The sequence below is a fragment of the Haemophilus sp. HN_Hi08 genome (genome assembly GCF_049824455.1).
GTDB lineage: Bacteria > Pseudomonadota > Gammaproteobacteria > Enterobacterales > Pasteurellaceae > Haemophilus > Haemophilus influenzae_D.
Genome location: NZ_CP187493.1, coordinates 865,073 through 1,095,758 on the forward strand (window position 1 = coordinate 865,073; position 230,686 = coordinate 1,095,758).

At 38.1% G+C, this 230,686-nt stretch carries 199 protein-coding genes, 3 tRNA genes, 3 rRNA genes, 1 other RNA gene, 3 pseudogenes and 1 riboswitch (2 of these 210 cut by a window edge); of the genes and pseudogenes, 136 read left to right on the forward strand and 73 right to left on the reverse strand.

The genetic code is table 11. The features are described 5' to 3' along the window. Window positions 1–1,673: the 5' portion of an oligopeptidase A gene (gene prlC / locus ACPT8O_RS04325; protein WP_041175427.1), read on the reverse strand. 367 nt of this gene lie to the left of the window's left edge; only the first 1,673 of its 2,040 coding nucleotides appear in the window; the start codon lies at window positions 1,671–1,673; its stop codon lies off the left edge, out of view. Window positions 1,674–1,798: 125 nt separating this feature from the next. On the opposite strand from prlC, the gene ACPT8O_RS04330 reads away from it, so the two are divergent. Both ACPT8O_RS04330 and ACPT8O_RS04335 read left to right on the forward strand, forming a co-directional pair. Next, window positions 1,799–2,161 carry a YbaN family protein gene (locus ACPT8O_RS04330; RefSeq protein ID WP_021035560.1) on the forward strand — a complete coding sequence of 121 codons (363 nt, stop codon included), beginning with the start codon at window positions 1,799–1,801 and terminating at the stop codon, window positions 2,159–2,161. Next, complete coding sequence (locus ACPT8O_RS04335; protein ID WP_021035559.1) at window positions 2,154–3,698, forward strand: peptide ABC transporter substrate-binding protein; 1,545 nt, start codon at window positions 2,154–2,156, stop codon at window positions 3,696–3,698. The genes ACPT8O_RS04330 and ACPT8O_RS04335 overlap by 8 nt, the downstream gene beginning before the upstream one ends. 316 nt (window positions 3,699–4,014) lie before the next feature. Here the strand turns inward: ACPT8O_RS04335 and ribA are convergent, their stop codons facing one another. Then, the gene (gene ribA, locus ACPT8O_RS04340) at window positions 4,015–4,665 is read right to left on the reverse strand and encodes a GTP cyclohydrolase II (RefSeq protein WP_021035558.1); all 651 of its coding nucleotides are present in this window, start codon (window positions 4,663–4,665) and stop codon (window positions 4,015–4,017) included. Window positions 4,666–4,734: 69 nt separating this feature from the next. Here ribA and ACPT8O_RS04345 point away from each other — a divergent pair, with 69 nt between their 5' ends. After that, window positions 4,735–5,460: a phosphatase PAP2 family protein gene (locus ACPT8O_RS04345; RefSeq protein WP_041175370.1), complete on the forward strand. Its 726-nt coding sequence runs from the start codon at window positions 4,735–4,737 to the stop codon at window positions 5,458–5,460. 367 nt (window positions 5,461–5,827) lie between these two features. Here the strand turns inward: ACPT8O_RS04345 and nrdD are convergent, their stop codons facing one another. Next, window positions 5,828–7,951 carry an anaerobic ribonucleoside-triphosphate reductase gene (gene nrdD, locus ACPT8O_RS04350; RefSeq protein WP_021035555.1) on the reverse strand — a complete coding sequence of 708 codons (2,124 nt, stop codon included), beginning with the start codon at window positions 7,949–7,951 and terminating at the stop codon, window positions 5,828–5,830. A gap of 280 nt (window positions 7,952–8,231) precedes the next feature. On the opposite strand from nrdD, the gene ACPT8O_RS04355 reads away from it, so the two are divergent. Then, on the forward strand, window positions 8,232–8,672 hold the full coding sequence (locus ACPT8O_RS04355; protein WP_021035553.1) for an HI0074 family nucleotidyltransferase substrate-binding subunit: 441 nt from the start codon (window positions 8,232–8,234) through the stop codon (window positions 8,670–8,672). Then, on the forward strand, window positions 8,665–9,009 hold the full coding sequence (locus ACPT8O_RS04360; RefSeq protein WP_005672287.1) for a nucleotidyltransferase family protein: 345 nt from the start codon (window positions 8,665–8,667) through the stop codon (window positions 9,007–9,009). Before ACPT8O_RS04355 ends, ACPT8O_RS04360 begins: the two co-directional genes overlap by 8 nt. A gap of 12 nt (window positions 9,010–9,021) precedes the next feature. Here the strand turns inward: ACPT8O_RS04360 and grpE are convergent, their stop codons facing one another. After that, window positions 9,022–9,618 carry a nucleotide exchange factor GrpE gene (grpE, locus tag ACPT8O_RS04365; RefSeq protein WP_041175369.1) on the reverse strand — a complete coding sequence of 199 codons (597 nt, stop codon included), beginning with the start codon at window positions 9,616–9,618 and terminating at the stop codon, window positions 9,022–9,024. 100 nt (window positions 9,619–9,718) lie between these two features. Between grpE and ACPT8O_RS04370 the strand changes: the two genes are divergently transcribed. After that, window positions 9,719–10,609 carry an NAD(+) kinase gene (locus ACPT8O_RS04370; protein ID WP_041175426.1) on the forward strand — a complete coding sequence of 297 codons (891 nt, stop codon included), beginning with the start codon at window positions 9,719–9,721 and terminating at the stop codon, window positions 10,607–10,609. 112 nt (window positions 10,610–10,721) lie between these two features. Beyond that, entirely contained in the window at window positions 10,722–12,398 is a 1,677-nt protein-coding gene (recN, locus tag ACPT8O_RS04375) for a DNA repair protein RecN (protein WP_021035550.1), read from the forward strand. A gap of 20 nt (window positions 12,399–12,418) precedes the next feature. On the opposite strand, the gene glnE is transcribed toward recN, so the two are convergent. From glnE to dksA, 8 genes are all read right to left on the reverse strand, one after another. Further along, window positions 12,419–15,364, reverse strand: coding sequence for a bifunctional [glutamate--ammonia ligase]-adenylyl-L-tyrosine phosphorylase/[glutamate--ammonia-ligase] adenylyltransferase (glnE, locus tag ACPT8O_RS04380; RefSeq protein WP_021035549.1), 2,946 nt, complete (start codon window positions 15,362–15,364; stop codon window positions 12,419–12,421). Window positions 15,365–15,370: 6 nt separating this feature from the next. Then, on the reverse strand, window positions 15,371–16,306 hold the full coding sequence (miaA, locus tag ACPT8O_RS04385) for a tRNA (adenosine(37)-N6)-dimethylallyltransferase MiaA (protein ID WP_021035548.1): 936 nt from the start codon (window positions 16,304–16,306) through the stop codon (window positions 15,371–15,373). Window positions 16,307–16,313: 7 nt separating this feature from the next. Beyond that, on the reverse strand, window positions 16,314–18,215 hold the full coding sequence (mutL, locus tag ACPT8O_RS04390) for a DNA mismatch repair endonuclease MutL (protein WP_021035547.1): 1,902 nt from the start codon (window positions 18,213–18,215) through the stop codon (window positions 16,314–16,316). Then, window positions 18,216–19,514, reverse strand: coding sequence for a LysM peptidoglycan-binding domain-containing protein (locus ACPT8O_RS04395; RefSeq protein ID WP_021035546.1), 1,299 nt, complete (start codon window positions 19,512–19,514; stop codon window positions 18,216–18,218). A gap of 7 nt (window positions 19,515–19,521) precedes the next feature. After that, complete coding sequence (gene tsaE, locus ACPT8O_RS04400; protein ID WP_005693857.1) at window positions 19,522–19,998, reverse strand: tRNA (adenosine(37)-N6)-threonylcarbamoyltransferase complex ATPase subunit type 1 TsaE; 477 nt, start codon at window positions 19,996–19,998, stop codon at window positions 19,522–19,524. A 75-nt stretch (window positions 19,999–20,073) separates the two neighbouring features. Further along, a complete protein-coding gene (folK, locus tag ACPT8O_RS04405; protein ID WP_021035545.1) occupies window positions 20,074–20,556 on the reverse strand; it encodes a 2-amino-4-hydroxy-6-hydroxymethyldihydropteridine diphosphokinase in 483 nt (160 codons plus the stop codon). 8 nt (window positions 20,557–20,564) lie between these two features. Then, window positions 20,565–21,923 (reverse strand): polynucleotide adenylyltransferase PcnB, encoded by a 1,359-nt coding sequence (gene pcnB / locus ACPT8O_RS04410; RefSeq protein WP_041175425.1) that lies wholly within the window; start codon window positions 21,921–21,923, stop codon window positions 20,565–20,567. A gap of 247 nt (window positions 21,924–22,170) precedes the next feature. After that, window positions 22,171–22,608, reverse strand: coding sequence for an RNA polymerase-binding protein DksA (gene dksA / locus ACPT8O_RS04415; RefSeq protein ID WP_005652560.1), 438 nt, complete (start codon window positions 22,606–22,608; stop codon window positions 22,171–22,173). 259 nt (window positions 22,609–22,867) lie between these two features. Between dksA and ACPT8O_RS04420 the strand changes: the two genes are divergently transcribed. From ACPT8O_RS04420 to ACPT8O_RS04445, 6 genes are all read left to right on the forward strand, one after another. Then, window positions 22,868–25,234, forward strand: a complete 2,367-nt coding sequence (locus ACPT8O_RS04420) for a DNA internalization-related competence protein ComEC/Rec2 (RefSeq protein WP_021035542.1) — start codon at window positions 22,868–22,870, stop codon at window positions 25,232–25,234. Window positions 25,235–25,274: 40 nt separating this feature from the next. Further along, window positions 25,275–27,038 carry a lipid A ABC transporter ATP-binding protein/permease MsbA gene (gene msbA / locus ACPT8O_RS04425; protein ID WP_021035541.1) on the forward strand — a complete coding sequence of 588 codons (1,764 nt, stop codon included), beginning with the start codon at window positions 25,275–25,277 and terminating at the stop codon, window positions 27,036–27,038. Between the two features lie 72 nt (window positions 27,039–27,110). Continuing rightward, complete coding sequence (gene lpxK / locus ACPT8O_RS04430) at window positions 27,111–28,109, forward strand: tetraacyldisaccharide 4'-kinase (RefSeq protein ID WP_041175368.1); 999 nt, start codon at window positions 27,111–27,113, stop codon at window positions 28,107–28,109. 70 nt (window positions 28,110–28,179) lie between these two features. Then, window positions 28,180–28,944 (forward strand): 3-deoxy-manno-octulosonate cytidylyltransferase, encoded by a 765-nt coding sequence (kdsB, locus tag ACPT8O_RS04435; RefSeq protein ID WP_021035539.1) that lies wholly within the window; start codon window positions 28,180–28,182, stop codon window positions 28,942–28,944. Window positions 28,945–29,089: 145 nt separating this feature from the next. Then, window positions 29,090–30,919: an excinuclease ABC subunit UvrC gene (gene uvrC / locus ACPT8O_RS04440; RefSeq protein WP_021035538.1), complete on the forward strand. Its 1,830-nt coding sequence runs from the start codon at window positions 29,090–29,092 to the stop codon at window positions 30,917–30,919. 97 nt (window positions 30,920–31,016) lie between these two features. Continuing rightward, window positions 31,017–31,730, forward strand: a complete 714-nt coding sequence (locus tag ACPT8O_RS04445) for a TerC family protein (protein WP_021035537.1) — start codon at window positions 31,017–31,019, stop codon at window positions 31,728–31,730. A 53-nt stretch (window positions 31,731–31,783) separates the two neighbouring features. Here ACPT8O_RS04445 and uxuA read toward each other — a convergent pair whose 3' ends face one another. From uxuA to ACPT8O_RS04470, 5 genes are read right to left on the reverse strand one after another with little or no spacing between them, the layout of a single operon-like run. Next, entirely contained in the window at window positions 31,784–32,968 is a 1,185-nt protein-coding gene (gene uxuA / locus ACPT8O_RS04450) for a mannonate dehydratase (RefSeq protein ID WP_021035536.1), read from the reverse strand. Window positions 32,969–32,987: 19 nt separating this feature from the next. Beyond that, window positions 32,988–33,743, reverse strand: a complete 756-nt coding sequence (locus ACPT8O_RS04455; RefSeq protein ID WP_005652574.1) for an FCD domain-containing protein — start codon at window positions 33,741–33,743, stop codon at window positions 32,988–32,990. A gap of 15 nt (window positions 33,744–33,758) precedes the next feature. Further along, window positions 33,759–36,131, reverse strand: coding sequence for a glycoside hydrolase family 31 protein (locus ACPT8O_RS04460; protein ID WP_041175367.1), 2,373 nt, complete (start codon window positions 36,129–36,131; stop codon window positions 33,759–33,761). A gap of 21 nt (window positions 36,132–36,152) precedes the next feature. Next, window positions 36,153–37,454: a TRAP transporter large permease gene (locus tag ACPT8O_RS04465; RefSeq protein ID WP_021035533.1), complete on the reverse strand. Its 1,302-nt coding sequence runs from the start codon at window positions 37,452–37,454 to the stop codon at window positions 36,153–36,155. Between the two features lies 1 nt (window position 37,455). Next, window positions 37,456–37,974 carry a TRAP transporter small permease gene (locus tag ACPT8O_RS04470; RefSeq protein ID WP_041175366.1) on the reverse strand — a complete coding sequence of 173 codons (519 nt, stop codon included), beginning with the start codon at window positions 37,972–37,974 and terminating at the stop codon, window positions 37,456–37,458. Between the two features lie 209 nt (window positions 37,975–38,183). On the opposite strand from ACPT8O_RS04470, the gene ACPT8O_RS04475 reads away from it, so the two are divergent. Genes ACPT8O_RS04475 through ACPT8O_RS04495 form a run of 5 tightly spaced genes read left to right on the forward strand, consistent with a single transcriptional unit; the run spans window position 38,184 to window position 43,090 of the window. Beyond that, on the forward strand, window positions 38,184–39,176 hold the full coding sequence (locus ACPT8O_RS04475; protein ID WP_005652579.1) for a TRAP transporter substrate-binding protein: 993 nt from the start codon (window positions 38,184–38,186) through the stop codon (window positions 39,174–39,176). Between the two features lie 52 nt (window positions 39,177–39,228). Beyond that, window positions 39,229–40,173, forward strand: a complete 945-nt coding sequence (locus ACPT8O_RS04480; RefSeq protein WP_021035531.1) for a sugar kinase — start codon at window positions 39,229–39,231, stop codon at window positions 40,171–40,173. 11 nt (window positions 40,174–40,184) lie between these two features. Continuing rightward, window positions 40,185–41,030: an SDR family oxidoreductase gene (locus ACPT8O_RS04485; RefSeq protein ID WP_021035530.1), complete on the forward strand. Its 846-nt coding sequence runs from the start codon at window positions 40,185–40,187 to the stop codon at window positions 41,028–41,030. A gap of 9 nt (window positions 41,031–41,039) precedes the next feature. Next, window positions 41,040–42,443 carry a glucuronate isomerase gene (gene uxaC / locus ACPT8O_RS04490; protein ID WP_425613347.1) on the forward strand — a complete coding sequence of 468 codons (1,404 nt, stop codon included), beginning with the start codon at window positions 41,040–41,042 and terminating at the stop codon, window positions 42,441–42,443. 8 nt (window positions 42,444–42,451) lie between these two features. Beyond that, window positions 42,452–43,090 (forward strand): bifunctional 4-hydroxy-2-oxoglutarate aldolase/2-dehydro-3-deoxy-phosphogluconate aldolase, encoded by a 639-nt coding sequence (locus ACPT8O_RS04495; RefSeq protein WP_038439610.1) that lies wholly within the window; start codon window positions 42,452–42,454, stop codon window positions 43,088–43,090. 53 nt (window positions 43,091–43,143) lie between these two features. Here the strand turns inward: ACPT8O_RS04495 and ACPT8O_RS04500 are convergent, their stop codons facing one another. Further along, a complete protein-coding gene (locus ACPT8O_RS04500) occupies window positions 43,144–43,470 on the reverse strand; it encodes a zinc ribbon domain-containing protein YjdM (protein ID WP_021035527.1) in 327 nt (108 codons plus the stop codon). A gap of 102 nt (window positions 43,471–43,572) precedes the next feature. On the opposite strand from ACPT8O_RS04500, the gene ACPT8O_RS04505 reads away from it, so the two are divergent. Further along, a complete protein-coding gene (locus tag ACPT8O_RS04505) occupies window positions 43,573–44,127 on the forward strand; it encodes a YtfJ family protein (protein WP_021035526.1) in 555 nt (184 codons plus the stop codon). Window positions 44,128–44,184: 57 nt separating this feature from the next. On the opposite strand, the gene ACPT8O_RS04510 is transcribed toward ACPT8O_RS04505, so the two are convergent. Then, window positions 44,185–44,274 (reverse strand) — tRNA-Ser (locus tag ACPT8O_RS04510). 180 nt (window positions 44,275–44,454) lie between these two features. Between ACPT8O_RS04510 and ACPT8O_RS04515 the strand changes: the two genes are divergently transcribed. From ACPT8O_RS04515 to ACPT8O_RS04535, 5 genes are read left to right on the forward strand one after another with little or no spacing between them, the layout of a single operon-like run. Then, window positions 44,455–45,117, forward strand: a complete 663-nt coding sequence (locus ACPT8O_RS04515) for a Bax inhibitor-1/YccA family membrane protein (RefSeq protein ID WP_005649826.1) — start codon at window positions 44,455–44,457, stop codon at window positions 45,115–45,117. Window positions 45,118–45,176: 59 nt separating this feature from the next. Then, window positions 45,177–46,241 (forward strand): YcjF family protein, encoded by a 1,065-nt coding sequence (locus ACPT8O_RS04520; RefSeq protein ID WP_021035525.1) that lies wholly within the window; start codon window positions 45,177–45,179, stop codon window positions 46,239–46,241. Further along, a complete protein-coding gene (locus ACPT8O_RS04525) occupies window positions 46,241–46,915 on the forward strand; it encodes a TIGR01621 family pseudouridine synthase (protein ID WP_021035524.1) in 675 nt (224 codons plus the stop codon). Before ACPT8O_RS04520 ends, ACPT8O_RS04525 begins: the two co-directional genes overlap by 1 nt. A gap of 47 nt (window positions 46,916–46,962) precedes the next feature. Then, window positions 46,963–47,766, forward strand: coding sequence for an exodeoxyribonuclease III (xthA, locus tag ACPT8O_RS04530; protein ID WP_021035523.1), 804 nt, complete (start codon window positions 46,963–46,965; stop codon window positions 47,764–47,766). A 9-nt stretch (window positions 47,767–47,775) separates the two neighbouring features. Then, a complete protein-coding gene (locus tag ACPT8O_RS04535; RefSeq protein WP_021035522.1) occupies window positions 47,776–48,552 on the forward strand; it encodes a TIGR01619 family protein in 777 nt (258 codons plus the stop codon). Between the two features lie 52 nt (window positions 48,553–48,604). Here the strand turns inward: ACPT8O_RS04535 and mreD are convergent, their stop codons facing one another. The 4 genes from mreD to ACPT8O_RS04555 form a co-directional block, all read right to left on the reverse strand. Beyond that, entirely contained in the window at window positions 48,605–49,093 is a 489-nt protein-coding gene (gene mreD / locus ACPT8O_RS04540; RefSeq protein WP_021035521.1) for a rod shape-determining protein MreD, read from the reverse strand. Further along, window positions 49,093–50,148 carry a rod shape-determining protein MreC gene (gene mreC, locus ACPT8O_RS04545; protein ID WP_021035520.1) on the reverse strand — a complete coding sequence of 352 codons (1,056 nt, stop codon included), beginning with the start codon at window positions 50,146–50,148 and terminating at the stop codon, window positions 49,093–49,095. Before mreC ends, mreD begins: the two co-directional genes overlap by 1 nt. Before the next feature lie 79 nt (window positions 50,149–50,227). Continuing rightward, on the reverse strand, window positions 50,228–51,283 hold the full coding sequence (locus tag ACPT8O_RS04550; protein WP_005687476.1) for a rod shape-determining protein: 1,056 nt from the start codon (window positions 51,281–51,283) through the stop codon (window positions 50,228–50,230). A gap of 130 nt (window positions 51,284–51,413) precedes the next feature. Continuing rightward, on the reverse strand, window positions 51,414–53,192 hold the full coding sequence (locus ACPT8O_RS04555; RefSeq protein WP_041175365.1) for an ABC transporter ATP-binding protein/permease: 1,779 nt from the start codon (window positions 53,190–53,192) through the stop codon (window positions 51,414–51,416). Between the two features lie 204 nt (window positions 53,193–53,396). Here ACPT8O_RS04555 and ACPT8O_RS04560 point away from each other — a divergent pair, with 204 nt between their 5' ends. From ACPT8O_RS04560 to miaB, 17 genes are all read left to right on the forward strand, one after another. Beyond that, on the forward strand, window positions 53,397–55,052 hold the full coding sequence (locus ACPT8O_RS04560; RefSeq protein ID WP_021035518.1) for a putative transporter: 1,656 nt from the start codon (window positions 53,397–53,399) through the stop codon (window positions 55,050–55,052). A 124-nt stretch (window positions 55,053–55,176) separates the two neighbouring features. Beyond that, window positions 55,177–55,485: a ribosome silencing factor gene (gene rsfS / locus ACPT8O_RS04565; protein WP_014326528.1), complete on the forward strand. Its 309-nt coding sequence runs from the start codon at window positions 55,177–55,179 to the stop codon at window positions 55,483–55,485. Window positions 55,486–55,538: 53 nt separating this feature from the next. Further along, window positions 55,539–56,006, forward strand: coding sequence for a 23S rRNA (pseudouridine(1915)-N(3))-methyltransferase RlmH (gene rlmH / locus ACPT8O_RS04570; RefSeq protein ID WP_005649848.1), 468 nt, complete (start codon window positions 55,539–55,541; stop codon window positions 56,004–56,006). Between the two features lie 21 nt (window positions 56,007–56,027). After that, on the forward strand, window positions 56,028–57,983 hold the full coding sequence (mrdA, locus tag ACPT8O_RS04575; protein ID WP_021035517.1) for a penicillin-binding protein 2: 1,956 nt from the start codon (window positions 56,028–56,030) through the stop codon (window positions 57,981–57,983). After that, on the forward strand, window positions 57,973–59,088 hold the full coding sequence (gene rodA / locus ACPT8O_RS04580) for a rod shape-determining protein RodA (RefSeq protein WP_021035516.1): 1,116 nt from the start codon (window positions 57,973–57,975) through the stop codon (window positions 59,086–59,088). The genes mrdA and rodA overlap by 11 nt, the downstream gene beginning before the upstream one ends. A gap of 51 nt (window positions 59,089–59,139) precedes the next feature. Beyond that, window positions 59,140–60,003: a septal ring lytic transglycosylase RlpA family protein gene (locus tag ACPT8O_RS04585; protein WP_021035515.1), complete on the forward strand. Its 864-nt coding sequence runs from the start codon at window positions 59,140–59,142 to the stop codon at window positions 60,001–60,003. A gap of 15 nt (window positions 60,004–60,018) precedes the next feature. Further along, on the forward strand, window positions 60,019–61,200 hold the full coding sequence (locus ACPT8O_RS04590) for a D-alanyl-D-alanine carboxypeptidase family protein (protein WP_021035514.1): 1,182 nt from the start codon (window positions 60,019–60,021) through the stop codon (window positions 61,198–61,200). A gap of 96 nt (window positions 61,201–61,296) precedes the next feature. Further along, window positions 61,297–61,575, forward strand: coding sequence for a DUF493 family protein YbeD (gene ybeD, locus ACPT8O_RS04595; RefSeq protein WP_006995721.1), 279 nt, complete (start codon window positions 61,297–61,299; stop codon window positions 61,573–61,575). 1 nt (window position 61,576) lies between these two features. Further along, on the forward strand, window positions 61,577–62,215 hold the full coding sequence (lipB, locus tag ACPT8O_RS04600) for a lipoyl(octanoyl) transferase LipB (protein ID WP_021035513.1): 639 nt from the start codon (window positions 61,577–61,579) through the stop codon (window positions 62,213–62,215). Window positions 62,216–62,268: 53 nt separating this feature from the next. Next, window positions 62,269–63,231 carry a lipoyl synthase gene (gene lipA, locus ACPT8O_RS04605; protein WP_012054772.1) on the forward strand — a complete coding sequence of 321 codons (963 nt, stop codon included), beginning with the start codon at window positions 62,269–62,271 and terminating at the stop codon, window positions 63,229–63,231. Between the two features lie 377 nt (window positions 63,232–63,608). Further along, window positions 63,609–64,616 carry a [citrate (pro-3S)-lyase] ligase gene (citC, locus tag ACPT8O_RS04610; protein WP_021035511.1) on the forward strand — a complete coding sequence of 336 codons (1,008 nt, stop codon included), beginning with the start codon at window positions 63,609–63,611 and terminating at the stop codon, window positions 64,614–64,616. Between the two features lie 37 nt (window positions 64,617–64,653). Next, window positions 64,654–64,941 carry a citrate lyase acyl carrier protein gene (citD, locus tag ACPT8O_RS04615; protein WP_021035510.1) on the forward strand — a complete coding sequence of 96 codons (288 nt, stop codon included), beginning with the start codon at window positions 64,654–64,656 and terminating at the stop codon, window positions 64,939–64,941. Then, window positions 64,938–65,813 (forward strand): citrate (pro-3S)-lyase subunit beta, encoded by an 876-nt coding sequence (citE, locus tag ACPT8O_RS04620; RefSeq protein ID WP_041175364.1) that lies wholly within the window; start codon window positions 64,938–64,940, stop codon window positions 65,811–65,813. The genes citD and citE overlap by 4 nt, the downstream gene beginning before the upstream one ends. A gap of 14 nt (window positions 65,814–65,827) precedes the next feature. Continuing rightward, on the forward strand, window positions 65,828–67,330 hold the full coding sequence (gene citF, locus ACPT8O_RS04625; protein WP_021035508.1) for a citrate lyase subunit alpha: 1,503 nt from the start codon (window positions 65,828–65,830) through the stop codon (window positions 67,328–67,330). A 180-nt stretch (window positions 67,331–67,510) separates the two neighbouring features. Further along, window positions 67,511–68,908: a triphosphoribosyl-dephospho-CoA synthase CitG gene (gene citG, locus ACPT8O_RS04630; protein ID WP_021035507.1), complete on the forward strand. Its 1,398-nt coding sequence runs from the start codon at window positions 67,511–67,513 to the stop codon at window positions 68,906–68,908. A 1-nt stretch (window position 68,909) separates the two neighbouring features. Continuing rightward, window positions 68,910–70,349: an anion permease gene (locus ACPT8O_RS04635; protein WP_021035506.1), complete on the forward strand. Its 1,440-nt coding sequence runs from the start codon at window positions 68,910–68,912 to the stop codon at window positions 70,347–70,349. Between the two features lie 382 nt (window positions 70,350–70,731). After that, window positions 70,732–72,156, forward strand: coding sequence for a tRNA (N6-isopentenyl adenosine(37)-C2)-methylthiotransferase MiaB (miaB, locus tag ACPT8O_RS04640; RefSeq protein ID WP_014550626.1), 1,425 nt, complete (start codon window positions 70,732–70,734; stop codon window positions 72,154–72,156). Window positions 72,157–72,224: 68 nt separating this feature from the next. Here the strand turns inward: miaB and ung are convergent, their stop codons facing one another. After that, window positions 72,225–72,884: a uracil-DNA glycosylase gene (ung, locus tag ACPT8O_RS04645; RefSeq protein WP_021035505.1), complete on the reverse strand. Its 660-nt coding sequence runs from the start codon at window positions 72,882–72,884 to the stop codon at window positions 72,225–72,227. 257 nt (window positions 72,885–73,141) lie between these two features. Between ung and grcA the strand changes: the two genes are divergently transcribed. From grcA to era, 5 genes are all read left to right on the forward strand, one after another. After that, window positions 73,142–73,525, forward strand: a complete 384-nt coding sequence (gene grcA / locus ACPT8O_RS04650) for an autonomous glycyl radical cofactor GrcA (RefSeq protein WP_005628746.1) — start codon at window positions 73,142–73,144, stop codon at window positions 73,523–73,525. 167 nt (window positions 73,526–73,692) lie between these two features. Then, window positions 73,693–75,489 (forward strand): translation elongation factor 4, encoded by a 1,797-nt coding sequence (lepA, locus tag ACPT8O_RS04655; protein ID WP_021035503.1) that lies wholly within the window; start codon window positions 73,693–73,695, stop codon window positions 75,487–75,489. Window positions 75,490–75,497: 8 nt separating this feature from the next. Then, complete coding sequence (lepB, locus tag ACPT8O_RS04660; RefSeq protein WP_021035502.1) at window positions 75,498–76,547, forward strand: signal peptidase I; 1,050 nt, start codon at window positions 75,498–75,500, stop codon at window positions 76,545–76,547. A 1-nt stretch (window position 76,548) separates the two neighbouring features. After that, window positions 76,549–77,232, forward strand: a complete 684-nt coding sequence (rnc, locus tag ACPT8O_RS04665; RefSeq protein ID WP_021035501.1) for a ribonuclease III — start codon at window positions 76,549–76,551, stop codon at window positions 77,230–77,232. Then, window positions 77,229–78,137: a GTPase Era gene (gene era, locus ACPT8O_RS04670; RefSeq protein ID WP_021035500.1), complete on the forward strand. Its 909-nt coding sequence runs from the start codon at window positions 77,229–77,231 to the stop codon at window positions 78,135–78,137. Before rnc ends, era begins: the two co-directional genes overlap by 4 nt. 62 nt (window positions 78,138–78,199) lie before the next feature. On the opposite strand, the gene rsmC is transcribed toward era, so the two are convergent. Next, window positions 78,200–79,192 carry a 16S rRNA (guanine(1207)-N(2))-methyltransferase RsmC gene (rsmC, locus tag ACPT8O_RS04675; protein ID WP_021035499.1) on the reverse strand — a complete coding sequence of 331 codons (993 nt, stop codon included), beginning with the start codon at window positions 79,190–79,192 and terminating at the stop codon, window positions 78,200–78,202. 104 nt (window positions 79,193–79,296) lie between these two features. Here rsmC and holD point away from each other — a divergent pair, with 104 nt between their 5' ends. Both holD and rimI read left to right on the forward strand, forming a co-directional pair. After that, window positions 79,297–79,701 (forward strand): DNA polymerase III subunit psi, encoded by a 405-nt coding sequence (gene holD, locus ACPT8O_RS04680; protein WP_425623306.1) that lies wholly within the window; start codon window positions 79,297–79,299, stop codon window positions 79,699–79,701. A 2-nt stretch (window positions 79,702–79,703) separates the two neighbouring features. After that, window positions 79,704–80,144 (forward strand): ribosomal protein S18-alanine N-acetyltransferase, encoded by a 441-nt coding sequence (rimI, locus tag ACPT8O_RS04685; protein WP_021035497.1) that lies wholly within the window; start codon window positions 79,704–79,706, stop codon window positions 80,142–80,144. Between the two features lie 39 nt (window positions 80,145–80,183). On the opposite strand, the gene fdhE is transcribed toward rimI, so the two are convergent. The 4 genes from fdhE to fdnG all read right to left on the reverse strand — a co-directional run bounded on the left by fdhE (window position 80,184) and on the right by fdnG (window position 85,902). After that, on the reverse strand, window positions 80,184–81,092 hold the full coding sequence (gene fdhE, locus ACPT8O_RS04690) for a formate dehydrogenase accessory protein FdhE (protein ID WP_021035496.1): 909 nt from the start codon (window positions 81,090–81,092) through the stop codon (window positions 80,184–80,186). A gap of 71 nt (window positions 81,093–81,163) precedes the next feature. Further along, window positions 81,164–81,883 carry a formate dehydrogenase subunit gamma gene (locus tag ACPT8O_RS04695; protein WP_005649889.1) on the reverse strand — a complete coding sequence of 240 codons (720 nt, stop codon included), beginning with the start codon at window positions 81,881–81,883 and terminating at the stop codon, window positions 81,164–81,166. Then, window positions 81,876–82,814 (reverse strand): formate dehydrogenase subunit beta, encoded by a 939-nt coding sequence (gene fdxH, locus ACPT8O_RS04700; RefSeq protein ID WP_005668036.1) that lies wholly within the window; start codon window positions 82,812–82,814, stop codon window positions 81,876–81,878. The genes ACPT8O_RS04695 and fdxH overlap by 8 nt, the downstream gene beginning before the upstream one ends. 1 nt (window position 82,815) lies before the next feature. Continuing rightward, window positions 82,816–85,902 carry a formate dehydrogenase-N subunit alpha gene (fdnG, locus tag ACPT8O_RS04705; protein ID WP_143413987.1) on the reverse strand — a complete coding sequence of 1,029 codons (3,087 nt, stop codon included), beginning with the start codon at window positions 85,900–85,902 and terminating at the stop codon, window positions 82,816–82,818. A 270-nt stretch (window positions 85,903–86,172) separates the two neighbouring features. Here fdnG and fdhD point away from each other — a divergent pair, with 270 nt between their 5' ends. Further along, complete coding sequence (fdhD, locus tag ACPT8O_RS04710; RefSeq protein WP_021035493.1) at window positions 86,173–86,985, forward strand: formate dehydrogenase accessory sulfurtransferase FdhD; 813 nt, start codon at window positions 86,173–86,175, stop codon at window positions 86,983–86,985. Window positions 86,986–87,022: 37 nt separating this feature from the next. Here the strand turns inward: fdhD and ACPT8O_RS04715 are convergent, their stop codons facing one another. Continuing rightward, window positions 87,023–87,253, reverse strand: a complete 231-nt coding sequence (locus ACPT8O_RS04715) for a zinc ribbon domain-containing protein (RefSeq protein WP_021035492.1) — start codon at window positions 87,251–87,253, stop codon at window positions 87,023–87,025. A 196-nt stretch (window positions 87,254–87,449) separates the two neighbouring features. Here ACPT8O_RS04715 and ACPT8O_RS04720 point away from each other — a divergent pair, with 196 nt between their 5' ends. The 18 genes from ACPT8O_RS04720 (at window position 87,450) to pheA (ending at window position 108,664) form a co-directional block, all read left to right on the forward strand. After that, on the forward strand, window positions 87,450–89,036 hold the full coding sequence (locus tag ACPT8O_RS04720) for a carbon starvation CstA family protein (RefSeq protein WP_021035491.1): 1,587 nt from the start codon (window positions 87,450–87,452) through the stop codon (window positions 89,034–89,036). Between the two features lie 202 nt (window positions 89,037–89,238). Continuing rightward, window positions 89,239–89,694 (forward strand): division/cell wall cluster transcriptional repressor MraZ, encoded by a 456-nt coding sequence (gene mraZ, locus ACPT8O_RS04725; protein ID WP_021035490.1) that lies wholly within the window; start codon window positions 89,239–89,241, stop codon window positions 89,692–89,694. A 30-nt stretch (window positions 89,695–89,724) separates the two neighbouring features. After that, window positions 89,725–90,690, forward strand: coding sequence for a 16S rRNA (cytosine(1402)-N(4))-methyltransferase RsmH (gene rsmH / locus ACPT8O_RS04730; RefSeq protein WP_021035489.1), 966 nt, complete (start codon window positions 89,725–89,727; stop codon window positions 90,688–90,690). A gap of 2 nt (window positions 90,691–90,692) precedes the next feature. Then, complete coding sequence (gene ftsL, locus ACPT8O_RS04735) at window positions 90,693–91,016, forward strand: cell division protein FtsL (protein WP_005647600.1); 324 nt, start codon at window positions 90,693–90,695, stop codon at window positions 91,014–91,016. Between the two features lie 12 nt (window positions 91,017–91,028). Further along, a complete protein-coding gene (locus ACPT8O_RS04740; protein WP_021035488.1) occupies window positions 91,029–92,861 on the forward strand; it encodes a penicillin-binding transpeptidase domain-containing protein in 1,833 nt (610 codons plus the stop codon). Between the two features lie 9 nt (window positions 92,862–92,870). Continuing rightward, window positions 92,871–94,337, forward strand: a complete 1,467-nt coding sequence (gene murE / locus ACPT8O_RS04745) for a UDP-N-acetylmuramoyl-L-alanyl-D-glutamate--2,6-diaminopimelate ligase (RefSeq protein WP_021035487.1) — start codon at window positions 92,871–92,873, stop codon at window positions 94,335–94,337. A gap of 13 nt (window positions 94,338–94,350) precedes the next feature. Next, window positions 94,351–95,724 carry a UDP-N-acetylmuramoyl-tripeptide--D-alanyl-D-alanine ligase gene (gene murF / locus ACPT8O_RS04750; RefSeq protein WP_021035486.1) on the forward strand — a complete coding sequence of 458 codons (1,374 nt, stop codon included), beginning with the start codon at window positions 94,351–94,353 and terminating at the stop codon, window positions 95,722–95,724. Then, window positions 95,718–96,800, forward strand: coding sequence for a phospho-N-acetylmuramoyl-pentapeptide-transferase (gene mraY, locus ACPT8O_RS04755; RefSeq protein ID WP_005651824.1), 1,083 nt, complete (start codon window positions 95,718–95,720; stop codon window positions 96,798–96,800). Before murF ends, mraY begins: the two co-directional genes overlap by 7 nt. A gap of 112 nt (window positions 96,801–96,912) precedes the next feature. After that, complete coding sequence (gene murD, locus ACPT8O_RS04760) at window positions 96,913–98,226, forward strand: UDP-N-acetylmuramoyl-L-alanine--D-glutamate ligase (RefSeq protein ID WP_021035485.1); 1,314 nt, start codon at window positions 96,913–96,915, stop codon at window positions 98,224–98,226. A 21-nt stretch (window positions 98,227–98,247) separates the two neighbouring features. Then, window positions 98,248–99,432 carry a putative lipid II flippase FtsW gene (ftsW, locus tag ACPT8O_RS04765; protein ID WP_021035484.1) on the forward strand — a complete coding sequence of 395 codons (1,185 nt, stop codon included), beginning with the start codon at window positions 98,248–98,250 and terminating at the stop codon, window positions 99,430–99,432. A gap of 11 nt (window positions 99,433–99,443) precedes the next feature. Continuing rightward, window positions 99,444–100,499, forward strand: coding sequence for an undecaprenyldiphospho-muramoylpentapeptide beta-N-acetylglucosaminyltransferase (gene murG, locus ACPT8O_RS04770; RefSeq protein ID WP_021035483.1), 1,056 nt, complete (start codon window positions 99,444–99,446; stop codon window positions 100,497–100,499). Between the two features lie 97 nt (window positions 100,500–100,596). Beyond that, window positions 100,597–102,024: a UDP-N-acetylmuramate--L-alanine ligase gene (gene murC, locus ACPT8O_RS04775; protein WP_021035482.1), complete on the forward strand. Its 1,428-nt coding sequence runs from the start codon at window positions 100,597–100,599 to the stop codon at window positions 102,022–102,024. A 70-nt stretch (window positions 102,025–102,094) separates the two neighbouring features. Beyond that, the gene (locus tag ACPT8O_RS04780; RefSeq protein ID WP_021035481.1) at window positions 102,095–103,015 is read left to right on the forward strand and encodes a D-alanine--D-alanine ligase; all 921 of its coding nucleotides are present in this window, start codon (window positions 102,095–102,097) and stop codon (window positions 103,013–103,015) included. Beyond that, on the forward strand, window positions 103,015–103,779 hold the full coding sequence (locus ACPT8O_RS04785; protein ID WP_021035480.1) for a cell division protein FtsQ/DivIB: 765 nt from the start codon (window positions 103,015–103,017) through the stop codon (window positions 103,777–103,779). Before ACPT8O_RS04780 ends, ACPT8O_RS04785 begins: the two co-directional genes overlap by 1 nt. Before the next feature lie 18 nt (window positions 103,780–103,797). Beyond that, on the forward strand, window positions 103,798–105,075 hold the full coding sequence (ftsA, locus tag ACPT8O_RS04790; RefSeq protein WP_021035479.1) for a cell division protein FtsA: 1,278 nt from the start codon (window positions 103,798–103,800) through the stop codon (window positions 105,073–105,075). Between the two features lie 83 nt (window positions 105,076–105,158). Further along, a complete protein-coding gene (ftsZ, locus tag ACPT8O_RS04795; RefSeq protein WP_021035478.1) occupies window positions 105,159–106,424 on the forward strand; it encodes a cell division protein FtsZ in 1,266 nt (421 codons plus the stop codon). Window positions 106,425–106,462: 38 nt separating this feature from the next. Continuing rightward, window positions 106,463–107,380 carry a UDP-3-O-acyl-N-acetylglucosamine deacetylase gene (gene lpxC / locus ACPT8O_RS04800; protein ID WP_021035477.1) on the forward strand — a complete coding sequence of 306 codons (918 nt, stop codon included), beginning with the start codon at window positions 106,463–106,465 and terminating at the stop codon, window positions 107,378–107,380. 126 nt (window positions 107,381–107,506) lie between these two features. Further along, window positions 107,507–108,664: a prephenate dehydratase gene (pheA, locus tag ACPT8O_RS04805; RefSeq protein ID WP_021035476.1), complete on the forward strand. Its 1,158-nt coding sequence runs from the start codon at window positions 107,507–107,509 to the stop codon at window positions 108,662–108,664. 45 nt (window positions 108,665–108,709) lie between these two features. On the opposite strand, the gene rapZ is transcribed toward pheA, so the two are convergent. The 6 genes from rapZ to yjgA are packed head-to-tail and all read right to left on the reverse strand — an operon-like array spanning window position 108,710 to window position 112,504. After that, complete coding sequence (gene rapZ, locus ACPT8O_RS04810) at window positions 108,710–109,567, reverse strand: RNase adapter RapZ (RefSeq protein ID WP_021035475.1); 858 nt, start codon at window positions 109,565–109,567, stop codon at window positions 108,710–108,712. A 17-nt stretch (window positions 109,568–109,584) separates the two neighbouring features. Continuing rightward, entirely contained in the window at window positions 109,585–110,079 is a 495-nt protein-coding gene (gene ptsN, locus ACPT8O_RS04815; protein ID WP_021035474.1) for a PTS IIA-like nitrogen regulatory protein PtsN, read from the reverse strand. 2 nt (window positions 110,080–110,081) lie between these two features. Continuing rightward, window positions 110,082–110,807, reverse strand: coding sequence for an LPS export ABC transporter ATP-binding protein (gene lptB, locus ACPT8O_RS04820; RefSeq protein ID WP_021035473.1), 726 nt, complete (start codon window positions 110,805–110,807; stop codon window positions 110,082–110,084). Between the two features lie 3 nt (window positions 110,808–110,810). Next, window positions 110,811–111,329, reverse strand: coding sequence for a lipopolysaccharide transport periplasmic protein LptA (gene lptA / locus ACPT8O_RS04825; protein ID WP_011272405.1), 519 nt, complete (start codon window positions 111,327–111,329; stop codon window positions 110,811–110,813). Further along, window positions 111,310–111,918 carry an LPS export ABC transporter periplasmic protein LptC gene (gene lptC, locus ACPT8O_RS04830; RefSeq protein WP_021035471.1) on the reverse strand — a complete coding sequence of 203 codons (609 nt, stop codon included), beginning with the start codon at window positions 111,916–111,918 and terminating at the stop codon, window positions 111,310–111,312. The genes lptA and lptC overlap by 20 nt, the downstream gene beginning before the upstream one ends. A 49-nt stretch (window positions 111,919–111,967) precedes the next feature. Then, complete coding sequence (gene yjgA, locus ACPT8O_RS04835; RefSeq protein ID WP_021035470.1) at window positions 111,968–112,504, reverse strand: ribosome biogenesis factor YjgA; 537 nt, start codon at window positions 112,502–112,504, stop codon at window positions 111,968–111,970. An 88-nt stretch (window positions 112,505–112,592) separates the two neighbouring features. Between yjgA and pmbA the strand changes: the two genes are divergently transcribed. The 4 genes and pseudogenes from pmbA (at window position 112,593) to ACPT8O_RS04855 (ending at window position 116,335) form a co-directional block, all read left to right on the forward strand. Beyond that, window positions 112,593–113,948 (forward strand): metalloprotease PmbA, encoded by a 1,356-nt coding sequence (pmbA, locus tag ACPT8O_RS04840; RefSeq protein WP_021035469.1) that lies wholly within the window; start codon window positions 112,593–112,595, stop codon window positions 113,946–113,948. A 199-nt stretch (window positions 113,949–114,147) separates the two neighbouring features. Further along, window positions 114,148–114,687: a hypoxanthine phosphoribosyltransferase gene (hpt, locus tag ACPT8O_RS04845; RefSeq protein WP_021035468.1), complete on the forward strand. Its 540-nt coding sequence runs from the start codon at window positions 114,148–114,150 to the stop codon at window positions 114,685–114,687. A 1-nt stretch (window position 114,688) separates the two neighbouring features. After that, window positions 114,689–114,918 (forward strand): annotated as a pseudogene (locus ACPT8O_RS04850) (LysE family transporter). Window positions 114,919–115,012: 94 nt separating this feature from the next. Next, entirely contained in the window at window positions 115,013–116,335 is a 1,323-nt protein-coding gene (locus ACPT8O_RS04855; protein WP_425623307.1) for an L-cystine transporter, read from the forward strand. 99 nt (window positions 116,336–116,434) lie between these two features. Here the strand turns inward: ACPT8O_RS04855 and nrdG are convergent, their stop codons facing one another. Continuing rightward, the gene (gene nrdG, locus ACPT8O_RS04860) at window positions 116,435–116,902 is read right to left on the reverse strand and encodes an anaerobic ribonucleoside-triphosphate reductase-activating protein (protein WP_021035466.1); all 468 of its coding nucleotides are present in this window, start codon (window positions 116,900–116,902) and stop codon (window positions 116,435–116,437) included. 129 nt (window positions 116,903–117,031) lie between these two features. Here nrdG and ffs point away from each other — a divergent pair. Next, window positions 117,032–117,130: signal recognition particle sRNA small type (gene ffs, locus ACPT8O_RS04865), an RNA gene on the forward strand. Window positions 117,131–117,150: 20 nt separating this feature from the next. Here the strand turns inward: ffs and cydC are convergent. The 9 genes from cydC to ydiJ all read right to left on the reverse strand — a co-directional run bounded on the left by cydC (window position 117,151) and on the right by ydiJ (window position 127,824). Next, the gene (gene cydC, locus ACPT8O_RS04870) at window positions 117,151–118,881 is read right to left on the reverse strand and encodes a heme ABC transporter ATP-binding protein/permease CydC (RefSeq protein ID WP_021035464.1); all 1,731 of its coding nucleotides are present in this window, start codon (window positions 118,879–118,881) and stop codon (window positions 117,151–117,153) included. Then, a complete protein-coding gene (cydD, locus tag ACPT8O_RS04875) occupies window positions 118,881–120,641 on the reverse strand; it encodes a heme ABC transporter permease/ATP-binding protein CydD (protein WP_021035463.1) in 1,761 nt (586 codons plus the stop codon). The genes cydC and cydD overlap by 1 nt, the downstream gene beginning before the upstream one ends. Window positions 120,642–120,702: 61 nt before the next feature. Next, window positions 120,703–121,659 (reverse strand): thioredoxin-disulfide reductase, encoded by a 957-nt coding sequence (trxB, locus tag ACPT8O_RS04880; RefSeq protein ID WP_005627209.1) that lies wholly within the window; start codon window positions 121,657–121,659, stop codon window positions 120,703–120,705. A gap of 73 nt (window positions 121,660–121,732) precedes the next feature. Further along, window positions 121,733–122,590 carry a co-chaperone YbbN gene (locus tag ACPT8O_RS04885; RefSeq protein WP_021035462.1) on the reverse strand — a complete coding sequence of 286 codons (858 nt, stop codon included), beginning with the start codon at window positions 122,588–122,590 and terminating at the stop codon, window positions 121,733–121,735. A 78-nt stretch (window positions 122,591–122,668) separates the two neighbouring features. After that, window positions 122,669–123,640: a ferrochelatase gene (gene hemH / locus ACPT8O_RS04890; RefSeq protein ID WP_021035461.1), complete on the reverse strand. Its 972-nt coding sequence runs from the start codon at window positions 123,638–123,640 to the stop codon at window positions 122,669–122,671. Then, the gene (locus ACPT8O_RS04895) at window positions 123,637–124,053 is read right to left on the reverse strand and encodes a hotdog fold thioesterase (RefSeq protein WP_054249327.1); all 417 of its coding nucleotides are present in this window, start codon (window positions 124,051–124,053) and stop codon (window positions 123,637–123,639) included. The genes hemH and ACPT8O_RS04895 overlap by 4 nt, the downstream gene beginning before the upstream one ends. A 45-nt stretch (window positions 124,054–124,098) precedes the next feature. Beyond that, the gene (locus tag ACPT8O_RS04900) at window positions 124,099–124,548 is read right to left on the reverse strand and encodes a hypothetical protein (RefSeq protein ID WP_021035459.1); all 450 of its coding nucleotides are present in this window, start codon (window positions 124,546–124,548) and stop codon (window positions 124,099–124,101) included. Continuing rightward, entirely contained in the window at window positions 124,505–124,687 is a 183-nt protein-coding gene (locus ACPT8O_RS04905) for a hypothetical protein (RefSeq protein WP_032825031.1), read from the reverse strand. The genes ACPT8O_RS04900 and ACPT8O_RS04905 overlap by 44 nt, the downstream gene beginning before the upstream one ends. Before the next feature lie 53 nt (window positions 124,688–124,740). Continuing rightward, window positions 124,741–127,824 (reverse strand): D-2-hydroxyglutarate dehydrogenase YdiJ, encoded by a 3,084-nt coding sequence (gene ydiJ, locus ACPT8O_RS04910; RefSeq protein WP_021035458.1) that lies wholly within the window; start codon window positions 127,822–127,824, stop codon window positions 124,741–124,743. Between the two features lie 369 nt (window positions 127,825–128,193). On the opposite strand from ydiJ, the gene ompA reads away from it, so the two are divergent. Both ompA and grxD read left to right on the forward strand, forming a co-directional pair. Beyond that, window positions 128,194–129,237, forward strand: a complete 1,044-nt coding sequence (ompA, locus tag ACPT8O_RS04915) for a porin OmpA (protein ID WP_021035457.1) — start codon at window positions 128,194–128,196, stop codon at window positions 129,235–129,237. A 150-nt stretch (window positions 129,238–129,387) separates the two neighbouring features. Further along, window positions 129,388–129,711 carry a Grx4 family monothiol glutaredoxin gene (gene grxD, locus ACPT8O_RS04920; RefSeq protein ID WP_005653629.1) on the forward strand — a complete coding sequence of 108 codons (324 nt, stop codon included), beginning with the start codon at window positions 129,388–129,390 and terminating at the stop codon, window positions 129,709–129,711. A gap of 76 nt (window positions 129,712–129,787) precedes the next feature. Here grxD and hisC read toward each other — a convergent pair whose 3' ends face one another. Together hisC and serC are read right to left on the reverse strand one after the other, a co-directional pair. After that, on the reverse strand, window positions 129,788–130,888 hold the full coding sequence (hisC, locus tag ACPT8O_RS04925; RefSeq protein WP_021035456.1) for a histidinol-phosphate transaminase: 1,101 nt from the start codon (window positions 130,886–130,888) through the stop codon (window positions 129,788–129,790). An 86-nt stretch (window positions 130,889–130,974) separates the two neighbouring features. Next, on the reverse strand, window positions 130,975–132,063 hold the full coding sequence (gene serC / locus ACPT8O_RS04930; protein ID WP_021035455.1) for a 3-phosphoserine/phosphohydroxythreonine transaminase: 1,089 nt from the start codon (window positions 132,061–132,063) through the stop codon (window positions 130,975–130,977). A 190-nt stretch (window positions 132,064–132,253) separates the two neighbouring features. Between serC and ACPT8O_RS04935 the strand changes: the two genes are divergently transcribed. Next, entirely contained in the window at window positions 132,254–132,598 is a 345-nt protein-coding gene (locus ACPT8O_RS04935) for a DUF496 family protein (protein ID WP_005653635.1), read from the forward strand. 40 nt (window positions 132,599–132,638) lie between these two features. On the opposite strand, the gene ACPT8O_RS04940 is transcribed toward ACPT8O_RS04935, so the two are convergent. Then, window positions 132,639–133,205: an aminotransferase class IV family protein gene (locus tag ACPT8O_RS04940; protein WP_021035454.1), complete on the reverse strand. Its 567-nt coding sequence runs from the start codon at window positions 133,203–133,205 to the stop codon at window positions 132,639–132,641. A 131-nt stretch (window positions 133,206–133,336) separates the two neighbouring features. Continuing rightward, complete coding sequence (locus ACPT8O_RS04945; protein WP_021035453.1) at window positions 133,337–134,329, reverse strand: aminodeoxychorismate synthase component I; 993 nt, start codon at window positions 134,327–134,329, stop codon at window positions 133,337–133,339. A gap of 41 nt (window positions 134,330–134,370) precedes the next feature. Here ACPT8O_RS04945 and ACPT8O_RS04950 point away from each other — a divergent pair, with 41 nt between their 5' ends. The 8 genes from ACPT8O_RS04950 to fbpC all read left to right on the forward strand — a co-directional run bounded on the left by ACPT8O_RS04950 (window position 134,371) and on the right by fbpC (window position 140,057). Beyond that, the gene (locus tag ACPT8O_RS04950) at window positions 134,371–134,943 is read left to right on the forward strand and encodes an anthranilate synthase component II (protein ID WP_050848793.1); all 573 of its coding nucleotides are present in this window, start codon (window positions 134,371–134,373) and stop codon (window positions 134,941–134,943) included. Window positions 134,944–135,324: 381 nt separating this feature from the next. Then, on the forward strand, window positions 135,325–135,534 hold the full coding sequence (locus ACPT8O_RS04955) for a hypothetical protein (RefSeq protein WP_371903639.1): 210 nt from the start codon (window positions 135,325–135,327) through the stop codon (window positions 135,532–135,534). Further along, window positions 135,480–135,899 (forward strand): hypothetical protein, encoded by a 420-nt coding sequence (locus tag ACPT8O_RS04960; protein ID WP_371903636.1) that lies wholly within the window; start codon window positions 135,480–135,482, stop codon window positions 135,897–135,899. The genes ACPT8O_RS04955 and ACPT8O_RS04960 overlap by 55 nt, the downstream gene beginning before the upstream one ends. Beyond that, window positions 135,854–136,081 carry a methyltransferase regulatory domain-containing protein gene (locus ACPT8O_RS04965; protein ID WP_371903640.1) on the forward strand — a complete coding sequence of 76 codons (228 nt, stop codon included), beginning with the start codon at window positions 135,854–135,856 and terminating at the stop codon, window positions 136,079–136,081. Before ACPT8O_RS04960 ends, ACPT8O_RS04965 begins: the two co-directional genes overlap by 46 nt. Then, the gene (locus ACPT8O_RS04970) at window positions 136,054–136,212 is read left to right on the forward strand and encodes a hypothetical protein (protein WP_021035451.1); all 159 of its coding nucleotides are present in this window, start codon (window positions 136,054–136,056) and stop codon (window positions 136,210–136,212) included. Before ACPT8O_RS04965 ends, ACPT8O_RS04970 begins: the two co-directional genes overlap by 28 nt. 151 nt (window positions 136,213–136,363) lie before the next feature. Next, window positions 136,364–137,362, forward strand: a complete 999-nt coding sequence (locus tag ACPT8O_RS04975) for an iron ABC transporter substrate-binding protein (protein ID WP_021035450.1) — start codon at window positions 136,364–136,366, stop codon at window positions 137,360–137,362. A 117-nt stretch (window positions 137,363–137,479) separates the two neighbouring features. Continuing rightward, window positions 137,480–139,000, forward strand: coding sequence for an ABC transporter permease (locus tag ACPT8O_RS04980; protein ID WP_021035449.1), 1,521 nt, complete (start codon window positions 137,480–137,482; stop codon window positions 138,998–139,000). Next, the gene (gene fbpC, locus ACPT8O_RS04985; protein ID WP_021035448.1) at window positions 138,987–140,057 is read left to right on the forward strand and encodes a heme ABC transporter ATP-binding protein FbpC; all 1,071 of its coding nucleotides are present in this window, start codon (window positions 138,987–138,989) and stop codon (window positions 140,055–140,057) included. The genes ACPT8O_RS04980 and fbpC overlap by 14 nt, the downstream gene beginning before the upstream one ends. Window positions 140,058–140,091: 34 nt before the next feature. On the opposite strand, the gene ACPT8O_RS04990 is transcribed toward fbpC, so the two are convergent. The 5 genes from ACPT8O_RS04990 to ACPT8O_RS05010 form a co-directional block, all read right to left on the reverse strand. Next, window positions 140,092–140,772 (reverse strand): M15 family metallopeptidase, encoded by a 681-nt coding sequence (locus ACPT8O_RS04990; protein WP_021035447.1) that lies wholly within the window; start codon window positions 140,770–140,772, stop codon window positions 140,092–140,094. Window position 140,773: 1 nt separating this feature from the next. Further along, window positions 140,774–141,907 (reverse strand): succinyl-diaminopimelate desuccinylase, encoded by a 1,134-nt coding sequence (dapE, locus tag ACPT8O_RS04995; protein ID WP_021035446.1) that lies wholly within the window; start codon window positions 141,905–141,907, stop codon window positions 140,774–140,776. A 27-nt stretch (window positions 141,908–141,934) separates the two neighbouring features. After that, entirely contained in the window at window positions 141,935–142,279 is a 345-nt protein-coding gene (locus ACPT8O_RS05000) for an ArsC family reductase (RefSeq protein WP_021035445.1), read from the reverse strand. 79 nt (window positions 142,280–142,358) lie between these two features. After that, window positions 142,359–144,239, reverse strand: coding sequence for a molecular chaperone HtpG (gene htpG / locus ACPT8O_RS05005; protein WP_041175361.1), 1,881 nt, complete (start codon window positions 144,237–144,239; stop codon window positions 142,359–142,361). Window positions 144,240–144,360: 121 nt separating this feature from the next. Beyond that, window positions 144,361–145,422, reverse strand: coding sequence for an ABC transporter substrate-binding protein (locus ACPT8O_RS05010; RefSeq protein ID WP_021035443.1), 1,062 nt, complete (start codon window positions 145,420–145,422; stop codon window positions 144,361–144,363). Window positions 145,423–145,474: 52 nt separating this feature from the next. Continuing rightward, a riboswitch (TPP riboswitch) is annotated at window positions 145,475–145,564 on the reverse strand. Window positions 145,565–145,684: 120 nt separating this feature from the next. On the opposite strand from ACPT8O_RS05010, the gene uvrD reads away from it, so the two are divergent. The 5 genes from uvrD to ACPT8O_RS05035 all read left to right on the forward strand — a co-directional run bounded on the left by uvrD (window position 145,685) and on the right by ACPT8O_RS05035 (window position 151,846). After that, window positions 145,685–147,865 carry a DNA helicase II gene (gene uvrD / locus ACPT8O_RS05015; RefSeq protein WP_021035442.1) on the forward strand — a complete coding sequence of 727 codons (2,181 nt, stop codon included), beginning with the start codon at window positions 145,685–145,687 and terminating at the stop codon, window positions 147,863–147,865. 89 nt (window positions 147,866–147,954) lie between these two features. Beyond that, complete coding sequence (locus tag ACPT8O_RS05020; protein ID WP_021035440.1) at window positions 147,955–148,956, forward strand: ABC transporter permease subunit; 1,002 nt, start codon at window positions 147,955–147,957, stop codon at window positions 148,954–148,956. Between the two features lie 14 nt (window positions 148,957–148,970). Continuing rightward, a complete protein-coding gene (locus ACPT8O_RS05025; RefSeq protein ID WP_021035439.1) occupies window positions 148,971–149,858 on the forward strand; it encodes an ABC transporter permease subunit in 888 nt (295 codons plus the stop codon). A 9-nt stretch (window positions 149,859–149,867) separates the two neighbouring features. Continuing rightward, window positions 149,868–150,860 carry a dipeptide ABC transporter ATP-binding protein gene (gene dppD, locus ACPT8O_RS05030; protein WP_021035438.1) on the forward strand — a complete coding sequence of 331 codons (993 nt, stop codon included), beginning with the start codon at window positions 149,868–149,870 and terminating at the stop codon, window positions 150,858–150,860. 2 nt (window positions 150,861–150,862) lie between these two features. Further along, window positions 150,863–151,846 (forward strand): peptide ABC transporter ATP-binding protein, encoded by a 984-nt coding sequence (locus ACPT8O_RS05035; protein ID WP_005663823.1) that lies wholly within the window; start codon window positions 150,863–150,865, stop codon window positions 151,844–151,846. Between the two features lie 28 nt (window positions 151,847–151,874). Here the strand turns inward: ACPT8O_RS05035 and ACPT8O_RS05040 are convergent, their stop codons facing one another. Then, window positions 151,875–152,681 carry a DNA ligase gene (locus tag ACPT8O_RS05040; RefSeq protein WP_032824126.1) on the reverse strand — a complete coding sequence of 269 codons (807 nt, stop codon included), beginning with the start codon at window positions 152,679–152,681 and terminating at the stop codon, window positions 151,875–151,877. A gap of 205 nt (window positions 152,682–152,886) precedes the next feature. Between ACPT8O_RS05040 and lpcA the strand changes: the two genes are divergently transcribed. The 7 genes from lpcA to ACPT8O_RS05075 all read left to right on the forward strand — a co-directional run bounded on the left by lpcA (window position 152,887) and on the right by ACPT8O_RS05075 (window position 158,878). After that, window positions 152,887–153,471: a D-sedoheptulose 7-phosphate isomerase gene (gene lpcA, locus ACPT8O_RS05045; protein WP_014550905.1), complete on the forward strand. Its 585-nt coding sequence runs from the start codon at window positions 152,887–152,889 to the stop codon at window positions 153,469–153,471. Between the two features lie 126 nt (window positions 153,472–153,597). Then, window positions 153,598–154,329, forward strand: a complete 732-nt coding sequence (gene artP / locus ACPT8O_RS05050) for an arginine ABC transporter ATP-binding protein ArtP (RefSeq protein WP_005670658.1) — start codon at window positions 153,598–153,600, stop codon at window positions 154,327–154,329. A 17-nt stretch (window positions 154,330–154,346) separates the two neighbouring features. After that, window positions 154,347–155,066, forward strand: a complete 720-nt coding sequence (locus ACPT8O_RS05055; RefSeq protein WP_005670660.1) for a lysine/arginine/ornithine ABC transporter substrate-binding protein — start codon at window positions 154,347–154,349, stop codon at window positions 155,064–155,066. Between the two features lie 3 nt (window positions 155,067–155,069). Further along, on the forward strand, window positions 155,070–155,735 hold the full coding sequence (gene artQ / locus ACPT8O_RS05060) for an arginine ABC transporter permease ArtQ (protein ID WP_005670662.1): 666 nt from the start codon (window positions 155,070–155,072) through the stop codon (window positions 155,733–155,735). Next, on the forward strand, window positions 155,735–156,418 hold the full coding sequence (gene artM, locus ACPT8O_RS05065; protein ID WP_021035435.1) for an arginine ABC transporter permease ArtM: 684 nt from the start codon (window positions 155,735–155,737) through the stop codon (window positions 156,416–156,418). Before artQ ends, artM begins: the two co-directional genes overlap by 1 nt. A gap of 457 nt (window positions 156,419–156,875) precedes the next feature. Beyond that, a complete protein-coding gene (locus ACPT8O_RS05070) occupies window positions 156,876–156,950 on the forward strand; it encodes an ESPR-type extended signal peptide-containing protein (RefSeq protein ID WP_228003460.1) in 75 nt (24 codons plus the stop codon). Between the two features lie 38 nt (window positions 156,951–156,988). After that, window positions 156,989–158,878 carry a YadA-like family protein gene (locus ACPT8O_RS05075; protein ID WP_021035434.1) on the forward strand — a complete coding sequence of 630 codons (1,890 nt, stop codon included), beginning with the start codon at window positions 156,989–156,991 and terminating at the stop codon, window positions 158,876–158,878. A 95-nt stretch (window positions 158,879–158,973) separates the two neighbouring features. On the opposite strand, the gene ACPT8O_RS05080 is transcribed toward ACPT8O_RS05075, so the two are convergent. From ACPT8O_RS05080 to metK, 3 genes are all read right to left on the reverse strand, one after another. Next, window positions 158,974–159,486, reverse strand: coding sequence for an opacity family porin (locus tag ACPT8O_RS05080; RefSeq protein WP_021035433.1), 513 nt, complete (start codon window positions 159,484–159,486; stop codon window positions 158,974–158,976). A gap of 49 nt (window positions 159,487–159,535) precedes the next feature. Continuing rightward, window positions 159,536–160,051 (reverse strand): SprT family zinc-dependent metalloprotease, encoded by a 516-nt coding sequence (locus ACPT8O_RS05085; protein WP_021035432.1) that lies wholly within the window; start codon window positions 160,049–160,051, stop codon window positions 159,536–159,538. A 294-nt stretch (window positions 160,052–160,345) separates the two neighbouring features. Further along, window positions 160,346–161,500, reverse strand: a complete 1,155-nt coding sequence (gene metK, locus ACPT8O_RS05090; RefSeq protein WP_005627231.1) for a methionine adenosyltransferase — start codon at window positions 161,498–161,500, stop codon at window positions 160,346–160,348. Window positions 161,501–161,999: 499 nt separating this feature from the next. On the opposite strand from metK, the gene ybeY reads away from it, so the two are divergent. Together ybeY and ACPT8O_RS05100 are read left to right on the forward strand one after the other, a co-directional pair. After that, a complete protein-coding gene (gene ybeY, locus ACPT8O_RS05095) occupies window positions 162,000–162,464 on the forward strand; it encodes an rRNA maturation RNase YbeY (protein ID WP_041175359.1) in 465 nt (154 codons plus the stop codon). Between the two features lie 17 nt (window positions 162,465–162,481). Beyond that, window positions 162,482–163,267, forward strand: coding sequence for a Cof-type HAD-IIB family hydrolase (locus ACPT8O_RS05100; RefSeq protein WP_021035430.1), 786 nt, complete (start codon window positions 162,482–162,484; stop codon window positions 163,265–163,267). 36 nt (window positions 163,268–163,303) lie between these two features. Here ACPT8O_RS05100 and ACPT8O_RS05105 read toward each other — a convergent pair whose 3' ends face one another. Together ACPT8O_RS05105 and gap are read right to left on the reverse strand one after the other, a co-directional pair. Then, on the reverse strand, window positions 163,304–165,103 hold the full coding sequence (locus ACPT8O_RS05105) for an AMP-dependent synthetase/ligase (protein ID WP_021035429.1): 1,800 nt from the start codon (window positions 165,101–165,103) through the stop codon (window positions 163,304–163,306). Between the two features lie 192 nt (window positions 165,104–165,295). Further along, window positions 165,296–166,315 (reverse strand): type I glyceraldehyde-3-phosphate dehydrogenase, encoded by a 1,020-nt coding sequence (gene gap, locus ACPT8O_RS05110; RefSeq protein WP_021035428.1) that lies wholly within the window; start codon window positions 166,313–166,315, stop codon window positions 165,296–165,298. A 250-nt stretch (window positions 166,316–166,565) separates the two neighbouring features. On the opposite strand from gap, the gene gmk reads away from it, so the two are divergent. From gmk to ACPT8O_RS05190, 16 genes and pseudogenes are all read left to right on the forward strand, one after another. Next, the gene (gene gmk, locus ACPT8O_RS05115; protein WP_021035427.1) at window positions 166,566–167,192 is read left to right on the forward strand and encodes a guanylate kinase; all 627 of its coding nucleotides are present in this window, start codon (window positions 166,566–166,568) and stop codon (window positions 167,190–167,192) included. A 62-nt stretch (window positions 167,193–167,254) separates the two neighbouring features. Then, the gene (gene rpoZ, locus ACPT8O_RS05120; RefSeq protein ID WP_021035426.1) at window positions 167,255–167,521 is read left to right on the forward strand and encodes a DNA-directed RNA polymerase subunit omega; all 267 of its coding nucleotides are present in this window, start codon (window positions 167,255–167,257) and stop codon (window positions 167,519–167,521) included. 419 nt (window positions 167,522–167,940) lie between these two features. Next, on the forward strand, window positions 167,941–170,055 hold the full coding sequence (spoT, locus tag ACPT8O_RS05125) for a bifunctional GTP diphosphokinase/guanosine-3',5'-bis pyrophosphate 3'-pyrophosphohydrolase (protein ID WP_021035425.1): 2,115 nt from the start codon (window positions 167,941–167,943) through the stop codon (window positions 170,053–170,055). Beyond that, complete coding sequence (gene recG, locus ACPT8O_RS05130; RefSeq protein ID WP_021035424.1) at window positions 170,052–172,133, forward strand: ATP-dependent DNA helicase RecG; 2,082 nt, start codon at window positions 170,052–170,054, stop codon at window positions 172,131–172,133. Before spoT ends, recG begins: the two co-directional genes overlap by 4 nt. Before the next feature lie 30 nt (window positions 172,134–172,163). Further along, a complete protein-coding gene (gene murI / locus ACPT8O_RS05135; protein WP_021035423.1) occupies window positions 172,164–172,973 on the forward strand; it encodes a glutamate racemase in 810 nt (269 codons plus the stop codon). 210 nt (window positions 172,974–173,183) lie between these two features. Continuing rightward, window positions 173,184–174,329, forward strand: a complete 1,146-nt coding sequence (gene lldD / locus ACPT8O_RS05140) for an FMN-dependent L-lactate dehydrogenase LldD (RefSeq protein ID WP_021035422.1) — start codon at window positions 173,184–173,186, stop codon at window positions 174,327–174,329. A gap of 366 nt (window positions 174,330–174,695) precedes the next feature. Continuing rightward, window positions 174,696–176,232 (forward strand): 16S ribosomal RNA (locus ACPT8O_RS05145). 130 nt (window positions 176,233–176,362) lie between these two features. Then, a tRNA-Glu gene (locus tag ACPT8O_RS05150) sits at window positions 176,363–176,438 on the forward strand. A gap of 270 nt (window positions 176,439–176,708) precedes the next feature. Then, window positions 176,709–179,606 (forward strand): 23S ribosomal RNA (locus tag ACPT8O_RS05155). A 198-nt stretch (window positions 179,607–179,804) separates the two neighbouring features. Further along, window positions 179,805–179,920: ribosomal RNA gene (gene rrf / locus ACPT8O_RS05160) — 5S ribosomal RNA — on the forward strand. Together the 16S, 23S and 5S rRNA genes with 1 tRNA gene alongside form the textbook arrangement of a ribosomal RNA operon. Window positions 179,921–180,188: 268 nt before the next feature. Further along, complete coding sequence (locus tag ACPT8O_RS05165; protein WP_021035421.1) at window positions 180,189–180,416, forward strand: hypothetical protein; 228 nt, start codon at window positions 180,189–180,191, stop codon at window positions 180,414–180,416. Between the two features lie 9 nt (window positions 180,417–180,425). Then, window positions 180,426–180,938 carry a hypothetical protein gene (locus tag ACPT8O_RS05170; RefSeq protein WP_041175358.1) on the forward strand — a complete coding sequence of 171 codons (513 nt, stop codon included), beginning with the start codon at window positions 180,426–180,428 and terminating at the stop codon, window positions 180,936–180,938. A gap of 263 nt (window positions 180,939–181,201) precedes the next feature. Next, window positions 181,202–182,131 (forward strand): LysR family transcriptional regulator, encoded by a 930-nt coding sequence (locus ACPT8O_RS05175; protein ID WP_021035420.1) that lies wholly within the window; start codon window positions 181,202–181,204, stop codon window positions 182,129–182,131. Window positions 182,132–182,140: 9 nt separating this feature from the next. Further along, window positions 182,141–182,860: pseudogene (azlC, locus tag ACPT8O_RS05180) on the forward strand (azaleucine resistance protein AzlC). After that, on the forward strand, window positions 182,857–183,186 hold the full coding sequence (locus ACPT8O_RS05185; protein ID WP_005670246.1) for a branched-chain amino acid transporter permease: 330 nt from the start codon (window positions 182,857–182,859) through the stop codon (window positions 183,184–183,186). Before azlC ends, ACPT8O_RS05185 begins: the two are co-directional and overlap by 4 nt. A gap of 102 nt (window positions 183,187–183,288) precedes the next feature. Next, the gene (locus ACPT8O_RS05190) at window positions 183,289–183,522 is read left to right on the forward strand and encodes a YgjV family protein (RefSeq protein ID WP_005632089.1); all 234 of its coding nucleotides are present in this window, start codon (window positions 183,289–183,291) and stop codon (window positions 183,520–183,522) included. Between the two features lie 75 nt (window positions 183,523–183,597). Here the strand turns inward: ACPT8O_RS05190 and prfC are convergent, their stop codons facing one another. Continuing rightward, window positions 183,598–185,178 (reverse strand): peptide chain release factor 3, encoded by a 1,581-nt coding sequence (gene prfC / locus ACPT8O_RS05195; protein WP_021035419.1) that lies wholly within the window; start codon window positions 185,176–185,178, stop codon window positions 183,598–183,600. 230 nt (window positions 185,179–185,408) lie between these two features. On the opposite strand from prfC, the gene ACPT8O_RS05200 reads away from it, so the two are divergent. The 7 genes from ACPT8O_RS05200 to ACPT8O_RS05230 all read left to right on the forward strand — a co-directional run bounded on the left by ACPT8O_RS05200 (window position 185,409) and on the right by ACPT8O_RS05230 (window position 199,634). Then, the gene (locus ACPT8O_RS05200; RefSeq protein ID WP_005667099.1) at window positions 185,409–186,197 is read left to right on the forward strand and encodes an SDR family oxidoreductase; all 789 of its coding nucleotides are present in this window, start codon (window positions 185,409–185,411) and stop codon (window positions 186,195–186,197) included. Between the two features lie 79 nt (window positions 186,198–186,276). Beyond that, complete coding sequence (gene rnb, locus ACPT8O_RS05205) at window positions 186,277–188,256, forward strand: exoribonuclease II (RefSeq protein ID WP_021035418.1); 1,980 nt, start codon at window positions 186,277–186,279, stop codon at window positions 188,254–188,256. Between the two features lie 407 nt (window positions 188,257–188,663). After that, complete coding sequence (locus tag ACPT8O_RS05210; RefSeq protein ID WP_061725117.1) at window positions 188,664–195,869, forward strand: YadA-like family protein; 7,206 nt, start codon at window positions 188,664–188,666, stop codon at window positions 195,867–195,869. A 236-nt stretch (window positions 195,870–196,105) separates the two neighbouring features. Further along, window positions 196,106–196,747 carry a 5-oxoprolinase subunit PxpB gene (pxpB, locus tag ACPT8O_RS05215; RefSeq protein WP_021035416.1) on the forward strand — a complete coding sequence of 214 codons (642 nt, stop codon included), beginning with the start codon at window positions 196,106–196,108 and terminating at the stop codon, window positions 196,745–196,747. Further along, on the forward strand, window positions 196,744–197,673 hold the full coding sequence (locus ACPT8O_RS05220) for a 5-oxoprolinase/urea amidolyase family protein (protein ID WP_021035415.1): 930 nt from the start codon (window positions 196,744–196,746) through the stop codon (window positions 197,671–197,673). Before pxpB ends, ACPT8O_RS05220 begins: the two co-directional genes overlap by 4 nt. Next, entirely contained in the window at window positions 197,660–198,397 is a 738-nt protein-coding gene (pxpA, locus tag ACPT8O_RS05225) for a 5-oxoprolinase subunit PxpA (protein ID WP_021035414.1), read from the forward strand. Before ACPT8O_RS05220 ends, pxpA begins: the two co-directional genes overlap by 14 nt. Window positions 198,398–198,440: 43 nt before the next feature. Then, a complete protein-coding gene (locus ACPT8O_RS05230) occupies window positions 198,441–199,634 on the forward strand; it encodes an NRAMP family divalent metal transporter (RefSeq protein ID WP_021035413.1) in 1,194 nt (397 codons plus the stop codon). Window positions 199,635–199,714: 80 nt separating this feature from the next. On the opposite strand, the gene argG is transcribed toward ACPT8O_RS05230, so the two are convergent. From argG to erpA, 5 genes are all read right to left on the reverse strand, one after another. Further along, window positions 199,715–201,049, reverse strand: a complete 1,335-nt coding sequence (gene argG / locus ACPT8O_RS05235; RefSeq protein WP_021035412.1) for an argininosuccinate synthase — start codon at window positions 201,047–201,049, stop codon at window positions 199,715–199,717. A gap of 176 nt (window positions 201,050–201,225) precedes the next feature. Continuing rightward, window positions 201,226–202,098 (reverse strand): phosphoribosylaminoimidazolesuccinocarboxamide synthase, encoded by an 873-nt coding sequence (locus ACPT8O_RS05240; protein WP_021035411.1) that lies wholly within the window; start codon window positions 202,096–202,098, stop codon window positions 201,226–201,228. 165 nt (window positions 202,099–202,263) lie between these two features. After that, window positions 202,264–204,609 (reverse strand): penicillin-binding protein 1B, encoded by a 2,346-nt coding sequence (gene mrcB / locus ACPT8O_RS05245; protein WP_021035410.1) that lies wholly within the window; start codon window positions 204,607–204,609, stop codon window positions 202,264–202,266. A 6-nt stretch (window positions 204,610–204,615) separates the two neighbouring features. Beyond that, window positions 204,616–204,969: a YacL family protein gene (locus ACPT8O_RS05250; RefSeq protein ID WP_021035409.1), complete on the reverse strand. Its 354-nt coding sequence runs from the start codon at window positions 204,967–204,969 to the stop codon at window positions 204,616–204,618. 1 nt (window position 204,970) lies between these two features. Continuing rightward, window positions 204,971–205,315 carry an iron-sulfur cluster insertion protein ErpA gene (erpA, locus tag ACPT8O_RS05255; protein ID WP_021035408.1) on the reverse strand — a complete coding sequence of 115 codons (345 nt, stop codon included), beginning with the start codon at window positions 205,313–205,315 and terminating at the stop codon, window positions 204,971–204,973. Window positions 205,316–205,451: 136 nt separating this feature from the next. Here erpA and map point away from each other — a divergent pair, with 136 nt between their 5' ends. Together map and glnD are read left to right on the forward strand one after the other, a co-directional pair. Then, on the forward strand, window positions 205,452–206,258 hold the full coding sequence (gene map / locus ACPT8O_RS05260; protein WP_021035407.1) for a type I methionyl aminopeptidase: 807 nt from the start codon (window positions 205,452–205,454) through the stop codon (window positions 206,256–206,258). A gap of 92 nt (window positions 206,259–206,350) precedes the next feature. Next, window positions 206,351–208,942 (forward strand): bifunctional uridylyltransferase/uridylyl-removing protein GlnD, encoded by a 2,592-nt coding sequence (glnD, locus tag ACPT8O_RS05265; RefSeq protein ID WP_021035406.1) that lies wholly within the window; start codon window positions 206,351–206,353, stop codon window positions 208,940–208,942. A 101-nt stretch (window positions 208,943–209,043) separates the two neighbouring features. On the opposite strand, the gene ACPT8O_RS05270 is transcribed toward glnD, so the two are convergent. Next, the gene (locus ACPT8O_RS05270) at window positions 209,044–209,253 is read right to left on the reverse strand and encodes a tetratricopeptide repeat protein (protein WP_021035405.1); all 210 of its coding nucleotides are present in this window, start codon (window positions 209,251–209,253) and stop codon (window positions 209,044–209,046) included. A gap of 478 nt (window positions 209,254–209,731) precedes the next feature. On the opposite strand from ACPT8O_RS05270, the gene wecA reads away from it, so the two are divergent. Then, on the forward strand, window positions 209,732–210,799 hold the full coding sequence (wecA, locus tag ACPT8O_RS05275; protein ID WP_021035404.1) for a UDP-N-acetylglucosamine--undecaprenyl-phosphate N-acetylglucosaminephosphotransferase: 1,068 nt from the start codon (window positions 209,732–209,734) through the stop codon (window positions 210,797–210,799). Window positions 210,800–210,926: 127 nt separating this feature from the next. On the opposite strand, the gene ACPT8O_RS05280 is transcribed toward wecA, so the two are convergent. Both ACPT8O_RS05280 and orn read right to left on the reverse strand, forming a co-directional pair. Next, window positions 210,927–211,002 (reverse strand) — tRNA-Gly (locus ACPT8O_RS05280). 93 nt (window positions 211,003–211,095) lie between these two features. Next, window positions 211,096–211,644, reverse strand: coding sequence for an oligoribonuclease (gene orn, locus ACPT8O_RS05285; protein ID WP_021035403.1), 549 nt, complete (start codon window positions 211,642–211,644; stop codon window positions 211,096–211,098). 70 nt (window positions 211,645–211,714) lie between these two features. Between orn and rsgA the strand changes: the two genes are divergently transcribed. From rsgA to ACPT8O_RS05330, 9 genes are all read left to right on the forward strand, one after another. Beyond that, on the forward strand, window positions 211,715–212,755 hold the full coding sequence (gene rsgA / locus ACPT8O_RS05290; RefSeq protein ID WP_021035402.1) for a small ribosomal subunit biogenesis GTPase RsgA: 1,041 nt from the start codon (window positions 211,715–211,717) through the stop codon (window positions 212,753–212,755). Window positions 212,756–212,913: 158 nt separating this feature from the next. Next, window positions 212,914–213,171, forward strand: coding sequence for a phosphocarrier protein Hpr (gene ptsH / locus ACPT8O_RS05295; protein WP_005654341.1), 258 nt, complete (start codon window positions 212,914–212,916; stop codon window positions 213,169–213,171). Window positions 213,172–213,250: 79 nt separating this feature from the next. Further along, window positions 213,251–214,978, forward strand: coding sequence for a phosphoenolpyruvate-protein phosphotransferase PtsI (gene ptsI, locus ACPT8O_RS05300; protein ID WP_011272760.1), 1,728 nt, complete (start codon window positions 213,251–213,253; stop codon window positions 214,976–214,978). Window positions 214,979–215,037: 59 nt separating this feature from the next. After that, window positions 215,038–215,538, forward strand: a complete 501-nt coding sequence (gene crr / locus ACPT8O_RS05305; RefSeq protein ID WP_005688036.1) for a PTS glucose transporter subunit IIA — start codon at window positions 215,038–215,040, stop codon at window positions 215,536–215,538. 137 nt (window positions 215,539–215,675) lie between these two features. Beyond that, window positions 215,676–215,771, forward strand: coding sequence for a hypothetical protein (locus tag ACPT8O_RS05310; protein WP_005688034.1), 96 nt, complete (start codon window positions 215,676–215,678; stop codon window positions 215,769–215,771). Window positions 215,772–215,885: 114 nt separating this feature from the next. After that, entirely contained in the window at window positions 215,886–216,251 is a 366-nt protein-coding gene (locus tag ACPT8O_RS05315; protein ID WP_005688032.1) for a YgiW/YdeI family stress tolerance OB fold protein, read from the forward strand. 63 nt (window positions 216,252–216,314) lie between these two features. Further along, a complete protein-coding gene (locus tag ACPT8O_RS05320; protein WP_014550655.1) occupies window positions 216,315–216,980 on the forward strand; it encodes a response regulator in 666 nt (221 codons plus the stop codon). Continuing rightward, entirely contained in the window at window positions 216,977–218,332 is a 1,356-nt protein-coding gene (gene qseC, locus ACPT8O_RS05325; RefSeq protein ID WP_021035401.1) for a quorum sensing histidine kinase QseC, read from the forward strand. Before ACPT8O_RS05320 ends, qseC begins: the two co-directional genes overlap by 4 nt. A 265-nt stretch (window positions 218,333–218,597) precedes the next feature. Then, the gene (locus tag ACPT8O_RS05330) at window positions 218,598–220,625 is read left to right on the forward strand and encodes a BCCT family transporter (RefSeq protein WP_041175356.1); all 2,028 of its coding nucleotides are present in this window, start codon (window positions 218,598–218,600) and stop codon (window positions 220,623–220,625) included. A 36-nt stretch (window positions 220,626–220,661) separates the two neighbouring features. Here the strand turns inward: ACPT8O_RS05330 and ACPT8O_RS05335 are convergent, their stop codons facing one another. After that, window positions 220,662–222,137 carry a leucyl aminopeptidase gene (locus ACPT8O_RS05335; RefSeq protein WP_021035399.1) on the reverse strand — a complete coding sequence of 492 codons (1,476 nt, stop codon included), beginning with the start codon at window positions 222,135–222,137 and terminating at the stop codon, window positions 220,662–220,664. Between the two features lie 107 nt (window positions 222,138–222,244). Here ACPT8O_RS05335 and lptF point away from each other — a divergent pair, with 107 nt between their 5' ends. The 3 genes from lptF to metE all read left to right on the forward strand — a co-directional run bounded on the left by lptF (window position 222,245) and on the right by metE (window position 226,885). Further along, a complete protein-coding gene (gene lptF, locus ACPT8O_RS05340) occupies window positions 222,245–223,348 on the forward strand; it encodes an LPS export ABC transporter permease LptF (RefSeq protein WP_005664886.1) in 1,104 nt (367 codons plus the stop codon). Continuing rightward, on the forward strand, window positions 223,345–224,421 hold the full coding sequence (lptG, locus tag ACPT8O_RS05345; RefSeq protein WP_021035398.1) for an LPS export ABC transporter permease LptG: 1,077 nt from the start codon (window positions 223,345–223,347) through the stop codon (window positions 224,419–224,421). The genes lptF and lptG overlap by 4 nt, the downstream gene beginning before the upstream one ends. Before the next feature lie 193 nt (window positions 224,422–224,614). After that, the gene (gene metE, locus ACPT8O_RS05350; protein ID WP_021035397.1) at window positions 224,615–226,885 is read left to right on the forward strand and encodes a 5-methyltetrahydropteroyltriglutamate--homocysteine S-methyltransferase; all 2,271 of its coding nucleotides are present in this window, start codon (window positions 224,615–224,617) and stop codon (window positions 226,883–226,885) included. A gap of 649 nt (window positions 226,886–227,534) precedes the next feature. Here metE and ACPT8O_RS05355 read toward each other — a convergent pair. Continuing rightward, entirely contained in the window at window positions 227,535–228,545 is a 1,011-nt protein-coding gene (locus tag ACPT8O_RS05355; RefSeq protein WP_021035396.1) for a phage portal protein, read from the reverse strand. 9 nt (window positions 228,546–228,554) lie between these two features. After that, window positions 228,555–230,336 (reverse strand): annotated as a pseudogene (locus tag ACPT8O_RS05360) (terminase large subunit domain-containing protein). Window positions 230,337–230,504: 168 nt separating this feature from the next. Here ACPT8O_RS05360 and ACPT8O_RS05365 point away from each other — a divergent pair. Beyond that, a protein-coding gene (locus ACPT8O_RS05365; RefSeq protein WP_021035395.1) for a GPO family capsid scaffolding protein crosses the window boundary here: on the forward strand, window positions 230,505–230,686 show its 5' portion. Its footprint extends 625 nt past the window's final position; the window shows 182 of its 807 coding nt (coding positions 1–182); the start codon lies at window positions 230,505–230,507; the stop codon falls past the right edge of the window.

Genomic DNA, 230,686 nt, shown 5'->3' on the forward strand with positions numbered 1-230,686 from the left:
AAATCAAAAATACCAAATTCAAGCTGACGTAAGATAAACATCGCAGCTTGGAAATTTTTCGCTTTTAATAATTGCGTGAGTTTTTCTTTTGGCAACGGCTCGCCTGTTTCGTAATGTCCTGAAATAAACGCCAAAGCCTCTTCTTCCCAGCACCAGTTTTCCATAAATTGACTTGGTAATTCCACTGCATCCCAAGGCACGCCATTTATACCGGCCACATCGGATACATCAATTTGCGTGAGCATATGATGGATTCCGTGCCCAAATTCGTGGAATAGCGTGGTGACTTCATTGTGAGTAAATAACGCTGGTTTATTCCCTATCGGTGCATTGAAGTTACAGGTTAAATAAGCCACTGGCGTTTGAATGCTGCCATCTAGTTTACGCTTACGTCCGATACAGTCATCCATCCATGCACCACCACGTTTGTGTTCGCGTGCATATAAATCAAGATAGAAACTGCCACGGAGTTGATCATTTTCATCAATTAAATCAAAGAAGCGCACATCTTTATGCCAAGTATCCACGCCTTTGCGTTCAACTGCACGAATATTAAAAATGCGTTTAATTAATTCAAACAATCCCGAAATCACGCGATTTTCAGGAAAATATGGGCGAAGTTCTTCATCATTAATGGCGTATAAATGTTGTTTTTGTTTTTCGCTGTAAAAACCAATATCCCAAGGTGCAAGTTCCGTGACACCAAATTCTTTTTCGCAGTAATTTTTCAATTCTTGCAGTTCTTTTTCGCCTTGTGGTTTTGCACATTCGGCAAGATGATCTAAGAAATCAAGCACTTGTTGTGGATTTTCTGCCATTTTGGTGGCAAGTGAAAGTTCGGTGTAAGTATTAAAACCGAGTAATTTCGCCAGTTCCACGCGTAATGTAAGAATTTCTTCCATAACTTTACTATTGTCCCATTTGCCTGCATTAGGGCCTTGTTCAGAGGCACGTGTCGCATAAGCATGGTACATTTCTTCACGTAATGTACGATTTTCGCAGTAAGTCATCACAGGCAAATAACTTGGGATTTCTAACGTAAAACGATAACCTTTCAATCCTTTACTTTCGGCAGATTGTTGTGCTGCCTGTAGTGCGGATTCAGGTAAGCCAGCAAGTTCTGCTTCATTTTCAATGAGTTTTTCCCAACCCATTGTGGCATCTAATACATTATTGCTAAATTGTGAATTTAATTCCGATAAGCGTGCCACAATTTCGCCATAACGTTGTTGTTTCTCTTCGGAAAGCCCAATGCCTGAAAGTTCAAAATCACGCAGTGAATTTTCAATGGCTTTCTTTTGTGCAATAGAATAATCGGCAAATTCAGCACTATTTTTTAACGCCAAATAGGCATTATAGAGCCCTTTATGCTGACCAACCCAAGTGCTGTATTCAGAAAGTAACGGTAAGCAAGCTTGATAGGCTTCACGTAATTCAGCACTGTTTTTTACTGAATTGAGATGAGAAACGGGTGACCACGCACGATTTAAGCGATCATTGGTTTCCGTTAAAGGCAAAATGAAATTTTCCCAAGTAAAGTGCGGTTGTTTTAATACTTGTTCTATCGTATCGCGACAATCTTGAATTAATTTTTCAACAGCTGGTTGAATGTGTTCTGGCTTGATTTGTGAAAATGGCGGTAAGCTTTGAATGTTAAGTAATGGATTTGACATAGACATAAATGTTCCTTTTTTGAAAACTGTTTTTTTTATGTGACGGCGAATTTTATAATATCAAGGTTGAAAAATCTAAAAAATCAGTAATAATAGTTTGCATTTTCTTTTTTATTAGGAACATTATGAAAATTATTTACATTATTTTAGGTTTTCTTTCACTTGCAATTGGCATCATTGGGATTTTCCTTCCTCTTTTGCCTACCACGCCTTTTTTATTACTTACTTTATTTTTCTTCACAAAAGGTTCAAAACGCTTAGAACAATGGTTTTTAGGCACAAGTATTTATCAAAAACATCTCAAGTCCTTTCATGAAAATCGATCATTAAAGAAAAATACCAAAATTTGTATTTTGACTTTTGTTACCACAATGCTACTAATTGGTTTTTATTTCACGCCAAGTGTAATAGGGCGTAGTGTTATTGTTGCGTTGATTTGTATTAAGTTTTGGTTCTTCTTATTTTGGATTAAAACCGAAAATGAATAATTTGTTCGCCTTGTGCCAACGAAGTGCGGTTATTTTTTCTATTATTTTTACGGTAGTGGCTTGTGATAAATTGGATAGTCCTAAGCCTATTTCGCCACAAATTGAGACACAAAAAAATACTCAATTAGAATCTAACCGAGTTGAATTAAAACGTGGTGTTTATGGCGATTTGACTTTGCAACCTTGGCAAGCACAAAGCGAAGAACAAACTCAATTATTACGGGATCTTTTTGAAGGCTTAACGACTTATGATGCGCAAGGTAATCTTGTTCCAGCTGTAGCAGAAAGTTGGCAAACCGAAGACAATAAAACTTGGATTTTCACTTTGCGTGAAAATGCTAAATGGTCAAATGGCGAGCCTATTACTGCATCAGATTTTGTACAATCTTGGCAAACACTTTCTCAATCTGAAAGCCCAATTAAAAATTATTTGGCTTTTATGAATGTGAAGAATGCGAAGGCAGTATTGGAAAAAGCGTTATCTGTTGAATCCCTAGGATTGTTTGCCGAAAATGACCGTACTTTACACATTGAATTAGATAAAGCATCGCCATATTTGCCTTCTATGCTGGCACACGTCAGCCTTTTGCCTCGCTATGCTAAATCGACTGAAACATTTATCAGCAATGGTGCATATCAATTACAAAGTCAGTCTGAAAATCAGCATATTTTAACTACCAATCCTTATTACTGGGCAAAAGAAAAAGTGATATTTCAACAAGTGAAGTATCAAAAAATTATAGCAGATGCAGATTTGTCTGATTTTGATGTTGTAATGAATCCGAAAAAAGTCGATCAGAATATCCAAGATTATCCGCAACTTTGTACTTACTTCTATGAGTTTAATCTTTCCGATCCTGTGTTACAAAAAAGTGCGGTAAGAAAAGCCATTGTTTCGATGATTTCTACCAAGAATTTGGTTGCAGATATTGCTCATCTTCATCCTAGCAATACTTTTTTGCCAAAATCGATGCTAGGTGAGCAAGAATCTGTTTGGGAGCCAGTTGTTGCAGAACAGCTCTTTTCCCAAAATCAAATTAGTGAAACTCGTCCATTGAAATTACGTATTCGTTATGATGATTCATCTCTGAATCAAACCATTGCAATGCGATTAAATCATCAATTATCACAATCTGATTTATTACGAGTTGAAAATCAAGGGACGAGCTGGCAAGAATTGCAAACAGCTCGCACAAAAGGCGATTTTCAATTAATTCGTTCTGGCTGGTGTGCTGATTTTAATGATCCTGCAGCCTTTCTAAATTTATTCTATTCAAAAAGCCCAGATAACAAAAATGGCTATAAAAATGCGGAATTTGATCGTTTATTTGAAAATGCAATGACGACGACATCAGAAAAAGTGCGGTTAGAAAATTACGTAAAATTGAAAGAGATGATTCAGCAAGAACATTTAGTGTTACCTATTTTTCAATATAGTACGCCAGTTTATCTCGCACCAAGTATAATGGGCGCGCAAGTAAATTCTGTCGGTGTCATTTACAGTAAAGATTTGTGGAGAAAGGTTAAAAATCAGTAATCGCGCTTGCAATCAAGGAAAGAATTCTTTAAGATTGGAGGCATTGGGGACAACTCCTACATCGTCCCCTTGCGATTATCTTAGATAACTGTTCCGGAAAAGCTAACTAAACAACAGATAATCAAGAAAATGAAAAAGAGCGTTTTTTTCATTTTACTTACTCCTGATAAGCCCCGATCTTTGGAATACGAGACGGGGTTTCTCGTTTTTAGCAATATGCTAAAAAATCTTTTGATTATTCCATGGCATAAAGTTTAAATAAAAAAGCCATACTGTTCAATACAACAGTATGGCTTTTTTTACATGTATTATTTTATTAAATAATCTCTTCTTGGCAATGCGGGCAGGTCATTAAATGTTGTTCATCATTGTTATGCACAATGTAATGCCCCATTTTTTTCGCTTTAGTATCAAGATATTTTGTATTGTAGCGGTTTTCGCCAACATTAAGTGGGACTCGCTCAACCACGTTGATACCCGCTTTTTTCATCGTTTCCATTTTTTCTGGGTTGTTGGTCATCAAGCGAACTTTTTTTACGCCAAGTAGCTCGAACATATCGGCACAGACTTCAAAGTTGCGTTCATCCGCTTTGAAACCTAAAGCAAGATTGGCTTCAATGGTATCCATTCCTTTATCTTGTAAAGAATACGCACGGATTTTATTAATCAAACCAATGCCACGGCCTTCTTCACGATGATAAATTAAGACACCGCGTCCTTCTTCTTTAATTTGTTTCAACGCTGTAGCCAGTTGGAACCCACAATCGCATTTTAAGCTGTGAAGCGCATCGCCAGTTAAACACTCAGAATGGATGCGTGCTAACACAGGTTCGTCAGCATTAGAAATATCGCCCATTACTAAGGCGACATGTTCTTTTTTGGTATCTGGAAATTCAAATCCCACCATTCTGAAAATACCATATTCAGTGGGTAAATTGGCTTGCGCAACTAGCTGAATTTTTGCCATAAAGTGATCCTTATTCGTAGTCATTTCTGTTAGAATGCGCGCGTTATTTTTTATTATCAAGGGGCGAGCATGTTTAAAAGGTTGTCATTATATACGTTATTACTTTGTCTTGTACCATTTTTTATTTGGGGTATTTCCTATCAGTGGCATGGCAATAGCCAATTAACCCAGGCTGATTATTGGCTTTATTTGCTCACTGAAACGGGTAGCGTACCTTATGCCTTGATCACTTGTGTGTTATTTACGCTTTTGTTCGCATTTTTATTCAAAAATCCAAAACAATGGATATTAGGCGTAATTGTGATGGGGATTTCAGTTATTGCCACTCAAGCCGCAAAAACAGGGGCAAAAACATTGTTTGAAGAACCTCGTCCCTTCACCGTTTATTTAGCAGAGCAAACCCATTCAACACCTGAAAATTTTTATAAAAATGACCGCACTTTGCGTGCAGAAATGGCTAAGAGTTTTTATTCGATGGATGCTATCACACCAGCTTGGTTAGTTCATCATTATGAAAATGAAACGGGGTATTCTTTCCCCTCGGGGCATACGATTTTTGCGGCAACTTGGCTAATGCTTGCTGTTGGCTTTACCCAATTATTGGGTAACCGTTCTTTTAAAGCAAAATTACTGGTAGCAGGTATTGCGGTGTGGGGCTTATTAATGTTGATTAGCCGTGTGCGATTAGGCATGCATTATCCAATTGATTTATTAGTGGCGACATTACTGGCATGGTTGATTAATAGCATTATTTTTGCCTTTTTGAAGAAAAAGGCGATCTTCGTCATGAAATAGTAACATTAAGAGATAATTCAACATAGGATAAAATGGGAGTTGAATAAGAGAGAGTATTGCCCATCTTGTATATCTCAAATAAACTAATCAAAGTAATCTATTATCTGTATATCTGTCCTGCTCTAGGTAACAAACTAAATTGTAGAAATGAGATCAGATAATTTTTCACCAAAAACTGATAGTTAATACTAATATTATTATCTTTATTAGGTCGAAAGACATAGCCCTGTTCCAAAGGGATTGAGGTAGATAGAGATTTATGATTAATAAAAATATCGAAAAGCTAAAAGGAGTAATAAAGGGCGTATTGCACGCCCTATTATTTTCAAGAAATGTACTAAATTATCAGCTAAATTTAGCCGCACTTTTATAAATGTTTCACTCTCCGTTTCACCTCTTCCTGTTTTCCCGCATTAAATGGGCGGGCATCAGGGCTGCCTAGGTAGCCACATACGCGGCGAGTGACAGAAACTTTTGTGCTATCGTGATTGCCACATTTCGGGCAAACAAAACCTTTGCTGGTACATTCAAATTCGCCGGTGAAACCACATTCATAACATTCGTCAATCGGTGTGTTTGTGCCGTAGTAAGGCACGCGATCGTAGCTATAATCCCACACATCTTCCAATGCTTTTAAGTTGTGTTGAATATTTGGATATTCGCCGTAGCAAATAAAACCGCCGCTGGCGAGTGGGGGATATGTCATTTCGAAATCTAGTTTATCGTAAGGATTCACTTTCTTTTCTACATCTAAGTGGTAACTATTTGTGTAGTAGCCCTTATCTGTTACGCCTTTAATCACGCCAAATTTTTTGGTGTCTAGACGGCAGAAGCGGTCGCATAAGTTTTCGCTTGGCGTGGAGTAAAGGCTGAAGGCATAGCCTGTTTCTTTTTGCCAACGTTTAACTGCCTCACTAAGGTGGCGAACAATCGCAATGCCTTTTTCGCGTAATTGTTCATCATCAAAAATATGCCCTTTGTTATATAGCGCATTAATGGTTTCGTGAATACCGATATAGCCAAGGGAAATAGAGGATCGTCCATTTTTGAAAATTTGTGCCACATTTTCATCCGCTTTTAACCGCACTCCGCATGCGCCTTCCATATAAAGAATGGGGGCAACGCGAGCTTTGGTATTCTCAAGGCGGGCAATACGCGTCATTAATGCTTTTTTCGCAATAGCTAAACGTTCATCTAAAGTGCGGTAGAAATCTTCTTCGTTTTTAGACTCCAACGCGATATGCGGTAAATTCAAACTCACTACGCCAAGATTATTACGCCCATCGTGAATTTCATGTCCGTTTTCTTCGTATGCACCTAAAAAGCTACGGCATCCCATAGGGGCTTTAAAAGAGCCTGTGACTTTGACAACCTGATCGTAATTGAGAATATCTGGATACATTCGTTTTGATGCACATTCCAATGCGAGCTGTTTGATATCGTAATTCGGATCGCCTTGAGTTTGGTTCAAGCCTTTTTTAATAGTGAAAACCAGTTTTGGAAAGACTGGCGTTTTATGATTTTTTCCGAGTCCACGAATCCGATTTTTCAAAATAGCTTGCTGAATTAATCGGGATTGCCAGCTTGTACCTAAACCAAAACCAAAGGTAACAAAGGGGGTTTGCCCATTCGAAGTATGTAGTGTATTAACTTCATATTCTAAAGATTGGAAGGCATCGAAACATTCTTTTTCAATCAATGCTTTTGCGTAACCTTCAACATCAGGCACATTCCATTCTTGGGCATGTTTGAGGTGTTTTTCGTAACTGATTTGTACATAAGGGGAAAGTACTTCATCAATACGATTAATGGTTGTGCCGCCGTAAATATGGCTGGCAACTTGGGCGATAATTTGAGCTGTCACTGCCGTTGCGGTGCCAATGGATTTAGGGGGTTCGATTTCCGCATTGCCCATTTTGAAACCACGAGAAAGCATTCCTTCTAAATCCACTAACATACAGTTAAACATTGGGAAGAACGGCGCGTAGTCTAAATCGTGATAATGAATTTCACCTTTTTCGTGAGCCTCCACCACATCGCGTGGAAGAATATGGTGTTTGGCATAATGTTTTGCCACAATTCCTGCTAGCAAATCACGTTGCGTTGGAATTACTTTCGCATCTTTATTGGCATTTTCATTAAGTAATTCTACGTTGCTTTGTTCAATCAAACCTTCAATTTCTTTTGTTAGCTGGCTACGTTTTTCGCGAGCTAAATCACGATCATGACGATATTCGATATACGCACGAGCAACCTCAGGATAACGACTTGCCATCAATTTATCTTCAACGATTTTTTGAATCTGATTAATATCAATCTCTCCTTGATGATGGGTGAATATTTCATTTCCTACTTCTTGCCCAATTTGGTGGCAATAAAATTCATCGGAAATATTGACCGCACTTGCGGCTTTTTTAATGGCATTGATGATACGTTGAATCTCAAATTCCGCACGAGAACTATCGCGCTTGATGACCCCAAAGTTACTCATGATATAGCTCCAATATATAGTGTTTTTAAAATGCGGAGTGCACTATATATAGATCTAAAAAGATAATCAACACACAATATGTAGTGTTTTAGACCTTTTATCGTAAGATAATTTTGTTAAAGATTGATTTTATTAGAAAAATATCAAATCAAGTTGTTGAGATCTTTTCTCAAATGTTTTTTGGTTTTGTGATCAATATCACAATGTTTACTTTTGGGGTTATAGGTTTTGAGAAAAAATAGTCTATGGTAAAATAGATGAGTATTTAACAGAGGTAAAAATGATGACTGATAAGCTAAATTTAAATGTATTAGACGCTGCATTTTATTCGTTAGAGCAAACCGTAGTACAAATTTCAGAAAGAAATTGGTTTGATATGCAACCCTCTATTGTACAAGATACCTTAATTGCAGGTGCAATTCAGAAATTTGAATTTGTTTATGAGTTAAGTTTAAAAATGATGAAACGCCAACTTCAACAAGATGCAATTAATACCGATGACATTGGGGTTTATGGATTTAAGGATATTTTGCGAGAAGCATTGAGATTTGGTTTGATTGAAGATATGTCAAAATGGGTTGCTTATCGTGATATGCGTAATATTACATCACATACTTATGATCAGGAAAAAGCCATGGCTGTTTATGCACAAATTGATGATTTTTTAATAGAAAGTCGTTTCCTATTGGAGCAATTACGTCAGAGAAATCAATATGACTAGTTTTGTACAGCTTGATATAAAAGCTGAAGAATTGGCGATTGTGAAAACTATTTTACAACAATTAGTACCTGATTATACCGTGTGGGCTTTTGGTTCTCGTGTAAAGGGAAAAGCAAAAAAATATTCCGATCTTGATCTTGCGATTATTTCTGAGGAACCTTTAGATTTTTTAGCGCGTGATAGATTAAAGGAAGCTTTTTCTGAATCAGATTTACCGTGGCGCGTTGATCTTCTAGATTGGGCTACAACGAGCGAGGATTTTAGGGAAATTATCCGAAAAGTTTATGTTGTTATTCAGGAAAAAGAAAAAACGGCCGAAAAACCGACCGCTCTTTAGACCAAATGTAAATTAAGCGGCCACCATAACCATCGCTGGGCGAATGACTCGACCATTTAAGGTGTAGCCTTTTTGCAATACGACGCTAATTTGATTGGTTTCAAATCCTTCAGCAGGTTGCATTGAAATGGCTTGATGTAAGTCAGGATTAAATGCTTCTCCGACAACACCTACAGCTTCCACACCAAAACGACTAACGGTTGAAACTAATTCTTTTAAGGTCAGTTCTACGCCGTCAAATAAGGCTTTTACGCTTTCATCTTCTTTATTTGCTGGAGTAGCAAGTGCACGCTCTAGGTTATCGATAGTATTCAAAATGTCTTTTGAGAATTTTTCCACTGCGAATTTATGTGCTTTTTCTACGTCTTGTTCAGTACGACGACGAAGATTTTCAATTTCAGCACGAGAGCGAAGTAAAATATCCTGTTCTTTGTTTGCCGCTTCTTCTATTTGAGTTTTTAGCAGCTCTTCAAGTTCTTGCACTCGGGCAATTGCTTCTTCTAAAGGATCAAGTTCTTGAGAAGACTTTGTTTGTTGTGTTTCTTCTACAACAGAGTCTTCTTGCTTTTCTACTTCTGGGGTTTCAATTTTTTGTTCTTGTTCTGACATTTTTTTCTCCGTAAATACAAAATTCGCCATAGTCGTTAGCTATAGTCTAACAAAAAACTATATAATGACGAAAATGTTAAATTCAAGTGCGGTTTATTTTATGAATAATTTATATCGTTCCTTTAAAACCATTGGGCTTGTAGGAAAACCTAGAAATGATATTAACCTACAAATGCACAAAAATTTGTTTCACTGGTTAACGGAACGCGGTTATCAAGTAATGATGGAAAAAGATGTTGCTGAAAAACTGGGGCTTCCTGCAGAAAATCTTGCAACACTTGATGAAATTGGTTGCCAAGCACAGTTGGTTATTGTGATTGGTGGTGATGGCAATATGTTGGGTCGTGCTCGCGTATTAGCAAAATATGATATTCCATTGATTGGTATCAACCGTGGTAATTTGGGATTTTTAACGGATATTGACCCGAAAAATGCCTATTCCCAGCTTGAAGCTTGTTTAGAACGTGGCGAATTTTTTGTGGAAGAACGTTTTTTATTGGAAGCAAAAATCGAACGAGCAAGTGAAATTGTATCAACGAGCAATGCGGTAAATGAAGCGGTTATTCATCCCGCTAAAATTGCACATATGATTGATTTTCATGTGTATATCAATGATAAGTTTGCATTTTCACAACGTTCTGATGGATTAATTGTTTCTACTCCAACAGGCTCTACGGCTTATTCTCTTTCCGCTGGTGGCCCGATTTTGACACCTAATCTTAATGCGATTGCGCTAGTGCCTATGTTTCCACATACATTAACTTCTCGTCCTCTTGTTATTGATGGCGATAGCAAAATATCGATTCGTTTTGCTGAACATAATACCTCTCAATTGGAAGTGGGGTGTGATAGTCAAATTACCTTGTCTTTTACTCCAGATGATGTGGTGCATATTCAAAAAAGCGAGCATAAACTTCGTTTGCTTCATCTGAAAAATTATAATTATTACAATGTGTTAAGTAGTAAATTAGGTTGGTTAAAATCATTTTGATTATGGTAAAAATTTTCGATTGAAATAGATTTGACAAAATACTGTAAAAAAATCCTTTACTGTAAATTAAATCAGTTATATCATGTTAAATATACAGTTAAAGGGGTTTATTATGCTTACTCAACTTACTATCAATAATTTTGCGATTGTTCGCCAGCTTGATATCGAATTGGCGAAAGGAATGTCTGTTATTACTGGGGAAACTGGGGCTGGTAAATCTATCGCCATTGATGCTTTAGGTTTATGTTTCGGACAAAGAGTAGAAACCTCAATGGTACGCGAAGGACAAGAACGTGCAGAAATTTGTGCAACTTTCCAACTAGAATCGAAAAATCCTGCTTATCACTGGCTGAGTGAGCAAGAATTACAAGATCCAGATAACCCAACAGAATGTATTTTACGTCGTGTGATTAATGCCGACGGACGTTCTAAAGCTTTTATTAATAGTACACCAGTATCCGCTTCCCAATTAAAAGAAATTGCTCAATATCTTGTTCATATTAATGGGCAGCACGTTTCTCAATTATTGCTAAAAAATGACTACCAGCTTCAGTTAGTTGATAATTTTGCCGCGCATTCAGAACTGCTTACAAAAATGCGTGAAGACTATCAGGCATGGAAAAATCTGCAAAATCAAGTAAAAACCTTTCAACAGAAAGTGGCAGAAAATGAAGCTCGTAGACAACTTTTACAATATCAAGTGGATGAACTGGATGAATTTAATCTTCGACCAAATGAATATTTGGAATTAGAAGATGAACAACGCCGTTTATCTAGCAGCGAACAGCTAACCCAACTTTCTCAATCAGCCTTGCAAATTTTAAGTGAAAATGACACGGTAAATATCGATAACTTGCTTTATCGTGCGACACAATATATTGATGAATTAGCTGAACTTGATCCTCAATATGCTGAAGTGCAAAGTATGTTGAATGATGCGTTGATTCAAGTGCAAGAAGCAACCAGTGAAGTGCAAAATTTATCGAGTAATATCGAACAAGATCCTCAACTTTTACAGGAAATCGAACAGAGAATTAGTCAGGCTTTACAACTTGCTCGTAAACATCAAGTTAAACCTGAAGATCTTGTGGAACATCATAAAAAATTGAAAGCGGAATTAACCGCACTTTTAGATTTTTCTGAAAGTGAAGAAATGCTGATTGAGCAAGAAAAACTGGCATTTGAACAAATGAAATCAACGGTTACAGCATTAACAGCAAGTCGTCAGAAATCAGCAAATCGCTTAGCGCAAAATGTCACGCAGTCGATAAAACAACTTGCAATGGAAAATGCAGAATTTTATGTAGAGTTGAATACGGATTTAGATAAAGTAGGATCAAACGGTGCGGATAATGTGATTTTCACTTTGCGTAGTAATTTAGGACAACAACCACAGCCATTAGCTAAAATTGCTTCTGGTGGAGAACTTTCTCGTATTTCTTTAGCGATTCAAGTTTTAACTTCTGATCAATCGGCTATTCCAACCTTAATTTTCGATGAAGTGGACGTGGGTATTAGTGGAAAAACAGCAAGTATTGTCGGAAAACTTTTACGTCAATTAAGTGAACGCTGCCAAGTATTATGCGTAACGCACTTGCCACAGGTTGCTTGTCATGGCCATCATCAGTTCAATGTAGAAAAATTTACTGTGGATAATAAAACTGAAACACAAATGACCGCACTTTCACAAGCTGAACGTGTACCAGCCTTGGCAAGACTCTTGGGCGGAAGTGAAATTACAGAATTAGCCTTAGCCAATGCACAGGAAATGCTAGATTTAGTTCATTAAAATGGGATTTAATTGCTATTTTATGAACTAAATAGCTTATCCCAAAATGCTTGAATAAATGACCGCTCTTTGACAAATTCAGTTTCATCTACGACAGGGGATTTACCTATCAAATTCAAATGATGAATGGTATTGCGTAAATCGACATAACATTGTTTTAATGTGTCGCAGTCTGTTTGACTAATAATTTTAGCCTCTGCCATATCATCGAAAATACGAACATTGTCTGACCATTTTGTCAGTTGTGGGTTTTGTGGGGCATTAGCAAGCATTAAATATTGAGCGATAAATTCAATATCAGTGATACCACCGCGATCTGTTTTAAGGTTAAATTCCCCATCTTTTGAATGAGACAAATGGGCAAACATTTTTTCCCGCATCTCCACAACATCTCGCTTTAATTGCTCAATGTCTCGTGATGTAGAAAGTACTTGTTGGCGGATATGTTCAAATTTCGTTTTAAGAAATGATTCGCCAAATACAGGGCGAGCACGCACAAGTGCTTGTTTTTCCCATGTCCAAGCGTCGTTCAATTGATAATGGGCAAATGCAGAAAGAGAGCAGCCAATTAAGCCTGCATCGCCAGAAGGGCGTAGGCGCATATCTGCCTCATAAAGTACACCAGCGGAAGTATTTATGCTGAAAATACTTACAATCTTTTGTGCCAAGCGTAGGTAAAATTGATTGCTATCAATCACTTTTTTTCTACCTGTTGTTTGGCTTTCTACAGCATCGTACAAAAATACGAGGTCTAAATCGGATTTATAACCGAGTTCAATACCACCCAGTTTTCCATAACCAATAACTAAAAATCCTTTTTCATCATTTTGTAAATGTTCAGGCACGCCAAATCTAGAAGACATTTGTTTCCAAGCTAGATTCACAACCACTTCAATAATGGCTTCAGCAAGATAGGTTAAATGATCGCTTACTTTCATTACTGGCAATGCACCTAAAATATCTGCCGCTGCTACTTTTAATACGGTTGCTTGTTTAAATTGACGTAAAGCATCAATAATCTGTTCTTCATCATCAGGTGGTAAACGAAGCAAATATTGGTGTAACTCTGCAGGATATTGGGTAAATGGCAACGGATGGCGTAGTGCTTCTGTATTAAGCAATTCATCTAATAAGATAGGATGGCGGGCCAGCTGCTCTGAAATAAGTTGAGACTGCGCACAAAGTTCAATAACTTGCTGAAGTGCGCGAGGATTTTCCAATAATAATTCTAAATAAGTCGTGCGACTCGAAATTTTTTCAATAATGTTCAGAATCCGTGGAAGCAAAGTGCGGTAATTTTCTTGAGTAAAAATAAGAGTAAATACCGTTGGCATTAAATGACTTAATACATCACGCCCACGTATACCTATAATTCTGTGATTTAGGTTATTTTTGAATTGAACAAGTTGTTCTAAAATTTCATCAATATTATTTTCTGATACACCACTCTCTAATAATGTTTGTTCAATATCCTCAAAATCAGTCTCTAAAAAATCTTGCCATTGGCTATAAGTTGGCGACGGTTCATCTTGTTCATTACCAATTAATTGATTAAATACCGCGCGTACTTTTTCTTGTTTTTGTTGCAGAGTGCGGTAAAAATTGTCCCAATTTTTTATTGGATAATATTTTTCAATGGTTTGATTATTTTCATTTAAACAAGTAAATTTTTTACAGGCTTCTACTAAACGAATTTGATCTATTTCATTGGCTGGTAGTGTTTGAGTTTGTTGATCGTTAATGGCTTGCAGAATGTTTTCTACGCGGCGTAAAAAAATATAACTTTCACGTAAATCGTAGAATTGTTGTTCAGTAATTAATCCTAGTTTGGTAATTTCAGGCAATATCTTTAATAGTGAATGTTGTTGCAAATTGATTTCTCGCCCGCCTCGAATGAGTTGAAAAACTTGCACGATAAATTCGACTTCACGAATCCCCCCAGCACCTAGTTTAACATTGTCTTTCAAGCCACGACGGCGTACTTCTCGCTCAATTTTGCCTTTCATTTCACGTAAAGATTGAATCACACTAAAGTCAATATAGCGACGATACACAAAGGGGCGTAACATTTTTTTCAATTTTGAAACCTTGGGATCCTTTGTTTGTGCGCCCAATACTCGCCCTTTAATCATCGCATAGCGTTCCCAATCTCGACCTTGATCTTGATAATATTGTTCCATTGCCGCAAAGCTGAGAACAAGCACACCGCTATCACCAAATGGGCGCAAGCGCATATCGGTTCGATACGCAAAACCATCAGAGGTAAATTCATCTAAGGCAGAAATAAGACGTTGTCCTAAACGCGTAAAAAATTTTCCATTATCCACAGAACGTCGAGCATTGGTATTCTCAATGGACGTTTCCCCTTGTGATGGATAAGTGAAAATTAAATCAATATCCGAGGAAAAATTGAGTTCAAAACCGCCTAGTTTCCCCATTCCTAGAATATAAAGTTGTTGCGGATTGCCTTGTTCATCCATTGGCGTACCCATCTCCGCACAGGCTTGATGATAAAGCCAATCGCGGGTAGCGATAATTAAACTTTCTGCAAGTTGTGAAAGCTGAACAAAAATTTCTTCTACAGTGGCAAGATTCAAACTTTGACAAAAACTTAATTTTGCCATTTCAATATTACGGAATTGGCGTAATGTTTGATAGAGTGTGGTTTCGTCATGTACATTGGCTAACTCTCTATTCAAACGTTCAGTATAGGAAGAGCAATCTGCAAAACAGGGCGATTTTTCCCACCATTGTTTCACTAAGTGCGGGTATTTTTGCAAGACTTTTTCCACAAAGTCAGACATTGCCATAGCATAGCTTAATTGGTAAATAGGCAGTTCAGGGTGGTTTGAATTTTGTTGAATGGCGTCGTGAATTTTTTCTGGGGAAAGTTCTGGAAAAGATTGGTACAGAATTGTGCCAAGAGATTGTAATTTTTGTTCAATGAGGGCAGAAAGTGCGGTCATTTTTTTCTAACCTTTTTGATAGGAATCTAAGTGACGTAATACGGTTTCTTTCGCTTGTTGAGGTTGCAAACTATCAAGCCATTGTATTGGTGTTTTCCAACCGCGTAGCCAAGTGAGCTGGCGTTTAGCTAGCTGGCGAGTTGCACAAATACCACGGAAAATCATTTCTTCGTGATCGTAATCGCCTTGCAAATATTCCCACATTTGGCGATAGCCCACGCAGCGAATTGACGGTAGATTAATATTTAAATCGCCACGCGCATAAAGTTTCTCCACTTCTGCTTGAAAGCCCAGTTCAATCATTTTATGAAAGCGTTGTTTGATGCGTTCGTGCAAAATATGACGATCTTGCGGCGCAATTGCAAATTGCACAAAATCATAAGGCAAGGCTTCGCCTTTTTCTTCTGTAAGCTCTGTGAGTGATTTTCCTGTGATGTAAAAAACTTCTAAAGCACGATTGATTCGTTGAGAATCACTTGGATTAATTCGGGCGGCAGAAATGGGATCGATTTTGGCGAGTTCTGTATGTAATGTTGCCCAACCTTGTTGAGCTGCTTTTTGTTCAAGCTCGGCGCGAATATTTTCATCAGCAGAAGGCAAGGGAGAAAGCCCTTCGATTAAGGCTTTATAATACAACATCGTACCGCCCACTAGTAACGGAATTTTGCCTTGTGCGGTAATATCCACCATTTCGCGTAGCGCATCATCGCGGAAATTCATCGCAGAATAGCTTTCTGATGGATCTAAAATATCGATCAATCGATGAGGCGCAAGGTCAAGTTCTTCTTTTGATGGTTTCGCTGTGCCTATATCCATTCCTTTATAAATGAGTGCTGAATCCACACTAATCACTTCGACTGGAAGTGCGCTTCGTAGTTGAATGGCTAAATCTGTTTTGCCTGAGGCTGTTGGGCCCATTAAAAAAATTGCGGTTGGTTTCATAAAAAATTTAAATTTCGTCTAATAAAGGCTGCCAATTAACAGGTTTGAGTAATTGGGTGAATGCCGTGCGATTTGTTTGCGTCAGTAAACGTTCTGTCTCGCTTAATAAATTGAGTGCATCCGCTAAAGCGTTAAAGGTTTTGCATTCTAACTGTGCACAAAGTGCGGTTAAAAATGGGGATGAATTTTCATTTTTTGTTAGCATTGTCATCACGCATTTTTGTAGATTTTGCGTGCGTAATATACTTGGTACGCGATTTAAGGTTAAGCGTAATTGGGCTTGATTTTCGATAAATTCAAAGCCAATTTTTTTGAAGTCATCTGAATATTGTTGCCATTTTTGGAATTGTGATTCGGTTAAGCGAAACACGATTGGAATCAATAAAGGCTGTTGTTCGATGTGTATTTGTTGTAAAGCCAATTGCCATTGCAAGCGTTGTAATTTTTCCAATGAAAGCAAAAAGAAATCTTGATTTTGTTGTAATAACAGCGCGCGATTTTCAATAAGTGAAAGGGTGCGTAGATGTGATGAGCACTCAATTATTTCAGTTGGGATGATTTTGGTTGTATCTGAAATATTTTGTTGTGCTGTATTCGATATATCCTTTTGCTCTGTAGGCGGTAATGTGCGTAACAATTCCCCATACAACTGCTGTTCTGTTTTACTTGGCGTGTCTTTTTTATAATTTTCGCGATAATCACGATAGTCTGCTGTGACATGGCTTGATAAGCCGCGACCATCAAAAAAGTGCGGTTGATTTTGCTGTGATTTTTCATGATATTGTGTCGCAAAGCTATTTTGCCCCGCAGCTGCACGATTAGGACGAATGCTGTAATGCGGTTGTGGCTCACGCACTGTATTTTCTTCGTGATTTTCTACCGCACTTTGTTCAGTATGCCAATTAATCTGTTCTTGATTGTTTAGTGCATAACTTATGCCTTCGTAAATAAAATCATGAATCAGACGTTGTTGATGAAAGCGTACTTCATGTTTGGTTGGATGAACATTGACATCTACATCGTGTGGGTTTAAATCAATAAACAATACAAAAGCAGGATAAGCATCGCTTGGCAAATATTGAGCGTAGGCTTGTCTAATAGCGTGGTTGATCACTTTATCACGCACCATTCGCCCATTGATATAGCAATAACTTAAATCATTTTGAGTTCGGCTAAAATTTGGTGTGGCTACCCAGCCCGATAAATGTAAATCATCGTGTTTCCAATCAATTCGTAAGGCATTTTTGACAAAATCATCCCCACAAATAGCAGCGACACGTTTAAGTTGCTGATTGAGATCGGAGGCGGGGCGGTATTGGCGGATAATTTTCCCATTATGCGTTAATGTAAATGCCGTGTTGAATTTTGTTAAGGCAATACGGCGAATGACTTCATCAATATGAGCAAATTCTGTTTTATCTGTGCGCAAAAATTTTCGGCGGGCTGGCGTGTTGAAAAAAAGATTGGCGACTTCAACTGTTGTGCCAACAGGATGTGATGCGGGTTTTATTGTTGTTTCCATATCACGACCTTGTGCATAAACTTGCCAAGCTTCAGTTTGCGCTTCGGTGCGAGAAGTTAGGGTTAGACGCGATATCGAACTGATACTCGCCAAGGCTTCGCCTCGAAAGCCCAAACTTAAAATGGCTTCGAGATCATCAAGATCGGTAATTTTACTCGTGGCATGTCGTGCTAAAGCAAGGCTTAATTCTTCTTTTGGAATGCCACAGCCATTGTCACGAATACGGATTAAATTTGCCCCGCCATTTTCGATGTCGATTTGGATTTTATTTGCGCCTGCATCAAGGCTATTTTCCACTAATTCTTTTACCACAGATGCAGGGCGTTCTACCACTTCTCCAGCAGCAATTTGGTTAGCAAGTTGTGGGGAAAGAATTTTAATTGGCATTTACTTTTCTCTTAATTTAATTTTTTGTCCTGTAATAACTTTGCCATTTTTTAAATGCGGATTTAGGCTCAATAGTATATTTACTGGAATGTTATATTCCCTCGAAATAGCATAGAGTGTTTGGTTTTTTGTTACTTTATGATAGAGCGGAATTATATTTTTTTGATTGTTGTTTTGTGTATTCTTCTCTTTTTTTAAATCTTTATTGGTATTATTTACTGAGCTATTTTGTTTTTTATGAAAATCATTTTCTTTAATTGTTAATGATTTATTTTTTATCTCGCCATTATCAGGGATTTTAATACTTTCATTTAGCCAAAGTGTTTTTCTCTTTAATTGATTTAATTTAATAATATCAGAGACTTTTACGTGATATTTATTTGATAAGCTACCTAAACTTTCTCCTTTTTTTACAATATGGCGAATGCCACTGTCTTTAATATTATCTTCATTTATATTTTGTTCTGAAGTGCGGTTATTTTTCCCTGATTTTTTTATATCATTTTGTTTGATGTTTTGAACTAAATTGTCTTTCACTAAGGAGTTGGTTTTACCGCTACGGAATGCAACTAAGCCTTCATAAATCATATAAGCAATGCGGCGGCGATAGGCTTGAGAGTTAAGTTTTTTTTCTTCTTCTGAATTGGAAAGAAATCCCGTTTCTACCAACACAGAAGGAATATCTGGAGAACGTAGAACACCTAGACTTGCATGTTGTGGCGTACTGCGACTTAATATTGTTACTTTAGCAAAATGGCGCAAAATATGTTCGCCTAACGCATAGCCAGTACGTTGGCTATGTCCAAATTGCAGATCAAGTACAGTCTGATCAAGATATTTGTCATTATTGTGTGAAAGTACTTTTCCTGCGCCGCCAAGTAATTCTGAGCGTTTTTCATCGTCTTCTAGCCATTGACCCATTTCATCATTGGCTCGACGGTTTGATAATACCCAAACAGAAGCCCCGCGACGATCAGGCGATTCAGATGAGTCTGCATGGATAGAAATAAGATAATTTGCTTTAAATTTACGAGCGATTTCTGAGCGTTCAGGCACGGAAATATAATAATCACTTTTACGCGTTAATACACCGCGAAAATGTGGATCTTTATCTAATAAGGCTTTTAATTCTTTTGCAATCGAAAGGGTAACATTTTTTTCATAAATGCCTAAATTTCGGCTGATTGCACCGGGATCTTTTCCTCCGTGACCTGGGTCAATCGCAATCGTAATTGGAGCTGCAAAAAGAGAAAAGCTAAATGTCGAGAAAAAAAGAAAAAATAAAATTTTAGTTTTCATAAATAAGTTAATTAGAAAATGCGCTTATAATATTTTTACCCAAATTTGTTTGTGCGATTAATTCAATATTTCGTGCATCATCGTAATAATCAATATTCACTAAAATATCCGCTTCTGGCAATATGCCTTGACCTTTTTCAGACCATTCAATTAAGCAAATGCTATCAGTATTAAAATAATCTCTAATACCCATAAATTCGAGTTCTTCAGGATCTGCTAAACGATATAAATCAAAATGATAAATCATTTTGCCTGCAATATTGTATTCTTCAACCAGCGTATAAGTTGGGCTTTTTACATTACCTTGATGACCGATACCTTGCAGCATTCCGCGCGTCAGCGTTGTTTTTCCTGCGCCAAGATCACCGTTAAGATAAACCATAATTGCTTTTTCAGTATGCAATTTTAAAAGAATTTCGGCGAATTTTTTGCCGAAGCGGAGCATAGAAAATTCATCAGGGATATATTGAGTTAAGCTTTCCATAACAGGTTATGAATGAAGAAAAATGTGGGCAGATTCTACCGCACTTTTGAGATTCATAAAAGTGCGGTGAAATTTCTAGGGATTTAATTTTATCATTTCATGGTCAGCAAATTGCTTGACCAAATCTGCTAGTGGCTGAGCGTTAGGTAAGACCAAATCCGATTCGATTTCAAACAACGGCACAATGACAAACTCACGGTTATGCATATCGTAATGTGGAACTGTTAAGCGTTCGTTTTGAATAATTTCATTGCCGTAAAGTAAAATATCTAAATCTAATGTGCGTTCGCCCCAGCGACGTAAACGCACTCGACCTTGCTCGTTTTCAATACGCTGTAATTCATCTAATAGTGCAAGTGGGCTAAGCTCGGTTTTAATTTTTGCAACAGCGTTCACATAATCGGGTTGATCTTGTGGGCCGAGTGGTTTGCTTTTATAAAAAGAGCTCGTTGTTACCAAATGCGTGTTTGGTAACTGACTTATCGCTCTAAGCGCAGAATGTAATTGTTCTACTGGCGTATTTAAATTGCTGCCTAACGCAATATATACAGTAATCATATCTCCCCTTACTCTGCTGAACGCATTGTTTTACGACGGCGTGGACGATAGTATTTTTTCTTTGGTTTGGGATGCAAACGTTGTTGCTCCTGTGTCAATTGTTCACGCTGTTCGCCATTACTAAATTGATATTCGTGCCACCATTTGGCTAATTCAATGGTTTCGCCACCTTCAATTTCTGCACGCATAGCCAGTAAATCAAAGGCAGCACGGAATTTTGGATGTTCCATAGTACGCATTGGTGCTGAGCCAGTACGTTTTAAGAATTGCAGTTGTAAGAACCAAATATCACGAATGACTGCAGTATGGCGACGTGGTGCAGCCAAGGCTCGGCAGAATAAATCTAACACTTCATTGCCTGCCAAAGCATAAGCATCGTGATTATTTAAACCGCCTTCATTTTTCAAAATTTCCACTTTTTCGCGTAATGGATACCAGAAAAATGCTGCAAATAAGAACGCAGGATTAATACGAAGTTTATCCACAACACGTTCATCTGTCGAAGTAAGGGCGGTGACGATCATACGTTCTGCAAAACTATCTTCTTTCTCTGTAAAATATGGACTTAATGCAGGGAAAAGTTGTTCAAATAAACCATATTGACGTAATAAACGATAGGTTTTTACCCCTTGTCCTGCTTGTAATAATTTTAAACTCTCATCAAATAAGCGAGCTGGCGGAATATTTTTTAATAAAGGCGCAAGTTCACGAATTGGTTGTTCACTTGGTTTTTCAAGGAACATATCAAGTTTTGCCATAAAGCGAATAGAGCGCAGCATCCGCACAGGATCTTCTTGATAACGTGTAACAGGATCGCCAATTAAGCGTAGCTTGCTCGCTTTGAGATCCTTAATGCCCTCGAAATAATCTCGTAACGTATTATCTTGTGGATTGTAATACAGCGCATTGACCGTAAAATCACGGCGCACTGCATCTTGTTCGATCGTACCGTAAACATTATCGCGCAGTAACATTCCTTCATTACTTTGCTTTGCTTGATTTTCATTGCGAGCATCACTGTGATTGGCTCGGAAAGTGGCAACTTCAATAATATCTCGACCAAACATAATATGTGCTAATCGGAAACGGCGACCCACTAAACGGCATTGACGTTGAAAAATATTTTGGATTTGTTCAGGACGTGCGTTTGTTGCAACATCAAAATCTTTTGGTTTTTTACCAAGTAATAAATCGCGGATACATCCACCGACGATATAAGCCTCGAAACCTTGACGTTGCAGTTTTTCCACAACAGTGAGTGCATTACGGCTAAAATCTCGTGGGGAAATATCAAATTGAGCCGCTTTAATCACATTTTTATTGTAGCGACGTGTTTGTTCTGATTTTTTTGTCTGTGCTTTTGGCATTTGAGTATTAGAACGCTCAACTCGTTTAGAATAAGCACTTGTTTTGGCAACCTCTTTTGATTTTTTTGTCTTCTTGCCAAACAAATTTTTGATATAAGTAAGAATAATTTACTCCGTTTTTTTGTTGGAAATAAATGGTTTAGCTATTTTTCTGTAAAGAAAAAGGCAAGGGGATTTTTCCGCATTTTTAAATGCAAAAAAGTGCGGCTAATTTTAACCGCACTTTGGTATTTTTCAATAGAACGAATTAACCAGCGACTTGTTTTTCGCGGATTTCAGCTAACGTTTTGCAATCAATGCAAAGATCTGCTGTTGGGCGCGCTTCTAAACGGCGGATACCGATTTCCTCGCCACAACAATCGCAGTAACCGAAATCATCGGTATCAAGTTTTTTCAAGGTTGCTTCGATTTTTTTCATTAGTTTGCGTTCGCGATCACGATTACGCAATTCTAGACTAAATTCCTCTTCCTGAGTTGCTCGGTCTGCGGGATCGGGGAAATTGGTTACTTCATCCTGCATATGTGCAACGGTGCGAGAAGCTTCTTCCACGATTTGCTCGTGCCAAGCATTAAGAATTTTTCTGAAATGAAGAATTTGCTCTTCATTCATATATTCTTCATCTTTTTTCATTTGATAAGGCTTAACGCCTGCTAAATCTAGCAAGTTCAATGATGCTCTTGACATCTCTCACTCCTAATACATACAGAATTTAAGCGTGGACTTCACGACTTCCTGTCTTGTTATTTTAGTTTGTTCCTGACTGCTATTTTAGGAACCCAATTTTTGCGGGCGGTATAAATATCAGAAGTTGTTTGTTTTAGCAAGTAAATTTTCCTGAAAAATTTATTTTTACAATATGGATCGTAAAATTTGAAGCAACCGTTTGCATATTTAAATAAAACTAGCCTAGTCTTAGAGAGATTGGAATTAATCTTTTACAAAAATGAAATTAAACTTAATAACTTTAGCTGTCTTGTTAATTGTTGCGGATTTAACGTTGTTATTTCTACCGCAGTCATTGCTATTGCCTTGGCAAGTTGCTCTCGTTATTGCGCTTGTTTTGATTTTTCTTTTTATTTTTTTGCGTAAAAATTTCTTAGTTAGCCTTGCTTTTTTTGTTGCTTCTCTTGGCTATTTTCATCATTCGGCTTTGAGTTTATTACAACAAGCTCAACGTATTAGCGCTCAAAAGCAAATGGTGACTTTTGAGATTCAAGAAATTTTGCATCAACAGGATTATCAAACACTTATCGCCACAGCAACATTAACGAATAACTTACAAGAGCAACGAATTTTTTTAAATTGGAAAGCAAAAGAGGCGCCTCAACTATCGGAAATTTGGCAAGCTGAAATTTCTTTACGTCCCCTTTCTGCGCGATTAAATTTTGGTGGGTTTGATCGGCAACAATGGTATTTTTCAAAAGGAATTACAGCTGTTGGAAGCGTAAAAAGTGCGGCGAAAATTGCTGATGTTTCATCATTGCGTGCAGAAAAATTGCAACAAGTGAGAAAGCAAACGGAAGGATTATCTCTACAAGGTTTATTGATTGCGTTAGCTTTTGGCGAACGGGCTTGGTTAGATAAAAACACTTGGTCAATTTACCAACAAACGAATACCGCACATCTTATTGCTATTTCTGGCTTACATATTGGGTTGGCTATGGGAATTGGATTTTACTTGGCTCGTGTTGTGCAAGTATTTTTCCCAACCCGTTTTATTCATCCTTATTTTCCTTTAGTTTTTGGTGTTTTATTTGCTTTAATTTATGCCTATTTGGCTGGTTTTAGCGTGCCAACTTTTCGTGCCATTTCAGCACTTGTTTTCGTTTTCTTTGTTCAAATAATGAGGAGATATTATTCGCCTTTTGAGCTTTTTACGTTGGTTGTCGGATTCTTGCTTTTCTGCGATCCATTAATGCCGCTTTCGGTCAGTTTTTGGCTTTCTTGTGGTGCAGTTGGTTGTTTGATCCTCTGGTATCGTTATGTGCCTTTTTCACTTTTTCAATGGAAAAATCGTCCCTTTTCCCCAAAAGTGCGGTGGATTTTGAATTTATTTCATTTGCAATTTGGGTTATTGCTTTTTTTTACGCCTTTGCAACTTTTTCTATTTAATGGCTTATCGCTAAGTGGATTTTTAGCCAATCTTATGGCTGTTCCAATTTATAGTTTTTTCCTTGTGCCATTAATTTTATTTGCTGTTTTTACCAACGGCGCGGTTTTTTCTTGGCAACTAGCAAATAAGCTAGCCGAAGGAATTACTGGGTTAATTTCTGTTTTTCAAGGAAATTGGCTCACGGTTTCATTTAATTTAGCATTATTTTTAATCGCACTTTGTGCAGGAATTTTTATGTTAATTATTTGGCGTATTTATCGAGAACCAGAGGCTTCACCATCAACTTGGAAAATTAAACGACCAAGATTTTTTACATTAAATCTCAGTAAACCTTTGCTAAAAAATGAACGAATCAACGTTTTGCTATGTTCTTTCGGCATTATTCTTATGTGTTTTATGATTTTGTTGTTTAAACAATTGAGCAAACCAACTTGGCAGGTAGATACTTTAGATGTGGGGCAGGGCTTGGCAACGCTGATTGTGAAAAATGGCAAAGGGATTCTTTATGATACGGGTTCTTCTTGGCGAGGTGGAAGTATGGCTGAATTAGAAATTTTGCCTTATTTACAAAGAGAAGGGATTGTTTTGGAAAAATTGATTTTAAGCCACGACGATAACGATCACGCAGGTGGTGCTTCGACAATTTTAAAGGCATATCCCAATGTGGAATTGATTACCCCTTCACGAAAAAACTATGGGGAAAATTACCGCACTTTTTGTACTGCTGGACGTGATTGGCATTGGCAAGGGCTACATTTTCAAATACTTTCTCCTCACAACGTTGTGACACGAGCTGATAATCCCCATTCTTGTGTGATTTTAGTTGATGATGGAAAGCATCGAGTTTTGCTGACGGGCGATGCTGAAGCAAAAAATGAACAAATTTTTGCCCGCACTTTAGGCAAAATTAATGTGTTGCAAGTGGGGCATCACGGGAGTAAAACATCGACAAGTGAATACTTGCTTTCTCAGGTTCGACCAGATGTGGCGATTATTTCTAGTGGACGTTGGAATCCGTGGAAATTCCCCCATTATTTGGTTATGGAAAGGTTTCATCGCTATAAAAGTGCGGTAGAAAATACCGCTGTTTCGGGGCAAGTGCGGGTAAATTTTTTTCAAGACCGATTAGAAATCCAGCAAGCTCGCACAGAATTTTCCCCTTGGTATGTGCGTGTAATTGGATTATCAAAGGAATAAAAGGTACAATGCGTGCAATTTTTACTATTAGATAGCGATTATGCAAGAGCAAAAATTACAAGAAAATGATTTTTCAACCTTACAAACGTTTAAGCGTTTGTGGCCAATGATTAAACCTTTTAAAGCGGGGCTTATTGTTTCTGGCGTCGCGTTAGTTTTTAATGCATTAGCTGACTCAGGCTTGATTTATTTGTTAAAACCGTTGTTGGACGATGGTTTTGGTAAGGCAAACCATTCATTTTTGAAAATGATGGCTTTTGTCGTCGTTGGGATGATTATTTTACGCGGCATTACCAACTTTATTTCTAATTATTGCTTGGCGTGGGTATCAGGCAAAGTTGTCATGACAATGCGTCGCCGCTTGTTTAAACATTTAATGTTTATGCCAGTGAGTTTCTTTGATCAAAATTCAACAGGGCGTTTACTTTCTCGGATTACTTATGATTCCCAAATGATTGCAAGTTCTTCTTCAGGATCTTTGATTACAATTGTGCGAGAAGGAGCATATATTATTTCGCTATTCGCAGTGATGTTTTATACCAGTTGGGAATTAACAATTGTGCTTTTTATTATAGGTCCAATCATTGCTGTTTTAATTCGTTTGGTATCAAAAATTTTTCGTAGATTAAGTAAGAACTTACAAGATTCAATGGGTGAACTTACGTCTGCTACAGAACAGATGTTAAAAGGTCATAAAGTTGTGCTTTCTTTCGGAGGGCAACATGTGGAAGAAGTGCATTTTAATCATGTTAGTAATGATATGCGTCGAAAAAGCATGAAAATGGTGACAGCAAATTCCATTTCTGATCCTGTGGTGCAAGTTATTGCATCTCTCGCATTAGCTACGGTGCTCTATTTAGCTACCACTCCATTGATTGCAGAAGATAATTTGAGTGCAGGCTCATTTACAGTGGTATTTTCTTCAATGTTAGCTATGATGCGTCCGTTAAAATCATTAACTGCGGTGAATGCACAATTTCAAAGTGGAATGGCAGCATGTCAAACGCTATTTGCCATTTTAGATTTAGAGCCAGAAAAAGATGACGGGGCTTATAAAGCAGAACCTGCGAAAGGCGAGTTAGAATTTAAAAATGTGAGTTTTGCATATCAAGGAAAAGATGAACTTGCATTAAATAATATTTCTTTTAGCGTTCCAGCTGGAAAAACCGTAGCTCTAGTGGGACGTTCTGGATCGGGCAAATCAACCATTGCTAATTTAGTGACACGTTTTTACGATATTGAGCAAGGCGAGATTTTACTTGATGGTGTAAATATCCAAGATTATCGTTTATCTAATTTACGTGAAAACTGCGCTGTGGTTTCTCAACAAGTCCATTTATTTAACGATACTATTGCGAATAATATTGCTTATGCAGCACAAGATAAGTATTCTCGCGAAGAAATTATCGCTGCAGCAAAAGCGGCTTATGCTTTAGAGTTTATCGAAAAATTACCGCAAGGTTTTGATACGGTAATTGGCGAAAATGGCGCTAGCCTATCAGGTGGGCAACGTCAGCGTTTAGCGATTGCTCGTGCTTTATTGCGTAATTCGCCAGTATTAATTTTAGATGAAGCTACATCTGCACTAGATACGGAATCAGAACGAGCAATCCAATCTGCATTAGAGGAATTAAAGAAAGATCGCACGGTTGTTGTGATTGCCCATCGATTATCTACTATTGAAAATGCGGATGAAATTCTTGTGATTGATCACGGAGAAATTCGTGAGCGTGGCAACCATAAAACATTGCTTGAACAAAATGGTGCCTATAAACAGTTGCATAGTATGCAGTTTACTGGCTAATTTATTGATTATCGAAAACGCGAGTTGAAAAACTCGCGTTATTTTATCCGCACTTATTAGAAAGGATTTTCTATGCCCTTCTGGTATTCCAACTCCAAACTTATTTGGCTCTTATCGCCTTTTTCTTTATTGTTTTGGTTGATTAGCCAACTTCGTCGCGCCTTATTCTCTTTGGGGCTGAAGTCTTCTTATCGCGCACCAAAACCAGTGATAATTGTGGGAAATTTGTCTGTGGGTGGAAATGGCAAAACGCCTGTGGTTGTTTGGCTTGTGGAAGAATTAAAAAAACGAGGTTTTCGCGTAGGTGTGATTTCTCGTGGTTATGGAAGCAAATCTAAAACGTATCCGTTATTCGTTACTGAAAATACGCATCCGATTGAAGGTGGTGATGAACCTGTATTGATTGCTAAACGCACTAATGCTCCAGTCGTGATTTCCCCGAATCGCCAGCAAGCGATTGAATTACTCTTAAGCCAAGCAGAGTGCGATATTATTATTTCTGATGATGGTTTACAGCATTATCAATTACAGCGTGATTTGGAAATTGTAGTAATGGACGCTGAACGCGCATTGGGAAACGGTTTTGTATTGCCTGCAGGTCCATTGCGAGAATTACCAAGTCGATTAAAATCCGTAGATTTTGTGATCACTAATGGTGGAAAAAATCAGTATTCAGATGCAGTTATGCGTCTTGTGCCTCATTTCGCGATTAATTTAAAAACCAATGAAAAACGCCAATTAAATGAATTTCAATCAGGTGTTGCCATAGCAGGGATTGGCAATCCTCAGCGTTTTTTCACTATGCTAGAAAAGTTAGGGATTCAGTTACAGCAAACTCGAGTATTTCAAGATCATCAACATTTTGAAGCGTCTCAATTAGAAAAACTTTCTGAAAATCAACCGCTCTTTATGACGGAAAAAGATGCCGTAAAATGCCAATCTTTTGCTAAAGATAATTGGTGGTATGTCCCTGTCGATGCAGAAATTATTGAGGCTGAAAAACAACGTGAAAATTTACCGCACTTTTGGAGCAAAATAGACAAACTTGTGGAGCAATACAGAAATGTCTGAAAGGATTAATCTCCAGTTGTTTTGATTGCTTGCCGATAAAGCTGAAATATTAAAGAATAAGGAATAAATTATGTCATTTACCGTGATTATCCCCGCTCGTTTTGCATCAAGTCGTTTACCTGGAAAGCCTCTTGCAGATATTGCGGGTAAGCCAATGATTCAACATGTATTTGAGAAAGCTCTGCAGTCTGGGGCGAGCCGAGTGATTATTGCCACCGATAATGAAAATGTGGCTGATGTTGCCAAAAGTTTTGGTGCTGAAGTCTGTATGACTTCGGTTAATCATAATTCTGGTACAGAGCGTTTAGCGGAAGTTGTAGAAAAATTAGCGATTCCCGATAATGAAATCATTGTCAATATCCAAGGCGATGAGCCTTTGATTCCTCCCGTTATCGTACGACAAGTGGCAGATAATTTAGCAAAATTTAATGTCAATATGGCAAGCCTTGCGGTCAAAATTCATGATGCTGAGGAATTATTTAATCCAAATGCAGTGAAAGTATTAACAGATAAAGATGGCTATGTGCTGTATTTTTCCCGTTCGGTTATTCCTTATGATCGTGATCAGTTTATGAATTTACAGGATATTCAGAAAGTGCAGCTTGCGGACGCTTACTTACGTCATATTGGCATTTACGCGTATCGTGCTGGTTTTATAAAACAATATGTGCAATGGGCACCGACTCAACTTGAAAATCTAGAAAAACTTGAGCAACTTCGCGTGTTATATAACGGCGAACGTATTCACGTAGAACTTGCGAAAGAAGTGCCTGCAGTGGGGGTGGATACCGCCGAAGATTTGGAAAAAGTGCGGTTGATTTTGGCGAAGGATTAAATACTTGGCTCCCCCTGCTTGCGGGGGGAGCTGCCGAAGGCTGAGGGGGGATAAATTTAACATCGCAAGCCCCCTTTTGCTCTTTAGGCTCCTTCCCCCGAAAGCAGGGAAGGCAAGATGTCTTTTGTTATTGGTAAAATATTCTATGTTCAATCCCAAAAAATTCCTCGCGGATGTCTCTCACGAACCTGGTGTTTATCGTATGTATGACGATAAAGATCAGGTTATTTATGTTGGGAAAGCAAAGGATCTAAAAAAACGTCTTTCAAGCTATTTTCGTAAAAATCTGAGCAGTAAAAAAACAGAGGCGTTGGTTGCGTCAATTCATCATATTGACACTACGCTAACTTCATCTGAAACGGAAGCTTTACTGCTAGAGCATAATTTCATCAAGCTTTATCAGCCTCGCTATAACGTATTATTGCGTGATGATAAATCCTATCCATTTATTTTATTAACCAAAGAACGCCATCCAAGAATCACGTCCTATCGTGGGTCTAAAAAATTTGCGGGTGAATATTTCGGGCCCTATCCTCACGCGGGAGCCGTGCGTGAAACTTTGTCGCTTTTGCAAAAACTTTTTCCTGTTCGCCAATGTGAAAATTCCGTTTATTCCAACCGCTCTCGTCCTTGTTTGCAATATCAAATTGGGCGTTGTTCCGCACCTTGTGTTCAGGGATATGTTTCCGATGAAGAATATAATCAGCAAGTTGAATTAGCCCGCTTATTTTTACAAGGCAAAGATCAACAGGTGTTAGATTATTTAATCGGTAAAATGGAGCAGGCAAGCAGAAATTTAGATTTTGAACAGGCTGCTCGTTATCGCGATCAAATTCAGGCGGTGCGTTCGGTTATTGAAAAACAATTTGTATCCAATGAACGTTTAGATGATATGGATATTATGTCTATCGCTTACCAACACGGGTTAGCCTGTGTACAGGTGATGTTTATTCGTCAAGGAAAAGTGCTAGGCAATCGCAGTTATTTCCCAAAAGTCCCCGCCAATACGGATTTATCGGAACTTACCGAAACTTTTGTAGGGCAATTTTATTTACAAGGTCATCAAGGACGAAGTATCCCGAATAGCATTATTGTGGATCGTCAATTAGCTGAAAAATCGGAGCTTGAGCAACTTCTTACGGAGCAAGCTGGCAGAAAAGTGACGATTCAAGAAAGCGTAAAAGGCGATAAAAGTAAATACTTACAGCTCGCACAAGTTAATGCTAAAGCAGCTTTAAATGTACAACTTAAACAATCTTCACGAATGTCAGAGCGTTATCAAGCGTTGTGTGAGCTGTTAAATCTTCCTGAAATTAAGCGTATGGAATGTTTTGATATAAGCCATACAATGGGAAATCAAACAGTCGCATCTTGTGTTGTTTTTAATAAAGAAGGTCCACTGAAATCTGATTATCGCCGTTTTAATATTGAAGGCATTACTGGCGGAGATGATTATGCTGCGATGGAACAAGCGTTGCAGAAACGTTATGAGCGTGATTTAGAAGAAGATAAAATTCCCGATATTATTTTTATTGATGGTGGAAAAGGGCAGTTAAATCGAGCATTGAACGTGTTCCAACATCTTCAAGTAAAATGGGATAAAAATAGACCGCACTTAATTGGCGTGGCAAAAGGTGTGGATCGTCGAGCAGGGCAGGAAGTACTGATTATCAGCAAACAAGACCGCGAAATTCATTTGCCTGATGATAGTTTGGCATTGCATTTGATTCAACATATCCGTGATGAAAGCCATAATCACGCAATAAGCGGACACCGTAAAAAACGTCAAAAAGCCTTTACACAAAGTGGTTTAGAAACCATTGAAGGAGTGGGAGCTAAACGTCGTCAGGCTTTACTGAAATATCTTGGTGGTTTACAAGGTGTGAAAAAGGCGACCTTAGATGAAATAGCCTCTGTACCGGGCATTTCCCCTAAACTTGCTGAAAGGATTTTTGAAACGCTTAAAAACGACTAATCAATCATTTCTCAAATATAAATAACGATTGCTTTTCGTCATAAAGCCATTATGATCTGTATTTTCGGATTTATTTAACTCAATTATAGGAAAAATTATGTTTGAATGGATTGCAGAGCCTGAAGCGTGGATATCACTTGTGACACTTGCGGCTTTAGAGATCGTTTTAGGAATCGACAATATTATTTTTATTAACATCCTAGTTGGACGTTTATCTGAACGCCAACGCCAGTCTGGTCGTATTCTTGGGCTTGCTTTGGCAATGCTAACAAGAATTTTACTTTTAATGTCACTAGCGTGGATAATGAAACTTACTGCACCGTTATTTACTGTGTTTAATCAAGAAATTTCTGGGCGTGATTTGATTTTATTAATCGGTGGTTTATTCCTGATTATAAAAAGTTCTGGCGAAATTAAAGAGGCGATAAATCATCAAGAACACCATGAATCTGAAAGCAAAAACAAAGTGAGTTATCTTGGCGTATTAATTCAAATTGCTGTGCTAGATATTGTATTTTCTTTAGATTCTGTCATTACAGCGGTGGGTATGGCAAGCCACCTTCCTGTGATGATTCTGGCGATTATGATTGCCGTGGGGGTGATGATGTTTGCGGCAAAACCAATCGGCGATTTTGTAGATACACATCCAACGTTGAAAATTCTAGCTTTAGCTTTCTTAATTTTAGTCGGAATTAGTTTAATTGCAGAAAGTTTGGATATTCACATCCCGAAAGGTTACATCTATTTTGCAATGGGATTCTCTGTTGTGGTCGAGATGATCAATATTCGAATGAGAAGATTGATGAAATAAATTAGAAGTGCGGTCGATAAAAATAATGTTTTTTATCGACCGCACTTTTTCTTTTACTTATTGAAATACACTTTTTTTAGTGCCATCTCTAAACCGCGAAATTCAGCTAGACCTTTTAACCGACCAATGGCAGAGTAGCCAGGATTGGTTTTTTTACGTAAGTCATCCAACATTTGATGTCCATGATCTGGGCGCATTGGGATTAAACGAGTTTCTCCTAGATTTAATCGACGATATTCTTCATTTAATAAAGCTTTTACTACATTAAACATATCTACGTCTCCCTCTAGATGAGCTGCCTCATGGAAGGTTAGTGGATTACCTTCACGTTGAGTAGAACGTAAATGAGCGAAGTAAATACGATCAGCGAATTGTTCAGTCATTTTTACGAGATCATTATCGGAACGTACGCCATAAGAACCCGTACACATTGTAAAACCATTTGCTGGTAATGGTTGAGTTTCTACAAACCACTGCATATCTTCAATAGTTGAAACTATGCGTGGTAAGCCTAAGATTGGGCGTGGAGGATCGTCTGGATGAATCGCCGTTTTGATTCCTACTTCTTGGGCAACAGGTACGATCTCATTTAAAAAATAAGCCAAATGCGTACGGAATTTTTCGGATGAAATATCTTTATAGCGATCTAATTGAGTTTGAAATTCATCAAGAGTGTAACCTTCTTCTGCACCGGGTAAGCCCGCAATAATATTACGCGTTAATTGCGCTATATCTTGCTCTGACATATTGTCATAATAGGTTCTTGCTGCAACTTGTTCTTCTTGATTATAGGTTTTTTCTGCATCAGGACGTTTTAAAATATGAAGTTCAAATGCGGCAAAAGCGATATGATCAAAGCGCAATGCTTTAGAACCATCTGGTAATTCATAAGCAAGATCGGTTCGAGTCCAGTCTAAAACTGGCATAAAATTGTAGCAAACAGTGTCAATTCCACATTGAGCAAGATTGCGAAGAGTTTGTTTGTAGTTATTAATCCATTTTTGATAATTTCCAGTCTGAGTTTTAATCTCTTCATGAACTGGTACACTTTCCACTACTGACCAGCTTAAACCAGCATTTTCTATTTCAGTTTTGCGTTTTTTAATTTCTTCAATACTCCATATTTCACCGTTAGGAATATGGTGAAGTGCAGTGACTATACCAGTTGCGCCTGCTTGACGAATATCAGATAAAGAAACAGGATCTTTTGGTCCATACCAACGCCATGCTTGTTCCATTTTTAACTCCTATAGTTTTCTAACGATCAACAACAATTGGGCTCATATTAAATAGATAACCATCAAAATTAGGATCATCTACATCAGATAATTCAAAAAGTTTTTGCTTAACATTTTCTAAATGTTGCCACATTGCTTTTTTTGCCATTACAGGATCTTTTCTCTGTAGGGCTGTAATAATATTCTCATGATCTTGTAACCAAAGGTGACGATAGCTCTGATTTGGAATATGAAGATGTAAACCTTTCCACATTTGACTATTAGTACGAAGATCCCACAGTGCTTTTTGCATTTGTAAAATAACTTCATTTTGGGTTATTTCTGCTATAGTACGATGAAAATCTTCATCTGCCACATAATCTTCATCACCTTGTTCAAGTGTATTTCGCTCTCTTGCTAGAATGTCTTTTAATTTAGTAATATCTGCTCTTGTTACTTGTAACGCAGCAAATTCAGCCATACTACTCTCTAATAATTGGCGAGCTTGTAAAAGTTCAAAAGGACCTACATCAACCTTATCTAAAAATTCATCATTACTTGCAGCGCGTTGTGGCAATGCAATCACATACACTCCAGAACCTTTACGTACTTCAACAAGGTTTTCTAATTCAAGCATAATGATGGCTTCTCGAATGACTGTACGACTTACATCAAAATAATCAGCCAAGTCTCGCTCAGCTGGTAGTTTATCGCCTATTTTATATTGATGATTATTTAGCTGTTGTTTTAACTCATTTCCTATTTTTTTATAGGATCGCAAGTCATCAATGTTCATAAATTTTTCCTAATTTTAATCTAATAAACTCAATTTATAGCCTTGAGTGACCGTTTTTCCATTAATAATTAATTTTCTATTTTCTTTATTAGGAAGGTAGAAACTAATTTCATTATATTTTGGTAAATAATCACCCGATTTTTCTAAAACAAGTTCAATTGTTTGACTAGTGCATTTTAGATAAATATTAAATTTTAAAAATTTACCTTTTAAATAATCGAAACTTTCACCGTCATCATCAAATATAGTAATATTCCTCTCTCCTTGATTAAAAGGCATAATTAATAATTGTCTATAATTATCAGATAACGTATTTTTATGACATTTTTTTGCCATTGGAATAATGCTTCCAGCTTTTAAAAATAAAGGAATTTTTTCTAATGGTGCATCAGCTATGATTCTTTCGCCGCCATTAAACCATTTGTGTGTGTAAAAGTCATACCAACCGACGAAATTTTGTGGTAGATAGACTTCACGTTTTCGTTGATTAGGTTCCACAACAGAAGCAACGAGTAAATCTTCACCTAAAAGATAGTCATCATTTTCTTCAAAAGTATTTTTATCATGTTCGTGATCAAGGAATGTTGGTCGTAGTATTGGTTCATTATCATGATGAGCTTTCCATAATGTGTTATATAAATAAGGCATTAATATATAACGTAATTGGATAGCATCACGAATAATATTGATTATTTGTGGATACATCCAAGGTTCATTAACAGTTTTATCATCATTCCAAGAATGAATAGTGAAACGTGGATGCATGACACCATTTTGAACCCAACGTACAAATAACTCAGGATCTGGTTTATTACCTGAGAATCCACCTACGTCATGTCCAACGTTATAAAGTGCAGAAAGGCTCATACCTAATCCCATTTTGATGTTGTAACGCAATGTGTTCCAACTGGTACGATTATCTCCAGACCAAGTTTGTACATAACGGTTCATTCCAGGTGAGCCAGAACGTGAAATCAAATAAGGGCGTTTATTTGGTGCGTACTCTAATTGAGCCTCATAGGAAGCTCTCATCATTAATAATGGTTGTAATGGGCGCAATAATTTTATTGGCATACTTTCACCAAAATAACGGCATTTTGCATAGTTGTCCCATACTTCGAATTCATTATTATCATTCCAAGTAGAATTGATGCCGTAATCAAGCAATTGTTGTTTTACATTCTTTTTCCACCAATTTACAGTGTCCATATTGGTAAAATCTAAATGAGAGCCTTCATCATCCCAGAACATAGATTTTTCAGGATTATTTGATTCAGAATCTTTAATAAATAATCCAAGTTTTTCCACTTCTTGATAACGTGGATGATCTAGTAATAAACATGGTTTAATGTTTGCAGCCAACTTCATTCCTGCATTCTGAAAATATTTTGTCATTTCTTTCGGTGTTGGAATTTTGTCATAATTCCAGTTGAAAACATAACGCTTCCCATTTATGGAGGTATAACCTGAAGAGAGTTGGAATGAATCACAAGGAATATCATGCTCATTACATAAATTTACAAATTTTTTTAGTTGTTCTTGGGCATCAGATGCATCGGTATAGTACATAGTTGAACCACTATAACCTAAGCTCCATTTTGGACCAAAAATAGTACCTCCCGTAAGGCGACAATATTTTTTTGTTACATTAAGTATTTTGGGGCCTAGAATAACGTAGTAATCTAGATCTCCATCCTCAGCTTTATAGTTACGATAGTAAGAATGATAATTGTCAATTTCACTACCTAAGGTAAACCAACAAGGTGAAAGGTTATCGTAATATAATCCATAACTTACTTCAGGAGTATGCGTAATATAGAATGGAATGTGTTTATAAAGAGGATCTGTATGTTCAGCATTATAGCCCATTGCATCAATATTACGCATTTCAAAGCGACGACCATGGCGATTTAGATTTCCTGTTTTTTCACCGAGTCCATAATAATGTTCTTGAATATCTCGTTGTAAATAATGAGAAATGGTAGTATTTGAAATACCCATTAAATAGGCACCAGTTTGCCGGTCTTTAAATAATGGTTTCCATTTATCACCGTGTTTATATTCCCATTCTAGATAAAGTGGTTGATGAATTGTTACTTTTAAAAGTGCGGTTGAGATTTCAAGCGTTTTTTCTGTTTGCTTTACTTCATAATCAGGGCAGGAAAACCCTTTTAATGACCATTTATCACGACCTTGCCAATCTACATCTGATTGATTTGGTGTAATAGCCCAAGTATGAGGAACTTTAAATTCCTTATTCTTTGTAAATGCCACGCGTAATAAATCATTTTCTAACACGAAAATATGCATTTGGTAACTGTGATCGCAGGCAATATCAATGCGATGATTATGATTTTCTACAAATTGCCAATTTTTAATCGTTTTCATATTATTTTCCTAATGCGTGAATTAATAACCTAATAATATTTGTGGTAACGCTAAGCTTAATGATGGAATGTAAGCTACTAATAAGAGTGTTAAGATTAAAACTGCATAGAGTGGTAGTAGTGGTTTAATAACTTGATTAATTTTCACTCCGCCAACAGAACATCCGATAAATAATGCGCTACCAACAGGTGGTGTACAGATACCGATAGAAAGGTTGAAAGCCATTAATATACCGAAGTGAACAGGATCCATGCCTAATTCAGTCACAATAGGTAAGAAAATTGGTGTGAAGATAAGCAATGCTGGTGTCATATCCATAAATACACCCACAACTAATAAAATGATGTTGATGATTAGAAGTATGATAATTGGGTTATCTGAGAAGTTTAATAATGCATCGCTAATAGTGTAAGGAATATCTGCATTTGCCATTGCCCATGACATTCCCATTGATGTACCGATTAATAGTAGCACGATTGCAGTTGTAACAACCGAATCTAAAATGATCTTTGGTAATTCTTTGATGGTCACTTCGCGATAGAACACGACAGCAAGAATTAATGTGTAGATTACAGCGAACGCAGAAGCTTCTGTTGCAGTGAAGATGCCACCAATGATACCTCCCATTATAACGATAATTAAACCAAGGCTTGGTAATGCATCAAGCGTCTTTTTCATCGCTTCTGAGCGAGTTGGTTTTGGTGATATTGGGTATTTTCTTTTTTTCGCAATGATGGCAACAACAATCATGATTGATAAGCCCATCAAAATTCCTGGAATGTAACCTGCAAGGAATAATGCACCAATAGATGTTCCTCCAGAAATTAATGAATAAACGATAAAGGTATTACTTGGCGGAATAAGTAGTCCAGTTGGGCAAGAGGCAATATTTACTGCAGCGGAAAAAGCAGGATCATATCCTTCTTTCTTTTGTAAAGGTGACATAATCCCACCCATTGCTGCTCCTGATGCTACAGCTGAACCTGAGATTGAACCAAACATCATATTTGCGAGTACGTTCACGTGTGCTAGAGATCCAGGTAAGTGACCACCGATGACTTTAGCAAATTCAATTAACCGCATAGCAATACCGCCACGATTCATAATATTGCCCGCTAAGATGAAAAAAGGAATGGCGAGTAGTGAAAAGCTATCTAATCCAGATGCCATTTTTTGCGAAATAACAGTAATAGCAGCATCAAAAGGAATAGAAAGCATAATAGTAAGCAGTGAGGCAATTCCAATTGAAAATGAAATTGGTACACCAATAAAAAGTAGGACAAAGAAACTTGAGCTAAGCACAATAATATTGGACCATTCCATTTTATTCTCCTTGATTATCTGAAAGCGGTGATGATTTAAGATTCAAATGATGAAAGTTATCTATAATATCTCTTAAAAGGTAAATCAGCATAAAGCAACCACTTAAAGGAATTGCGAGGTAAACTAATCCCATTTGGATACCTAAGACAGGTGATATTTGCCCATTGTTTACAGTGTCTATTACCAAGTTGCCTCCCCCATAGCACATAATCATTGTTGCAAAAGCTACGCTGATTAAATTAATTACAAGTTGTAATCGATGTTGAAGGCTGGGTGAGTGTTCGAATTTACTGACTAGAAGATCAATCGCTAGGTGTTTCTTTTGACCAAGAGCATAAGCTGCGCCCATTAAGCCCACCCAAATAAAGAGAAATCTAGCTATTTCATCTGTATAAGTGCTAGGTGTATTTAATAAATAACGAGATAACACCTGCCAAACTACGCAACACACTAGAAATGAACTTAAAGCTACACAAATCGTTGATAATGCCCAATTCATAATAGATATAAATTTATTCATCATAGGTTCCTTATGTTATTAACTTAAGTTGGTGAACCAATTTTGTGTGTTTTTTTTATTTTTGACAAGTTTTTTTATTTAAAAATGTGATCTGGATCACCAATTTAAAATAATTGGATTGACCGCATTAAATTTGTTGGTCTATTATCTTTATAACATCCGAGCTGTTAGAGGATTAGTCTTTAATTTACTTATTATGGAGATGCGTTATGCAAATCAAAAAACATATGCTTTCTTGCGCTTTAACACTAGCATTATCTGCTGGTGTTGCTTTCTCAGCTTCAGCTAAAACCGTATTAAAATTAAGTCATAACAATGACAAAACTCATCCTGTTCATATTTCAATGCAATATATGGCAGATGAAGTAAAAAAATTAACTAATGGAGAAGTAGTGATCCGCATTTATCCAAATAGCCAATTAGGTAGCCAGCGTGAATCAATGGAACTATTACAAGCCGGTTCACTTGATATGGCAAAATCAAATGCGAGTGAATTGGAAGCATTTGAGCCTTCTTATGGCGCATATAATATCCCGTATCTTTTTCATGATGTGAACCATTACTATCGTGTTTTACTTGATCCTGCGGTAGGGCAAAAAATCCTTGATTCATCAAAAGGAAAGGGGTTCGTTGGTTTAACTTATTATGATGGTGGCGCACGTAGTTTCTATTCTGCTAAACCAATCCAATCTCCTGAAGATTTGAAAGGTATGAAAATTCGTGTTCAACCAAGCCCAACCGCAGTTGAAATGATTAAATTGATGGGCGCAAATCCAACACCATTAGCTTATGGTGAACTCTATACAGCGTTGCAACAAAAAGTAGTCGATGGCGCGGAAAATAATGAAACTGCTTTAACATTAGCTCGTCATGGTGAAGTAGCGAAATACTTTAGTCGTGATGAACACACAATGATTCCTGATGTGTTGGTAATAGGTCAAAAATCTTGGGACAAATTAACACCAGAGCAACAACAGGCTCTCAAGAAAGCTGCTGATGATTCTATGATGTATCATAAAGATTTATGGCAAAAAATGATTGCTGAAACAACTCAAGAAGCAAAAGATAAATTGGGTGTAACTTTTGTTGAAGTTGATAAAAAACCGTTTATTGATGCAACAAAGGATATGCATGATGCTGCTAAATCAAATCCTTTACTTAAGGAATATATTGAACGTATTGATAGTTTAGCAACCAAATAATTTGCATTGAGAAGGGTAGGCGCTTTCGCATACCCTTTACTTTGGGGCGAATATGAAAAAAATAGCATTTATCGGCGAGTGTATGATTGAACTCAATGGGAAACCCTTTGCGGAAATGTGGCAAAGTTATGGTGGTGATACCTTAAATTCTGCAACTTATCTTAGTCGAGTAAGTTCATCAAAAGAGATTCAAGTTCATTATGTCTCTGCATTAGGAACTGATAATTTAAGTAAACAAATGCTTAAATATTGGCAAGCTGATGGCATCCAAACAAATTGGGTTTTACAGGATGAACAGCATCAACCAGGTCTTTATCTAATCCAATTAGATGCTCAAGGCGAACGCACGTTCCTTTATTGGCGTAATCAATCTGCAGCACATTATATGGTTCAACATCCGGATTTTGCTAAGGTTATTGCAGAACTTCAGCAAGTTGATGTGATTTATTTAAGTGGTATTTCATTAGCAATCTTACCGAAAAATGACCGCACTTTTTTAATTGAGCAATTATCTTCTTTAGCTAAAAAAGGCGCAGAAATTGTTTTTGATAGTAATTATCGCCCTGCACTTTGGGGTTCATTAGAAGAAGCCCAAGATTGTTATTTGCAGCTTTTACCTAGTGTTAATATAGCTTTGGTGACTTTTGATGATGAACAAGCATTATGGAAAGATAAAACATCTAGGGATACTTTAGAACGATTACATAAAATTGGTATACCAAAAGTGATTGTGAAGTGCGGTAAGAATGGTGCTATTTTTTCAGATAGGTATTTATCTCAATATGGGCAAGTGATGACTGAACCTATTTTAAATGTGGTAGATACAACCTCTGCTGGTGATTCTTTTAATGCTGGATTTCTGAACGGTTATTTACGAAATAAACCTCTCGAAACTTGTTGTCAGCAAGGCAATCGTATTGCTGGCATCATCATTCAATATAAAGGTGCGATTATAGATAAAGTCGCAACGTCTCATCTTCAATCTGAATTTAATTAATGGAGTTTACTATGAATATTGCAGCAAACCATAACTTAGAAAATAAACTAATTATAATCACGGGGGCTGGCGGAGTGCTATGTTCATTTCTAGCTAAGCAGTTAGCGTATACTAAAGCTAATATTGCCTTGTTAGATTTGAATTTCGAGGCAGCAGACAAAGCAGCAAAAGAAATTAACCAATCAGGTGGAAAAGCAAAAGCTTATAAAACTAATGTGTTAGAACTTGAAAATATTAAAGAAGTGCGTGATCAAATAGCTATTGATTTTGGCACTTGTGATATTTTAATTAATGGTGCTGGTGGGAACAATCCAAAAGCGACAACAGATAATGAGTTCCATCAATTTGATTTAAATGAAACGACGAGAACATTCTTTGATTTAGATAAATCTGGTATAGAATTTGTATTTAATCTCAATTATTTAGGTTCATTATTACCAACTCAAGTTTTTGCAAAAGATATGCTTGGTAAACAAGGGGCAAATATTATTAATATTTCTAGTATGAATGCCGTTACACCACTTACAAAGATACCTGCTTACTCTGGTGCAAAAGCTGCAATCAGTAATTTTACTCAATGGCTTGCTGTATATTTCTCAAAAGTTGGTATTCGTTGTAATGCTATCGCACCAGGGTTTTTAGTTAGTAATCAAAACCGCACTTTATTATTTGATACTGAAGGAAAACCAACAGATAGAGCAAATAAAATTCTAACTAATACACCAATGGGGCGTTTTGGTGAGCCAGAAGAATTGCTCGGCGCATTACTTTTCTTAATAGATGAAAATTATTCTACTTTTGTCAATGGCGTGGTTTTGCCTGTTGATGGTGGTTTTTCTGCGTATAGTGGAGTATAGGGGGATTAAATGAAACAATTTATGGATGAAGATTTTCTTCTTTCAACAGATACAGCAAAAATTCTCTATCATGATTATGCCAAAAATAAACCTATTTTTGACTATCACTGTCATTTAAATCCAAGAGAAGTGGCGGAAAATCGTCAATTTAATGATTTAGCTGAAATTTGGCTAGAGGGTGATCACTACAAATGGCGTGCCTTACGTACAGCTGGAGTACCAGAAGAATTGATTACAGGGAAGGCTACTAACTATCAAAAATATTTGGCTTGGGCGAAAACAGTCCCTCTTTGTATTGGTAATCCAATTTATCACTGGACACATTTAGAATTACGCCGTCCTTTTGGTATAACCAATATGTTATTTAATCCGCAAAATGCGGAAAAAATTTGGCATCAATGTAATGAAATGTTGCAACAACCTGAATTTTCTGCGCGAGGCATTATGCAGAAAATGAACGTGAAATTAGTGGGGACAACAGATGATCCCATTGATTCTTTGCAATATCATCAAGCAATCAAGAATGATGAAAGTTTTGATATTGATGTTGTACCAAGTTGGCGACCTGATAAAGTATTCAAAATTGAGTTGCCACAATTTAATGACTACCTTGTACAGTTAAGTGAAGTTGCAGATGTAGATATTTATACGTTTGCAGATTTAAAAAAAGCGTTGTTAAAACGTCTCGAATATTTTGATGCTCAAGGTTGTAAATCTGCTGATCATGGTATGGAAATTGTCCGTTTTTCAGCTATTCCAGATGAATCAGTATTGAATAGTATTTTACAAAAACGTTTGCAAAATCAACCGCTCTTGGAAGAAGAAATCGCTCAATTTAGTACTGCAATTTTAGTCTGGTTGGCTTCGGAATATTGTAAACTTCACTGGGTAATGCAAATGCATATTGGTGCAATACGTAACAATAATAGTCGAATGTTTGCTTTACTCGGTGCAGATAGTGGCTTTGATTCCATTGGTGATCGAGCTTATGCATATCCCCTCTCTCGTTTGTTAGATGCAATGGATAAGGAAAATCAACTGCCTAAAACTATTTTATATTGCTTAAATCCTCGAGATAATGAAATGATCGCTAGTATGATCGGAAACTTTCAAGGCGATGGTATTGCAGGGAAAATACAGTTTGGTTCTGGATGGTGGTTTAACGATCAAAAAGACGGAATGGAACGTCAGTTACAACAGCTTTCTCAATTAGGGTTACTCAGTCAATTTGTTGGAATGCTAACTGATTCACGTAGTTTTTTATCTTACACTCGCCATGAGTATTTCCGCCGTATTTTATGTGAAATGATTGGTGGATGGGTTGAAAAAGGTGAAGCGCCAAATGACATTTCATTACTGGGTAAAATGATTGAAGATATTTGTTTCAACAATGCAAAAAATTATTTTAAATAGGGAAAATTATGTCATACACAACTCAACAAATTATTGAAAAACTTCGTGAACTCAAAATTGTGCCTGTAATTGCGTTGGATAATGCAGACGATATTTTGCCGCTAGCAGATACGTTGGCTAAAAATGGTTTACCTGTGGCAGAGATTACTTTTCGCTCTGAAGCAGCGGCAGATGCAATTCATTTACTGCGTACTCATCGACCCGATTTTTTGATTGCTGCGGGCACAGTTTTAACTGCGGAACAAGTAGTTTTAGCTAAAAGTAGCGGAGCAGATTTTGTGGTTACTCCTGGGTTAAATCCAAAAATTGTGAAATTATGTCAAGATTTGAATTTTCCAATAACACCAGGGGTGAATAATCCTATGGCAATTGAAACTGCATTAGAAATGGGAATTTCAGCGGTAAAATTTTTCCCTGCAGAGGCTTCAGGCGGAGTGAAAATGATTAAAGCATTGCTCGGTCCTTATGCTCAGTTACAGATCATGCCGACTGGTGGTATAGGGCTTCATAACATAAGGGATTATCTCGCTATTCCTAATATTGTTGCTTGTGGAGGCTCTTGGTTTGTGGAGAAAAAATTGATTCAATCCAAAAATTGGGATGAAATTGGACGATTAGTCAGAGAAGTGATTGATATTATTAAATAAATTTATGTCTTTAAAGTGCAAAGTGCGGTCTATTTAGATCGCATTTTTTTCGATTAAGCTTTTTTCAAAAACTCAGATTTCAACATGATTTTGCCGCAATCGACGTTATGATCGCCATTTACTAAGCGGATGTTTTTGAATTTTGTACCTTTTTTCAATACTTCTGATGAACCTTTTAATTTTAAATCTTTAATCAAAAGTACATCGTCGCCATCTGCAAGCAAATTCCTATTGCTGTCTTTTACGATGAGTTGATCGTCATCTGATTCTTGAATTTCATTATTATCCCATTCATTACCACAATCAGGGCAAACAAAATTAATTGAATCGTGGTAAACGTATTCACTTTGACATTTTGGGCAATTAGGCATTTGATCCATTGGGTTTTCCTTTTTGATTACATATAATAGGCGTGCGAGTATAGCAAAAAAGATGTCTTTCGCCAAAGCGTGAAAGTTTTTGATCAATTTTGAGGGAAATGTATGAAAAAACAAATTCTTGCCTTAGTTTGTAGTGTGATGTTTAGTAGTTCAACTTGGGCGCACAATTTGCAATTAGAGCAATCTTTACCATCGGTCAAAGTGAGTGAGTATGGTGAAATTGTACTTTCTGGAAAAGATATAACATTTCAACCTTGGGGTTCTGCGGAATTAGCGGGTAAAGTGCGTGTTGTACATCATTTAGCGGGTAGAACGGCAGCAAAAGAGAAAAATCAGCCAATGATTGATGCGATAAAAGCATCTCATTTTAATCCTGCAAAATACCAAACAACGACCATTATTAATGCGGATGATGCGATTGTTGGTACAGGTATATTTGTAAAAAATAGTGCGCAAAAAGGCAAACAAGAAAATCCACATAGCCAAGTTGTGCTAGATGATAAAAGTGCGGTGAAAAATGCTTGGGGATTAAATCCTAAAGATAGTGCAATTATTGTGTTAGACAAAACGGGGAAAGTAAAATTTGTGAAAGAAGGAAAATTGTCTGATAGTGATATTCAGACTGTTATTTCACTCGTGAATGGATTAACTAAATAATGTAATACAAAGTAAAAATCCCTAAGCTTTGCGACTTAAGGATTTTTTTAATTCTGATGGCGGAGGAATAGGGATTCGAACCCTAGGAGGGCGTAAACCCTCGCCGGTTTTCAAGACCGGTGCCTTCAACCACTCGACCATTCCTCCGTGATTGATGGGCGTAGTATAATGAATATTTTATTGATGTAAATAGAAATTTGATGATTTAACTTTAGATGATGATAATTTATTCATTTTGATGAAATTAATTCCATTAATAGCATTGACTTTTTTATCCTTAGCCCTTACTTTACTGAAGACTTTTTATTTATTTTACAAGGAGCTTTTATGCAATCACGTCTTATTGTGGATGCTCAAAAAGAATCGTTACTCAGCACACATAAAGTGTTGCGTAACACATATTTTTTATTGGGATTAACAATGGCATTTTCAGCGGTTGTTGCGTTTATTTCAATGAGCCTAAACTTGCCCTATCCAAATATTATTGTGTTATTAGTGGGCTTTTATGGCTTACTTTTCTTAACCAATAAATTAGCTGATCGCCCTGCTGGTATTTTGGCTGCCTTTGCTTTCACTGGATTTATGGGATACACCATCGGGCCAATTTTAAATATGTATGTGGCACGTGGAATGGAAGATTTGATTATGCTTGCATTCGCAGGAACTGCTATCGTCTTTTTCGCGTGTTCCGCTTATGTATTGACCACGAAAAAAGATATGTCATTCTTATCAAGCGCAATGTTCGCATTATTTATTGTGTTGTTGCTTGGTATGGTGGCAAGTTTCTTCTTCCAAATTCCTGCGTTATCAGTCGCAATTAGTGCATTATTTGTTGTGTTCTCAACAATGACTATTTTGTATGAAACCAGTAATATTATTCACGGTGGAGAAACAAATTACATTCGAGCAACCGTGAACATCTATGTTTCAATCTACAATTTATTCTTGAGTTTATTAAGATTACTTTCTATCTTTTCAAGTGATGAATAATGATTGAATTTTGACTTTATGACCCCACTATTTAGTGGGGTTATTTTTTGGAATAGGCAATGGAAAAACAAATTTTTGAACATTCAGTTAATGTAGAGGAAGAACAATATCAGCCTAAGCAAGAGTTTCATAATGTGGAAACAAAGTTAGATGAAGCGTTAGACGGAGAGTTACTTGATGCTCAGCTTGAACAGGCATTGAAACCAAAATCCAGTTTTGGAAAAACGGTATTAAAATTTACCGCACTTTTATTTGGCACGGCGACGGTTGCGCAATCCGTGCAGTGGATTTGGGATAGCTATCAACAACATCAATGGATTTATCTTGCTTTTGCTTTAGTCAGTTTAATTGTCATTTTATTGGGGATTAAAGAGATTATCGGTGAGTGGAGACGTTTAGTTTATTTAAAAAAACGTGAGCAATTGCAACAACAAAGTCAGCAGATTTGGTTAGAAAGTGCGGTAGAAAATAGCGATGTTTTTTCTGTTCAGAACGTAGAAAAAAGTAAAGTGCTTTGTTTAGAGGTCGCAAAATCTCTAGGTTTGGAAAATGATTCTCCAACGGTAATTCAATGGCAACACCAATTAAATGAAGCTTATTCAGCGCAAGAAATTACTTATTTATTCAGTCGTAATATTTTGTCTTCTTTTGATGCACAAGCTAAAAAATTGATTAGTAAAATGGCCGCTGAATCAGCTGTGATTGTTGCGATTAGTCCGCTTGTTGTAGTGGATATGTTTTTTATCGCGTGGCGCAATCTTCGATTAATGAATAAAATTGCTGAAATTTATGGGATTGAATTAGGGTATTTTTCACGTATTCGATTGTTAAGAATGGTATTGGTCAATATCGCTTTTGCTGGGGCAACCGAAGTGGCACAAGATATTGGAATGGAGTGGCTTTCTCAAGATGTGACAGCAAAATTGTCTGCGCGTATCGCTCAAGGAATCGGTGTGGGATTACTCACAGCTAGATTAGGCGTGAAAGCGATGGAGCTTTGTCGCCCATTAGCATTTCAATTAAACGAAAAACCAAAACTGTCACATATTCAACAGGAATTACTTAGTTCGGTAAAAGATATTGTTCTCGGTAAAAACAAAATTTACAAAAAGGAGCAAATCTGATGGAAATCGAGGTTGTTTATCAACATAGCGATTTTATTATTATCAACAAGCCTGAGGGTATTAGCGTTCATAAAGATCAAGAAGAGCAAGGCTTAACAGAATTTGTTGCAAAACAACTGAATGTGCCTAAAGTATGGTTAGTTCATCGCTTGGATAAAGTGACTTCGGGGCTATTAATTTTGGCACTGAATGCTGAAAGTGCGGCTGAATTTTCTCGACTTTTTTCTGAACATAAAATTCATAAAACGTATTTGGCATTAAGTAACCAAAAGCCTAAAAAGAAACAAGGATTGATCGTCGGGGATATGAAGAAAGCCCGAGACGGTGCATGGAAACTTTGTCAAACTAAAGAAAATCCAGCGATTACGCGTTTTGAAAGTGTAAATTGTGAACCTAATTTACGTTTATTTATTTTAAAACCTCAAACGGGTAAAACACATCAATTACGTGTTGCCATGAAAAGTTTAGGTAGCCCGATTTTAGGCGATGGGCTTTATGGTAAAAATACTGAAAAAATTGACCGCACTTATTTGCATTCGGTTCAATTGGAATTTGATTATTTGAAGGATTTTATTTCGGTCACTTGTTTTCCTATTCAAGGTCAATTTTGGCTTAAGCCTACAGTATTTGAGCAAATTCAGGTTTATCTGACAAAGCCGTTTTTATCAAAATAGAAATCTCTGTATAATAAAGATAATTTTACTCTTTAATAGGAACAAAAATGAAATTTATCTCTTTTAATATAAATGGGTTACGTGCTCGACCACATCAACTTGAAGCCATTATTGAAAAATATCAGCCAGATGTTATCGGCTTGCAGGAAATTAAAGTTGCTGATGAGGCTTTTCCTTATGAAATTACAGAAAAATTAGGTTATCACGTATTTCATCACGGACAGAAAGGTCATTATGGTGTGGCATTATTGACTAAACAAGAACCTAAAGCGGTTCGTCGCGGTTTTCCAACAGACAATGAAGATGCGCAAAAACGCATTATTATGGCTGATTTGGAAACTGAATTTGGTTTATTGACGGTCATTAATGGCTATTTTCCTCAAGGGGAAAGTCGTACGCACGAGACTAAATTTCCAGCTAAAGAGAAATTTTATGCGGATCTTCAACAGTATTTAGAAAAAGAACACAACAAATCTAATCCGATTTTAATTATGGGCGATATGAATATTAGCCCAAGTGATTTAGATATTGGTATCGGCGATGAAAATCGTAAACGTTGGTTACGCACAGGTAAATGTTCTTTCTTACCGGAAGAACGAGCGTGGTATCAACGTTTGTATGATTACGGATTAGAAGATAGTTTCCGTAAGCTAAATCCAACAGCAAATGATAAATTCTCGTGGTTTGATTACCGTTCTAAAGGTTTTGATGATAATCGAGGTTTACGAATTGATCATATTTTAGTAAGCCAAAAATTGGCTGAACGCTGTGTCGATGTGGGTATTGCATTAGATATTCGAGCAATGGAAAAACCGTCTGATCACGCACCGATTTGGGCTGAATTTAAATAGGAAAGCGAAATGGATATGGCAAATTGGCAGAATTATCGTTCTACCGTGAACGGTATGCCTGCCGTGTTTACCGCAAATATTGAAGATGTTGAAAAATATCACGGTAAAGGTCTCGATAAAATAGTGCAGTTTACTATTGATTATCAGGCTGATGATGAAACGGGTTTACCCTCAGAAGTTGAATACGATAAGTTAATTAACCGTGTATTTAAAATTTTGACACAACTCACCGCACTTCCAAATGTATTTTTTGCGGGGCATTTTATTTGTAATTCTCAAATAAAAATACATTTTTATTGTAAGCACGAAAATCTTATTGTAGAAACTTTACAACAAATTGATTTTGTTAAAGATATTAATGTTCAAAAGGATTTAATTTGGGATACTTATTTTGACTTTTTGCTCGCTTCTCCATTAGAGATTAAGTTAAATGCAACGGAAGAATTGCTTGATTTATTAAAAAGTAAAGGTCGTAATTTAAGTGATACCTATTTAGTAGAGCATAGTTTTCATTTTGATGAAGAGCAGAAAATGTTCCCTTTTATGGATGAACTGAGTTTAGGGGATTATTCTTTCACGACATTACAATATTCTGCACAAGCGATTCAGTTTAATGAAGATGAAGAACCTTATTTCTTAGTAAAATTAGAGCAAGAAATTTCATTAGAAAATAGCGAAATTTTTGAACAAGTAGAACGTTTTGAAAAATTGGCTGAACAATTTTTGGGAGAGTATATCGGTTGGGAATGTGATTCTTTAATGGATGCGAACAAGCAGTTGAATTAGTTGTTTGAGATACTCGTAAGTCATAAAAAAGAGAGATATTTATCTCTCTTTTTTAATGTAATTTAACTTTTCTGCGTATTTTTCGCATTAATAAAAATACCCACGGCCATAGTAAACCAGAAGCGAATGCGCCCAAGATGGCTTGCCAATGAAAAAAAGCAGTATGGAGTGAAAATTCAACTAAGAAAATAAGTAATCTTATAATGAAGACGAAAAGTACAACCAATAAACTTTGGAACCAAAGTGATAAATTTCGCAGAATTAAATAGTTTTTGGCAATGATATACATACTCGTAGAAAGTACGAGAGCGTGAACGCCTAATGTAGAGCCTAATACTAAATCCCAAGTTAATCCGAGTAAAAATGACCAGCCTATACTAACTTTATTGGGAATTGCTAATATCCAATAAAGTAATACAAGTACAAGCCATGCGGGCTTTAGCATTTGGAAACCAACTGGCCAAGGTGCAAGTTCTAATACAAAGGCAATAACAAAGAAGCTTAAAATAGTGAACCATTGTAAAATAAATCGTGTTTGCATTAGTCTTCTATCCTTTCTTCTTGCTGTTCTATGGGAAGATCTTCTTCATTTTGAAGGAAATCTGTTGGAATATCTGGTTCAATAATGGTTTTTTCTTTATTTTCTGGAAAGTCTTCTTCTGTTAAGGGTGTTTTTTTCACTCTATAATTTGCTTCATTAGCTTGGCTTTCTAAACGTTTTTGCACCAGATTGCGAACTTCTTCTGGCGATATTGATTTTACTTTTGATATATCTAGGTTACTTGGCCAAAGTAAAAGTACGTAACGTAAACGTTCTAATAAAGCTAAAGGTTTAGCTTTAACTATCGCAAAGTAATTAGAGCTATCACGCGAAACGCTTTGTACAACAGCTACGGGATAGCCTTCAAGAAAACGTCCACCAAGCCCAGAGGTTACGAGAAGATCGCCTTTTTCTATATCAACGGAACGAGGCACGTTATCGAGGCTTAGTTCATCGGTATGCCCAGTCCCACTCGCAATAACACGAACATCATTGCGTAGAACTTGCACTGGAATTGAGTGTGTTACGTCTGTGAGTAGCAGTACTCGGCTAGTATTTTCGCCCACGGAAATAATTTGTCCAATGACGCCTTTTTCATCAATGACAGGCTGACCTACATAAGCACCGTCTTTTTCGCCTTGATTAATCACAATTTGTTGGCGATAAATATCTGTTTCTGCAGTAAGAACTTCGGCAATTTTTTTGTATTCATCGGTTCTTAACGGAGAATTTAATAAAAGGCGTAATCGCTGATTTTCGACTTTGAGTTGATCAAGTAAAAGTAAATCTGCATTTTTTTCCAAAAGCTGTTGGCGTAGTACTTTGTTTTCAATTTGTAATTTATTGGTATTAACAAGATTTTCTGAAACACCATCTAAAATGCTTCGAGGACTATTTGCAAGATAATATAAACCGCCTATTGCCGTTTCCACTGCACTACGTGCTTTCGTTATTGAGTTATTACGTCCATCAGCTAAAATTAGGGCAATAGATGCAAAGATAGCGATAAGTAAACGAATGCCTAGGGGAGGGGCTTTGCTAAAAATGGGTTTCATTAAACGTTCTCTTGTTGAATGAAAAAAGCGAAAGGAAAAGTGCGGTTATTTTTAACCGCACTTTTTGTTCATATTCTAATTAAATTTCATCACTAAAAATATCGCCGCCGTGCATATCGATCATTTCTAATGCTTCGCCACCACCACGAGCAACACAGGTTAATGGATCTTCTGCGATGATAACAGGGACACCAGATTCTTTAGAAAGTAAAATATCAATATTACGTAATAAAGCACCGCCGCCAGTTAAGACCATACCACGTTCGAAAATGTCTGCTGCGTGTTCTGGTTGGCATTCTTCAAGTGCCGTTCGAACCGCTGCTACAATACCATTTAATGGTTGTTGAATGGCTTCTAGGACATCACGTGATGTTAAAGTAAATGAACGTGGCGCACCTTCGGCTAAATTATGTCCGTGTACTTCCATTTCTTTAATTTCGTCATCTTCTTGAATATAAGCAGAACCAATTTCTTGTTTGATGCGTTCGGCGGTAGGTTCTCCGATAACCGAGCCAAAAGTGCGGCGAACATAGGAAATAATCGCCTCGTCGAAACGGTCACCACCGATACGCACGGAAGATGAATATACAATCCCATTTAAGGAAATTACAGCCACTTCTGTCGTACCACCACCGATGTCAATTACCATTGAGCCAACGGCGGTAGAAACGGGTAATTTAGCCCCAATTGCCGCTGCCATTGGTTCTTCAATTAAATATACTTCGCGCGCACCCGCTCCAATTGCTGATTCTTTAATTGCACGACGTTCTACTTGTGTTGCACCAGCTGGCACACATACTAATACGCGTGGGCTTGGGCGCATAAAATTACCGCTATGAACTTGTTTGATAAAGTATTGCAACATTTTTTCTGTCACAAAAAAGTCTGCAATAACGCCATCTTTCATCGGACGAATTGCGACAATACTTTTGGGAGTACGACCTAACATTAATTTGGCTTCTTTACCCACAGCTGCAATGCTTTTTAATGTGCCTACGCGATCTTGACGAATCGCAACAACAGAGGGTTCATCAAGTACAATACCCTGTCTTTTGACATAAATTAAAGTATTAGCTGTGCCTAAATCAATAGAAAGATCGTTTGAAAACAACCCACGAATTTTTTTAAATAACATAATTATACCGTTTAAAATGAAAGTTAGTTTTGTTTGACAAAAAAGTAGAAAATGACTTTGTCAAACATACAAAAAATTGCACTAAATGTATCAAAAAAAGCGTTGCGATTACAGTGTTTTTTAGCGTTTTTTATCGCAGTTGCCATTGCCCTTTGTCTTGCAGAATTAATTGTTGTTGATGTAAGGTTTTAAGGGTTGAACGGTGTCCCACACTGATGATTGTCGTTTGTGGTAGTTCTTGTTGTAACAATTGATACATTGAAAATTCTAAACCTTCATCCATACTAGCTGTGGCTTCATCTAAAAATGCCACTGCTGGTTTGTGTAAAATTAATCGTGCAAACGCCAAACGCTGTTGTTCGCCAAGAGAAAGAATACGCGTCCAGTCTTGTTCTTTTTCTAATTGTTCAGTTAAATGCCCTAGTTGCACTTTATTTAATATTTCTATCGCTTGCGTATGTGAAATATTGTCAGCGTTATTTGGATAAGCTAATGCTAACATTAAATTTCCTTGTGGCACATACGGCTTTTGTGACAAGAAAAGCTGACTGTGCGTAGGGCAATTTATTTCCCCCTCTGCGTAGCTCCAAAGCCCCGCAATGGTGCGTAAAAGCGTGGTTTTTCCTGCCCCAGATTTTCCTTGAATAAGTAAACTTGTTCCTTGCGGTAAGGTAATGTTTAGATGTTTAATTAGTGTATGACCTAATGGATTTTGAATACTTAAATTTTTGAAAATCACATCTGTTGGATGATTGTGGATCTGTGTTTGTGATTTATTATTTACTTTTTCAATGGCACAACTGAACCCAGTTAAACGATCGAGCGTTGCTTTATAGCTTGCAAAATTATCATAAGTATTGCGGAAGAAGGAAAGATTTGCGTGTAACTGACCAAATACTTGTAAGGTTTGCATTAGATCGCCAAGTTTTATTTGTTTTTCAAAGTAACGCCCAACTTGAATTAACAATGGAAAAACCACGGAAATTTGGCTTACGACTAAGTTAAATCCTGAAAATTTTAGTGTTCTAAATACAATAATCCACATATTATGAATGACGGCATTGAACTGCTGATAAAGCTGATTTTTTTCGACTTTTTCGCCCGCATAAAAAGCAATGCTTTCGGCATATTCTTTTATTCGAATTAAAGAATAACGATAGTTTGCGTTTAGAAGTTCATTAATAAAATTCAAGGATATTAATGGACGACCGAGCCAAAATGCGATAAGGGTTGTGAAGATGACATAACCAAACACTAAAAATACCATCATATGCGGAATTTCCACGCCAAGTACCATCATTGGACCTGCTAATCCCCATAATAAAATCGTATAAGAGATCATAGAGGTTACCGCATCAATGACACCAGTGCTTAAAGAAAGCGTGGTTTTTACATAAGATTGCACATCTTGTTGAATACGTTGATCGGGGTTATCAAGATTTTCTGATAAATATTGTGTTTTGTAATAGGCACGATGTGCCATCCATTTATCAACAAGCTGTTCGTTAAGCCATTCAATCCAGTTGATGACGAAACGTTGCTCTAAATAATAGCTTACTAATGCTGCTGAAACAGAACTTGCGGCAATGACACAGAACAAGCCCATTTGTTGCCAAAATACATGTTCATTAAATTCTTGTAATGATGTGTACATATTTTTGTACCACTCAGAATGTACAAGGCTGATACGTACGCTAAGTAGCGTCATTGCAACAATAAGTAGAAAGAATAAGATAGGTTTTATACTACGTTTAGGCGAAAGATAACCACCTGCAAACATCCAAAATTGTCTTCCCCATTGAGTAAAACGCACCAAAAGAAAAATGCCAAAACTAAAGACGACTGAGGTGATGGCTAGCGTTTGTAAAATCCAAATAAGAGAAGTAATGGCTTCTTGGCTGTAATCCATAAATATTCCATCCGAGCTAAAAGTGCGGTGAAAAATAACCGCACTTTTTGTAAAAGGGTCAAAATTTTCGGTATTGTAGAGTCTATGCTCAATTTCGCAAGAAAAAATGTGACGAATGTAGCATTTTTTGAGTTTGGTTAAGGTTTTCAAAAAGTAACTTGGATATAATCCAAAGGAGTTAAATTTCATTTTTAAGGGGTCAATATGAGTGATATTGCGATCACGATTAGCCTTCTTGCCCTCGTCGCCGTAATCGGCTTATGGATCGGGCATTGGAAGATCCGCGGGGTTGGGCTTGGCATTGGTGGCGTGCTGTTTGGTGGCATTATTGTTGCCCATTTCACTAATCAATATGGCTTGAAACTGGATGCGCATACGCTGCATTTTGTGCAAGAATTTGGTTTAATTTTATTTGTTTATACTATTGGTATTCAGGTTGGGCCGGGCTTTTTTTCTTCTTTACGAAAATCTGGTTTAAAGCTAAATGCCTTTGCCATTTTGATTATTGTGCTGGGTTCAATTGCCGTGGTTCTTGTACGTAAAATTGCGGATGTTCCACTTGATATTGCCTTAGGTATTTATTCTGGTGCTGTTACTAATACGCCTGCGTTGGGGGCTGGACAACAAATTTTAGCAGAATTAGGTGTGCCGCAAACCACTGTAACTATGGGGATGTCTTATGCAATGGCTTATCCATTCGGTATTTGCGGTATTTTGCTTGCAATGTGGTTAATCCGCTTGTTTTTTAAAGTCAAAGTGGATGATGAAGCGGCACGTTTTAATGCGGAGAGCAGTCAAGATAAAGAAAGTTTACATAATATTTCTTTAAAAGTGACGAACCAAAATTTAGATGGTCTGACGTTAATTCAAATTCCTGGATTTAGTGATGAAGAAGTCGTATGTTCACGTTTAAAACGCGATGATATGGAAATTGTTCCAAAGGCAAGTACTGAAATTCGTATCAACGATATTTTGCAATTAGTGGGCGATGATAATTCGCTTGCCAAAATGCGTTTAATTATCGGACACGAAGTTGATGCACCAACCGTTGCCTATAGTGGCGAAATTCGTTCTGAGCGTGTGGTGGTAACGAATGAAAAAGTATTAGGCAAAAAGATCCGTGCCTTAGGCATTCATCAAAAATATGGGGTTGTGATTTCACGTTTAAATCGTGCAGGGATTGAGTTAGTTCCAACGGGAAATACCACACTGCAATTTGGCGATGTGTTACATATGGTCGGACGCAGTGATGTACTAAATCAGGCTATTTCAGTCATTGGTAATGCACAACAAAAATTGCTTCAAGTGCAAATGTTACCTGTGTTTATCGGCATTGGTTTAGGAGTACTCGTTGGTTCGATTCCATTCTATATTCCAGGTTTCCCTGTTGCGTTAAAATTAGGGCTTGCTGGCGGGCCATTGGTGGTTGCGTTGATCTTAGCGAGAATTGGCACGATTGGTAAACTTTACTGGTTTATGCCGCCTAGTGCTAACTTGGCGTTACGCGAAATTGGGATTGTTCTTTTCTTGGCTGTGGTCGGTTTAAAATCAGGCGGAAGTTTCTTTGGTACCTTGTTGAATGGCTCTGGTCTTGAATGGATGGGATACGGTATTTTTATCACCTTTATTCCATTAATGATTACCGGTATTTTGGCTCGTCTATATGGCAAACTGAATTACCTTACAATCTGTGGTTTACTTGCAGGTTCAATGACGGATCCTCCCGCTTTAGCATTTGCTAATGAAATTAAAGAAGATAACGGTGCTGCAGCACTTTCTTATGCCACTGTGTATCCGTTAGTGATGTTCTTGCGAATAATGTCGCCACAGTTATTGGCAGTGTTATTATGGGCAGCATAGTAAAAATAATTTCAATTTAGACATAAAAAGCGCGGTTAATTTCGCGCTTATTTTTTGCGTGGATTTTGCGCAAGAGGGTATTCAATGATAGAATTCCGCACTTTTATTGCGAAGTGAGAACAAAATGGCGTTAGTTGAATTTTTGATGGAAACCTTAGAAGGATTAAAGGGAACAGATATTGTACATTTTGATGTACGTGGAAAATCATCGATTACGGATAATATGATTATTTGCACGGGTACATCGAGCCGCCAAGTTTCTGCAATGGCAGATAATTTAATTACAGAATGTAAAAAAGCAGGTTTTGAAACTTTTGGTGAAGAGGGTAAAAATACTGCAGATTGGATTGTAGTGGATCTTGGTCAAGCTATCGTACATATTATGCAACGTGACGCCCGTGAAATGTATCAATTAGAGAAACTTTGGGCGTAAATATTAGTAAAGTGCGGTGAAAAATAACCGCACTTTTTAGATAAGGATGACTTGTGAAAATCACGTTAATTGCTGTTGGAACAAAAATGCCTTCTTGGGTTACAACGGGTTTTGAGGAATATCAACGCCGTTTCCCAAAAGATATGCCTTTTGAACTGATTGAAATCCCAGCAGGTAAGCGTGGAAAAAATGCTGATATTAAACGTATTTTAGAGCAAGAAGGTAAGGCGATGTTAGCTGCCTGTGGAAAAGGCAAAGTCGTGACGTTAGATATTCCTGGTAAACCTTGGACGACACCGCAGTTAGCCGAGCAATTAGAAGCGTGGAAAAATGATGGTCGCGATGTTTGTTTGTTGATTGGTGGGCCTGAGGGGCTTTCGCCAGAATGTAAAGCCGCTGCAGAGCAAAGTTGGTCGCTTTCGCCATTGACATTACCTCACCCACTTGTTCGTGTTGTAGTGGCTGAAAGTTTGTATCGCGCGTGGTCGCTCACTACTAATCATCCTTATCATCGAGAATAATACATCCTTATTTTTAGCCAGATGAATTTAAAAAAATTTTTCAATACGCCAACTCATGAGCCGTTCCGCGATAAAAAAGCGGAGCGTAACCTTTTTGCACGCCGAACTTTAGTGGCTTTTTTGGGGATTTTGCTACTAACAGGGGTGTTATTTACCAATATTTATCAGCTACAGATTGTTAATTTCGATACTTACCGAACGCGTTCTAATGGTAACCGAATTAAATTATTACCTTTACCGCCAACGCGTGGCTTAATCTATGATCGTTACGGTAAATTATTAGCCGAAAATCTTACTTTTTTTGGTTTATACATTGTGCCGGAAAAAACTGAAAATTTAGACCGCACTTTAGATGAATTACGCTACATTGTGGGATTGACGGATAATGATATTGAAAATTTTAAAAAGGAACGTCGCCGCGGAACGCGTTATACACCGATTTTATTAAAGCCGAATTTAACAGAAGAACAAATTTCACGCTTTGCGGTAAATGGCTATCAATATCCGAGTTTAGATGTACGTCCTTATTTCAAACGCCATTATTTATATGGCGAAACAATGGCGCATATTTTGGGCTATGTAGGTAAAATGAATGATAAAGATGTAGAACGTTTGAAACGAGAGGATAAATTTGCGAATTATGCGGGGACGAACGATATTGGAAAATTGGGTATTGAACGTTATTACGAGGATATACTGCAAGGTATCACGGGTTTTGAAGAAGTAGAAATTAATAATCGCGGCAAAGTAATCCGCACTTTGCGTAGCCGACCTGCTGTGGCGGGAAAAAGTATTCATTTAACCATTGATTTGGCATTACAGCGTTATATTACTGAACTTTTATCGGGACTAAAAGGTGCTGTAGTTGTGCTTGATCCGAAAGATAGTAGTGTATTAGCGATGGTATCTACACCAAGTTATGACAATAATTTATTTGTTGATGGTATTTCCTCCGAAGATTATAAACGTTTATTAAATGATCCTGCTCGTCCGCTTTATAGTCGTGCGACACAAGGTGTGTATCCGCCCGCTTCAACAGTCAAACCTTTTATTGCAGTAGCCGCACAAACTGAAAATGTGATTACACCAAACACAACGATTTTTGATCCGGGATATTGGGTATTACCTAACTCCACAAAACGTTTTCGTGATTGGAAAAAAACAGGCCACGGAGATACGGATTTGAATAAAGCGATTACTGAATCCTCTGATACTTATTTTTATCAAGTGGCTTATAATATGGGTATTGATCGTCTTTCTAATTGGATGAAGGATTTTGGTTTTGGTATGCCAACGGGGATTGAAATTCAAGAAGAAACGGCTGCCAATATGCCAACTCGAGAATGGAAACAAAAACGCTATAAACGCCCTTGGGTACAAGGCGATACGATTTCGGTTGGGATTGGTCAAGGTTATTGGACGGCAACACCACTACAAGTAGCAAAAGCAACGACGATATTGGTCAATAATGGCAAAGTAAATACGCCGCATTTGATGAAAGCAATTGAGGGGGCAGTTCTAGAGCCTTATGAAGATCCGTTAATTTATCCTGATATTAGTACACCTAAAGTGACGGCTTGGGAGGCAGCGAAACGCGGTATGTACAATGTTGTTAATGCTGCAAATGGAACTGGGCGAAAAGCCTTTGCAGATGCCAATTATCGTGTTGCAGGAAAATCTGGTACTGCTCAAGTGTTTAGTTTAAAAGAAAATGAAAAATACAATGCGGTGGGATTGAAAAAAGAATTACATGATCACGCATGGTTTACCGCATATGCGCCTTATGAAAACCCTAGATTGGTTGTGACAGTGATTTTAGAAAATGCAGGTGGTGGTTCAAGTAATGCCGCACCGTTAGCGCGTAAAGTGATGGATTACTATTTAAATCAGCGTTTACCACAAGTTGAAAAATATAATGTACCTATTCAGCAAAAAAAAGATTTGTCACAAGAGAGCGAACAAATAAATGGAAGATAAAATCCCTTTTTGGTTGCGTGTTTGGCAACGTTTGCATATTGATTTTTGGCTGTTTATCGGACTTCTTGCAATAACGGCTTATGGTATGCTGGTGTTATATAGTGCATCAGGTGCCAGTGAAATGATGTTTAATAACCGAATTATTCAGGTTTTACTTGGATTTATTGTTATGTTGTTAATGGCTCAATTTCCACCAAGATTTTACCAACGCATCGCACCTTATCTTTATTTAATTGGTTTTGTGTTGTTGATCTTAGTAGATGCTATTGGCACGACAAGTAAAGGTGCGCAGCGTTGGCTTGATCTGGGATTTATTCGTTTTCAACCCTCTGAAATTGTAAAACTGGCTGTGCCATTAATGGTGGCGGTATATTTAGGTAATCGCCCGCTTCCACCTAAATTAAGTGAAACATTTATTGCGATTGCAATGATTATGATTCCGACTTTACTTGTAGCTATGCAACCTGATTTAGGCACATCAATTTTGGTAAGTGCGTCAGGTTTATTTGTAGTATTTTTAGCTGGAATGAGTTGGTGGCTTATTTTAGCTGCAGTGATTGGTCTAGCTGGGTTTATTCCGATCATGTGGCTATATCTAATGCACGATTATCAACGTACTCGTGTACTTACATTATTAGATCCAGAAAAAGACCCTCTCGGTGCAGGCTATCATATTTTGCAATCAAAAATTGCGATTGGTTCTGGTGGATTAAACGGAAAAGGCTGGATGCAGGGGACTCAATCACAATTAGAATTTTTGCCCGAACCTCATACAGATTTTATTTTTGCGGTAATGGGTGAAGAGCATGGAATGATTGGTTTCTTGATTTTAATAGCGATTTACTTATTTATTATTGTGCGTGGTTTAATGATTGCTGTAAATGCTCAAACTTCTTTTGGGCGTATTCTTGCTGGCGCAACAACATTAATTTTCTTTGTCTATGTATTTGTTAATATTGGAATGGTGAGCGGTATTTTGCCTGTTGTGGGTGTGCCATTACCTTTATTTAGCTATGGTGGTACATCTTATGTTGCTATTATGGCGAGCTTTGGTTTACTGATGTCTATTCATACGCACAAAAGTCAATTTATGAAAAGGAACTAATTTCATTTTTTTCTTTCTTAAAGAGAGACTAAATGAAAAGCGTCAATACTTATGAAATTAAAAACTTGGTTAAATTTGACCGCACTTTCGCTGTTTATGGTAAGCATTAATCTTCCAGTGCAAGCGAATACACAAAAAATGTATGGCATTCGAGGTGATAATCTGTCTATTACTACTAAAATGCCAACACCAATTACTTATTCGGTGAAAGGGAAAACCTATACGACTAAAAGTGGAGATGATGCCAAATTTTATATAAAAGAGGGAGTGGCGAGTTATTACCATTCTAAGTTTAATGGTCGCAAGACGGCAAATGGTGATATTTATCGTGCTACACAATTTACTGCAGCACATAAAACATTACCAATGAATTCTTATGCTTTGGTCACAAATCTGAATAATAATCGTAAAGTTATCGTTCGTATTAATGATCGTGGACCTTTCAGTGATAAACGTTTAATTGATCTTTCGCACGCTGCAGCAAAAGAAATTGGCTTAATTTCCCACGGCACTGGACAGGTAAGGATTGAGGCGTTGCATGTTGCTAAAAATGGAAATTTATCAGGTGCAGCCACAAAAACACTGGCTAAACAAGCAAAAACTCAGGAAGCTGCCGATCGTTTAGTATTAAAATCTAACACGTTTTCTGATAAGTCGCTTCAGGCTACAAATGAAAAAAAAGGAACTGAATTTTACCGTTTGAAAATGCTTGAACTAACCTCTCGTAGCCAAGCAAATAAGTTAATTACGCAACTTGCGTTAGCGAATATTCAGGCTGAAGTAAATCGCTCGGGAAATAAATATGAAATTCATATTGGGCCTTTTGATGACAAAACAAAAATGGCACAAGTGAGAACTAAATTACAAAAAATGGCAAATAATAAGCCATTAATTGTTTATACGTATAAAAATTAATTGTAGGAAGATCTTATGTTGAAAAGAACAACAAAAATCGCATTTTTATCTGGATTTGTGGCACTTAGCACTTTTTCCGTATCTGCTGAAGATATTCAGTTTGCTGTAATGCCTCCGCAAATTACTGCTCAAACGTATGTACTGATGGATTATAATTCAGGCGCAATTTTGACCGCACTTAACCCAGATCAACGTCAATATCCTGCATCACTGACTAAAATGATGACAAGTTATGTAGTTGGCGTCGCATTAAAACAAGGCAAAATCCATAATACTGATATGGTGACTATTGGCGAGAGTGCGTGGGGGCGTAATTTCCCTGACTCATCAAAAATGTTTTTAGATTTAAATACACAAGTATCTGTAGCAGATTTGAATCGAGGCGTGATTGTTGTTTCTGGAAATGATGCAACAGTGGCTTTAGCTGAACATATTTCCGGCAATGTGCCGAACTTTGTAGAAACAATGAATAAATATGTTCAAAAATTTGGTTTGAAAAATACGAATTTCACTACGCCACATGGTTTGGACGATCCAAATCAATATTCTTCCGCGCGTGATATGGCAATTATTGGTGCGCATATTATTCGTGATTTACCTGAAGAATATAAAATTTACTCAGAAAAAGATTTCACATTTAACAAGATTAAACAACCTAACCGTAATGGCTTACTGTGGGATAAAACTATCAATGTTGATGGGATGAAAACGGGTCATACCAGTCAAGCAGGATATAACTTAGTTGCTTCTGCCACGACACCAAACAATATGCGTTTGATTTCAGTGGTAATGGGGGTTCCAACTTATAAAGGTCGTGAAGTAGAAAGTAAAAAACTTTTACAATGGGGTTTTGCTAATTTTGAAACCTTTAAAACTTTAGAAGCAGGTAAAGTCATTTCAGAGCAACCTGTTTATTATGGTGATAAAGGTAGCGTGAAATTGGGAACGCTACAAGACCGCTTTATCACTATTCCGAAAGGTAAACAAAATGAGCTTAAAGTGCGCTATGAGTTAGAAGGTAAAAACTTACAAGCACCTTTAGCAAAAGGACAAATTGTAGGGAAAGTCGTTTATCAATTAGAAGGCAAGGATATTGCAGCGGTAAACTTACAAGTAATGGATGAAGTTGGCGAAGCCGGTATTTTCGGAAAAGCTTGGGATTGGCTGGTGCTCACTGTAAAAGGCTTGTTTGCATAAAATATCTGAGAAATTACCGCACTTTTTTAATTAAGAGATTACGTACTATGTGGGTAGTTTGCCATCCACGCATAATTTTTATTACTGGGAAATAATATGACAACGGAAAACGATTACGCAAAACTTAAAGAATTAATGGAATTTCCAGCAAAAATGACCTTTAAAGTTGCTGGGATTAATCGAGAAGGGTTAGCACAAGATCTTATACAAGTGGTTCAAAAATATATTAAAGGCGATTATATTCCTAAGGAAAAACGCAGTAGTAAAGGCACTTATAATTCTGTTTCAATCGACATTATTGCTGAAAACTTTGAGCAGGTAGAAACACTTTATAAAGAACTGGCTAAAGTTGAAGGCGTAAAAATGGTTATCTAGTATGAATAATTCCCTTATCGTTCGTCAGTTAGGATTGCAAGATTATCAAGAAATTTGGCATAAAATGCAGAATTTTACAGATAGTCGAACCGAGGAAACGCAAGACGAAATTTGGTTGGTGCAACATTATCCTGTTTTTACACAAGGGCAAGCAGGTAAACCTGAGCATCTTTTACAACGTAGTGAAATCCCTGTGGTACAATCGGATCGTGGTGGGCAAATTACTTATCACGCACCCGGTCAGCAAGTGATGTATGTGCTTATTGATATTAAACGTCATAAAAACTTAAATGTACGTCAATTAGTTACCGCACTTGAACAAACGGTGGTAAAAACCTTAGCTGAATATGGTATTGAAAGTTATCCAAAACCTGATGCACCAGGTGTGTATGTAGATGGAAAAAAGATTTGTTCTCTTGGACTACGTATTCGTCGTGGTTGCTCTTTTCACGGGCTAGCATTGAATATTAATATGGATCTGAATCCATTTCATTATATTAACCCATGTGGCTATGCTGGTCTTGAAATGTGTCAATTAGCGGATTTTGTTAATCAAGATGAGGCTAATTGCGATAAGGTTTCAGCAAAATTAATTAAACACTTCGCCGAACTTTTAGGCTATAATGTAACAACTTTATAACATTTTATAAAAAGTAAATGCCCAACTTGGGCATTTTTATTTAGGAAAATACTATGTCTACTCCTTTCAAAATGGAACGCGGTGTAAAATATCGCGATGCGGCAAAAACCTCAATTATTCCCGTAAAAAATATCGATCCTAATCAAGAGTTATTAAAAAAACCAGAATGGATGAAAATTAAACTTCCAGCAAGTTCAGCTAAAATTGAAAGCATTAAAAATGGAATGCGTCGTCACGGGCTACATTCTGTTTGTGAGGAAGCATCTTGTCCAAATTTACACGAATGTTTTAATCATGGAACTGCAACTTTTATGATTTTAGGTGCAATTTGTACGCGCCGTTGTCCATTCTGTGATGTGGCTCACGGTAAACCATTACCGCCCGATCCTGAAGAACCACAAAAATTGGCAGAAACGATTCAAGATATGAAACTTAAATATGTGGTAATCACATCGGTGGATCGCGATGATTTGCCTGATCGTGGCGCGGGTCATTTTTCTGAGTGTGTAAAAGCTGTGCGTGAACTTAATCCTAACATTAAGATTGAAATTTTAGTGCCAGATTTTCGTGGTCGTGTTACACAGGCTTTAGAAAAATTAAAAGATAATCCGCCAGATGTCTTTAATCACAATTTAGAAAATGTACCGCGCTTATATAAAGAAATTCGTCCGGGTGCGGATTATGAATGGTCGCTTAAATTACTGCGTGAATTTAAGGAAATGTTCCCAAATATTCCAACCAAATCTGGTTTAATGGTGGGATTAGGAGAAACTAACGAGGAAATTTTGCAAGTAATGCAAGATTTACGAGATAATGGTGTAACGATGCTGACATTAGGGCAATATCTCCAACCTAGCCGTCACCATTTGCCCGTTGCGCGTTATGTTCCGCCTACCGAGTTTGATATATTTCGTGATAAAGCTAATGAAATGGGCTTTGAACATGCAGCTTGTGGACCATTTGTTCGATCTTCTTATCATGCTGATTTACAAGCCAGTGGCGGATTAGTGAAATAATTTAAAACTACGCTGAATTAAACCGCACTTTTTGCTTATTACAAAAGTGCGGTTTATTTTTACAACTCAGAGTAACCGCCAATATTGCCTATTCATTAATCAACTATTAAGCCTATCATCATTTCCGCAATTGTAAGGAAAAGGATATCAAGAAAATAGTATTTTTAACTTATATGATCGAGTACCATGTAAGTTTTTGAAAAAAAAGAAAATATCTATAAATTATTCAATGTATAATGCAGTGTGAAGATAATATTAGATTATAAAGTTGGGGAAAATATGAGCTTATCTTATATCGTAATTTGCTCATCGCTTATAATAACTCTATACTACTAACTTGGTAGTGATGTTATGTTTTCTTCTTTTTTGGAGAGTCGATGCAATTTGAGCGAATTTCTACTGAACAAAAAAAACTTTCTCTCATTCAGACATTTTTACATCAAAATGCGCTTAAATTAGATGAAAAAATCGAGTATTTTGTTGTTGGCTATAATGATAACGAACAAATCGTTGTCTGTGGAGGTTTAGCAGGAAATATCATAAAATGTGTTGCGATTGATGAGTCTTTGCGTGGTAGCGGTGTTGCCCTGCAATTAATTACTGAATTGGTTGATTTAGCTTACACGCTAAAACGCCCACACCTTTTTATTTATACAAAACCCGAATATGCAACGTTGTTCAAATCTTGCGGTTTTTATATCATCTCTGATGCCAATCCTTATGTAGTATTGTTAGAAAATAGTGCTACGCGTTTACAAAAACAATGCTCATTATGGGAGAAAATGCGTGTGGATGGTAATCGAATTGGCTCGATTGTAATGAACGCGAATCCATTTACCTTAGGTCATCGTTATTTAATTGAGCAAGCATTACAACAATGTGATCATCTGCATTTATTTATTGTTGGTGAAGACGCATCGCAATTTTCTTACGCTGAACGATTTGAAATGGTTAAACAAGGTATTTTCGATTTACCCAATATCACTCTTCATTCTGGCTCTGACTATATTATTTCTCGTGCAACATTTCCAAATTATTTCCTAAAAGATCAATTAATTACAGATGAAAGTTATTTTGAGGTTGATCTGAAGTTATTCCGTTTACATATTGCTCAAGCTTTGGGCATAACACATCGCTTTGTTGGTACTGAGCTAAATTGTCCCGTCACAGCCGAATATAATCGCCAAATGCATTATTGGTTAAGGGATGCCGAAATGAATGCAGCAAAAATAAATGTTATCGAGATACCTAGAAAAACAGCAAGCAACCAGATTATTTCTGCTTCTACAGTACGAAAGCATTTGGCTGAAAAAAATTGGGCTCAACTCGCAGAGTTTGTGCCTATGACTACGTTAAATTATTTACAAAAGTGCGGTCGTTTTTAAATACATTTTTATTCATCAATATACGGAAGGAAAATCTATGAAAATAACAAAAGTAGCCGTTGCAGGGACACTGGAATCCAGTGATGTTCAAGTACGGGTTCAACCTTTTGATTCACTCGATATTGAAATCAATAGCTCAGTAGCAAAACAATTTGGTGAACAAATTGAAGCGACAGTTCGTGAAGTATTAGCAAAACTTGGCATTACAGCAGCACAAGTCATTGTAGAAGACAAAGGGGCGTTAGATTGCGTGTTACAAGCTCGAGTAAAAGTTGCTGCAATGCGTGCAACTGATGAAATGATTAACTGGGAGGCTGTGTTATGAAATTAAGAAGAAGTATGTTATTTGTGCCAGGCTCAAATGCCGCCATGTTAAGTAATAGCTTTATTTATAAACCAGATTCCATTATGTTTGACTTAGAAGATGCGGTTGCTCTCAAAGAAAAAGATTCTGCTCGTTTATTAGTCGCTCACGCACTTCAACATCCGCTTTATAAAGAAATTGAGACCGTAGTTCGTGTTAATCCGCTAGATTCTGAATTTGGTTTATTGGATTTGAATGCGGTAGTGCGTGCGGGTGTGGATGTGGTACGTATGCCAAAAACTGAAAGCGCGCAAGATGTGTTGGATATGGATCACGCCATTACTGAGATTGAGAAAGCTTGCGGTCGAGAAGCAGCTTCGACTAAAATGCTAGCAGCCATCGAATCACCATTAGGTATCACTCAAGCCAACCAAATAGCTTTCGCTTCTAAACGTTTAATTGGTATCGCATTGGGTGCTGAGGATTACGTACGTAACTTAAAAACCGAGCGTTCACCAGAGGGGATTGAACTGCTTTTTGCTCGTTGTTCTATTTTACAAGCGGCACGTGCGGCTGGCATTCAGGCCTTTGATACCGTATATTCTAACGCGAACAATGAAGAAGGCTTCTTAAAAGAGGCTGCGTTAATTAAACAGCTTGGTTTTGACGGTAAATCCTTAATCAACCCACGCCAAATTGAATTGTTACACAACTTATTTGCACCGACACAAAAAGACGTGGAGCAGGCAAAACGCATTATTGAAGCGGCAGCAGAAGCTGAACGACAAGGGGCTGGTGTTGTTTCGTTAAACGGTAAAATGATTGATGCACCGATTATTGATCGCGCAAAATTGGTATTGGAACGTGCGAAATCAGGTGTTCGTGAAGAGTAAAGGGAGATAAAAAGATGACAACAAGAGAACAACGTATTGAAAAATATCACGCTGATCGCTCAGTCTATCAAGCGGTGCCTAAATCTGAATCCCTTTCTCGTACAGCGAAAGATCGCAAACTTTGTACCTCTCTAGAAGAAGCGATTAAACGCTCTGGCTTAAAAGATGGTATGACTGTTTCATTTCATCATGCTTTTCGGGGCGGAGATTTTATGGTGAATATGGTGATGAATAAAATTGCCGAAATGGGTTTCAAAAATCTGACCCTTGCATCTTCATCTTTAATTGATAGCCACTTCCCGATTGTCGAACATATCAAAAATGGCGTGGTCACCAAAATCTATTCTTCTGGTTTACGCGGTGAACTTGCAGAGCAAATCTCTCGCGGTTTATTGAATGAACCTGTAAATATTCATTCTCATGGTGGACGTGTTCACTTAGTAAAATCTGGCGAATTAAAAATTGACGTTGCTTTTTTAGGCGTGCCTTGCTGTGACACATTCGGTAATTCCAATGGATTTACTGGAAAAAGTAAATGCGGCTCTCTAGGCTATGCGCGTGTCGATGCTGAATACGCTGACAAAGTTGTGTTGCTCACAGAGGAATTTGCTGAATACCCGCACCACCCAATCAGCATTGCTCAAGATCAAGTAGATTTAATCGTGCAAGTTGAAGCCGTCGGTGACCCGAAAAAAATTGGCGGTGGCGCAACCCGAATGACTACCAATCCACGCGAATTACTCATCGCGCGTAAATGTGCAGAAGTAATTTTTGCCAGTGGTTATTTTAAAGATGGCTTCTCATTACAAACTGGTTCTGGGGGGGCAGCATTAGCTGTTACACGCTTCCTAGAAGAAAAAATGCGTCGTGAAAATATCACTGCCGATTTCGCACTTGGCGGTATTACCGCAAGTATGGTGGCATTACATGAGGCTGGCCTTATTAAAAAATTATTAGATGTACAAAGCTTTGATTCTGTTGCAGCTGAATCACTTTCCCGTAACCCAAATCATATTGAAGTTTCCGCTAACCAATATGCGAACTATAGTTCCAAAGGGGCATCGGTTGAACGTTTAGATATGGTTATTCTTTCTGCTTTAGAAATTGACACTAAATTTAACGTGAATGTATTGACTGGCTCTGACGGTGTGATTCGCGGTGCATCTGGTGGTCATTGTGATACCGCAGCTTCTGCACAAATAGCAATCATTGTGGCACCATTAGTTCGTGGTCGTATTCCAACCGTGGTGGAAAACGTGATTACCTGTGTAACACCTGGTGAAAACGTCGATATTCTCGTTACCGATCATGGTGTAGCAGTAAATCCTAAACGTCCAGATTTGATAGACGCTTTAAATAAAGCAGATATTCCTTTGTTTACCATTGAACAGCTTTGTGAGCGCGCTTACAGCATTACAGGTAAACCAAAAGAAATTGAGTTTACTAATAAACCTGTGGCTGTTGTTCGTTATCGTGATGGTTCGGTGATTGATACGGTGTATCAAGTTAAAGACTAGAATCAGCATTACAAGCGATCTACTTTCAATAGCCAAAATTAACTCTTGTCTTCCCATGATTATCAGGAAAGGAGCCCAAAGAGTTGAAAGGGACTCAATTAGCTCTTTCAGCTTTCGCCAACACCCTATAAATGGAAAGCGTTAAGAAAATTTATTTTTATACAAAAGAGCGGTCAAATTTTGCAGCATTTTTTTACGACATTCTCTACAGAGGGTTCAGAAATTTCACTTAAAGCATTACTTAATGCTCGAGAGGAACGTGCAATTTTACAACAACAGCTTATAACACAATATGGACAAACCTTACTTTGCATCACTTTAACTGCTGTGGGTGGAGTAAAAAAAAATGCTTTGTTGGATTATGTTTTTAGAAAAGCTCTAGAAAATCTGACCGCACTTTTTACTCAGTTAAACATTACAGCAGTAAAAGAAATAATCCGTCCGTTAGAAACGGGGCATGAAGCCTATTTTGTATTACCGATAGATGCTCGTACGCTAAAAGTGCTGATGATTGAATTGGAAGAAAGCATTCCTCTTGCTCGTTTGTGGGATTTAGATGTGTTTAATGCTAAAGGCAATCTACTGAGTCGTACAGATTTTGATCTTTCTCCAAGAACTTGTTTAGTGTGCGGGGAAAATGCAAAAATCTGTGCCAGAACCCGCAAGCACGAGATTGATGAGATTGTGGATAAAATTCAATCTCTTGCACAAAATCATGATTTCGCAGAACATATTGGTGAACAAGTTTATCTGGCATTAATACAAGAGGCTCGCTTATCGCCAAAACCTGGTTTAGTGGATGCCATCAATAACGGTTCGCACAAAGATATGAACCTGCATACTTTTGAGCAAAGTGCGATTAGTTTAAAACCTTTTTTTACGCAGTTTGTTCTCAAAGGCATGATGACCGCACATTTGTCTGAAAATCAAATTCTCGCTGAAATTCGTCCTTTAGGTTTATTGGCGGAAAAAGCAATGTTTAAAGTTACTGATGGCGTAAACACCCACAAAGGTGCTATTTTTTCTTTTGGTTTAGTGTGTACGGCAATTGGACGATTATTGGCACAAAAAAGTTTGGCTCAGAGTGCGGTAGATTTTGATGTTAAATTAATCTGCTCACTTGTTGCACAATTTACTCAAGGTTTAACGGATGAACTCAAAAATTATCCTGAACACTTGCCTAGTACGGCTGGAGTGCGTTTATTCCAAAAATATGGCTTAACAGGTGTCCGTGGCGAAGCAGAAAATGGTTTTAATCTCATTCAAACGTTGTTGCCACAATTTGATGAGTACCATCAGTTAGAATGGGAACATCGTTTACTGATTTTGTTGTTGAATTTAATGGCAATTAACTCCGACACTAACGTGGTTCATCGAGGTGGTTTAGCAGGATTGCATTTCATACAGCAAACAGCACGGGATCTGCTTACAGATCAACATCTTGTGACAGATAAAGCAGCGCTGACACAAGCATTAATGAAATTTGATACCGCCTGCATTGAACGTAATTTAAGTTCGGGCGGTAGTGCTGATTTATTAGCACTAACAATTTTCTTTTTATCATTTAGAGGTAATTAATATGGCATTATCCAAAAATACAAAACTGGTGATTTTAATGGCTATCCCATTGATCACTTTCTTACTACCTGCTCCTGATGGGCTTTCTTTGATTGCTTGGCGATTACTTGGTGTTTATATCGCCACTATCGTTGGGCTTGTGCTTAAACCTTATGGCGAGCCCGTTATCTTATTGGCTGCAATTGCGGTTTCTGGTGTTATCATCGGTAATACTGAAGGGGCTAAAGAATTGGTTAAAGTCGGCAATATGTTGGATGGTTATAAATCTGGCACAACATGGCTTATTTTTACCGCATTCACTTTGAGTTCAGCATTTGTAATCACAGGTCTAGGTAAACGTATCGCCTATCATATGATCGGTGCAATGGGTAGCACAACCCTACGCTTAGGCTATGTTACCATGTTCTTAGATCTTTTACTCTCGCCAGCAACGCCCTCTAACACCGCACGTTCAGGTGGGATTATCTTTCCAATCATTAATAGCGTAGTGGTTGCTCTTGGTTCAGATCCAGAAAAAAGCCCGAAAAAAGCAGGGCGTTATTTGATGATGAACGTATATATGGTGGTTAAAACTACCTCTTATATTTTCTTAACCGCAATGGCGCCTAATGCCTTAGCTCTTTCATTAATGGCACCAATTCTTGGTTTTGAAACCACTTGGATCAAATGGTTCTTAGCTGCATCCGTACCCGGCTTACTCTGCTTATTCTTAATTCCATTAATTTGTTATTGGGTATCTCCACCAGAATTGAAAAAAGTGGATAATAAAGCCATTGCGAAAAAAGGCTTAGAAGAATTAGGTCCAATGTCTTTTCGTGAAAAAGCACTCAGCGTGTTATTCGTAATTGCATTATTTGGCTGGATTTTCTCTAATTCACTTCATATCAATGCTACCATTGTTGCAATCATTGTAATGGTGCTTTGTATTGTATTAAGTATCGTCACCTGGGACGATATCCTAAAAAGCAAAGGCGCATGGAATACCCTAGTATGGTATGGTGGTATCATCGGTATGTCTGGCTTGCTTGAAAAAGCTGGCTTCTTCAAATGGTTAGCAAAAACCCTAAGTACCATATTTCAGTTTGAGGGACAGGGTATGATGGCGTTAATAGTGATTCTTACCTTAAGTGTCTCTGTACGTTATTTATTTGCATCAGGCGGTGCATATGTAGCTGCAATGGTACCTGTATTTGCAACGGTCGGACATGTAACAGGTGCTCCTACTGAATTGCTTGCTCTAGGCTTAGTCTTTGCTAATTCTTATGGTGGTTCAGTAACTCACTACGGAGGCGGACCAGGTCCAATTGCATTCGGTGCAGGTTATAATGATATAAAATCTTGGTGGATTACTGGTGCGATCATTGCTTTTGGTAGTTTAATTATCCATCTAACTATCGGTATGGCATGGTGGAAATTATTAATGAGTTTAGGCTGGTTATAGGCTGATCTTTTTTTAATTTAACTGCTATTTTGACGGTGTAGTAGACAAAGTAGTTGATTATAAATATATGCTTGCGCTTTCCTAAAAAGTGAGCTCTATTTAATCCTTTTGGTTTACCTTGAATATACACATCGTTGTAATCGCGATAAGCTAGTATTTCCTTTAATTTTATGAACTAATATTTACCTCATACTGCATTATATCTTGAGTATATTTATGAATATCTTATTTTTTAATGATTTACAAGCCTTTCTAGCTTATCAAAATATCCTGTTTAGTGTCTTTCACCGAATATTCACTAGCCAGAATTATCGTAAGTCTGTAAAATAGCCGACCGCTTTATTCGACTAATTATTTATAACACCTGACGATATTGTAGAAAATGACTCAAAAATTACATATTAAAACTTGGGGCTGTCAGATGAATGAATATGATTCATCTAAAATGGCAGATCTTTTATTAAGCACTCACGGATTAGAACTCACGGAAGCACCTGAAGAAGCAGACGTATTATTATTGAATACCTGTTCTATTCGTGAAAAAGCACAAGAAAAAGTGTTTCATCAACTTGGGCGTTGGAAAGAATTAAAGAAAAATAATCCAAATTTAGTGATTGGCGTGGGCGGCTGTGTGGCTTCTCAAGAAGGGGAACATATTCGCCATCGTGCGCCTTATGTGGATATTATTTTTGGCCCACAAACTTTGCATCGTCTGCCTGAAATGATTAATCAAATTCGTGGTGGTAAAAGTTCTGTGGTTGATGTGAGTTTCCCTGAAATTGAGAAATTTGACCGCTTACCTGAACCTCGCGCAGAAGGCCCAACGGCATTTGTTTCCATTATGGAAGGCTGTAATAAATACTGTACTTTCTGTGTTGTGCCTTATACTCGTGGGGAAGAAGTTAGTCGTCCTGTAGATGATGTGTTATTTGAAATCGCACAACTTGCGGATCAAGGTGTGCGAGAGGTTAATTTGCTTGGTCAAAACGTGAATGCTTATCGTGGCCCAACGCACGATGGTCAAATTTGTAGCTTTGCTGAACTGCTTCGTCTTGTCGCATCAATTGATGGTATTGACCGTTTACGTTTCACAACCAGTCATCCAATAGAATTTACAAATGATATCATTGATGTGTATCGTGACACGCCTGAATTAGTGAGTTTCTTGCATCTTCCAGTGCAAGCAGGATCTGACCGTGTATTAACGATGATGAAACGTGGTCATACCGCATTAGAATATAAATCTATTATTCGTAAACTTCGTGCAGTGCGTCCAGATATTCAAATCAGCTCTGACTTTATTGTTGGTTTCCCTGGGGAAACTGCGGAAGATTTTGAGCAAACTATGAATTTGATTGCACAAGTAAACTTTGATATGAGCTTCAGTTTTGTGTATTCTGCCCGACCAGGTACGCCTGCTGCAGATATGCCAGATGATGTGACGGAAGATGAAAAGAAACAGCGTCTTTATGTGCTACAAGAGCGTATTAATCAACAAGCCGCACAATTTAGTCGTCGTATGCTTGGCACAGAGCAGCGCGTGTTAGTTGAAGGGCCATCGAAGAAGGATATTATGGAATTAACAGGACGCACTGAAACAAATCGTATTGTTAATTTCCAAGGTTCTCCAGAAATGATCGGTAAGTTTGTGGATGTAAAAATTACTGATGTTTATACTAATTCGTTACGTGGCGAAGTGGTGCGTACTGAAGATGAAATGGGATTACGTATTGCACAATCGCCACAAGAAGTGATGAATCGCACACGTAAAGAAGATGAATTAGGCGTAGGGCGTTATCACGGCTAATTAAAATGCTGAAATATTTAACCGCGCTTTGAGAGATTAAAGTGCGGTTATTTTTAGAGATATATGGTTTAGATTTGCCAATCAATTGGTTTCATTCCATTGCTTTCCAAATATGAATTTGTTTTGGAAAAATGATGACAGCCAAAAAAACCTCGATGGGCTGAAAGTGGGGAAGGGTGTGGAGCCGTTAAAACAAGGTGACGAGTGCGGTCAATAATTTGTCCTTTTTTTTGTGCGTGACTGCCCCAAAGTAAAAATACCAGTTTTTCACGATGTTCATTGAGTACGGTAATAACTTTATCTGTAAACCTTTCCCAACCTAAATTGGCGTGTGAATGTGCCATACCACGTTCTACGGTAAGCACTGTGTTAAGTAGTAATACGCCCTGTTCTGCCCATTTGACTAAATAACCATGTGATGGCATTTGGAATCCCGAAATATCTTGTGTGAGTTCTTTATACATATTTAATAGGGAAGGGGGAATAGCAACCTCGGGTTTCACTGAAAAAGCCAAGCCATGAGCTTGGTTTGGTCCATGATAAGGATCCTGACCTAAAATCACCACTTTTACATCTTCAAAAGCGGTATATTTGAATGCATTAAATACCTCTTCTTGTGGTGGATAAATTGTTTTCCCGTTTGCTCTTGCAAGATGAACTTGTTGTAGAGCGTGTTGAAAGTAAGGTTGTTCTTTTTCTTTTCCGATAACGTCTGTCCAGTTTTTCATTATTCTATCCTATTAATAAGTTTTTATTCATTATAAACAAAAACACTCATTCAATAAAAAGTTAAATTAATGTTAAATTATTGATATAAATTTTATTTAAAAATTAATAAATTTTAATTTAGATCAAATTTATAAAAATTAATTAAAAAAATAACCTGCTCTTTATCAAATAAATCTAAAATAATTTGAAATATTAAAATGATTTGATAAAATTTGTACAGTTTTATTATTATTTTCGTGCCAATTAGGAGGCTATTATGATTAAAGGTATTCAAATTACTCAAGCAGCAAATGACAATTTGCTTAATTCATTCTGGTTATTAGACAGCGAAAAAAATGAAGCGCGTTGCTTATGTGCAAAAGGCGAATTTGCTGAAGACCAAGTTGTTGCAGTGAGCGAATTAGGTCAAATCGAATATCGTGAATTACCAGTAAACGTCGCACCAACTGTTAAAGTTGAAGGTGGCCAACATTTAAACGTGAACGTATTACGTCGTGAAACGTTAGAAGATGCGGTAAATAACCCAGATAAATATCCACAATTAACTATCCGTGTTTCTGGTTACGCAGTACGTTTCAACTCTTTAACGCCAGAGCAACAACGCGACGTTATCACTCGTACTTTTACTGAAAGCCTATAATTTCAGTTTGAATGAAAAAAGAAACCCCGAAGTCATTCGGGGTTTTGTTTTATCTAAAAAGTTTGAAAATTTGACCGCACTTTTCCTTTTCATCTATAGCGATTTACATGCTTTTCAGGTAGAATCCGCCAGTTAAATTTAATGATTTTTGAGAAAAACTATCTTTTATGAAGAATATTCGCAACTTTTCTATTATTGCCCATATTGACCACGGTAAATCGACCCTTTCTGACCGATTAATTCAAACCTGTGGTGGCCTTTCGGATCGTGAAATGGAAGCGCAAGTGCTAGATTCAATGGATCTTGAGCGTGAGCGCGGAATTACCATCAAAGCACAAAGTGTGACTTTAAATTATAAAGCCAAAGATGGCGAAACTTATCAATTAAACTTCATCGATACACCAGGGCACGTGGACTTTTCTTATGAAGTGTCTCGCTCTCTTGCTGCTTGTGAAGGGGCGTTGTTAGTTGTGGATGCAGGACAAGGAGTTGAAGCCCAAACTCTGGCAAACTGTTATACCGCAATCGAAATGGATTTAGAAGTAGTGCCGATTTTGAATAAAATCGACTTGCCTGCCGCAGATCCTGAACGCGTAGCGGAAGAAATTGAAGATATTGTTGGAATTGATGCGATGGAAGCGGTTCGATGCTCCGCTAAAACGGGTGTCGGTATCGAAGATGTATTAGAAGAAATCGTGGCAAAAATTCCCGCACCAGAAGGCGATCCTAATGCGCCATTACAAGCATTGATTATTGATTCTTGGTTCGATAACTATTTGGGCGTGGTATCTTTAGTGCGTATTAAAAACGGGGTATTACGTAAAGGCGATAAAATTAAAGTGATGTCCACAGGGCAAACTTACAACGTAGATCGTTTAGGGATTTTCACGCCAAAACAAGAAGATACGACTGTTTTAGAATGTGGCGAAGTGGGTTGGGTCGTTTGTGCGATTAAAGATATTTTAGGCGCGCCAGTTGGGGATACCTTAACCCATCAACATAATTCTGCAACTGATGTGTTGCCAGGTTTTAAAAAAGTAAAACCACAGGTTTATGCTGGTTTATTCCCCGTTAGCTCTGACGATTATGAAGCGTTTCGCGATGCACTTGGCAAATTAAGTTTAAACGATGCATCACTTTTCTATGAACCAGAAACTTCGACCGCACTTGGTTTTGGTTTCCGTTGTGGTTTCCTTGGCCTTTTACACATGGAAATCATTCAAGAGCGTCTAGAGCGTGAGTATGATTTAGATCTTATCACGACTGCGCCAACGGTAATTTACGAAGTGCAATTAACGAATGGTGATGTTGTTTATGTGGATAGTCCTGCAAAATTGCCTCCACTTAATAATATTGCTGAAATTCGCGAGCCAATCGCAGAATGTAATATGCTGGTGCCGCAAGAATATTTAGGTAACGTTATTACCCTTTGCGTTGAAAAACGTGGTGTGCAAACCAATATGGTATATCACGGTAATCAGATTGCACTGACTTATGAAATTCCAATGGGTGAAGTTGTTCTAGACTTTTTTGACCGTTTAAAATCAACATCGCGTGGTTATGCTTCGTTAGATTACGGTTTCAAACGTTTCCAAGCGGCAGATATGGTTCGCGTGGATATTATGATTAACAGCGAACGAGTAGATGCTTTAGCTTTAATTGTTCATAAAGATAATTCACAATATCGTGGTCGTGAATTGGTTGAAAAAATGCGAGAGTTAATTCCTCGTCAGCAATTTGATATTGCCATTCAAGCAGCGATTGGAAACCACATTATTGCGCGTTCAACCGTAAAACAATTACGTAAAAACGTATTAGCAAAATGTTATGGTGGCGACGTGAGCCGTAAGAAAAAACTCTTACAGAAACAGAAAGAGGGTAAAAAACGTATGAAGTCTTTAGGTAACGTAGAAGTGCCGCAAGAGGCGTTTTTAGCAATTTTACACGTAGGAAAAGATAAATAAGGAAAATTATGTCAAATTTATTTTTTGTGATTTTATTGGCTGTGGGTTTTGGTGTGTGGAAAGTATTAGATTATTTTCAGCTGCCAAATACTTTTAGTATTTTGTTACTAATTTTGACCGCACTTTCAGGCGTATTATGGTTTTATCATCGTTTTGTGGTGCTGCCAAAACGTCATCGTCAAGTGGCACGTGCAGAACAACGTTCTGGTAAAACCTTAAGTGAGGAAGATAAAGCCAAAATTGAACCGATTTCTGAGGCTTCAGAATTTTTATCTTCACTTTTTCCTGTGCTTGCAGTGGTATTTTTGGTTCGTTCTTTTTTGTTTGAACCGTTTCAAATTCCCTCTGGCTCAATGGAATCCACCTTACGTGTTGGCGATTTTTTAATTGTGAATAAATATGCTTATGGTGTGAAAGATCCGATTTTCCAAAACACCATTATTGCAGGCGAAAAACCACAACGTGGCGATGTAATTGTGTTTAAAGCACCACAACAAGCGTTAATTCGTACAGGTCTTGGCGCAACTCGAGCGGCTTTTGCAGAAAATCTTGCGTTAAGTTCAAAAGATAATATGTCTGGTGTTGATTATATTAAACGTATTGTTGGAAAGGGCGGAGACCGCATAATTTTTGATGTGGAACAAAAAACATTAAAAATTGTATATGGTAAAGAAGGTAAACCTTGTGAAATTGATTGCGAAACCAAGGCGTTTGAATATACACAAAATCCAACAAATCCAGCTTTTCCTAATGAATTAGAATTGACTGAAAAAGGCGATGTAACACACAATGTGTTAATTAGTGAATATCGTCGTTATTCAGGCTCTGAATTTTTCCCACAAGAGGGGATGCAAACTGCAGAATGGCTTGTGCCAGAAGGGCAGTATTTTGTGATGGGGGATCATCGCGATCACAGTGATGATAGCCGTTTTTGGGGCTTTGTGCCTGAAAAAAATATTGTGGGGAAAGCCACTTATATTTGGATGAGCTTAGAAAAAGAAGCGAATGAATGGCCAACAGGTTTCCGTTTTGATCGCTTCTTTACAGCAATAAAATAAGATGAATCATTTAGATCGACTTGAGCGTAAAATCGGCTATTGTTTTAATGATATTGCGCTCTTAAAGCAGGCACTTACGCATCGAAGTGCGGCAACTCAACATAATGAACGCCTAGAATTCCTAGGCGATTCCATTCTTAATTTCACTATCGCTGAAGCACTTTATCATCAGTTTCCACGTTGTAATGAAGGAGAACTGAGCCGTATGCGTGCTACTTTGGTACGCGAACCCACTTTAGCGATTTTAGCGCGCCAATTTGAATTAGGCGATTATATGTCGCTTGGTTCTGGCGAGCTAAAGAGCGGTGGTTTTCGCCGTGAATCTATTCTTGCCGATTGTGTAGAAGCGATTATTGGTGCAATGTCTTTGGATCAAGGATTAGCTGTGACGACCCAAGTGATTCGAAATTGGTATCAACAATTATTGGCAGAAATTAAACCGGGCGATAATCAAAAAGATTCGAAAACTCGTTTGCAAGAATATTTACAGGGTAAACATTTGCCATTGCCAACTTATGAAGTGGTAAATATTCAAGGGGAAGCCCATTGCCAAATTTTCACTGTTGAATGCAAAGTGAAAAGTGCGGATAAAATTGACCGCACTTTTGTGGCAAAAGGATCTAGCCGTCGTAAAGCTGAACAAGCGGCAGCAGAACAAATTTTAAAAGAACTGGACATCAAATGACCGAACAATTCGACAAAACCTATTGCGGCTTTATTGCTATCGTAGGTCGCCCAAATGTGGGTAAATCAACGCTCTTAAATAAAATTTTAGGACAAAAAATTTCAATTACATCACGTAAAGCACAAACTACCCGTCACCGCATTGTGGGAATTAAAACTGAAGGGGCGTATCAAGAAATCTATGTGGATACGCCAGGGCTTCATATTGAAGAGAAGCGTGCAATTAACCGCTTAATGAACCGCGCCGCAAGTAGTGCTATCGGCGATGTTGATTTAATTATTTTTGTTGTTGATGGCACACACTGGAATGCAGATGATGAGATGGTGCTAAACAAATTACGCAATGCAAAATCCCCCGTTGTGCTTGCTATCAACAAAGTAGATAACATCAAAAATAAAGATGATTTATTGCCGTTTATTACAGATCTTAGCAGTAAATTTAACTTTGCTCACATTGTGCCAATTTCTGCACAGCGTGGTAATAATGTTCATGAATTAGAGAAAATTGTACGCCAATCTTTACGCGAAGGTGTGCATCATTTCCCAGAAGATTATGTTACAGACCGTTCACAACGTTTTATGGCATCGGAAATAATCCGTGAAAAATTAATGCGTTTTACGGGAGAAGAATTGCCTTACTCTGTTACTGTTGAAATCGAACAATTCAAAGTGAATGAACGTGGTACTTATGAAATAAATGGCTTAATTCTGGTTGAACGTGAAGGTCAGAAAAAAATGGTAATTGGTGCGGGCGGTCAAAAAATTAAAACTATTGGTATGGAAGCACGTGCTGATATGGAACGTTTATTTGATAACAAAGTCCATCTTGAACTTTGGGTAAAAGTGAAATCAGGTTGGGCAGATGATGAACGTGCGCTGCGCAGTTTAGGATATATGGATGAATAAAGTGCGGTAAAATTTATTCGCATAATAAAAATCCCCATTATTGTGATGGGGATTTTTTGTTTTTAACTTTTCACTGAATACACTTTAAATTTTCCTGTTTGAGCAAGAACTTGATAATCATTGAAATGTTGTTTAAGTAGCTCGGGATAAGGCAAAAATGCATTGGCGACAATGCGTAATTCTCCACCTTGATTGAGATGCCATTTCGCTTGAGTGATAAGTTCTTTTACGGCTCGATAGGCGGTATCAATGCCATCGTGGAATGGTGGATTTGAAATGATCAAATCAAATTTTCCTTGTACATCAGAAAAGACATCACTGGCGTAAACCTCGCCTTGTAATTGATATTCAGAAAGTGTTTTACGCGCTGATTCTAATGCCATTGCGTGAATATCTGCCATCGTAATTTGTGCGTTAGGCGAGCGTTTTTTTATCATAGAGCCAATTACCCCCGCGCCACAGCCAAGATCGAGCACTTTTCCTTTTATTTTATTATCAATGGTTGAAAGTAACAGTTCCGTGCCTGTGTCTAATTCCGCCGCACTAAATACCCCAGGTAAACTATATATAGTTAAGTCTTCTAGCGTAGAATGTTGATAGGTTTTCCAGAAATTTTTAAGTTCAAAGTGCGGTTTATTTTGGAGTGAAAAATGATATAAACCACAACGGCGAGCAGAGTCAATTTTTGCTATTTCCCCATAGGGTGCTAATGTTTTTTCTACTGAACGTACGCCACAACGATTTTCGCCAATAATTAATATTTCTTGACCAATAGGAGCTTGAGACAATAGTTGAAGCAGTTGGAAATTGACTTCTTGTTTGTTTTTAGTCCAATAATAAACGATTAAATCGGCTTGACCTTGAAATTCAACGGAAAAATTGACCGCACTTTGCGTTCTTGCATAGTCAAAATAGCAGCTCCAAATTTGGATTGATTGGCATTTTGAGGCTAATGTTTGAGGAAAATTATCAGAAATTCCTCCAGCAAATAATACCGATTTACCATTAAAAAATGAAAGATGGCGTTCTAAAACTTGGCTCTCTAGAGAAATCACGCTTTGAATCCTGTGGGTTATTAGTTAAAATTATGCGTCATTTTAGCAAAGATTAATAAAAGAAATTAACACTATTTTTCAAGCAACGTTTTAAAAATTCACTTATGAACAGACGCGATCTTCTTTTACAAGAAATGGGCATTTCCCAGTGGGAATTATATCGCCCCGAGGTACTGCAAGGTTCAGTAGGAATCAGTGTGGCAGAGAATATTCGCTTTATCACTGTTTCCGATGAGAATATCAGTAGCTCGCCTTTGTTGGCTGATGTGCTGTTAAGCCTTGATCTTAAAAAAGAAAATTGCTTATGTTTGAATTACGATCAAATCCAGCATATGGAATGTAAGCAGCCTATTCGTTATTGGTTACTATCAGAAAATAGCGACCAAATTGACCGCACTTTAGCATTTTGTGTGCAGGCAGAGCAGGTTTATCGCTTGCCAAGTTGGCAGCAATTTCAATCTAATCATCAAGCCAAACGAGCGTTATGGCAACAAATTCAGCAGTCTTAATTATGTCTATTATTTCTCAAATTGAAGCCTGTGATTTCGAGCGATTGTATGAAATCGAACAGCAAGCACATCTGGTGCCTTGGTCGCTGGGGACGTTAAAAAATAATCAAGGGGAGCGTTATCTCAATTTAAAATTAATTGAGAATAATCAGATTATCGGTTTTGCGATTTGCCAAACCGTATTAGATGAAGCGAATTTGTTTAATATTGCGATTTTGCCTAATTATCAAGGTTGTGGATTTGGCAAATTATTGTTAGGCGAATTAATCTTTCAATTAAAGGAAAGAGGTGTACAGACTTTATGGCTAGAAGTCAGAGAGTCTAACCCTGCTCGTTTCTTGTATGAAAAAGTTGGTTTTAATGAAGTCGATATTCGGAAAAATTATTATCCGAAACCCAGTGGTGGACGAGAAAATGCCGTGGTAATGGCGTGTTATCTATAGATTTAAATAATTAGCCTAGATATTTCTAGGCTATATTTTTTATGCTTCTTCTGCAGGAAAAACAAATGGATTTAATCCGCTTCGTGCGAAACCTTTTTCTTCCATTTCAATATCTAAGAAAATAGAAGCCAAATCGTCGGCTACAGGCTCTACATGAGGATCTTTTTCTTGGAACATAATTTTCAAGTAACTTTCACAGCTACCACAGGTTTCAGCACGAACAAGTGCAAGTTCTTCATCTAACGACCACATTTCGAGTTTGTCGTGGCTATTACAATTGGTGCATTGTGCGCGTACTAAATTCCATTCACTTTCACATAAATTACAATGTAAGTAGCGTAACCCTTGTGATGTACCAATTTGTACAATACTTGCCACAGGTAAAGAACCACAAACAGGGCAGTGATGTAAATTTTCGGCGTTCTCAACTTGGCTATTATGGGGAATTTGCTGGGCGAGCTGTAGCCAATAAAGAGAAAGTGCAGCCCAAATAAAGACGGCTTTATCACTGCTAACTAAATTAAATTCTTGTGCTAAGAGTTTATTTGCCATTTCTTCTAAGTCGGCAGAGGATGCTTTTTCAAGAAATTCAATTGTCGCAGCGACTTGCTCATTAGCCTTTGGTTTAATTTCATCAAGAATTTCAGTTAAGTATTCGCGCCAGATGCTGTTTCTTTTAAAGGTTTTTGCATTTAGTGGCTTGATATCATTTAGCTGTTCAAACTGTTGTGGCGGTAAAGGATTTTTTTCTAACGTGGAAAGTTGGCTTTCAACTATGTCTGCGGCAAATAATAAATAATCAGATAGAGGATGATTTTGTGCTAAGTCTCTTAAACGTTTTGCTCTGCGTAGGTAAAGATTTTTAGGATTGGCAAATAAAATCGCTGGGGCTTGATATGTATTTGCCACTTGTTTAATTTCTGATTCAGATAAGATTTTGATACTCATATTCTTCTCACTTTTATAATAAAAAGTGCGGTCAATTTTAACCGCACTTTTTTCTTTTTCAGGATTTGAGCTTATTTGCCAAATCCTTTAAATAAGACTTTGGTTTTACCTACTTTTTTGCCAGATTGCTCGTTGAGTAAATCTTCTTCAAGTTTTGATAAAACTTCTTCACGATACCATCTTGGGTGATGTTTTTTCGCCCAACGAACAGTAACCCAACCTTCAACAATACCGCGAATTGATCCTTTAACCCAAAATGCCATATATATATGCACCAAGATACCCGTGAATAACATAAAAGCACTTGCAGAGTGGAGTAAAATAGCAATTCGCAATACTGGGATTGAGAAGTAATGTGAAAAATATTGACGCCACATAATGATGCCAGTGACTAATAAGGTTACCATCGCCAAGTTTAATGTCCAAAAGAGCATTTTTTGACCAAGGTTATATTTACCGTTGTCAGCAACTGCGTGTTCATTCCCTTTAAGCACTTCAACGACACCTTTTGCCCAGCGAATATCGTTTTTTTCTGGAATATTGTGATCCCAGTACAATAACGCTAAGTAGATGAAAGCGAAGAACATTAAAATCCCAGTGAATGGGTGAATGGCGCGCGCAATTTGTGGTGTACCCAAAATTTCTGTGAGCCAAGCAAAGTCAGGGAAGAAAAATGCAACACCAGTGAACATCGTCATAAAAAAGCAAATAACCAACATCCAGTGACTAATACGCGCTGGGGTTCTATGACGGATAACGCGAGTATCGTTGCTAATTTCAATTTTACTCATTGTTTTCCCCCTTAGACGGTTTATTTTCTTCAAATTCGTGATGATGATCTTCTACATCTTCTTCTACATTTGGGCCAACGGTTAAGTAATGTGCAACTTCTGCTAGAGCTAGACCACCCATTGCCACTGCAGCGACTGGTTTCAATACATCTTTCCATAAGGTCACACTCAAATCAATTTGAGGATCTTTTGGAAGACCATTGTAAAGCTCAGGTTTATCTGCGTGATGCAACACATACATTACGTGTGTACCGCCTACACCTGGAGGATCGTAAAGTCCCGCATTTTCATAACCACGAGATTTTAAATCTACAACACGTTGTTCTGCGTAAATTTTCATTTCTTCTTTAGAGCCGAAACGAATCGCACCTGTTGGACAGGTTTTCACGCAAGCTGGTTCTTGTCCAACAGAAACACGATCAACACAAAGGGTGCATTTGTATACACGATTGTCTTCAGGATTCATTCGTGGAATATTGAATGGACAGCCTGCAATACAATAACCACAACCAATACATTTATCGGATTGGAAATCCACAATACCGTTAGCATATTGAATGATTGCACCCGGTGCAGGACAAGCCTTTAAACAACCAGGTTCTGCGCAATGCATACAGCCATCTTTACGAATCAGCCATTCTAAACGATCGTTTTCTTCAACTTCGTTAAAACGCATCACCGTCCACGCTTTTGCATCAAGATCAACTGGATTGTCATAAACCCCAACACATTGTGCATTGACATCAGAGCGAATATCATTCCACTCTGAACAACCCACTTGGCAGGCTTTACATCCGATACAAGTTGAAACATCAATTAATTTTGCGACTTCGACTTTATGATCTCTCGCTTGTGGTGCTGGTGTTAAACCAGATGTTGCGGAGATTTTAATAACGTCTTGCGTTTGAACGCCTTGAGCAGTTCCGGCCATATTATGCCTCCCCAACTTTTTCAATATTTACCAAGAATGTTTTGTATTCTGGTGTTTGCGTGATTGCCTCACCCCAAGATGGTGTTAAGGTATTAGTAGAGAATCCACGGTTACCTTTGCCATTCAATGCCTTCATATTCCAGTGAATTGGAAGACCTATATGGTGTACGACACGTCCATCAATTTCGAGATCTTTAAGACGTTTTGTAACCACGGCAACCGCTTTAATATAGCCACGACGAGAAGTAATTTTTACCATATCGCCTTTTTGGATGCCTTTTTCTGCCGCTAATTTTTCGCCAATTTCCACAAATTGTTGTGGTTGTGCGATGATATTTAATGCGGATTGTGCAGTCCAGCTGTGGAAATGCTCGGTTAAACGATAAGTTGTTGCTACAAATGGATAGTCTTTATTTGAACCAATAAATTCACGATCTTCTTTATAGATACGTAAAGTTGGATCTGTCACTACATTTGGATGAAGTGGGTTTGTATCAATTGGGCTTTCAACTGGTTCATAGTGTTCTGGCATTGGGCCATTTGCAATTTTATCAACGGCAAATAAACGTCCTACGCCTTCTGCGGACATAATGAACGGCCCAGTATCAGAACCTGGTGGTTGCGTGCCGTAGTCAGCAATATCAAACCAGTTCCAGTTTTTACCGTTCCATTTGATTAATTGGCGGTTTTTATCCCAAGGATTACCATTGATATCTAATGATGCACGGCTATAAAGTACGCGGCGGTTTGCAGGCCATGCAAAGCCCCAGCCAATAGTACAACCTAAACCCGATGGATCTGAATTATCGCGATTAGCAGTTTGGTTGCCTTTTTCAGTCCATTGACCAACATATAACCAGTTACCTGATGTTGTTGTACCATCATCACGTAAATGTGCAAATCCATTGAGTAATTGACCTTTCTTGTACATCAAGTTACCGTTTGGATCATAAAGATCTTCAAGTGCATAACCATTTAATTCTTTGGCTAATTCAACCGCACTTGGTGAGTGTGGTTGAGCATAATTCCAAGTCATTGCTTCAAAAGATTTAATGCCTTGACCACCCTCTTTTTTATAAAGTTCGTGCATTTCTTCGCGTAGCATAGAAAGAATATCAACATCAGGTAAGGCTTCTCCCGGTTGATCGCAACCTTTCCAGTGCCATTGAGCCCAGCGACCAGAATTAACGATTGATCCGTCTTCTTCTGCGAAACAAGTAGTTGGTAAACGGAAAACTTCTGTTTGAATTTCCGCAGGATTTACATCATTTGACTCACCAAAATTTCTCCAAAATTCTGATGATTCAGTTTGTAATGGATCCATAACGACTAAGTATTTCAGTTTACTCATACCAGATAACGTTTTATTTTTATTTGGTAGTGCATTTAATACGTTAAAACCTTGTAAAATCCAACCGTGTAATTTGCCTTCATTCATCAATTTAACGTGAGTAATCGGATCATATAAGCGATCTGCTTTTGGTAAGAAATCGAATCCCCAGCCATTTTCCTTAGTGGCATTATCTCCGTAGAAAGTTTTCATCATACTGACAAAGAATTTTGAAGTATGACGATAATAGTTCACTTGGTTTGGAACGATATCTTTTGGTGTAATTGCGTTAATGTATTGATCGTAAGAGGTATCTTTATCGTTTGGCAAACGCATATAACCTGGTAAAGACATTGGCAATAAGCCCATATCTGTCGTACCTTGAACATTGGAGTGTCCACGTAATGCGTTAATACCGCCACCTGGCATCCCCATATTACCTAAAAGTAATTGGATTATCGCCATTGAGCGAATATTTTGTGTACCGATTGAATGCTCTGTAAAACCTAATGCATATAGATGCGTCATCGTTTTATTTGGTACTGATGTCTTACCAATTTCTTCACAGATTTGTAAGAAGAGTTTTTGTTTTACACCTGTAATACGCTCAACCATTTCTGGGGTATAACGAGAAACGTGCTCTTTTAAGATGTTAATGACACAACGAGGATGTTGTAATGTCATATCACGTTTAGCGTGACTATTTTCATCAAATTGGTAGTTCCATTTAGATTTATCGTAGTTACGTTTTTCTTCGTCATACCCTACAAATAAACCATCTTCAAATTTGAAACCTTCATCAATTAAGAATGAAGCATTGGTATAGTGTTTAACATATTCGTGTTGAATTTGATTCGTTTCCAATAGGTAACGGATCACGCCCATTAAGAACGTAATATCAGAACCAGAACGAATTGGTGCGTGTAAATCTGCAACGGATGCTGTACGGTTAAAACGCGGATCAATAACGATGATTTTCGCACCGTTTTTCTTCGCTTCAATTGCCCAACGGAAGCCAACAGGATGAGCTTCTGCAGGGTTACCGCCTTGAACGATGATTAAGTTGGCATTTTTAATATCAACCCAGTTATTTGTCATGGCACCGCGACCAAATGATGGAGCAAGACTTGCTACCGTTGGTCCGTGTCAAGTATTCGCTTGGTTACATACTGGCACCATACCGAGCATTCGAATCCACTTTTGCGTTAATAACGCAGCTTCATTGCTCATTGCTGATGCAGTCATAATTCCTGTCGTTGCCCAACGATTAACCGTTTTTCCACTTGCATCTTTTTCAACAAAGTTGGCATCTCGGTCATCTTTCATTAAACGAGCAATACGTTTAATGGCATCTTTCCAAGAAATTCGTTCCCATTTATCAGAACCGGGTGCACGATATTGAGGATATAAAGAACGGCTTTCACTATTGACATAATCGAGTGCACCAGCACCTTTCGGGCAAAGTGCACCACGACTGACTGGGTGATCTGGATCGCCTTCAATATGAAAGAGTTTTGAACGAGTATTTGTGCCAGTATGGCTACCTAATGAATTGTAAGGTTTGCCTGTGCTATATAACAACATACCGCAACTTACAGCGCAGTATGTACAGGTGTTACGGGATTCAAACGCACGTAATAATTTATATTCGCGTGGTGCAGCTAATACATTTGCTGGAGCAAAGCCCAACATTGCAGCTGACGTTCCCGCCATACCTCCTGCACAGATCTTGAAGAATTTTCTTCTTGAGACCTGCATAATCACTCCTTTCAACAACAAGTTGTTGAGATATTATAGATAGTAATAAAATTCGTTTAGTAGCTAGATTATGTTGATTTCGTTAAAATAACACTCTCTAGTATATAAATCATCGAAAAAACGCTGATTTATTAGGTGGCTAGGATAACGATTTTTTAACGATAAATCCATAATCAAATAATATTAGCTTCAACAAATATTGTGATCTAGATCATAAATATAAAAATAATTTAACAGATTTTTTACATTTAACTGATGGGCAGGTAATAAATGCAGTGCTGGATTCGACAAACTATCAACTTTTTTAGAAAGATAAAAAATACAGAAAAATTGACCGCACTTTTACAACAAAAAGAGGACATACTGGCTGTTGAGATGCCAGTTTCTTTGGTATATAACGGCATTTCTCACGCAGTTATGATGTGTTCCCCAAACAATTTAGAGGATTTTGCTTTAGGCTTTTCTCTAACAGAGGGAATTATCAATCAACCAGAAGATATTTATGGTATTGATCTTGTAGAAGTTTGCAATGGTATTGAAGTGCAAATTGAACTTTCTAGCCGTAAATTTATGGCATTAAAAGAGCATCGTCGTAATCTTACGGGGCGTACTGGTTGTGGTATTTGTGGTACAGAACAATTGAATCAAGTATATAAAACTTTTCCAAAATTAGACTGTACTTTTCAATTTGATTTAAATTTGCTAGATAGTTGTCTTATTGATCTTCAAAAAAATCAATTACTTGGATGTAAAACTGGTGCTACCCATGCTTGTGCATTTTTCGATTTATATGGAAATATGTTAGCTATTTACGAAGATGTAGGTCGCCACGTTGCGTTAGATAAATTGCTTGGTTGGCACGCAAAATTGGGTAAGCCTAGAGGTTTTATTTTAGCCTCCAGTCGAGCGAGTTATGAAATGGTGCAAAAAACAGTGGCTTGCGGGGTGGAGATGTTAGTCACGATTTCCGCCGCAACGGATTTAGCAGTAACAATGGCAGAGAAACATAATTTGACTTTAATTGGTTTTGCTAGGGAAGGAAAAGGAAATATTTATAGTGGGCATCAACGACTTCACAATTAACCCCAATCAAGAGAGTGATTTGAGGTTTTGTTGTTGATTAATTTACCATCCAGCTTGTGACTGCGATAAAAATTGCAAAGATGCAAAACCAAGTTATGTGTAGTTTTGTGCTTTTACGATTGACTTTTTCATTATGTAAACGCCGAGCTTCTAATTTTTGTTTGTAAATCTCTAGATCTTTTTGTTTGAAAGAAAAACCGCAATTAGGGCAATTTTCTGCATTTTCACTAATCTTTTTTCTGCATTCGGGGCATCTTGCTAAGGACATATTTGCTCTATACCTATTCAATTACTTATTTATTAGCATTTTAATGGATGTTTTAGATTTTACAAATGTGATATAAGTCACAAATCTTATAAAAATCTTTAAATTCAATTTTTTATTTGACGTAATTTGAAATAGAATACAGCCGCTTGTTTAGGGCATATAAATACCTTTACTTTATTTTTTGAGGAGCCTTCTTATGTTATGGTTTTTCTTTTGTGTAGCCGTGTTGATTATCGGTTACTTTATTTATGGAAAAATTATCGAAAAAATTTTTGTGATTAATCCAAAACGTCAAACACCTGCTTACCAAGTAAATGATGGTGTGGACTATATGCCAATGTCTAAAACGAAAATTTGGCTAATTCAATTATTAAATATTGCGGGAACAGGCCCTATTTTTGGCCCTATTCTTGGTGCATTATATGGACCTGTTGCAATGCTTTGGATTGTTATTGGTTGTATTTTTGCTGGCGCAGTACACGATTATTTCTGTGGTATGTTAAGTATTCGTCACGGTGGTGCAACAATGCCATATTTGGCGGGTAAGTTTTTAGGTCGTCCCGTTAAAGTCTTTATCAATACATTAGCACTTGTGTTGCTTTTACTTGTCGGTGTTGTGTTTGTGGCAAGCCCAGCTCAATTGATGGGTACCATTACAATGGATGTATTTGGTGCTTCGCAAGGTGCGTTAGTGCTTGGTGATGCAGAGGCAGTTCATCATTCTGTTGAAGCTGGTGGGATTAAAGTATGGGGAATGGATAAAGCAACAGTGGTTGCTGTGTGGACAGCGATTATTTTTGCTTATTATATTCTTGCAACCTTACTTCCAGTTGATAAGATTATTGGTCGAATTTATCCACTCTTTGGTGCGTTATTACTCTTTATGTCAGTTGGTATGGTATACGGATTAGTTGTTTCACATTTTAGTGCAACAGATCCAATTGAGTTTTTCCGTACAATCAATGCTGATGGCGAGGGTTTAACTTGGGCGAAATTTACACAAAATTTCCAAGTGAAAGGTGATGTTCCAATTTGGCCACTTTTATTCTTAACTATCTCTTGTGGTGCATTATCAGGTTTCCACGCAACGCAAACTCCATTAATGGCACGTTGTACAGAAAATGAAAGTGAAGGTCGCTTCATTTTCTACGGTGCAATGATTACTGAGGGGGTAATTGCATTAGTATGGTGTATGGTTGGTCTTGCATTCTATGAAAATCCACAAGCGTTACAAGATGCAATTTCAGCAGGTTCTCCATCTAAAGTTGTGTATGATAGTTCGTTACATTTCTTAGGTTTTATTGGTGGTATTTTTGCCATATTAGGCGTGATTGTTCTTCCTATTACTTCTGGCGATACTGCATTCCGTGCTGCGCGTTTACAGATAGCCGAAATTTTTAATGTTGATCAACGTTCATTACCTAAACGTTTATTAATTGCTGTGCCGTTGTTTGTATTAGGTTATTTTATTTCAACCATTGATTTCAGCGTATTATGGCGTTATTTCACTTGGGCAAACCAAATGACAGCAATGGTAATGTTATGGACTGCAGCGGCATATTTATATCGTTATCATAAATTCCACTGGGTTGCGTCTCTTCCTGCGTGGTTTATCACAACAGTATGTACAACTTATTTGTTCTACAACAAAATTGGTTTCGGCTTAGATTATCAGCTTTCTGTGTATCTTGGTTTAGCAACAACCATCGTTTGTATCGTATTGTTCTTCACAATGCTTAAACCATTAGGTACGCGAGATGAAGAAGCTTATATAAATAATTAGTCAATAAAATTTGATGAAAAAAGCCGTTTGAATTGTTTATTCAAACGGCTTTTTTATTTTGATAAAAATCAGTTGCTTTAATGTGGAATTACTTGCAAGTTGAGCGAACAAATTATAAACTTGCCAAAAGTGGAGAAAAGTGGTGTTTTGTGGAGATTTTTAGAAAAATTTCTCAAAATAAGTTCAATTTTTAAGGCGTAATATGTTTCGTGGTGCAACAGCGGTTAATTTAGATTCTAAGGGACGCGTAGCGATCCCAACTCGCTATCGAGCTGAAATTCTTGAAAAGAATCAAGGGCAAATGGTTTGTACTGTAGATATTCGCCAACCCTGTCTTTTACTTTATCCCCTTGATGAATGGGAAAAAATCGAACAAAAACTTCTCGCACTTTCTAACTTTGATCCTACCCAACGTCGTTTGCAACGAGTAATGCTTGGCCATGCCACTGAATGTGAGATGGATTCTCAAGGCCGTATTTTACTTGGTAGCTTGTTACGCCAACACGCAAAATTAGAAAAAGGTTTAATGTTGGTAGGGCAACTTAATAAATTTGAAATTTGGAGCGATGTAGAATGGCATACTCAAATTACAGAGGATATAGAAATTGGCTCCAGCGCAGATTTTGCTGTTGATGCGTTAAATGATTTCTCATTATAGAAAATAATGTAGTACTTTTATCTTAAATTTATGAATAGCGAAAATTCTTTTTCTTCATCTGAACATATTACAGTTTTACTTCACGAAGCCGTGAATGGCTTAGCATTGAAGGAGAATGGCATTTATATTGATGGTACTTTTGGGCGTGGGGGGCATTCTCGGCTTATCCTTTCTCAACTTTCTTCTAATGGTCGTTTGATTGCTGTAGATCGCGATCCTCGTGCTATTGCAGAAGCACAAAAAATTCAAGATTCACGTTTTCAGATTGAACATAACAGCTTTTCTCATATTCCTGAAATTTGTGACAAATTAAATTTAGTGGGCAAAATTGACGGTATTTTGCTTGATCTTGGTGTGTCTTCCCCTCAACTTGACGAAGCAGAACGTGGTTTTAGTTTTATGAAAGATGGCCCGCTTGATATGCGTATGGATACAACTCAAGGTTTATCTGCTGAAGAATGGTTAAAACAAGTGTCCATTGAGGATTTAACTTGGGTATTGAAAACTTTTGGCGAAGAGCGTTTCGCTAAACGTATTGCCACTGCTATTGTTGATTACAACAAAAGTGCGGTAAAAAATGGCACAGAATTTTTATCACGTACTAGTCAATTGGCGGAACTTATTTCACAGGCAGTTCCTTTTAAAGATAAATATAAACATCCTGCGACGCGTAGTTTCCAAGCCATTCGTATTTTTATTAATTCAGAATTAGATGAATTAGAAAGTCTGCTTAATTCTGCGTTAGATATGTTAGCACCAGAAGGGCGTTTATCAATTATAAGTTTCCATTCTTTAGAAGATAGAATGGTGAAACATTTTATGAAAAAACAAAGTAAGGGCGAGGATATTCCTAAAGGTTTACCGTTGCGAGAAGATCAAATTCAGCGTAATCAAAAATTAAGAATTATTGGTAAAGCCATTCAGCCAAGTGATGCAGAAATTCAAGCAAATCCTCGTTCAAGAAGTGCAGTATTGCGTGTCGCGGAGAGAATTTAGCGATGTCTGAAAATAATAAGCCTCGTTATCCGTTACAGCAAATTTTAGTCGAAGATTTATTTTCTTCAAATAAGTTAGTGGTGTTGCTGTTAATAGGGATTTTAGTTTCTGCAATGGGAACGATTTGGATAACCCATAAAACTCGCCAACTCATTTCTGAAAATGGAATGTTAATTTTACAGCGTCAAGCACTTGAGAATGAATACCGTAATTTACAAGTGCAGGAAGCTACGGAAGGGGATAGTACGCGTGTAGAATCTATTGCGATTAGTACATTAAAAATGAAAGTTGTTTCTTCAGAGCAAGAAGTTGAAATTAGAGAATAATAGGTAAGAAAGATGGTGAAATTTAATTCCCCGCGTAAATCAGGTAAGTCGAAAAAAACAATTAGAAAATTGACTGCACCTGAAACTGTAAAGCAAAACAAACCTCAAAAGCTGTTTGAAAAATGCTTTATGCGTGGACGTTATATGCTTTCGACGGTTCTTATTTTACTCGGTCTGTGCGCTTTAGTCGCGCGAGCAGCTTATGTTCAATCTATTAATGCCGATACGTTATCGAGTGAAGCGGATAAGCGTTCTTTGCGTAAAGATGAAGTATTATCTGTGCGTGGTTCTATTTTAGATCGTAATGGTCAGCTTTTATCTGTAAGCGTGCCGATGAGCGCGATTGTGGCAGATCCAAAAACGATGTTGAAGGAAAATTCGCTTGCGGATAAAGAACGAATTGCAGCTTTAGCTCAAGAATTAGGTATGACCGAAAATGATTTAGTGAAAAAAATTGAGAAAAATGCTAAATCTGGTTATTTGTATTTAGCGCGCCAAGTTGAATCAAATAAAGCTAACTATATTCGTAGATTAAAAATTAAGGGAATCATTTTAGAAACTGAGCATCGTCGTTTTTATCCTCGTGTAGAAGAAGCTGCACACGTGGTGGGTTATACGGATATTGATGGAAATGGTATTGAAGGCATTGAGAAAAGTTTTAATTCAATACTTGTTGGTAAAGATGGCTCACGTACTGTTCGTAAAGATAAACGTGGAAATATTGTTGAACATATCTCCGATGAGAAAAAATATGATGCACAAGATGTTACCTTAAGTATCGATGAAAAATTGCAATCTATGGTATATCGTGAGATTAAAAAGGCGGTGTCTGAGAATAATGCGGAGTCTGGTACTGCAGTGTTAGTTGATGTTCGTACTGGGGAAGTGTTAGCTATGGCGACCGCACCCTCTTATAATCCAAACAACCGTGTCGGCGTAAAATCAGAGTTAATGCGTAACCGCGCAATCACCGATACGTTTGAGCCAGGTTCTACGGTAAAACCTTTCGTTGTTTTAACCGCACTTCAACGAGGTGTCGTTAAACGAGATGAAATTATTAATACCACGTCCTTTAAATTAAGCGGTAAAGAAATTGTGGATGTTGCACCACGTGCTCAACAAACTTTAGACGAGATTTTAATGAACTCTAGTAACCGTGGTGTAAGTCGTCTTGCATTACGTATGCCACCTAGTGCATTAATGGAAACTTATCAGAATGCAGGTTTAAGTAAACCGACAGATTTAGGTTTGATCGGCGAACAAGTTGGGATTTTGAATGCAAATCGTAAACGCTGGGCAGATATTGAACGTGCAACAGTTGCTTATGGTTATGGTATTACTGCGACACCTTTACAAATTGCTCGTGCCTATGCAACTCTTGGTAGTTTTGGTGTTTATCGCCCGCTTTCTATCACTAAAGTTGATCCGCCAGTTATTGGGAAACGCGTTTTCTCTGAAAAAATAACTAAAGATATTGTGGGGATTTTAGAGAAAGTAGCAATTAAAAATAAACGCGCAATGGTGGAAGGTTACCGTGTTGGCGTGAAAACAGGTACAGCACGTAAGATTGAAAATGGACATTATGTAAATAAATATGTGGCATTTACTGCGGGTATTGCACCAATTAGTGACCCTCGTTATGCCTTAGTGATTTTGATCAATGATCCAAAAGCAGGCGAATATTATGGTGGTGCGGTTTCTGCCCCTGTATTCTCTAGCATTATGGGTTATGCGTTACGTGCAAATGCTATTCCGCAAGATGCTGAATCAGCTGAAAACACAACAACGAAAACTACAAAACGTATTGTTTATATTGGCAATCACAAGAATCAAAAAGTGAATTAAGGAAAAATTATGAAAAAACTCACCGCACTTTTTAATTTGCCTGAATTAAAGGATGATGTAGAACTCCATAATATGGTGTTGGATAGCCGTAAAGTTAAAGCTGGCGATCTTTTTGTGGCGATAAAAGGTCATCAGGTGGATGGAAATCAATTTATTGATTCTGCTATTCATTCTGGCGCGAGTGCGGTGGTGTCTGAGACTGAATTATCTAGTGAACATTTAACTGTAGCGTTTATCGGGAATGTGCCAGTGGTTAAATATTATCAACTTGCACGTCATCTTTCGTCCTTAGCTGATGTTTTTTATGATTCGCCCTCTAAAAATTTAACCCTTGTTGGCGTAACAGGGACAAATGGTAAAACTACTATTTCTCAATTATTAGCACAATGGGCGGAATTATTAGGTCATCGTTCGGCAGTGATGGGAACCATTGGTAATGGGCTTTTAGGACAAATTGTAGAAGCTAAAAATACAACTGGCTCAGCAGTGGAAATTCAATCGTCCCTTTCAAATTTCAAGCAAGCAGGCGCAGATTTTGCCTCTATTGAAGTTTCATCACACGGTTTGGCGCAGCATCGTGTAGAAGCCTTGCATTTTAAAGCGGCAATTTTCACGAATTTAACCCGTGATCATCTAGATTATCATCAATCTATGGAAAATTATGCTGCGGCGAAGAAACGCTTGTTCACTGAATTAGATACCCAAATTAAAGTGATTAATGCTGATGATGAAATTGGACACCAATGGCTAACTGAATTACCTGATGCTATTGCCGTAAGTATGAATGCGGATTTTAAAGTAGGTTCACATCAATGGATGAAAGCAATAAATATCCATTATCATTTTAAAGGTGCAGATATTACTTTTGAATCTAGCTGGGGTAATGGCGTTTTGCATAGCCCATTAATTGGTGCTTTTAATGTAAGTAATTTATTATTAGTAATGACCACGTTGTTATCGTTTGGTTACCCATTGGAAAATTTACTCGCTACGGCGAAATCTTTAAAAGGAGTATGTGGAAGAATGGAAATGATTCAATATCCAAATAAACCAACCATTATTGTAGATTATGCGCATACACCAGATGCCTTGGAAAAAGCGTTGATTGCTGCGCGTGAACATTGCCAAGGCGAATTATGGTGCATCTTTGGTTGTGGCGGAGATCGTGATAGAGGCAAACGTCCGTTAATGGCACAAGTTGCAGAGCAGTTTGCTGAAAAGATTATTGTGACAAAAGATAATCCACGAACAGAATCACAAAACCAAATTGAAGCAGATATTGTCGCAGGCTTTAAAAATATGGAAAAGGTGGGGATTATTCCTGATCGTGCGCAGGCAATCCAGTTTGCGATTGAAAGTGCGGTAGAAAATGACGTGATTTTAATTGCTGGAAAGGGGCACGAACATTATCAAATTATTGGTTCGGAAGTTGTGCATTTTTCCGACCAAGAAATTGCACTTGATTTCTTAAAATAATCATTACTCAATTATGATTAAACTCTCTACTGTACAACTTGCACAGATTCTTCAAGCTAAATTAATTGGCGATGAAAATGTGCAAGTTGAAGAAATTAATACGGATACTCGAAAAAGCATATCAAATAGCTTATTTTTTGCTTTAAAAGGCGAAAAATTTGATGCTCATCAATATCTTGAACAAGCGGTAGCACAAGGTGCGCTCGCGCTTGTTGTTCAGCAAGAAAATTCTTCCATTTCTATTCCACAACTTGTGGTTAAAGATACTCGTATTGCTTTGGGCAAGCTTGCAAAATGGTTACGCGAGAAAATTAATCCGCGTATTGTGGCGATGACAGGCTCTTCTGGTAAAACTACGGTAAAAGAAATGACCGCAAGTATTTTGCAGCATACTGCTGGTAATCCAGAGGCGGTACTTTTTACCAATGGTAATTTCAATAATGATATAGGTGTGCCTTTAACCCTGCTGCGCTTAACAGAAAAGCATCGTTTTGCTGTGATTGAACTTGGTGCTAATCATCAAAATGAAATTAATTACACCACAAAATTAGTTCAACCTAATGCCGCATTGATTAATAATATTGCGCCCGCACATTTAGAGGGGTTTGGTTCTTTAGCGGGGGTTGTTCAAGCAAAAGGCGAGATTTATCGAGGTTTAACAAAAAATGGTGTGGCGATTATCAATGCTGAACATAATCACTTAGATATTTGGCAAAAAGAAATCAGCAATCACGCCATTCAATATTTCAACGGCAAGGATTATTCCGTCAGAAATGTTCAAGGTAACGAGCAAGGTTCAACCTTTACGTTAGTTTCTCCGCAAGGCGAAATTGACATCAGTTTGCCTTATCTTGGAGAGCATAATGTAAAAAATGCTTTAGCTGCTACCGCACTAGCGATGAATGTTGGTGCTACGCTTGCCGATGTCAAAGCTGGATTAGAACAACGTTCGCAAGTGAAAGGACGTTTATTCCCTATTCAAGTAACACCTAATTTATTGTTGTTAGATGATACTTATAACGCAAATAAAGATTCTCTCTGTGCGGCTATTGATGTTTTAAAAAGTTATGATGCTTTCCGTATTCTATGTGTCGCAGATATGAAAGAATTGGGCGAAAATTCTCTCGCTATTCATCGTGAAGTTGGACAATATGTTAAGTCGTCAAATTTAGATTTAGTTTGTTCTTATGGCAATGAAAGTGCGGTCATTTCTGAGGCTGTTTTGGGTAAGCATTTTACGGATAAAACTGAAATGGTGGATTTCTTAGTTCCACTTATTGAAAACCAATTACAACAAAATAATAAAGTCGTGGTGCTAGGAAAAGGCTCACGTTCAATGAAAATGGAAGATGTGATCTATTCATTAAAGGATAAAATTAAATGTTAGTCTGGCTTGCTGAATATCTTGTTCGTTACGAAACCGCCTTTAATGCGATTTCTTATATTACCGTCCGTGCAATTCTTGCATTATTAACCGCACTTTTTATCTCCCTTTGGATTGGCCCTAAAGTGATCAAGCGTTTACAGATCTTAAAATTTGGTCAAGAAGTGCGAAATGATGGCCCTGAAAGTCACTTTGCTAAAAAAGGCACCCCCACTATGGGCGGTGTGATGATTTTATTCTCTATTGGCGTAAGTACGTTATTATGGGCAAATCTTGCTAATCCTTATATTTGGGTTTGCTTATTTGTATTATTTGGATATGGCGCAATTGGCTTTGTGGATGATTTCCGTAAAATTACCCGTAAAAATACAGATGGTTTAATTGCTCGTTGGAAATATTTCTGGATGTCTGTGGTGGCATTAGTGGCAATCCTTTGGCTTTATTGGCTTGGTCACGACACTGATGCCACCCGTTTAGTGATTCCATTCTTTAAAGACATTATGCCTCAATTAGGTTTGTTCTATATCGTATTGTCCTACTTTGTGATTGTTGGCACGGGTAATGCAGTGAATTTAACCGACGGTTTAGATGGATTAGCGATTATGCCTACTGCGCTTGTTGCAGGTGCGTTTGCTTTAATTGCTTGGGCTACGGGTAACGTAAATTTCGCAGAATACTTGCATATTCCGTATATTAAATACAGTTCTGAAGTAGTGGTGTTCTGTACAGCTATTGTTGGCGCGAGTTTGGGATTCTTATGGTTTAATACTTATCCTGCTCAAGTATTTATGGGGGACGTGGGTTCTCTTGCATTAGGTGGTGCGCTGGGTGTCGTAGCAATTCTTGTTCGTCAGGAATTTTTGCTTGTGATAATGGGTGGCGTATTTGTTGTTGAAGCACTCTCTGTTATTTTGCAAGTGGGATCTTATAAGTTACGCAAACAACGCATTTTTAGAATGGCACCGATTCATCATCATTTTGAATTGAAAGGATGGCCAGAACCAAGAGTGATTATTCGGTTTTGGATTATTTCCTTAATGTTAGTATTGATGGGATTAGTTACCTTGAAGTTGCGTTAATAAATGTTGTGAGGTTCGCTCTTTCAGTTTTTGAAAGAGCGAGCTTTTTATGTTACAAATTGATATTCCCATCAGCAAAATTTAAAACTTATAGTAATTAAGAAGAAATAAAATGAATGCCTATCAAAACAAAAATATTACGATCATTGGGCTTGGCAAAACAGGTCTTTCTTGTGTGGATTATCTCTTATCCCAACAGGCGAATATTCGTGTGATTGACACCCGAAAAAATCCTACTGGTATTGATAAACTTCCTAAAAATATTCCTCTTCATACTGGTATTTTAAATCAGGCATGGTTGCTTGAAAGCGATATGATTGTTATCAGTCCCGGTCTTTCAGTAAAAACAGCTGAAATTCAAACCGCACTTAAAGCGGGAGTGGAAGTTATCGGCGACATTGAATTATTCTGCCGTGCGGCGACAAAGCCAATTGTCGGAATTACAGGTTCAAATGGAAAAAGTACTGTAACGACTTTAGTTTATGAAATGGCGAAAGCTGCTGGCGTAAAAGTTGGTATGGGTGGAAATATTGGCATTCCTGCTTTGTCATTGTTGAATGAAGATTGTGAACTTTATGTACTAGAGCTTTCTAGTTTTCAACTTGAAACAATTTGCAGCTTAAAAGCTGCGGCTGCAACTGTCTTGAATGTGACTGAAGATCATATGGATCGCTATGTGGATTTAGAAGATTATCGCCAAGCAAAATTACGCATTTATCATAATGCTAAAGTAGGTGTGTTGAATAATGAAGATAGGCTGACTTTTGGGGAAGGCGAAAATCAAGCGAAACAAACTGTTTCTTTTGCGGAAAAGACAGCAGATTATTGGCTAAAAACAGAAAACGGCAAGCAATATTTAATGGCAAAAGATGAAGTAATTTTGCCTTGTGAAGAAGCCACATTGGTGGGTCGCCATAATTATATGAACATTTTGGCAGCAACAGCATTGGCACAAGCTGTCGGTATTAATTTAGACTCAATTCGTACCGCACTTCGTCAATTTAAAGGATTAGATCATCGTTTCCAATTAGCGCATCAAGCCAATGGTGTTCGTTGGATTAATGACTCTAAAGCAACAAATGTGGGGAGTACAGTTGCCGCATTGTCTGGGATTTATGTTGAGGGTAAATTGCATTTGTTGCTAGGTGGAGACGGAAAAGGGGCTGATTTTTCAGAATTAGCTGAATTAATTAATCAACCACATATTATTTGTTATTGTTTTGGTCGAGATGGTGCGTTGCTTGCAAAACTTTCATCACAAAGCTATTTGTTTGAAACAATGGAACAAGCAATAGAATTTTTACGCCCAACATTGCAAAGCGGAGATATGGTATTATTGTCGCCTGCTTGTGCAAGTCTCGATCAGTTTACTTCTTTTGAAAAGCGCGGCGAAGAATTTACGCGTTTAGCTCAATGTTTAACCTAATTTAGTCACTCACGAAATAAGATGGAATTTTTACAAAATATCAAAAAAAATTACGATGAATGGACACGCATCACACCTCAAGGTTTGTTGTATGATCGCGCACTATTTTGGTTATTTGTTATTTTGCTTTTAATTGGTTTAGTGGCAGTAACATCTGCTTCTATTCCTTATAGCTCTCGTTTATTTAATGATCCTTTTTACTTTGCAAAACGCGATGCTATTTATGTGCTACTTTCTTTGCTAACTTGTTATATTTCATTACAAATTTCTTCTTCGCAATGGGAAAAATGGCACGCTAAAATTTTCTTATTTTCCGTCATATTATTATTGCTTGTTCCCTTTATTGGTACATCGGTTAATGGTGCAAAACGTTGGATTTCATTGGGGATCTTAAACTTTCAACCTGCAGAATTTGCAAAATTAGCACTCACTTGTTTTTTAGCAAGCTATTTTACTCGTCGTTATGATGAAGTGCGGTCACAACATGTTAGTATTTTTAAACCGTTTATTGTTATGCTTGTATTAGGTTGTTTTCTTTTATTACAACCTGATTTAGGTAGTACAGTCGTGCTATTTATTATTATGTCTGGGATGCTTTTTATCGTGGGGGCAAAAATTTTACAGTTTGTAGGATTAATCGCTCTAGGAGGCATTTTATTCGTTTGGCTTGTATTGACAGCTTCTTATCGCCTCAAGCGATTTACAGGTTTTTTAGAACCCTTTAAAGATCCTTATGGTACGGGATTTCAACTAACAAATTCTCTTATAGCGTTTGGTCGAGGAGAAATTACTGGAGAAGGATTAGGTAATTCAATTCAAAAATTAGATTATCTGCCTGAAGCACATACCGATTTCATTATGGCGATTATCGGCGAAGAATTTGGATTTATCGGTATATTTATTGTTATTCTTTTATTAGGTTTATTAATTTTTCGTGCAATGAAAATTGGACGAGAATCCTTAATGTTAGAACAACGTTTTCGAGGTTTTTTTGCATTAGGTATTGGTTTTTGGATTTTCTTTCAAGGCTTTGTTAATTTAGGTATGGCGCTTGGAATGTTACCAACTAAAGGTTTAACCTTTCCACTCGTGAGTTATGGTGGTTCGAGTATTATCATTATGTCCGCCACCATTGGTATTTTATTGCGAATTGATCACGAAAATCGTTTATTTCGTATAGGTCAAGCACGCTTGCGTGATGATTAGAGATAGAAAAGATGAAAAAGAAAAAATTATTAGTGATGGCGGGTGGTACTGGTGGTCATGTTTTTCCTGCGATTGCGGTTGCTCAAACTTTGCAAAAGCAAGGATGGGATATTTGCTGGTTAGGCACGAAAGATAGAATGGAAGCTCAGCTTGTACCAAAGTATGCTATTCCTATTCGATTTATTCAAATTTCTGGCTTGCGTGGTAAGGGCATAAAGGCTTTATTTAACGCGCCTTTTACTATTCTTCGTGCGGTGTTGCAGGCAAAAAAAATTATTCAAGAAGAAAAGCCTGACGCTGTACTTGGTATGGGGGGCTATGTTTCGGGTCCTGCTGGCGTAGCGGCAAAACTTTGTGGTGTACCAATCATTTTACATGAACAAAATGCGATAGCGGGTTTAACGAACAAATTATTAGGTAAAATTGCAAGCTGTGTATTGCAGGCATTTCCAACCGCTTTTTCTAATGCTGAAGTGGTAGGGAACCCCGTTCGAGAAGATTTATTTGAGATGCCAAATCCTGATATTCGTTTCTCGGATCGTGAGGAAAAATTACGGGTTTTAGTGGTTGGTGGTAGTCAAGGAGCGAGAGTTCTTAATCATACGTTTCCTAAAGTGATGGCGCATCTTGCAGATAAATTAGAGATTCGTCATCAAGTAGGCAAAGGTGCGGTAGAAGAAGTCAGCCAACTTTATGGCGAGAATTTAGAACAAGTTAAAATCACAGAATTTATTGATGATATGGCAGAGGCTTATGCTTGGGCTGATGTGGTTATTTGCCGTTCTGGCGCATTAACCGTATGTGAAATTGCGGCAGTGGGAGCCGCAGCAATTTTTGTACCATTCCAACATAAAGATTGCCAACAATATTTAAATGCGAAATATTTATCAGATGTTGGTGCGGCGAAAATTATAGAACAGGCAGATTTAACGCCTGAAATTCTAGTGAATTATTTAAAAAATTTTACTCGTGAAAATTTATTGCAGATGGCATTGAAAGCGAAAACAATGTCGATACCTAATGCTGCACAACGTGTAGCTGAAGTAATTAAACAATATTCAAGCTAGGGCTTGCTGTGTTCTAATGATTAGAAATAAGAAAACGTTGCGAATTTTAACCGCGCTTTTAGTTGAGTTTTGTCATTTGGGAGAAAAGGAAAAATAAATGAAGCATTCCCACGAAGAAATTAGAAAAATTATCCCTGAAATGCGTCGTGTACAGCAAATTCATTTCATTGGCATTGGTGGCGCGGGAATGAGCGGCATTGCAGAAATTTTATTAAATGAAGGTTATCAAATTTCAGGTTCAGATATTGCCGATGGTGTAGTCACTCAACGTTTAGCTCAAGCTGGGGCAAAAATCTACATTGGTCACGCAGAAGAACATATTGAAGGCGCAAGTGTTGTTGTTGTGTCTAGTGCGATAAAAGATGATAACCCTGAATTAGTTGCATCTAAACAAAAACGCATTCCAGTGATTCAACGCGCACAAATGTTGGCGGAGATTATGCGTTTTCGTCACGGTATTGCTGTTGCAGGAACACACGGAAAAACAACAACAACAGCTATGATTTCAATGATTTATACGCAAGCTAAACTTGATCCGACTTTTGTCAATGGCGGTTTAGTGAAATCGGCGGGTAAGAATGCACATTTAGGGGCAAGTCGTTATTTAATTGCCGAAGCGGATGAAAGTGATGCGTCATTTTTGCATTTACAACCAATGGTATCTGTTGTAACTAATATGGAACCAGACCATATGGATACTTACGAAGGCGATTTCGAAAAAATGAAAGCCACCTATGTGAAGTTCCTACACAATTTACCATTTTATGGTTTAGCTGTGATGTGCGCTGATGATCCTGTTTTAATGGAACTTATTCCCAAAGTTGGTCGCCAAGTGATTGCATACGGTTTCAGTGAACAGGCAGATTATCGTATTGAAGATTATGAACAAACAGGATTTCAAGGTCATTACACAGTGATTTGCCCAGATAATGAACGTATTAATGTTCTGTTAAATGTTCCTGGAAAACATAATGCGTTAAATGCAACGGCAGCGTTAGCTGTTGCAAAAGAAGAGGGGATTGCTAACGAGGCAATTTTAGAAGCCCTTGCCGATTTCCAAGGTGCAGGTCGTCGTTTTGATCAGCTAGGCGAATTTATTCGCCCAAATGGTAAGGTGCGTTTAGTTGATGATTATGGTCATCATCCAACAGAAGTCGGTGTAACGATTAAAGCCGCGCGAGAAGGCTGGGGAGATAAACGAATTGTGATGATTTTCCAACCGCATCGTTATTCTCGTACTCGTGATTTATTTGATGATTTTGTACAAGTGCTTTCGCAAGTGGACGCATTAATTATGCTTGATGTGTACGCAGCGGGAGAAGCACCAATTGTTGGAGCTGATAGTAAATCACTTTGTCGTTCAATTAGAAATTTAGGAAAAATCGATCCAATCTTGGTTTCTGACACATCACAATTAGGCGATGTTCTTGATCAAATTATTCAAGATGGCGATTTAATTTTGGCACAAGGTGCGGGCAGTGTAAGTAAAATTTCTCGTGGCTTGGCTGAATCTTGGAAGAATTAATGCCAGATGGATTGATTGAAAATCTTAGCATTAGAAAAATATCATCATAAGAAGAAAAACAGGATAAAAAATGAACTTAAAACAAGAAAAAATTGCTGTGTTATTGGGCGGTATATCTGCTGAACGTGAAGTTTCTCTCAATTCAGGTAACGCAGTATTAGAGGCTTTATTAAACCAAGGTTATGATGCTCATCCTATTGATCCTAAAGAATATAATGTTGCTAACCTTAAAAAGGATGGTTTTCATCGAGTGTTTAATATTTTGCACGGTCGTGGTGGAGAAGATGGCACAATGCAAGGTTTATTAGAGCAAATTGGTTTACCTTACACTGGTTGTGGCGTGATGGCTTCAGCATTGACCATGGATAAAATGCGTACAAAAATGTTGTGGAAAGCCTTTGGTTTACCTGTTGCTGATATGGAAGTGGTTACCCGAGAAACTTTTTCTGAATTAGATCCTCAGTCTGTTGTGGCAAAATTAGGCTTACCACTAATGGTAAAACCCTCTTTAGAAGGATCTAGCGTCGGATTAACGAAAGTAAAAGCGGTAGAAGATTTAAAAAGTGCGGTGGAATATGCGCTTAAATTTGATAATACCATCCTAATTGAAGAATGGCTGGATGGCGATGAATTGACCGTACCTGTGCTTGATAATCAAGTATTACCCGCAATTCGTATTGTTCCAGAGGGCGAATTTTATGATTATGAAGCGAAGTATATTTCTGATAATACGCAATATTTCTGCCCAGCAGGTTTAACGCCTGAACGCGAGCAAGAGTTAGCAATATTAGTAAAACGTGCTTATGATGCAGTGGGATGTCGTGGTTGGAGTCGTATTGATGTAATGTGTGATGCAAAAGGCAATTTCCGTTTGGTTGAGGTTAATACTAATCCAGGAATGACTAGCCATAGTTTATTCCCAAAATCTGCCGCAAGCGTGGGTATTTCTTTTGAACAGCTTGTTGTGAAAATCTTGGAGCTAAGTGTGTAATGAACATTCTGAAAAGAAAAACGCCGCAGAATATTCGTTTTGGAGAACAAAAGCCTAAATATTATTTTCATATTCGGGCTTTCGCGGTATTGCTTGGCGTCTTTTTTTTACTTGGTGTTTATTTTAATTGGCAAAGCATTTTAGAAAAAATGGATGATAAGCCGATTAGCGCATTTGCACTTGTTGGACAAAATACCTTTACTACCGATAATGATATTAAAGAAAGCCTATTAAAAATGGGCGAATTAAAAGGATTTTGGGGGCAAGATGTGGCACCGATTCAAGCTCAAATTGAGGCTTTACCTTGGGTTAAAGGTGCAATAGTAAGAAAAATATGGCCAAATCGTTTAAGTATTTGGGTGTCAGAATATCAACCCGTTGCGTTTTGGAATCAAAATCAATTTGTTACCCTTGATGGTATCGTTTTTCAGCTTCCCTCTGTACGTTTAACAGCAAAAAATTTGCCCTATTTGGGCGGACCCGATTATCAGAGTTTGAAGGTAATTGAGACGTGGAATCAAATTTATGTCAATTTAAAATCAAATAATATAATGGCAAAGGGAGTCAATATTGATGATCGCGGTGCGTGGCAGGTCCAGCTTGATAACGATATTGTGCTAAAATTAGGTCGTGGCGATTGGAAATCAAAACTGGAGCGATTTGTCACAATTTATCCGCAAATTGATGTGCCAGAAAACAAAAAAATAGAGTATATAGATTTAAGATATACGGCAGGTGCCGCTGTAGGTATGGTTGATAGATAAAAATAACTGGGTGTGAAAATGGTTAAAGGTGTGGAAGCAAAAACAATAGTAGGTTTAGAGGCTGGCACGTCAAAAGTGGTCGCTGTGGTTGGCGAAGTATTTCCTGATGGTGTAGTGAATGTGCTTGGTGTAGGCAGTTGTCCTTCAAAAGGGATTGATCGTGGTAGTATCACTGATCTTGATGCTGTGGTGGGTTCGATTCAACGTGCTATTGAAGCGGCAGAATCTATGGCGGATTGTCAGATTATGAGTGTGACTTTAGCCATTACTGGAGAGCATATTCAAAGCCTTAATGAAAGTGGTTTTGTGCCGATAGCAGAAAGTGAAGTAACACAAGAGGAAATCGATTCCGCACTTCATACAGCAAGCTCAATAAAATTGCCAGAAGGCTTATCTTTATTGCATGTTATTCCACAAGAATACGCTGTTGATCGTCAGATGAACATTAAAAATCCATTAGGATTACAAGGCGTGCGTTTAAAAGCACAAGTACATTTGATCGCTTGTCATCAAGATTGGCAAAATAACTTAAAAAAAGCCGTTGAACGTTGTGGATTGCAAGTGGATAAAGTGGTTTTCTCTGGTTTTGCAGCAACACATTCTGTACTAACTGAGGATGAAAAAGATCTCGGCGTGTGTTTAATTGATTTTGGTGCCGGCACAATGAACGTGATGGTTTACACGAATGGTGCATTACGTTTTAGCAAGGTAATTCCTTACGCTGGTAATATTGTGACGAATGATATTGCACACGCTTGTACAATTTCGCGATCAGAAGCAGAACGCATTAAAGTGAACTATGCGAGTGCATTTTACCCAGCTCGCTTGCACGGAGATAAAAAAATTGAGGTAGCAAGTATTGGCGGTCGTGCGCCTCGTTCATTAACAAAAAGTGATTTATCTTTAATTACATCGGCTCGTTATACGGAGCTTTTAGGTGTGGTAAAAGATGAATTAGATAAGTTAAAAGCTGAATTAGAAGCAAAACATATTAAATTTGAATTAATTGCAGGTGTGGTTATGACTGGTGGTGGAGCACAGATTGAAGATCTTAAAGAATGCGCTTCAAATGTTTTCCATTGCCAAGTACGTATAGCAAGCCCATTAAATATTACTGGTTTGACTGATTATGTGAATCGTCCACAATATTCAACGGTGGTGGGATTATTGCAATATAATCACAGTAATAGTGACGATGATTTAATTTCAGGAAGTGATGATTCTGAAGGAACTTTCTTTGAGTCTATTTGGCAAGGAATTAAAAAAATTGTCAATAAAGTGCGGTCAGAATTTTGATTATTTTAATTTTTCATCTACAATAAAGAGAATTTATATTTTATATATTTAGTCAGCTTATCTGGCAGTAACGGAGAATATCAATGCTATACCCAGAGTACCCTGAGTACGACAATTTTAACGAATCCGGCGCACTGATCAAAGTCGTAGGTGTAGGCGGTGGCGGTGGTAATGCCGTAAACCATATGGTAATGAATATGGTAAAACAAGAAATGGGCGGAACCTTTGTTGGCGAAAATTCATTAACATCAGAAGAACACGGTCGTATAGTATTTTATGCCGTCAATACTGATGCTCAAGCATTGCGTAAAAGCCAAGTTCAACAGACTGTACAAATCGGTGGAGAAACAACTAAAGGTTTAGGTGCTGGGGCAAATCCGAATATTGGTCGTAAAGCAGCTGAAGATGATCAGGATGAAATCCGCAAAATGCTTGAAGGCGCAGATATGGTCTTTATTGCAGCAGGTATGGGCGGCGGCACAGGTACGGGTGCGGCGCCTGTTGTTGCTAAAATTGCTAAAGAACTGGGTATTTTGACTGTTGCTGTAGTGACTAAACCTTTTGCCTTTGAAGGCAAAAAACGTATGCAATTTGCAGAGCTTGGTATTAAAGATTTATCCCAATATGTTGATTCAATGATTATTATTCCGAATCAACAAATCCAAAAAGTTCTCCCTAAAAATGCTAAATTAATTGATGCTTTTGCTGCTGCAAACGACGTATTGCGTAATTCTGTAATGGGAATTTCAGATATGATTACCTCTCCTGGTTTAATTAACGTGGACTTCGCTGATGTAAGAACGGTAATGTCAGTTCAAGGGCAAGCTATGATTGGTTTTGGTTCAGCGGTGGGAGAACCCGGTGCGGGTAGAGCAGAAGAGGCGGCTCGCCTTGCGGTACGTAACGATCTTCTAGAAAAAATCGATCTTTCTAACGCTCAAGGAATTTTAGTTAATATTACTGCTGGAATGGATTTAGTTTTTGATGAATTTAACATTATAGGTGAGACAATAGGTAGCTTTGCTTCTGAAGAGGCGACAGTTGTTGTTGGTACGAGTTTAGTGCCTGAGATGAGCGATGAAATTCGTGTAACTATTGTGGCAACTGGTCTAGGGGAAATTGCAGGAAATGAGCCAATTCAAGTTGTTCGTCAAGGGCTTTCTACGCAGAATATTGAAGGCGAAGGGCGTGTAAACATTGTTCCTGAACTTCATCGTCGTGAATCTGTTGAAGTGTCAAGAACTGCATCAGAAGAATATCAACGGCCGTTAGATAAACCGATTACAGATCGCTTGGAAGCATTTAAGAAAAATAATTTCTTTAATCCTGCACAGCGTGAAGAAAATTAATAAGTTTCAGAAAATACCTAGTAAATGAAGGTAGTAGAATGATTAAACAAAGAACATTAAAACAAAGTATTAAAGTGACAGGCGTTGGCTTGCATAGCGGTAAAAAAGTGACATTAACCTTACGCCCAGCTATGCCAAACACTGGTGTTGTTTATTATCGTACAGATTTAAATCCTGCTGTGGCATTTCCTGCCGATCCTAATTCAGTGCGTGATACAATGCTCTGTACAGCACTAATTAATGATCAAGGTGTACGTATTTCTACCGTTGAGCATTTAAATGCAGCTTTGGCAGGGCTTGGTATTGATAATATCATTATCGAGGTTGATGCGCCTGAGATTCCAATTATGGATGGTAGTGCGAGTCCGTTTATCTATTTGTTGTTAGATGCGGGAATTGAAGAACAAAATGCAGCGAAAAAATTTATTCGCATTAAAGAATATGTACGAGTTGAAGATGGCGATAAATGGGCTGAATTTAAACCTTACAATGGTTTTCGTTTAGATTTCACTATTGATTTTGACCATCCTGCTATTGGCAAAGATGTACGTAACTATGAAATGAATTTTTCCGCCCAAGCATTTGTTCATCAAATTAGCCGAGCAAGAACTTTTGGCTTTATAAAAGATATTGAATATCTTCAATCTCAAGGTTTAGCATTAGGTGGTAGCCTTGATAATGCGATTGTTCTTGATGATTATAGAATCTTAAATGAAGATGGCTTACGCTTTAAAGATGAACTTGTTCGTCATAAAATGTTAGACGCAATTGGCGATCTTTATATGGCTGGTTATAACATTATCGGTGATTTTAAAGCCTATAAATCAGGTCACGGTTTAAATAACAAGTTACTTCGTGCTGTTTTAGCAAATCAAGAAGCGTGGGAATTTGTAACCTTTGAAGATAAAGCGCAAGTGCCACAAGGGTATGTTGCTCCAGTGCAAGTGCTTATTTAATTGTTTTATTGTTGAAAAAGCTATATTTCTGGTAGGAAGTATAGCTTTTTTATTTCATCTCGTGCTTAAATGGCGAATCTACTAAAAGTGCGGTCAATTTCGTGGGATTTTTTATAAGGAAGCATTATGGCATTAGAATTATCTGACATTCGCCAACAAATTACGCAAATCGATCGTAGTTTGTTAAAGCTACTTTCGGAGCGTCATCGTTTGGCGTTTGATGTAGTAAGAAGCAAAGAAGTGACGCAGAAGGCTTTACGTGATGTCGCACGTGAGCAGCAACTTTTACAAGAACTAGTGCAATTTGCAGAAAATGAAAATTATCAGCTTGAAGCACAATATATCACTTCAATTTTCCAAAAAATCATTGAAGACTCGGTATTGACCCAGCAAGTCTACTTGCAGAATAAACTTAATGAACAACGTAATCAAAATTTACATATTGCTTTTTTAGGTAAACGTGGTTCTTATTCTAATTTAGCTGCACGTAATTATGCTGCTCGTTATCAAAAACAATTTGTAGAACTAGGATGTCAGTCTTTTGAGCAAGTATTTGAAAAAGTTCAGACTGGAGAAGCTGACTTTGGTGTATTGCCTTTAGAAAATACAACATCGGGTGCAATTAATGAAGTTTATGATTTACTTCAGCATACTGATTTATCATTAGTGGGAGAGTTGGCGTATCCAATCAAACATTGCGTGCTTGTCAATGATAAAACAGATTTGAGTCAAATTGATACGTTGTATAGTCATCCTCAAGTGATTCAACAATGTAGTCAATTTATTCATAGTCTTGATCGTGTGCATATTGAATATTGCGAAAGCAGTTCACACGCAATGCAATTAGTCGCAAGTTTGAATAAACCTAATATTGCAGCATTGGGTAATGAAGATGGTGGAAAATTGTATGGACTTAGTGTATTAAAAACTAATATTGCTAATCAAGAGAACAATATTACACGTTTTATTGTGGTGGCAAAAGAACCTCGTGAAGTTTCATCACAGATACCCACAAAGACTTTATTATTAATGACAACTTCACAGCAAGCTGGCGCATTAGTGGATGCTTTATTGGTGTTTAAAAAGCATCAAATCAATATGACAAAATTGGAATCTCGACCGATTTATGGTAAGCCTTGGGAAGAAATGTTTTATCTAGAAATTGAAGCAAATATCCATCATCCAGATACGAAACAGGCTTTGGAAGAACTACAAAATTATAGTAATTACTTAAAGATTTTAGGCTGTTATCCTAGTGAGATTGTAAAGCCAGTGAGCGTGTAAAAAAAAGTGCGGTCAATAAAAATAATATTTCTATGACCGCACTTTTTATATTTTTTTGTTCCGTTCTAAGGATTTATGTTGAATTTGTACCGTTTTTCCTTTGGCTTGAAAATATTCGCCTAATTGTTGGGCAATATAAACGGAGCGATGTTTTCCCCCAGTACATCCAATGGCAATCGTCAAATAGCTACGATTATTTTTTTCTAACATCGGCAACCAAGTATCAATGTAATTGCGAGTGAGATAAATAAATTCATTGACTTCTGTATGACTATTTAGAAATTCTGCGACAGGGGCTTCTAATCCAGTCATTGGGCGTAATGTTGGATCCCAATGGGGGTTAGGCAAAAATCGTACATCGAAAACATAATCAGCGTCTAAAGGAATTCCATATTTAAAACCAAAAGATTCAACAATAATTTTTAATTCTTTTTCACTATTACCGCGTAAAAATTCGCGTAATCGTTCTGCAAGAGTATGCGTAGAAAGATGGGTGGTATCAAGAATAAGATTTGCGTGTTGAATTAATGGCTCAAGATAGCGATATTCTTCATCTATTGCAGCTTCAAGAGATAAATCTTTTAATGAAAGTGGGTGCAAACGGCGTGAATCGCTATATCGGCGAATCAGGGTGGCGCGATCAGCCTCTAAGAAAATGATTTTAATCTGATGATGTTTTTGTAATGTTGAAAGCGTTTGCTCAAGAGAATTAGCGGGGTTTAGAATATTACGAATATCAAGACTAATGGCGACCGAAGATTGAGATTGAGACAGAATATCAGTCAATTGAGGAAGCAAATCTAAAGGAATATTATCAACACAGTAATATCCTGTATCTTCTAATGCTCGTAAGGCTACAGATTTTCCTGCGCCAGAACGCCCACTAATAATGATAATTTCCATAAATTTCCCCACTGTAATTATTCTTTCACTTCTTCAAGTGTTGTTTCCGATTGATCGATAATTTCAAAAACTTGCCAAATTTCATCCGCACTTTTAGCTGAACGTAATTGCTTCAACACATTTTTATCAGTCAGTTTTTCTATTAATGATGCTAAAACTGGAATGTAGGTTTCACATTGATTTTCTGGAATCAGTAAGGCAAAGATTAAATCCACTGGTTTACCATCAAAAGCATCGTAATCAATCGGATTATCGAGTTGCATAAACACTGCAATTGCTTTATCTGATACTGTTACGGGGATTTTCGCTTTTGGCATTGCAATCCCATTTCCTAAACCAGAATTACCCAGTTTTTCGCGTTCAAAAAGGCATTCAAAACAGGCTTGTTCGCCTTGTTCTGCAAAGATTTGTTCTTCTACAAAATGCGCAATAGACTCAAATAATCGTTTTTTGCTAGAAAAACTAACGCCCTGACGAATATTCTCAGGGCTTAATAATTCAGTTATTTTCATTTTTATAATTTGAATTGTTCGCCAAGATAAACACGTTTAACCTGTTCATCGTTCATCACTTGTTCTGGTGTACCTGTTGCGATAATTTTACCTGCACCAACAATATAAGCGCGTTCGCAAACATCAAGGGTTTCACGAACATTATGATCGGTAATCAAAACACCTAATCCTCGGTTACGTAAGTCGGTGATAATTTTTTTAATATCGCTCACAGAAATAGGATCTACACCAGCAAAAGGCTCGTCTAATAGAATAAAGTTTGGATTTGCCGCTAAGGCACGTGCGATTTCCACACGACGACGTTCGCCGCCTGATAAGGCTTGCCCTAAATTATCTCGAATATGAGCAATGTTAAATTCTTCAATTAATTCATCTGCTTTTTCGCGACGTTGTTGTGGGGTTAAATCTTTACGAATTTCCAATACCGCCATCAAATTTTCATAGACAGTCAAACGGCGAAAAATCGAGGCTTCTTGCGGTAAATAACCAATGCCACGTTGCGCTCGGTTATGCATTGGGAGCAAACTAATGTCTTCGCCATCAATAACAATTTTGCCTTGATCTTGGCGAACAAGCCCAACAACCATATAGAACGTGGTTGTTTTACCTGCACCGTTTGGCCCGAGCAAACCGACAATTTCATTAGAATTTACGGTTAAACTGACATCCGAAACAACTTTACGACTTTTGTAGCTTTTAGCTAAATTCTCTGCAGTCAAAATTGACATAGATTACTTCCCTTTAGCTTGTTGTAATTGAGATGGAATAAGAACTGTTGTTACCCGTGATTTTCCATTACCATTAGCTTTAAGTTGTTGTTTCTTCACATCATAGGTAATAACACTGCCATTAATTTTACTATCAAGCTGCTTTAATTCGGCATTGTTAGTTAATGTTAAAAATTCGTTGCCAAGATCATAATGAACTTTATTTGCTTTTCCATCTATTGGAGTGCCATTATCTAACTGTTGATGGAATGTGACTGGCGTACCGAATGCTTCTACAGTTTCTTTTTTCCCTGATTTTTCAGCAGGACGAGTGATAACAACTTTATTTGCTTTAATGATGATAGATCCCTGTGTAATTACTACATTATCTGTGAATGTCACTACACTTTTTTCCATATCTAAGGATTGATTATCCGAAACGATATTTATCGGCTGATTAACGTCATCTTTCAATGCAAAAGCTGAACTTGATGCTAATACCATCGTTGCAAGAAAAAGAATTTTATTGCTTACTAACTTCATAATATGTTTTTACCTGTTCCTTTAATGTCGCCACTTGTTGGCGTAAATTTCCGACTAATTTTAATCCTGTAGAACTAAAATTTTTACCCTTAATTTTAACCTGTGTTTCGGAAGTCATATCCTGTGTTTTTAAATTGACGACCGCTGATTCGGTTTCAATGCGTTGCAAACGAGAATCTGATGTTAAACTTTGCACGACGACATTACCCTCTAAATACAATATTTGATCTTTTGTCAATCTTGCTTGATTTGCGCTTAATTTCCAGTTTTGTGTGCTAAAAAAATCTACATTTTGATTGGAATTTTGTTCCTTTTCATTTGATGTTGTGGGATATAAATAAACTAAAGGCGCGGTAAAAAGGGTTTGTTCATTGACTGTATAATGCTCAATTTTATCGGATAAAGCCAAATATTGTTTTTTACCCTCAGGGGAAAAAACCGTTGTTTCCATTTTATAACCCACATAATCAGGACTATCTGGTTTTTTCACAAGTTCAGATAAATCTGCGGTTTCCTGATTTAAGGAATAAAACCACGCCAAAGCACAAAGTGCGATAACGCCCAAAATTACATTCCAACGAATATTCATTTTATTTCAATCACTTATCCACAAAGTGCGGATGAAAATTTCAATGTTTTTAATCTTCCAACATTAATACCTTGAGCATTTGATAAATTTCTCGATAGGCTTTTGATGGTTTATTTTGTTCACGTTCTTTTTGTGCAGAACGAATCAGATTGCGTAGTTGCTGACGATCGCCATCAGGATAATCATTTAGTAAATCAGTTAAAGCCACATCGCCTTTTTCCACCAATTCATCGCGCACTTTTTCGATTTTGTGCAACATAGCTTGTTGTTGATTATGCTTATTTTCAATTTTATCTAAGACTTCACGAATAGGTTCAACATCAATTCCACGCAATAATTTACCAATATATTGTAATTGACGGCGGCGAGCTTCTTTTTGTAAACGCTGTGCAAGTTCAATGGCATCAAGTAAGGATTCATTAAGTGGAATTTTTGCCAGATTGTTTTTCGTGAGATTGACAATCTTTTCGCCAAGTTGTTTTAAATCTTCCGCATCGCGTTTGATTTCGCTTTTACTCACCCAAATAATTTCTTCTTGATCTTCATCTTCCCAATCGAAAACTTCTTTTTTCTTACGTTTTGCCATTTTTTATCCTTTATGAAAATTGGCGTGCATTTTACCATAAACTTTAAAAATAAGATAAAATGTTGAAAATTTTTAATAGGAAAAAATAATGAAAACAGCCGAAAATTCAACCGCACTTTTAAAAGCACAAGAACAAGAATTACGTCAAGCCGTCAGTTTTGCAGTGGCGTTAGCAACGAAAGCTGGCGCAAGTGCAGAAGTCGCGGTCACAAAAGTGAGCGGTTTATCCGTATCTGCTCGTTTGCAAGAAATTGAAAACGTAGAATTTACTAATGATGGCGCATTGGGGATCTCCGTTTATATGGGGCAACAAAAAGGCAATGCTTCTACTTCCGATTTAAGCGAAAGCGCAATTAAAAATGCGGTAGAAGCCGCACTTGCAATTGCAAAATACACTTCACCCGATGATTGCACAGGCCTTGCGGATAAGGATTTAATGGCTTTTAATGCACCTGATTTAGAGCTTTATCATTCTGCTGATATAGATGTTGATAAAGCGACGGAATTGGCACTTCAAGCAGAACAAGCCGCTTTGCAAGCGGATAAACGCATCGTAAATAGCAACGGAGCAAGTTTTAATTCACATACAGGCGTGAAAGTGTATGGTAATAGTCACGGTATGTTGCAAAGTTATTTATCAAGCCGTTATTCTTTATCTTGTTCGGTTATTGGTGGCGTAGAAGATACCTTAGAAAATGATTACGAATATACAATTTCTCGTGAATTCGACAAACTCCAATCGCCAATTTGGGTTGGCGAAAATTGTGCAAAGAAAGTCGTTTCTCGTTTAAATCCTCAGAAACTTAGTACACGCGAAGTGCCCGTCATTTTCTTAAATGATGTTGCAACTGGTCTTATTTCTCACTTTGCTGCTGCAATAAGTGGTGGCAGTTTATATAGAAAATCGAGTTTCTTGCTCGATCATTTAGATAAACAGGTCTTACCAGATTGGTTTAATATTAGTGAACGACCACATTTATTACGCCGTTTAGCTTCTACGCCTTTTGATAGTGAAGGTGTTCGTACGCAAGATCGTGAAATTGTTGAAAATGGGGTATTACAAACTTATTTAGTGACAAGTTACAGCGGTAAAAAACTCAGTATGCCAAGTACCGGTCATGCTGGTGGAATTCACAATTGGCTTGTTAAGCCAAATTTAACTGGAGGATTGACCGCACTTTTACGTCAAATGGAAACTGGATTGTTAGTAACGGATGTCATGGGACAAGGTGTCAATATTGTTACTGGCGATTATTCCCGTGGCGCATCAGGTTTTTGGGTGGAAAATGGTGAAATTCAATATCCCGTCGCCGAAATTACCATTGCGGGGCAACTACAAGATATGTTGAAGAATATGGTTGCTGTAGCTGACGATATAGAGCATCGTTCTAATATTCAAACTGGTTCTATTTTGTTAGATAAAATGAAAATTTCTGGAAATTAAGAAATATTTTTGAAATTGAGAATAATTCTTATTGACAATGACTAAATATCTGTTACTATACGCACATCTGTTGTTGCTCCAACAGGTAGAGTAGAAAGTAAATTCGTTAGGGTTGAAAAAGACTGAAGGTTTAAACTTCAGTCTTTTTTTTGTAAAATAGCAAACGATTTTATCTTCTGTCATTTCATAAGGAAACACAATGAAAAAACACTACGTAGATGTTTTAATTTCAGAGAATGATGTTCATACACGTATTGCTGAATTAGGTGCTCAAATTACAAAATTTTATCAAGAAAAACAGATCGATAGCCTTGTTGTCGTAGGGCTTTTACGTGGTTCCTTTATGTTTATGGCGGATATCGTTCGTCAGATAAATTTACCTGTGGAAATTGAATTTATGACAACTTCAAGTTATGGCACAGGTATGACCACGAATCACGACGTTCGTATTACCAAAGATTTGGACGGCGATATAAAAGGTAAACACGTTTTAATTGTGGAAGATATTATTGATACGGGCTATACGTTGGAAAAAGTGCGTGATATTTTGAATTTACGTGAGCCTGCGAGCCTTACAATTTGTACGTTACTTGATAAACCTTCTCGCCGCGAAGTGGAAGTGCCTGTTGAATGGGTTGGTTTTGAAATTCCTGATGAATTTGTGGTGGGGTATGGTATCGATTACGCGCAACGCCATCGTAATTTAGGCTATATCGGTAAAGTTGTTTTAGAAGAATAATTTGATTTTATTGAAAAGTGCGGTTGAAATTTTAAATGAATTTTTAGCCGCACTTTTTTATATTATTTCATTTCATTTCATTTCATTTCATTGCTATTTTCTCGATCACTTGCTAAATCTTTTTACAGCAAATACAGCCGTTATATTGATAATCTTGCAGGGGCAATTTTCTTATTTTTCGGCGGCTATTTAGTTTATTCAGGCGTGCTAGCCACTGCAGCCGCATTTTAATTACCAAAACGTATAAAATATAACGAAAGAAAACTTGTTATTTTTGCTGAAGTTGATAGTCTCCAAACACTTTAATCAGTTTTGGAGATTTTTTATGTTATTAGTCAATTTGGCGATATTTATTGCTTTTTTATTGCTGTTAGCACAGCTATATCGCAAAACCGAAAAATTAGGGCAAACGGTATTTATCGGTTTATTGCTCGGTTTGCTTTTTGGTGCGGTATTGCAATCCGCTTTTGAAAAACCTTTGTTAGACAAAACTTTAGATTGGATCAATGTGGTCGGTAACGGTTATGTTCGTTTATTGCAGATGATCGTGATGCCGTTGGTGTTCGTGTCGATTTTATCTGCTATCGCTCGTATCAATCAAACCAGATCATTGGGCAAAGTCAGCGTTGGCGTGTTATCCACCTTGCTGATTACCACCGCCATTTCCGCTGCAATTGGGATTGCGATGGTGCATTTATTTGATGTGTCGGCGGCAGGATTAATTGTGAGCGATCGTGAATTAGCGGCTCAAGGCAAAGTGTTAGATAAAGCAGGGCAAGTGTCTAATTTAACTGTGCCTGCGATGTTGGTGTCCTTTATTCCGAAAAATCCTTTTGCTGATCTCACGGGTGCCAACCCAACGTCCATTATTAGTGTCGTAATTTTCTCAGCATTACTTGGCGTGGCGGCTTTGAGTTTAGGCAAAGAAGATCAAGCACTTGGCGAACGAATTGCACAAGGTGTAGAAACTTTAAACAAATTAGTGATGCGTTTGGTGCGTTTTGTGATTCGCTTAACCCCTTACGGCGTGTTTGCGTTGATGATTAAAATGGCTGCCACCTCAAAATGGGCGGATATTGTCAATTTGGGCAATTTTATTGTGGCTTCTTATGCTGCTATTGCCTTAATGTTTGTGGTTCACGGCATTTTATTGTTCTTCGTTAAAGTCAATCCTGTGGATTACTACAAAAAAGTGTTGCCAACCTTAAGTTTTGCGTTTACATCTCGCTCAAGTGCGGCGACAATTCCGTTAAATATTGAAACGCAAACCGCAAAATTAGGTAACAACAATGTCATCGCCAACTTTGCTGCCACATTCGGTGCCACTATCGGACAAAACGGCTGTGGCGGCATTTATCCAGCGATGCTTGCTGTAATGGTCGCCCCAATGGTCGGCATTGACCCTTTTAGCTTCAGCTACATTCTAACCTTAATTTTCGTGGTCGCCATTTCTTCATTCGGCATCGCAGGCGTAGGTGGCGGAGCCACATTCGCCGCTATCGTCTTGCTATCTACGTTAGGTTTACCACTGGAATTAATCGGTTTACTCATTTCCATCGAACCGCTCATCGATATGGGACGTACCGCACTTAACGTAAACGGTGCCATGGTGGCAGGCACGATTACGGATCGCTTGCTAAATAAGTAACTGGAAATCAATAAAAAAATCTGCAATTGAGAATTCAGTTGCAGATTTTTTATCGCTCAATACTTTTGACTAAAAAGTGCGGTGGTTTTTTTCAGTGTTTTATAACTTAAATCGATGAATAATTTGATTTGCGGAACCTCGCCAAACTAAACTTGGGTCTGCCTGTTCTTGAATAAATTTCCCATCAATTAATACATTAATATAAGGCAACATAGCACGTTGTTGTTCATCTAATTCATCTAGCTTATAACCCGTCCAAACCCAGATATCTTTATCGGGGCATTCTCGTTTTACGCGTTGCACAAATGGCAATAATGTTTCTACGTTGAGGGGATGAAGTGGATCGCCACCTGAAAGCGTCAGCCCTTGGCGTTTAATGCGAGTGTCTTTTAAATCATTGATGATTTGTTGTTTCATTGCTTCATCAAATAATACACCCGCTGAAAATGACCAACTTTTTTGGTTATAGCAACCTTTGCAAGCATGCGTACAGCCACTGACGAAAAGTGTGCATCTTGTGCCTTCGCCATTGATAACATCGGTCGGGTAGTATTGTAGGTAGTTCATTTCATAAAAATCCTGAAAATGTGGCTTAAATTCTCGTCAAATTCACCGCACTTTTGAATTAATCTTTGCAATAAGGCAATAAATTCTGCATAATAGCGAGCAATCGCATTTGCGATATCAATGGAAACTTTCTCGGTCTCTCGCAACGGTGTCTGGTTTACTCGGTCAGGTTCGGAAGAAAGCAGCCAAAGTCGGAATTACTGTGTGCCGAGAAGAAGCTGGGAAGGTTTCCGCCCAACTTCCTTTTCTTATACTCGCTCAACCAATCTTTTAAAGAAACCATTTTCTTTTGTGATTAAGCTACTGTAATCGCCTTCTTCGATTAATCTTCCGTTATCAATTACACAAATTTTATCGAATTGTTCAATTGAACTTAGACGGTGAGTGACCATAATTAGGGTTTTATTTTCGGCATGTTGCAGAATTAAACGTAAAATTTGACGTTCAGTTTCGCGATCTAAACCTTCTGTTGGTTCATCCAATAATAAAATTGGTGCATTATTGAGTAAAATACGTGCTAAACCTAAACGGCGTTGTTCTCCGCCAGAAAGTGGACGACCTCCATCTCCCAGCCAAAGATTTAAACCTTTTCCTTCTTGCTCAAGTAATTTGCTTAAGCCAACTTGATGTAGCACTTCAATCATTTTTTCATCAGAAATTTTATTCGCACTTGCAAATTGTAAATTTTGACGAAGTGTATCGCTGAATACGTGAACACGTTGAGTTAAAAAACAAATTTGGCGGCGTAATGTTTCTTCTGAATAGGCGGAAATTGGTTTTTCTGCCAATAAAAGCTCGCCTTGATTTGCATCATAATTGCGTACTAAAAGTTGAAGAAGTGAAGATTTCCCACTTCCAGTTTTGCCTAAAATAGCAATTTTTTTGCCCTGTTCTAAATCTAATGTAAGATTTTTTAATACAAGCGTTTCTTGTTCGGGATAGGAAAAACTTAAATTATTTGCTGAAATTAACCGCACTTTTGTTTCAAATTCCTCGTTACCATTAAACTCGACAAGCGGTTTTTGCTCAATGATTTCGGTCACTCGCTCTGCTGCCGCAATAACTTGACCTATGTGTAAAAATGCTGCACCCAATGGCATGATTATCTCAAAGGCGGCAAGTGCAGCAAAAGTGAAAAGTGCAATATAAGCCGTGCGATATTCATCTGTGCCAAAATCGGCGTTACTTGCAAACCATAGCATTCCAGAAATCAACAAACCATTAAGAAAGAGAACAAGTGCGGTAGAAAATCCGCTTAATTTTGCTTCTTTGGCTTGATCTTCCTGCCATGTTTTTTCTGTGGCTGACATTTTCTCTTTTAATTTATCTTCTGCATTAAATAATAAAAGCTCAGCTTGTGCTTGGATAAATTCTAAAAACTGGGTTCGATAGGTCGCACGTGCTTGGATTAAGCGTTCGCCAAATTGCTGTCCTAGTCGATAGAAAACAGTTGGGATAATTATTAATAAAATTAACAAAAATAAACCTAAACCCAGTGCAAGTGGAATATTGATAAAACTAAGTCCAATCGTTATAGCAATAGTCACAAATGCAGCCGTGAAAAATGGTGCAAGTAAACGTAAATAGAGGCTATCAAGTGTATCCACATCGGACACTAAACGATTTAACAAATCGCTGTTACGATAACGATTTAACACTGCTGGACTTAAAGGAATGATTTTTTCAAATACTTGTACGCGTAATTTGGACAAAATGCGGAATGTTGCATCATGCGTCACTATTTTTTCAAAATAGCGCATGACGGTTCGTCCGATAGCTAAACCTCGCACACTGGCTGAAGGGTAGAAAAAGTTAAATAGAGTGCCTAGTCCTGCAATGGCTGTAGCGGCTAAAAACCAGCCTGAAACGGTAAGCAAGCCCATGCTAGAGCCTAAGCCTAAAATCATCAGCACTAAGCCTAAAATAAGCGGAAATTTGGCGAATTTAAATAAACGTATAAAGGGAAGTAATGTGCGCATTATTGGATATCCTGTTGTCGTTGAGCGAGCAATTCAGCAAAGAAACCTTCATGTTGTAATTCGGCAAATTTACCTTGCTGTACTATTTCTCCTCGTTGCATCACAAAAATTTGATCACATTGTTTCAAATCTTCAATTCGATGTGTAATCATCAGTGTAGTTTGATGCTGGCTTGCTTCATTCAGTGCGTGCAAAACAAGATTTTCTGATTGCGCATCTAGGCTTGCGGTTGGTTCATCAAGCAGAAGCAAATCGCCTTTGCGTAACAAGGCACGAGCAATGGCAAGACGTTGCGCTTGTCCCACAGAAATGCCTAATCCACCATCTTTGATTTCGTGATGAAGTCCAAGTTTATCGGTAAATTCTTTCGCTTGAGAACGCATTAACGCTTGATTAATTTCTTCATCGTTGGCTTGAATATCGCCAAGTAGTAAGTTTTCCTTAATTGTGCCTTGTAATAACAATGGATTTTGTCCTACCCACGCAATATGTTTGCGCCAGTCAGCTAGATTACTTTCGCGAAGTTCTTGACCATTAATTTTGAGCGAGCCCTCATAAGGCAAAAAGCCCAAAATAGCATTTATTAATGAAGTTTTACCTGCACCACTTTGTCCTACAAGTGCAACATTGTGATTTGCTGGAATTTGGAAGTTTAACGGCTTGGTTAATGCTGAACCCTGTGTCGAAAGCACCACTAAATTTTCGGCAGAAATTTCAACCGCACTTTCTAAAGAAATTGTTTTTTCATTTTGATGAACGGTTAAATAATCAGCTTCTAAGAAATCAACAATGGCATCTGCTGCACCAATACCCGCTGCGCGGTCGTGGTAATAAGTGCCGAGATCACGCAAGGGTTGATAAAATTCAGGTGCAAGAATTAAACAAAAGAAACCTGTGAAAAGTGTAAGCGATGCATTATAGGTGCCAAATTCAATTTGACCTAAGTAGCTAAAACCAAAATAGACCGCCATCAGTGCAATGGAAATAGAGGTAAAAAATTCCAATACAGCAGAAGAGAGAAAAGCGAGTTTTAGCACATCCATTGTGGTCTCACGAAAATCTTCAGTGGCGTTTTCAATATGCTCAGTTTGTTCAGAAGTGCGGTTAAAAAGACGCAAGGTTTCTAAGCCGCGTAAGCGATCTAAAAATTGGGCACTTAGGCGAGAAAGGGTATCCATATTTTTTTGGCTGTTGTCAGCCGCAGCAATACCGACAATGATCATAAACAAAGGAACAAGCGGTGCGGTAATCATTAAGATTAAGCCTGCAGCCCAGTTCAACGGAAATACAGCAATGAAAATAACCACTGGAACAATGGCTGAAAGGCTTTGTTGAGGCAGAAAACGGGCATAGAAATTATGTAAGTTTTCTACTTGTTCTAACATAATGCTTGCCCAACTTCCAGCTGGTTTTTGATTGATTGTCGCAGGACCGACAAGATGGATTTTATCCAGAATTTTTTGACGAATATGGTTGCGTAATAATTGTCCGCTTCGGAAGCCAATTTTTTCTCTTACCCATAAAATAATGGCACGCATCCCGAAGCCGATAATTAGCCCGAGAAAATAAGGAATAAGTTCATCACGAGGCACATTTTGCATAATCAGTTTATCGAGCAAAGTCGCAAGAAAATAAGTTTGCGCGACTAAAATGAGTGCAGAAAGCGTAGCGAGAGCAATGTTTGCACGCATTAATTTTTTGATAGGTTCTTGTTGTGCGCGAAGCCATTGTTGTAAATATTTTTGACGAACTTTATTCATAGGTTTATCGAGATATAGAAAAAGTTCCCCTCTTTTAAAAGAGGGGAATTAGCTAGAAAATTTATGCTTCTTGAGCATCTAAGTAGCGTTCTGCATCCAAGGCTGCCATACAACCAGTCCCTGCAGAGGTAATGGCTTGGCGATAATTGTGATCCATTACATCGCCTGCTGCGAACACGCCTTCCACAGAAGTGGCTGTTGCATTGCCTTCAAGACCAGATTTTACAACGATATAGCCATTATTCAATTCTAGTTGCCCTTGGAAAATTTCCGTATTTGGCGAGTGACCAATCGCCACGAATAAACCATCTAATTTGAGTTCTTCTTTCTCGCCAGTTTTTGTGTTGGCTAAACGCAATCCGGTTACACCCATATTATCGCCTAATACTTCATCTAAAGTGCGGTCAGTATGAAGAACGATTTTTCCTTCTTCCACTTTTTTGTACAAACGATCGATAAGAATTTTTTCCGCACGGAAGCTATCGCGACGGTGGATTAAATGCACTGTACTTGCAATATTGGCTAAGTAAAGGGCTTCTTCCACCGCAGTATTTCCTCCACCAATCACACCGACTGGTTTATTACGATAAAAGAATCCATCACAGGTTGCACAAGCGGAAACACCACGACCTTTGTAGTTTTCTTCTGAAGGTAAGCCAATATAGCGTGCAGAGGCACCTGTTGCGATAATTAACGCATCACAAGTGAAATTTTGCACATCGCCAAAAAGTTTGAATGGGCGAGAAGATAAATCTACGCGATTGATATGATCGAAAACGATTTCTGTCTCAAATTTTTCTGCGTGTTGCAACATACGTTGCATTAAACCTGAACCAGTAGTCATCTCAAAATCGCCTGGCCAGTTCTCAATTTCATCTGTAGTGGTAAGCTGGCCACCTTGTTGTAAACCCGTTACCAATACTGGTTTTAAGTTTGCACGTGCTGCATAAATGGCTGCCGTATAACCAGCAGGGCCTGAGCCTAAAATTAAAAGTTTTGCGTGTTTGGTATCTGACATAAAGAATCCTTGTTTGTAGTTAAGTAATAATATAATGCAATAAGTTGCATTTTACTGATTATAAATTTTTTGCTTAATAAAGCAGCGAATAAAGTAATCGACGAAATTTATTTGTCAGCGGATTAGCATTGCCCATTGCACTTAAAATGGATAAAAATTGTTGTTTAACTTCGCCATTTTGCACGCCTAAGTCGGTTTTTAAAATACCGAAAAGTAGTGTCAGTGCTTCTTCATTTCGTCCTGCTTGATGAAGCTGAACAGCAAGTTTTATTGCAATTTCAGGCGTTGGATTTTTGGCATAATCAGCTTGTAATTGTTGGATTTCAGGTGTGTCAGCTGCTTGAATTTGCAGCCCAATTTGTGCTTGTAATCCGTGCCAACGACTATCACGATCTTGCAATGGAATTTGATTTAAAATTTCTTGTGCTGGCTCCGTTTTCTTCATTGCAATATAGGTTTCAGCGTAGAGTAGGGCAACATCACTATTTTTCTTATCAGAAAGCTCCCACGCATCTTTCAATAATGGCAATGCAGCTTCGTAATTTTCTACTTGCAAGAAATCTAATGCTTGTTGGAATTTTAAATCTTCCTCTTTAGGTAAAATAATGCTTAATCGTTGGATTAATGAAGATTTATCAAGCACGCTTGGAAATGCATCTAATGCCTGTGCTTCTTTAAACAAATAGGTGGTTGGTAATGCTTGGATGCGGAATTGTGCGACAATCATTTGCTCTTTTTCACAATTTACTTTTCCAAGAATAAATTGTCCTTGATATTGTTCTGCAACTTGCTCAAGTAGCACCAAAAAATCTGCCGATTCTTTATGCGTTGGCGCATAAAAATTGATGACAAGTGGTTTTTCTAAGGATTGTTGCAGTATTTCAGTAAGGTTTTGTTCGTTGATCTCAACGATAAAAGGAAAATCAGCCATGTTTTATCCTTGTGAAAAAATAATGGCTGATTTTAGCAAAGTGCGGAAGATTTTAGAAACGTTTTACCATTTCTATTATTAATCAAGTTTCTTTAAGATCAATTTTCCCATCATTTCAATATGTGCATGCTCTACATTAAGTGCAGGAATATATTGATAAGATTGTCCGCCATTGTTTAGGAAATTTTCTCGATTTTCTTTGTCAATTTCTTCAATGGTTTCTAAACAATCTACGGAGAAACCTGGGCAAACAACAGCAATTTTTTGAATGTTCTGTGTTGCAGCAGATTCTAAAAATTTATCGGTATAAGGCTGTAGCCATTCTTCACGTCCAAAGCGAGATTGAAACGTCATTCCCCATTGTTTTTCTGTTAAGTCTAGCTTATTAACAACTGCAATAGTCGTTTGTTTACAATGTTCACGATAATAATCGCCCATTTTTTCGTAACGCAGAGGAATACCGTGATAAGAAAATAACAAAAACTCATCGGATTTTAATCGCACTTTTATGGAGTCGGCTAAGGCGTTAATGTAATTTTCATCAATATGATAAGAATGGATGAAATCAAAAGGCACTAATCCTCGTTCTTCTTTAAGAGCGTTAGCGAAAGCATCAAATACTGCGCCCGTGGTTGAGCTAGAGTATTGCGGATAAAGAGGCAAAACAATAATTCGCTCAACTTGATTTTTAAGCAAATTTTTCACCGCACTTTGCATTGATGGATTGCCGTATGTCATGGCAATTTCTACTTGAGTATCGATATTTTGATTATCTAAATAGGCTTGTAATGCGTCTTTTTGTTGTCGTGAAATAGCAAGTAAAGGCGAGCCTTGTTCTGTCCAAATTGCTTGATAATTTTTGGCGATACGTTTTGAACGCAATGGCAAAATAATGGCTTTTAGTAGTGGATACCATTTGCAACGCGGTAAATCGACCACGCGAGGATCCGTTAAAAATTGCCATAAATAACGGCTAATTGACTTCGGCGTTGGGCTATCTGGCGTGCCTAGATTGGCAAGTAATACGCCGATTTTTGCTGGTTTTGTCATAAATTGATTACGGAAAGGGTTAATCTAGAAACACAACAAAGTTTATTCTCTTCTGTGCGGATGTCAATTTGCCAAACTTGGATATTTCTGCCCAAATTAATTGGTGTGGCTCTTGCAGTCACTTTACCTGAACGAACAGGGCGAAGATGATTGGCGTTAATATCCAATCCAACCGTAGCTTTGCCTTCTTCTAAACAAAGCGAACTCGCAAGAGAACCAATTGTTTCAGCTAAAGCAACCGAAACCCCACCGTGCAATACACCAAACGGCTGCATAGTACGATGATCCACAGGCATCGTCGCTTCAATCCAATCCTCGCCAAAAGCTGAAATTTCAATGCCAAGATGGCTAACTGCACTGTTAGCACAAAGTTGATTTAAGTTTTCGAGGGTAAAAGTTTTTTTCCAGAGCATTTTTATCTTTATAAAAAATAAAGGTAAATTATTAGACTTACTTCATTAATAATTGCCTTTTTTAATTAATGTATCGACGGTCATTTTGATTTTTTTCAAGATTGCTTCATTATTTTTTTCATTTAATGAGCCAAACATTTTATCGTGCGTGATTAAAAATCTGACAGAAAAACTATATTCTCCTCGTTGATCCTCATTATCTTTTCTTAATACGATTAAAGGGTCATTCTTTTCTGAAATTCTAGCGTGATAAAGTTCTAAATACCAAGGGATAGCGTATTTACCCAGATCAGAACGTTTTAAACGACCAACTTTGCGATCACTATAATTTTCGTAAACTTCAACAAACCCTTGTTGTTCCCATTTATCAAGTAATTCAAAAACATCCATTGCGTAATTATCGATGTCTTCATCACTAAAACCTAGTTCTCGACTGATTTCTCTAAACAATTTATGTAGAGAAACTTTTGCTGGAATCTTTATTACATTTGCCATAATTGTAAATTTCCATAAATTTTTTTAAACGCTCTTCACGTGTTTCGCCTGTGATTCTGGTGCTTTCAATATGATTGCCCAGCTTTATTAGCTCATTAATGAGTTCTTGATTGGTTGGTGGTGAAAGATGTCTAGACATATTTCCTCCTTAGTAGTATCAAGTTTTGATGTTATTGTGGCATAAGTTCTCTTTTATTCCAATATTTCTAATAACGCCTGCACAGGATGCTTTAACACCACATGTTCATAACGTTTTACCTGACTGCGACAAGAATAACCGGTAGCTAAACAAAAGTGCGGATCTTTTCCATGTAGTTTTTTATGCCAGGATACATCGTAGATTTCTCGGCTCATTTTTTTATTTTGCATTTCATGTCCAAATACACCAGCCATACCGCAACAGCCTACTTTTTCTACATTCAGTTGTTGTCCAAATCTTCCAAAAATTTCTTGCCATTCTTTTGGGCTGTTCGGCATAAAGGTAGATTCCGTACAATGAGGGAATAAATACCAACCTAAAGTGCGGTCAGTTTTGGCGATGTTTTTTAACTTCTCTTGCAAATCCGCATTTTGTAATCTTTGCTTTAACCATTCGTGTGCGGTGAGAACGTGAAAATCGCCACGTTTTTCTTGTAGTGCTTCCTTGTATTCATCTCGATAAGACAGCACGATGGCTGGATCAATGCCTACAAGTGGAATGCCTAATTTTGCCATTCGATTTAAAAACTCGGCTTGGTTTTGTGCTGTTTTGCTAAAGCGTTTTAAGAAACCTTTAATGTGCATTGCTTTGCCGTTTGGTTTAAATGGCAATAGAATTGGTGTGAAGCCTAATTTCTGCGTAAGCATAACAAAATCCCGTACCACTTTCGCATCATAGTAAGAGGTATAAGGATCTTGCACAATAAATAAAACATTGTTTTTTTCTACCGCACTTAGGTCTTCCAATTCTTCCAAGGATTTGCCTTGATAATGAATTTCCACCAGCTGTTGTTGCAAATTGGGTTCAGAAAGCAAGGGCAAATCAGTCATGCCTAGTGTTTTTTCCACTAATGTTTGCGTGACTTTTAGCTTGGTAAAATAATTAAAGAATTTTGCCTGTTTTGCCATATAAGGCGCAGCGATTTCTAAATTTGCCACAACGTGGTCTTTTGCTGGTCGTAAATAACGGCTGTGATAAAAATGAAAGAATTTCGCACGGAAACTTGGCACATCAATTTTAATCGGGCATTGGCTTGCACAGGCTTTACAAGCAAGGCAAGTATCCATTGTGGCTTTTACTTCGTGAGAAAAATCATAATTGCCTCGCCATTTTTGAACTGTATTTCGTAGTCTTTTTACAAGTGCGGTTAGTTTTATTTCTGTTTTACGGAAGTCTAATTGTTCGGGGGAAACATTTTCATTTGCCATCAATCGAAGCCATTCTCGAACCATAGCTGCACGACCTTTCGGCGAAAATACACGGTTTTTACTGACTTTCATCGATGGGCACATAATGCTGTGTTCATCAAAATTGAAACATAAGCCATTTCCATTGCAGTTCATCGCACCCTTAAATTCATCTCGTATTTGGATAGGAATTTGACGATCCTTATCAGCTCGCATCGGCGAAAGAATAGAATAAAGTTCATCTTTGGAATCTAAAGGCGTACAGATTTTGCCCGGATTTAAGCGATTGTTTGGATCGAATAAGGTTTTGATATAACGAAGTTCGTGCCAGAGTTCTGGCGTAAAGAATTTTTCGCCGTAATGGGAACGCACGCCTTTTCCATGTTCTCCCCAAAGTAATCCACCATATTTAATCGTAAGTTCTGCCACTTCATCTGAAATTTGTTTAAATAATTTCACTTGTTCTTTATCGCATAAATCAAGCGCTGGGCGAACGTGCAACACGCCCGCATCGACGTGACCAAACATTCCATATTGTAAATTGTGCTTGTCTAATAAAGCACGAAATTCACTGATGTAATCCGCAAGATTTTCTGGAGGGACACAAGTATCTTCTACAAAAGGAATCGGTTTGGCTGCACCTTTTGCATTACCCAGTAAGCCCACTGCTTTTTTTCGCATTGCATAAATTCGTTCAATAGACGGCAAATCAGAACAGACTTGATAGCCAATAATGTGATCTTGATTGTGTTCAATTTTTTCATCAAGTAAGTGACAAAGAGCGGTAACTTGGCGGTCTATTTTTTCTTTATTATTACCGGCAAATTCCACAATATTTAAACCAAGAATTGGATCTGCTTCATCTTCTGTAAGAAGTTCATTCACAGAGTGCCAAATAATATCTTGTTTGGCGAGGTTTAAGACTTTGGAATCAACGGTTTCCACAGAAAGCGCATTGGCTTTCACCATAAAGGGTGCATTGCGTAATGCCGCATCAAAAGAACGATATTTAATATTGATGAGCGTGCGATACTGCGGAATTGGCAGAAGATTGAGTTTAGCTTCACAAATAAATGCGAGAGAACCTTCAGAGCCAGTGAGAATCCTTGTTAGATTAAATTCACTTTCATCTTCATTGAATACATTTTTCAGATCGTATCCCGTTAAAAAACGGTTAAGTTGTGGCAAATCTTTAATGATAGCCGCTCTTTTTTCTTTACAGTGTTGCGCAATTGTTTGATGGAGTCTTTTGCTACTATCACTTAATTCAAGCGCATCGATGTTTTCTAAAACATCAACAGAATTGACCGCACTTGTATCTAAAATTTCACCGTTCATTAATACTGCACGTAATGCCAAAACATGATTAGAGGTTTTACCGTATTGCAATGAACCTTGCCCCGAGGCATCTGTGTTAATCATTCCGCCTAAAGTCGCTCGATTGCTGGTGGATAACTCTGGGGCAAAGAACAAACCATGTGGTTTTAAAAATTGATTAAGTTGATCTTTTACAACGCCTGCTTGTACTCGAACCCAGCGTTCTTTTACATTGAGTTCTAAGATGGCAGTCATATGACGAGAAAGATCCACTATTATATTGTTATTGATAGATTGTCCATTGGTTCCCGTACCACCACCGCGAGGAGTAAAAGTGAGTGATTGATATTTTGGTAAATTTGCCAATTTGGTTATACGCACTATATCAGCAACAGTTTTCGGAAAAAGAATCGCCAGTGGAAGTTGTTGATAAACGCTGTTATCCGTAGCTAGACTTAATCTATCTGAATAGTTTGTTGCAATATCCCCCTCAAAATGTTGGCGTTGAAGATCACTAAGATAATCAAGTACATATTGTTCAACTTGAGGAATGCGATTTAGATTTGGCAACATAGTATTTGACCCATTTAAACATATCAGATGGAGACTTTGATAATATCCTAAGGCTAGAATAATGTCGATTAGGAAAGAGAGAGGAGAAGGTAAAAAGTCTGTTTAAGAAAGTGTTATTTTGGATAAAAACTAAACAAATAATTCAAAATAATTTGATCTTTTTAAAATTCATAGGATAATGATCACACTTTTGAACGTTCCTTTGGGGTAAACATAAACAAAGGAATTGAATTTGTCAAAAGGTAATAAAGTAGGGCAAATTCAAAACCCTAGTTAAGTGACTGTTTAGAATGTAACTTTAATTAAAAGTTCAGTATAAACAAGTACACTTTTTTATTACTATTCGATCACTAAATAGAGGACATCAAAATGAAAAAAACTGCAATCGCATTAGTAGTTGCTGGTTTAGCAGCAGCTTCAGTAGCTCAAGCAGCTCCACAAGAAAACACTTTCTACGCTGGCGTTAAAGCTGGTCAAGCATCTTTTCACGATGGACTTCGTGCTCTAGCTCGTGAAAATAAAGTAGGTTATCACCGTAATTCTTTCACTTATGGTGTATTCGGTGGTTATCAAATTTTAAATCAAAATAACTTAGGTTTAGCGGTTGAATTAGGTTACGACGATTTCGGTCGTGCTAAAGGTCGTGAAAAAGGTAGAACTGTTGCTAAACACACTAACCACGGTACTCACTTAAGCTTAAAAGGTAGCTACGAAGTATTAGAAGGTTTAGATGTTTATGGTAAAGCAGGTGTTGCTTTAGTTCGTTCTGACTATAAATTCTACGATAAGAAATACGGCGAACATCACAGAGCACGTGCCTCTGGTTTATTTGCAGTAGGTGCAGAATATGCAGTATTACCAGAATTAGCAGTTCGTTTAGAATACCAATGGCTAACTCGCGTAGGTAAATACCGCCCTCAAGATAAACCAAATAGCGCAATTAACTACAACCCTTGGATTGGTTCTATCAACGCGGGTATTTCTTACCGTTTTGGTCAAGGTGCAGCGCCAGTTGTTGCAGCACCTGAAATGGTAAGCAAAACTTTCAGCTTAAACTCTGATGTAACTTTCGCATTTGGTAAAGCAAACTTAAAACCTCAAGCGCAAGCAACATTAGACAGCATCTATGGCGAAATGTCACAAGTTAAAAGTGCAAAAGTAGCGGTTGCTGGTTACACTGACCGTATTGGTTCTGATGCGTTCAACGTAAAACTTTCTCAAGAACGTGCAGATTCAGTAGCTAACTACTTTGTTGCTAAAGGTGTTGCAGCAGACGCAATCTCTGCAACTGGCTACGGTAAAGCAAACCCAGTAACTGGCGCAATTTGTGACCAAGTTAAAGGCCGTAAAGCGCTTATCGCTTGTCTTGCTCCAGACCGTCGTGTAGAAATCGCGGTAAACGGTACTAAATAATTTTAGTATTTGTTTAACGAAAGATTAAATACAGCAAAAGGCTTAAACTTCGGTTTAGGCCTTTTGTTTTAAATGAATATAAAACCAAGCATTTCAATCAAGTTTTAACTTGTGATAAAATGCTTATCTCGTTTATTTATAGGGAACATTATGGAAACCTTAGACAAAATCAAAAAGCAAATTAGTGAAAATCCCATTCTTATTTATATGAAAGGTTCGCCAAAATTACCATCTTGTGGTTTTTCTGCTCGTGCATCTGAGGCATTAATGCACTGCAAAGTGCCTTTTGGTTATGTGGATATTTTGCAACATCCAGATATTCGTGCTGAATTACCAACATATGCAAATTGGCCAACTTTTCCGCAATTATGGGTTGAGGGAGAATTAATTGGTGGTTGTGATATTATTTTGGAAATGTATCAAGCAGGCGAATTGCAAACTTTATTAGCTGAAGTGGCAGCAAAGCACGCTTAATCACAGTGGAAAAATAAAACCCGCAATAAGCGGGTTTTTTATATAATAAATTTCCCTTGCATTATTAAATAATAGATTAAGCAAACTTTAATACCTTAGAAAGTGCAGTGAAAAATTTATCGTTTTCTTCAGGTAAACCAATACTTATACGTAAATGATTCGGCATGCCATACCCAGCAATTGGGCGAACAATTACGCCTTCTCGTAACAACGCATCATAAATTGGTGCGGCAGGTTGTTTGAAATCAATGGTTATAAAATTTCCTTTAGAGGGAATATAATCCAATTGATTTTTTTGACAAAAGTCTTCATAACGTCGCATTTCTATTCGATTATTTTCAGCGACTTTTTCAACAAATTCATCGTCATTCATTACGGCAACTGCAGCGGTTAATGCCAAAGAATTACAGTTAAATGGCTGTCGAACTCGATTTAATAAATCTGCGATTTCTGGATTAGATACCGCATAACCAATGCGTAAGCCTGCCAAGCCATAGGCTTTAGAAAGAGAGTGGGAAATAATTAAATTTGAATATTTTTTTAATAAACTGAAAGAGTCCACTCGTTCTTCAGATCTAGTAAATTCCGTGTAGGCTTCATCTAATACCACGATTACATTTTCGGGGACTTTTGCTAAAAAATCTTCAATTTCTTGCGATGTTAAAAAATTACCCGTTGGATTATTTGGATTAGCAATGTAAATGAGCTTTGTTTTATCAGAAAGTGCGGTTAAAAATCCTTGTAAATTATGCCCCCAATTTTTAGCTGGAATTTCTTTTGCAACGGCATTTATTGCTTTAGTCACTAAAGGATAAACAATAAAGGCATATTGTGAATAAATGATTTCATCGCCTTCTGCTGCAAAAGTGTGAGCAAAAAGTTCTAATAAATCATTTGATCCATTTCCAAGCGTAATTTGATTTGGTTGAACGCCAAATTTGTTTGCGATAGTTTGTTTTAGTTCAAAGCCATTGGCATCTGGATAACGAGTTAGTTTATCTAATTGTTCAAAAATTGCTTTTTTTGCACTTTCTGGAAAACCAAATGGGTTTTCGTTTGAGGCAAGTTTAACGATATTGGAAATACCAAGTTCTCGTTCTAATTCCTCAATGGGTTTGCCTGCTTGATAAGGGGATAAGGATTTTACGCCACGATTGGCAATGTTGATGTACTGCATAGTTGTATTTATAAATATTGATATGAATTAGTATGAATTTTCAAGTAAATTTGGGCGTAAATACGCCCATTGAAAATGTTCTTTAACTATTGAGGAAGATTTTCAGCTTCAAATTTTTTCATAAATGTAATTAGTGCCTCAACACCATTTTGCGACATTGCGTTATAAATAGATGCACGCATTCCACCTAAAACCTTATGACCTTTCAAGGCTTGCAAGCCCGCAGCAGTAGACTCTGCGACAAATTTTGCATCTAATTCAGGATTACCTGTGATGAAAGTCACATTCATTGTTGAGCGGTTTTCTTTTGCTACCACATTGCGGTAAAGTTTGCTCGAATCAATATAATCATAAAGAGTTTGTGCTTTTAGTGCATTACGTTTTTCGATTATTTCTAAGCCACCTATTTCTTTAAGATGTTTAAATACGAGGGAACATAAATACCACGCAAAAGTTGGGGGGGTGTTGATCATTGAGTCTGCATCACGTTGAGTTGCATAATTCCAAATGGATGGGGTTTCTTTACGTGCATTACCGATTAAATCCTCACGAATAATAACTAATGTAATGCCCGCAGGGCCAAGATTTTTTTGCGCCCCTGCATAAATTACACCAAATTTACTGATATCGATTTGACGTGAAAGAATATTTGAAGACATATCCGCGACCAATACGGTATCGCCCACATTTGGTATATCAAAAATCTCCACACCACTGATGGTTTCATTCGGGCAATAATGAACGTAGTCATATTGATCAGCGATATGGCTAAAATCAAGATCGGTAATTCGGGTTTGTTCGCCATTTTCTACGATAGTGATTTCATCAATTTCTGCAAAATTTCTTGCTTCTTTTGCCGCTGTAGCTGACCAATGCCCACTATTTAAATAAAGGGCTTTGCCTTTTTTACCGATTAAGTTCATCGGAATTGCGGCAAATTGACCGCGAGCGCCACCTTGTAAGAAAAGTACACGATAGTTATCAGGAATATTGTAAACCTCACGTAGATCTTTTTCCGCTTGGGTAACGAGTTCCATAAAATACTTTCCGCGATGGCTGACTTCCATCACGGATACGCCTTGATTGAGCCAGTTTGTAAGTTCATTTTGTGCTTTTTGCAACACTTCTGGGAAAATCATCGCAGGACCCGCGCTAAAATTAAAGACTTGTGACATTGTGTTTCCTTGCTTTTTATGAAAATAATGGTGTCTTTTTTATCACTACAAAAATCGATAATCAATGCTTTTTACTGAAATCAAAAAAATTCTTTCCATCATTCATAAAATAGAGGGTAAATTTTGACGATTGATTAAAAAAAAGCTAAATTACGGCACAGTCATTTTATTTATTTTAAAGGGAGTTGTGATGGAAATTGTGAATAAACAATCTTTTCAAGATGTGTTGGAATACGTGCGTATGTATCGTTTAAAAAATAGAATTAAACGAGATATGGAAGACAATAATCGTAAGATTCGCGATAACCAAAAACGCATATTATTGTTGGATAATTTAAATCAATATATTCGTGATGATATGACTATTGCAGAAGTACGCGGAATTATTGAAAGTATGCGTGATGATTATGAAAGCCGAGTGGATGATTACACGATTCGCAATGCTGAACTTTCTAAGCAACGCCGTGAAGCGAGTACGAAAATGAAAGAGCAGAAAAAAGCACACGCAGAATTATTGAAAAACGCTGAAAAATAATAGGATAACTAGAGCCGACTAAATCAGTCGGCTTATTTTTTTATAAACCATTCATTGCATTAATGATTTTAATTTCATCGAAATTGCCAATATCTTCTTGGAATATTGTACGTTCTTGAATTTTCCCCTCTTGTAATAATTTTTCTCGTTGTGTGCCTAAAAGCAATGGCGTGTCTGGTGTGTACCATTTTTTCCCTTGGCGAAAAATTAAATTACCGATGGAACAATCTGTCACTTTTCCATTTTTGATAATTATAATTTCATCACAAGTGCCACGTTGTGCAAACAATGTATTAATTAAACTGCGATCTGAATATTTCAAGCTGTATTCGATATCGTCACAAATTACAGGTTGAAAAGTGCGGTAGATTTTTTGCTGGTATTCAAAATATTGAATTTTTGTGGTTTCGGCATTGTAATCAATACGGCAGCGAACTAATTGATTTTGTAAATCTTCAGGCAGTTGAATAAGGGAAAAAAGATTAAAAATTTTTACCGCACTTTTGCCATAATATTCACGCAAACTACGTTCATATCGCGCTTGGTGTAAATTGATATTTTTAATTTCCCCCTTTTCAATGCAAAGGGTTTCAAATAAAGGGAACATTAAAGTATTCCTGTTAGTTATTGACTAGGGTAAGCATAATTAAACCGATTTTGGGGCGGTAGTTAGAAATACCCCAAAGGGGAATAACTATGCGTAACCGTGGGTACACTTACCCACGGTATAACAGATTTTTATATCGCGTAAGTTTCTGAAATAGGCAAATAAACTTTTTCAAGCAATTCCTGATATTCATCTGCCACGCGACTGTGAATGGTTATACCACCCCCACTATGAAAATAAAATTTTTCATCTACTTGAGAAATAAATCGAATTGCCACCGCACTTTGTAGTGTTTTACCATCAAATATGCCAAAGATTCCTGTGTAATAACCACGTTTTTGTTTTTCTGCTTGTTGAATAATTTGTGTGGTTTTCTCTTTTGGTGCGCCACTAATGGAACCAGCAGGCAAGAGTTTCGATAAAATATCGCCAATTTGATTTTGCCAGTTTTCATTCAATTTTCCGTAAATTTCAGAACTGGTTTGCAGTATTTCGCCTTTTTGTGTTTTTATGCGATCGATATAACGAAATTTTTTCACTTGAATGTGTTCTGCCACCATTGATAAATCGTTACGCATTAAATCAACAATTGTGTAATGCTCGCGTTGTTCTTTTTCATTTGTGAGTAACTGATTTTCTGCATCGGGCAGAGAGGCGTTAATCGTCCCTTTCATGGGATAAGTAAAAATGCGGTTATCCTGAATATTGACAAAACATTCAGGCGAAAAGCAAACAAATTGATCTTGTAACCACAATTTATAAGGTGCATTGGTTTGATGAAAAATTTGTTCCAGTGAAAGATTTCCTGAAATTTCAGTAGGATAGGTTAGATTCAATAAATAAGAATTACCTTTTTGCAATTCACTTTGAACAAGTTCAAAACCTTGTTGATAACGCGAGAAAGGCATTGGATGTTTGGTAAAATTAAGAGGGATAGGTTGTGGAGAAATCGTGCTATTTCTTTTCTCTAAAATATCAAAATAAATGCCTTGTTGTGCAGAATTTTCGAGAGGACAAATCAAGGGTTTTTCTTTTTCAAAATCAATAAGAAAGAAAAATGGCGTGCGTTGTTTGCCATAATGATTAGCCTGTTTAATAAAATGTTGCATTGTGCTTTGTGTCATTTTGCGTAAAATGACCCGATTATAACGAATACCGAGCGGTTATGAAATTACTCATCATTAATAATCACGATTCTTTTACTTTTAACTTGGTAGATTTAATTCGGAAATTAAATGTGCCTTATGACGTTTTAAACGTGGAAGATTTGAAAGAAAATACAGCGGAAAAATATAGTCATATATTGATTTCGCCGGGGCCTGATGTGCCACGTGCTTATCCACAACTTTTTTCTATGTTGGAAAAATATTATCAGCAGAAATCTATTTTAGGTGTGTGTTTAGGGCATCAAACCTTATGTGAATTTTTTGGCGGTACATTGTATAACTTAGAGAAAGTTCGTCACGGGCAGAAAAGAACATTAAAAGTGCGGTCAAATTCCCCATTGTTTTTTGATCTTCCAACTGAATTTAATATCGGGCTATATCATTCTTGGGGCGTACAGAAAAAAGATTTTCCTAGTTGCCTAGAAATTACCGCACTTTGTGATGAAGATGTAGTGATGGCAATGCAACATAAATCTTTGCCAATTTATAGTGTCCAGTTTCATCCAGAATCTTATATGTCAGACTTTGGAGAGAAAATTTTGCGTAATTGGTTGGCGATTCCTGCTATCTAATTCTGAATCGGCATATAATACACCACTAAATTCAACACTTGATCTATGAAAAAGAATCAGAGGTATATCAAAGCAAATTATTAGTTCATATTGTTTCTTTCAAACTAAGTAATAAAACTACGTTACATTATCTCACTTTGTTTTTGTGTCAATTCACTTTACAATATTGCACTTCAAAGATATTGACAATTTCTACATTAACAGGACAAATAATGGCAACTCTAGCATAACCGCTACGATGAACTGGGATACTATTCTAAACCCTTTTCTTATACGAGTATTGCGCTTTTAGAGGGGAATGCGACATTTTGGGGATTAAAGCCGCCAGCACTCAAAGGGGCTAAAGTATTAGAATTAGGTTCTTCTTTTGGTGGAAACTTAATTTCTCAAGCGGTTTATTATCCAGATACGGAATTTGTTGACGTGGATTTAGCGGATAGTCAAATTACCCAAGGTAATGAAATTATTCACTCAATGGGCTTAACCAATGTTCGTTTAGAAACAAAAAATATTCTTGATATTACGCCTGATTTGGCATGTTTGACTATATTATCGTGCATGGTATTTATTCTTGGGTGCCTGATAATGTGAAAGATAAAATTCTTGAAATTTGTCGTGAAAATTTAACCTCAAACGGTATTGCTTATATTTCTTATAATACCTACCCAGGTTGGAAAAGCCGCGAAGTTGCACGGGATATTATGCTTTATGCCAATAAATATACGCAAGATTTGCCGCTTGCAGAACAAACTCGTCGTGGTAAAGTGGTGGTTCAATTATTTTCTGATGCGATTAAATCCATTGCCTCTGAAAAAATAAAAAATCATAGCCGAGTGGATAATTTGATAGTATTCAAACACATAGTGATCATTATATTGCACACGAATATCTTGCATACCACAATCATCCAATTTATCTTCATCAATTTGTGGATAGTCTCAATCAACATCAATTAGCTTATATTGGCGATACTAGCTTCCAACTTTCCTATATTTCTTGGATGCCTCACCATTTGAGAGAAATGATCGATCAATTATCTGAGACAGATTATGTCGCCCGTGAACAATGCCTTGATTATCTTTACGATGTGGCATTTAGACGAAGTTTGTTATGTCATCAGCATTACAAGGCTATTTAATTCAAAATGAATATAAAGATATGAACAACAATGATAAGTTGATTGATGAAACTTATGATTGCACTGAGTTGTTTAATGCGCTTTGTGATGTATTAACAAGATTAGGTTATATCCAGCCTGTAAACCTATAATCTGTGGACGGTGCGTGTTATGTACCGTTTTATTTTTCATCTAAATATTAACTTAAATTGAGAATTATTTGCATTTAAATGAAATTAGGCATAGAATAGCCGCAATTCAGTCTTAACTGAATAATTTGCACTCAACATAAGGAGCTTTTCAATGCAATTTAAACATTTCAAACTTGCTACCCTTGCGGCAGCACTTGCTTTTTCTGCTAATAGTTTTGCTGATATTACCGTTTATAATGGTCAGCACAAAGAAGCCGCTGTTGCAGTGGCAAAAGCCTTTGAACAGGAAACAGGCATTAAAGTTACGCTAAATAGCGGGAAAAGTGCGCAACTTGCAGGTCAATTAAAAGAAGAAGGCGATAAAACACCAGCCGATGTTTTCTATACTGAACAAACAGCGACTTTTGCCGATCTTTCTGAAGCAGGGCTTTTAGCACCAATTTCAGAACAAACCATTAAACAAACTGCACAAAAAGGCGTACCACTTGCACCGAAAAAAGACTGGGTTGCATTAAGTGGTCGTTCTCGCGTAGTGGTTTACGATCACACTAAATTATCTGAAAAAGATATGGAAAAATCAGTGCTTGATTATGCAACACCAAAATGGAAAGGCAAAATCGGTTATGTATCAACTTCTGGTGCGTTCTTAGAGCAAGTTGTTGCTTTAAGCAAAATGAAAGGGGACAAAGTTGCGCTTAATTGGTTAAAAGGCTTAAAAGAGAACGGAAAACTTTACGCGAAAAATAGTGTGGCATTACAAGCAGTTGAAAATGGCGAAGTGCCTGCTGCGTTAATCAATAACTATTATTGGTATAACCTAGCAAAAGAAAAAGGCGTGGAAAACCTAAAAAGCCGTCTTTATTTCGTTCGCCACCAAGATCCAGGTGCGTTAGTTAGCTATTCAGGTGCTGCAGTATTGAAAGCCTCTAAAAATCAAGCTGAAGCACAAAAATTCGTTGATTTCTTAGCGAGTAAAAAAGGTCAAGAAGCATTAGTGGCAGTGCGTGCAGAATATCCATTACGCACAGATGTGGTTTCGCCATTTAATCTTGAACCTTATGAAAAATTAGAAGCACCTGTGGTATCCGCAACAACAGCTCAAGATAAAGAGCACGCGACCAAATTAATTGAAGAAGCTGGATTAAAATAATCCAAATATTGCGTGTGTGGATTTGAAAAAATTCACGCACGCGTTTACAATTCTCTACTAAAATTAACCGCTTGCGTGCGTGAACTGAAAGGTTCACATTCCTAAAAGGATTTAACTTTGCCTCGCAGACCGCCATTCTGGCTCACTTTACTTATCATCTTAATCGGGCTTCCGTTATGTTTGCCGTTTCTGTATGTCATTTTACGTGCGACAGATGTGGGATTAATGCGAAGTGTTGAGCTATTATTTCGCCCTCGAATGGCTGAATTATTAAGCAATACAATGCTTTTAATGGTTTGTGTAACTATCGGTGCTATTTCACTTGGTACGCTTTGTGCTTTTTTACTTGAACGTTATCGCTTTTTCGGTAAAGCTTTTTTTGAAGTGGCGATGACGTTACCCCTTTGTATTCCCGCTTTTGTAAGTTGTTTTACTTGGATCAGCCTCACATTCCGCGTTGAGGGTTTTTGGGGAACAATTGGTATTATGACATTAAGTTCGTTTCCTTTGGCTTATTTGCCCGTTTCCGCTATATTAAAAAGACTTGATCGTTCTCTTGAAGAAGTAAGCCTTTCGCTTGGTAAAAGCCCTGTGTATACCTTTTGGTATGCCATTTTTCCGCAACTTAAACCTGCCATTGGCAGCAGTATCTTACTGATTGCTTTACATATGTTGGTCGAATTTGGTGCAGTGTCAATTTTAAATTATCAAACCTTTACCACCGCCATTTTTCAAGAATATGAAATGTCTTTTAACAACAGCACTGCCGCATTATTATCCGCCGTTTTAATGGCAATTTGTGTACTTATTGTTTTTGGGGAAATTTTTTTTCGTGGAAAACAAACTCTTTACCATAGTGGAAAAGGTGTTACGCGTCCTTATCTCGTAAAAACACTTTCCTTTGGAAAACAATGTTTAACATTCGGATTTTTCTCTAGCATATTCATTTTAAGCATTGGCGTACCTGTAATTATGTTAATCTACTGGCTTATTGTGGGAACTTCACTCGAAAGTGCAGGCGATTTTTCAGAATTTTTATCGGCATTCAGTAATTCATTTATCATTTCAGGCTTAGGCGCATTACTCACTGTAATTTGTGCCTTGCCATTAGTTTGGGCAGCTGTTCGTTATCGTAGTTATTTAACGATTTGGATCGATCGCTTGCCATATCTATTACACGCAGTGCCAGGCTTAGTCATTGCCTTATCATTAATCTATTTTTCCATCAATTACGCTAATCACCTATATCAAACTTTTTTTGTGATTATCATTGCCTACTTTATGCTCTATTTGCCAATGGCACAAACTACATTAAGAGCGTCTTTAGAGCAACTTTCCGATCAAATCGAAAAAGTCGGTCAAAGTCTTGGGCGAAGCCCTTTCTATATTTTTCGCACCTTGACGCTACCAGCCATATTACCAGGTGTGGCAGCCGCATTTGCTTTGGTTTTTTTGAATTTAATGAAAGAGCTTACCGCGACGCTTTTGCTCACACCAAATGATATTAAAACCTTATCCATTGCCGTGTGGGAACATACCAGCGATGCACAATATGCTGCCGCAACCCCTTATGCGTTAATGCTCGTTCTTTTTTCGGGTATTCCTGTATTTTTATTGAAAAAATATGCGTTTAAATAAAATGATAAATAATCCGTTATTAACCGTTAAAAATCTCAATAAATTTTTTAATGAACAACAAGTTCTGCACAATATTTCATTCAGCTTACAACGCGGAGAAATCCTCTTTTTACTTGGTGCTTCAGGCTGTGGGAAAACAACTTTATTGCGAGCGATCGCAGGCTTTGAACAACCCAATACTGGCGAAATTTGGCTAAAAGAGCGGTTAATTTTTGGCGAGAATTTTAATCTGCCAACGCAACAACGCCATTTAGGTTATGTTGTGCAAGAGGGCATACTTTTTCCTCACTTAAGTGTCTATCGCAACATTGCTTACGGATTAGGCAATGGCAAAGGAAAAAATAGTGAAGAAAAAACGCGAATTGAACAAATAATGCAACTCACGGGTATTTTTGAACTGGCGGATCGCTTTCCACATCAACTTTCGGGCGGGCAACAACAACGCGTAGCATTGGCACGCGCTTTAGCCCCGAATCCAGAACTGATTTTATTAGACGAGCCTTTTAGTGCCTTAGATGAACATCTTCGCCAGCAAATTCGCCACGAAATGCTCCAAGCCCTACGTCAAAGTGGTTCGTCTGCGATTTTCGTTACTCACGATCGTGATGAAGCCTTACGCTACGCTGATAAAATCGCCATTATTCAGCAAGGTAAAATTTTACAAATCGACACGCCTCGCACACTTTATTGGTCGCCTAATCATCTTGAAACAGCAAAATTTATGGGAGAAAGTATTGTTTTACCTGCAAATCTGATCGATGAAAATAACGCTCAATGCCAATTAGGCAATATTCCTGTAAAAAATAACTCAATCTCTCAAAAACAAGGTAAGATTTTGCTTCGTCCAGAACAATTTAGCCTGTTTAAAACATCGGAAAATCCAACCGCACTTTTCAATGGGCAAGTGAAACAAATCGAATTTAAAGGGAAAATTACCGCTGTTCAAATTGAAATTAATGGCTACGCAATATGGATTGAGAACATAATTTCCCCTGATTTATCTATTGGCGATAATTTGCCTGTTTATTTACATAGAAAAGGGCTTTTTTACGCTTAACAATAAAGCCTTATCTTCACGATAAGGCTTATTTTTAAACAATATATTCAGAAAAAATTTGTTCAAGATTTGATATTAAACAGTCTGCCCCTAAAATATTTTCTCCTTTCCATGCCTGTTGTAAAATATCTGGAGAAAATTGCTGGCTTGCCAATTCAGCTAACGGCAAATAACTGATATGCCAAGGCTCTCGCCCCACTTTCTTATTGGACTGCATATTTATAAAAGGCAAAGCAAAATCAAAGTGCGGTAAATTTTCCGTAAGAAATTCACTCAATTCAAAGAAATAGCCGCCTTTTTCATATTCCCAAGGCTCAAGTTGTAAAGATTGCCCTTGTGGCAAAAGATCAGGATCGAAAATATCCACTTCCGTTCCCCAATGATGGCGGCTAGCTGCTGGTAATGCAGACCAACGTAAAATCGCCTGACATTTTTGCCAGTCATCTAATTGGCTTAAATCTAATGCCTTTCCTGCGTCATCGTGTACTTTTCTCTCGCCCTTAAATTTGCTGTTCCAAATAAGCTGTTGGCGTTCAAAATCACGAAAACTGCTCGCAGGCTGTAAATTAAAGCCATTTTTCGCCGCACTTTGTTGCAACCCTTGAAATGCTTGCACAGCTTGCATTTGCAAAAAATGATTTGAGGAATGAATTGCGGGTAAATTGACTAAATGCTCACGAGACTTTCCTGTAAGCATTTCTAGGGTTAATTTCATTTTAGCTATCCAATAAATTCACTAACATTTTGTGATAAATTTCACCGCACTTGCCAAGATCTTCCACGCTGACACATTCATTGACTTTATGAATAGTTGAATTTAACGGGCCAAATTCCACTACTTCAGCGCCCATCAATGCAATAAAACGACCATCTGACGTACCACCACCTGTTTCAGCTTGTGGCGTTATGCCTGTGATTTTCTCAATAGCGGAGGTTATCGAATCTAATAATTTACCCGGTTTTGTTAAAAAGGGTTTACCTGATAAATTCCATTCAATACGATATTTCAAATTATGTTTTTCTAGCATTTCAGCTACTTTTTGCTTTATGATTTCATCCGTGACTTCTGTGCAATAACGTAAATTGAACTGAACATATAACTCAGCAGGAATTACATTATTACTTCCCGTCCCTGCGTGAATGTTAGCAATTTGTAGGCTTGTAGGCGGGAAAAATTCATTACCTTTATCCCATTGATAAGTCGTTAATTCTTGCAAAAATGGGGCTGCTTTATGGATTGGATTTTCAGCTAAATGCGGATAGGCTACGTGTCCTTGAATACCTTGAATATAGAGATTTCCTGTAATTGAGCCGCGGCGACCATTTTTGACAACATCGCCTAAGTTTTTAGCACTTGATGGCTCGCCAACCATGCAATAAGTAATTTTTTCATCACGTGCCATTAACGTTTCAACCACACGCACAGTACCATCTTTTGCAGCCGCCTCTTCATCAGAGGTAATCAATAATGCAATAGTACCCTTATGATTAGGATTTGCTTTTACGTATTCTTCTGCTGCCACAATCATTGCTGCAAGGGATCCTTTCATATCCGCCGCACCACGCCCATAAAGCATGCCATCAATAATCTCCGCAGAAAATGGCGGAGACGACCATTGATTTTCATCGCCAGTAGGCACAACATCCGTATGTCCTGCAAACGCAATAACTGGCTCGCCCGTTCCGTGTGTTGCCCACAAATTCAACGTATCATTAAAAGGCATCCATTCAATTTGAAAACCTAATTTTTCTAAACGTTCGGCAATAATTTGCTGACAGCCCTCGTCATTTGGGCTAATAGACGGGCGACAAATTAAATCTTTCGCCAACGAAACCACTTTTTCTCTCATAAAAACTCCTAAGAAAATAACCGCACTTTAGGCAAAAGCAGCCTGATATTCCTTTTCATTAAAACCAATTAATGCCTTCCCATCTTGTAAAATAATTGGGCGTTTAATTAAAGTTGGATTTTCCTCCAACACGGAAAGTGCGGTCGTTTTATCAAGAGAATTTTTAACTTGCTCATCCAAATTACGCCAAGTTGTACTGCGTTTATTCACTAACACATCCCAGCCAAATTGAGTTTCCGCTTGGGTTAAAAAATTCGAATCTAAACCATCAACACGGTAGTCGTGAAGTTTGTGTTCAATGTTGTGATCCGCCAACCATTTCAACGCTTTTTTTACTGTATCACAATTTTTAATGCCGTAAACTATAATCATATTTCACCTAAAAAAAGAAAAATCCTCAATCTAATCAGACTGAGGATTTTAACCCTTATACTACTTCATCTCAAATGAATTAATATAACAACTTATTGATACGTTTAATAAACACAGCTGGGTTTTCCAAAGATCCGCGCTCTGCTAACATAGCTTGTTCGAGCAACAATTCCACCCAATCAGAAAATTCTGTTTCATCTGCAATCTCAGCCACTTTTTTCACTAAATGGTGTTCTGGATTAAGTTCAAAAGTGTATTTTACTTCTGGAACAGGTTGCCCTGCGGCTGCAAACAATTTCGCCATTTGAGTCGTCATTTGATCGTTATCTGTAGAAACTACCGCTGGTGTATCTGTTAAATTGTGAGTTAAACGCACCATTTTCACACGTTCCCCAAGCAAGTTTTTCACACGCTCAATAAAACTACCAAAGGCTTCATCTTGTTGTTTTTGTGTTTCAGATTCTTTATCCGCTAAATCGCCTAAATCCAAATCGGCTTTCGTGATACTTTGTAATTGTTTACCATCGAATTCAGTCAAATAGCTTAACATCCATTCATCAATGCGATCGGAAAGCAATAAAACCTCAATGCCTTTTTTATTGAATAATTCCAAGTGCGGACTATTTTTCGCTGCAACATAACTATCTGCTGTAATGTAATAGATAGCTTTTTGCCCCTCTTTCATACGCGAGATGTAATCTTCTAAAGAGACAGTTTGCTCGCTGCTATCATTATGCGTTGAAGCAAAACGCAATAACTTCGCGACAGTTTCTTTATTAGCAAAATCTTCTGCAGGGCCTTCTTTCAAGACTAAACCAAACTCTTTCCAGAATTGGAGATATTTTTCTGTATCATCTTTTGCTAATTTTTCTAGCATTTGTAATGAACGCTTAGTTAATGCTTTGCGTAATGCCGCAGTAATTTTGTTATCTTGCAAAATTTCACGAGATACATTTAATGGCAAGTCATTGCTATCAATTAAACCACGCATAAAACGGAGATAATTCGGCATAAATTGCTCAGCATCATCCATAATAAATACACGTTGAACATAAAGTTTTAAGCCGTGTTTATGTTCGCGATTAAATAAATCCCAAGGTGCTTTCGCTGGCACATAAAGCAAACTAGTATATGCTTGATTTCCTTCAACTTTGTTATGCGCCCAAGTCACAGGATCAGCAAAATCATGGCTTAAGTGTTTATAAAACTCTTTGTATTCCTCATCGGAAACATCATTTTTAGAACGCGTCCAAAGTACATCGGATTTATTAATTTTCTCCCATTTTTCGCCGCACTCTTTGCCTTCATTATCATATTCTTTCGTCAACATTTCCACTGGCAAGCCAATATGGTCAGAATATTTACCGATAATTTCACGCAAACGCCATTCGTTTAAAAATTCTTTTTCATCTTCACGTAAATGTAAAATCACATCTGTACCACGGGATTTTTTCTCAATATCCGCCACTGAATATTCGCCTTCGCCCGCAGATTCCCAAAGTACTGCTTTGTCTGCCTCTTGACCAGCCACTCTAGTTTTTACAGTCACTTTATCTGCCACAATAAAAGCTGAATAAAAACCCACACCAAATTGCCCAATAAGCTGGCTGTTTTTTGCTTGATCTTGGCCAAGTGCGGTTAAAAATTCTTTTGTTCCTGATTTTGCAATCGTCCCCAAATGATCAATTACTTGCTCTCGAGTCATACCAATGCCGTTATCGCTAATTGTAATAGTGCCTTTATCCGCATCAAAGCTAACACGCACACGCAAGTTGCCATCGCCTTCATATAAAGCAGGGTTGGAAAGCGTTTTAAAGCGTAATTTATCTGCCGCATCAGAGGCATTAGAAATTAATTCACGTAAGAAAATTTCTTTGTTGGAATACAAAGAATGAATCATTAATTGGAGGAGTTGTTTGACTTCAGATTGGAAGCCACGAGTTTCTTGATTTTGTGACATAATTTTTTCCTTCATAAAGATAAAAATTGAATGCCACAGATATAAGAATAAAAAGAAAGATTTCAAGGGGAAAAGCAAAGTGCGGTGAATTTTCACCGCACTTTTATCAGGCTAGTATCAATTACTCTTTTCTTTCCTTCACATTTTCAACCCAGCGTTCTATTAATCGTTTCGCTTCTTGCTCCGAACCAAATTTGATGAAATCAATATCAAGTAATTTAAGTTTTGCCGGCTCTGAAAGATGTGGATACGCTTTGGCATGAATATTTGTTGGCAGTTGGTAAGAATCCGCCTCACGCCAATGAATTTCTTGGGCTTCAGCAGAAAGAACAAAATTGACAAAGCGTTTAGCATTCTCTAAATTGCGTCCATTTTTAATGATACTGACCGCCCCTAACGTATAGCCTATGCCTTCGCAAGGTAAGGCACCAATAACTGGTGCACCTTTATCCTTTTCACGCACATAAGTATGCATAAAACCAATATCAACAGCGGCTGCGCCCGTAGAAATATTAGCCGTTGCTAATCCAGTTTTCGTGTATTGAGCAATGTTTTTGTCAAGTTCTTTCAAATAAGCAAAGGCTTTATCTTCGCCCATAATTTCAATTAAAGTTGTAAGAATAGTGTAGCCAGTGCCCGATACTCGAGGATCTGGATATTGAATTAACCCTTTAAATTCTGGTTTTAATAAATCAGCATAACATTGAGGTTTCGCGATATTTTTTTCAGCTAGCAGTTTTTCATTCATCCCAATGCCAAGCTCCATAAGATAAATAATCGACGTAGTATCGCCACGTTGTTCCGTGAGCTTTTTGAATTGAGGCATAATTTCTTTTTGCAGAGGCGAACGATAAGTTTCTAACAAACCTGCATCTCGTGCTTGAAAGTGCGGTTCCAATGTACCGCCATACCACACGTCTGCTTGTGGATTTTCTTTTTCAGCTTTGATTTTGCCTAATACAGTCCCAGTGCTATTACGCACAAACTGAGTGTCCACATTATATTTTTTGCTAAAAGCGCGAGCGACTTTTTCACAAGTCGTGTTTTGGACGCTGCAATACAGCACTAATTTGCCTTCTGCTTGAGCAGGGGTTGATAAACTTAATCCTAATAAGCCGCAACCAAGCACGCTGGAAAGTGCGGTCAATTTAAAAGAATTTTTTAAAGAAAAAGAGAGTGTCATGATGCATCCTTACTTATATGAATACAGAAAAAAGTAAGTCAGCCCTTTAAGTAAGAAGGAGAGATTAGTTTCCTACGCCAGTGCTAACTGTTTCAGGTTCACGGGTATTTTCTCAGCGATGTCCGCACCCCGACTAACCGTGAATCAATATAAGTTGTAATACTATTTTTGTAAAGTCGGATAAGTTTATGATTTTCTTGATTGTGATATAAAAAAATTAGACTTATAATTCCTGTAAATTTGAACAGATAAAAATTTCATCATGGATATTTCTGAATTACTTGACGGACTTAACGATAAACAACGCGAAGCCGTAGCTGCTCCTCTTGGTAATCACTTAGTGCTAGCTGGTGCAGGCTCGGGCAAAACGCGTGTATTGACGCACCGTATTGCTTGGTTAATTGCGGTCGAAAATATTTCTGAAGGCAGCATTATGGCGGTGACCTTTACCAATAAAGCCGCAGCAGAAATGCGTCATCGTATTCAATCTACCCTTGCTAAACACGCACAACATCAATTATTTGGTATGTGGATTGGCACCTTCCATAGCATTGCTCATCGTTTGTTGCGAGCTCATCATTTAGATGTGGGATTGCCACAAGATTTCCAAATTTTAGATTCAGAAGATCAACTTCGTTTAATTAAACGATTATTAAAATTACATAATTTTGATGAAAAAGCTTTTCCGCCTAAACAGGCTTGTTGGTACATCAATAACAAAAAAGATGAAGGCTTGCGACCAAATGATATTGAAGATTTTAATGATCGCCAAGAACGTGAATGGATTAAAATTTATCAGATCTATCAAGACACTTGCGATCGCGCAGGGTTGGTCGATTTTGCTGAATTATTAATTCGGGTCTATGAATTATTTGAGAAAAAACCATTAATTTTGCAACGTTATCAACAACGTTTTCAGCATATTTTGGTGGATGAGTTTCAAGACACCAATAAAATTCAATATAAGTGGATTAAAATTCTTGCTGGAAAAACAGGCAAAGTCATGATCGTAGGCGATGATGATCAATCTATATACGGTTGGCGTGGCGCACAAATTGAAAATATCCAAAAATTCTTGAAAGATTTCAAAGCCGAAACAATTCGCCTTGAACAAAACTACCGTTCTACAGCCAATATCCTAAACAGCGCAAATAAATTAATTGCAAACAATAGTGATCGTCTTGGTAAAAATTTATGGACAGAGGGTGAGAAAGGCGATCCTGTGGGCATCTATTCTGCCTTTAATGAATTAGATGAAGCAAAATTTGTCGCTTCACAAATTCAGGATTGGGTAGAACATGGCGGAAAACTTGATGATTGCGCTGTACTTTATCGTAGTAATAGCCAATCACGGGTTATTGAAGAAGCCTTAATTCGTTGTCAAATTCCATATCGTATTTATGGCGGTATGCGTTTCTTCGAACGTCAAGAAATTAAAGATGCGTTAGCCTATCTTCGTTTGATTAATAATCGTCAAGATGATGCGGCTTTTGAGCGTGTAATTAATACGCCAACCCGTGGCATTGGCGACCGCACTTTAGATATATTGCGTAACTTAACACGTGAACGCCAAATTACCTTATGGCAAGCAGTACAAGTCGCAACACAAGAAAATATGTTGGCAGGGCGAGCCTCAACAGCCTTATTACGTTTCCAAGAATTAATTAATTCACTACAACTTGATACCGCAGAAATGCCGCTTTTCGCACAAACTGATTTTGTGATTAAACATTCGGGCTTATATGAAATGTATCAACAAGAAAAAGGCGAAAAAGGCGAAGTACGTATTGAAAACTTGGAAGAATTAGTTACCGCAACCCGTGAATTTATCAAACCTGATGATGCGGAAGAAATGACCGAACTCACTGCCTTTTTAACGCACGCTTCCTTAGAGGCTGGCGAAGAACAAGCCTCGCCGCATCAATCTTGTGTAGAAATGATGACGTTGCACTCTGCGAAAGGCTTAGAATTTCCTCGTGTATTTATGGTGGGCGTAGAAGAAGGATTATTCCCAAGTTTTCGTTCTTTTGAAGAACCCGGACGTTTAGAAGAAGAGCGTCGTTTAGCTTATGTCGGTATTACTCGCGCACAGAAAAAACTGACCATCTCTTATGCGGAAAGCCGTCGATTATATGCCAAAGAAGAACGCCATTTGCCATCACGGTTTATCGCAGAATTACCGAGAGAATGTATCCAAGAAATTCGTTTACGAGGGACAGTCACGCGTGCGATGAACCTAGCAAAAGTCGGTTCATTGTCGAATACCAGTGCGGTCGAAAATGAATGGAAAATGGGTCAAAAAGTTAAACACGAAAAATTTGGTTTCGGCACAGTGATTAATGTGGAAGGATCTGAAAATAACACACGTTTACAAATAGCGTTCCAAGCTCAAGGCATTAAATGGTTGATTGTGCATTTGGCAACATTGGAAAAAGTGCGGTAGAATTCAAGAGTATTATATTTTTTACCGATTAATTTCTTTGAAAAGTGCGGTGAATTTTTACCGCACTTTTATTATCTACGAGTGATGGAATGTTTAAATTTGTATTCAAACGAATCTTAATGGTGATCCCTACTTTTATTGCCATTACTTTTATTACCTTTGCCCTTGTGCATTTTATTCCTGGTGATCCTGTGGAAATAATGATGGGTGAACGTGGCTTAACGGCAGAAGTACATCAACAAATGATGCACCAATTGGGTTTAGATTTACCTCTTTATCAGCAATATTTCCGCTATATTGGCAATGTAATTCAAGGGGATTTCGGTGCATCGTTCCGCACTCAACAACCTGTTCTTAGTGAATTTTTTACGCTTTTTCCTGCTACCGCTGAATTAGCATTTTTTGCGTTATTTTGGTCATTATTAGGTGGAATAATTTTAGGCACGATTGCCGCGGTAAAAAAAGATAGTTGGATTTCTCACACCGTTACAACTGCATCGCTCACAGGTTATTCTATGCCGATTTTCTGGTGGGGATTGATTTTAATTTTATACGTTTCACCACAACTCGGTTTACCGCAAGGTGGACGTTTAGATAATGAATTTTGGATCGATACACCAACAGGATTTATGCTTATTGATAGCTGGCTTTCAGGTGTTTCTGGTGCCTTCGAAAATGCGGTGAAATCCTTAATTCTTCCTGCAATAGTCCTAGGCACCGTTCCTCTCGCCATTATTACGCGTATGACACGATCTGCAATGCTGGAAGTATTAGGCGAAGATTACATTCGCACGGCAAAAGCAAAAGGTTTAAGCTATACTCGAATTGTTATTGTTCACGCATTGCGTAATGCATTAATTCCTGTTGTCACTGTGGTCGGATTAATTGTAGGTCAATTGCTTTCTGGTGCAGTTCTCACAGAAACTATTTTCTCTTGGCCGGGGATTGGAAAATGGATTATTGATGCCATTCAAGCGCGTGATTATCCGGTATTACAAGGTTCTGTACTGATTATTGCGACGATTATTATTGTGGTAAATTTAACCGTCGATTTACTTTACGGCGTGGTCAATCCGCGTATCCGTCATTAATTGTAGGAGAAATTATGTCTGACACGCCTTCAACTTTTGCACCAAAAACACCTTTACAAGAATTTTGGTTTTACTTCAAACAAAATCGTGGCGCGCTAATTGGTTTAATTTTTATTTTGATTGTTGCCTTAATCAGCATTCTCGCGCCTTATATTGCACCTTTTGATCCAACAGAACAAAATCGTACCGCACTTTTACTGCCACCCGCTTGGTATGAGGGCGGTAATCCTGCTTATTTACTCGGCACAGACGATATTGGGCGAGATATTCTTTCGCGTATTATTTATGGAACGCGAATTTCCGTCTTTGCGGGATTTATCATCGTATTACTATCTTGCGCCTTTGGTACCAGCCTTGGCTTGATTTCTGGTTATTATGGCGGCGTGCTAGATACAATTATCATTCGCCTAATTGATATTATGCTCGCGATTCCAAACTTACTTTTGACGATTGTGGTCGTCTCTATTTTAGAGCCATCACTCGCCAATGCCACTTTAGCGATCGCCGTGGTATCGATTCCTAGCTATGTGCGTTTAACTCGAGCAGCGATGATGAATGAAAAAAATCGTGATTATGTGACTTCATCTAAAGTGGCAGGGGCAGGTATTTTACGCCTTATGTTTATTGTGATTTTACCAAACTGTTTAGCCCCTTTAATTGTGCAAATGACAATGGGCATTTCCAATGCCATCTTAGAACTCGCGACACTTGGTTTCTTAGGCATTGGTGCAAAACCACCAACACCTGAACTTGGCACAATGCTTTCAGAAGCACGCAGTTTTATGCAAGCGGCAAACTGGTTAGTTACAATTCCTGGCTTAGTGATTTTATCTTTGGTGCTTGCTTTCAACTTAATGGGCGATGGCTTGCGTGATGCCCTTGATCCAAAACTCAAACAATAGGAAAACAGAATGGCATTATTAGACGTAAAAGAACTTTCTGTTCACTTTGGCGATAAAAAAACGCCATTTAAAGCAGTGGATCGCATTAGCTATCAAGTCGCACAAGGCGAAGTGCTTGGCATTGTGGGAGAATCAGGCTCAGGTAAATCTGTGAGTTCTCTCGCAATTATGGGATTAATTGATCATCCTGGACGTGTATCGGCTGAATCCTTGCAATTTGAAAATACTGATTTACTCACTTTAGAGAGTAAAGCTAAACGCCAGCTTATTGGTGCTGATGTTGCGATGATTTTCCAAGATCCGATGACAAGTTTGAATCCTGCTTATACTGTGGGTTTCCAAATTATGGAAGCGTTAAAAACTCACGAGGGCGGCACAAAAAAGGCGAGAAAAGACCGCACTTTAGAGCTTTTAAAATTGGTCGGTATTCCTGATCCTGAATCTCGGATTGATGTTTATCCCCATCAGCTGTCTGGTGGAATGAGCCAGCGCGTGATGATTGCGATGGCAATTGCTTGCAGACCTAAATTATTGATTGCTGACGAACCAACCACGGCATTGGACGTGACTATTCAAGCACAAATTATGGAACTCTTACTCGAATTGCAGAAAAAAGAATGCATGTCGCTGATTTTGATTACCCATGATCTTGCGCTTGTTGCTGAAGCGGCAGATCGAATTATCGTGATGTATGCTGGACAAATCGTTGAAGAAGGCACCGCAAAAGATATTTTCCGCGAGCCAAAACACCCTTACACACAAGCCTTGTTACGTTCATTACCTGAATTTGCAGAGGGAAAATCTCGCTTAGAATCATTACAAGGGGTCGTCCCTGGAAAATACGATCGCCCAACAGGCTGTTTATTAAATCCTCGCTGTCCTTATGCAACCGAATACTGTCGCCAAGTCGAACCTCTATTGCATCAGATCGGTTCGCGTAAAGTAAAATGCCATACTCCGCTGAACGAGCAAGGCAATCCCGTTGAATATCAAGGAGCTTAATAATGACGAATGAAGTAAAAGAAAACACGCCATTATTAAATGCGATTGGCTTAAAAAAATATTACCCTGTAAAAAAAGGCTTGTTTGCAAAACCACAGCAAGTAAAAGCGTTAGATGGTGTCTCTTTTCAGCTTGAACGAGGTAAAACTTTAGCAGTCGTGGGTGAATCAGGTTGTGGAAAATCAACGCTAGGTCGTTTATTGACAATGATTGAAGAACCAACCAAAGGCGAACTTTATTACAAAGGGCATAATTTTTTAGAAAATGATTCTGAAACAAAAGCACTACGTCGTAAAAAAATTCAAATAGTTTTCCAAAATCCTTACGCGTCATTAAATCCACGCAAAAAGATTGGTTCAATTTTGGAAGAACCATTAATCATCAATACAAAACTTTCCGCCAAAGAACGGCGAGAAAAAGTTTTATCGATGATGGAAAAAGTGGGCTTGCGCGCTGAATTTTATGATCGTTATCCCCACATGTTCTCAGGCGGACAACGCCAACGTATTGCCATCGCTCGTGGTTTAATGTTAGATCCAGATGTTGTCGTTGCCGATGAGCCTGTTTCTGCATTGGATGTTTCCGTGCGTGCACAAGTACTGAATTTAATGATGGATTTACAAGATGAATTAGGCTTGTCTTACGTGTTCATTTCACACGATCTTTCTGTGGTAGAACATATCGCTGATGAAGTGATGGTAATGTATCTAGGTCGTTGTATTGAAAAAGGGACGACAGAACAAATTTTCTCTAATCCTCAGCATCCTTATACCAAAGCGTTACTTTCAGCGACACCACGTTTGTCGCCAAACTTGCGCCGTGAGCGTATTAAGCTGACAGGCGAATTACCAAGCCCGATTAATCCGCCAAAAGGCTGTGCATTTAATCCTCGTTGTTGGAAAGCGACAGAAAAATGTCGTGAAAATCAACCGCACTTGGAACAATATACTGATGGAAAATTAATCGCTTGTTTCCATATTGATTAAATTCATTTTGTCAGACTGATAAATAGGCTTATTTTTTCTCTCGCCAATAGGTTGCAAATCGAGGTTTTCCATTATTCGTAAGGCCTCGATATTTATAAGTAATTACAGATCCTATCGGAGGGGGATTTTCTCGTTCGTTTAAGTTAAAACCCGAACCGATTTTAAATTCTCCCCGATGATTTTTACAAGTTAAAGCACCCATCACATTTTCAAATTGTCCTTTGCCTTTATGGTGTGCAATGACTGTACATTCTTCATCTCGTGCTGTTTTTAATTTTAAAATTTGTGAGCTTCGCTTACGTTCATAAGGTGCATTGGGGTTGCGTACAACAACGCCCTCGCCTTGCAAATTTTCGACTTGTGCAAGAAATTGATATAAATGGGTTTTATCTTTAACAGGAATTTGCTCAATAATTTCAATATAAGTTGTGGGATGTTCGACTAAATACGCTTTCAATTTAGCTAAACGCTCAAATAAATTCCCCTCTGCATCAGGCACATCAAAAACATACAATTTAAGTTTTTCCCAACCCTCGCCTTTGAAAGATTTTGTGATGGATGAAATTTCCTCAAAATGATTTCGCTCACTAAATAATTCGCCATCAATCGCAAAAGGCGGAAAATCCTTAATGAAATAGGCGGGCGGCGATAAAGGTTGCCCTTGTCGGGTTAATAATTGCTTTCCATTCCAATAACCGCGTACGCCATCTAACTTTTCAGACATTACCCAACCCTCTATGGGTTGATTATTGTAGGTATGAAGAAGCATTAAATCTGAGTTAGCAAAAGCAAAAGAACTCGCCAAGAAAAGTAACAAAGTGCGGTAAAATTTCATTGTGTTTTTGAAAATTAAAAGGCTAATAAGTTTACGCAAGATAAACATATCTTGAAAAATCCCCAACCATTCAAACTTATTTTTTCGATCTAAATCGCAAAAAATCATCATTTCATCGAAAAAAGATGAATTTTTATTTACGCTAGCGAAGAATCTTCATCTGCTATACAATGCCATCGCGATTTTATGCTAAAAGGAGCAATCAATGTATTTAGATCAAATCAAAGCAGAACTTGTGGAAGCACAAGATGTGTTAAACAAATTTATTGCTGATGAAAATAACATTAAATTAATTCAAGAAGCCGCATTATTAATTTCCAACAGTTTCAAGCAAGGCGGAAAAGTGCTTTCTTGTGGTAATGGCGGTTCGCACTGTGATGCGATGCATTTTGCAGAAGAATTAACGGGTCGTTATCGTGAAAATCGACCTGGTTATCCCGCTATTGCGATTTCAGATGCAAGCCATTTAAGCTGTGTAAGTAATGATTTTGGCTATGAATATGTATTTTCACGCTATGTTGAAGCGGTGGGTCAAAAAGGCGATGTATTATTCGGTTTATCAACTTCAGGCAATTCAAAAAATATCTTAAATGCTATTGAAGCGGCAAAAGCAAAAGGAATGAAAGTGATTGCGATGACAGGCAAAGATGGCGGAAAAATGGCAGGATTAGCAGATGTTGAAATTCGCGTACCCCATTTCAGTTATGCAGATCGTATTCAAGAAATCCATATCAAAGTCATTCATATTTTAATGATGTTAATTGAGTTTGAAATGGCAAAACAAGCCTAAAGTGCGGTTGATTTCAATCAAGTTTTTAAAATCCCAAATTTTTTTGGGATTTTTTATTAATAGCATTTGCATAATTATGCATAAAAATGTAATATTTTTTCATCTTATAAAGCATAGAGAAGAAAAATGGCTATTCGTGTTAAAAATCTCAATTTCTTTTACGGTTCATCACAAACGTTATTTGATATTAACCTTGAAGCAGAAGAAGGCGATACCGTTGTGTTGCTGGGCCCAAGTGGTGCAGGCAAAAGTACATTAATTCGCACATTAAATTTGTTAGAAGTGCCAAAGTCTGGTGAATTAAGTATTGCAAATAATGAATTTAATTTATCCAATGCAATGGCAAATCCCAAAGCAATCCGACAATTACGCCAAGATGTAGGAATGGTGTTTCAACAATATCATCTTTGGCCGCACTTAACGGTAATTGAAAACCTAATTGAAGCACCAATGAAAGTGCGTGGTGTGAGTGAAAATGAAGCGAAAACTGATGCAATGGAATTGTTAAAACGTTTACGTTTAGAACAACTTGCCGATCGCTTTCCATTGCATTTATCAGGCGGTCAGCAACAACGTGTTGCAATAGCCCGCGCACTAATGATGAAGCCACAAGTTCTATTATTTGATGAACCAACGGCTGCGCTAGATCCAGAAATTACAGCGCAAGTTGTAGATATTATTAAAGAATTACAAGAAACTGGCATTACGCAAGTGATTGTGACCCACGAAGTCAATGTGGCACAAAAAGTGGCGACAAAAGTCGTCTATATGGAACAAGGTAAAATCGTCGAAATGGGATCGGCTGATTGCTTTGAAAATCCAAAAACGGAACAATTTAAACACTATCTTTCTCACTAGAAAATAAGGAGCTTACAATGAAAAAAACATTATTAACTGCCATTTTATTAGGTGCATCCGTAGCAGCAAGCGCACAAGAACTCACTTTTGCAATGCAACCTACCTATCCACCATTTGAAACCACAAATGCAAAAGGCGAAATTATCGGGTTTGATGTTGATGTGACAAATGCAATTTGTCAAGAAATTCAAGCAACCTGTAAATTCAAGAGCGAAACCTTTGATGCGTTAATTCCAAATTTAAAAGCAAAACGTTTTGATGCAGCAATTTCCGCAATCGATATTACCGATGCTCGTGCAAAACAAGTGTTATTCTCTGATGCGTATTACGATAGCTCTGCAAGCTATGTTGCTCTTAAAGGCAAAGCAACCTTAGAAAGTGCAAAAAATATAGGTGTTCAAAATGGTACAACATTCCAACAATATACCGTAGCAGAAACCAAGCAATATAGTCCAAAATCCTATGCAAGTTTACAAAATGCCATTTTAGACTTAAAGAGCGGTCGGATTGACATTATTTTTGGCGATACCGCCGTGCTCGCCGATATAATTTCCAAAGAGCCAGAAATTCAATTTATAGGCGAAAAAGTGACCAATAAAAAATATTTTGGTAATGGTTTAGGTATTGCAATGCACAAATCAAACAAAGATTTGGCTGCACAATTAAACAAAGGTTTAGCTACAATTAAAGCAAATGGTGAATACCAAAAAATCTATGATAAATGGATGACAAAATAATTTATGTTTTCTGACTTTCTTTCTTTAATGTTTACCGCTGCTCTAATGACTTTAGGGCTTGCGGTCTGTTCATTAATCCTAGGCTTATTTTTAAGCCTAATTTTTGCCGCACTTGAAGCAAATCGTTTTGTTGGCAAGCCGATGACAGTATTTGTGGTATTATTACGTGGCTTACCCGAAATTATTGTTGTATTACTTGTCTATTTTGGTTCTACTGAATTAGTAGAAATGCTGACAGGAGAATACATTGAATTTGGTGCATTTGGCTGTGGCGTGCTTGCGCTTTCTCTTATTTTTGCAGCTTATGCTTCACAAACATTACGCGGCGCAATTCAAGCCATACCAAAAGGACAATGGGAATCAGGTGCAGCGTTAGGCTTAAGCAAAAGCTATACGTTCATTCATATTGTTATGCCACAAGTATGGCGTCACGCCTTACCTGGTTTAAGCACCCAATGGCTTGTATTGCTAAAAGATACGGCATTGGTTTCATTAATTGGTGTGGACGATTTGATGCACCAAGCGGATCTGATTAATACCAATACACATCAGCCTTTTACTTGGTATGGTATTGCTGCGTTAATTTATTTGGCAGTGACATTAATTAGCCAAGTTGGTATTCGAAAATTAGAGCTGCGTTTTACTCGTTTTGAAAGGGGCATGAAATAATGTTTCAAGAATATTTAAGCGTGATCGTACAAGGGATTCCAACGAGTTTACTACTCACAGTCGTATCCTTACTGATTGCTTTCTTTTTAGCCTTATTTCTTACTTTTTTACTTTCAATGGAAAACAAATGGATAAAAAGTGCGGTCAATTTATACCTTACTTTATTCACTGGCACGCCACTGTTAGTACAGTTCTTTTTAATTTATGCAGGGCCAGGCCAATTTCAATGGATTATTGACAGCCCATTATGGTATGTCTTATCCAATGCGTGGTTCTGTGCCGTATTAGCTTTAGCACTAAACAGCGCAGCTTATTCCACCCAATTATTTCACGGTGCAGTAAAAGCCATTCCTAAAGGACAATGGGAAAGTTGCGCAGCGTTAGGGTTAAGCCGATTACAGACACTCAAAATTTTAATTCCTTATGCCTTAAAACGTGCGTTGCCTTCTTACAGTAACGAAATTATTTTGGTATTTAAAGGAACGGCATTAGCATCCACCATTACGATTATGGATATTATGGGTTACGCTCGCCAACTTTATGGGACAGAATATGATGCAATCACAATTTACGGCATTGCGGGCGGTATCTATTTAATTATCACAGGCATTGCAACATTATTACTACGTAAATTAGAGAAAAAAGTATTGGCATTTGAACGTTTTGAAGTAAACAAAGCATAAAGTGCGGTAAAATTTTTAGTGATTTTTAAATCCCAACCTAGGTTGGGATTTCTATTTTGTGATCTTGATCACATATTTTTGATATTAATTAGCGTAGAATTAAAAACATTTTTTATTGCAAATAATAAGGATAGACTTTATGAACAAACAAACAAACAAACAAACAAACAAACAAACAAACAAACAAACAAACAAACAAACAAACAAACAAAACAAAAAAACTAACTAACAATACTAGCACTTTCCGCCAGAGGCACAACTCCTTTTAAGCTGAGGCGATACATCTCTTCTGCGTTGTGTGGATATCTTTTTTCTGCACTTCATCGCACAAATCCATTTCATTTTAAAGAAAACATTATTCTTTAGTCTCGCTGTGTTTTTCAACGTTAAAACATGGCTGGGGTTTTCTTTGTCTTTTTTATTGTAAACATAAACGAAAAATCAAATCGAGGTTAGTATGAATCATATTTATAGAATTATTTTTAATCGGGCATCAGGTTTTTTTCAAGTGGTCTTGCTAAAGGCAAGGTAAAATCTGCAAAAACATCCGTAAAATTAACCGCACTTTGTATGGCATTGGTAAGTAGTGCGGTTTTGGCGGGGGATAATCCAAATGCTAGCCCTACCAATGAAGAAATTAAGAAACAATATGAAGAACTTAATACAAAAGTTGATATGCTGCTCAAAGTTGTTAATGTTACAACAGTAAACAATAATTCAGTAAATGCAAATGCAGCAAATGGTGGTGGAATTGCTATTGGATCAGGAGCTAATGCTTCAAATAAAACAGCTACCGCCATTGGTGTAAATGCCACATCTTCTAATGTCTCTGCTGTAGCATTGGGGCATAATGCTACATCATCCAATGTTTCTACTATTGCGATTGGCAAATATTCGCAAGTTGCTATTGACGGTGGCGTTGCTCTTGGGTCGCATTCTATTACCGATCGAGGAGCAAACTCGGTGGGTGTTGAATATACAGAGGTAAACTCAGACAATTATTATACCCTAAAAGGACAATTGAAAACTGAATCAGAATCTATGCAAGAAGGCATCGATAAGGCAAAAGAGACATTTAAAACGGATGTAGAAAAATACAGCGAGTTATCAGAATTGCGAAATTTGATCGAGGGAGAAATCCCTGCTGCAAACAGTACATTTAATTCTCGAAATACTGCGTATACTACATTGCAAAACAAAATGAATAGTACAAGTTCAAACAGTCAAAAACTGAAAGCCGAAGATGTACAGAAAGCCAAAGAAGCCAAAGAAAAAGCTGAAGCAAATTTGAATAAGCTAAAGGCTCGTCGTAGCGAATTAGAAACTAAATATAGCATAACGATGACATCTGATGCGGCAAATAATAACGATTCAGAGAAAAATAAAAAAGAACTCGAAAAAATTGAGAAAAAACTGACCGCACTTGATGCTCAACTTGTTACAGATGAAGGAAATCTAAAAGAAAAACAAATAGCTCAAAATAAAATTGTTTCAGTATGGCGAGGCACTACGGGAGCATTTTCTGTAGGAAATCACTATCGAAATATAACCCGCCAAATTACTAGTGTAGCAGTAGGGACGGAGGACACTGATGCCGTAAACTTGGCACAGTTGAAATCGGCAGGCTTGCGTTTTGCAGTTAATTCTGACAATCAAGGTCTTGCTGGCACGGATAAAACCCACAACTTCTACAAACACGTAGGCGAAACGCTCTCTATTTTGGGCGAGAATGGGGTTGGCTACAAAGCAGATTTGTATAGCAATCGCAACTTGATTACTTATCACGACAATGACGGTATTCGCATTGCAATGAAAACTAATCCCGTATTTGACCGTTTAACCTTAGTCAATAAAGATGATCCGAGTAAATCTTTAGAACTTTATGCTAAAACAGGCGACGATGGCAAAGCCCATTTAATTCAGGCAGAAAAAGCACCTGAAGCGAATAATGCAGCCAAAGAAAAACCACAAACCCCGAATAATGGAACAGGCGGTAATCACAACGCATCAGGTCAAAGCGGTGTCAGCGGACAAAATGGACAAGCTGGTGGTGCAGGTTCGACAGGTCAAGGCGGTGCTAATGGACAAAATGGAGCTAACGCTAATCACGGTATAAATGGTAACAATGGAACAAATGGACTTTCTGCCAATGAAACTGATCTCACTCGTGCAGCAATCAAAGGATTAAATCAAGCGACTGGCGAAATCAATCGACAAATCCGAAAAACCACTCGTGAAAACCGTGCGGGTATTGCGGCAGCAATGGCAATGGGGCAAATTTACCCAGTGCAAGGAAAACGTTTTACCGTTGGGGCGGCTGCGAGTACTTATCGAGGACAATCTGCTGTTGCAGTTGGGGTTCGTTATACACCTAAACCGAATATGGTAATTAGCCTTTCTGGCGCTGCTAATACCAATAACGGTGTGGGTGCTGCAACAGGGGTAAGTTTTGGGTTTTAGCGTATTGAAATAATCCAAAAATAAATAACGGTGATCGCCTTAGACGATCACCGTTAAATTAAAGTGTTTAATAAAAGATTTTTGTATTCTAAAAATTAGAATCCGTAACCCACACCAACTTTCGCACCATAATTATTAACTTTGGTATTATCAAAACTACCTAAGCGATTGTATTCAACACCGCCATTTGCATACCAGTTGCCATCTAATTTATATTTCGCACCGGCTACAACACCATAGCCGAGCTTAATATCAGAAGAACTTTTAAACTTTTGTTCTGCACGATTGGTGTATTTAAATTGATTAGCCGCTACACGAGCACCAACATAAGGTTGCACTTTAGAATTCGTGTCAAAATCATATAATACTGATGCACCTAAACCGTGAATTTTCGCACCATCAACTTTTCCGTGATGAGTATAATCACCCGCAACGCGTGTATTTCCTACTTTATAACCCACGGATACGCGAGGTTCAACTCTTGTATTGTTACTACCGTTGGCTTTGGTTCGAGATAAACCGACATCGCCTTCAGCATAAATATTCGCATTTGCAACAGAAGCAAAGGTAAATGCACCAACAATAACTGCTAATAAAGATTTTTTCATTGGATAACTCCTTTATTTATTGGATAAACTGGAAAAATATATCACAAAATTATTCGTCTTCATCGACAAAAATTAATTTTCCCTTACATTTTTTACACAAATATTCGATGTTTTCTTTCATTATTTTGTTATGCCGACGAATACTTAGAAAATGGCTTTGGCACGCACAACGATATTCAAAGGTTTTACCTTGCACATTTTTTATATCAAATTGATGACAGGTATCCGCAGGCAGCTTAAAAATTTCATTCATTACAAATTGCCATTCTTTCCCGTGTGGTTTTACGCGACCAAACATTTTATACACAATCAAATGCGCAAGCTCGTGTGGCACGACTTGTCGAATAAATTCATCCGTATTTTCTTGCAATAAAGTACGGTTAAATTTTATTTCATTTTTTTGTAGGTAAGCAACTCCTGCCTTTATGCCACGCAACTCATAATTTACCTCAGGCATTGTAAATTTTCGCTTAAAATAAGCCTCTGCAAGTAGCAAAGACTGATTCAATTTGCGTTGCACTTGCATTTTTAAATGATGGAATGGAATTTGCTCTATTGATGTCATCGGTAAAAGCAAAAACCGCTAGATAAGCGGCTTTTATATGATAGAATAAACAGTGGTTGGTCAGGTACGTTATTGCCTGACTGGCGGGTCAGGCAGTAACTCAATCTCGATCAGCTTTGTTTAACAACTCTGAAAGGAGATAGCCTTATGATAAAAATCATCTTAATGATTATTATCGGGTTCTTGTTGCTGTCCTTTAGCTCCCCAGCTTGGTAGCAACCTAAACCAACTAAGGCAACAAGAAATCTTGTTACCTTCTAAACATAAGCCTTTCAAACTAAAAATTCAAGCCTATTATTTTAAACCTGCTGCAACACGCAATTCTGCTGCGCGATCCACTTTTTCCCAAGGGAATTGCTCACGACCGAAATGGCCATAAGCTGCCGTTTCACGATAGATTGGTTGGATTAAATCTAACATTTTAATTAAGCCATAAGGACGTAAATCAAAAAATTCACGCACTAACGATACTAATAATTCATTCGCAACTTTTCCAGTTCCAAAGGTTTCGACCATGATAGACGTTGGATCAGCCACACCAATCGCATAAGAAAGTTGGATTTCACAACGATCTGCCAAACCAGCTGCCACAATGTTTTTTGCAACATAGCGTGCAGCATAAGCTGCGGAACGGTCTACTTTAGAGGGATCTTTTCCTGAGAATGCACCACCACCATGACGAGCGGCACCACCGTAAGTATCTACGATAATTTTACGACCTGTTAAACCACAATCCCCCATTGGCCCACCAATAACAAAACGACCAGTCGGGTTAATGAAAAATTTTGTTTCTTTAGAAAGCCATTCACTTGGTAATACAGGTTTGATAATTTCTTCCATCACACCTTCGTGTAAGTCTTTTTGGCTAACTTCTTCAGAATGTTGAGTAGAAAGCACAACCGCATCCACACCAACAATTTTATTATCTTCATATTTTAAAGTAACTTGGCTTTTCGCATCTGGGCGTAACCAAGCTAATTTACCGCTTTTACGCACTTCAGCTTGTTTTTCCATTAAACGATGTGCATAAGTAATAGCTGCAGGCATTAATACATCCGTTTCATTGGTAGCATAACCAAACATAATACCTTGGTCGCCTGCACCTTGATCTAATGGATTTTCACGATCAACGCCTTGATTAATATCTGCAGATTGTTTACCAATCGCATTAAGCACCGCACAAGAATGGCCATCAAAACCCATTTCAGAATGTTCATAACCAATATCACAAATGACTTTACGGGTTAAATTCTCAATATCAACCCAAGCAGAGGTTGTAATTTCGCCACCAACTAATGCCATACCAGTTTTTACGTAGGTCTCACAAGCTACTCGTGCTTTTGGATCTTGTTTTAGGATTTCATCAAGTACCGCATCAGAAATTTGATCGGCAATTTTATCTGGATGCCCTTCAGAGACAGATTCGGATGTAAATAAATAACTAGACATATTTTCTCTCTTATCTTTTAAATTTGGATGTATTGACGTATAGACGGCTATAATACGCATTTTTGCTTAATAAGCAAGCGGTATTATGGGGTAGTTGTTGTAATTGTGTTTACTTCAAAACACAAAATTAATTTTAATTTATAGAAATTGTGGATAAGTGTCTAGTTGCATCCTACATATCCTTGTGTTTAACTAATCCAGTGAGAGTGGTTAAAAATTTAAGCATAAAAATCAACTATAGCGAATATTTTTCAGTTTGCTTCGAAAATGGAGTGTAAAATGTGCAGGGGATGATAGGGGGAATAGTTTGATTTTCATATTTATCCTACGATATATGTTTTATATTAAGAAAAGATTAATTTGTGGAGAGTAATTGGGCTTGTTGTTAGTTCGCTTTATTTTTACACACAAGAATAATCATAAGTCCACGCGTTTGTTATATGTATTCAATAGGTGCAAAAAGTGCGGTCAGAAATTGAAAAGAATTTAGGAGAGTAAAATGGGAAGTATATTGGTTGATTTGCAAATTGCCACAGAAAATATAGAGGGTTTACCAGCAGAAGAACAAATTGTGCAGTGGGCAACGGCGGCTGTTCAGCCTGAGGACAATGAAGTCGAAATGACGGTTCGTATTGTGGATGAAGCCGAAAGCCACGAATTAAATTTAACTTATCGTGGCAAGGATCGTCCGACTAACGTGCTTTCATTTCCATTTGAATGCCCCGATGAAGTGGAGTTGCCGTTGCTAGGGGATCTTGTTATTTGTCGTCAAGTCGTGGAGCGAGAAGCCGTAGAACAAGATAAACCATTAATGGCACATTGGGCGCATATGGTAGTGCATGGCAGCTTACATTTACTCGGTTATGATCATATTGAAGACGATGAAGCGGAAGAAATGGAAAGTTTAGAAACCCAAATTATGCAAGGATTAGGCTTTGATGATCCTTATCTAGCAGAGAAATAATTTTATTCGGAGTAATGATGTATAAAGCAGTATTTAGTGATTTTGATGGCACCTTATTAACCTCTCAACATACCATTTCCTCCCGAACTGTTGCGGCGATTAAGCGTTTAACGGCGAATGGCATTCCTTTTGTGCCAATTTCGGCGCGTTCTCCTTTAGGCATTTTGCCTTATTGGAAACAGCTTGAAACGAATAATGTGCTTGTTGCATTTAGTGGTGCGCTTATTTTAAATCAACATTTTGAACCAATTTATAGCGTACAAATCGATCCAACGGATATTTTAGACATTAATACCGTTTTGGCGGATCACCCTTTGCTTGGCGTGAATTATTATACAAATAATGATTGCCATGCTCGTGATGTAGAAAATAAATGGGTGATTTATGAACGCAGCGTCACCAAAATTGAAATTCATCCTTTTGATGAAATAGCAACAGGTTCGCCGCATAAAATCCAAATTATTGGGGAAGCAGAAGAAATCATTGATATTGAAATTATTTTAAAGGAAAAATTTCCACATCTGAGTATTTGTCGTTCCCATGCTAACTTTTTAGAGGTAATGCACAAGAATGCAACCAAAGGAAGTGCGGTGCGTTTTTTGGAAGATTATTTTGGCGTACAGACCAATGAAGTGATTGCATTTGGCGATAATTTTAATGATCTGGATATGCTACAACACGCAGGGCTTGGAGTGGCAATGGGAAATGCGCCAGATGAAATTAAACAAGTGGCAAATGTGATTACGGCAACCAATAATGAAGATGGACTTGCATTGATTTTAGAAGAAAAGTTTCCTGAATAATTAGAAAAGAAAGGCTCTCAATTGAGAGCCTTTTGGTTATGCTTCTTGTGAATGATACATTGCTTCAATTTGCTTGCGATAACGTTCCAAAATCACTTTTCTACGCAATTTTAATGTTGGTGTAATTTCGCCTAATTTGATGCTAAATGCTTGAGAAAGTAGCGTGAATTTTTTTACTTGCTCAAAATGGGCCAATTCTTTTTGCACCGCATTAATACGTTGCTCAAACATTTTCAGAATGTCAGAATTTTTTAATAATTCTAAACGGTCATGATATTTAATATTGAGCTGTTTAGCGTACTCTTCCAAACTATCAAAGCAAGGCACAATCAGTGCAGATACATATTTTTTCGCATCAGCGATGATCGCAATTTGTTCGATAAATTTATCTTTACCGATTTTGCTTTCGATATATTGTGGCGCGATATATTTGCCGTTTGAGGTTTTCATTAATTCTTTAATACGATCGGTAATAAATAAATTGCCTTGTTCGTCAAACTCTCCCGCATCGCCAGTTTTTAAGAAACCATCTTTTGTGAAGGCTTGAGCCGTTTCTTCTGGCTTCTTGTAATAGCCTTTCATTACCATTTTGCCACGCACGAGGATTTCATTATTTTCCCCAATTTTAACTTCCGCTTTTGGCATGAGTGTGCCGATTGAATTTGGGTTAAATTGGAAATCATGCCAGCAAGAAACGGTTGCGGTTGTTTCTGTCATGCCATAGCCTAATTTGATGTTGATACCAATGGCGTGGAAAAATAACCCAATAGCCGGTTCTAATTTTGCTCCTCCGCAAGGCATCATTTTTATACGCCCACCCAATAATTGGCGAAGTTTTGAGAGTACTAATTTATCCGCTAAAGCAAATTGTTTCTTCAATAAGAACGGAATAGCTTTGTTATTCGCACGTAAATCAAAATGTTTTTGTCCTACGGAAATTGCCCAATGGAACATTATTTGGCGAAGTTTTGGTGCTTTTTGAACTTTATCCAATACGGCGGCATAAATTTTTTCGTAAAAACGTGGTACGGCACACATTAAAGTTGGGCGAATTTCTGTTAAAGCTGACCGCACTTGATTGGTGTCTTCTAAATAGCAAAGTATTGCACCTCTACGAAGAATATAAGCCGCCCAAGCTCGTTCAAAAATATGCGAAAAGGGTAAGAAAGAAAGTGAAATATCCTGATCTGTCACATTAAGTGAAAGATCGTGCGTTTCTAATTGATGCGCGAGATTAGCATAATCTAACATAACACCTTTAGGCTCTCCCGTTGTGCCAGAGGTATAAATAATCGTAAATAAATCCGATAATTGTTTTTGGTTTAAGCGTTGGGTTAGTTCATTTTGTTGTACGTTTGAACCTGTTTCAATAAAACTTTCCCAAGTGCAAGAAAGAGGATCTTGTTGTAATTGAATGGTGGATTTCATTGCCACGATTTTTTGTAATTTTGGACAATGATGAGCAATTTCCAATGCTTGATCGTATTGCTCTTGATCTCCGACGAATAGAATTTTTACATCGGCGTGATTTAGGATAAATTCTGCTTGCTGGGCTGTATTGGTTGCGTAAATAGGTACTGTGATTGAGCGAATTTGTAAGGTCGCAATGTCAGCGATCGTCCAACGTTCCATATTGTGGGCAAAAATGGCGATTTTATCTTGTACGTCAATATTGTGAGCAAGCAATGCACGAGAAAGTTGATTGAGTTGTTCTTGAAAATTTTTCCAAGAGATGTCTCGCCACAAGCCTCGTTCTTTATAGCGAAGTGCGGTCATATTTGCACGAGTTTTGGCTTGTTGTTGAATACGATGAACAAAATGGAGATCGAGATTCATATTAACCCTATTTTTGATTTTATTGAGCGAACAATTGTTCGCTAATATAATCTTAAGTAGGAATAAAAGCTAGAAGAATATTGATTGTTTTAAATTATTCTTAGTGATCCTTTGTTCATTTTTAGATCGTAAATTAAATTTTAGATAATAAAAAACCGCTCCGAAGAGCGGTTAATTTTTGCAAAGTTTTAATTAGCCTTTGTAGTTGTAGATATGAGCAACTAAATCTAATACTTTGTTTGAGTAACCGGTTTCGTTATCGTACCAAGATACTAATTTAACGAAAGAATCAGTTAATGCGATACCTGCTTCTGCATCAAATATAGAAGTTAAAGTACAGCCGTTGAAGTCAGTAGAAACAACAGCATCTTCAGTGTAGCCTAATACGCCTTTTAATTCGCCATTGAAAGTTTTACCTTCAGCTGCATCTTTGATTGCTTGTTTGATGGCATCATAAGAAGCTGGTTTTTCAAGGTTTACAGTTAAATCAACAACAGATACGTTTGGCGTTGGAACACGGAAAGCCATACCAGTTAATTTACCGTTTAATGCAGGTAATACTTTACCTACTGCTTTCGCCGCACCTGTTGAAGATGGAATGATGTTTTGTGATGCACCGCGGCCGCCACGCCAGTCTTTAGCTGATGGGCCATCCACAGTTTTTTGAGTTGCAGTCGTTGCGTGAACAGTAGTCATTAAACCATCTTTGATACCGAAAGTTTCGTGAACAACACGTGCTAAAGGAGCTAAACAGTTTGTTGTACAAGATGCGTTAGAAACGATATCTTGACCTGCGTATGCGTTGAAGTTTACACCACGAACAAACATAGGGGTTGCATCTTTAGATGGACCCGTTAATACAACTTTTTTCGCACCTGCGGTGATGTGTTTACGAGCAGTTTCATCAGTTAAGAATAAACCAGTCGCTTCAACAGCGATATCAACACCGATTGCACCCCAGTTTAAGTTTGCTGGATCACGTTCTGCAGTGACACGGATAGTTTTACCATTAACCACTAAGTTACCATCTTTCACTTCAACAGTGCCGTCGAAACGACCGTGAGTTGAATCATATTTCAACATATAAGCCATGTACTCAACGTCGATTAAGTCGTTAATACCTACAACTTCGATGTCATCACGGTGTTGTGCTGCACGAAATACGATACGACCGATACGACCAAAGCCGTTAATACCAATTTTAATTGCCATAAGATTTTCACCTTTTATTTAAGTTAAACAAATCTGTTCGCTTTGAGTAATACTACTTACTCAGTAAGACTGTGTTGTAGAGTATAGCACGAGCATTTTTATAAAACTATAACCCTACTACTTTTTTGTGATCTATATCAAATCATCATTAGAATGAAAAAGTACCGTAAAAAATCACCGCACTTTTGATGATTTTTTATAGAGAAATCTGCATAATAGACTGAAATTGTTAGAAAAGGTTAAATGATCTATGTCTCAAGGTAATCTTTATATTTTGTCTGCACCAAGTGGCGCAGGAAAATCTTCATTAATTTCTGCGTTATTGGCATCAGATAGTTCAACTCAAAAAATGGTTTCTGTGTCACATACGACCCGTGCTCCACGCCCTGGTGAAGTTGAAGGCGTACACTATTATTTTGTATCAAAAGAAGAGTTTGAATCACTCATTGAGCAAGATTTATTTCTAGAATATGCCAAAGTTTTTGGTGGAAATTATTATGGAACCTCTTTACCTGCGATTGAAGAAAATTTAGCAAAAGGCATTGATGTATTTTTAGATATTGATTGGCAAGGAGCTCAACAAATCCGTAAAAAAGTGCCTTCAGTAAAAAGCATTTTTATTTTACCGCCTTCATTGCCTGAATTAGAACGTCGTTTAATTGGTCGTGGGCAAGATAGTGAAGAGGTTATTGCTGAACGAATGTCAAAAGCGATAAGTGAAATTTCGCATTATGACGAATATGATTATGTTATTGTGAATGATGATTTCGAGAAAGCATTAAAAGATTTGCAAAGTATTTTGCAAGCAGAACGCTTAACCAAAAATTATCAGCAAAAACAAAATGCAATGTTAATTCAACAGCTACTAGCCAAATAAGGCGAAATTGAGTATTATGACGCCCTTTCAATAGAGTAATTTTTGACAAATCGGAGTAAATTATGGCTCGTGTTACTGTGCAAGATGCAGTAGAAAAAATTGGTAACCGTTTTGATTTAATTTTAACGGCTGCGCGTCGTGCAAGACAATTACAACTTAACCAAAGTGCGCCGTTAGTGCCAGAAAATAATGACAAACCAGCAGTTATTGCATTGCGTGAAATCGAAAAAGGTTTGATTAATCAAGATATTATGGATGCAAAAGAGTTCCAAGAAATGGCTAAAGTGCAAGAAACGGAAGAAGCAGCTGTTGCATTAATTACAGAATAATCTTTTAAAAAGTGCGGTAAAAAATAAAGGTATTTTTACCGTGGGTAGGTATACCCACGGTTAATTATGGTTATAGTTGTTCCCCTTTGGGGAACTTAATTTCTACTCCAAAGGGGTAATATTTAGTTAAACTAGGGTATACTTACCCTAGGCGATATTCTGTAACCGCGGGTAGGTATATCCACGGTTAATTATGGTTATAGTTGTTCCCCTTTGGGGAACGTAATTTCTACCCCAAAGGGGTAATATTTAGTTAAGCTAGGGTATACTTACCCTAGACTATATTCTGTAACTGTGGGTAGGTATACCCACGGTTGATCATAGTTATAGTAGTTCTCCTTTGGGGAACTTTTGTCTTACCTAAAGGGTAACATTTCAATTGCCCTAGGCGATATTTTTCAACGATAAGTAGGTCTCCTTTGGAACTGTTTGCGGATTTAGATCGAATTATTCAAGGGTATTTGCCCGCAGATAAAATTGAACTCATCAAGCGTGCGTTTGTGATTGCAAAGGATGCGCACGAAGGGCAATTTCGCTCTAGCGGCGAACCTTATATTACCCATCCAGTGGCGGTAGCCTCCATTATTGCTCAACTACATTTAGATCACGAAGCGGTAATGGCTGCGCTTTTGCACGATGTTATTGAGGATACACCTTATACGGAAGAACAATTGAAAGAAGAGTTCGGTACCAGTGTGGCTGAAATTGTAGATGGTGTATCAAAACTCGATAAGTTGAAATTTCGTACTCGCCAAGAGGCACAAGTCGAGAATTTTCGCAAAATGATTTTGGCGATGACGCGTGATATTCGCGTTGTGTTAATCAAGCTTGCTGACCGCACGCATAATATGCGCACGCTTGGTGCGTTACGACCAGATAAACGCCGCCGTATTGCGAAAGAAACGCTTGAAATCTATTGTCCGCTTGCTCATCGTTTAGGTATTGAGCATATCAAAAATGAATTAGAAGACTTATCTTTTCAAGCAATGTATCCCCATCGCTATGAAGTGTTGAAAAAACTCATTGATGTGGCGCGGAGTAATCGACAAGACTTAATCGAACGTATTTCACAAGAGATTAAAGTACGGTTAGAAAACGCAGGAATTTTTGCCCGAGTATGGGGGCGTGAAAAACACCTTTACAAAATCTATCAAAAAATGCGCATAAAGGATCAAGAATTCCACTCTATTATGGATATTTATACGTTCCGTGTGATTGTAAAAAATGTGGATGATTGTTATCGCGTTTTGGGACAAATGCATAATCTTTATAAGCCACGCCCTGGCAGAGTAAAGGATTATATTGCTGTGCCTAAAGCAAATGGTTATCAATCTTTGCAAACCTCAATGATTGGGCCGAAAGGTGTCCCCGTAGAAGTTCATATCCATACTGAGGATATGGAACAAGTCGCCGAAATGGGCATTACTGCACATTGGGTTTATAAAGAAAATGGTAAAAACGACAGTACAACCGCACAAATTCGTACACAACGCTGGCTGCAAAGTTTGGTCGAAATTCAACAAAGTGTAGGTAATTCGTTTGAGTTTATTGAGAATGTAAAATCAGAGTTTTTTCCTAAAGAGATTTATGTTTTTACCCCAAAAGGTCGAATTGTTGAGTTGCCAATGGGCGCAACGGCAGTGGATTTCGCTTATGCCGTACATTCAGATGTGGGGAATACTTGTGTTGGCGTGACTGTTGAGCATAAACCTTATCCGCTTTCACAAGCTCTTAAGTCTGGTCAAACGGTAAATATCATCACCGATCCAAATGCGTATCCTAAAGCAGCGTGGTTAAATTTTGTGGTAACAGCTCGTGCGAAAACACGGATTCGTCATTATCTTAAACAACGCTGTGAAGAAGATGCCGTGAAATTAGGCGAAGTAGAGCTTAATGTAGCATTACAGCCTCATAATTTAGGCGATTTTTCTATTCAACAAATTAGCACTGTATTAGATGCTTTAGCACTTTCTTCTTTAGATGAATTATTACGAGAAATTGGTTTAGGTAATCAGTCTGCCACCGTAATTGCGCATCAATTTGTGGGCGTTCCTCTTGAAGTTGTGGAAACAAAGAATCTTGAATTTGAGACAAAAACGCTCACTATTACACCAATGCAAGTGGGTAAAACCCAATTTGCTCAATGTTGCCATCCAATCCCGGGCGATCCTATTGTGGGATGTCGTACACAAGAAAACACAGTTATGGTACACCATCAACATTGTGCTAATTTAAAAAATGCTCGTCGCCAGTCCTTGGCTCAATGGGATAATGCTCAAAGTGCGGTAAGTTTTGAGGCAGAATTGCAAATTGAAATATTGAACGAACAAAATGCCTTGTTGAGTTTAATGACCGCAATTTCTGCGAGCGAAAGCAGCCTCCAAAATATTTGGACGGAAGAATTAGAGAGCAATTTATTGCTTGTGATTTTGCAAGTTTGTGTAAAAGATATTAAACACCTTGCCAATATTGTTCATCGTATTAAAGGCATTACTGGCGTTGTTAATGTCAAACGTAATATTAACGAGCTATGAACCTTGAGCTTCTCGATGCCGTCCCTTTGACCAGCCTCTCTGGTGTTGGGGCTGCCATTTCTAATAAATTGGCTAAAATCGGCATTCATAACCTGCAAGATTTACTCTTTCATTTACCTATTCGCTATGAAGATCGTACGCGAATTACGCCAATCGCTAATCTTCGCCCCGAACAATATTTTACCATTGAAGGAATTGTACAAACCTGTGAAGTCGCTTTTGGTCGCCGTCCGATTTTATCGGTCAGTTTGTCAGACGGTACATCGAAAATTATATTACGTTTTTTCAATTTTAATGCGGGGATGCGTAATAGTTTTCAAGTAGGAGTGCGAGTAAAGGCTTTTGGCGAAGTGAAACGTGGTCGCCATATGCCAGAAATTCATCATCCAGAATATCAAATTGTGCGAGATAACGCGCCTATTGTATTGGAAGAAACACTAACGCCGATTTATTCCACGACGGAAGGGCTAAAACAAAATTCATTACGAAAATTAACGGATCAGGCTTTGGCATTACTCGACAAAGTTCAGATTGCAGAAATTTTGCCTAATGAATTTAACCCACATCAATATAGCTTAAAAGAAGCATTGCGATTATTGCATCGTCCGCCGCCAGACATTTCATTAGAAATGTTAGAGCAAGGTAAGCATCCTGCACAACAACGATTAATTTTTGAAGAATTATTGGCGCATAATCTTGCTATGCAAAAAGTGCGGTTAGGAACGCAGCAATTTTCTGCTTTACCGCTACATTATCAAACAGATTTGAAACAGCGATTTTTAGCCACTTTGCCATTTCAACCCACTAATGCGCAAAAGCGAGTCGTGTCGGATATTGAACAAGATCTTATCAAAGATTATCCGATGATGCGCTTAGTGCAAGGGGATGTCGGCTCGGGAAAAACATTGGTTGCCGCATTGTCTGCTTTAACGGCAATTGATAACGGCAAACAAGTCGCCTTAATGGCGCCAACAGAAATATTAGCAGAACAGCATGCGAATAATTTTCGACGTTGGTTTGAGCCTTTCGGTATTGAAGTTGGTTGGTTGGCCAGTAAAGTAAAAGGAAAATCAAGACAAGCAGAGCTTGAAAAAATTAAAACTGGTGCGGTGCAAATGGTAGTGGGGACGCACGCTTTATTCCAAGAAGAAGTCGAGTTTTCTGACTTGGCATTAGTGATTATTGATGAACAACATCGTTTTGGCGTGCATCAACGATTAATGTTGCGTGAGAAAGGCGAAAAAGTAGGATTTTATCCCCATCAGTTAATTATGACGGCCACGCCGATACCAAGAACGTTGGCAATGACCGTCTATGCAGATTTGGATACATCAATTATTGATGAATTGCCTCCAGGCCGTACGCCGATAACAACCGTAGTGGTTTCTGAAGAACGTCGCGCTGAAATTGTGATGCGTGTAAAAAACGCTTGTGTTAATGAAAAACGTCAAGCCTATTGGGTGTGTACGTTAATTGATGAATCAGAGGTTTTAGAAGCTCAAGCTGCCGAAGCGATTTGGGAAGATTTAACGAAAGCATTACCTATGTTAAATATTGGTTTAGTTCACGGGAGAATGAAACCACAAGAAAAACAAGATGTTATGATGCGTTTTAAAAATGCAGAATTGGATTTATTGGTCGCGACGACAGTAATCGAAGTGGGTGTTGATGTTCCGAATGCGAGTTTGATGATTATCGAAAATGCAGAGCGTTTAGGTTTATCACAACTTCATCAGTTACGAGGGCGAGTGGGGCGAGGCAGCACGGCTTCTTTTTGTGTATTGATGTATAAGCCCCCACTAGGTAAAGTTTCGCAAAAACGTTTGCAAGTGCTAAGAGATAGCCAAGATGGGTTTGTTATTTCGGAAAAAGACTTAGAAATTCGCGGACCAGGTGAAGTGCTTGGAACGAAACAAACGGGCATCGCTGAATTGCGAGTAGCAAATTTAATGCGAGATAGAAAAATGATACCAACGGTGCAATTTTATGCGAAATCACTTATCCAAAAATACCCAGATTTAGCAGAAAGTCTGATTCGCCGTTGGTTAAATAATAAAGAGATTTACTCGAACGCTTAAAAGTGCGGTCCAATTTTCAAAGAGTTTTAAATGGATAAAAAAGAAAAACGCCCCACTGTACTTTTTTTTGACTCTGGAGTGGGTGGGTTTAGCGTATATCGTGAAGCCAAAAAATTATTACCAAATTGGCACTATCTCTATTGCTTTGATAATGCTGGCTTCCCTTATTCAGAACGTGAAGAAGAAAGTATCATTCATCGTACTTTAGCGATTTGCCAACTGATCAATCAACGTTATCCATTAGATGCAATTGTGATTGCTTGCAATACAGCGAGTACTGTTGTGCTTCCACCGTTGCGTGCCAATTTTGACATTCCTATTATTGGCACTGTACCAGCGATTAAACCTGCATCAGAGATGACAAAGACAAAACATATTGGTTTATTGGCGACGAAAGGGACTGTAAAGCGTCATTATGTCGATGATTTAATTGATAAATTTGCGCAAGATTGTGTTGTGGAGAGATTGGGATCAACAAAATTAGTCGAAATTGCGGAGCAAAAAATTCGTGGTCATTCCATTGATCTAATTAGCTTAAAAGATGAATTATCTCCGTGGGCAAATATGGCAGATTTGGATACATTAGTTTTAGGCTGCACCCATTTCCCATTAATCAGAGATGAAATTCAGTTATGCTTGCCACAAGTTAAATATTTTATGGATCCGAGCGCAGCGATTGCTAAACGGATAAAATATTTACTCAATGATAAAAGTCTACAAGCGCAAAATGAAAAATATAATCAAATGTTTTGCACCGCACATTTTCCCGAAGAAGATCAATTCAAAAAATCTTTACATCTATGGGGATTTGAATTTTTGGAAGTAATCAAAATAGATTAAAAGTTAATAGATTAATGGTGTGATATTGATAAATTCACAATTTTTCCTAATTTCATAGGTAATTTTCTATCCAGATCTTTTCTATATGTCACTTTTTTAAAATAAATTGTGATCTAGTTCTCAAAATAATTATGATTTTTATTTAATTTGTTAAAATAGTGTTACAATACCTATCGGGTTTCTCACTATTTTATTTAATAAGAGGTAAAAATGATTATTTCATCAGCTAGCGATTATCGTGAAGCGGCACGCCGCCGTGTTCCTCCCTTTATGTTCCACTATGCCGATGGCGGTTCTTATGCCGAGCAAACACTTGCGCGTAATGTGAGTGATTTGGAAAATATTGCTTTAAGACAACGTGTCTTAAAAGATATGTCTGAATTGGATACCAGTATAGAATTATTCGGCGAAAAACTTTCAATGCCAACTATTCTTGCACCAGTTGGGGCGTGCGGAATGTATGCGCGCCGAGGGGAAGTGCAAGCAGCGCAAGCGGCAGATAACAAAGGCGTGCCATTTACCCTTTCAACCGTGTCAATCTGCCCGATTGAGGAAGTTGCGCCAGCGATTAAACGCCCGATGTGGTTCCAGCTTTATGTATTAAAAGATCGTGGCTTTATGAAAAATGCTCTTGAGCGTGCGAAGGCTGCGGGCTGTTCAACCTTGGTGTTCACCGTAGATATGCCAACACCAGGTGCGCGTTATCGTGATATGCACTCAGGAATGAGTGGTCCTTACAAAGAAATTCGCCGTGTTTTGCAAGGCTTTACGCATCCATTCTGGGCATATGATGTAGGTATTAAAGGAAAACCACACACTTTGGGCAATGTTTCTAATTATATGGGTAGACAAATTGGCTTAGATGACTATATTGGTTGGCTCACAGAGAATTTCGATCCGTCGATTTCGTGGAAAGATTTAGAATGGATTCGCGAGTTTTGGGAAGGTCCGATGGTGATCAAAGGGATTCTTGATCCTGAAGATGCAAAAGATGCGGTGCGTTTCGGGGCTGATGGTATTGTGGTGTCAAACCACGGTGGTCGTCAGTTAGATGGCGTGCTTTCAAGTGCAAAAGCGTTACCACCGATTGCTGATGCAGTGAAAGGGGATATTAAAATTATTGCCGATTCAGGCATTCGCAATGGTTTAGATGTAGTCCGTATGTTGGCATTAGGAGCAGACGCAACAATGTTAGGTCGAGCATTTGTTTATGCTTTAGGGGCAGCAGGTCGCCAAGGTGTTGAAAATATGCTAGACATTTTCAAAAAAGAGATGCGTGTAGCGATGACATTAACTAGCAATCGTACCATTGCTGATATTAAACCAGAGGCTTTAGTTGATCTAAGTAAACTTTAATTTATAAATTGAGATCAAAAATCAACCGTTTGTTGGCGGAATTATGTATTTTGCGTATGTATTTTCAACAAACGGTCGAGTTTTTCAAAAATTGTTGTAAAAAGTACTTGCAAGGGTTTTTAAAATCCCTATAATGCACCGCACACAACGACGCACTGTTGTGAAGTTTTTAAGTTTCCACGTGCGTCGTTCTTTTTTGCTCTTTAACAATATATCAGACAATCTGTGTGGGCACTTGTTGATTGACTTGTTTTAAAAATATTTTTTAATTTTGAAGTCTTAATAGGTGCTTAACTGAAAATTCATAATTACTTTTTTAAGTAGTGTTTTATTTATAGCTAAGTAGTTTATTGAGCGATTGAACTTGAATTGAAGAGTTTGATCATGGCTCAGATTGAACGCTGGCGGCAGGCTTAACACATGCAAGTCGAACGGTAGCAGGAGAAAGCTTGCTTTCTTGCTGACGAGTGGCGGACGGGTGAGTAATGCTTGGGAATCTGGCTTATGGAGGGGGATAACGACGGGAAACTGTCGCTAATACCGCGTAGTGTCGAGAGACGAAAGGGTGGGACTTTTAGCCACCTGCCATAGGATGAGCCCAAGTGGGATTAGGTAGTTGGTGGGGTAAAGGCTCACCAAGCCTGCGATCTCTAGCTGGTCTGAGAGGATGACCAGCCACACTGGAACTGAGACACGGTCCAGACTCCTACGGGAGGCAGCAGTGGGGAATATTGCGCAATGGGGGAACCCTGACGCAGCCATGCCGCGTGAATGAAGAAGGCCTTCGGGTTGTAAAGTTCTTTCGGTATTGAGGAAGGTTGATGTGTTAATAGTACATCAAATTGACGTTAAATACAGAAGAAGCACCGGCTAACTCCGTGCCAGCAGCCGCGGTAATACGGAGGGTGCGAGCGTTAATCGGAATAACTGGGCGTAAAGGGCACGCAGGCGGTTATTTAAGTGAGGTGTGAAAGCCCCGGGCTTAACCTGGGAATTGCATTTCAGACTGGGTAACTAGAGTACTTTAGGGAGGGGTAGAATTCCACGTGTAGCGGTGAAATGCGTAGAGATGTGGAGGAATACCGAAGGCGAAGGCAGCCCCTTGGGAATGTACTGACGCTCATGTGCGAAAGCGTGGGGAGCAAACAGGATTAGATACCCTGGTAGTCCACGCTGTAAACGCTGTCGATTTGGGGGTTGGGGTTTAACTCTGGCGCCCGTAGCTAACGTGATAAATCGACCGCCTGGGGAGTACGGCCGCAAGGTTAAAACTCAAATGAATTGACGGGGGCCCGCACAAGCGGTGGAGCATGTGGTTTAATTCGATGCAACGCGAAGAACCTTACCTACTCTTGACATCCTAAGAAGTTTGCAGAGATGCGAATGTGCCTTCGGGAACTTAGAGACAGGTGCTGCATGGCTGTCGTCAGCTCGTGTTGTGAAATGTTGGGTTAAGTCCCGCAACGAGCGCAACCCTTATCCTTTGTTGCCAGCGATACGGTCGGGAACTCAAAGGAGACTGCCAGTGATAAACTGGAGGAAGGTGGGGATGACGTCAAGTCATCATGGCCCTTACGAGTAGGGCTACACACGTGCTACAATGGCGTATACAGAGGGAAGCGAAGCTGCGAGGTGGAGCGATCTCATAAAGTACGTCTAAGTCCGGATTGGAGTCTGCAACTCGACTCCATGAAGTCGGAATCGCTAGTAATCGCGAATCAGAATGTCGCGGTGAATACGTTCCCGGGCCTTGTACACACCGCCCGTCACACCATGGGAGTGGGTTGTACCAGAAGTAGATAGCTTAACCTTTAGGAGGGCGTTTACCACGGTATGATTCATGACTGGGGTGAAGTCGTAACAAGGTAACCGTAGGGGAACCTGCGGTTGGATCACCTCCTTACAGAAGACGAGAGACAGCGAGTGCTCACACAGATTGGCTGATAGTTGTAGACAAGATTAAAAGCGAAGCGAAAGTAACGTTGAAAATAAACGTTAAAAGATAAAAAGAAGATAGAGTATCTTTAATTGATGTCCCCATCGTCTAGAGGCCTAGGACATCGCCCTTTCACGGCGGTAACCGGGGTTCGAATCCCCGTGGGGACGCCAATTAAAGATAACTTTGTTAGATTATCTTGTTGTTCTTTAAAAAATTGGAAACAAGCTGAAAACAAGAGATTTTCGAGAGAAAGTCTGAGTAGGCAAGACAGGAAAGTGAGAGGAGGGAACTGAGAAGGAAACTCTAAAAACAAAACCTGTTTTGCATAAAATCTTGATTGAACAAAAGCAATCAAGTGTTTAGTTGAATGAAAATACGCATCAAATTGACCGTACTTTGAAGTGAAAACTTAAAGTGATTGAAAACATTTGAGGTTGTATAGTTAAGTGACTAAGCGTACAAGGTGGATGCCTTGGCAATCAGAGGCGAAGAAGGACGTGCTAATCTGCGAAAAGCTTGGATGAGTCGATAAGAGGCGTTTAATCCAAGATATCCGAATGGGGAAACCCAGTAGATGAAGAATCTACTATCAACAAGTGAATACATAGTTTGTTGAGGCAAACCGGGAGAACTGAAACATCTAAGTACCCCGAGGAAAAGAAATCAACCGAGATTTCGTCAGTAGCGGCGAGCGAAAGCGAAAGAGCCAGTAAGTGATAACAGTATGGTTAGGAGAATGTGTTGGGAAGCACAATCAAAGAGGGTGATAATCCCGTATCTAAAAACCATATTGTGGTACTAAGCTAACGAGAAGTAGGGCGGGACACGTGATATCCTGTTTGAAGAAGGGGGACCATCCTCCAAGGCTAAATACTCCTGATTGACCGATAGTGAACCAGTACTGTGAAGGAAAGGCGAAAAGAACCCCGGTGAGGGGAGTGAAATAGAACCTGAAACCTTGTACGTACAAGCAGTGGGAGCCCGAAAGGGTGACTGCGTACCTTTTGTATAATGGGTCAGCGACTTATATTTTGTAGCGAGGTTAACCGAATAGGGGAGCCGAAGGGAAACCGAGTCTTAACTGGGCGAATAGTTGCAAGGTATAGACCCGAAACCCGGTGATCTAGCCATGGGCAGGTTGAAGGTTGGGTAACACTAACTGGAGGACCGAACCGACTAATGTTGAAAAATTAGCGGATGACTTGTGGCTGGGGGTGAAAGGCCAATCAAACCGGGAGATAGCTGGTTCTCCCCGAAATCTATTTAGGTAGAGCCTTGAGGTGACACCTTTGGGGGTAGAGCACTGTTTCGGCTAGGGGTCCATCCCGGATTACCAACCCGATGCAAACTACGAATACCAAAGAGTGATACTCAGGAGACACACGGCGGGTGCTAACGTCCGTCGTGGAGAGGGAAACAACCCAGACCGCCAGCTAAGGTCCCCAAGTCTATATTAAGTGGGAAACGAAGTGGGAAGGCTTAGACAGCTAGGATGTTGGCTTAGAAGCAGCCATCATTTAAAGAAAGCGTAATAGCTCACTAGTCGAGTCGGCCTGCGCGGAAGATGTAACGGGGCTGAAATATAGCACCGAAGCTGCGGCATCAGGCGAAAGTCTGTTGGGTAGGGGAGCGTTCTGTAAGCGGATGAAGGTTAATCGAGAGGTTAGCTGGACGTATCAGAAGTGCGAATGCTGACATAAGTAACGATAAAACGGGTGAAAAACCCGTTCGCCGGAAGACCAAGGGTTCCTGTCCAACGTTAATCGGGGCAGGGTGAGTCGGCCCCTAAGGCGAGGCTGAAAAGCGTAGTCGATGGGAAACAGGTTAATATTCCTGTACTTGGTAAAGCTGCGATGTGGGGACGGAGTAGGTTAGGTTATCGCACTGTTGGATATGTGCGTTTAAGTTGGTAGGTGGGAAGTTTAGGCAAATCCGGGCTTCTATTAAACACTGAGAGATGATGACGAGGCTCTACGGAGCTGAAGTAACTGATACCACACTTCCAGGAAAAGCCACTAAGCGACAGGCTTTACTAAACCGTACTGAAAACCGACACAGGTGGTCAGGTAGAGAATACTCAGGCGCTTGAGAGAACTCGGGTGAAGGAACTAGGCAAAATAGCACCGTAACTTCGGGAGAAGGTGCGCCGGCGTAGATTGTAGAGATTTACTCTCGAAGGTTGAACCGGTCGAAGTGACCCGCTGGCTGCAACTGTTTATTAAAAACACAGCACTCTGCAAACACGAAAGTGGAGGTATAGGGTGTGATGCCTGCCCGGTGCTGGAAGGTTAATTGATGGTGTAATCGAAAGAGAAGCACCTGATCGAAGCCCCAGTAAACGGCGGCCGTAACTATAACGGTCCTAAGGTAGCGAAATTCCTTGTCGGGTAAGTTCCGACCTGCACGAATGGCATAATGATGGCCAGGCTGTCTCCACCCGAGACTCAGTGAAATTGAAATCGCCGTGAAGATGCGGTGTACCCGCGGCTAGACGGAAAGACCCCGTGAACCTTTACTATAGCTTGACACTGAACATTGAATTTTGATGTGTAGGATAGGTGGGAGACTAAGAAGTAGTCACGCCAGTGATTATGGAGTCATCCTTGAAATACCACCCTTTAACGTTTGATGTTCTAACGAAGATTGCGGAACGCGGTCTCGGACAGTGTCTGGTGGGTAGTTTGACTGGGGCGGTCTCCTCCCAAAGCGTAACGGAGGAGCACGAAGGTTTGCTAATCACGGTCGGACATCGTGAGGTTAGTGCAATGGTATAAGCAAGCTTAACTGCGAGACAGACAAGTCGAGCAGGTACGAAAGTAGGTCATAGTGATCCGGTGGTTCTGAATGGAAGGGCCATCGCTCAACGGATAAAAGGTACTCCGGGGATAACAGGCTGATACCGCCCAAGAGTTCATATCGACGGCGGTGTTTGGCACCTCGATGTCGGCTCATCACATCCTGGGGCTGAAGTAGGTCCCAAGGGTATGGCTGTTCGCCATTTAAAGTGGTACGCGAGCTGGGTTTAGAACGTCGTGAGACAGTTCGGTCCCTATCTGCCGTGGGCGTAGGAGAATTGGTTGGGGCTGCTCCTAGTACGAGAGGACCGGAGTGGACGCACCACTGGTGTTCCGGTTGTGTCGCCAGACGCATTGCCGGGTAGCTAAGTGCGGAAGAGATAAGTGCTGAAAGCATCTAAGCACGAAACTTGCCAAGAGATGAGTTCTCCCTGTCTTTAAGACAGTAAGGGTTGTTTAAGACGAAGACGTAGATAGGTCTGGTGTGTAAGTGATGTGAGTCATTGAGCTAACAGATACTAATTGCCCGAGAGGCTTAACTATACAACGCTCAAGTGTTTTTGAGAAAAGAGCGAAAGAGAAGAGTAGACAAACAACTTAAATATAGAAGACTTAATAGAAAGGAAAAATAGAAAGAAAATCGAGTTCAGCTTGTTGCCGATAAGAAGAAGAGAGACGAAAAGCGAAAAAAGTGAAGTCGTAAAAGAGAAGAAACAAAGAGAGAAGTTATTAAAGAATTATCCCGGCGGCGATAGTGCGGTGGAACCACCTGAGACCATACCGAACTCAGAAGTGAAACGCTGTAATGCCGATGGTAGTGTGGGGTTTCCCCATGTGAGAGTAGGGCACCGCCGGGTTATCAAATAAAAATCTAAATCACATAAAAAAAGAAGAACCCCAGTTGAAAAGCTGGGGTTTTTGTTTTTTACAAATAGATATACCTGAAAAGATTTTTCAAAACCCTATTTCTTTTTTACCCATGTCCTTTGTATCCTTCCCATTTTTATCATTCTAATCAGAACAAAAATAAAGTATTTTTCACTTTAGTATACTAAAGTCCTTAGATATTGACATATCTAAGGAAACATACTGCTAAGAAACAATTTAACTTTGGAGAGGTTTAGAATGGAAACGTCATACGAATTATTGAATCGAGTCGTGCAATCTAAAATTGTGATTTTAAAAGAAGAAGCCCATCTTTCAGACAAAGAACAAAAAGCTAGCGTTTTGTTACATTACACAAAGCGAACGATTGATAAATCTATGAAAAGGATTATTGCTGAAAATCCAGATTATCATATTATTTATCGATGTGAAATCAATGCGGTTATTTTGCATATCAAGGTTAAATAAGGAGAAGTTATGAATAATAATCAAGGATTTGAAAATATTAAAACACAAATGTCTGAGTTTATTTCTCTTAAGAAAGAAATAGGCATAATAGAGTTTATTATTTATAGTACAATTTCCATTTCATTATTCTTTCTTCCTTGGAGTCAATCTTACCCACTGAAACACTATTTATTTGATGGTAATGTTAATTCAGTTATAGTTTGGGGATTGATGATTGTAATGATAGTTTCTGCTATTTGTTTTATTATATTTTCAATGCAACGTTTAAATTCATTAAAATTAAATAGAAATATTGCTTATATATTTCTATTTACCACTCTATTGCTTATGTTGATAAATATAATAAATCCTGCTCTGGGTATTAAAGCTTATTCAGGAGTGTTTAATCATGAATTTTGGAATGGAATATATAAGTTTGTTAGTAATATGACTGATTATTCTGAGATTCCTGCAACTATATTATCTTTTATTTCTACTATCTTGATTCTTCTATTATCCGTTTTAAAAGGTATTGATAAATGATTTTCATATCTCATGTATATCAGAAATGAAACGCTGTAATGCCGATGGTAGTGTGGGGTTTCCCCATGTGAGAGTAGGGCACCGCCGGGTTATCAAATACAAATCTAAATTACATAAAAACAGAAGAACCCCAGTTTAAGGACTGGGGTTTTGTATTTTAACTAAAATAATTATCCAAATAATTAATTTTATTAATTAGCATATTTCTAATTTTAAGGTATTATACTGATTCTCTAATTCTTAATTTTATATGAATATTATTAATGAAACCAACCTTTCTAGAATTTAGACATCTTAAAACTTTATTGGCTTTAAAAGAGACAGGCAGTGTTTCTCTAGCTGCAAAGCACGTATATTTAACCCAATCAGCACTTTCTCACCAAATTAAATTAATAGAAGAACAATTTGGCTTGCCTTTATTTGAGCGTAAAAGTAATCCACTTCGTTTTACTTCAGCGGGAGAGCGTTTAATTCGTCTTGCGAATGAAGTAATGCCGAAAGTGATTGATGCTGAACGTGATCTTGCACGGGTAAAACACGGCGATGCAGGACAATTACGTATAGCGGTGGAATGCCATACTTGTTTTGATTGGTTAATGCCAGCGATGGACGAATTCCGTCAGCATTGGGGGCTAGTAGAATTGGATATTGTATCTGGCTTTCATACGGATCCCGTTGGCTTATTACTTTCCCATCGAGCAGATTGGGCGATAGTATCAGAAGTAGAGCATAATGATGATGTTATTTTTAAACCGCTCTTTTCTTATGAAATGGTTGGAATTTGTTCAAAAAATCATTCTTTAGCAGAAAAAGACATTTGGGAAGCAGAAGATTTTATTGATGAAACTTGGGTAACTTACCCCGTACCTGACGATATGTTAGATCTATGGCGTAAAGTGCTTAAACCAAAAGGCATTAATCCTACTCGCCGTACAACAGAACTTACTATTGCAATGATTCAACTTGTTGCGAGCAAACGCGGTATTGCCACAGCGCCTTATTGGGCGGCCTTGCCTTATTTGGAAAAAGGTTATGTCGTAGCAAGAAAAATCACAAAAAGTGGCTTATACAGCAACTTATATGCCGCGATTCGCAAAGAAGACGAATCCCTTTCTTATTTGGAAGATTTTTATCAAACAGTCAAATCTCAAAGTTTCTCAACTTTACCCGGACTTTCTGTTTTAAATTTATAGACGTAATTAATGGATTTATCTCAACAAAATCAACAGCCTAACCCAATTACTGAAGCGGCTAAGGCTGCTTTTCCCTACAGCGTACCAATGATTGCAGGATTTTTATTTCTTGGCATAGCATATGGTATTTATATGAAAGCACTTGGTTTCGGATTTTTATATCCCACTTTAATGGCTTTACTGATTTATGCGGGTTCTGTTGAATTTATTGCGGCAGGCGCACTTATCGCACCTTTCTCTCCAATCAGCGTATTATTAATTACCTTAATGATTAGTGCCAGACAAATTTTTTATGGCATATCAATGTTAGAAAAATATGGCATACATATAGGAAAAAAACGCTGATATTTAATCACAACACTGGTAGATGAATCTTTTTCCTTAAATTATATGGCAAAAATCCCACCGCACTTAGATAAAGGCTGGTATATGTTTTTTGTGAGCTTATATTTGCATATTTATTGGGTGTTTGGTGCAGTAATGGGTAACTTATTTGGCACTGTTTTACCTTTTAATTTAAAAGGCGTGGAATTTTCAATGACCGCACTATTCTTAGTTATTTTTGCAGAAAATTGGCTAAAAGAAAAATCTCACGAAAGCTCTCTATTAGGTTTAGGCATTGCATTTGCTTTTTTACTTATTATAGGAAAAGAATATTTTTTAATTCCAACATTAATTAGCATTTGGTTAATTTTAACTATGCGAATAGCTAAATTAGAAACAAAATGACACTAACAGAACAAATTATTACCATCGGAATTTGTATAGTCGCGGTACAATTTACACGTTTATTACCATTTTTTGTGTTTCCTGTTAATCGCCCCATTCCACAATATATCCGTTATCTCGGAAAAGTTTTACCTCCAGCAATGTTTGGTATGCTTGTCGTTTATTGCTATAAAAATATTGATATTTTAACTGGCTATCACGGTATTCCTGATTTGCTTGCAGGGATAGTCGTGCTTGGCTTACATTTCTGGAAGAAAAATATGTTTCTATCTATTGCCGTAGGCACACTTTTCTATATGGCTCTTGTTCAACTTATTTTTATATAATTTTCCCTTGCAAACGGTTGCTTCTTTTTCTTATCTTTTCCTTGCATTAAAAATCTTTTATCATAGCCAATGTTTTTATTTTTAATCAAAGAGAACAACATAATGGACTTTAATTTTATTGAGTTTTTAGGTTATATGGCGACTTTTTTTGTTGCTGCATCTTTCTTATTTAAATCTATTGTGCATTTACGCATTGTAAATAGTATCGGCGCGATTTTATTTGTTATTTACAGCTTAATTATCACAGCATATCCCGTTGCATTATTAAATGCGTTTTTAGTTGTGGTAAATATTTATCAACTTTGGCGATTAAAACAAGAAAACCTCTCTAAATAAAAGAAAAGCGTTGAATTAAATTTCAACGCTTTTTTTCTGGAAAAGTGCGGTAGAATTTTACCGCACTTTGTTATTTTAATGCTCCCGCGTTTTATAAAACGCCACATCGGGATAACGTTCTTGGGCTAAATTTAGATTTACCATTGTTGGCGCAATATAGGTTAAATTATCGCCGCCATCTAAGGCTAAATTTTGCTCGTTTTTACGTTTAAATTCTTCAAATTTTTTCCCATCGGCACATTCCACCCAACGAGCTGTGGCAACGTTTACATTTTCATAAATTGCTTCTACGTTATATTCAGTTTTTAGACGAGAAACCACCACATCAAACTGCAACACACCCACAGCACCCACAATTAAATCGTTGTTTAATAATGGACGAAACACTTGCACTGCACCTTCTTCAGAAAGTTGCACCAGGCCTTTTAACAGTTGTTTTTGTTTAAGAGGATCTTTCAAACGAATGCGACGGAATAACTCTGGCGCAAAGTTTGGAATGCCTGTAAATTTCAGCGTTTCGCCTTGCGTGAAAGTATCGCCAATTTGAATGGTACCGTGATTATGCAAACCAATAATATCGCCTGCGTAAGCTTCTTCAGCGTGAGCGCGATCGCCCGCCATAAAAGTAAGCGCATCAGAAATAACCACATCTTTTCCAATGCGGACGTGTTTAAGTTTCATCCCTTTTTCATATTTGCCCGAAACCACACGCATAAACGCCACTCTGTCACGGTGTTTCGGATCCATATTAGCTTGAATTTTAAACACAAAACCACTGAATTTTTCTTCCGCACTTTCCACCGTTCTTGTATCCGCTTGACGAGATTGTGGTTTCGGAGCCCAATGCGTTAAGCCATCAAGGAAATGATCCACCCCAAAATTGCCTAATGCCGTCCCGAAAAATACTGGAGTAAGTTCCCCTTTAATAAACGCATCTTGCTCAAATTCATTACTCGCGCCTTGCACCAATTCTAATTCATCACGAAGCTGTTGTGCCAAATCATCGCCAACAGCAACGTCTAATTCAAGATTATTCAAGCCTTTAACAACACGAACTGCCTGAATGGTTGAACCCTGCCCTGATTGATATAAATAGGTTTCATCTTTTGCAAGATGATAAACGCCCTTAAACAACTTCCCACAGCCAATTGGCCAAGTAATTGGCGCACAACGAATTTTCAACACATTTTCCACCTCGTCCAACAATTCCATCGGATCACGAATATCACGGTCGAGTTTATTCATAAACGTGATAATTGGCGTATCACGTAAACGTGTGACTTCCATCAACTTAATCGTACGTTCCTCCACCCCTTTGGCAGAGTCAATAACCATCAAACAGCTATCCACAGCTGTTAAAGTGCGGTAAGTATCTTCAGAGAAATCTTCGTGTCCGGGGGTATCGAGCAAATTCACTAAACAATCATTATAAGGAAATTGCATCACAGAAGTGGTAATCGAAATTCCACGTTGTTTTTCCATTTCCATCCAGTCAGATTTTGCGTGAGCCGCCGAGCCTTTGCCCTTGACCGAGCCAGCGGTTTGAATTGCATTGCCGTATAAAAGTACTTTTTCAGTAATCGTTGTTTTACCCGCATCAGGGTGGGAAATAATCGCAAAAGTGCGACGTTTATTCACTTCTTGAGGATAAGCCATAATCTTCTCTTATTCATTCAAATTGTATTAAAAAATCGGCGTATTATCCTTGAAAATAGCGTGTTTTGCAAAAACACCTTATATAGAACCCTACAATTTTACAAATTTATAATGGAACACCGCGTGGGTTTTAGCCCACGCGTTTAATTTAAAAATTGGTCGGCTTTGTATAAAAACAAATTTTCGCTTATACTACGCAAGTTTTTTACGCTAACAACATAGGAAAAATTATGGGTTTCTTAACAGGTAAACGCATTTTAGTCACAGGTCTTGCAAGCAATCGTTCCATCGCTTACGGGATCGCAAAATCAATGAAAGAACAAGGCGCAGAACTTGCTTTCACTTATTTAAACGAAAAATTACAACCGCGTGTAGAAGAATTTGCCAAAGAATTTGGTTCTGACATCGTGCTTCCTTTAGATGTGGCAACTGATGAAAGCATTCAAAATTGCTTCGCAGAATTAAGCAAACGTTGGGAAAAATTTGATGGTTTTGTTCACGCAATCGCATTTGCACCGGGCGATCAACTAGACGGCGATTACGTCAATGCCGCAACCCGTGAGGGCTACCGCATCGCACACGACATCAGTGCATACAGCTTCGTCGCAATGGCACAAGCGGCACGCCCTTATTTAAACCCAAATTCAGCATTATTAACCCTTTCTTACTTAGGTGCAGAACGTGCAATTCCTAATTACAACGTAATGTGCCTCGCAAAAGCCTCTCTTGAAGCCGCAACGCGCGTAATGGCAGCAGATCTAGGCAAAGAGGGCATTCGCGTAAACGCTATTTCAGCAGGCCCAATCCGCACTTTAGCTGCATCAGGCATTAAAAACTTCAAGAAAATGCTTTCTACCTTTGAGAAAACCGCTGCATTACGTCGCACTGTGACTATCGAAGATGTGGGTAACTCAGCGGCATTTTTATGCTCTGATTTAGCCTCTGGCATTACAGGCGAAATTGTTCACGTTGATGCAGGTTTCAGCATTACGGCAATGGGTGAATTAGGCGAAGAATAATTTTTCTTTCATTCATTTTAGGCAGGCTTTCAGTCTGCCTTTTCGCTTTTTTAAAATATAACTATGTTTCAAAATACCTATGTTTCAAGATAATCCTCTACTCGCACAACTTAAACAACAAATCCACGACAGCAAAGAACAGGTTGAGGGCGTGGTAAAAAGCACAGATAAAGCCTACGGCTTTTTAGAGTGCGATAAAAAAAACTATTTCATCGCACCGCCATCAATGAAAAAAGTGATGCACGGCGACAAAATCAAAGCCACCATTGAAAAACAAGGCGACAAAGAACAAGCCGAGCCAGAAGCCTTAATTGAGCCAATGCTCACACGTTTTATCGCAAAAGTGCGGTTCAATAAAGACAACAAATTACAAGTGCTGGTCGATCACCCAAGCATTAATCAGCCCATTGGCGCGCAACAGGCGAAATCCGTTAAAGAAGAACTGCAAGAGGGCGATTGGGTCGTCGCAAATTTAAAAACCCATCCATTGCGTGACGATCGCTTTTTCTACGCCACCATTAATCAATTTATTTGCCGAGCTGATGACGAATTTGCCCCTTGGTGGGTCACATTAGCACGTCACGAACAATCCCGCTATCCCGCGCAAGGCGTAGAACATTATGAAATGTTAGATCAAAAAACACGTGAAAATCTGACCGCACTTCATTTTGTAACCATTGATTCCGAAAGCACAATGGATATGGACGACGCTTTATATATCGAACCCATCACACAAAACAGCGTGCAAACAGGCTGGAAACTCGTGGTCGCCATTGCCGATCCCACCGCTTACATCGCCTTAGATTGCCAAATTGAACAAGAAGCGAAACAGCGTTGCTTCACAAATTATTTACCGGGCTTTAACATTCCAATGTTACCCCGTGAATTATCAGATGAATTATGCTCTTTAATCGCCAATGAAACCCGCCCCGCACTGGTTTGTTATATCGAAACCGATCTTGCAGGCAACATCACAGCCAAACCGCATTTTGTTTCCGCTTATGTGCAATCTAAAGCCAAACTGGTTTACAACAACGTCTCAGACTACTTAGACCAAACCCAAAACGTGTGGCAGCCAGAAACGCCAGAAATTGCACAACAAATTCATTGGTTACATCAATTTACCAAAGCACGCATACAATGGCGTAAAACCCATTCCTTACTCTTTAAAGAAAAGCCTGATTACGCCTTTGTGCTGGCAGAAAACGGCAAAGTGCAAGAAATCAAAGCAGAATATCGCCGCATTGCCAATCAAATTGTGGAAGAAGCAATGATTATCGCCAACATCTGTGCTGCCCAATTTTTACACGAACAGGCAAAAACAGGCATTTTCAACACCCACAGCGGTTTTGATAAAAAATACTTAGAAAATGCGCACAATTTCTTAATGGCAAATTTAGCCAATGAACAAAATCAAGCAGAACTGGCAGAACGTTATTCAGTAGAAAACTTAGCAACATTAAACGGCTATTGCCAAATGCGCCACGACATCGACCATCTAGAAAGTGATTATGTAGCCCTACGCCTACGCCGTTATTTAACCTTCTCCGAATTTAAATCAGAATTAGCACCGCACTTCGGGCTGGGGCTAGAGGGCTATGCCACTTGGACATCCCCAATTCGTAAATATTCTGACATGGTTAATCATCGCTTAATCAAAGCCGTGCTGGCAAAACAGCCTTGCGAAAAACCACAAAATGAAGTTTTAGCACGTTTGCAAGAAGCACGCCGCCAAAATCGCCTCGTCGAACGTGATATTGCCGATTGGCTATATTGCCGTTATCTTTCGCCGAAAGTGGCTGAAAATGTGGAATTTAATGCAGAAGTGCAAGATGTAATGCGGGCAGGCTTACGCGTACAACTGCTCGAAAATGGTGCATCGCTATTCATTCCTGCTGCCACCTTGCACAACAACAAAGAAGAAATACAACTAAACCCTGATGAACTCGCTCTTTACATAAAAGGCGACCGCACTTATAAAATCGGCGACATGGTAAAAGTGAAACTCACAGAAGTGAAAGAAACCACACGCAGCATTGTCGGCGAAATCGTTCAATAAATTGCCGTTCCCTTTTGCCTAAAACCTGCTTTCAATGCCAGAAAGCAGGTTTTTCTTTTAATTTTTACCGCACTTTTCAACAAAAAACACCTAAAATGAGTCATGATTAATCTTTTTTCTTGCTAAAAAGAAATAAAAGATAAATAAACCTAAACCTTATTTTAAATAAAAAATAAATTAACTTATCTGAAAAGATTTGATTTTTGTGTAAATATTTGTTTTTTTTATTTTTTTATTTTTTTTATTTTATTTTATTTTTTTTTTTTTTTTTTTTTTTTTTTTTTTTTGAGGCTAAATTTTTCGCAAAATATCACTTTTTTATTCTCCAAATATAGAATAGAATGTGCGCGATTTCACTAAGAAAAGTATATTTATCATTAATTTTATTAAATATAAGGTAAATAAAAATGAACAAAATTTTTAACGTTATTTGGAATGTTGTGACTCAAACTTGGGTTGTCGTATCTGAACTCACTCGCACCCACACCAAATGCGCCTCCGCCACCGTGGCAGTTGCCGTATTGGCAACCCTGTTGTCCGCAACGGCTGAAGCGAACGATACTTTAACGATTGGCGGAAATACACCTGCTACGGGTGGTACTGCAACGCCAAAAGTAAATGTCACTAGCACGGCAAATGGCTTGAATTTTGCACAAGAGGGTAAAACAGGTAAGGAAGCTTACGTTCATTTAAATGGCATTGGCTCTACCTTGGCTGATACTATCACGGGTACAACAAAAACTGCAACTAACGGTGTGGCTGTTGAAAATCATAATCGTGCTGCGAGTGTAGCTGATGTGTTGAATGCAGGTTGGAACATTAAGGGGGTTAAACCTAACGAGACAACTTCTGATAATGTTGATTTTGTCCGTACTTACGACACGGTTGAGTTTTTAAGTGCAAATCCAGAAACCACGACTGTTACTGTAGAAAGTAAAGATAGCGGAGTTAGAACTGAAGTTAAAATCGGTGCGAAGACTTCTGTTATCAAAGAAAAGGACGGTAAGTTGGTTACTGGTAAAGAAAAAGGCGAGAATGGTTCTTCTACAGACGAGGGCAAAGGCTTAGTTACTGCAAAAGAAGTGATTGATGCTGTGAACAATGCTGGTTGGAGAATTAAAACAACAGCTAATGGTCAAGCTGATAAGTTTGAAACTGTCACATCAGGCACGAATGTAACCTTTGCTGATGGTAATGGTACAACTGCGGAAGTGACCAAAGATAACAATGGCATTACTGTTAAATATAATGCAAAAGTTGGCGATGGCTTGAAGATTGATAACATTAGCAAAAAAATCGTTGCAGATACGACCGCACTTACTGTGAATGATGGTAAGGACGTTAATAATCCGAAAGGTAAAGTTAAAGAGCTTGCTTCTGATGACGAGAAGAAAAAACTTGTTAAGGCAGGCGATTTAGTTGATGCGTTAAATAAATTAAGTTGGACTGCAAAAGCTGATAAAGAAGACGGCGGCGAGGTAGATAATACAAAAGCTGCAAACGGTCAAGAAGTCAAAGCGGGCGAAACGGTAACCTTTAAAGCGGGCAAGAACTTAAAAGTGAAACAAGATGGTGCGGACTTTACTTATTCACTGAAAGATACTTTAACGGGCTTAACGAGCATTACTTTAAATGACGCTACAGCTAATGGCGGAAATGGTGCGAAAACCGAAATTACCAAAGACGGCTTAACCATCACGCCAGCAACTAACGCAGGTGTAACAGCTAAAGAAGAAGATAAAATCAGCGTAACCAAAGATGGCATTAAAGCGGGTGGTAAAGAAATTACCAATGTTGCGAGTGCTTTAAAAACTTATGGGCAAGCTAATGCACAAGCTCAACCTCAGCCTGCAGATAACACTGTTGATAAAGCTAAACAAAATTTAGTTGATTTGAGTAGCGTTACAACACCTGCAGTAGGTGGTGCTACAACAAATGACGAGCTAGCTAAAAAAGCTGCCACTGTAGGCGACTTGGCAGGCTTGGGCTGGGTGCTTTCAGCTGATAAAACCACGAAAGATGGCGGCGGTGTTGAAGATAAGGCATTCCACGCAGCGGTTAAAAACGCCAATGAAGTTGAGTTCAAAGGTAAGGGTGCGGCGACTGTATCTGCGAAATCTGATAACAACGGAAAATATACTGTAACTGTTGATGTAGCAGAAACCCAAGTTGGCGACGGTCTTGAGAAAGCTGATGGCAAGATTAAACTCAAAGCAAGCACGGATACCAATAATGTTTTAACGGTTAATGGTAACGGTGCGTCTGTTACTAAAGGTAGCTTTGAAACTGTGCAGACTGATGCAACTGCAGCTGCAGGTCAAGCTGCAGATGCCAACCGCGGTAAAGTAGTTGTAACTGGTGTGACAAATGGCACACCAACTGATGATGACAAGAAAAAAGTCGCGACAGTTGTTGATGTAGCTAAAGCGATTAACGACGCCGCAACTTTCGTGAAAGTGGAAAATGACGACACTGAAATTAATGATAAACCAACAGATGATGGTAAAAATGATGCTCTCAAGGCAGGCGACACCTTAACCTTGAAAGCAGGTAAAAACTTAAGAGTTAAACGTGACGGTAGTAACGTAACCTTTGCTTTAGCGAAAGACCTTGATGTGAAAACTGCGACTGTGAGTGATACCTTAACGATTGGTGGGGGTATGCCTGCTGCAGGCGGTGCTGCAACACCAAAAGTGAATGTGACTAGCACGGCTGACGGCTTGAAGTTCACTAAAGAGCCTGCGGGTGCTAATGGCGATACTACGGTTCACTTGACTAATATTGCCTCAACCTTGGCTGATCATCGTATAGGTAATACAGCTCATCTGGATAACCAAGTTGATGACGCTCATCGTAATCGTGCAGCGACTGTTGGCGACGTGTTGAGTAGTGGTTGGAATATTAAAGGTGCTAAGACTGCAGGTGGTACTGTTGAGAATATTGATTTTGTTGCAACCTACGATACGGTAGATTTTGTAGATGATGGCAAAACAACGACTGTAACGGTAACTCAAAAAACTGACAAGAAAGGTGCCGAAGTTAAAATTGGTGCGAAGACTTCTGTTATCGCTGAAAAAGATGGTAAGTTGCTTACTGGAAAAGATAACAAAGCAAATGGTGGTACAAACACCACTCCTGCAACTGATGATACGGATGATGGCAAAGGCTTAGTGACTGCAGAGACTGTGATTGAAGCAGTGAACAAAGCTGGTTGGAGAGTTAAAACAACAGCAACTCCTCAAAATGGAGATGGTTTTGAAACTGTCGCATCAGGCACAAATGTAACCTTTGCTAGTGGTAATGGTACAACTGCGATTGTAACTAAAGATATCAACGGTATTACCGTTAAGTATGAAGCGAAAGTTGGAGATGGCTTGAAACTAGACGGCGATAAAATCGCTGCAGATACGACCGCACTTACTGTAGAAAACGGTAAGGTAAAAACCCCTGATACAACTAATGGTGGTAATGGTAATAAGCTTGTTAATGCAAGTGGTTTAGCGGAAGCGTTAAATAAATTAAGTTGGACTGCAAAAGCTGAAGCAGATACTGCTAATGGCGGAGAGCTTGATGGACAAGCGACAGATAAAGAAGTCAAAGCGGGCGACAAAGTAACCTTTAAAGCGGGTAAGAACTTAAAAGTGAAACAAGAGGGTGCGAACTTTACTTATTCACTGAAAGATACACTTAGTGATTTAACAAGTATTACTTTAGGTAAAACGGGAGCTGGTGCAAACGGTGCAAGCACTAAGATTACCAATGAGGGCTTAACCATCACGCCAAATGGCGGTACGACAGGTGCTGACACTGCAAACACCATTAGCGTAACCAAAGATGGCATTAAAGCGGGTAATAAAGCTATTACTAATGTTACAAGTGGTTTAAGAGCTTATGATGATAAGAATTTTGATCTTAACAATAACTCTATAACTGATTTAAATAGACACTTTGAAGATGCTTATAAAGGTTTATTAAATCTAAATGAAAAAGGTGCGGATCAACAGCTGTTGGTGGCTGACAGCACTGCAGCAACTGTGGGCGATTTGCGTAAATTGGGTTGGGTAGTATCAACCAAAAACGGTACTGACGAGGAAAGCTATAAAGTTAAACAAGCTGATGAAGTTCTCTTTACTGGATCTGGTGCTGCAACTGTTACTTCTGCTTCTGAAAATGGTAAACATACGATTACTGTTAGTGTGGCTGAAACCAAAGCAGATAGCGGTCTTGAAAAAAATGGCGATACTATTAAGCTCAAAGTGGATAAAAGCACTAATAATGTTTTAACTGTTAGTGAAAACGGCACAGCGGTAACTAAAGGCGAATTTAATACAGTGGATACTTCAGTTCCTGCTGATGATGCAACTACTGAAACTAAAAATAATCGTGGTAAGGTTACTGTAAAAGATGCTGATAAGGCAGATAAATCAGTTGCAACTGTAAAAGATGTTGCAACAGCAATTAACAGTGCGGCAACCTTTGTGAAAACAGCGAATTTAGATACCGCACTTAATGAAGCTGATGCGACAGATAAGGGAGATGATGCACTTAAAGCAGGCGACACCTTAACCTTTAACGCGGGTAAAAACCTGAAAGTTAAACGTGATGGAAAAAATATTACCTTTGACTTGGCAAAAAACCTTGAAGCGAAAACCGCGACCTTTAGTGATAAGTTGTCGATTGGTTCTGGTGCGAATGCAGTTGATATTACGAATGAAAATGGCGGATTGAAGTTGGCGAAAGGTGCTGCTGATATTCAATTACGAGGTATTGGTTCAACCTTAACTGACACTATCACAGGCACAACAACAAAAGCTGAAAATGGTGTAGATGTTAAAAATCATAACCTTGCAGCAAGTGTGAAAGATGTGTTGAGTGCTGGTTGGAATATTAAGGGTGTTACAACTGGTTCCGCAACAGGTAAGTCAGAAAATGTTGATTTTGTCCGTACTTACGACACAGTTGAGTTCTTGAGTGCGAGTGCAGATACAACAACAGTGACTGTAGATAGTAAAGATAATGGAAAAACCACTAAAGTTAAAATCGGTACGAAGACTTCTGTTATTGCTGAAAAAGACGGTAAGTTAGTTACTGGTAAAGGTAACAAAGATGCAGGTGGCACAAATGCCAATACAGCTGATGATACAGATGCAGGTAAAGGCTTAGTGACTGCAGAGACTGTGATTGAAGCAGTGAACAAGGCTGGTTGGAAAGTCACTGGCGAGGGTACAACTGTTGGTAATAATGAAACTGCATTAACCAAAGACAACGCCCAAACCGTTACATCAGGCACAAGCGTGAACTTCAAGAACGGTAAGACAACTACTGCGACTGTAAGTAAAGATGATCAAGGTAACATTACGGTTAAGTATGATGTAAATGTTGGCGAAGTCTTGAAAGACAATGAATTCCGCGCACCAGATAACACAAAACTTGTGAAGATCGGCGATGAATACTTCAGTGAGGAAGATATTGATCCTGCGACAGGTAAACCAAAAGAAACTAATGGTAAGAAAGTTGCTGCTAAATATAAAACAGTGGGTAATGAAGTCTTTGCCGTTAATACTGATGGAACTACCACTATGGGCAATGCCGTTACTTTAACTAACCAAAATCAAGGTGTGGTTACAGGTAAACAGGTGGCAGAAGCCATTGCGAAGTCTGGTTGGAATTTAGGTTTGGCGAATGCTGATCAAGCTGTTTCTGCCTTTACGACTGGTGGCAAAGCCTTATCAGATGTTATGCTTGAGCGTGTTAATGCAAATGATAATGTGCGTTTTGCAAATGGTAAAAATACCGTAGTGAAAGCGGCTGTAGTGGAAGATGTGGATAAAGATGGTAATAAAGTTACCAATACTTATGTCCGCACCGATGTAACAGGTTTGCCTGTTCAATACACAACAGAAAATGGCAAAGCGGTAAGTAAAGTGGGGGATAAATACTACACTTTAGATGATAAAGGCGAGCCGTCAGCAACTGCATTGACTGATGAACAAGTTGGTAAATTAAGTGTGAATTTGGTAAGCCCAACTGCAGATAGCAATAAGCCAACGGCTTTAGGCAATCTTGCAAATGGTGCGAAAACCTTTGCCGCTCCAACAGTAGATGGTAAGGAATTAGCATTAGCAAATGATGGCAAGTATTATCCGAAAGATACATTGGGGGCAAATAATGCCGCACCAACGGATGGTACAGCTTCTGTTAAAGTAGCCAACCCAGGCAAGGCAGGATTGGCAGACTTGGCAAATTCAACATCAAGCAATGCGGCAACTGTGGGCGATTTGAAAAACTTGGGCTGGCAGATTTCTGTAGGCGATGGCTACAATGACCAAGTGAGAAATGCCGATAAGGTTAATTTCAAAGGTAGTAACGGTATTAGCGTTTCTGGTAAAACACTAGATGGCGGTAGGCGTGAAATTACTTTTGAATTGGCTAAAGGCGAAGTGGTTAAATCGAATGAATTTACCGTCAAAGAAACCAATGGAAAGGAAACGAGCCTGGTTAAAGTTGGCGATAAGTATTACAGCAAAGAGGATATTGACTTAACAACTGGTAAACCGATGGCAGGTAAAACTGAAAAATATAAGGTTGAAAACGGCAAAGTCGTTTCTGCTGACGGCAGCAGCAATACCGATGTTACCCTAACCAACAAAGGTTCTGGCTATGTAACAGGTAACCAAGTGGCAGATGCGATTGCGAAATCAGGCTTTGAGCTTGGTTTGTCAAATGAAACAGAAGCGAAAGCAGCGTTTGGCGATAAAGAAAAAGCCTTGTCTGATACTAAACTGGAAACTGTAAATGCCCACGACAAAGTCCGTTTTGCTAATGGTTTAAATACCAAAGTGAGCGCGGCAACGATGGAAAGCACCGATGCAAACGGCGATAAAGTGACCACAACCTTTGTGAAAACCGATGTGGAATTGCCTTTAACGCAAATCTACAATACCGATGCAAACGGTAAGAAAATCACTAAAGTTGTCAAAGATGGTCAAACTAAATGGTATGAACTGAATGCTGATGGTACGGCGAGTAACAAAGAAGTGACACTTGGTAACGTGGATGCAAACGGTAAGAAAGTTGTGAAAGTAACCGAAAATGGTGCGGATAAGTGGTATTACACCAATGCTGACGGTGCTGCGGATAAAACCAAAGGCGAAGTGAGCAATGATAAAGTTTCTACCGATGAAAAACACGTTGTCCGCCTTGATCCGAACAATCAATCGAACGGCAAAGGCGTGGTCATTGACAATGTGGCTAATGGCGATATTTCTGCCACTTCCACCGATGCGATTAACGGAAGCCAGTTGTATGCTGTGGCAAAAGGGGTAACAAACCTTGCTGGACAAGTGAATAATCTTGAGGGCAAAGTGAATAAAGTGGGCAAACGTGCAGATGCAGGTACAGCAAGTGCATTAGCGGCTTCACAGTTACCACAAGCCACTATGCCAGGTAAATCAATGGTTGCTATTGCGGGAAGTAGTTATCAAGGTCAAAATGGTTTAGCTATCGGGGTATCAAGAATTTCCGATAATGGCAAAGTGATTATTCGCTTGTCAGGCACAACCAATAGTCAAGGTAAAACAGGCGTTGCAGCAGGTGTTGGTTACCAGTGGTAAAGTTTGGATTATCTCTCTTAAAAAGCGGCATTTGCCGCTTTTTTTATGGGTGGCTATTATGTATCGTTTCAACCAAATGAATTTGTGTTAAATTTCCTTTTGATGGTTAAAGTGCGGTGTTTTTAAATTGAATTAAAAGATGAAAATAAAGACTTGACAAAACCTATAAATATCCTTTAAAAGAGATCTGTAACAAAAAAATAACAAATTACATAACATCATATAAAGGGTATATTATGAATATCGTTCCGATCAGTGAGTCGGCGGTGGTTTGCTCTTTGCCACCCCCAGCTTCCATTCAACAACAACGCCAATTATGGGCGTTGGCTCGTCAATTGCAATCAGAACAAGATATTGTAGAAGTTGTCTTGGGAATGAATAATCTTACGGTTTTTACCGATTTTTTCGTAGATTTTAAGCCGCTTGTGCAACGTTTAGAACAACTTTGGGCTGAATTGAAAGTATCGGATTTTCAAGGACGCCATATTGAAATTCCTGTTATTTATGGGGGAGAGCGAGGTCAGGATTTATCTGATGTAGCGAAATTTCATCAGACAACACCAGAGCGGATTATTCAGATGCACAGTGAGCCTATTTATACTGTGTATATGATTGGTTTCCAAGCAGGCTTTCCTTATTTGGGTGGTTTACCTGAAAACTTACACACGCCACGCCGTGCCACGCCAAGAACGGTTGTTCCTGCTGGTTCTGTTGGTATTGGTGGTGTGCAAACGGGGATTTATCCTTTTTCTTCGCCAGGTGGGTGGCAGTTGATCGGTTATACTAAGCAAGCACTTTTTGATAAAAATCAAGTGCAACCAACCTTATTACAAGCTGGCGATACTGTGAAATTTATTGTGGAGGGGATTGAACTATGATTGATGTGCTTGATGTGCAATCCCGTGCGACTATTCAAGATTTAGGACGTTTTGGTTTACGCCGATTTGGTATTAGCCATTGTGGGGCAATGGATAAATTAGCCTTACGTGCAGGCAATATTTTATTGGGCAATGCAGAGAATGTTCCTGTTATTGAAGTGCCTTTAGGCGGCATTACATTGCAATTTCAGCAAGATATGAATTTTTGTGTGACTGGTGCTTTTTATGAAATGACGTTAGATGATAAGCCTGTTTTTGCTTATTGGCGTTATCAAGCACGTGCCGGTCAAATATTAAAAATGACTCGTGCAAAAATTGGAATGTATGGTTATTTATGTGTTCAAGGCGGTTTTGTTTTGCCTCAAGCATTGAATTCTTGTAGTACGGATTTGAGAGCGAAAATAGGGGGTATTGAGGGACGTTGTTTGCAGACAGGCGATCAGCTACAAACGGCAAATGATCATATTTTGCGTAGCGAAATTGGTGTTGCGCCCATTCCGCTTAGTGATGTTATTCGTGCTTTGCCATCTTCTGAATATCAGGCGTTTAAACGAAAATCCCAGTATTATTGGTGGCGAAATGAATGGACGTTGCAAAGTAATAGTGATCGTATGGGGTATCGTTTTCAAGGTCAGACATTAGAATTAAAGCAGCCGTTGGAAATGCTATCTCACGCCATTCAGTTTGGTAGTGTGCAAGTTCCACCAAGTGGTCAGCCTATTATTTTGATGGCGGATGCACAAACCACAGGCGGTTATCCTAAAATTGCTAATGTGATTGATGCCGATCTTGGGGCTTTGGCACAGGTGCGTTTAGGTTCAACGATTAAATTTGAAGCGGTTAGCTTACAAGAGGCGGCTAAATTACGCCGTAAAAATGAAATATACCTTGATCAAATTAGGAGAATTGTTGATGAAAAAAATTGATTTAAATGCAGATATTGCAGAGGGTTTTCCTTTTGATGAAAGTTTGTTGCAGTTGCTTTCTTCTGCAAATATTGCCTGTGGCTTACACGCTGGGGGCGCAAAGGAAATGCAAAGTGCGGTCAAATTTGCGAAAGAAAATAAGGTGCGTATTGGTGCGCACCCTAGTTTTCCTGATCGAGAAAATTTTGGTCGTACGGCAATGGCGTTGTCTTCACAGGAATTAATCGCACATTTGCGTTATCAATTAGGCGCCTTAAAAGCAATTTGTGATGGCGAGGGGGCGGTAATTAGTTATGTTAAGCCTCACGGTGCGTTATATAACCAAGCGGCAAAAGATGAAAAAATAGCGCGTGTAATTGCACAAACTGTTTATCAATTTGATCCGAATTTGAAATTAATGGGGTTAGCGGGTAGTTTAATGTTGCGTATCGCAGAGGAAGAAGGGCTGCAAACTATTTCTGAAGTGTTTGCCGATCGACATTATATGCCTGATGGGAGTTTAGTGCCTCGTTCTCAACCAAATGCAATGGTAAAATCTGATAAGGAAGCTATTCAACAAGTGTTACAAATGGTAACAAAGGGGCAAGTCAATGCCATTGATGGAAGCCTCGTGCCTGTAAAAGCAGAAAGTATTTGCTTACACGGCGATAATCAACATTCTTTGCAATTTGCTAAACGCATTGTGGAAGAATTAGAAAAAAATCATATCAAAATAACGGCATAAGCCGAATAAACACATAACATCAACTTAACAATGGAGGTGCTTTATGGCATCAATTACTCACAGACGAAATGCGGTTTTAGGGGCGGCTTTCTTAATGGCGACATCCGCCATTGGGCCCGGGTTTTTAACTCAAACCGCAACCTTTACAAATACTTTATTAGCGAGTTTTGGCTTTGTTATTTTATTATCAATTTTGTTAGATATTGGTGCTCAACTTAATATTTGGCGAATTGTTATTGTGTCTGGCAAACGCGCGCAAGATATTTCTAATGCGGTTTTTCCGAAAGCAGGGTATTTTCTTGCTGCGCTGATTGTGATGGGCGGACTGGCTTTTAACATTGGTAATGTTGGCGGTGCGGGGCTTGGTTTAAATTCTATTTTTGGCATAGCACCAGAAATAGGTGCAGTGATTAGCGGTATTATTGCTATTTTGATTTTTTTGCGTAAAGAAGCGGGCTTATTAATGGATCGTTTTGCACAATTAATGGGCTTTATTATGGTCGCACTCACGTTTTATGTAATGTTTAAAACTGAACCGCCTGTGGCTGAAGCGGCATATCATTCCTTTATTCCAGAACAAATTGATCCCATTGCTATTGTCACATTAGTGGGGGGAACCGTAGGTGGTTATATTACTTTTGCAGGCGCGCATCGCTTATTAGATGCTGGCATTCAAGGCGAAAAAGCAATAGCTGAAGTGAGCCGTAGTTCTGTTTCAGCCATTTTAATTGCTTCAACGATGCGTATTGTATTATTTCTTGCGGTACTTGGCGTGGTGTCAAAAGGTGTGTCTCTTAATCCTAAAAATCCAGCTGAAACGCCTTTTGAATATGTAGCAGGCAATTTTGGTCAAGTGTTATTTGGGGTAGTTATTTGGGCAGCGTCTATTACATCGGTTATTGGTGCGGCTTATACTTCAGTTTCTTTCTTAACGACCCTTTGTCCAACTATTGAACGCAATCGTAATCGTTGGATTATTGCCTTTATTGTGATTTCTACCGTTGTTTTAGTCACAGTGGGAAAACCTGCTGCGGTATTAGTTTTTGTGGGAACATTAAATGGCTTAATACTGCCGATTGCATTGGCATTAATTTTGTTAGCCGCTTATCGAAGCGATATTGTTGGCACTTATAAACACCCTGTTTTTTTAGCTTTTTCAGGCTGGTTTGTTGTGATTATTATGGCAATATTAAGTGGAAAAACGATTATTTCTTATATTTCTAGTTTTTTTAGCTAACTACTATTTTTGTGAAAGGATCTGCATTTCAAAGTGATGTTAAATAATCAATCATTGAAATGCAGATTTTATTTTATGATTTATTTTTTGCCTAATTGTGGCAATACGGAATCTTTAACTGCGTTTAATAAACCTGTTTGCGCATAGATACCAAGTTTACCTCGGGTATCAGACACATCTAAATTACGCATTGTTAATTGACCGATACGATCAATAGGATCAAATGGCGCATCTTCCACTTTTTCCATACTTAAACGCTCTGCTTCGTAGGTTAAGTTTGCTGATTCGGTATTTAAGATAGTTAAGTCGTTACCACGACGAAGTTCAAGGGTTACTGTGCCTGTAATTGCTTTTGCCACCCAACGTTGAGCTGTTTCACGCAGCATTAATGCTTGCGGATCAAACCAACGACCTTGATATAATAAACGACCTAAACGGATGCCATTAATACGATATTGTTCGATGGTATCTTCATTGTGAATACCTGTGACTAAACGTTCGTAAGCAATATGCAATAATGCCATCCCCGGTGCTTCATAAATACCACGAGATTTGGCTTCAATAATACGGTTTTCGATTTGGTCAGACATTCCTAAACCGTGACGCCCACCAATACGATTGGCTTCTAGAATAATATCAACTGCATTATCAAAATATTTGCCGTTTAATGCCACAGGGACGCCTTCTTCAAAAGTAACTGTGACTGTTTCAGGTTTAATTTCTACCTTTTCATCCCAAAATGCGACCCCCATAATTGGTTTCACAATTTTCATTCCTGTGCTTAATTGTTCTAAGTCTTTTGCTTCGTGGGTTGCACCGAGCATATTGGAATCAGTGGAATAGGCTTTTTCAACAGACATTTTGTAGTCAAAACCATTTTCAATAAGGAATTGAGACATTTCTAAACGACCGCCAAGTTCTTCAATAAATTGTGCATCCAACCAAGGTTTATAGATTTTTAAATTCGGGTTCGTTAATAAACCATAACGATAGAAACGCTCAATATCATTCCCTTTGAAAGTTGAGCCGTCGCCCCAAATGTTTACATCATCTTCTTTCATTGCTGCAACGAGCATTGTGCCTGTTACTGCGCGACCAAGCGGTGTGGTGTTAAAGTAGGGAATGCCGCCTGTCGAAATATGGAATGCGCCACATTGAATTGCGGCAATACCCTCGTGAGCAAGTTGTGCACGGCAATCAATTAAGCGCGCATTTTCTGCACCATACGCCATTGCTTTTTTAGGGATTGCGTTGTAATCGTCTTCATCGGGTTGCCCTAAATTGGCAGTGTAGGCATAAGGTACAGCACCTTTTTGACGCATCCAAAGTAATGCTGCACTGGTATCTAAGCCGCCAGAGAAAGCGATTCCCACTTTTTGACCTTTAGGTAAGCTCTGTAAAATAGTATTTGACATATATTTTCCTTACTAATAATTAGGATTGAATAAATAATCGATTTTTGTGAATAAAAAATCGATAAAATATAACCGCACTTTTCCTGTTTGTCTAGTATTTTATGCATTAAGGCTAAAAATCTTTATTTGTAATAATGCATAAAAATCCCTGCTGTAAAAAGCAGGGATTTTGATCTCTATTTTGTTAATAAATCCAGTGCTTCTTGATATTTATCAACGGTTTTCTGAATAATATTTTCTGGCACTTTTGGTGCGGGGGCTTGTTTATTCCAGCCGCTATTTTCTAACCAATCGCGTACAAATTGTTTATCGAATGATGGAGGATTTGTTCCTGCTTGGTAAGTATCCACAGACCAAAAACGGCTAGAATCTGGCGTTAATACTTCGTCCATTAAAGTGAGCGTGCCATTTTCATCTAAACCAAATTCAAATTTTGTGTCGCAAATAATAATTCCTTTAGTCAGTGCATATTCTGCAGCCGTGGTATAAAGTGCAATAGCTTTTTCTTTTACTTGTGCGGCTAAATCAGAGCCGATAAGTTTTTCACATTCTGTATAGCTGATATTTATATCGTGATTACCAACTTCTTCTTTGCTTGATGGTGTGAAAATAGCTTCGGGTAATTTGCTGGCCTCAACTAAGTTTTCAGGTAATTTTAAACCGCAAATCGTGCCTGTTTGTTTGTAATCTTTTAAACCACTGCCAGTTAAATAGCCACGTACAATAGATTCAATTTTAATCGGGGTTAAACGTTTACACACGACGGCACGATCTTTGATTAAATCCGCTTCTTCTTTGGGTAGTACATCATAAACGCTGTCGCCAGTGAAATGATTGGGCATAATGTGAGCAAGTTTATTAAACCAAAAATTGGAAATTTGCGTGAGAATTTCGCCTTTTCGTGGAATGGGATCATCTAAAATAACATCAAAGGCAGATAAGCGATCAGAAGCAACCATTAGCATGCGTTTATCATCGATTTCATAGAGATCACGTACTTTACCTGAATAGATTTTTTTTAGACTTAGCGTGAGGGATTGTTGTGTCATCCTTTTGCACCTGTATGAAAAAAACTGGCGAATATTATACCGCACTTTTAACGCAAATAAAGCAAACGTTTGCTATTTTTAAAAAGAAATAAAAATTCCCTGAAATTTCAGGGGAAGTATAGGGGGTAAAATGTTTATTATTGGAAATTCAGTAAATCCTATTAATTATTGAGCGGGTGGATTGGGATTATCCAATACGTCCCACAGGCTTTCTTGTGGTGGTGTTTCTGTTTCAGTTGTTGGCGTGAGAGAGGGAGATGATATTTCTCCACAGAAATTCTGACCATTATTTAGCCAAACAGGAATTGTTCGATAACTCTCACAATCCCAGCCACCGTATTGATTTATCCCCACCCATTTCACTGTTGCAGGAGGCGTAATTGCTAATTTTTCAATATTCGTACGGTTTAAATAATCTTTATAAATTTGCAATGCGCCAGAAGCACCAGTCAGTTTTGTTTCGCCATTATCATCGCGACCAAGCCAAACTGTGCTGATATTTTTTCCGTCAATTCCCACAAACCACGTATCGCGAGCTTCATTGGTTGTGCCTGTTTTGCCTGCTAAATGTAAATCTGCGTAATCTTTTTGCAAACTACGTGCAGTGCCTCGTTCAACAGTTTGTTGCATTGCAAATAATGTTTGGAATGCCGCTTCTTGTGGCACCACTTGTTTTACGCTTTTATCGTGTTGAAAAATTAGGTTACCTTGACGATCAGTAATGCTATCTACGGTTGTGAGCGAAATTCGCCCCCCTTGATTGGCAATAGTTTGATAAAGTTTTGTGACATCATAAGGCGAGATGGTATAAGAACCGAGTAACATCGCAGGCACTTTAGGAATTTCTACATTATCCCAGCCCATCGCTTTTTGTGTGTCAATAACTTTACTCAAGCCGACTTTCATTCCAATATTCACTGTCGGAATATTTAAAGAACGGGCTAAGGCATCCATTAACATTACCGAACCGCTATATTTTTTGTCATAGTTGCGTGGCTGCCAAGGTGGGCTACCTTTAACATTAATCGTAATTGGCTGGTTATTAATTAGGGTATTTAAACGGAACTGTTCTGGATTAGAAAGTGCGGTCAAATAAATAGAAGGTTTTACTAAAGAACCAATCTGACGTTTTGCCATTAATGCACGATTAAAGCCTGCATATTGGGTTTGTAAACCGCCAACCACGGCACGAATTTCGCCTGTGCGATAATCCGTTATAATCATTGCACTTTCTAAATGGGGATTTTTCGTTTTCAGTTGTAATTGCGAAACGGTATTGACCACTGCATTTTCTGCTTGGGCTTGTTGTTTTAAATCCATTGTGGAAAAAATACGTGCGCCAAGTAAGCTCGACATTTTGTGTTCGCCCAGTTCACGGCGTAAATCTGCCTGTAAAGTTTGAATAAATGCAGGGTATTTACGCGAGATTTGCCCTTTCTTTTGCACACCTAAAGGTCGCTGACTTAATAATTGATAAAGTTCATCGCCGATCATTTTATGCTCAAGCATTAGCTTTAAAACAATGTTGCGACGTTCGAGGGCGTTTTGCGGATTTCGCCACGGATTATAAAGTGAAGGCCCTTTGACCATCCCCACTAAAAGGGCAATTTGATCTAAGCTAATTTCACGAATCGAACGACCAAAATAAAATTGGCTGGCTAATTCAAAACCGTGAATTTGCGTATCGCCATTTTGTCCGAGATAAATTTCATTGAGATAGGTTTCGAGAATGCGGTTTTTATCGTAACGCCAATCTAACACCAATGACATCAAGGCTTCGTTGGCTTTGCGTGTAATGGTGCGTTCACGTGATAAAAATAAATTTTTGACTAATTGTTGAGTGAGCGTACTGCCGCCCTGTACCGTTTGACCTGCACGAATATTGGCAATTAATGCGCGTAAAATCCCCACTGGATTAATGCCATTATGTTCATAAAAGCGGCGATCTTCCGTTAAAATTAATGTATCAATTAATAAACGGGGATAATTTTGTAAAGGAATAGCTAAACGATCTTCGTTGTCTGATTGCAACATCGCAATCAATTTTGGTGCAAGACGAAATTCATCAACAGTTTTGACTGTGACTAAATCTTCAATGAGAGATAACTTATTATTGCTAAAACGCAAACGTAAAACTCGTTGTGGTTCTGCTTTATCGGGGAAAGGAAAAGCACGGCGAAGCACTACAATGCTATCATCTTCTAACTTGAAATCGCCAGGGGCGGCAACCATTGTGGTTTGGCGATATTCGTTATCTAATAAAATTTGAATGACTTCATCAAAAGCGAGATTATCGGCAATTTTCACACTTTCTAATCGACTATAAACTTCCGCAGGCAAATGCCAAATTTGTCCATCCATTTTAGAACGAATTTGCCAATCGAGATAACCGCCGTAAAAAATCGTTAAGACAAGCACAGTGAAACTAAATTTCAGTAAAAAACCTTTAAAAGTGCGGTTATTTTTTGGCGTGTTTTTCGATGATTTTTTAGCGGAGTGTTGAGAAGTCATAGTGAGTTAAGCAATAAAATCAACATAAGATTGGAGAAAATGAATAAAATCTTGCGTACCGCAAAAAGCAAGGCTTTCTTCATCATAATAGTGGAAATCTTGTTCTAAAATTTCATCTGATTCAATGGCGAGATTGTTGGCGCGCACCATTACTTCATCAGCATTTAAAAATAACGTATATTCCGCACCGATTAAGATTTTTTCTTGATTTTCAATAAGTGATTTTGCAGAGGAAAGTGCGGTTAAAATCTTGTCTGAATTTGACCGCACTTCTGTATTGAACCAGTTAGCAAGGGCAATGTGTTCCATTGAACATTTTACGGATACATTGCCTTGATAATGTGTAAATTGGAAATCCATCTTAGATACTAAAGGATGAACCACAGCCACAAGTGCTGGTGGCATTTGGATTATTTACAGTAAAGCGTGAACCCTCTAAACCCTCAGTATAATCGACTGTACCGCCGATTAAATATTGTAAACTCATCGGGTCAATCACAAGTTGAACACCTGATTTTTCAATGGTTAAATCGCCGTCATTGACTTTTTCATCAAAGGTAAAACCATATTGGAAACCGCTGCACCCCCCCCCTGTGATATACACGCGTAATTTCAAATTAGTATTTTCTTCTTCGCTGATTAAACTTTTTACTTTATTTGCTGCTGCATCAGTAAATGTCAGTGGCACTGCAATATCATCTATCATAACTATTTCCTACTTTCCTAAAATTTCAATCCTGCCATTATCTAATAACCCTTTACTCCATTCAAGTGTAATCCAGTTTTTTCCTAGAAATCGTGCTATAATCTCGCAAAGTTTTTTTCAAAAAAGTGAGATAAAAATGGCTATTCCAATTAGAACTGAAAAAGAAATTGTAAAATTACGCGAGGCATGTAAATTGGCTTCCGATGTGCTTGTGATGATTGAACCTTACGTAAAAGCAGGCGTAACCACAGGCGAGCTTGATCGCATTTGTCACGAATATATGGTAAATGAACAAAAGGTTATTTCCGCCTGTTTGAATTATCACGGTTTCCCAAAGGCAACCTGTATTTCCATTAACGAAGTCGTTTGTCACGGTATTCCAAGTGACGATAAAGTGCTTAAAAATGGCGATATTGTGAATATTGATGTTACCGTAATTAAAGACGGTTATTTTGGCGATAACTCAAAAATGTATATCGTGGGCGGCGAAACGAATATTCGTAGTAAAAAGTTAGTGGAAGCCGCACAAGAGGCATTATATGTTGGGATACGCACTGTAAAACCCAATATTCGTTTAAATGAAATAGGTAAAGCCGTGCAAAAATATACGGAAAGCCAGACTTTCAGTGTTGTGCGTGAATATTGCGGACACGGCGTTGGTACAGAATTTCACTGCGAACCTCAAGTATTGCATTATTACGCAGATGATGGCGGTGTGATTTTAAAACCCGGAATGGTGTTTACCATTGAACCAATGATTAACGCAGGTAAAAAAGAAGTGCGTGTGATGGGAGATGGTTGGACAGTAAAAACCAAAGATCGTAGTCATTCAGCACAATATGAACATCAACTTGTTGTCACGGAAAGTGGTTGTGAAGTGATGACTATTCGTGATGAAGAAATTGCAGAAGGTCGAATTTCACGGATTATGATTAATATGTAATTGACATTAAATTGTAAGTAGGGGCGTAGATATACGCCCTTTTTGTTTTTCTTTATAATAAAGCCACTTCTAACCATTAAAGGGCAATCAAAATGCTGTTTTCTCCGACACTATCTTCTCCTTTAACGCCAAGTGCGGTCAAAATTGAGCGAGAAAATCTCAAGCAATTTGAGCTTGAGAATTTTTCTCGTTATTCCATTTTTGAGCTGATTGAAAATCGCAGTGATTTTTATGATGCCTTATTGATTCAACTTTGGCAGGAAATGGGATTAAGTGAACAACTGGGGATTTCTTTAATTACGGTGGGCGGTTATGGACGGCGTGAGATGTTTCCTTTGTCGGATTTAGATTTTTTAATTTTGGTCGAGCAAACACCAATCCCAGAAATTGAAGAAAAGATTACCCAATTTATCCAATTTTTATGGGATTGTGGCTTTGAGGTGGGACATAGCGTCCGAACCTTACAACAATGCGAATTGGAAGGAAAACAAGATATTACGATTGCCACTAATTTATTAGAAGCCAGATTTCTCATTGGAAATCGACCGCACTTTGATGCGCTAAATGAATTGGTAAAACGTGCTGATTTTTGGTCGAAAGAAGATTTTTTTAATGCCAAAGTGCAAGAGCAAATAGAACGTTATCAGCGTTATCACAATACGGCTTATAACCTTGAGCCAGATATTAAGTTCAGCCCAGGCGGTTTGCGTGATTTGCATTTGTTGTATTGGGTGGCGTTGCGCCATTCGGGGGCGCTGACTCTTGAGGCCATTTTACAAAGTGGTTTTATTTATCCTCAAGAATATCAGCAACTACAAGAAAGTCGTGCTTTTTTATTTAAAGTGCGGTTCGCTTTGCATTTGATTTTGAAACGTTACGATAATCGTCTGTTGTTTGATCGCCAAATTAAAGTCAGTGAATTGTTAGGTTTTCGAGGGGATGGCAATCAAGCTGTGGAAAAAATGATGAAATGTTTTTTCCAAGCATTGCACCGCATTTCGCTGATTAGTAATTTGTTGATTCAGCATTATCGAGAAAATGTGCTTTCATCAAATCAGGCTACTGTGATTGAGCAGTTAGACGATGATTTCCAACTGATTAACCAATGCTTATGTTTGCGTAATAGCCGTGTTTTTCAAGAAAAACCAGCGCGAATTTTAGATCTATTCTTTTATTTAACGCAGTACGAACAGGCTAATATTCATTCTGATACCTTGCGTCAATTACAAATTTCCTTAGAGCAATTACCACAAAAATTATGTGAAATTCCTGCGGCTCGTGAAAAGTTTTTACGTTTATTTAATCAACCCAATGCAATTAAGCGTGCGTTTATGCCGATGCACCAATATGGTGTATTAACTGCGTATCTTCCCCAATGGCAAGCCATTGAGGGCTTAATGCAATTTGATTTGTTCCATATTTATACGGTGGATGAGCATACATTACGCGTGATGTTGAAATTGGAAAGTTTTCTGTCACAGGAAAGTGCGAAAGAACATCCCATTGCCCATCGAATTTTTAGCCAACTTTCTGACCGCACTTTGCTTTATATTGCGGCGTTATTCCACGATATTGCAAAAGGGCGGGGCGGTGATCACGCAGAACTTGGTGCTGTGGATGTTGCAGATTTTGCGCAATTACATGGTTTAGATCGTCGAGAAATTGACACCCTTGCTTGGCTCGTAAAATCCCATTTGCTGATGTCAATTACTGCGCAACGTCGTGATATTCATGATCCTGAAGTCATCATGAATTTTGCGGAAGCCGTGCAAAATCAAGTTCGATTAGATTATCTCACTTGTTTAACGGTGGCGGATATTTGTGCAACCAATGGTAATTTATGGAATAGCTGGAAACGTTCGCTTTTTGCCTCTTTATATGAATTTACTGAACAGCAATTTGCACAAGGTATGAAAGAATTGCTTGATTATTCAGAAAAATCGGCAGAAAATCGAAAACTTGCACAACAAATTTTAACGCAGGATTATTCCAATATTACACTAATCGCGATTGAGCAATTATGGGAGCGTTGCCCTGAAGATTATTTTGTGCGTAATACGCCAAAACAAATCGCATGGCATACAAGTTTGCTGGTGGATTTAGTTGAGGCATTATTAGTGAAAATTAGTAATCGCTTTTCACTTGGTGGCACGGAAGTGTTTATTTATTGCCAAGATCAACCGCACTTATTTAATAAAGTCGTGAGTACCATTGGAGCAAAAAAATTCAGTATCCACGATGCTCAGATTATTACAACACAAGACGGTTATGTTTTTGATAGCTTTATCATCACAGAACTTAACGGAGAATTAGTAGAATTTGATCGTCGCCGAGAACTAGAGCAAGCACTCACATTAGCCCTTCAAAGTGAAAAATTATCCGCACTTTCTATTACGCCGAATCGTCAGCTTCAACATTTTACTGTGCAAACCGACGTGCGTTTTTTACACGAAAACAAAAAAGAGCATACTGAAATGGAACTGGTTGCCTTGGATAAACCAGGGTTATTAGCCCAAGTTAGCCAGATTTTCACTGAGTTAAATCTCAATTTATTGAATGCAAAAATTACCACGGTGGGCGAAAAAACCGAGGATTTTTTTATTTTGACGAACCAATTTGGGCAAGCACTTGCAAGAGAGGAAAGGGAAATATTAAAACAAATTCTTGTGAAAGAAATTAACTAACTAATAGTATAGTTTTACGATGATATATTCGTTGTAGAAGATTAGGTCTGATTTTCTACAAAAAAGGACGCTTTCAGCGTCCTAATTTCAAAATGATTTCGCTACATTTTTAAAGTATCACGAGCCTTTTTATTATCCTTATCACAAGCCTTACGGAGCCATTCTTTAGCTTTTGAAAGGTCACGTTTAACACCTTCTCCATTGTGATACATCGTCCCCAAATTAAATTGAGCCTTTGCATGTCCCTGTGCAGCTAAAGGTTGCAAAAGTTTGAGGGCAGTTTGATAGTCTCCTTTATTAGCAGCTTCCAAGCCTTGTTGAAATTTCTGTTCTGGCGTATCTGCCTAAGCCGTAGATTGAACAGAAAAAATTGAAGTAGCTAACAATGCGCTAGTGAGAAATGTTTTTGTCAGTTTCATATAATAATCTCTAGATTGATTTATAGAAGACGCCAAAATTTTTGTTTGGCAATATATTTTTAGTATCTACTGAATTGTCAAACTAAAAACGAGTCGTCATTATACTTTGAATTTATAACCTAACTGAAACACTTTCTTGATTTTTTAACGTTTAAATAAGGCAATATGTGTAGCTATTCATAAGGTTGATATCTTTCTTGTTGTACTAAACAAATTATATTTGATGTCCTTATAAACTACTTGGGGGGAGCTGTTAAATTTAAATATAAAAACAGTGGCGTTAAAGTGAAAAATAGGGCTTCTTGAAAAATATATTTCTAGGTAAATTTGCCTTATGTTATCCTTTGCAAAAAATTTTTAGGATCACATTATGTTGAGTATTTTTGTTACTTTTCTTGGCTCGTTTTTAACATTGATTGTGATGCGACCCGTTGCCAATTGGATTGGATTAGTCGATAAGCCAAACTATCGTAAACGTCACCAAGGCACAATTCCGCTAATCGGTGGCGTATCGCTTTTTGTTGGTAATCTTTGCTATTACCTGATGGAATGGGATCAGCTTCGATTACCGTATCTCTATTTGTTCAGTATTTTTGTTTTATTGGCGATTGGGATTTTAGATGATCGCTTTGATATTAGCCCTTTTTTAAGAGCAGGCATTCAAGCGATATTGGCGATTTTAATGATCGATCTAGGCAATATTTATCTCGATCATCTTGGTCAAATTTTAGGGCCTTTCCAATTAACGCTAGGTTCTATTGGGCTGATTATCACTGTATTTGCCACTATTGCGATTATTAATGCCTTTAATATGATTGATGGTATAGATGGATTGCTTGGTGGGCTTTCTTGCGTTTCTTTTGCGGCAATTGGTATTTTAATGTATCGAGATGGGCAAATGGATATGGCACATTGGAGCTTTGCTTTAATCCTGTCGATTTTACCTTATTTGATGCTAAATCTAGGGATTCCATTTGGACCGAAATATAAGGTGTTTATGGGCGATGCGGGGAGTACATTAATTGGTTTTACCATTATTTGGATTTTGTTATTGAGTACGCAAGGAAAAGGGCATCCTATGAATCCAGTAACCGCACTTTGGATCATTGCGATTCCTTTGATTGATATGGTTGCGATTATTTATCGCCGTGTACGTAAAGGCAAAAGTCCATTCCGCCCAGATCGTTTACACGTTCATCATTTAATGGTGAGAGCAGGTTTAACATCAAGACAAGCCTTTTTATTGATTACGCTTGTTTCGGCAGTTTGTGCAACTATCGGTATTTTAGGGGAAATTTATTATGTGAATGAATGGGCGATGTTTGTCGGCTTTTTCATTTTATTTTTCCTTTATGTCTATTCAATTACGCGTGCGTGGCGAATTACCCGTTGGGTCAGAAGAATGAAACGCCGTGCAAAACGGTTGAAAAAAGCATAAAAATAAAGGCTTGTGTTATTAAATCACAAGCCTTTATTTTTTGAGAAAATTCACCGCACTTTAGAGTTTGGGCGATATGTTTTGTAGATAGAAAAAGTCCCCAGCCTTTTGGCTAGGGATTGAAATCTGGAGCGGGAAACGAGGCTCGAACTCGCGACCCCAACCTTGGCAAGGTTGTGCTCTACCAACTGAGCTATTCCCGCAGTTCACATCAGTGAATGGGGTGGTATTATACAAATATTTTTAGGGCTTGCAAGGGCAATTTCATAAAAAGCAATTTTTTGTTGAAGTTTTCATCAATCTAATTTTATGAAATGTTCGCGATAATAAGCCAGCTCTTTAATGGATTCTCGAATGTCATCAAGCGCCAAATGGGTATTTTCTTTTTTAAAGCCTTCTAAAATTTCAGGTTTCCAATGCGCTGCAAGTTCTTTTAATGTGCTTACATCTAAATAGCGATAATGAAAATAATCGGCTAAATCAGGCATATATTTCACTAAGAAGCGTTTATCTTGGGCAATGCTGTTACCGCAAATTGGCGATGCACCTTTCGGCACCCATTTTTTTAAAAAGTCTAAGGTTTGTAATTCTGCTGCACGTTCGGTAAGTTTACTGGCTTTTACGCGTTCAATTAAGCCGTTTTCACTGTGAGTTTTTTGGCACCAATCATTCATTTTATTGAGTAATTCATCAGACTGATGAACAGCCAATACTGGGCCCTCTGCCAAAATATTCAAATTTTTATCTGTCACAATAGTCGCAATTTCAATAATACGTTCTTTTTCTGGATCTAAACCGGTCATTTCTAAATCAATCCAAATAAGATTTTGTTTATCGAATGGCATAATATCAGGTATCCTATGCAAAAATTTTTTTCATTTTACCAAAAACAAGGGAAAAAACGACCGCACTTTTATGGCTAAACGTAAATTAACTCAAAACCAAACCAGAAGAATTCAATCGAATAATGCGAAAACATTACATCGCCATAAGAAAAAAGACATTGAATGGTCAGATGAAATGTTGGGCGAACCGCAAGAAGGCGTTGTGGTCACACGTTATTCTATTCACGCAGATGTTGAAAATGAACAAGGCAAAATTTATCGTTGTAATTTGCGTCGTACTTTGTCGAGTTTGGTGGTGGGAGATAAAGTTGTTTGGCGTAAAGGTAATGAACAATTACAAGGTGTGAGCGGCGTGATTGAGGCGATTCACCCTCGAGAAAATGAAATTTCCCGCCCTGATTATTATGATGGTTTGAAACCCATCGTGGCGAATATTGATCGTATTATTATTGTATCAGCAGTATTGCCAACGCTTTCCTTAAATATTATCGATCGTTATCTTGTTGTGTGTGAAATTGCGGGAATTACGCCTCTCATTGTTTTGAATAAAGTGGATTTATTGACGCAGGAACAGCGTCAAGAAATTGAAGAACAACTTAAAATTTACCAAGATATTGGCTATGAAATTTTAATGATTTCAGCAAAGAGCGGTGAAAATATGGAAAAATTGACCGCACTTTTGGCACAAGGCACGGCGATTTTTGTTGGGCAATCTGGTGTTGGTAAATCGAGTTTAATTAATCATATTTTGCCTAGCGTAAACGCTCAAGTAGGGGATGTGAGCGAAACATCAGGGTTAGGGCAGCATACTACGACATCGTCACGTCTTTACCATTTGCCACAAGGCGGTAATTTAATTGATTCGCCCGGAATTAGAGAATTTGGGCTTTGGCATTTAGATGCGGAGCAAATCACAAAAGGCTATCGAGAATTTCAATATGTATTAGGCACCTGTAAATTCCGTGATTGCAAACATTTGAGCGATCCAGGGTGTGCGTTACGTGAAGCCGTTGAGCAAGGGAAAATTTCGCCTGTTCGTTATGATAATTATCATCGATTAATTGAAAGTTTAAGTGAAACAAAATCACAACGTCATTTTTCAGTAGTTTAACGATTGAGATTGTGAATAATAAATAAGCTATTTAGCTTATTTTTATGATTTAATTAGGGCTTTTTGGTGTTTATTCTTGATTATTTTGTTTTGAAAAAGGATACTAGGGCAACTTTCTGGTTTTATATTTTTAATCATTGATTAGTCGAGGTAGCATTATGTATTCAAAAGATGTGGAAATTATTGCGCCAAACGGTTTACACACGCGCCCTGCTGCACAATTTGTGAAAGAAGCGAAAGCATTTTCTTCTGAAATTACAGTAACCTCTGGGGGAAAAAGTGCAAGTGCAAAGAGCTTGTTTAAGTTGCAAACATTAGCTTTAACGCAGGGAACAATACTTACCATTTCTGCTGATGGAGAAGACGAGCAACAGGCAGTTGAACATTTAGTTGCGTTAATTCCTACTTTAGAATAATTCTTACTTAGCCATAAAATTGTGAAATTTTATGGCTATTGTTTATTTATTACTTTGTTAATTGTTTCGGAAGGTATCTATGATTTCTGGCATTCTCGCATCCCCAGGTATTGCCTTTGGTAAGGCACTTGTTCTTAAAGAAGAAAAGATTGTTCTTGATACGCAAAAAATTACAGATGATCAAATTGATGAAGAAGTTGCTCGATTTTATGAAGGGCGTGCTGCGGCGGTAGAACAACTTAATTCAATTAGAGAACGTGCATTAATTTCTTTAGGCGAAGAAAAAGCCGCAATCTTTGAAGGTCACTTGATGATTCTTGAGGATGAAGAATTAGAAGAAGAAATTCTTGATTATCTTCGTTCAAATAAAGTGAATGCAGGGGTTGCAGCGAGTAAAATTTTAGATCAACAAGTGACAATGTTATCTGAAATTGATGATGAATATTTGAAAGAACGTGCAGGCGATATTCGGGATATTGCTAACCGTTTAGTTAAAAATATTTTGGGCATGCACATTGTTGATCTTGGCGATATTCAGGAAGAATCTATTCTTGTTGCTTATGATCTGACTCCCTCAGAAACCGCCCAACTTAATCTCGAAAAAGTATTAGGGGTTGTCACTGATATTGGTGGCAGAACTTCCCATACTTCGATTATGGCACGTTCTTTAGAATTGCCAGCGATTGTCGGCACAAATAAAGTGACTAAATTAGTCAATACGGGCGATTACTTAATTTTAGATGCGATAAATAATCAAGTTTATATTAATCCAACGGCATCTCAAATTGATGAATTAAAAGCACTTGAAGCGAAAATTTCTGAGGAAAAAGCAGAGTTAGCTAAATTAAAAGATCTTCCAGCTATTACATTGGATGGACATAAGGTTGATATCGTCGCGAATATCGGGACGATTCGTGATTGTGACGGCGCAGAACGTAATGGAGCGGAAGGGATTGGGCTATACCGAACTGAATTTTTATTTATGGATCGTGAACAGCTTCCCACAGAAGAAGAACAATTTATTGCCTATAAACAAGTGGTAGAAGCAATGAACGGACGCTTAACTGTGCTTCGTACGATGGATATTGGCGGCGATAAAGAGCTTTCATATTTAGATTTACCAAAAGAAATGAATCCATTCTTGGGATGGCGTGCAATTCGCATTGCGTTAGATCGTCGTGAAATTTTAAATGCACAATTACGTGCGGTATTGCGTGCTTCAGCTTTTGGTAAATTGGCAGTGATGTTCCCGATGATTATTTCGGTAGAAGAAATTCGAGAATTAAAAGCGGTTATTGAAACATTAAAGGCGGAATTACGTGAAGAAGGGAGAGTTTTTGATAATAACATACAAGTGGGTGTCATGGTTGAAACTCCCTCTGCGGCGGTAAATGCAAAATTTTTAGCAAAAGAAGTAGATTTCTTTAGTATCGGAACTAATGATTTAACTCAATATACTTTGGCTGTAGATCGCGGTAATGAGTTTATTTCCCATCTTTATAATCCAATGCACCCTTCTGTGCTTGGTTTAATTAAACAAGTGATTGATGCCTCTCACACAGAAGGAAAATGGACGGGAATGTGTGGGGAATTAGCAGGGGATGAACGCGCGACTTTATTGTTACTTGGTATGGGATTAGATGAATTTAGCATGAGTGCGATTTCTGTACCTCGCATTAAAAAATTAATCCGTAATGTAAATTTCCAAGATGCAAAAGCGCTTGCTGATGCCGCATTACAAAAACCGACCGCTGCAGAAATTGATCAATTAATTGAAGAATTTTTGCTGGAAAATTCATTAAATTAAACAAAAGTATTTGATTTTACGTTAAAATAGCAGCCATCTTGAATGGATAGGAGATTAAAATGGGCTTATTTGACAAGTTATTTGGTTCAAAAGAAAACAAATCTGTGGAAGTTGAAATTTATGCACCGATCTCTGGCGAGATCGTTAATATTGAAGATGTTCCTGATGTGGTTTTCTCTGAAAAAATCGTTGGCGATGGTGTTGCTGTTCGTCCTATTGGTAACAAAATCGTTGCGCCAGTGGATGGTGTGATTGGTAAAATTTTTGAAACCAATCACGCTTTTTCAATGGAATCAAAAGAAGGCGTAGAATTATTTGTACACTTTGGTATTGATACTGTTGAGTTGAAAGGCGAAGGCTTTACTCGTATTGCACAAGAAGGTCAATCTATTAAGCGTGGTGATACCGTGATTGAATTTGATCTTCCTTTATTAGAATCAAAAGCAAAATCTGTCTTAACACCAATCGTAATTTCAAATATGGATGAAATTTCTTGTATCGTAAAAAAATCAGGCGAAGTAGTGGCTGGAGAATCAGTAGTATTAGCCTTAAAGAAATAATTTGTTTACGATAAAAAAAAGTCCGCCTTTGTGCGGATTTTTTATTTATTTTAGTTACCTAGGGTAAGCATACCCTAGGCTAATTTAAATGCGACCCCATTGGGGTAGTTTTACGCTCAGAAACGACCGCACTTTCATTGAAACAAGGTGAGGCTGCTTTTATTACTGCAAATGCTTCTTATGAAGTGGATGGCTTAATTGAAGGCTATGCAGTGGTCGCAAAATTGCCTTGATAAAGTCTTTTAGAAAAAGTATAGTCCTCTTAATTTTTTATTAAGATTTATTTGTTTTAATACACACATCCAAGCAATGGTGCTTGAAATTAACTAACTTAAAAAGGAAACGTCATGAAAAAATTTGCATTAGCAACAATCTTCGCATTAGCAACCACTTCAGCATTTGCTGGTTTTAATGGCAATAATAGTCAAGGTGGTTTTCAACAAACAGCCCCTGCTGCAATTAGCGTAAAACAAGCTTTATCTGCGGCTGATAATTCAATGATTACTTTGGTGGGTAATATTACACAACAAATTGATGACGATGAATTTTGGTTTACTGATGGGACAGGGCAAATCAAGATTGAAATCAAAAAACGCGTTTGGAATGGTTTAAACGTAGATTCAAAGGATAAAGTGAAAATTTATGGAAAATTGGATAACGAAGCCTTTGAGAAAGCAGAACTTGATGTATTGCGCGTTGAAAAAGCAGAATAATTATCTTTGAAGATAGCGGGCGTTAGCTCGCTATTTTTGTTTATAAAGTGCGGTCAATTTTTTATGAGAATTTTATTGATAGAAGACGATAATCTAATCGGCAATGGGTTGCAGATTGGTTTAACTAAACTTGGTTTTGCGGTGGATTGGTTTACCGATGGAAAAACAGGAATGGCTGCTTTAACCTCTGCGCCTTATGATGCGGTGGTATTGGATTTAACCTTGCCTAAACTTGATGGATTAGATGTATTGCAACAATGGCGATCTAATCATCAAGATGTTCCCGTATTAATTTTGACTGCTCGTGATACTTTAGATGAACGAGTTAAAGGTTTACAAAGTGGTGCAGATGATTATCTTTGCAAGCCTTTTGCTTTGGCTGAAGTCGCCGCACGTTTACAAGCCCTTATTCGTCGTCGTTATGGACATCATCATTCTGTGATAGAACAGTCTGGGGTTAAGCTCGATCAGAATCAACGTTCCGTTTGGCTGAATAATCAACCCATTTCTTTAACAAGCCGTGAATATAAATTATTAGAATTATTTATGTTGAATAAAGATCGGGTGTTGTCTCGCACATCGATTGAAGAAAAATTATCCAGTTGGGATGAAGAAATTAGCAGTGGCGCATTGGATGTGCATATTTATAATTTACGCCAAAAATTGGGGAAACAATTTATTCGAACAGTACACGGTGTTGGTTATGCGCTGGGACAAGTTGAAAAATGAAAAATAGAAGTCTCACTTTGCGTCTTATTTCCGTGCTTTCTTTAACCGCACTTTTAGTTTGGTTTGGTTCTACGCTTATGGCTTGGTGGCAAGTACGTCACGATGTGAATAAAGTTTTTGATGCACAACAAGTTCTCTTTGCCGAACGGCTCGCTAATTCTGATTTAAGTGCTATTTTGTTGGAATCTAGCACAAAGCTAGATAAAAATTCACAGTCGGCATTAAAAAAAAGTTATGACGATGATGCCTTAGCCTTTGCTATTTTTTCTAAAACAGGGAAACTTTTATTTAGTGATGGGCGAAATGGAAAGGATTTTATTTTTAATTATAAAACGGGGTTTTATAACGAGAATATTTATGATGATGACGATAAATGGCGAATTTTTTGGCGTACGGCAGCTAATGGAGAATTATTTATCGCAGTAGGGCAAGAATTAGATTACCGTGAAGATTTAATTGAAGAAATGATTTTTGGGCAAATGTGGATTTGGTTTGCCAGTTTGCCTATTTTGATCATTGTTTTAGGATGGTTGATTCATAAAGAACTTCGACCGATTAAACGTTTAAGCCAAGAAGTGCAAAGGAGAAAATCTGGCGATGTGTCATTGCTGAATACGGAGGGGCTACCCGTTGAGATTTTACCCTTAGTAAAAAATTTAAATCAATTTTTTGACCGCACTTCAGCTATGTTGCAACGAGAACGCCGTTTTACTTCTGATGCAGCTCACGAATTGCGTAGTCCATTGGCGGCATTGCGTATTCAAACTGAAGTTGCACAACTCGCAAATGATGATGCGTCTTTGCGTGAGCAAGCCCTTATCCATTTAACGCAAGGCATTGATCGGGCTTCGCAATTGATTGAACAATTATTAACGCTCTCTCGTTTGGATAATTTGCAAGCCTTAGAAACACTACAGCCGCTTGATTGGGAAGCCATTGTTCAATCATTAATTTCTGAGCGTTATTTTGTGGCAGAAAAACGTAAAATTACCTTGGTTTTTGAGAAAGAATCTGAACCAAAGCAAAAACAAGGGCAATCAATTTTAGTTTCATTGATGCTTAGAAATTTACTCGACAATGCCATTAAATATTGTCCAGAAGAAACAACCGTTTCAGTAAAAATTGCATCTTCTCAGATTATTATTGAAGATAATGGTGGCGGCGTTGAGCCTGAAGATTTGAAAAAACTTGGTCAGCGTTTTTATCGCCCAGCTGGGCAAAATGAAAAGGGAAGTGGCTTGGGGCTTTCTATTGTTATGCGAATTGCTGAATTGCACGGATTTAAAGTGTGGTTAGAAAACGTTGTAAAAGAGGGGAGAAGAATTGGTTTAAAAGCAATAATATCTTTGTAGAAATGGCTTTAAAATAAATGATATTTGTGCGGTAAATTATTTTGTAAATTTTACCGCACTTTTCACTTTAGCTTTCACTAATTTGAAATAATGACTGTATTTTGTTAATATACACAAGTTTTTGGAAACAATCCTTCAATTCCTACTGAACGTTTCCTTCAAAATCGCACTTCTATGTGCTGTCCTTTGTAGTGGTTCCATTACACATTTTTGCCTCTAGGCAATTTTTATTAAATCTATTCACTTAATCGTTAAGGGGAAAAGTTTGTCTTTATCTCAATTTATGACAAAGAGAACGTCATTTAATCCTTTGGTAATTGGCGTTACATTATTTTTTGTGCTGTTACTGATGGCAATGATTTTTATTGCGCCAGAGCAAACACAGGCATTATTGAATCAAGCTAAAAGTGGTATTTTTGCTAATTTTAGTTGGTTTTATGTACTCACTTTTTCAGTGTTTTTAGGATTTTTATTAATTTTATCAGTCAGTAGTCTTGGCAATATAAAACTAGGGCAGGATGAAGAAGAACCTGAATTTAGTTTCTTATCTTGGCTTGCGATGTTATTTGCCGCTGGAATGGGAGTTGGGCTGATGTTTTTTGGCGTAGCAGAACCATTAACCCATTATCTTTCTGACATTACAGCAGGTTCTGCAGAACATAAACAACAAGAGGCTTTACTTCATACTCTGTTCCACTGGGGCATTCACGCTTGGGCAGTATATGGCACCATTGCTTTAGCATTAGCTTATTTTGGGTTTCGTTATAAATTACCTTTAGCGTTGCGCTCTTGTTTTTATCCTTTATTAAAAGATCGTATTAATGGCAAAATCGGCGATGCGATTGATGTTATGGCATTACTTGCCACATTGTTTGGGATTATTACTACATTAGGTTTCGGTTCATCACAGCTTGGTGCAGGACTTGAACAAATAGGTTGGATAAGCCAGAACAGCTTTGCTTTACAAGTTGGCGTTATTGTTGTGGTGATGTGTTTAGCGGTGTTTTCTGCTATTTCTGGTGTTGGAAAAGGCGTGAAAATATTAAGTGAAATTAACTTAACTTTAGCATTTTGTTTACTTCTCTTTGTTTTAGTTGCAGGACCTACGTTATACCTTTTATCTGCATTTAGCGATAATATGGGGAATTATTTCAGCAATTTAGTGCAACTCAGTTTTAAAACCTATGCTTATGAACAAGAACATACTAGCTGGTTTAGTGGATGGACTGTGCTTTATTGGGCTTGGTGGTGTTCTTGGGCGCCGTTTGTGGGTTTATTTATTGCCCGTATTTCTAAAGGACGAACTATCCGTGAATTTATTTTTGGTGTATTAGTTATTCCAAGTTTATTTGGTATTTTATGGTTTACTGTTTTTGGTAATACAGCAGTATGGCTAAATGATGGCATTGCTGCGGGCGGGCTTGGCGAATTTATTTCTTCCCCAGAAATTTTATTATTTAAATTTTTAAATTATCTGCCTTTGCCAACAGTAACAGGCTTTGTGAGTTTATTAGTGATTTCATTGTTTTTTATCACTTCAGCGGATTCAGGCATTTATGTGTTAAATAACATTGCATCTCGTGATAAAAGTTTAGCTTCGCCTGCGTGGCAAGCCATAATGTGGGGAACTTTAATGTCTGTTGTTGCAATTGTGCTTATGCAGTCTGGTGGACTTGCTAATTTGCAAACAATGACATTAATTGTTGCCTTGCCTTTTGCTTTATTAATGTTGGTAATGTGTTTTAGTTTATGGAAAGGCTTAATTGCGGATAAAAAATATTTTTCTACTAAAGTCAATCCAACTAGCATTTTCTGGAGCGGCGATAAATGGAAATCACATTTAGAGCAAATGATGAACCAAACGCAAGAGAAAGATATTTTACGTTTTCTTAAAAATACGGCGTTACCCGCTATGCGAGAATTACGTCAAGAATTAACAGGAAAATATAATTTAAGTGTAGAAATCAACAGATTATTTGAACAAGAAGAGCCAGCTTTGGAATTGGTAATTCATAAAGAATCAATGAGAGATTTTATGTATGGTATTAAATCTGTTGGGCGAGAAGTGTCAGAGCAATTAATTAACGATGAAAATTTACCGCACATTCAGCATAGCACTACTTATGAACCTTACGCTTATTTTTTTGATGGACGAGTAGGTTACGATGTTCAATATATGGATCAAGATGAATTGATTGCTGATATGTTGAAACAATATGAACGTTATTTAAGTTTGCTTGATGATGTGGGTCAGGAACTAATGGCACACGAGCAAACCGAACTAGCAGAGTAATCGATTTAAAGGTGCAACGTGTGCCTCGTTTTTTGGTTATTTAACCTGATTAATCAAAAATTGGGTTAATAGCGAAACAGGGCGACCTGTTGCACCTTTATTTGCGCCTTGTAACCAAGCCGTACCTGCAATGTCTAAATGTGCCCAGCGATATTTTTTCGTGAAGTTAGACAAAAATGCACCGGCAGTAATTGCGCCACCCCAGCGACCCCCAATATTGGCAAGGTCGGCGAAAGGCGATTTCAGTTGCTCTTGATATTCTTCGCTTAATGGTAAACGCCACGCTTTGTCAGTAGTTTCTGTTGAGGCTTGGAGTAGTGCATTGGCAAGAGCGTTATCTGTAGAAACTAATCCGCTATTGTGTTGCCCAAGGGCAACCACACAAGCCCCCGTTAAGGTTGCAACATCAATAACAAGCTCAGGTTCAAAACGTTCAACATAAGTAAGGGCATCACAAAGGACTAAGCGACCTTCTGCATCGGTGTTGAGTACTTCTACGGTTAAACCATTCATAGTGTTAAGAATATCGCCTGGGCGATAAGCATTGCCATCAGGCAGATTTTCGCAACCAGCTAAAACACCAATAACGTTTAATGGCAAATTCAACTCTGCAATGGCTTTCATTGTGCCGAAAACAGAAGCTGCACCGCACATATCATATTTCATTTCATCCATATCTGCGGCAGGTTTAAGTGAAATACCGCCTGCATCAAAGGTTAATCCTTTGCCGACAAGTACAATGGGTTTTGCGTTTTTATCTGGTGCATTATTGAGGGTCAAAATAGACATATAAGCACGGTTTTCAGAGCCTTTTGAGACGGCAAGATAAGCATTCATTCCAAGTTTTGCCATTTCTTCTTCATCCACAACTTTTAATGAAAGTGCGGTAGAATTTTCGGCTAAATTTTTTGCTTGCTCAGCAAGATAAGCGGGGTTGCAGATATTGGGTGGCATATTTGCGATGTCGCGTGCTGCTTTTATGCCTGAGCTAATGGCATTGGCGTGAGCAATGGCTTGTTGTGCTTGATCACAATCCGTATTAAAGATGAAAGATTCTAAAACAGAGGCTTCCGTTTTTTGAGATTTGAAATGATCAAATTGATAATTGGTGTGTTCAATCGTTTCAATGGCAAAGCGGATATTCCAATAAAGATCGCGATCTTTTAATTCAATTTCAGTTAAATAAGAAACAACTTCACGCGTGTTGGTTTCTTTTAGCGTTTTTAATACAGCTTGGATGATTTGTTTATATTGACGCTCCGTGAGTTCTCCTTTTTTGCCACAGCCAACGATTAATACGCGTTTAGCAGATAAACCTTGAAGATCACGAAGTAAAACGATTTGGGCTAATTTTCCAGTTAGCTCACCTGATTTCACTAAATCGTTTAAATAGTCTTGGGTTAATTGATCGATTTCATTAAAACTTTTTGAAAATTCATTATTTTCATAGACGCCTAAAACAATGCAATCAGTGGTTTGAGAAAGTGCGGTATTTTTTGCTTGATATTTCATTTGTTGTCCTTAAATTTCTGTTTAATTCAGCGAAAATAAGTTATCATACGCGACCGATTTTATCCAGTTTTCCTCCGTTTTAGATTTAGAAAAACAAACGAAATAAGATGATTTTAATTCGATATTTAATAAAAGAAGTTTTCAAAAGCCAAATCGCAATTTTACTAATTTTGCTATTAATTTTTTTTAGTCAGCAGTTTGTACGTGTATTAGGTGCGGCGGCAAATGGGAATGTGCCAGCTGATTTGGTTTTCTCTTTATTAGGCTTAGGAATGCCGACAATGGCTCAGTTGATGTTGCCACTATGTTTATTTATTGCAATTTTACTGACTTTTGGTCGTCTTTACGCTGAAAGTGAAATCACAGTGATGCGCGCATGTGGTGTAGGGCAACGGATTTTGGTTAAAGTGGCATTGATTATGTCTTTATTAACAGCAGGTATTGCCGCTTATAACGCATTATGGCTTTCGCCTTGGGCAATTCAAAAACAAGTGAATATAGTGGAAGATGCAAAGGCTAATCCAACCGTTGGCGTGCTGTCTTCAGGTCAGTTTATTTCTACCAACAACAATAACGTTGTGTTATTTATTGATAAGATTAAAGATAACCAAATCCGCAATGTTTATTTATTTCAAATGACACCTCAAAAACAAACAAAACCTTCAGTGGTAACGGCTGAAAAAGGGGAATTAATTGCGTTACCAAATGGTGATCAAGTATTAAATTTGAAAAATACAAAAAGGGTTGAAGGAACCTCTGTTTTGCCAGATTTTCGCATTACACATTTTGATGAATATCGCGCCTATTTAGGTTATCAAGCAGCAGAAAATACCAATGATGAAGCAGCAGAATTAACATTATCTCAACTTATCGATTTAGATTCTTCTTCTGCGAAAGCTGAATTGCATTGGCGTATTACCTTAATTTTGGCAGTGCCATTAATGGCATTGATTGCTGTACCATTAAGTCGCGTAAATCCTCGACAAGGTAGATTTGCCAAAATTTTACCCGCACTTTTACTCTATTTAATTTATTTCTTGTTACAAAGCTCTTTTAAATCTGCAGGTGCAGCGGGAAAATTAGAGGCTGAACTCTTAATGCCGCTTGTTAATATCGGATTTTTCTTACTTGCGGTGGTGTTGAATAGCTGGGACAGTAAAATAATGTATAAATTTCGCTATTTATTTAGTCAGAAAGGATCGGCAAAATGATAAATACCCTTGATCGTTATATTGGAAAAAGTATTCTTGGCGCGATTTTTGCTACTTTAATGACTTTAGTGGGGTTATCGGCGATTATTAAATTTGTCGAACAATTTCGTAGTGTAGGTAAAGGCACTTATGATATTTGGCAAGCGGTAATTTTTACTGGTTTAACTATGCCTAAAGATATTGAAACTTTCTTTCCTATGGCAGCATTGCTTGGTGCATTAATTGCACTAGGTAATCTTGCTAGCAGAAGCGAACTTGTTGTTATGCAATCAGCAGGATTTTCTCGCTTTAAAATTGGAATGGCCGTGATGAAAACTGCATTACCATTAGTAGTATTTACAATGATTATTGGGGAGTGGGGAATTCCACAAACAGAACAATTTGCACGAGATATGCGCGCTAAGGCTCTTTCTGGTGGTTCTATACTTTCAATAAAAAATGGCGTGTGGGCGAAAGATGGTAATAATTTTGTATTTGTTAGGCGGGTAACGGATGATGCAAAATTAGACGATATTTATATTTATACCTTTGATCAACAGCATAATTTAACAGAATTAAAACATTCAAACCAAGCGAGTTATTCTGAAGATGAAGCTAAATGGACATTGCATCAAGTTAATCATTCAACGATTACAAAAGATGAAATCATTACAACGAATCATTTATTAGAAACTTGGGAAACTAGTTTAACGCCAGATAAATTAGGTGCGGTTTCTTTGCGCCCGACATCATTATCTATCTCTGGTTTATATCATTACATTTCATTTCTGCGTGAAACAGGGCAAGATGTGAGTCGTTTTGAACTCACGTTTTGGCGTAAAATTTTCCAGCCTATATCCGTTGGCATAATGATGTTATTAGCCTTATCTTTTATCTTTGGATCGCTACGCAGCGTGACAGCAGGCGCAAGGATAGTTACTGGGATTTGTGTAGGATTCTTATTTTATGTTGTTAATGAAATTTTAGGACAAATGAGCGTAGTTTACGGTATTTCTGCTATTTTTGGCGCATTGATCCCGAGTTTGCTTTTCATTGTGATGATTTGGTGGTTGTTAAGTCATAAGCGAGATTAGCTTTAAGGGGATAAATTAGTTGAATTGATTCATTGTTATTTAATAAATAGGGGAATGTTTAATTATGAATTTATTTAATGCAAATCCTGAAAATAATAAGTTTGCATAATAAATAAAGATCAAGCATTCTATATTGGTATAGACGTTTAGCCGTCTAAATGATTAAGAAAATTACTTTAAAGTGGGAGTTATTATGACAACAGCACACATCTTAGGCTTTCCTCGTGTAGGGGCAAAACGTGAATTAAAATTTGCACAAGAACGTTATTGGCGTAAAGAATTATCTGAACAAGATTTATTAGATTTAGCGAAAGCATTGCGTGAAAAAAACTGGAAACATCAAGCTGCGGCGAATGCAGATTTCGTTGCAGTGGGCGATTTCACGTTCTACGATCATATTTTAGATTTACAAGTGGCAACAGGGGCAATTCCTGCTCGTTTTGGTTTTGATAGCCAAAATTTAACCCTTGATCAATATTTCCAACTTGCACGTGGTAACAAAGATCAATTTGCAATTGAAATGACCAAATGGTTTGATACAAACTATCACTATCTCGTGCCTGAATTTCATAAAAATACACAATTCAAAGCTAATCCAGCACATTATGTAAATCAAATCCGTGAAGCAAAAGCGTTAGGCTTAAACTTCAAACCAGTGATTGTTGGTCCATTAACATTCTTATGGTTAGGTAAAGAAAAAGGCGAAACATTTAACCGTTTCGATTTATTAAATCAATTAGTGCCTGTTTATGTTGAAATCTTAAACGCATTAGTGGCTGAAGGGGCAGAGTGGATTCAAATTGATGAACCTGCATTAGCATTAGATTTACCAGCAGAATGGGTTGAAGCCTATAAATCTGTTTACGCTGAATTAAGCAAAGTGAACGCGAAATTATTATTAGCTACTTATTTTGGTTCCGTCGCAGAACACGCTGAGTTATTAAAAGCTTTACCTGTTGCGGGCTTGCATTTAGATTTAGTTCGTGCACCAGAACAACTTGCAGCATTTGAAGATTACAGCAAAGTATTATCAGCTGGCGTGATTGAAGGCCGTAATATCTGGCGTGTAAACTTAAACAAAGTGTTAGATGTATTAGAGCCATTAAAAGCAAAATTAGGCGAGCGTTTATGGATTGCACCAAGCTGTTCACTATTGCACACCCCATTTGATTTAGAAGTGGAAGTACAATTAAAAGAAAAAAATACCGCACTTTATAGCTGGTTATCTTTCACGCTACAAAAAGTAGAAGAATTAAATGTATTAAAACAAGCCTTAAATCATGGTAGAGCGTCTGTACAAGCGGCATTAGATGCAAGCCAAGCGGCAACAGATGCACGCGCAACATCAAAAGAAATTCATCGCCCTGAAGTGGCAGAACGATTAGCAAACTTGCCAAAAGGTGCGGATCAACGTAAATCGCCATTTGCAGAACGTATTGTTAAGCAAAATGCATGGTTAAATTTACCGCTTCTACCAACCACAAACATTGGTTCATTCCCGCAAACGACTGAAATTCGTCACGCCCGTGCGAGCTTTAAAAAAGGTGAATTATCCCTTGCAGATTACGAAGCGGCAATGAAAAAAGAGATCGAATATGTAGTGCGTCGCCAAGAAGAATTAGATTTAGATGTGTTAGTTCACGGCGAAGCAGAACGTAACGACATGGTGGAATACTTTGGGGAATTATTAGATGGTTTTGCCTTCACTAAATTTGGTTGGGTACAAAGCTACGGTTCACGTTGTGTAAAACCACCAGTAATTTACGGTGATGTTACCCGCCCTGAGCCAATGACAGTACGCTGGTCACAATATGCACAAAGCCTCACAAACCGTGTAATGAAAGGAATGCTTACTGGTCCTGTAACTATTTTACAATGGTCATTTGTGCGTAACGATATTCCACGTTCAACCGTATGTAAACAAATCGGCGTAGCGTTATCTGATGAAGTGTTAGATTTAGAAGCAGCAGGCATTAAAGTCATTCAAATCGATGAGCCAGCAATTCGTGAAGGTTTACCACTTAAACGTGCAGATTGGGATGCGTATTTGCAATGGGCTGGCCAAGCGTTCCGCTTAAGCTCAATGGGCGTGCAAGATGATACGCAAATTCACACTCATATGTGTTATTCCGAATTTAACGACATCTTACCAGCGATTGCTGCATTAGATGCGGATGTGATTACCATCGAAACTTCACGTTCAGATATGGAATTATTAGATGCCTTCGTGAAATTTAACTACCCGAATGACATCGGTCCAGGTGTGTATGATATTCACAGCCCACGTGTACCAACAGCAACGGAAGTGGAACATTTATTACGCAAAGCATTAAATGTCATTCCAAAAGAACGCTTATGGGTAAACCCAGACTGCGGTTTAAAAACACGTGGTTGGACAGAAACCATCGATCAATTAAAAGTGATGGTGGATGTAACCAAAAAATTACGTGCGGAATTAGCGTAAGTCATAATACAGAAAGTATAATTTTCAAACACAATATAATTAAAGCCGAATCTCTATGGGATTCGGTTTTTCTTATAGATAAATAAACGTTGAATATAATAAAAAAGCCTTGATTTTAGTAAAATCAAGGCTTTTTAATGTCTTATAGTGATGTATGATTTTAGTTTTTGGTGGAGCTGGGGGAAACTGATCTAGATATATATCAACTTGTTTTTAATAAAGATATTTTACAAGTCAATAAGCTTTACTACTACGCTTACTACCATAAAAACAAGACGCTAATTCAGATGATATTTTGTCTTTTAGGGACGGCGATTGTATCATCAAAACTTGCATTTACTTGAGTAATTTTGCGTTAAAGAATTTGATAATAAAGATCTGAATGGCGGTAGATCTGAAAAGGGTTAGGAAAAGATCTAAAATTGCGTTGAAATCGACATCTTTAGTGTGCGAGCGTGGCGAGGTTTGACTGCGATTTTTTATGCGTACAATTGGGCGAAAAATCGGGCTGAAATAAGGATTTAAGATTTGTCATATTGATTGATTTGATATAATACACTGAGGCAGTGCTAATACTATACAGGACAAAAATAGCTCTTTTAGCAATAAAAAACCCGCATTTCTGCGGGCTGTTTATTTTTGAAAGGATCTAATTTAGCAATTTGTAATCGGAGAATGTGATCACTTCTTCCCCCACCCAACTATTAATCTCTTTCAATCGTTCTTGCAATGGGATTATCTCATTGATAAAGAATACTCGCGTTGCTTTTTCTACATCACCAAAACCGCCTGTATTATTAGGCACAATGCCCATTAATTGCGGTGGCACACGGTGCGCAGCTAACACATCATCACGGCTTGCGTTCTTAATGTTTAGGAAATCATCTTTAGCAATAGCATCAGACAGAGGAATAACTTGCATTCCATCTTTCTTTCCATTTGGAATATACACAAATAAATTTTTAAAGTTGCCAGTGCCTTTTGTTTGTCTGATTTGCGTTTTGATTGCTTCAATATCGTCTTGGTTCTGTGTTGGGTCAGTCATATAAATGATTGACCCAGCATGCGCACCGTTCAAATAATATTTACGGCGGAACAATGTGGCACTTTCATTTAAAAAAGCAGATTGTAACGCTGCCAAATATTCTGGCACGCCATAAATCTTTTGATTCACATCGGGATTAATCAAGTTAAAGACAGCACCTTTTTTAAATTCATATTCATCAAATCCATTCACAATCTGATAAAACACGCCTGTTTCAACACCGACACGCATATATTTAGCAAGAGGGGATTTTAACGAGACAACCTTACCAAACGAATTTACAGTTTTCTCAATATAAGCATTGCCAAAGACCAAGTAATCTTGCACCAGTTTTTCTAATTGGGTACGAGGTAAAAGTGCGGTGGTTTTACACGTCGAAAGTAAAATGTTTTTCTTCACAGTGATCGCACTGTTATGATGGGCTGAGGCATTTAAGGCTTTAGCCAAGTAACTTAAATTAATTGGCGGATTGTAATATTTTTCATACATCACCACGCTTTCGAAATAATTCAGTATTTCTGCACGGTCAATCACTGGAATAGGCTCTCCAAAGCTGAACGCCTGTGCTTGATTTCCAGTAGAAAGTGCGGTGGATTTTTTTGTGTTTTTGCTCATTGGATTATCCTATTCAAAAGTAAATATTGTTGATTTGTTGCTTGATACATCGCCGCCGAAACCATAAGGCACATTTAAAATGCAGTTCATAATCGCCCATGATAAATCGCCATGGCTTGCATCTTCCGAACGATCCGAAACATAAGTAATTTTCCCTGTGCCAGTAATGCGTTTTTTCACCGTCATAAAACTACTCACGATGTCATTGTCTCCACTATCAAATTTCAGGCGACGTTTTTGAATTAAGTTTTGTGTTTTTAATACCATTTCATTTTTTAGATCGGCGTTATACTCTAGGCCTTGCGCCATTGGATAAAATTTTCTCACTTCCTGATAAACGCCCGACCCCATCCCCGTTTTATCAATCACGATACGAGTCACATTGTAATCATCACAAAACTGCTTAATGCGGCTTGCTTGTGTTTCGTAATCCATACCGTGAAAAGTTTGTTTATGTAAAACGCGATAATCGCCCCCTTCCACTTTCGGCGGTACAACAATCACTAAGGCTGCACGGTCGCCAGTAAAAGCAGGGTCATAACCTAACCACACTTCACGATTGCCGAATGGGCGTTGATAAAATGGCTTGTAATCGTGCCATTCTTCCAAGCTATCCACCTGGCAGAGTTGCAAATCGGAAAACTTGAAAGCAGAACTATTATCATCGGCAAATTGACACAAAAACAACTGTTCAAATTCTTCTTTGCTGTTTTCTGCGATTAGGTCATCAATGTTGAATAGATTGCACCCACCTTCCATTGCATCATAAATACTCACAATCTGCTTCCATTGACGGTCGGCACAAAGTTTTCCGCTTTTTAAATTCTCGTGCGAAATGTCAATTTCAACTTTATCCGCCTTAGCCCGATTTTTATTAAATGCTTTTCCAGAGAAAAACGCATAAGCAGGATGTGCAATCGTGGTCGGCGTTGAAAAATAGGTTTGGCGATACATTTTTTGCGCCGCCATACCTGATGCCACTTTTCGCATCACATCAAATTTAGGCACTCAAAACACTTCATCAAAATATAAATTGCCGTGGTAGGATTGAGCTGTAGCGGAGTTCGTCCCAAGGAAAATCAATTCTGCCCCATTTGGCATTTTGATGGTTTCGCCTTTTAAATCTACATCTGCCGTCTGCTTGGCGTAATTCACAATGTACGATCGAAACTGTAAGGCTTGTTTTTTACTGGCAGACAAAAAGATTTGATTGTGTCCCGTCGTCAAGGCGTCAATAAAGGCTTCATGGGCAAAATAGTAAGTCGCACCGATTTGTCGGCTTTTTAAAATATTTCTGATTCGATGTTCTTTCGCCTTGTGCCAAATTCGCTGATAATTAAACATCCCATCAAGAAAGCCATTAATCAGCAATTCCTCTTGTTCCTGATCAATGGCATTGGGTTCGGTTTTCTTGCGATCACCCTTGTTGCGGTTCGCCAGTTTCGGGTTTAAATCTACTTCGTTGCCATCGCCAAAAGAATATTTTTTTACACTCGCCATCCGTTCCATTTGGCGACCAAGCAAATCAATTTCTTTGTAATCTGAACTGCTCTTTTCTTCTTTCGCAATCAGCAAATTTAATCTTGTCTCAAGTGCCAATTCCACCCGACCGACAGGCGCAATATCGTCCCACTTTTCTCTGTCTTTCCAACTGGCAATCGTTGATGCAGGAATATCAAGCTGACGAGATATTTCAGCGATTTTATAGCCACTGAAATACATCTGCTGTGCTTTACGTTTGATTTCCGCCGTTACTTCGGGGGAAGGTTGATTAATAACTTGTTCGTCCATTCCTAATCCTTTCTATTTACAACCGCATAATAGAAAGGGGGCGAATGTTAGTCTTTCCGCTTGCTCTGTGAATCGGCATACAACAAAAGCAACTCATAGACCACCAAAATTAAACCTTTCAGAATAATGGCAATCTTTGAATCAAACCAACCATCGCAAGGATAACCAATGGCAAAAAAATCTAAATGGGTCATTGTTGCAACTGAAGGGGCAACAACTGACGGCCGCACAATTCAACGCAACTGGATTGAAGAAATGGCCGAAAGTTACGATCCAAAAAACACCTATGGTGCACGTATCAATCTCGACCACATCAAATTCTCTTTATACATGCCAGAACTAGCAAATTC

Coding starts and splice junctions, on each gene's coding strand:
- ACPT8O_RS04330 (WP_021035560.1), top strand. CDS start 1,799: ATGAAAATTATTTACATTATTTTAGGTTTTCTTTCACTTGCAATTGGC.
- ACPT8O_RS04335 (WP_021035559.1), top strand. CDS start 2,154: ATGAATAATTTGTTCGCCTTGTGCCAACGAAGTGCGGTTATTTTTTCT.
- ribA (WP_021035558.1), bottom strand. CDS start 4,665: ATGGCAAAAATTCAGCTAGTTGCGCAAGCCAATTTACCCACTGAATAT.
- ACPT8O_RS04345 (WP_041175370.1), top strand. CDS start 4,735: ATGTTTAAAAGGTTGTCATTATATACGTTATTACTTTGTCTTGTACCA.
- nrdD (WP_021035555.1), bottom strand. CDS start 7,951: ATGAGTAACTTTGGGGTCATCAAGCGCGATAGTTCTCGTGCGGAATTT.
- ACPT8O_RS04355 (WP_021035553.1), top strand. CDS start 8,232: ATGATGACTGATAAGCTAAATTTAAATGTATTAGACGCTGCATTTTAT.
- ACPT8O_RS04360 (WP_005672287.1), top strand. CDS start 8,665: ATGACTAGTTTTGTACAGCTTGATATAAAAGCTGAAGAATTGGCGATT.
- grpE (WP_041175369.1), bottom strand. CDS start 9,618: ATGTCAGAACAAGAACAAAAAATTGAAACCCCAGAAGTAGAAAAGCAA.
- ACPT8O_RS04370 (WP_041175426.1), top strand. CDS start 9,719: ATGAATAATTTATATCGTTCCTTTAAAACCATTGGGCTTGTAGGAAAA.
- recN (WP_021035550.1), top strand. CDS start 10,722: ATGCTTACTCAACTTACTATCAATAATTTTGCGATTGTTCGCCAGCTT.
- glnE (WP_021035549.1), bottom strand. CDS start 15,364: ATGACCGCACTTTCTGCCCTCATTGAACAAAAATTACAATCTCTTGGC.
- miaA (WP_021035548.1), bottom strand. CDS start 16,306: ATGAAACCAACCGCAATTTTTTTAATGGGCCCAACAGCCTCAGGCAAA.
- mutL (WP_021035547.1), bottom strand. CDS start 18,215: ATGCCAATTAAAATTCTTTCCCCACAACTTGCTAACCAAATTGCTGCT.
- ACPT8O_RS04395 (WP_021035546.1), bottom strand. CDS start 19,514: ATGAAAACTAAAATTTTATTTTTTCTTTTTTTCTCGACATTTAGCTTT.
- tsaE (WP_005693857.1), bottom strand. CDS start 19,998: ATGGAAAGCTTAACTCAATATATCCCTGATGAATTTTCTATGCTCCGC.
- folK (WP_021035545.1), bottom strand. CDS start 20,556: ATGATTACTGTATATATTGCGTTAGGCAGCAATTTAAATACGCCAGTA.
- pcnB (WP_041175425.1), bottom strand. CDS start 21,923: ATGCCAAAAGCACAGACAAAAAAATCAGAACAAACACGTCGCTACAAT.
- dksA (WP_005652560.1), bottom strand. CDS start 22,608: ATGTCAAGAGCATCATTGAACTTGCTAGATTTAGCAGGCGTTAAGCCT.
- ACPT8O_RS04420 (WP_021035542.1), top strand. CDS start 22,868: ATGAAATTAAACTTAATAACTTTAGCTGTCTTGTTAATTGTTGCGGAT.
- msbA (WP_021035541.1), top strand. CDS start 25,275: ATGCAAGAGCAAAAATTACAAGAAAATGATTTTTCAACCTTACAAACG.
- lpxK (WP_041175368.1), top strand. CDS start 27,111: ATGCCCTTCTGGTATTCCAACTCCAAACTTATTTGGCTCTTATCGCCT.
- kdsB (WP_021035539.1), top strand. CDS start 28,180: ATGTCATTTACCGTGATTATCCCCGCTCGTTTTGCATCAAGTCGTTTA.
- uvrC (WP_021035538.1), top strand. CDS start 29,090: ATGTTCAATCCCAAAAAATTCCTCGCGGATGTCTCTCACGAACCTGGT.
- ACPT8O_RS04445 (WP_021035537.1), top strand. CDS start 31,017: ATGTTTGAATGGATTGCAGAGCCTGAAGCGTGGATATCACTTGTGACA.
- uxuA (WP_021035536.1), bottom strand. CDS start 32,968: ATGGAACAAGCATGGCGTTGGTATGGACCAAAAGATCCTGTTTCTTTA.
- ACPT8O_RS04455 (WP_005652574.1), bottom strand. CDS start 33,743: ATGAACATTGATGACTTGCGATCCTATAAAAAAATAGGAAATGAGTTA.
- ACPT8O_RS04460 (WP_041175367.1), bottom strand. CDS start 36,131: ATGAAAACGATTAAAAATTGGCAATTTGTAGAAAATCATAATCATCGC.
- ACPT8O_RS04465 (WP_021035533.1), bottom strand. CDS start 37,454: ATGGAATGGTCCAATATTATTGTGCTTAGCTCAAGTTTCTTTGTCCTA.
- ACPT8O_RS04470 (WP_041175366.1), bottom strand. CDS start 37,974: ATGAATAAATTTATATCTATTATGAATTGGGCATTATCAACGATTTGT.
- ACPT8O_RS04475 (WP_005652579.1), top strand. CDS start 38,184: ATGCAAATCAAAAAACATATGCTTTCTTGCGCTTTAACACTAGCATTA.
- ACPT8O_RS04480 (WP_021035531.1), top strand. CDS start 39,229: ATGAAAAAAATAGCATTTATCGGCGAGTGTATGATTGAACTCAATGGG.
- ACPT8O_RS04485 (WP_021035530.1), top strand. CDS start 40,185: ATGAATATTGCAGCAAACCATAACTTAGAAAATAAACTAATTATAATC.
- uxaC (WP_425613347.1), top strand. CDS start 41,040: ATGAAACAATTTATGGATGAAGATTTTCTTCTTTCAACAGATACAGCA.
- ACPT8O_RS04495 (WP_038439610.1), top strand. CDS start 42,452: ATGTCATACACAACTCAACAAATTATTGAAAAACTTCGTGAACTCAAA.
- ACPT8O_RS04500 (WP_021035527.1), bottom strand. CDS start 43,470: ATGGATCAAATGCCTAATTGCCCAAAATGTCAAAGTGAATACGTTTAC.
- ACPT8O_RS04505 (WP_021035526.1), top strand. CDS start 43,573: ATGAAAAAACAAATTCTTGCCTTAGTTTGTAGTGTGATGTTTAGTAGT.
- ACPT8O_RS04515 (WP_005649826.1), top strand. CDS start 44,455: ATGCAATCACGTCTTATTGTGGATGCTCAAAAAGAATCGTTACTCAGC.
- ACPT8O_RS04520 (WP_021035525.1), top strand. CDS start 45,177: ATGGAAAAACAAATTTTTGAACATTCAGTTAATGTAGAGGAAGAACAA.
- ACPT8O_RS04525 (WP_021035524.1), top strand. CDS start 46,241: ATGGAAATCGAGGTTGTTTATCAACATAGCGATTTTATTATTATCAAC.
- xthA (WP_021035523.1), top strand. CDS start 46,963: ATGAAATTTATCTCTTTTAATATAAATGGGTTACGTGCTCGACCACAT.
- ACPT8O_RS04535 (WP_021035522.1), top strand. CDS start 47,776: ATGGATATGGCAAATTGGCAGAATTATCGTTCTACCGTGAACGGTATG.
- mreD (WP_021035521.1), bottom strand. CDS start 49,093: ATGCAAACACGATTTATTTTACAATGGTTCACTATTTTAAGCTTCTTT.
- mreC (WP_021035520.1), bottom strand. CDS start 50,148: ATGAAACCCATTTTTAGCAAAGCCCCTCCCCTAGGCATTCGTTTACTT.
- ACPT8O_RS04550 (WP_005687476.1), bottom strand. CDS start 51,283: ATGTTATTTAAAAAAATTCGTGGGTTGTTTTCAAACGATCTTTCTATT.
- ACPT8O_RS04555 (WP_041175365.1), bottom strand. CDS start 53,192: ATGGATTACAGCCAAGAAGCCATTACTTCTCTTATTTGGATTTTACAA.
- ACPT8O_RS04560 (WP_021035518.1), top strand. CDS start 53,397: ATGAGTGATATTGCGATCACGATTAGCCTTCTTGCCCTCGTCGCCGTA.
- rsfS (WP_014326528.1), top strand. CDS start 55,177: ATGGCGTTAGTTGAATTTTTGATGGAAACCTTAGAAGGATTAAAGGGA.
- mrdA (WP_021035517.1), top strand. CDS start 56,028: ATGAATTTAAAAAAATTTTTCAATACGCCAACTCATGAGCCGTTCCGC.
- rodA (WP_021035516.1), top strand. CDS start 57,973: ATGGAAGATAAAATCCCTTTTTGGTTGCGTGTTTGGCAACGTTTGCAT.
- ACPT8O_RS04585 (WP_021035515.1), top strand. CDS start 59,140: ATGAAATTAAAAACTTGGTTAAATTTGACCGCACTTTCGCTGTTTATG.
- ACPT8O_RS04590 (WP_021035514.1), top strand. CDS start 60,019: ATGTTGAAAAGAACAACAAAAATCGCATTTTTATCTGGATTTGTGGCA.
- ybeD (WP_006995721.1), top strand. CDS start 61,297: ATGACAACGGAAAACGATTACGCAAAACTTAAAGAATTAATGGAATTT.
- lipB (WP_021035513.1), top strand. CDS start 61,577: ATGAATAATTCCCTTATCGTTCGTCAGTTAGGATTGCAAGATTATCAA.
- lipA (WP_012054772.1), top strand. CDS start 62,269: ATGTCTACTCCTTTCAAAATGGAACGCGGTGTAAAATATCGCGATGCG.
- citC (WP_021035511.1), top strand. CDS start 63,609: ATGCAATTTGAGCGAATTTCTACTGAACAAAAAAAACTTTCTCTCATT.
- citD (WP_021035510.1), top strand. CDS start 64,654: ATGAAAATAACAAAAGTAGCCGTTGCAGGGACACTGGAATCCAGTGAT.
- citE (WP_041175364.1), top strand. CDS start 64,938: ATGAAATTAAGAAGAAGTATGTTATTTGTGCCAGGCTCAAATGCCGCC.
- citF (WP_021035508.1), top strand. CDS start 65,828: ATGACAACAAGAGAACAACGTATTGAAAAATATCACGCTGATCGCTCA.
- ACPT8O_RS04635 (WP_021035506.1), top strand. CDS start 68,910: ATGGCATTATCCAAAAATACAAAACTGGTGATTTTAATGGCTATCCCA.
- miaB (WP_014550626.1), top strand. CDS start 70,732: ATGACTCAAAAATTACATATTAAAACTTGGGGCTGTCAGATGAATGAA.
- ung (WP_021035505.1), bottom strand. CDS start 72,884: ATGAAAAACTGGACAGACGTTATCGGAAAAGAAAAAGAACAACCTTAC.
- grcA (WP_005628746.1), top strand. CDS start 73,142: ATGATTAAAGGTATTCAAATTACTCAAGCAGCAAATGACAATTTGCTT.
- lepA (WP_021035503.1), top strand. CDS start 73,693: ATGAAGAATATTCGCAACTTTTCTATTATTGCCCATATTGACCACGGT.
- lepB (WP_021035502.1), top strand. CDS start 75,498: ATGTCAAATTTATTTTTTGTGATTTTATTGGCTGTGGGTTTTGGTGTG.
- rnc (WP_021035501.1), top strand. CDS start 76,549: ATGAATCATTTAGATCGACTTGAGCGTAAAATCGGCTATTGTTTTAAT.
- era (WP_021035500.1), top strand. CDS start 77,229: ATGACCGAACAATTCGACAAAACCTATTGCGGCTTTATTGCTATCGTA.
- holD (WP_425623306.1), top strand. CDS start 79,297: ATGAACAGACGCGATCTTCTTTTACAAGAAATGGGCATTTCCCAGTGG.
- rimI (WP_021035497.1), top strand. CDS start 79,704: ATGTCTATTATTTCTCAAATTGAAGCCTGTGATTTCGAGCGATTGTAT.
- fdhE (WP_021035496.1), bottom strand. CDS start 81,092: ATGAGTATCAAAATCTTATCTGAATCAGAAATTAAACAAGTGGCAAAT.
- ACPT8O_RS04695 (WP_005649889.1), bottom strand. CDS start 81,883: ATGAGTAAAATTGAAATTAGCAACGATACTCGCGTTATCCGTCATAGA.
- fdxH (WP_005668036.1), bottom strand. CDS start 82,814: ATGGCCGGAACTGCTCAAGGCGTTCAAACGCAAGACGTTATTAAAATC.
- fdhD (WP_021035493.1), top strand. CDS start 86,173: ATGCAGTGCTGGATTCGACAAACTATCAACTTTTTTAGAAAGATAAAA.
- ACPT8O_RS04715 (WP_021035492.1), bottom strand. CDS start 87,253: ATGTCCTTAGCAAGATGCCCCGAATGCAGAAAAAAGATTAGTGAAAAT.
- ACPT8O_RS04720 (WP_021035491.1), top strand. CDS start 87,450: ATGTTATGGTTTTTCTTTTGTGTAGCCGTGTTGATTATCGGTTACTTT.
- mraZ (WP_021035490.1), top strand. CDS start 89,239: ATGTTTCGTGGTGCAACAGCGGTTAATTTAGATTCTAAGGGACGCGTA.
- rsmH (WP_021035489.1), top strand. CDS start 89,725: ATGAATAGCGAAAATTCTTTTTCTTCATCTGAACATATTACAGTTTTA.
- ftsL (WP_005647600.1), top strand. CDS start 90,693: ATGTCTGAAAATAATAAGCCTCGTTATCCGTTACAGCAAATTTTAGTC.
- ACPT8O_RS04740 (WP_021035488.1), top strand. CDS start 91,029: ATGGTGAAATTTAATTCCCCGCGTAAATCAGGTAAGTCGAAAAAAACA.
- murE (WP_021035487.1), top strand. CDS start 92,871: ATGAAAAAACTCACCGCACTTTTTAATTTGCCTGAATTAAAGGATGAT.
- murF (WP_021035486.1), top strand. CDS start 94,351: ATGATTAAACTCTCTACTGTACAACTTGCACAGATTCTTCAAGCTAAA.
- mraY (WP_005651824.1), top strand. CDS start 95,718: ATGTTAGTCTGGCTTGCTGAATATCTTGTTCGTTACGAAACCGCCTTT.
- murD (WP_021035485.1), top strand. CDS start 96,913: ATGAATGCCTATCAAAACAAAAATATTACGATCATTGGGCTTGGCAAA.
- ftsW (WP_021035484.1), top strand. CDS start 98,248: ATGGAATTTTTACAAAATATCAAAAAAAATTACGATGAATGGACACGC.
- murG (WP_021035483.1), top strand. CDS start 99,444: ATGAAAAAGAAAAAATTATTAGTGATGGCGGGTGGTACTGGTGGTCAT.
- murC (WP_021035482.1), top strand. CDS start 100,597: ATGAAGCATTCCCACGAAGAAATTAGAAAAATTATCCCTGAAATGCGT.
- ACPT8O_RS04780 (WP_021035481.1), top strand. CDS start 102,095: ATGAACTTAAAACAAGAAAAAATTGCTGTGTTATTGGGCGGTATATCT.
- ACPT8O_RS04785 (WP_021035480.1), top strand. CDS start 103,015: ATGAACATTCTGAAAAGAAAAACGCCGCAGAATATTCGTTTTGGAGAA.
- ftsA (WP_021035479.1), top strand. CDS start 103,798: ATGGTTAAAGGTGTGGAAGCAAAAACAATAGTAGGTTTAGAGGCTGGC.
- ftsZ (WP_021035478.1), top strand. CDS start 105,159: ATGCTATACCCAGAGTACCCTGAGTACGACAATTTTAACGAATCCGGC.
- lpxC (WP_021035477.1), top strand. CDS start 106,463: ATGATTAAACAAAGAACATTAAAACAAAGTATTAAAGTGACAGGCGTT.
- pheA (WP_021035476.1), top strand. CDS start 107,507: ATGGCATTAGAATTATCTGACATTCGCCAACAAATTACGCAAATCGAT.
- rapZ (WP_021035475.1), bottom strand. CDS start 109,567: ATGGAAATTATCATTATTAGTGGGCGTTCTGGCGCAGGAAAATCTGTA.
- ptsN (WP_021035474.1), bottom strand. CDS start 110,079: ATGAAAATAACTGAATTATTAAGCCCTGAGAATATTCGTCAGGGCGTT.
- lptB (WP_021035473.1), bottom strand. CDS start 110,807: ATGTCAATTTTGACTGCAGAGAATTTAGCTAAAAGCTACAAAAGTCGT.
- lptA (WP_011272405.1), bottom strand. CDS start 111,329: ATGAAGTTAGTAAGCAATAAAATTCTTTTTCTTGCAACGATGGTATTA.
- lptC (WP_021035471.1), bottom strand. CDS start 111,918: ATGAATATTCGTTGGAATGTAATTTTGGGCGTTATCGCACTTTGTGCT.
- yjgA (WP_021035470.1), bottom strand. CDS start 112,504: ATGGCAAAACGTAAGAAAAAAGAAGTTTTCGATTGGGAAGATGAAGAT.
- pmbA (WP_021035469.1), top strand. CDS start 112,593: ATGAAAACAGCCGAAAATTCAACCGCACTTTTAAAAGCACAAGAACAA.
- hpt (WP_021035468.1), top strand. CDS start 114,148: ATGAAAAAACACTACGTAGATGTTTTAATTTCAGAGAATGATGTTCAT.
- ACPT8O_RS04855 (WP_425623307.1), top strand. CDS start 115,013: ATGTTATTAGTCAATTTGGCGATATTTATTGCTTTTTTATTGCTGTTA.
- nrdG (WP_021035466.1), bottom strand. CDS start 116,902: ATGAACTACCTACAATACTACCCGACCGATGTTATCAATGGCGAAGGC.
- cydC (WP_021035464.1), bottom strand. CDS start 118,881: ATGCGCACATTACTTCCCTTTATACGTTTATTTAAATTCGCCAAATTT.
- cydD (WP_021035463.1), bottom strand. CDS start 120,641: ATGAATAAAGTTCGTCAAAAATATTTACAACAATGGCTTCGCGCACAA.
- trxB (WP_005627209.1), bottom strand. CDS start 121,659: ATGTCAGATACCAAACACGCAAAACTTTTAATTTTAGGCTCAGGCCCT.
- ACPT8O_RS04885 (WP_021035462.1), bottom strand. CDS start 122,590: ATGGCTGATTTTCCTTTTATCGTTGAGATCAACGAACAAAACCTTACT.
- hemH (WP_021035461.1), bottom strand. CDS start 123,640: ATGACAAAACCAGCAAAAATCGGCGTATTACTTGCCAATCTAGGCACG.
- ACPT8O_RS04895 (WP_054249327.1), bottom strand. CDS start 124,053: ATGCTCTGGAAAAAAACTTTTACCCTCGAAAACTTAAATCAACTTTGT.
- ACPT8O_RS04900 (WP_021035459.1), bottom strand. CDS start 124,548: ATGGCAAATGTAATAAAGATTCCAGCAAAAGTTTCTCTACATAAATTG.
- ACPT8O_RS04905 (WP_032825031.1), bottom strand. CDS start 124,687: ATGTCTAGACATCTTTCACCACCAACCAATCAAGAACTCATTAATGAG.
- ydiJ (WP_021035458.1), bottom strand. CDS start 127,824: ATGTTGCCAAATCTAAATCGCATTCCTCAAGTTGAACAATATGTACTT.
- ompA (WP_021035457.1), top strand. CDS start 128,194: ATGAAAAAAACTGCAATCGCATTAGTAGTTGCTGGTTTAGCAGCAGCT.
- grxD (WP_005653629.1), top strand. CDS start 129,388: ATGGAAACCTTAGACAAAATCAAAAAGCAAATTAGTGAAAATCCCATT.
- hisC (WP_021035456.1), bottom strand. CDS start 130,888: ATGCAGTACATCAACATTGCCAATCGTGGCGTAAAATCCTTATCCCCT.
- serC (WP_021035455.1), bottom strand. CDS start 132,063: ATGTCACAAGTCTTTAATTTTAGCGCGGGTCCTGCGATGATTTTCCCA.
- ACPT8O_RS04935 (WP_005653635.1), top strand. CDS start 132,254: ATGGAAATTGTGAATAAACAATCTTTTCAAGATGTGTTGGAATACGTG.
- ACPT8O_RS04940 (WP_021035454.1), bottom strand. CDS start 133,205: ATGTTCCCTTTATTTGAAACCCTTTGCATTGAAAAGGGGGAAATTAAA.
- ACPT8O_RS04945 (WP_021035453.1), bottom strand. CDS start 134,329: ATGACACAAAGCACAATGCAACATTTTATTAAACAGGCTAATCATTAT.
- ACPT8O_RS04950 (WP_050848793.1), top strand. CDS start 134,371: ATGAAATTACTCATCATTAATAATCACGATTCTTTTACTTTTAACTTG.
- ACPT8O_RS04960 (WP_371903636.1), top strand. CDS start 135,480: ATGTTTGACTATATTATCGTGCATGGTATTTATTCTTGGGTGCCTGAT.
- ACPT8O_RS04970 (WP_021035451.1), top strand. CDS start 136,054: ATGTCATCAGCATTACAAGGCTATTTAATTCAAAATGAATATAAAGAT.
- ACPT8O_RS04975 (WP_021035450.1), top strand. CDS start 136,364: ATGCAATTTAAACATTTCAAACTTGCTACCCTTGCGGCAGCACTTGCT.
- fbpC (WP_021035448.1), top strand. CDS start 138,987: ATGCGTTTAAATAAAATGATAAATAATCCGTTATTAACCGTTAAAAAT.
- ACPT8O_RS04990 (WP_021035447.1), bottom strand. CDS start 140,772: ATGAAATTAACCCTAGAAATGCTTACAGGAAAGTCTCGTGAGCATTTA.
- dapE (WP_021035446.1), bottom strand. CDS start 141,907: ATGAGAGAAAAAGTGGTTTCGTTGGCGAAAGATTTAATTTGTCGCCCG.
- ACPT8O_RS05000 (WP_021035445.1), bottom strand. CDS start 142,279: ATGATTATAGTTTACGGCATTAAAAATTGTGATACAGTAAAAAAAGCG.
- htpG (WP_041175361.1), bottom strand. CDS start 144,239: ATGTCACAAAATCAAGAAACTCGTGGCTTCCAATCTGAAGTCAAACAA.
- ACPT8O_RS05010 (WP_021035443.1), bottom strand. CDS start 145,422: ATGACACTCTCTTTTTCTTTAAAAAATTCTTTTAAATTGACCGCACTT.
- uvrD (WP_021035442.1), top strand. CDS start 145,685: ATGGATATTTCTGAATTACTTGACGGACTTAACGATAAACAACGCGAA.
- ACPT8O_RS05020 (WP_021035440.1), top strand. CDS start 147,955: ATGTTTAAATTTGTATTCAAACGAATCTTAATGGTGATCCCTACTTTT.
- ACPT8O_RS05025 (WP_021035439.1), top strand. CDS start 148,971: ATGTCTGACACGCCTTCAACTTTTGCACCAAAAACACCTTTACAAGAA.
- dppD (WP_021035438.1), top strand. CDS start 149,868: ATGGCATTATTAGACGTAAAAGAACTTTCTGTTCACTTTGGCGATAAA.
- ACPT8O_RS05035 (WP_005663823.1), top strand. CDS start 150,863: ATGACGAATGAAGTAAAAGAAAACACGCCATTATTAAATGCGATTGGC.
- ACPT8O_RS05040 (WP_032824126.1), bottom strand. CDS start 152,681: ATGAAATTTTACCGCACTTTGTTACTTTTCTTGGCGAGTTCTTTTGCT.
- lpcA (WP_014550905.1), top strand. CDS start 152,887: ATGTATTTAGATCAAATCAAAGCAGAACTTGTGGAAGCACAAGATGTG.
- artP (WP_005670658.1), top strand. CDS start 153,598: ATGGCTATTCGTGTTAAAAATCTCAATTTCTTTTACGGTTCATCACAA.
- ACPT8O_RS05055 (WP_005670660.1), top strand. CDS start 154,347: ATGAAAAAAACATTATTAACTGCCATTTTATTAGGTGCATCCGTAGCA.
- artQ (WP_005670662.1), top strand. CDS start 155,070: ATGTTTTCTGACTTTCTTTCTTTAATGTTTACCGCTGCTCTAATGACT.
- artM (WP_021035435.1), top strand. CDS start 155,735: ATGTTTCAAGAATATTTAAGCGTGATCGTACAAGGGATTCCAACGAGT.
- ACPT8O_RS05075 (WP_021035434.1), top strand. CDS start 156,989: ATGGCATTGGTAAGTAGTGCGGTTTTGGCGGGGGATAATCCAAATGCT.
- ACPT8O_RS05080 (WP_021035433.1), bottom strand. CDS start 159,486: ATGAAAAAATCTTTATTAGCAGTTATTGTTGGTGCATTTACCTTTGCT.
- ACPT8O_RS05085 (WP_021035432.1), bottom strand. CDS start 160,051: ATGACATCAATAGAGCAAATTCCATTCCATCATTTAAAAATGCAAGTG.
- metK (WP_005627231.1), bottom strand. CDS start 161,500: ATGTCTAGTTATTTATTTACATCCGAATCTGTCTCTGAAGGGCATCCA.
- ybeY (WP_041175359.1), top strand. CDS start 162,000: ATGGGAAGTATATTGGTTGATTTGCAAATTGCCACAGAAAATATAGAG.
- ACPT8O_RS05100 (WP_021035430.1), top strand. CDS start 162,482: ATGTATAAAGCAGTATTTAGTGATTTTGATGGCACCTTATTAACCTCT.
- ACPT8O_RS05105 (WP_021035429.1), bottom strand. CDS start 165,103: ATGAATCTCGATCTCCATTTTGTTCATCGTATTCAACAACAAGCCAAA.
- gap (WP_021035428.1), bottom strand. CDS start 166,315: ATGGCAATTAAAATTGGTATTAACGGCTTTGGTCGTATCGGTCGTATC.
- gmk (WP_021035427.1), top strand. CDS start 166,566: ATGTCTCAAGGTAATCTTTATATTTTGTCTGCACCAAGTGGCGCAGGA.
- rpoZ (WP_021035426.1), top strand. CDS start 167,255: ATGGCTCGTGTTACTGTGCAAGATGCAGTAGAAAAAATTGGTAACCGT.
- recG (WP_021035424.1), top strand. CDS start 170,052: ATGAACCTTGAGCTTCTCGATGCCGTCCCTTTGACCAGCCTCTCTGGT.
- murI (WP_021035423.1), top strand. CDS start 172,164: ATGGATAAAAAAGAAAAACGCCCCACTGTACTTTTTTTTGACTCTGGA.
- lldD (WP_021035422.1), top strand. CDS start 173,184: ATGATTATTTCATCAGCTAGCGATTATCGTGAAGCGGCACGCCGCCGT.
- ACPT8O_RS05165 (WP_021035421.1), top strand. CDS start 180,189: ATGGAAACGTCATACGAATTATTGAATCGAGTCGTGCAATCTAAAATT.
- ACPT8O_RS05170 (WP_041175358.1), top strand. CDS start 180,426: ATGAATAATAATCAAGGATTTGAAAATATTAAAACACAAATGTCTGAG.
- ACPT8O_RS05175 (WP_021035420.1), top strand. CDS start 181,202: ATGAAACCAACCTTTCTAGAATTTAGACATCTTAAAACTTTATTGGCT.
- ACPT8O_RS05185 (WP_005670246.1), top strand. CDS start 182,857: ATGACACTAACAGAACAAATTATTACCATCGGAATTTGTATAGTCGCG.
- ACPT8O_RS05190 (WP_005632089.1), top strand. CDS start 183,289: ATGGACTTTAATTTTATTGAGTTTTTAGGTTATATGGCGACTTTTTTT.
- prfC (WP_021035419.1), bottom strand. CDS start 185,178: ATGGCTTATCCTCAAGAAGTGAATAAACGTCGCACTTTTGCGATTATT.
- ACPT8O_RS05200 (WP_005667099.1), top strand. CDS start 185,409: ATGGGTTTCTTAACAGGTAAACGCATTTTAGTCACAGGTCTTGCAAGC.
- rnb (WP_021035418.1), top strand. CDS start 186,277: ATGTTTCAAGATAATCCTCTACTCGCACAACTTAAACAACAAATCCAC.
- ACPT8O_RS05210 (WP_061725117.1), top strand. CDS start 188,664: ATGAACAAAATTTTTAACGTTATTTGGAATGTTGTGACTCAAACTTGG.
- pxpB (WP_021035416.1), top strand. CDS start 196,106: ATGAATATCGTTCCGATCAGTGAGTCGGCGGTGGTTTGCTCTTTGCCA.
- ACPT8O_RS05220 (WP_021035415.1), top strand. CDS start 196,744: ATGATTGATGTGCTTGATGTGCAATCCCGTGCGACTATTCAAGATTTA.
- pxpA (WP_021035414.1), top strand. CDS start 197,660: ATGAAAAAAATTGATTTAAATGCAGATATTGCAGAGGGTTTTCCTTTT.
- ACPT8O_RS05230 (WP_021035413.1), top strand. CDS start 198,441: ATGGCATCAATTACTCACAGACGAAATGCGGTTTTAGGGGCGGCTTTC.
- argG (WP_021035412.1), bottom strand. CDS start 201,049: ATGTCAAATACTATTTTACAGAGCTTACCTAAAGGTCAAAAAGTGGGA.
- ACPT8O_RS05240 (WP_021035411.1), bottom strand. CDS start 202,098: ATGACACAACAATCCCTCACGCTAAGTCTAAAAAAAATCTATTCAGGT.
- mrcB (WP_021035410.1), bottom strand. CDS start 204,609: ATGACTTCTCAACACTCCGCTAAAAAATCATCGAAAAACACGCCAAAA.
- ACPT8O_RS05250 (WP_021035409.1), bottom strand. CDS start 204,969: ATGGATTTCCAATTTACACATTATCAAGGCAATGTATCCGTAAAATGT.
- erpA (WP_021035408.1), bottom strand. CDS start 205,315: ATGATAGATGATATTGCAGTGCCACTGACATTTACTGATGCAGCAGCA.
- map (WP_021035407.1), top strand. CDS start 205,452: ATGGCTATTCCAATTAGAACTGAAAAAGAAATTGTAAAATTACGCGAG.
- glnD (WP_021035406.1), top strand. CDS start 206,351: ATGCTGTTTTCTCCGACACTATCTTCTCCTTTAACGCCAAGTGCGGTC.
- wecA (WP_021035404.1), top strand. CDS start 209,732: ATGTTGAGTATTTTTGTTACTTTTCTTGGCTCGTTTTTAACATTGATT.
- orn (WP_021035403.1), bottom strand. CDS start 211,644: ATGCCATTCGATAAACAAAATCTTATTTGGATTGATTTAGAAATGACC.
- rsgA (WP_021035402.1), top strand. CDS start 211,715: ATGGCTAAACGTAAATTAACTCAAAACCAAACCAGAAGAATTCAATCG.
- ptsH (WP_005654341.1), top strand. CDS start 212,914: ATGTATTCAAAAGATGTGGAAATTATTGCGCCAAACGGTTTACACACG.
- ptsI (WP_011272760.1), top strand. CDS start 213,251: ATGATTTCTGGCATTCTCGCATCCCCAGGTATTGCCTTTGGTAAGGCA.
- crr (WP_005688036.1), top strand. CDS start 215,038: ATGGGCTTATTTGACAAGTTATTTGGTTCAAAAGAAAACAAATCTGTG.
- ACPT8O_RS05315 (WP_005688032.1), top strand. CDS start 215,886: ATGAAAAAATTTGCATTAGCAACAATCTTCGCATTAGCAACCACTTCA.
- ACPT8O_RS05320 (WP_014550655.1), top strand. CDS start 216,315: ATGAGAATTTTATTGATAGAAGACGATAATCTAATCGGCAATGGGTTG.
- qseC (WP_021035401.1), top strand. CDS start 216,977: ATGAAAAATAGAAGTCTCACTTTGCGTCTTATTTCCGTGCTTTCTTTA.
- ACPT8O_RS05335 (WP_021035399.1), bottom strand. CDS start 222,137: ATGAAATATCAAGCAAAAAATACCGCACTTTCTCAAACCACTGATTGC.
- lptF (WP_005664886.1), top strand. CDS start 222,245: ATGATTTTAATTCGATATTTAATAAAAGAAGTTTTCAAAAGCCAAATC.
- lptG (WP_021035398.1), top strand. CDS start 223,345: ATGATAAATACCCTTGATCGTTATATTGGAAAAAGTATTCTTGGCGCG.
- metE (WP_021035397.1), top strand. CDS start 224,615: ATGACAACAGCACACATCTTAGGCTTTCCTCGTGTAGGGGCAAAACGT.
- ACPT8O_RS05355 (WP_021035396.1), bottom strand. CDS start 228,545: ATGAGCAAAAACACAAAAAAATCCACCGCACTTTCTACTGGAAATCAA.